General features: G+C 65.2%; 212 protein-coding genes, 2 tRNA genes and 2 pseudogenes. 108 read left to right on the forward strand and 108 right to left on the reverse strand.

Going from position 1 to position 219,334, the window contains the following annotated elements; translation table 11 throughout:
- From ACZLZQ_RS21325 to ACZLZQ_RS21350, 6 genes are all read left to right on the forward strand, one after another.
- A partial coding sequence (locus ACZLZQ_RS21325; protein ID WP_472951101.1) for an alpha/beta hydrolase family protein occupies nt 1-904 on the forward strand: 904 nt, incomplete at its 5' end.
- A gap of 171 nt (nt 905-1,075) precedes the next feature.
- A complete protein-coding gene (locus ACZLZQ_RS21330; RefSeq protein WP_472951102.1) occupies nt 1,076-1,324 on the forward strand; it encodes a hypothetical protein in 249 nt (82 codons plus the stop codon).
- 71 nt (nt 1,325-1,395) lie between these two features.
- The gene (locus ACZLZQ_RS21335; protein WP_472951103.1) at nt 1,396-2,070 is read left to right on the forward strand and encodes a hypothetical protein; all 675 of its coding nucleotides are present in this window, start codon (nt 1,396-1,398) and stop codon (nt 2,068-2,070) included.
- A gap of 450 nt (nt 2,071-2,520) precedes the next feature.
- Nucleotides 2,521-4,584: a primase-helicase family protein gene (locus ACZLZQ_RS21340; protein WP_472951323.1), complete on the forward strand. Its 2,064-nt coding sequence runs from the start codon at nt 2,521-2,523 to the stop codon at nt 4,582-4,584.
- A gap of 687 nt (nt 4,585-5,271) precedes the next feature.
- Complete coding sequence (locus ACZLZQ_RS21345) at nt 5,272-5,874, forward strand: hypothetical protein (protein WP_472951104.1); 603 nt, start codon at nt 5,272-5,274, stop codon at nt 5,872-5,874.
- A complete protein-coding gene (locus ACZLZQ_RS21350; protein ID WP_472951105.1) occupies nt 5,871-6,209 on the forward strand; it encodes a hypothetical protein in 339 nt (112 codons plus the stop codon). Before ACZLZQ_RS21345 ends, ACZLZQ_RS21350 begins: the two co-directional genes overlap by 4 nt.
- 9 nt (nt 6,210-6,218) lie before the next feature.
- Here the strand turns inward: ACZLZQ_RS21350 and ACZLZQ_RS21355 are convergent, their stop codons facing one another.
- Nucleotides 6,219-6,875: a recombinase family protein gene (locus tag ACZLZQ_RS21355; RefSeq protein WP_472951325.1), complete on the reverse strand. Its 657-nt coding sequence runs from the start codon at nt 6,873-6,875 to the stop codon at nt 6,219-6,221.
- Nucleotides 6,876-7,270: 395 nt separating this feature from the next.
- Between ACZLZQ_RS21355 and ACZLZQ_RS21360 the strand changes: the two genes are divergently transcribed.
- From ACZLZQ_RS21360 to ACZLZQ_RS21400, 9 genes and pseudogenes are all read left to right on the forward strand, one after another.
- Nucleotides 7,271-7,753: a hypothetical protein gene (locus tag ACZLZQ_RS21360; protein WP_472951106.1), complete on the forward strand. Its 483-nt coding sequence runs from the start codon at nt 7,271-7,273 to the stop codon at nt 7,751-7,753.
- On the forward strand, nt 7,750-8,322 hold the full coding sequence (locus ACZLZQ_RS21365; RefSeq protein WP_472951107.1) for a hypothetical protein: 573 nt from the start codon (nt 7,750-7,752) through the stop codon (nt 8,320-8,322). Before ACZLZQ_RS21360 ends, ACZLZQ_RS21365 begins: the two co-directional genes overlap by 4 nt.
- 50 nt (nt 8,323-8,372) lie before the next feature.
- A complete protein-coding gene (locus tag ACZLZQ_RS21370; protein WP_472951108.1) occupies nt 8,373-10,391 on the forward strand; it encodes a right-handed parallel beta-helix repeat-containing protein in 2,019 nt (672 codons plus the stop codon).
- A gap of 581 nt (nt 10,392-10,972) precedes the next feature.
- Complete coding sequence (locus tag ACZLZQ_RS21375) at nt 10,973-12,550, forward strand: hypothetical protein (protein ID WP_472951109.1); 1,578 nt, start codon at nt 10,973-10,975, stop codon at nt 12,548-12,550.
- A gap of 463 nt (nt 12,551-13,013) precedes the next feature.
- Nucleotides 13,014-13,514, forward strand: coding sequence for a Panacea domain-containing protein (locus tag ACZLZQ_RS21380; protein WP_472951110.1), 501 nt, complete (start codon nt 13,014-13,016; stop codon nt 13,512-13,514).
- Nucleotides 13,514-13,858 carry a hypothetical protein gene (locus ACZLZQ_RS21385; RefSeq protein WP_472951111.1) on the forward strand — a complete coding sequence of 115 codons (345 nt, stop codon included), beginning with the start codon at nt 13,514-13,516 and terminating at the stop codon, nt 13,856-13,858. Before ACZLZQ_RS21380 ends, ACZLZQ_RS21385 begins: the two co-directional genes overlap by 1 nt.
- A gap of 43 nt (nt 13,859-13,901) precedes the next feature.
- Nucleotides 13,902-14,258 (forward strand): hypothetical protein, encoded by a 357-nt coding sequence (locus ACZLZQ_RS21390; protein ID WP_472951112.1) that lies wholly within the window; start codon nt 13,902-13,904, stop codon nt 14,256-14,258.
- A 262-nt stretch (nt 14,259-14,520) separates the two neighbouring features.
- Nucleotides 14,521-16,017, forward strand: coding sequence for an ATP-binding protein (locus tag ACZLZQ_RS21395; protein WP_472951113.1), 1,497 nt, complete (start codon nt 14,521-14,523; stop codon nt 16,015-16,017).
- A 2-nt stretch (nt 16,018-16,019) separates the two neighbouring features.
- Nucleotides 16,020-16,753, forward strand: a pseudogene (locus ACZLZQ_RS21400) (SOS response-associated peptidase).
- Between the two features lie 393 nt (nt 16,754-17,146).
- Here ACZLZQ_RS21400 and ACZLZQ_RS21405 read toward each other — a convergent pair.
- From ACZLZQ_RS21405 to ACZLZQ_RS21425, 5 genes are all read right to left on the reverse strand, one after another.
- Nucleotides 17,147-17,680 carry a thermonuclease family protein gene (locus ACZLZQ_RS21405; protein ID WP_472951114.1) on the reverse strand — a complete coding sequence of 178 codons (534 nt, stop codon included), beginning with the start codon at nt 17,678-17,680 and terminating at the stop codon, nt 17,147-17,149.
- A complete protein-coding gene (locus tag ACZLZQ_RS21410; RefSeq protein ID WP_472951115.1) occupies nt 17,673-18,062 on the reverse strand; it encodes a hypothetical protein in 390 nt (129 codons plus the stop codon). Before ACZLZQ_RS21410 ends, ACZLZQ_RS21405 begins: the two co-directional genes overlap by 8 nt.
- A 543-nt stretch (nt 18,063-18,605) precedes the next feature.
- Nucleotides 18,606-18,776, reverse strand: a complete 171-nt coding sequence (locus ACZLZQ_RS21415; RefSeq protein ID WP_472951327.1) for a DUF3140 domain-containing protein — start codon at nt 18,774-18,776, stop codon at nt 18,606-18,608.
- Nucleotides 18,776-18,964 carry a DUF3140 domain-containing protein gene (locus tag ACZLZQ_RS21420; protein ID WP_472951116.1) on the reverse strand — a complete coding sequence of 63 codons (189 nt, stop codon included), beginning with the start codon at nt 18,962-18,964 and terminating at the stop codon, nt 18,776-18,778. The genes ACZLZQ_RS21415 and ACZLZQ_RS21420 overlap by 1 nt, the downstream gene beginning before the upstream one ends.
- Nucleotides 18,965-18,993: 29 nt before the next feature.
- Complete coding sequence (locus ACZLZQ_RS21425; protein WP_472951117.1) at nt 18,994-19,257, reverse strand: DUF2934 domain-containing protein; 264 nt, start codon at nt 19,255-19,257, stop codon at nt 18,994-18,996.
- A gap of 19 nt (nt 19,258-19,276) precedes the next feature.
- On the opposite strand from ACZLZQ_RS21425, the gene ACZLZQ_RS21430 reads away from it, so the two are divergent.
- On the forward strand, nt 19,277-19,468 hold the full coding sequence (locus ACZLZQ_RS21430) for a hypothetical protein (protein WP_472951118.1): 192 nt from the start codon (nt 19,277-19,279) through the stop codon (nt 19,466-19,468).
- Here the strand turns inward: ACZLZQ_RS21430 and ligD are convergent.
- The 3 genes and pseudogenes from ligD to ACZLZQ_RS21445 all read right to left on the reverse strand — a co-directional run.
- Nucleotides 19,465-20,514: a non-homologous end-joining DNA ligase gene (gene ligD / locus ACZLZQ_RS21435; protein ID WP_472951119.1), complete on the reverse strand. Its 1,050-nt coding sequence runs from the start codon at nt 20,512-20,514 to the stop codon at nt 19,465-19,467. The genes ACZLZQ_RS21430 and ligD overlap by 4 nt on opposite strands.
- A gap of 64 nt (nt 20,515-20,578) precedes the next feature.
- Entirely contained in the window at nt 20,579-20,803 is a 225-nt protein-coding gene (locus tag ACZLZQ_RS21440; RefSeq protein ID WP_472951120.1) for a helix-turn-helix domain-containing protein, read from the reverse strand.
- A 169-nt stretch (nt 20,804-20,972) separates the two neighbouring features.
- Nucleotides 20,973-21,110: pseudogene (locus tag ACZLZQ_RS21445) on the reverse strand (IS5/IS1182 family transposase); the annotation flags it as partial.
- A 180-nt stretch (nt 21,111-21,290) separates the two neighbouring features.
- On the opposite strand from ACZLZQ_RS21445, the gene ACZLZQ_RS21450 reads away from it, so the two are divergent.
- The 4 genes from ACZLZQ_RS21450 to ACZLZQ_RS21465 are packed head-to-tail and all read left to right on the forward strand — an operon-like array spanning nt 21,291 to nt 23,922.
- Nucleotides 21,291-22,367, forward strand: a complete 1,077-nt coding sequence (locus ACZLZQ_RS21450) for a glycosyltransferase family 2 protein (RefSeq protein WP_472951121.1) — start codon at nt 21,291-21,293, stop codon at nt 22,365-22,367.
- Nucleotides 22,357-22,629 carry a hypothetical protein gene (locus ACZLZQ_RS21455; protein ID WP_472951122.1) on the forward strand — a complete coding sequence of 91 codons (273 nt, stop codon included), beginning with the start codon at nt 22,357-22,359 and terminating at the stop codon, nt 22,627-22,629. The genes ACZLZQ_RS21450 and ACZLZQ_RS21455 overlap by 11 nt, the downstream gene beginning before the upstream one ends.
- Nucleotides 22,622-23,335, forward strand: a complete 714-nt coding sequence (locus ACZLZQ_RS21460; RefSeq protein WP_472951123.1) for a PIG-L deacetylase family protein — start codon at nt 22,622-22,624, stop codon at nt 23,333-23,335. The genes ACZLZQ_RS21455 and ACZLZQ_RS21460 overlap by 8 nt, the downstream gene beginning before the upstream one ends.
- Nucleotides 23,332-23,922 (forward strand): SAM-dependent methyltransferase, encoded by a 591-nt coding sequence (locus tag ACZLZQ_RS21465; protein ID WP_472951124.1) that lies wholly within the window; start codon nt 23,332-23,334, stop codon nt 23,920-23,922. Before ACZLZQ_RS21460 ends, ACZLZQ_RS21465 begins: the two co-directional genes overlap by 4 nt.
- Before the next feature lie 470 nt (nt 23,923-24,392).
- On the opposite strand, the gene ACZLZQ_RS21470 is transcribed toward ACZLZQ_RS21465, so the two are convergent.
- Both ACZLZQ_RS21470 and ACZLZQ_RS21475 read right to left on the reverse strand, forming a co-directional pair.
- Complete coding sequence (locus ACZLZQ_RS21470) at nt 24,393-24,644, reverse strand: hypothetical protein (protein WP_472951125.1); 252 nt, start codon at nt 24,642-24,644, stop codon at nt 24,393-24,395.
- Nucleotides 24,645-24,927: 283 nt separating this feature from the next.
- The gene (locus ACZLZQ_RS21475) at nt 24,928-25,266 is read right to left on the reverse strand and encodes a DUF3140 domain-containing protein (RefSeq protein ID WP_472951126.1); all 339 of its coding nucleotides are present in this window, start codon (nt 25,264-25,266) and stop codon (nt 24,928-24,930) included.
- 501 nt (nt 25,267-25,767) lie between these two features.
- On the opposite strand from ACZLZQ_RS21475, the gene ACZLZQ_RS21480 reads away from it, so the two are divergent.
- Nucleotides 25,768-25,920, forward strand: coding sequence for a hypothetical protein (locus ACZLZQ_RS21480; protein WP_472951127.1), 153 nt, complete (start codon nt 25,768-25,770; stop codon nt 25,918-25,920).
- A 155-nt stretch (nt 25,921-26,075) separates the two neighbouring features.
- Here the strand turns inward: ACZLZQ_RS21480 and ACZLZQ_RS21485 are convergent, their stop codons facing one another.
- Nucleotides 26,076-26,420: a hypothetical protein gene (locus ACZLZQ_RS21485; RefSeq protein ID WP_472951128.1), complete on the reverse strand. Its 345-nt coding sequence runs from the start codon at nt 26,418-26,420 to the stop codon at nt 26,076-26,078.
- 134 nt (nt 26,421-26,554) lie between these two features.
- Nucleotides 26,555-27,277 (reverse strand): DUF72 domain-containing protein, encoded by a 723-nt coding sequence (locus ACZLZQ_RS21490; RefSeq protein WP_472951129.1) that lies wholly within the window; start codon nt 27,275-27,277, stop codon nt 26,555-26,557.
- A 921-nt stretch (nt 27,278-28,198) separates the two neighbouring features.
- Between ACZLZQ_RS21490 and ACZLZQ_RS21495 the strand changes: the two genes are divergently transcribed.
- The 4 genes from ACZLZQ_RS21495 (at nt 28,199) to ACZLZQ_RS21510 (ending at nt 32,573) form a co-directional block, all read left to right on the forward strand.
- Nucleotides 28,199-28,627, forward strand: coding sequence for a hypothetical protein (locus ACZLZQ_RS21495; RefSeq protein WP_472951130.1), 429 nt, complete (start codon nt 28,199-28,201; stop codon nt 28,625-28,627).
- Between the two features lie 2 nt (nt 28,628-28,629).
- On the forward strand, nt 28,630-30,906 hold the full coding sequence (locus tag ACZLZQ_RS21500) for a beta strand repeat-containing protein (RefSeq protein ID WP_472951131.1): 2,277 nt from the start codon (nt 28,630-28,632) through the stop codon (nt 30,904-30,906).
- 858 nt (nt 30,907-31,764) lie between these two features.
- Nucleotides 31,765-31,905 carry a lasso RiPP family leader peptide-containing protein gene (locus ACZLZQ_RS21505; protein ID WP_472951132.1) on the forward strand — a complete coding sequence of 47 codons (141 nt, stop codon included), beginning with the start codon at nt 31,765-31,767 and terminating at the stop codon, nt 31,903-31,905.
- A 293-nt stretch (nt 31,906-32,198) separates the two neighbouring features.
- Nucleotides 32,199-32,573, forward strand: coding sequence for a MerR family transcriptional regulator (locus ACZLZQ_RS21510; RefSeq protein ID WP_472951133.1), 375 nt, complete (start codon nt 32,199-32,201; stop codon nt 32,571-32,573).
- 159 nt (nt 32,574-32,732) lie between these two features.
- Here the strand turns inward: ACZLZQ_RS21510 and ACZLZQ_RS21515 are convergent, their stop codons facing one another.
- Nucleotides 32,733-32,966 (reverse strand): hypothetical protein, encoded by a 234-nt coding sequence (locus ACZLZQ_RS21515; protein ID WP_472951134.1) that lies wholly within the window; start codon nt 32,964-32,966, stop codon nt 32,733-32,735.
- A 544-nt stretch (nt 32,967-33,510) separates the two neighbouring features.
- Here ACZLZQ_RS21515 and ACZLZQ_RS21520 point away from each other — a divergent pair.
- The gene (locus ACZLZQ_RS21520) at nt 33,511-33,651 is read left to right on the forward strand and encodes a lasso RiPP family leader peptide-containing protein (RefSeq protein WP_472951135.1); all 141 of its coding nucleotides are present in this window, start codon (nt 33,511-33,513) and stop codon (nt 33,649-33,651) included.
- Nucleotides 33,652-33,773: 122 nt separating this feature from the next.
- Here ACZLZQ_RS21520 and ACZLZQ_RS21525 read toward each other — a convergent pair whose 3' ends face one another.
- A complete protein-coding gene (locus ACZLZQ_RS21525; protein ID WP_472951136.1) occupies nt 33,774-34,178 on the reverse strand; it encodes a helix-turn-helix domain-containing protein in 405 nt (134 codons plus the stop codon).
- A gap of 99 nt (nt 34,179-34,277) precedes the next feature.
- Nucleotides 34,278-34,673 (reverse strand): helix-turn-helix domain-containing protein, encoded by a 396-nt coding sequence (locus ACZLZQ_RS21530; RefSeq protein ID WP_472951137.1) that lies wholly within the window; start codon nt 34,671-34,673, stop codon nt 34,278-34,280.
- Between the two features lie 751 nt (nt 34,674-35,424).
- Here ACZLZQ_RS21530 and ACZLZQ_RS21535 point away from each other — a divergent pair.
- The 7 genes from ACZLZQ_RS21535 to ACZLZQ_RS21565 all read left to right on the forward strand — a co-directional run bounded on the left by ACZLZQ_RS21535 (nt 35,425) and on the right by ACZLZQ_RS21565 (nt 39,252).
- Entirely contained in the window at nt 35,425-35,691 is a 267-nt protein-coding gene (locus tag ACZLZQ_RS21535; protein WP_472951138.1) for a hypothetical protein, read from the forward strand.
- A gap of 491 nt (nt 35,692-36,182) precedes the next feature.
- Nucleotides 36,183-36,632 carry a hypothetical protein gene (locus tag ACZLZQ_RS21540; protein WP_472951139.1) on the forward strand — a complete coding sequence of 150 codons (450 nt, stop codon included), beginning with the start codon at nt 36,183-36,185 and terminating at the stop codon, nt 36,630-36,632.
- Nucleotides 36,633-36,979: 347 nt separating this feature from the next.
- The gene (locus ACZLZQ_RS21545; RefSeq protein ID WP_472951140.1) at nt 36,980-37,132 is read left to right on the forward strand and encodes a DUF4113 domain-containing protein; all 153 of its coding nucleotides are present in this window, start codon (nt 36,980-36,982) and stop codon (nt 37,130-37,132) included.
- Nucleotides 37,133-37,263: 131 nt separating this feature from the next.
- Nucleotides 37,264-38,007 (forward strand): Crp/Fnr family transcriptional regulator, encoded by a 744-nt coding sequence (locus ACZLZQ_RS21550; protein ID WP_472951141.1) that lies wholly within the window; start codon nt 37,264-37,266, stop codon nt 38,005-38,007.
- A gap of 65 nt (nt 38,008-38,072) precedes the next feature.
- Nucleotides 38,073-38,324 (forward strand): DUF6894 family protein, encoded by a 252-nt coding sequence (locus ACZLZQ_RS21555; protein ID WP_472951142.1) that lies wholly within the window; start codon nt 38,073-38,075, stop codon nt 38,322-38,324.
- 175 nt (nt 38,325-38,499) lie between these two features.
- Nucleotides 38,500-38,850, forward strand: coding sequence for a BLUF domain-containing protein (locus ACZLZQ_RS21560; RefSeq protein WP_472951143.1), 351 nt, complete (start codon nt 38,500-38,502; stop codon nt 38,848-38,850).
- Between the two features lie 201 nt (nt 38,851-39,051).
- The gene (locus tag ACZLZQ_RS21565; RefSeq protein ID WP_472951144.1) at nt 39,052-39,252 is read left to right on the forward strand and encodes a hypothetical protein; all 201 of its coding nucleotides are present in this window, start codon (nt 39,052-39,054) and stop codon (nt 39,250-39,252) included.
- A 390-nt stretch (nt 39,253-39,642) separates the two neighbouring features.
- Here ACZLZQ_RS21565 and ACZLZQ_RS21570 read toward each other — a convergent pair whose 3' ends face one another.
- From ACZLZQ_RS21570 to ACZLZQ_RS21595, 6 genes are all read right to left on the reverse strand, one after another.
- Nucleotides 39,643-40,014, reverse strand: coding sequence for a hypothetical protein (locus tag ACZLZQ_RS21570; protein ID WP_472951145.1), 372 nt, complete (start codon nt 40,012-40,014; stop codon nt 39,643-39,645).
- A 38-nt stretch (nt 40,015-40,052) separates the two neighbouring features.
- On the reverse strand, nt 40,053-40,379 hold the full coding sequence (locus ACZLZQ_RS21575; RefSeq protein ID WP_472951146.1) for a hypothetical protein: 327 nt from the start codon (nt 40,377-40,379) through the stop codon (nt 40,053-40,055).
- Between the two features lie 101 nt (nt 40,380-40,480).
- The gene (locus ACZLZQ_RS21580) at nt 40,481-40,714 is read right to left on the reverse strand and encodes a hypothetical protein (protein ID WP_472951147.1); all 234 of its coding nucleotides are present in this window, start codon (nt 40,712-40,714) and stop codon (nt 40,481-40,483) included.
- A gap of 18 nt (nt 40,715-40,732) precedes the next feature.
- On the reverse strand, nt 40,733-41,197 hold the full coding sequence (locus tag ACZLZQ_RS21585) for a metallophosphoesterase family protein (protein WP_472951148.1): 465 nt from the start codon (nt 41,195-41,197) through the stop codon (nt 40,733-40,735).
- 1,124 nt (nt 41,198-42,321) lie between these two features.
- Nucleotides 42,322-42,495 (reverse strand): hypothetical protein, encoded by a 174-nt coding sequence (locus tag ACZLZQ_RS21590; protein WP_472951149.1) that lies wholly within the window; start codon nt 42,493-42,495, stop codon nt 42,322-42,324.
- 279 nt (nt 42,496-42,774) lie between these two features.
- Nucleotides 42,775-43,248, reverse strand: a complete 474-nt coding sequence (locus ACZLZQ_RS21595) for a Ros/MucR family transcriptional regulator (RefSeq protein WP_472951150.1) — start codon at nt 43,246-43,248, stop codon at nt 42,775-42,777.
- 120 nt (nt 43,249-43,368) lie between these two features.
- Between ACZLZQ_RS21595 and ACZLZQ_RS21600 the strand changes: the two genes are divergently transcribed.
- A complete protein-coding gene (locus tag ACZLZQ_RS21600) occupies nt 43,369-43,686 on the forward strand; it encodes a hypothetical protein (protein WP_472951151.1) in 318 nt (105 codons plus the stop codon).
- Nucleotides 43,687-43,697: 11 nt separating this feature from the next.
- On the opposite strand, the gene ACZLZQ_RS21605 is transcribed toward ACZLZQ_RS21600, so the two are convergent.
- The gene (locus tag ACZLZQ_RS21605; protein ID WP_472951152.1) at nt 43,698-43,907 is read right to left on the reverse strand and encodes a helix-turn-helix domain-containing protein; all 210 of its coding nucleotides are present in this window, start codon (nt 43,905-43,907) and stop codon (nt 43,698-43,700) included.
- Between the two features lie 86 nt (nt 43,908-43,993).
- On the opposite strand from ACZLZQ_RS21605, the gene ACZLZQ_RS21610 reads away from it, so the two are divergent.
- Nucleotides 43,994-44,527: a hypothetical protein gene (locus ACZLZQ_RS21610; protein ID WP_472951153.1), complete on the forward strand. Its 534-nt coding sequence runs from the start codon at nt 43,994-43,996 to the stop codon at nt 44,525-44,527.
- A gap of 189 nt (nt 44,528-44,716) precedes the next feature.
- Here the strand turns inward: ACZLZQ_RS21610 and ACZLZQ_RS21615 are convergent.
- Nucleotides 44,717-44,791, reverse strand: a tRNA-Thr gene (locus ACZLZQ_RS21615).
- 301 nt (nt 44,792-45,092) lie between these two features.
- On the opposite strand from ACZLZQ_RS21615, the gene ACZLZQ_RS21620 reads away from it, so the two are divergent.
- The 3 genes from ACZLZQ_RS21620 (at nt 45,093) to ACZLZQ_RS21630 (ending at nt 48,331) form a co-directional block, all read left to right on the forward strand.
- A tRNA-Phe gene (locus ACZLZQ_RS21620) sits at nt 45,093-45,168 on the forward strand.
- A 234-nt stretch (nt 45,169-45,402) separates the two neighbouring features.
- Nucleotides 45,403-45,726 carry a BLUF domain-containing protein gene (locus ACZLZQ_RS21625; protein ID WP_472935765.1) on the forward strand — a complete coding sequence of 108 codons (324 nt, stop codon included), beginning with the start codon at nt 45,403-45,405 and terminating at the stop codon, nt 45,724-45,726.
- A gap of 445 nt (nt 45,727-46,171) precedes the next feature.
- Nucleotides 46,172-48,331, forward strand: a complete 2,160-nt coding sequence (locus ACZLZQ_RS21630; protein WP_472951154.1) for a TonB-dependent siderophore receptor — start codon at nt 46,172-46,174, stop codon at nt 48,329-48,331.
- A 144-nt stretch (nt 48,332-48,475) separates the two neighbouring features.
- Here ACZLZQ_RS21630 and ACZLZQ_RS21635 read toward each other — a convergent pair whose 3' ends face one another.
- The 5 genes from ACZLZQ_RS21635 to ACZLZQ_RS21655 all read right to left on the reverse strand — a co-directional run bounded on the left by ACZLZQ_RS21635 (nt 48,476) and on the right by ACZLZQ_RS21655 (nt 53,558).
- Entirely contained in the window at nt 48,476-49,525 is a 1,050-nt protein-coding gene (locus tag ACZLZQ_RS21635; RefSeq protein WP_472951155.1) for a DUF2218 domain-containing protein, read from the reverse strand.
- A gap of 378 nt (nt 49,526-49,903) precedes the next feature.
- On the reverse strand, nt 49,904-50,251 hold the full coding sequence (locus ACZLZQ_RS21640; protein ID WP_472935762.1) for a hypothetical protein: 348 nt from the start codon (nt 50,249-50,251) through the stop codon (nt 49,904-49,906).
- A 258-nt stretch (nt 50,252-50,509) separates the two neighbouring features.
- A complete protein-coding gene (locus ACZLZQ_RS21645; RefSeq protein ID WP_472951156.1) occupies nt 50,510-51,424 on the reverse strand; it encodes a CHAD domain-containing protein in 915 nt (304 codons plus the stop codon).
- 82 nt (nt 51,425-51,506) lie between these two features.
- Nucleotides 51,507-51,986, reverse strand: a complete 480-nt coding sequence (locus ACZLZQ_RS21650) for a CYTH domain-containing protein (RefSeq protein WP_472951157.1) — start codon at nt 51,984-51,986, stop codon at nt 51,507-51,509.
- A gap of 93 nt (nt 51,987-52,079) precedes the next feature.
- Nucleotides 52,080-53,558, reverse strand: a complete 1,479-nt coding sequence (locus ACZLZQ_RS21655) for a protein adenylyltransferase SelO (protein ID WP_472951158.1) — start codon at nt 53,556-53,558, stop codon at nt 52,080-52,082.
- A gap of 291 nt (nt 53,559-53,849) precedes the next feature.
- Between ACZLZQ_RS21655 and msrA the strand changes: the two genes are divergently transcribed.
- Nucleotides 53,850-54,359, forward strand: a complete 510-nt coding sequence (msrA, locus tag ACZLZQ_RS21660) for a peptide-methionine (S)-S-oxide reductase MsrA (RefSeq protein ID WP_472951159.1) — start codon at nt 53,850-53,852, stop codon at nt 54,357-54,359.
- Between the two features lie 145 nt (nt 54,360-54,504).
- Here msrA and ACZLZQ_RS21665 read toward each other — a convergent pair whose 3' ends face one another.
- Complete coding sequence (locus ACZLZQ_RS21665) at nt 54,505-54,810, reverse strand: hypothetical protein (protein WP_472935757.1); 306 nt, start codon at nt 54,808-54,810, stop codon at nt 54,505-54,507.
- Between the two features lie 147 nt (nt 54,811-54,957).
- Nucleotides 54,958-55,950 carry a substrate-binding domain-containing protein gene (locus tag ACZLZQ_RS21670; protein WP_472951160.1) on the reverse strand — a complete coding sequence of 331 codons (993 nt, stop codon included), beginning with the start codon at nt 55,948-55,950 and terminating at the stop codon, nt 54,958-54,960.
- Nucleotides 55,951-56,064: 114 nt separating this feature from the next.
- Here ACZLZQ_RS21670 and ACZLZQ_RS21675 point away from each other — a divergent pair, with 114 nt between their 5' ends.
- The 9 genes from ACZLZQ_RS21675 (at nt 56,065) to ACZLZQ_RS21715 (ending at nt 66,012) form a co-directional block, all read left to right on the forward strand.
- A complete protein-coding gene (locus ACZLZQ_RS21675; RefSeq protein ID WP_472951161.1) occupies nt 56,065-56,190 on the forward strand; it encodes a hypothetical protein in 126 nt (41 codons plus the stop codon).
- A 220-nt stretch (nt 56,191-56,410) separates the two neighbouring features.
- Nucleotides 56,411-57,151, forward strand: coding sequence for an ATP-binding cassette domain-containing protein (locus ACZLZQ_RS21680; protein ID WP_472951162.1), 741 nt, complete (start codon nt 56,411-56,413; stop codon nt 57,149-57,151).
- A gap of 92 nt (nt 57,152-57,243) precedes the next feature.
- The gene (locus ACZLZQ_RS21685) at nt 57,244-58,242 is read left to right on the forward strand and encodes an ABC transporter permease (protein WP_472935754.1); all 999 of its coding nucleotides are present in this window, start codon (nt 57,244-57,246) and stop codon (nt 58,240-58,242) included.
- Between the two features lie 71 nt (nt 58,243-58,313).
- Nucleotides 58,314-59,210, forward strand: a complete 897-nt coding sequence (locus tag ACZLZQ_RS21690) for an NAD-dependent epimerase/dehydratase family protein (protein ID WP_472951163.1) — start codon at nt 58,314-58,316, stop codon at nt 59,208-59,210.
- 274 nt (nt 59,211-59,484) lie between these two features.
- Entirely contained in the window at nt 59,485-61,281 is a 1,797-nt protein-coding gene (locus ACZLZQ_RS21695) for a type I secretion system permease/ATPase (protein WP_472935752.1), read from the forward strand.
- A gap of 52 nt (nt 61,282-61,333) precedes the next feature.
- The gene (locus tag ACZLZQ_RS21700) at nt 61,334-62,725 is read left to right on the forward strand and encodes an HlyD family type I secretion periplasmic adaptor subunit (RefSeq protein WP_472951164.1); all 1,392 of its coding nucleotides are present in this window, start codon (nt 61,334-61,336) and stop codon (nt 62,723-62,725) included.
- A gap of 139 nt (nt 62,726-62,864) precedes the next feature.
- Nucleotides 62,865-64,079, forward strand: a complete 1,215-nt coding sequence (locus ACZLZQ_RS21705) for a glycosyltransferase family 4 protein (RefSeq protein WP_472951165.1) — start codon at nt 62,865-62,867, stop codon at nt 64,077-64,079.
- Between the two features lie 50 nt (nt 64,080-64,129).
- Nucleotides 64,130-65,032, forward strand: a complete 903-nt coding sequence (locus ACZLZQ_RS21710) for a glycosyltransferase family protein (protein ID WP_472951166.1) — start codon at nt 64,130-64,132, stop codon at nt 65,030-65,032.
- A 77-nt stretch (nt 65,033-65,109) separates the two neighbouring features.
- Nucleotides 65,110-66,012, forward strand: coding sequence for a rhamnan synthesis F family protein (locus tag ACZLZQ_RS21715; RefSeq protein WP_472951167.1), 903 nt, complete (start codon nt 65,110-65,112; stop codon nt 66,010-66,012).
- Between the two features lie 10 nt (nt 66,013-66,022).
- Here the strand turns inward: ACZLZQ_RS21715 and ACZLZQ_RS21720 are convergent, their stop codons facing one another.
- From ACZLZQ_RS21720 to ACZLZQ_RS21730, 3 genes are all read right to left on the reverse strand, one after another.
- Complete coding sequence (locus ACZLZQ_RS21720; protein ID WP_472951168.1) at nt 66,023-66,394, reverse strand: hypothetical protein; 372 nt, start codon at nt 66,392-66,394, stop codon at nt 66,023-66,025.
- Nucleotides 66,395-66,654: 260 nt separating this feature from the next.
- Nucleotides 66,655-66,957: a glutathione S-transferase C-terminal domain-containing protein gene (locus ACZLZQ_RS21725; protein ID WP_472951169.1), complete on the reverse strand. Its 303-nt coding sequence runs from the start codon at nt 66,955-66,957 to the stop codon at nt 66,655-66,657.
- Nucleotides 66,954-67,367, reverse strand: a complete 414-nt coding sequence (locus ACZLZQ_RS21730) for a glutathione S-transferase N-terminal domain-containing protein (protein WP_472951170.1) — start codon at nt 67,365-67,367, stop codon at nt 66,954-66,956. The genes ACZLZQ_RS21725 and ACZLZQ_RS21730 overlap by 4 nt, the downstream gene beginning before the upstream one ends.
- A 108-nt stretch (nt 67,368-67,475) precedes the next feature.
- On the opposite strand from ACZLZQ_RS21730, the gene ACZLZQ_RS21735 reads away from it, so the two are divergent.
- Complete coding sequence (locus ACZLZQ_RS21735; protein WP_472951171.1) at nt 67,476-68,039, forward strand: TetR/AcrR family transcriptional regulator; 564 nt, start codon at nt 67,476-67,478, stop codon at nt 68,037-68,039.
- 54 nt (nt 68,040-68,093) lie between these two features.
- On the opposite strand, the gene ACZLZQ_RS21740 is transcribed toward ACZLZQ_RS21735, so the two are convergent.
- From ACZLZQ_RS21740 to rfbC, 5 genes are all read right to left on the reverse strand, one after another.
- A complete protein-coding gene (locus ACZLZQ_RS21740; RefSeq protein ID WP_472951172.1) occupies nt 68,094-69,092 on the reverse strand; it encodes a M23 family metallopeptidase in 999 nt (332 codons plus the stop codon).
- An 81-nt stretch (nt 69,093-69,173) separates the two neighbouring features.
- Nucleotides 69,174-69,536: a hypothetical protein gene (locus ACZLZQ_RS21745; RefSeq protein ID WP_472951173.1), complete on the reverse strand. Its 363-nt coding sequence runs from the start codon at nt 69,534-69,536 to the stop codon at nt 69,174-69,176.
- Between the two features lie 229 nt (nt 69,537-69,765).
- On the reverse strand, nt 69,766-70,644 hold the full coding sequence (rfbD, locus tag ACZLZQ_RS21750; protein WP_472951174.1) for a dTDP-4-dehydrorhamnose reductase: 879 nt from the start codon (nt 70,642-70,644) through the stop codon (nt 69,766-69,768).
- Nucleotide 70,645: 1 nt separating this feature from the next.
- A complete protein-coding gene (rfbB, locus tag ACZLZQ_RS21755) occupies nt 70,646-71,716 on the reverse strand; it encodes a dTDP-glucose 4,6-dehydratase (RefSeq protein WP_472951175.1) in 1,071 nt (356 codons plus the stop codon).
- The gene (gene rfbC, locus ACZLZQ_RS21760) at nt 71,713-72,288 is read right to left on the reverse strand and encodes a dTDP-4-dehydrorhamnose 3,5-epimerase (protein WP_472935740.1); all 576 of its coding nucleotides are present in this window, start codon (nt 72,286-72,288) and stop codon (nt 71,713-71,715) included. The genes rfbB and rfbC overlap by 4 nt, the downstream gene beginning before the upstream one ends.
- A gap of 332 nt (nt 72,289-72,620) precedes the next feature.
- Between rfbC and lepA the strand changes: the two genes are divergently transcribed.
- Both lepA and ACZLZQ_RS21770 read left to right on the forward strand, forming a co-directional pair.
- On the forward strand, nt 72,621-74,441 hold the full coding sequence (lepA, locus tag ACZLZQ_RS21765) for a translation elongation factor 4 (protein ID WP_472935739.1): 1,821 nt from the start codon (nt 72,621-72,623) through the stop codon (nt 74,439-74,441).
- Between the two features lie 94 nt (nt 74,442-74,535).
- Entirely contained in the window at nt 74,536-74,757 is a 222-nt protein-coding gene (locus ACZLZQ_RS21770; RefSeq protein WP_472951176.1) for a DUF2283 domain-containing protein, read from the forward strand.
- Between the two features lie 98 nt (nt 74,758-74,855).
- On the opposite strand, the gene ACZLZQ_RS21775 is transcribed toward ACZLZQ_RS21770, so the two are convergent.
- The gene (locus ACZLZQ_RS21775; protein ID WP_472951177.1) at nt 74,856-76,847 is read right to left on the reverse strand and encodes a response regulator; all 1,992 of its coding nucleotides are present in this window, start codon (nt 76,845-76,847) and stop codon (nt 74,856-74,858) included.
- Nucleotides 76,848-77,177: 330 nt separating this feature from the next.
- Here ACZLZQ_RS21775 and ACZLZQ_RS21780 point away from each other — a divergent pair, with 330 nt between their 5' ends.
- Together ACZLZQ_RS21780 and ACZLZQ_RS21785 are read left to right on the forward strand one after the other, a co-directional pair.
- Nucleotides 77,178-77,387 (forward strand): type II toxin-antitoxin system CcdA family antitoxin, encoded by a 210-nt coding sequence (locus ACZLZQ_RS21780; RefSeq protein WP_472935736.1) that lies wholly within the window; start codon nt 77,178-77,180, stop codon nt 77,385-77,387.
- On the forward strand, nt 77,387-77,686 hold the full coding sequence (locus tag ACZLZQ_RS21785) for a CcdB family protein (RefSeq protein WP_472935735.1): 300 nt from the start codon (nt 77,387-77,389) through the stop codon (nt 77,684-77,686). Before ACZLZQ_RS21780 ends, ACZLZQ_RS21785 begins: the two co-directional genes overlap by 1 nt.
- Before the next feature lie 25 nt (nt 77,687-77,711).
- Here the strand turns inward: ACZLZQ_RS21785 and ACZLZQ_RS21790 are convergent, their stop codons facing one another.
- Complete coding sequence (locus tag ACZLZQ_RS21790) at nt 77,712-80,822, reverse strand: efflux RND transporter permease subunit (protein ID WP_472951178.1); 3,111 nt, start codon at nt 80,820-80,822, stop codon at nt 77,712-77,714.
- The gene (locus ACZLZQ_RS21795) at nt 80,819-82,153 is read right to left on the reverse strand and encodes an efflux RND transporter periplasmic adaptor subunit (protein ID WP_472951179.1); all 1,335 of its coding nucleotides are present in this window, start codon (nt 82,151-82,153) and stop codon (nt 80,819-80,821) included. Before ACZLZQ_RS21795 ends, ACZLZQ_RS21790 begins: the two co-directional genes overlap by 4 nt.
- A 213-nt stretch (nt 82,154-82,366) precedes the next feature.
- On the opposite strand from ACZLZQ_RS21795, the gene ACZLZQ_RS21800 reads away from it, so the two are divergent.
- Nucleotides 82,367-83,623, forward strand: coding sequence for an Hsp70 family protein (locus tag ACZLZQ_RS21800; RefSeq protein ID WP_472951180.1), 1,257 nt, complete (start codon nt 82,367-82,369; stop codon nt 83,621-83,623).
- 38 nt (nt 83,624-83,661) lie between these two features.
- Here the strand turns inward: ACZLZQ_RS21800 and ACZLZQ_RS21805 are convergent, their stop codons facing one another.
- Both ACZLZQ_RS21805 and ACZLZQ_RS21810 read right to left on the reverse strand, forming a co-directional pair.
- Nucleotides 83,662-84,189 carry a hypothetical protein gene (locus ACZLZQ_RS21805; RefSeq protein WP_472935731.1) on the reverse strand — a complete coding sequence of 176 codons (528 nt, stop codon included), beginning with the start codon at nt 84,187-84,189 and terminating at the stop codon, nt 83,662-83,664.
- A 254-nt stretch (nt 84,190-84,443) separates the two neighbouring features.
- Entirely contained in the window at nt 84,444-85,820 is a 1,377-nt protein-coding gene (locus tag ACZLZQ_RS21810; protein ID WP_472951181.1) for an esterase-like activity of phytase family protein, read from the reverse strand.
- 201 nt (nt 85,821-86,021) lie between these two features.
- Here ACZLZQ_RS21810 and ACZLZQ_RS21815 point away from each other — a divergent pair, with 201 nt between their 5' ends.
- A complete protein-coding gene (locus tag ACZLZQ_RS21815) occupies nt 86,022-86,726 on the forward strand; it encodes an SDR family oxidoreductase (RefSeq protein WP_472951182.1) in 705 nt (234 codons plus the stop codon).
- Nucleotides 86,727-86,752: 26 nt separating this feature from the next.
- Here the strand turns inward: ACZLZQ_RS21815 and ACZLZQ_RS21820 are convergent, their stop codons facing one another.
- Nucleotides 86,753-87,742: a ChaN family lipoprotein gene (locus tag ACZLZQ_RS21820; protein WP_472951183.1), complete on the reverse strand. Its 990-nt coding sequence runs from the start codon at nt 87,740-87,742 to the stop codon at nt 86,753-86,755.
- A gap of 284 nt (nt 87,743-88,026) precedes the next feature.
- Between ACZLZQ_RS21820 and ACZLZQ_RS21825 the strand changes: the two genes are divergently transcribed.
- The 3 genes from ACZLZQ_RS21825 to ACZLZQ_RS21835 all read left to right on the forward strand — a co-directional run bounded on the left by ACZLZQ_RS21825 (nt 88,027) and on the right by ACZLZQ_RS21835 (nt 90,754).
- The gene (locus ACZLZQ_RS21825; RefSeq protein ID WP_472935727.1) at nt 88,027-88,455 is read left to right on the forward strand and encodes a GlcG/HbpS family heme-binding protein; all 429 of its coding nucleotides are present in this window, start codon (nt 88,027-88,029) and stop codon (nt 88,453-88,455) included.
- A gap of 146 nt (nt 88,456-88,601) precedes the next feature.
- Nucleotides 88,602-90,116, forward strand: a complete 1,515-nt coding sequence (gene cysG, locus ACZLZQ_RS21830) for a siroheme synthase CysG (RefSeq protein WP_472951184.1) — start codon at nt 88,602-88,604, stop codon at nt 90,114-90,116.
- A complete protein-coding gene (locus ACZLZQ_RS21835; RefSeq protein WP_472951185.1) occupies nt 90,113-90,754 on the forward strand; it encodes a nucleoside triphosphate hydrolase in 642 nt (213 codons plus the stop codon). Before cysG ends, ACZLZQ_RS21835 begins: the two co-directional genes overlap by 4 nt.
- Before the next feature lie 171 nt (nt 90,755-90,925).
- Here the strand turns inward: ACZLZQ_RS21835 and ACZLZQ_RS21840 are convergent, their stop codons facing one another.
- Nucleotides 90,926-92,551, reverse strand: coding sequence for an ABC-F family ATP-binding cassette domain-containing protein (locus ACZLZQ_RS21840; protein ID WP_472951186.1), 1,626 nt, complete (start codon nt 92,549-92,551; stop codon nt 90,926-90,928).
- 351 nt (nt 92,552-92,902) lie between these two features.
- Between ACZLZQ_RS21840 and ACZLZQ_RS21845 the strand changes: the two genes are divergently transcribed.
- From ACZLZQ_RS21845 to ACZLZQ_RS21875, 7 genes are all read left to right on the forward strand, one after another.
- Nucleotides 92,903-93,703, forward strand: a complete 801-nt coding sequence (locus tag ACZLZQ_RS21845) for a GGDEF domain-containing protein (RefSeq protein WP_472951187.1) — start codon at nt 92,903-92,905, stop codon at nt 93,701-93,703.
- Between the two features lie 553 nt (nt 93,704-94,256).
- Nucleotides 94,257-95,306: a tonB-system energizer ExbB gene (exbB, locus tag ACZLZQ_RS21850; protein WP_472951188.1), complete on the forward strand. Its 1,050-nt coding sequence runs from the start codon at nt 94,257-94,259 to the stop codon at nt 95,304-95,306.
- 4 nt (nt 95,307-95,310) lie between these two features.
- A complete protein-coding gene (gene exbD / locus ACZLZQ_RS21855) occupies nt 95,311-95,826 on the forward strand; it encodes a TonB system transport protein ExbD (protein WP_472951189.1) in 516 nt (171 codons plus the stop codon).
- Nucleotides 95,823-96,806 (forward strand): energy transducer TonB family protein, encoded by a 984-nt coding sequence (locus ACZLZQ_RS21860; RefSeq protein ID WP_472951190.1) that lies wholly within the window; start codon nt 95,823-95,825, stop codon nt 96,804-96,806. Before exbD ends, ACZLZQ_RS21860 begins: the two co-directional genes overlap by 4 nt.
- Nucleotides 96,807-97,025: 219 nt before the next feature.
- Nucleotides 97,026-97,895 carry a fumarylacetoacetate hydrolase family protein gene (locus ACZLZQ_RS21865; protein WP_472951191.1) on the forward strand — a complete coding sequence of 290 codons (870 nt, stop codon included), beginning with the start codon at nt 97,026-97,028 and terminating at the stop codon, nt 97,893-97,895.
- A complete protein-coding gene (locus ACZLZQ_RS21870) occupies nt 97,892-98,629 on the forward strand; it encodes an SDR family NAD(P)-dependent oxidoreductase (RefSeq protein WP_472951192.1) in 738 nt (245 codons plus the stop codon). Before ACZLZQ_RS21865 ends, ACZLZQ_RS21870 begins: the two co-directional genes overlap by 4 nt.
- 365 nt (nt 98,630-98,994) lie before the next feature.
- Nucleotides 98,995-101,301, forward strand: coding sequence for a putative bifunctional diguanylate cyclase/phosphodiesterase (locus ACZLZQ_RS21875; RefSeq protein WP_472951193.1), 2,307 nt, complete (start codon nt 98,995-98,997; stop codon nt 101,299-101,301).
- Nucleotides 101,302-101,349: 48 nt separating this feature from the next.
- Here the strand turns inward: ACZLZQ_RS21875 and otnC are convergent, their stop codons facing one another.
- Together otnC and ACZLZQ_RS21885 are read right to left on the reverse strand one after the other, a co-directional pair.
- Nucleotides 101,350-101,988 (reverse strand): 3-oxo-tetronate 4-phosphate decarboxylase, encoded by a 639-nt coding sequence (gene otnC / locus ACZLZQ_RS21880; RefSeq protein ID WP_472951194.1) that lies wholly within the window; start codon nt 101,986-101,988, stop codon nt 101,350-101,352.
- A 10-nt stretch (nt 101,989-101,998) separates the two neighbouring features.
- Nucleotides 101,999-103,006, reverse strand: coding sequence for a LacI family DNA-binding transcriptional regulator (locus ACZLZQ_RS21885; protein ID WP_472935715.1), 1,008 nt, complete (start codon nt 103,004-103,006; stop codon nt 101,999-102,001).
- Nucleotides 103,007-103,251: 245 nt separating this feature from the next.
- Here ACZLZQ_RS21885 and ltnD point away from each other — a divergent pair, with 245 nt between their 5' ends.
- The 8 genes from ltnD (at nt 103,252) to ACZLZQ_RS21925 (ending at nt 111,834) form a co-directional block, all read left to right on the forward strand.
- Nucleotides 103,252-104,232, forward strand: a complete 981-nt coding sequence (gene ltnD, locus ACZLZQ_RS21890; protein ID WP_472951195.1) for an L-threonate dehydrogenase — start codon at nt 103,252-103,254, stop codon at nt 104,230-104,232.
- Nucleotides 104,232-105,023 (forward strand): 2-oxo-tetronate isomerase, encoded by a 792-nt coding sequence (gene otnI, locus ACZLZQ_RS21895; protein ID WP_472951196.1) that lies wholly within the window; start codon nt 104,232-104,234, stop codon nt 105,021-105,023. Before ltnD ends, otnI begins: the two co-directional genes overlap by 1 nt.
- Nucleotides 105,020-106,279 carry a 3-oxo-tetronate kinase gene (otnK, locus tag ACZLZQ_RS21900; protein ID WP_472951197.1) on the forward strand — a complete coding sequence of 420 codons (1,260 nt, stop codon included), beginning with the start codon at nt 105,020-105,022 and terminating at the stop codon, nt 106,277-106,279. The genes otnI and otnK overlap by 4 nt, the downstream gene beginning before the upstream one ends.
- On the forward strand, nt 106,276-107,058 hold the full coding sequence (locus ACZLZQ_RS21905; protein WP_472951198.1) for an SDR family oxidoreductase: 783 nt from the start codon (nt 106,276-106,278) through the stop codon (nt 107,056-107,058). Before otnK ends, ACZLZQ_RS21905 begins: the two co-directional genes overlap by 4 nt.
- Nucleotides 107,059-107,151: 93 nt before the next feature.
- Nucleotides 107,152-108,216: an ABC transporter ATP-binding protein gene (locus tag ACZLZQ_RS21910; protein ID WP_472951199.1), complete on the forward strand. Its 1,065-nt coding sequence runs from the start codon at nt 107,152-107,154 to the stop codon at nt 108,214-108,216.
- Between the two features lie 184 nt (nt 108,217-108,400).
- On the forward strand, nt 108,401-109,714 hold the full coding sequence (locus ACZLZQ_RS21915; RefSeq protein WP_472951200.1) for an ABC transporter substrate-binding protein: 1,314 nt from the start codon (nt 108,401-108,403) through the stop codon (nt 109,712-109,714).
- A gap of 223 nt (nt 109,715-109,937) precedes the next feature.
- Nucleotides 109,938-110,885: a carbohydrate ABC transporter permease gene (locus tag ACZLZQ_RS21920; protein ID WP_472935708.1), complete on the forward strand. Its 948-nt coding sequence runs from the start codon at nt 109,938-109,940 to the stop codon at nt 110,883-110,885.
- A gap of 49 nt (nt 110,886-110,934) precedes the next feature.
- Nucleotides 110,935-111,834 carry a carbohydrate ABC transporter permease gene (locus ACZLZQ_RS21925; RefSeq protein WP_472951201.1) on the forward strand — a complete coding sequence of 300 codons (900 nt, stop codon included), beginning with the start codon at nt 110,935-110,937 and terminating at the stop codon, nt 111,832-111,834.
- A gap of 232 nt (nt 111,835-112,066) precedes the next feature.
- Here the strand turns inward: ACZLZQ_RS21925 and ACZLZQ_RS21930 are convergent, their stop codons facing one another.
- The 3 genes from ACZLZQ_RS21930 to ACZLZQ_RS21940 all read right to left on the reverse strand — a co-directional run bounded on the left by ACZLZQ_RS21930 (nt 112,067) and on the right by ACZLZQ_RS21940 (nt 114,972).
- Nucleotides 112,067-112,951, reverse strand: a complete 885-nt coding sequence (locus ACZLZQ_RS21930) for a DMT family transporter (protein WP_472951202.1) — start codon at nt 112,949-112,951, stop codon at nt 112,067-112,069.
- A gap of 283 nt (nt 112,952-113,234) precedes the next feature.
- A complete protein-coding gene (locus ACZLZQ_RS21935; RefSeq protein ID WP_472951203.1) occupies nt 113,235-113,705 on the reverse strand; it encodes a nuclear transport factor 2 family protein in 471 nt (156 codons plus the stop codon).
- 88 nt (nt 113,706-113,793) lie between these two features.
- Nucleotides 113,794-114,972, reverse strand: coding sequence for an NAD-dependent epimerase/dehydratase family protein (locus ACZLZQ_RS21940; RefSeq protein ID WP_472951204.1), 1,179 nt, complete (start codon nt 114,970-114,972; stop codon nt 113,794-113,796).
- Between the two features lie 99 nt (nt 114,973-115,071).
- Between ACZLZQ_RS21940 and ACZLZQ_RS21945 the strand changes: the two genes are divergently transcribed.
- Complete coding sequence (locus tag ACZLZQ_RS21945) at nt 115,072-116,109, forward strand: glycosyltransferase family 4 protein (RefSeq protein ID WP_472951205.1); 1,038 nt, start codon at nt 115,072-115,074, stop codon at nt 116,107-116,109.
- A gap of 40 nt (nt 116,110-116,149) precedes the next feature.
- Here the strand turns inward: ACZLZQ_RS21945 and ACZLZQ_RS21950 are convergent, their stop codons facing one another.
- On the reverse strand, nt 116,150-117,970 hold the full coding sequence (locus ACZLZQ_RS21950) for a methyl-accepting chemotaxis protein (RefSeq protein WP_472951206.1): 1,821 nt from the start codon (nt 117,968-117,970) through the stop codon (nt 116,150-116,152).
- Between the two features lie 442 nt (nt 117,971-118,412).
- Between ACZLZQ_RS21950 and ACZLZQ_RS21955 the strand changes: the two genes are divergently transcribed.
- Nucleotides 118,413-119,567, forward strand: coding sequence for a YbfB/YjiJ family MFS transporter (locus ACZLZQ_RS21955; protein WP_472951207.1), 1,155 nt, complete (start codon nt 118,413-118,415; stop codon nt 119,565-119,567).
- Between the two features lie 28 nt (nt 119,568-119,595).
- On the opposite strand, the gene ACZLZQ_RS21960 is transcribed toward ACZLZQ_RS21955, so the two are convergent.
- The 7 genes from ACZLZQ_RS21960 to ACZLZQ_RS21990 are packed head-to-tail and all read right to left on the reverse strand — an operon-like array spanning nt 119,596 to nt 127,595.
- On the reverse strand, nt 119,596-121,422 hold the full coding sequence (locus ACZLZQ_RS21960; protein ID WP_472951208.1) for an ABC transporter ATP-binding protein: 1,827 nt from the start codon (nt 121,420-121,422) through the stop codon (nt 119,596-119,598).
- Nucleotides 121,419-122,363, reverse strand: coding sequence for an acetamidase/formamidase family protein (locus ACZLZQ_RS21965; protein WP_472951209.1), 945 nt, complete (start codon nt 122,361-122,363; stop codon nt 121,419-121,421). Before ACZLZQ_RS21965 ends, ACZLZQ_RS21960 begins: the two co-directional genes overlap by 4 nt.
- Entirely contained in the window at nt 122,353-123,981 is a 1,629-nt protein-coding gene (locus ACZLZQ_RS21970; protein WP_472935698.1) for an ABC transporter substrate-binding protein, read from the reverse strand. The genes ACZLZQ_RS21965 and ACZLZQ_RS21970 overlap by 11 nt, the downstream gene beginning before the upstream one ends.
- 59 nt (nt 123,982-124,040) lie before the next feature.
- Nucleotides 124,041-124,961, reverse strand: a complete 921-nt coding sequence (locus ACZLZQ_RS21975; RefSeq protein ID WP_472935697.1) for an ABC transporter permease — start codon at nt 124,959-124,961, stop codon at nt 124,041-124,043.
- A complete protein-coding gene (locus tag ACZLZQ_RS21980) occupies nt 124,961-125,869 on the reverse strand; it encodes an ABC transporter permease (RefSeq protein ID WP_472951210.1) in 909 nt (302 codons plus the stop codon). The genes ACZLZQ_RS21975 and ACZLZQ_RS21980 overlap by 1 nt, the downstream gene beginning before the upstream one ends.
- Nucleotides 125,866-126,483, reverse strand: coding sequence for an ANTAR domain-containing response regulator (locus ACZLZQ_RS21985; protein ID WP_472935695.1), 618 nt, complete (start codon nt 126,481-126,483; stop codon nt 125,866-125,868). Before ACZLZQ_RS21985 ends, ACZLZQ_RS21980 begins: the two co-directional genes overlap by 4 nt.
- Entirely contained in the window at nt 126,480-127,595 is a 1,116-nt protein-coding gene (locus ACZLZQ_RS21990; protein ID WP_472951211.1) for a transporter substrate-binding protein, read from the reverse strand. Before ACZLZQ_RS21990 ends, ACZLZQ_RS21985 begins: the two co-directional genes overlap by 4 nt.
- A 363-nt stretch (nt 127,596-127,958) precedes the next feature.
- Here ACZLZQ_RS21990 and ACZLZQ_RS21995 point away from each other — a divergent pair, with 363 nt between their 5' ends.
- Nucleotides 127,959-130,055 (forward strand): PAS domain-containing hybrid sensor histidine kinase/response regulator family protein, encoded by a 2,097-nt coding sequence (locus tag ACZLZQ_RS21995; RefSeq protein WP_472951212.1) that lies wholly within the window; start codon nt 127,959-127,961, stop codon nt 130,053-130,055.
- A 206-nt stretch (nt 130,056-130,261) separates the two neighbouring features.
- Here the strand turns inward: ACZLZQ_RS21995 and ACZLZQ_RS22000 are convergent, their stop codons facing one another.
- The 5 genes from ACZLZQ_RS22000 to ACZLZQ_RS22020 all read right to left on the reverse strand — a co-directional run bounded on the left by ACZLZQ_RS22000 (nt 130,262) and on the right by ACZLZQ_RS22020 (nt 135,461).
- Nucleotides 130,262-130,648, reverse strand: a complete 387-nt coding sequence (locus ACZLZQ_RS22000) for a response regulator (protein ID WP_472951213.1) — start codon at nt 130,646-130,648, stop codon at nt 130,262-130,264.
- A gap of 259 nt (nt 130,649-130,907) precedes the next feature.
- Nucleotides 130,908-132,482: an aldehyde dehydrogenase (NADP(+)) gene (locus tag ACZLZQ_RS22005; protein WP_472951214.1), complete on the reverse strand. Its 1,575-nt coding sequence runs from the start codon at nt 132,480-132,482 to the stop codon at nt 130,908-130,910.
- A 214-nt stretch (nt 132,483-132,696) separates the two neighbouring features.
- On the reverse strand, nt 132,697-133,614 hold the full coding sequence (locus tag ACZLZQ_RS22010; protein ID WP_472951215.1) for a dihydrodipicolinate synthase family protein: 918 nt from the start codon (nt 133,612-133,614) through the stop codon (nt 132,697-132,699).
- Nucleotides 133,615-133,799: 185 nt separating this feature from the next.
- Complete coding sequence (locus tag ACZLZQ_RS22015; RefSeq protein ID WP_472951216.1) at nt 133,800-134,765, reverse strand: phytanoyl-CoA dioxygenase family protein; 966 nt, start codon at nt 134,763-134,765, stop codon at nt 133,800-133,802.
- Nucleotides 134,766-134,999: 234 nt separating this feature from the next.
- Nucleotides 135,000-135,461 (reverse strand): YbaK/EbsC family protein, encoded by a 462-nt coding sequence (locus tag ACZLZQ_RS22020; RefSeq protein WP_472951217.1) that lies wholly within the window; start codon nt 135,459-135,461, stop codon nt 135,000-135,002.
- A 188-nt stretch (nt 135,462-135,649) separates the two neighbouring features.
- Here ACZLZQ_RS22020 and ACZLZQ_RS22025 point away from each other — a divergent pair, with 188 nt between their 5' ends.
- Complete coding sequence (locus ACZLZQ_RS22025) at nt 135,650-136,585, forward strand: glutaminase (RefSeq protein ID WP_472935687.1); 936 nt, start codon at nt 135,650-135,652, stop codon at nt 136,583-136,585.
- A gap of 113 nt (nt 136,586-136,698) precedes the next feature.
- Here the strand turns inward: ACZLZQ_RS22025 and ACZLZQ_RS22030 are convergent, their stop codons facing one another.
- Nucleotides 136,699-136,890 (reverse strand): DUF2735 domain-containing protein, encoded by a 192-nt coding sequence (locus tag ACZLZQ_RS22030; protein ID WP_472935686.1) that lies wholly within the window; start codon nt 136,888-136,890, stop codon nt 136,699-136,701.
- Nucleotides 136,891-137,193: 303 nt separating this feature from the next.
- Between ACZLZQ_RS22030 and ACZLZQ_RS22035 the strand changes: the two genes are divergently transcribed.
- Nucleotides 137,194-138,234, forward strand: a complete 1,041-nt coding sequence (locus ACZLZQ_RS22035) for a glutamine synthetase beta-grasp domain-containing protein (RefSeq protein ID WP_472951218.1) — start codon at nt 137,194-137,196, stop codon at nt 138,232-138,234.
- Nucleotides 138,235-138,843: 609 nt separating this feature from the next.
- Here ACZLZQ_RS22035 and ACZLZQ_RS22040 read toward each other — a convergent pair.
- The 5 genes from ACZLZQ_RS22040 to ACZLZQ_RS22060 all read right to left on the reverse strand — a co-directional run bounded on the left by ACZLZQ_RS22040 (nt 138,844) and on the right by ACZLZQ_RS22060 (nt 144,770).
- Nucleotides 138,844-139,857, reverse strand: a complete 1,014-nt coding sequence (locus ACZLZQ_RS22040; protein ID WP_472951219.1) for an aldo/keto reductase — start codon at nt 139,855-139,857, stop codon at nt 138,844-138,846.
- 272 nt (nt 139,858-140,129) lie between these two features.
- A complete protein-coding gene (locus tag ACZLZQ_RS22045) occupies nt 140,130-141,647 on the reverse strand; it encodes a sugar ABC transporter ATP-binding protein (protein ID WP_472951220.1) in 1,518 nt (505 codons plus the stop codon).
- 1 nt (nt 141,648) lies between these two features.
- Complete coding sequence (locus ACZLZQ_RS22050; protein WP_472951221.1) at nt 141,649-142,635, reverse strand: ABC transporter permease; 987 nt, start codon at nt 142,633-142,635, stop codon at nt 141,649-141,651.
- Entirely contained in the window at nt 142,632-143,672 is a 1,041-nt protein-coding gene (locus ACZLZQ_RS22055) for an ABC transporter permease (RefSeq protein ID WP_472951222.1), read from the reverse strand. The genes ACZLZQ_RS22050 and ACZLZQ_RS22055 overlap by 4 nt, the downstream gene beginning before the upstream one ends.
- A gap of 75 nt (nt 143,673-143,747) precedes the next feature.
- Nucleotides 143,748-144,770 carry a sugar ABC transporter substrate-binding protein gene (locus ACZLZQ_RS22060; protein ID WP_472951223.1) on the reverse strand — a complete coding sequence of 341 codons (1,023 nt, stop codon included), beginning with the start codon at nt 144,768-144,770 and terminating at the stop codon, nt 143,748-143,750.
- 151 nt (nt 144,771-144,921) lie between these two features.
- Here ACZLZQ_RS22060 and ACZLZQ_RS22065 point away from each other — a divergent pair, with 151 nt between their 5' ends.
- The 4 genes from ACZLZQ_RS22065 (at nt 144,922) to uxuA (ending at nt 149,211) form a co-directional block, all read left to right on the forward strand.
- Nucleotides 144,922-145,656 (forward strand): GntR family transcriptional regulator, encoded by a 735-nt coding sequence (locus tag ACZLZQ_RS22065; protein ID WP_472951224.1) that lies wholly within the window; start codon nt 144,922-144,924, stop codon nt 145,654-145,656.
- A 21-nt stretch (nt 145,657-145,677) separates the two neighbouring features.
- Nucleotides 145,678-146,421 carry an SDR family NAD(P)-dependent oxidoreductase gene (locus ACZLZQ_RS22070; RefSeq protein ID WP_472951225.1) on the forward strand — a complete coding sequence of 248 codons (744 nt, stop codon included), beginning with the start codon at nt 145,678-145,680 and terminating at the stop codon, nt 146,419-146,421.
- Nucleotides 146,422-146,463: 42 nt separating this feature from the next.
- Nucleotides 146,464-147,960 carry a mannitol dehydrogenase family protein gene (locus tag ACZLZQ_RS22075; RefSeq protein ID WP_472951226.1) on the forward strand — a complete coding sequence of 499 codons (1,497 nt, stop codon included), beginning with the start codon at nt 146,464-146,466 and terminating at the stop codon, nt 147,958-147,960.
- A gap of 66 nt (nt 147,961-148,026) precedes the next feature.
- Nucleotides 148,027-149,211: a mannonate dehydratase gene (gene uxuA, locus ACZLZQ_RS22080; RefSeq protein WP_472951227.1), complete on the forward strand. Its 1,185-nt coding sequence runs from the start codon at nt 148,027-148,029 to the stop codon at nt 149,209-149,211.
- Nucleotides 149,212-149,297: 86 nt separating this feature from the next.
- On the opposite strand, the gene ACZLZQ_RS22085 is transcribed toward uxuA, so the two are convergent.
- Together ACZLZQ_RS22085 and ACZLZQ_RS22090 are read right to left on the reverse strand one after the other, a co-directional pair.
- Complete coding sequence (locus ACZLZQ_RS22085) at nt 149,298-150,125, reverse strand: amidohydrolase family protein (RefSeq protein WP_472951228.1); 828 nt, start codon at nt 150,123-150,125, stop codon at nt 149,298-149,300.
- A 116-nt stretch (nt 150,126-150,241) separates the two neighbouring features.
- Nucleotides 150,242-150,982: a GntR family transcriptional regulator gene (locus ACZLZQ_RS22090; protein WP_472951229.1), complete on the reverse strand. Its 741-nt coding sequence runs from the start codon at nt 150,980-150,982 to the stop codon at nt 150,242-150,244.
- Between the two features lie 110 nt (nt 150,983-151,092).
- On the opposite strand from ACZLZQ_RS22090, the gene uxaC reads away from it, so the two are divergent.
- The 6 genes from uxaC to ACZLZQ_RS22120 all read left to right on the forward strand — a co-directional run bounded on the left by uxaC (nt 151,093) and on the right by ACZLZQ_RS22120 (nt 157,829).
- Entirely contained in the window at nt 151,093-152,493 is a 1,401-nt protein-coding gene (gene uxaC / locus ACZLZQ_RS22095; protein WP_472951230.1) for a glucuronate isomerase, read from the forward strand.
- Nucleotides 152,494-152,556: 63 nt separating this feature from the next.
- On the forward strand, nt 152,557-153,738 hold the full coding sequence (locus ACZLZQ_RS22100; protein WP_472951232.1) for an ABC transporter substrate-binding protein: 1,182 nt from the start codon (nt 152,557-152,559) through the stop codon (nt 153,736-153,738).
- A gap of 554 nt (nt 153,739-154,292) precedes the next feature.
- Nucleotides 154,293-155,444 carry an ABC transporter ATP-binding protein gene (locus tag ACZLZQ_RS22105; RefSeq protein WP_472951234.1) on the forward strand — a complete coding sequence of 384 codons (1,152 nt, stop codon included), beginning with the start codon at nt 154,293-154,295 and terminating at the stop codon, nt 155,442-155,444.
- Complete coding sequence (locus ACZLZQ_RS22110) at nt 155,441-156,358, forward strand: ABC transporter permease (protein WP_472951235.1); 918 nt, start codon at nt 155,441-155,443, stop codon at nt 156,356-156,358. The genes ACZLZQ_RS22105 and ACZLZQ_RS22110 overlap by 4 nt, the downstream gene beginning before the upstream one ends.
- Nucleotides 156,359-156,362: 4 nt before the next feature.
- Nucleotides 156,363-157,208 (forward strand): ABC transporter permease, encoded by an 846-nt coding sequence (locus tag ACZLZQ_RS22115; protein ID WP_472935669.1) that lies wholly within the window; start codon nt 156,363-156,365, stop codon nt 157,206-157,208.
- Nucleotides 157,209-157,376: 168 nt separating this feature from the next.
- Nucleotides 157,377-157,829, forward strand: coding sequence for a hypothetical protein (locus ACZLZQ_RS22120; RefSeq protein WP_472935668.1), 453 nt, complete (start codon nt 157,377-157,379; stop codon nt 157,827-157,829).
- Nucleotides 157,830-158,516: 687 nt separating this feature from the next.
- On the opposite strand, the gene ACZLZQ_RS22125 is transcribed toward ACZLZQ_RS22120, so the two are convergent.
- Complete coding sequence (locus ACZLZQ_RS22125) at nt 158,517-158,732, reverse strand: CsbD family protein (RefSeq protein WP_472951237.1); 216 nt, start codon at nt 158,730-158,732, stop codon at nt 158,517-158,519.
- Between the two features lie 317 nt (nt 158,733-159,049).
- Between ACZLZQ_RS22125 and ACZLZQ_RS22130 the strand changes: the two genes are divergently transcribed.
- A complete protein-coding gene (locus ACZLZQ_RS22130) occupies nt 159,050-162,319 on the forward strand; it encodes a response regulator (protein WP_472951239.1) in 3,270 nt (1,089 codons plus the stop codon).
- Complete coding sequence (locus tag ACZLZQ_RS22135) at nt 162,316-162,702, forward strand: response regulator (protein WP_472951240.1); 387 nt, start codon at nt 162,316-162,318, stop codon at nt 162,700-162,702. Before ACZLZQ_RS22130 ends, ACZLZQ_RS22135 begins: the two co-directional genes overlap by 4 nt.
- 52 nt (nt 162,703-162,754) lie before the next feature.
- On the opposite strand, the gene ACZLZQ_RS22140 is transcribed toward ACZLZQ_RS22135, so the two are convergent.
- From ACZLZQ_RS22140 to ACZLZQ_RS22150, 3 genes are all read right to left on the reverse strand, one after another.
- Nucleotides 162,755-164,695, reverse strand: a complete 1,941-nt coding sequence (locus ACZLZQ_RS22140) for an AI-2E family transporter (RefSeq protein ID WP_472951242.1) — start codon at nt 164,693-164,695, stop codon at nt 162,755-162,757.
- A gap of 99 nt (nt 164,696-164,794) precedes the next feature.
- A complete protein-coding gene (locus ACZLZQ_RS22145) occupies nt 164,795-166,363 on the reverse strand; it encodes an adenylate/guanylate cyclase domain-containing protein (protein WP_472951244.1) in 1,569 nt (522 codons plus the stop codon).
- Nucleotides 166,364-166,468: 105 nt separating this feature from the next.
- Nucleotides 166,469-167,980 carry a phospholipase D-like domain-containing protein gene (locus ACZLZQ_RS22150; protein ID WP_472935662.1) on the reverse strand — a complete coding sequence of 504 codons (1,512 nt, stop codon included), beginning with the start codon at nt 167,978-167,980 and terminating at the stop codon, nt 166,469-166,471.
- Nucleotides 167,981-168,208: 228 nt separating this feature from the next.
- Between ACZLZQ_RS22150 and ACZLZQ_RS22155 the strand changes: the two genes are divergently transcribed.
- From ACZLZQ_RS22155 to ACZLZQ_RS22170, 4 genes are all read left to right on the forward strand, one after another.
- A complete protein-coding gene (locus ACZLZQ_RS22155; RefSeq protein WP_472951246.1) occupies nt 168,209-168,649 on the forward strand; it encodes a pyridoxamine 5'-phosphate oxidase family protein in 441 nt (146 codons plus the stop codon).
- A 700-nt stretch (nt 168,650-169,349) separates the two neighbouring features.
- A complete protein-coding gene (locus ACZLZQ_RS22160) occupies nt 169,350-169,838 on the forward strand; it encodes a TadE/TadG family type IV pilus assembly protein (RefSeq protein WP_472951248.1) in 489 nt (162 codons plus the stop codon).
- Nucleotides 169,838-170,392, forward strand: a complete 555-nt coding sequence (locus ACZLZQ_RS22165) for a TadE/TadG family type IV pilus assembly protein (RefSeq protein WP_472935659.1) — start codon at nt 169,838-169,840, stop codon at nt 170,390-170,392. Before ACZLZQ_RS22160 ends, ACZLZQ_RS22165 begins: the two co-directional genes overlap by 1 nt.
- 42 nt (nt 170,393-170,434) lie before the next feature.
- Complete coding sequence (locus tag ACZLZQ_RS22170) at nt 170,435-171,919, forward strand: TadE/TadG family type IV pilus assembly protein (RefSeq protein WP_472951250.1); 1,485 nt, start codon at nt 170,435-170,437, stop codon at nt 171,917-171,919.
- A gap of 81 nt (nt 171,920-172,000) precedes the next feature.
- Here ACZLZQ_RS22170 and ACZLZQ_RS22175 read toward each other — a convergent pair whose 3' ends face one another.
- Nucleotides 172,001-172,138 (reverse strand): hypothetical protein, encoded by a 138-nt coding sequence (locus ACZLZQ_RS22175; protein WP_472951252.1) that lies wholly within the window; start codon nt 172,136-172,138, stop codon nt 172,001-172,003.
- On the reverse strand, nt 172,135-173,298 hold the full coding sequence (gene ssuD / locus ACZLZQ_RS22180; protein WP_472951254.1) for an FMNH2-dependent alkanesulfonate monooxygenase: 1,164 nt from the start codon (nt 173,296-173,298) through the stop codon (nt 172,135-172,137). Before ssuD ends, ACZLZQ_RS22175 begins: the two co-directional genes overlap by 4 nt.
- A gap of 343 nt (nt 173,299-173,641) precedes the next feature.
- Between ssuD and ACZLZQ_RS22185 the strand changes: the two genes are divergently transcribed.
- Nucleotides 173,642-174,430, forward strand: a complete 789-nt coding sequence (locus ACZLZQ_RS22185) for a pentapeptide repeat-containing protein (protein ID WP_472951256.1) — start codon at nt 173,642-173,644, stop codon at nt 174,428-174,430.
- Between the two features lie 125 nt (nt 174,431-174,555).
- On the opposite strand, the gene ACZLZQ_RS22190 is transcribed toward ACZLZQ_RS22185, so the two are convergent.
- Entirely contained in the window at nt 174,556-174,798 is a 243-nt protein-coding gene (locus tag ACZLZQ_RS22190; protein WP_472951258.1) for a hypothetical protein, read from the reverse strand.
- 188 nt (nt 174,799-174,986) lie between these two features.
- Between ACZLZQ_RS22190 and ACZLZQ_RS22195 the strand changes: the two genes are divergently transcribed.
- The gene (locus ACZLZQ_RS22195; protein ID WP_472951260.1) at nt 174,987-175,292 is read left to right on the forward strand and encodes a hypothetical protein; all 306 of its coding nucleotides are present in this window, start codon (nt 174,987-174,989) and stop codon (nt 175,290-175,292) included.
- Here ACZLZQ_RS22195 and ACZLZQ_RS22200 read toward each other — a convergent pair.
- The 8 genes from ACZLZQ_RS22200 to ACZLZQ_RS22235 all read right to left on the reverse strand — a co-directional run bounded on the left by ACZLZQ_RS22200 (nt 175,289) and on the right by ACZLZQ_RS22235 (nt 182,474).
- A complete protein-coding gene (locus tag ACZLZQ_RS22200) occupies nt 175,289-176,053 on the reverse strand; it encodes an EAL domain-containing protein (RefSeq protein ID WP_472935651.1) in 765 nt (254 codons plus the stop codon). The genes ACZLZQ_RS22195 and ACZLZQ_RS22200 overlap by 4 nt on opposite strands.
- Nucleotides 176,054-176,280: 227 nt before the next feature.
- On the reverse strand, nt 176,281-176,709 hold the full coding sequence (locus tag ACZLZQ_RS22205; RefSeq protein ID WP_472951261.1) for an Rrf2 family transcriptional regulator: 429 nt from the start codon (nt 176,707-176,709) through the stop codon (nt 176,281-176,283).
- A 144-nt stretch (nt 176,710-176,853) separates the two neighbouring features.
- Nucleotides 176,854-177,102: a hypothetical protein gene (locus tag ACZLZQ_RS22210; protein ID WP_472951263.1), complete on the reverse strand. Its 249-nt coding sequence runs from the start codon at nt 177,100-177,102 to the stop codon at nt 176,854-176,856.
- Between the two features lie 258 nt (nt 177,103-177,360).
- Complete coding sequence (locus tag ACZLZQ_RS22215) at nt 177,361-177,804, reverse strand: response regulator (protein WP_472935648.1); 444 nt, start codon at nt 177,802-177,804, stop codon at nt 177,361-177,363.
- Nucleotides 177,801-178,922, reverse strand: coding sequence for a PAS domain-containing protein (locus tag ACZLZQ_RS22220; protein WP_472951265.1), 1,122 nt, complete (start codon nt 178,920-178,922; stop codon nt 177,801-177,803). The genes ACZLZQ_RS22215 and ACZLZQ_RS22220 overlap by 4 nt, the downstream gene beginning before the upstream one ends.
- Nucleotides 178,923-179,155: 233 nt before the next feature.
- Entirely contained in the window at nt 179,156-179,401 is a 246-nt protein-coding gene (locus tag ACZLZQ_RS22225; protein ID WP_472935646.1) for a hypothetical protein, read from the reverse strand.
- Between the two features lie 158 nt (nt 179,402-179,559).
- On the reverse strand, nt 179,560-180,423 hold the full coding sequence (locus ACZLZQ_RS22230) for a glycosyltransferase family 2 protein (protein ID WP_472951266.1): 864 nt from the start codon (nt 180,421-180,423) through the stop codon (nt 179,560-179,562).
- On the reverse strand, nt 180,405-182,474 hold the full coding sequence (locus tag ACZLZQ_RS22235; protein ID WP_472951268.1) for an HAD-IIB family hydrolase: 2,070 nt from the start codon (nt 182,472-182,474) through the stop codon (nt 180,405-180,407). Before ACZLZQ_RS22235 ends, ACZLZQ_RS22230 begins: the two co-directional genes overlap by 19 nt.
- Nucleotides 182,475-182,539: 65 nt before the next feature.
- Between ACZLZQ_RS22235 and ACZLZQ_RS22240 the strand changes: the two genes are divergently transcribed.
- A complete protein-coding gene (locus tag ACZLZQ_RS22240) occupies nt 182,540-183,598 on the forward strand; it encodes a glycosyltransferase family 4 protein (RefSeq protein WP_472951270.1) in 1,059 nt (352 codons plus the stop codon).
- Complete coding sequence (locus ACZLZQ_RS22245) at nt 183,598-184,785, forward strand: glycosyltransferase family 4 protein (RefSeq protein WP_472951271.1); 1,188 nt, start codon at nt 183,598-183,600, stop codon at nt 184,783-184,785. The genes ACZLZQ_RS22240 and ACZLZQ_RS22245 overlap by 1 nt, the downstream gene beginning before the upstream one ends.
- On the opposite strand, the gene ACZLZQ_RS22250 is transcribed toward ACZLZQ_RS22245, so the two are convergent.
- Both ACZLZQ_RS22250 and ACZLZQ_RS22255 read right to left on the reverse strand, forming a co-directional pair.
- Nucleotides 184,773-185,756, reverse strand: a complete 984-nt coding sequence (locus tag ACZLZQ_RS22250; RefSeq protein ID WP_472951272.1) for a glycosyltransferase — start codon at nt 185,754-185,756, stop codon at nt 184,773-184,775. The two genes, ACZLZQ_RS22245 and ACZLZQ_RS22250, sit on opposite strands and share 13 nt — an antisense overlap.
- A complete protein-coding gene (locus ACZLZQ_RS22255) occupies nt 185,756-186,394 on the reverse strand; it encodes a glycosyltransferase family 29 protein (RefSeq protein WP_472951274.1) in 639 nt (212 codons plus the stop codon). The genes ACZLZQ_RS22250 and ACZLZQ_RS22255 overlap by 1 nt, the downstream gene beginning before the upstream one ends.
- A gap of 157 nt (nt 186,395-186,551) precedes the next feature.
- Between ACZLZQ_RS22255 and ACZLZQ_RS22260 the strand changes: the two genes are divergently transcribed.
- From ACZLZQ_RS22260 to ACZLZQ_RS22270, 3 genes are read left to right on the forward strand one after another with little or no spacing between them, the layout of a single operon-like run.
- Nucleotides 186,552-187,691, forward strand: a complete 1,140-nt coding sequence (locus ACZLZQ_RS22260; protein ID WP_472951275.1) for a glycosyltransferase — start codon at nt 186,552-186,554, stop codon at nt 187,689-187,691.
- On the forward strand, nt 187,688-188,380 hold the full coding sequence (locus ACZLZQ_RS22265) for a hypothetical protein (RefSeq protein ID WP_472951277.1): 693 nt from the start codon (nt 187,688-187,690) through the stop codon (nt 188,378-188,380). Before ACZLZQ_RS22260 ends, ACZLZQ_RS22265 begins: the two co-directional genes overlap by 4 nt.
- Nucleotides 188,373-189,557 carry a glycosyltransferase family 2 protein gene (locus tag ACZLZQ_RS22270; protein ID WP_472951279.1) on the forward strand — a complete coding sequence of 395 codons (1,185 nt, stop codon included), beginning with the start codon at nt 188,373-188,375 and terminating at the stop codon, nt 189,555-189,557. The genes ACZLZQ_RS22265 and ACZLZQ_RS22270 overlap by 8 nt, the downstream gene beginning before the upstream one ends.
- On the opposite strand, the gene ACZLZQ_RS22275 is transcribed toward ACZLZQ_RS22270, so the two are convergent.
- The 9 genes from ACZLZQ_RS22275 to ACZLZQ_RS22315 all read right to left on the reverse strand — a co-directional run bounded on the left by ACZLZQ_RS22275 (nt 189,472) and on the right by ACZLZQ_RS22315 (nt 201,005).
- Entirely contained in the window at nt 189,472-190,818 is a 1,347-nt protein-coding gene (locus ACZLZQ_RS22275; RefSeq protein ID WP_472951281.1) for a PIG-L family deacetylase, read from the reverse strand. The two genes, ACZLZQ_RS22270 and ACZLZQ_RS22275, sit on opposite strands and share 86 nt — an antisense overlap.
- Nucleotides 190,815-191,927, reverse strand: coding sequence for an acyl-CoA dehydrogenase family protein (locus tag ACZLZQ_RS22280; protein WP_472951282.1), 1,113 nt, complete (start codon nt 191,925-191,927; stop codon nt 190,815-190,817). The genes ACZLZQ_RS22275 and ACZLZQ_RS22280 overlap by 4 nt, the downstream gene beginning before the upstream one ends.
- Nucleotides 191,928-192,188: 261 nt before the next feature.
- On the reverse strand, nt 192,189-192,995 hold the full coding sequence (locus ACZLZQ_RS22285) for a Crp/Fnr family transcriptional regulator (protein WP_472951284.1): 807 nt from the start codon (nt 192,993-192,995) through the stop codon (nt 192,189-192,191).
- Nucleotides 192,996-193,177: 182 nt separating this feature from the next.
- Complete coding sequence (locus ACZLZQ_RS22290) at nt 193,178-194,731, reverse strand: cryptochrome/photolyase family protein (RefSeq protein ID WP_472951285.1); 1,554 nt, start codon at nt 194,729-194,731, stop codon at nt 193,178-193,180.
- A 133-nt stretch (nt 194,732-194,864) separates the two neighbouring features.
- Entirely contained in the window at nt 194,865-196,598 is a 1,734-nt protein-coding gene (locus ACZLZQ_RS22295; RefSeq protein ID WP_472951287.1) for an acetyl/propionyl/methylcrotonyl-CoA carboxylase subunit alpha, read from the reverse strand.
- A gap of 28 nt (nt 196,599-196,626) precedes the next feature.
- Nucleotides 196,627-198,237, reverse strand: coding sequence for a 5-oxoprolinase subunit B/C family protein (locus ACZLZQ_RS22300; protein WP_472951288.1), 1,611 nt, complete (start codon nt 198,235-198,237; stop codon nt 196,627-196,629).
- Nucleotides 198,238-198,245: 8 nt separating this feature from the next.
- Nucleotides 198,246-199,052 (reverse strand): putative hydro-lyase, encoded by an 807-nt coding sequence (locus tag ACZLZQ_RS22305; RefSeq protein ID WP_472951290.1) that lies wholly within the window; start codon nt 199,050-199,052, stop codon nt 198,246-198,248.
- Nucleotides 199,049-199,828, reverse strand: coding sequence for a LamB/YcsF family protein (locus ACZLZQ_RS22310; protein ID WP_472951292.1), 780 nt, complete (start codon nt 199,826-199,828; stop codon nt 199,049-199,051). Before ACZLZQ_RS22310 ends, ACZLZQ_RS22305 begins: the two co-directional genes overlap by 4 nt.
- A 13-nt stretch (nt 199,829-199,841) precedes the next feature.
- Nucleotides 199,842-201,005, reverse strand: a complete 1,164-nt coding sequence (locus ACZLZQ_RS22315) for an NRAMP family divalent metal transporter (protein ID WP_472951329.1) — start codon at nt 201,003-201,005, stop codon at nt 199,842-199,844.
- 477 nt (nt 201,006-201,482) lie between these two features.
- On the opposite strand from ACZLZQ_RS22315, the gene ACZLZQ_RS22320 reads away from it, so the two are divergent.
- Complete coding sequence (locus ACZLZQ_RS22320) at nt 201,483-202,151, forward strand: GntR family transcriptional regulator (protein WP_472951294.1); 669 nt, start codon at nt 201,483-201,485, stop codon at nt 202,149-202,151.
- A 73-nt stretch (nt 202,152-202,224) separates the two neighbouring features.
- On the opposite strand, the gene ACZLZQ_RS22325 is transcribed toward ACZLZQ_RS22320, so the two are convergent.
- A complete protein-coding gene (locus tag ACZLZQ_RS22325) occupies nt 202,225-202,569 on the reverse strand; it encodes a hypothetical protein (protein ID WP_472951296.1) in 345 nt (114 codons plus the stop codon).
- Between the two features lie 100 nt (nt 202,570-202,669).
- Here ACZLZQ_RS22325 and ACZLZQ_RS22330 point away from each other — a divergent pair, with 100 nt between their 5' ends.
- Nucleotides 202,670-203,602 (forward strand): LysR family transcriptional regulator, encoded by a 933-nt coding sequence (locus ACZLZQ_RS22330; RefSeq protein WP_472951298.1) that lies wholly within the window; start codon nt 202,670-202,672, stop codon nt 203,600-203,602.
- 132 nt (nt 203,603-203,734) lie between these two features.
- Here ACZLZQ_RS22330 and ACZLZQ_RS22335 read toward each other — a convergent pair whose 3' ends face one another.
- The gene (locus ACZLZQ_RS22335; RefSeq protein WP_472951300.1) at nt 203,735-204,640 is read right to left on the reverse strand and encodes an EthD domain-containing protein; all 906 of its coding nucleotides are present in this window, start codon (nt 204,638-204,640) and stop codon (nt 203,735-203,737) included.
- 175 nt (nt 204,641-204,815) lie between these two features.
- The gene (locus ACZLZQ_RS22340) at nt 204,816-206,039 is read right to left on the reverse strand and encodes an MFS transporter (RefSeq protein ID WP_472951302.1); all 1,224 of its coding nucleotides are present in this window, start codon (nt 206,037-206,039) and stop codon (nt 204,816-204,818) included.
- A gap of 108 nt (nt 206,040-206,147) precedes the next feature.
- On the opposite strand from ACZLZQ_RS22340, the gene ACZLZQ_RS22345 reads away from it, so the two are divergent.
- Nucleotides 206,148-207,056 carry a LysR family transcriptional regulator gene (locus tag ACZLZQ_RS22345; protein ID WP_472951304.1) on the forward strand — a complete coding sequence of 303 codons (909 nt, stop codon included), beginning with the start codon at nt 206,148-206,150 and terminating at the stop codon, nt 207,054-207,056.
- A gap of 84 nt (nt 207,057-207,140) precedes the next feature.
- Here ACZLZQ_RS22345 and rbsK read toward each other — a convergent pair whose 3' ends face one another.
- The 7 genes from rbsK to deoC form a co-directional block, all read right to left on the reverse strand.
- Nucleotides 207,141-208,064, reverse strand: coding sequence for a ribokinase (gene rbsK / locus ACZLZQ_RS22350; protein WP_472951306.1), 924 nt, complete (start codon nt 208,062-208,064; stop codon nt 207,141-207,143).
- A gap of 10 nt (nt 208,065-208,074) precedes the next feature.
- Nucleotides 208,075-209,142: a DUF4432 family protein gene (locus ACZLZQ_RS22355; protein WP_472951308.1), complete on the reverse strand. Its 1,068-nt coding sequence runs from the start codon at nt 209,140-209,142 to the stop codon at nt 208,075-208,077.
- The gene (locus ACZLZQ_RS22360; protein ID WP_472951310.1) at nt 209,139-210,128 is read right to left on the reverse strand and encodes an ABC transporter permease; all 990 of its coding nucleotides are present in this window, start codon (nt 210,126-210,128) and stop codon (nt 209,139-209,141) included. The genes ACZLZQ_RS22355 and ACZLZQ_RS22360 overlap by 4 nt, the downstream gene beginning before the upstream one ends.
- A gap of 10 nt (nt 210,129-210,138) precedes the next feature.
- Complete coding sequence (locus ACZLZQ_RS22365) at nt 210,139-211,104, reverse strand: ABC transporter permease (RefSeq protein ID WP_472951311.1); 966 nt, start codon at nt 211,102-211,104, stop codon at nt 210,139-210,141.
- Nucleotides 211,104-212,597, reverse strand: a complete 1,494-nt coding sequence (locus ACZLZQ_RS22370) for a sugar ABC transporter ATP-binding protein (protein WP_472951313.1) — start codon at nt 212,595-212,597, stop codon at nt 211,104-211,106. The genes ACZLZQ_RS22365 and ACZLZQ_RS22370 overlap by 1 nt, the downstream gene beginning before the upstream one ends.
- A 135-nt stretch (nt 212,598-212,732) precedes the next feature.
- Entirely contained in the window at nt 212,733-213,779 is a 1,047-nt protein-coding gene (locus tag ACZLZQ_RS22375; RefSeq protein ID WP_472935617.1) for an autoinducer 2 ABC transporter substrate-binding protein, read from the reverse strand.
- Between the two features lie 132 nt (nt 213,780-213,911).
- Nucleotides 213,912-214,604, reverse strand: coding sequence for a deoxyribose-phosphate aldolase (deoC, locus tag ACZLZQ_RS22380; protein WP_472951315.1), 693 nt, complete (start codon nt 214,602-214,604; stop codon nt 213,912-213,914).
- Nucleotides 214,605-214,741: 137 nt separating this feature from the next.
- On the opposite strand from deoC, the gene ACZLZQ_RS22385 reads away from it, so the two are divergent.
- From ACZLZQ_RS22385 to ACZLZQ_RS22400, 4 genes are all read left to right on the forward strand, one after another.
- On the forward strand, nt 214,742-215,467 hold the full coding sequence (locus tag ACZLZQ_RS22385; protein WP_472935615.1) for a DeoR family transcriptional regulator: 726 nt from the start codon (nt 214,742-214,744) through the stop codon (nt 215,465-215,467).
- A gap of 676 nt (nt 215,468-216,143) precedes the next feature.
- Entirely contained in the window at nt 216,144-216,980 is an 837-nt protein-coding gene (locus tag ACZLZQ_RS22390; protein WP_472951317.1) for a hypothetical protein, read from the forward strand.
- A gap of 60 nt (nt 216,981-217,040) precedes the next feature.
- Nucleotides 217,041-217,766 (forward strand): DUF1217 domain-containing protein, encoded by a 726-nt coding sequence (locus tag ACZLZQ_RS22395; RefSeq protein ID WP_472951319.1) that lies wholly within the window; start codon nt 217,041-217,043, stop codon nt 217,764-217,766.
- Nucleotides 217,767-218,211: 445 nt separating this feature from the next.
- A complete protein-coding gene (locus tag ACZLZQ_RS22400; protein ID WP_472951321.1) occupies nt 218,212-219,207 on the forward strand; it encodes a diguanylate cyclase domain-containing protein in 996 nt (331 codons plus the stop codon).
- Nucleotides 219,208-219,334 lie beyond the last annotated feature (127 nt).

Below are 219,334 nucleotides of genomic sequence, written 5' to 3' on the forward strand. Positions count from 1 at the left end.
TCTCCACCGTCGCGCCGCCATCGCAGCGCTCGCGTTTGCGCCGTTCGCCGCCCGTCATGCCTTGGCTCGGACGCCGCCCCCTGCGGCCTTGCCCGAACCGCCGCTGTTGGGCGGGGACTATCGCGCCGCTCGAGCGACGTTTCGAACGAAGCTTCTGCGGCACGAATTTGCGCCGGACAAAGGCGACACGCTGGATCCACCGGAAAGAGCGGAAGCGCTGCGCTACCACTCGGCTGGGCGCGATCTCGTGGCCTGGGCGAGCACTGCGGGCGATACGGCGTCGCGCAGGCCCGCCGTGCTCGTCCTCCACGGTGGCAACGCGATCTGGCACGGCCACTGGCAGGATCTGGCCTTGCCTTTCGTCGCGGAGGGCTTCCACGTGCTCATGCCGGTGCTGCGTGGCGAGAACGGGCAGCCCGGCGACTTCTCCGCCTTCTACGACGAGACCGACGACGTGCTCGCCGCGGCCGAGGCCCTGCGCGCGCGGCCGGGGGTCGACCCGGACCGCGTCTTCGTCTGCGGCCACAGTGTCGGGGGTACGTTGACGCTCTTGGCTGCGCTGAGCGGTGAGTTTCGGGGCGCGGCCGCGCTATCGCCCGCGCCCGACACGCGCGTTTTCTTCCAGCGCTTCGCCGACGAGGCGCCGTTCGATCTGTCCGATCCGCGCGAGATCGAGATGCGCTCGGCGGTGTGCTTCGCGTCCGGCTTCCGCTGCCCGGTTCTCATGTCGCATGGCGATCGGGAAACGCGATCGAGCGCATCGATCGATCTGACCGTCGCCCGCGCCCGCGCCGCGGGACGGCGCGCCGAGCACCGCGTGGTGGCGGGTGACCACATAGGCTCGATCGCTGCCGGCATTCGCGAAGCGCTGGGCTTCTTCGCATCGCTGTCCGGCGTGCGGTAGGCGACCCGCTTTCAAATGCGAGATGTGAGCGGTTTCGACCTTAATAAATAGCCATTAATCCGAAACCCAAACCAGAACAGTGATTTACGTCGGTAGGTTTTGTCGGTTGAAACTGACAGACAAAACCGACCGTGTGTATACTTTGAGAGTCCTCTTAACCTCGAGGACCCCATGCATAACCTTATCGAAAAAGTATTATCTCGCCCCGCCGTTCCAGATATCGCTCTCCTCCCCGACGACGCGCTGCTCACACGTAGGCAGCTTAGCGAGCTGACCGGTTTCACCGACCAAAGCTTCAAAAAGTGGGCACGCGAGGGCCGCGGCCCGACCATCACCTATGTCGAGGGCCGGCCGCGGACGAAGGTCCGGCACTTCCGGGAATGGATCGACGGCGTTTCCAGCACACCGGCCGCTCGATGAGCGCCCCGGGCCGTCGCGGCCGTAGCGATCGTGGTCCTAGCATTATGCGGACAGCCCCCGAGGGCTCGCGGATGGCGATGTACGTCGACGTCCTTGAAAAGAGCGAAGCCGAGGGCGGCCCGGCCTGGGAAAGCGAAAATGAGGCCATTCGTGTGGTGGCCGGAGTGCGGCTCCTGGAACAGCTTCCCCTGCATGAGGCCCCCTTTTCCGTCGTCCAAGAACTGGTCGTTATCCCGCACTTTACCGATGCTGGCATGCCGGTCGGTCCTAGGGCCGCATGGTTGGACGAGATGCTCGGATACGCGACCTCCCATTTCCAGGCCGCTTCTCAAAACGAATCAAAGTCAAAAAGACATTTGCCCAGCAAACGAAAAGGTGGGCATCCGGCGCCGAAGCCGTTCAACTTTGGCGTAGTCACCGCAGCCTACCTTGCTGCGATGAACGATCTACCAGGCGCCAGTGACAACCAGATTTTTGAACGTGTCGTCGGTCGGCTCGGCCCAGGTGTTGGGCGTAATAGTGTGCGTCGCGAGGTTCTGAAATTCAGGCAACGGCTCGGGGCCACGATCGGCGGCGTAACCCCCGACCTGCTGCTCAAAGTCGTCCTGTCGTTCGTGGATCTGATGGCTGCCATCGATCAGGCTAACCCGCCTCCACGGGGTGATGTCTCAAAACAAACGCCAAGCCTGCGCTATTTAAGAACAAGACCTGAAGGCAATTTTAGCGCTCCGCGATCGGAGAGCTAAATGACCGCCACGCCGAAACCTAGCCCGACCTGGCGCGACAGCGCATTCCTCACGCTGAGCGAAGCTGCAGAAATCGCTGGCCGTTCCTATTCCTGGGCGCGTGACAGGATGATTGAAGGGCGGCTCGAGCGCCGTCACGTTGCGGGTCCGGGCCGCATCTACGTCACAGCCAGTAGCTTGGCGCGGCTTCTCGATGGCGATCGGTATCCAATGCTCCGCGCTCACGCGGAGCGAAGATCGCCACCGCATCTCCGAGTGGCCTGGACCAACCCCAATCGCTGAAATGAAAACGGCGCCGTCGGCTCGAACCCGACAGCGCCGCAGAAAGGTATTCTCTACGTGGACAATATAGCATCTGATGTTCCAAACCGGCAACTGCTGGGTGACCTCCTGAGCCAGCCGGCGGTCATTGAGGCGGCAACGCCCGCGTCTAGCAGGCCGCCATTGAAGATGAGCGCCGGCAATGTTGCGGTCGAGTTCCTGAAGCTGCTCGACCCGGCCGGCCGCCATAACATCGTCCTCCTTGACCCGGCCGAACAATGGGCTCCCACGGGGCAGACATTCGAACCACTGGAATGGCAGGCCATCGGAGCTTTTGTCGATAAGCATGACGGCAAGGCGAACCTGTACTATTCAGTCAATGAGCCGGCTGAGGGAGCGCCACACAAGAAGCTCGACGACAACGATATCCGTGCTGTCCGGGCCGTAGTTGCCGACGTTGATTTGCCCGGCCGAAACGGTGATGCGGAGATCGAAGCGCTTCAACTTCGCATTCAAGCAGATCTTGCACAGGTGAAAGCACCCAGCCCCACGCATCTCATCGATAGCGGCGGCGGAATGCAAGCGGTCTGGGTCTTCCCAGAAAAGTTGAAGCTCGCTGAAGCCGAGGCGGTGAGATGCGCCGGCCGTGGTGTCCGGAACTTCCTCGGCGGTGATGCGGTGTTCGACACCTCTCGGATCATGAGGCTTCCTGGCCCTGTCAATGTGCCCACGGCAAAGAAGCGCGCAAAGGGGCGTGTAGAGCGTCGGACAGGCATAGTGGCGCGAGGCGGCCGTAGCACGCTGGCGAGCCTGGTTTCAGCAATTCCGCCCATCTCCGCCGAGAATTCGGACCGGATCGATGCGGATGCCCAAATCGCGGCGCTGCAGGTGGAGTTCCGAAGCTCGGGGGCGCTCGACGCGTACTCAGTCGGTGATCTGCCTCAGGATCTCATTATCAAGTTCGACGCGGCCATGTCCGCGGACCAGGGGCTTGCGATGCTTTGGCTTGGGGCCCCGCCCGCGAGAGATCATAGTGGTTCCGGCTTCCGGGCCGCGCTTGCAGGCCGTCTCGCACGACTTGGTTTTACCGCTACCGAGTACGCTTTCCTGGCTCGGACCTGGGACTATGCTGTTCAGGCCGGTGACGACCTGGATAAAAAACTGAGCGCCCGCAATCTGGCTCGCGACTGGGTGAACGTTGGCCTGCCGGTCCACCCCAACACAATTGCCGCCACTTATTACGAGGAGCTGGATCCTGCCGACTTGGCCCGGGCTAGCCAAGTCTCGCAAGGACCTATCGAGGCAGCTGTCCAACGGCTGAACGCCACCGAGGCTGTCGTCACGATCGGTGGAAGAGCGCTTATCCTTACAGAGGAGGCAGGCGGGCATGGCTCGGTCGTCTTCTCACGCGTGCAGGACAGACGGACCTGGTACGCTAACCAGAAAATCCCTTTCGAGAAGAAGTCACTGCCGGTCTTCGACGTGTGGCTCGAGCACACCGCTCGGCGGCAATATTCCAAAGTCGTCTTCGAGCCGGGCAGAACGCCGGTCGGCAGCTTTAACCTGTGGCGCGGCTTCGCTGTTCAACCGGATGCAAGTGCGAGTTGCCGGTTGTTCCTCGATCACTTGCGAGGGAACGTTTGTCGCGGCGATGCAGAGAACTTTAAGTGGCTGATCGGGTGGCTAGCGCACATGGTGCAGCGGCCGGCCGAGAAGCCCGGTGTCGCGATCGTCCTGCGCGGCGGCCGCGGCGTCGGCAAGACGCTTGTCGGTAACTACGTAGGCGCGCTCTTTCCAGCCCACCATGTGACAGTCGCTCAGCCTTCTCAGTTGACCGGAAACTTCAATGCTCACCTTCAGAACGCGCTGCTGATCCAAGTTGAGGAAGGATTCTGGGCCGGCGACAAGTCAGCTGAGGGTGCCCTGAAGAACCTTGTGACCAGCGAGACGCGGATGGTGGAGCCGAAGGGCGTTGATCCATTCCCAGTTCGAGATTGCGCGCGGATCCTGATGACGTCCAATGAGGGCTGGGTCGTCCCGGCCGGCAATGACGAGCGTCGTTGGGCCGTCTTCGACGTGGGCGATGCCAAGAAGCAGGAAGGAGCGTACTTCGCGCCGATAATGGCCGAGCTCCAAACAGGCGGGGCCGGCGCGCTACTTCACCACCTTCAGGCGATCAACCTTTCGGGTATCGACGTCCGCACGGCACCCAGCACATCTGGCCTGCTCGACCAGAAGTTGGCGTCACTTTAGTCTCAACCTCGCTGGCTGTTCGAGTGCCTACGGGAGGGCTCGATTGATGCATCGGGTGTGTGGCCGCTCCAGGTCAGCACGAAAGGGCTCTACAGCTCCTACCAAAATGCGATCGCAAAGGACCGTTTCGCTCGGCAAGTTGTGCAGGAACAGTTCGGTCGGACGCTTAATGAGATCCTTTCCCCCGGTAAGGGACTGCAGAAAACTCGACCTCGAGCTGCAGATGGGCCTCGCCCGTGGGTCTACCTCTTGCCCGATCTGGAAACGTGTCGGGCCTCGTTTGAAAAATGGATCGGACAAGATGTCCATTGGGATGCCTGAGGTGGCTTTCACTAGGACCACCAGAACCGGAAGTGACCGTCGAAACCCTTATCCCACAGGGCTGGTCCTAGTGGTCCTAGTGGTCCTAGTAGAAAAAGAGATACAGGAAAACAGTATGCCTATCTGCAGACAGACATACGTTTACGTCGCGCATGTCGTACGTGTAGTGAATTCGATGAAAATGCTAGGACCACTAGGACCGGGCATTTTTACTTATGAAAAACAGACACTTACTCGTGACCGCCCGCTAGGACCGGAAGTGACCACTAGGACCGGGCCAAAAACAGCACTTTGGCAGCGGCTAGGCCGGCATCTGGTTGGATCACGGGCAATACCTCACGTCCACCGAGCCCAAATGGTGGTGCGGTGAACTCCGGCGGGCGGAAGCAGCCGGGCGTCGCCGGCCGCCGCGAGCGACCCTCCGCAGCGAAGCGGCATCAGGCGATCGTCACCATCCAAGCCTACAACGCCATCCGGGACCAGCGACCAGCCTGCGGCGCCAAGTCGAGGACCACGGGCGAGCAGTGCCGGCAACGGGCGATGAAGAACGGTAAATGCGCCTGGCACGGTGGCAAAACACCTAGCGGTGCCAGCTGGCATAAGCTGGTCATCCCCAACGGCGACCGTCCAGACGCCATTCAGAAGCTGGACGCCAAGCTCCGTGATTACCGGAAGGCTGAGCGCAAACGGGCAACACGCGTCGCGACCATGACACCTGAAGAGCTCGCCGCTTACCGGGCGTGGAAAGCCAGCCACAAGCCCGGCACGTCGGCAAGCCGAGCACGCACCCGGCAGGAGCGCGACCAGGCCACCGCGGCCCGCGAACTGATAGCACGGCCACCTCGACCACCCAGCTCCGAGCTTCTCGAGCTTGAAGCCAAGATCGACGAGCAACGCGCAATCGTCGCGCGGCTGAACGAAAAACTCGCCGATGATGGCGATCGACCGATGCAGGGGGCATTTTCATGACCGACCAGAAATCTGCCGCCGAGGTGCGCCTCGAGCTCGAAGACTACATTGCCGTCGTCGGGCTACGCGTCGCGGTCGATACGGCAATCGCCATCTGCAAAGATCCGAAAGCGACTGCCGCCGCCCGCGCCGCGGCGACAAATAGTCTGCTGCGGGCGGGCGCGCTTGGCGGCTTTGCTCGCAACTTCGATCCTGCCGCCGGCGAGAAGGAGCCGCATGAAATGACTATGGCTGAGCTGGACCAGAGCAGGCGCAAGCTGCAGCTGATGCGCGAGGCCCGCGAAGCGATCGAAAGGCAGCAGGGTGAGCCTCGACCGAGCACTGCCTTCGACTAGCCGCCGACTTCACGGCCGCATTGCCCAGGCTGCCAGCGACGCGCCGGCTTTCGCTGGATCATCCTTCATCCGGTAGATCGTCTGCCGCGAGAGGCCGGTGGCCCTCGCCACCTCCGACACTCCTGCTCCCTTTCCGAGCAGATCCTGCACCTCAGCAAATTGCGCGGCATTGAAGCTCGGCTTGCGGCCAAGGTAGGCGTCGGCGCCCTCAGCTGCCTTCTGCTTCGCGTGGGCGATGCCGGCCTTCTGGGCATCTTTCATCGCTTCGGCTTGGGATTGTGCCATCGCGGCCATAAAACCAATGAGCGCGTCGCGCACAGCCGCTGACATCGGATCCTTTGCCTGCCCGTCGAACGTCATGGCGTTTATGATCGTCTTGACGGTGACGCCACGTCGCATGAATTCGCGGATGGTGTCCGTGACGTCCTGGTAGTTCCGGCCGAGCCGATCGACCCAGCGGACGACCAGCGTGTCACCAGCGCGCAGCTTGTCGAACAGACGGCGTCCGCCTGGTCGGTCACGCATCGCGACATTCACGCCCGAGACGCCGTGATCTTCGATAACGTAGTCCTTCTCGAACTCGAAGCCCGCGGCCCTCGCCTGTGACACCTGATGCGCCAAGGTTTGATCGGCTGTCGACACGCGTGCATAGAAGAAGATTGCCATCAGCATGACCTGTTCGTTGAGGTTCTGTCCGAATAGATAGCTGTCCGAATGAGACGGGTCAACCCATACGGACAGGATACGGATGGCTTACGCGTTGTACGTATGGGTATGCCCTAACGGTCATTGGGCAATGGACGCTAGCAAAGTTTACGACTTGGTCCGTTCGCCTGCTGGGTAAGTTAAGCCCCTGCCCCGCCCTGCCCCCCGGATGCCGACCACCCTCCCGGCATGGTTCGAACGCCTTAGCGGCGGCAGCGGCATGGTCCTCAAAAAATTTGCGCCGCGCCCGAACTTTCGGCTCGTCGATCTGCTCTAAAATCCTCTGCGTTTCACTAGTTTTTACGAACAATATGTTGCGGCAGTGTCGGGTAACGTCATCGACCGAGGCCCCGAACATGCGCACCGCGCACATCCAAAAACGTAGTCCGGCGAACGAGAATGTCGATTTCGCAGCCGATGAGCATCGAGCGCACGTCGCTTGGATTGTCTCGAACCTCCTTGTCGTCGCCGAGGGCGAAGGCGAGGTCGAATACGGGCTCACGAACGCGATCGACGCGATCCTCCGGCACGCCTCCTCGAAGACGACCGAGATCACACAACCGCAGCTTGAGGACCTTCTCAACGCGCTTAGGGCAGCACGCCGCGCAACCATCGCGCACATGGAGATCGACCCGCTGACGATCTGGAGCGGACTGAACGCCGCCGAAGTCTGGCTCCGCCGTTGGGCCGAGCCTGCCACGACCCGGGAGTCCGCCGTCAGCAAAGGCAAAGACTTCTACGACTGGCTGAAGATCCTTCGTAACGTCAGCCATACGAGCGCGCTTCTGCGGGATATCGCGGCTCGACAGCCTGCCGACATGACGGGGCGGTTTCTTTGACCCTCGCCGCCGCAGATAACCTCAGCTGCCATGATCAATCCGCGGAACAGGGCCGGCTCAACCGAGAAGCCTTCGACCTTCTGGTCCGAGGCGTTATCCGCGACTTCGGACATGTCGCCGCCGGTGACGATGTTGCCCTCTTCGCCAGCCGAGGTTTGCAGAAGCTGCTGGACACCCGGCTTTCCGCCTTTCAGCTCAGCGTCGGCGACCACTTCGTCCTCTCGGAATACGTCGATCTCGCGTGGCGGGCGGCCGACGATCGGATGCCGGCGCACTTCTCGCGATGCCGCCTAGCCGACGGGATGGCGGCGGCGGCGGCGATCGTCGACCGCTGGCGCCGCCCGTCCCGTGAACGAGATCGCCGCCGCCACGCTGATGCTGATGACCTCTTCGCCCGTGTTGAGATCCTCGCCAACGAATTTGCGAACATCACCCTCGAAGACAGCATCGCCCGCCGAGCCGTGGAGCGTGAAGCCTCCCGCCGCAAGTGGCGCGAGGACACGATTGCCGCCCTTGCCGTGCTTGAGGCCGAGCACCCCGCCGCGAGCTGCAAAAGGCGGGCGGCATGACCATGCCGTCCCGCCGCCAATTCCATTTAGTTCGAACGTAGGAGGTCGCCTTGGCCGATCCGAACAAGTACGCCCCCGATTACAGCTACACCGGCTGGCAGATCGCTCATCCAACGCTTGCTATCCCTGCAACCCAGCTCGACAACGAGTTCGCGAACATCCAGCAGGCATCAGCAGAGGCCGTTGACGCCATCAAGGACATCCGCAGATCCGACGGCGCGCTCCGTAACCAGATCGTGACGCTCGATAGCCTGCACCCGAGCGTGATGCTGGGAATTGGGGGCGGCGGCGGTTCAGGGGGTTACGACGACCTACTGGCGCAGATCGCATCAAAGGCGGACGCTGCGGCCACGACAACCGCGCTAACGGACAAGCTCGGGACTACTCTTGCGGCCCAACAGTTCGCGCTGAAGGCTGACGCCGCGAGCGTCTACACCCGGGCCGACACGAACATCCTCTTCGCCACCAGGGACACGCGTCTCGACCGGATCGAGGGCGTCCTTGTCTCCGTCAAGCAGTACGGCGCGAAGGGCGACGGCGTCACCGACGACACCGCGGCCTTCGAGGCTGCTTTCGCAGCGCTAGGCGGGGCCGGGGCGATCTACGTGCCCCCCGGTCGCTACATTCTGAAGCGTCAGCTCTCGCGCGTCGGCAATCTCACCCTTCACGGTGATGGCGAAGCCCTGTCGCGGCTGATTTGGACGGGCTCGACCGGCAGGGGCGTGAAGGTTGACCTCGCCACGACTGCCGATCAGTTGGCCGCCTGCCAAATCAGAGGCGTATCCCTCATCGCCCGGGAGTACGTCGCCGGCAGTAAGGCGATCGCCATCCGCCGCTACGCCGACCCGAGCCCCGGCAGCGCCTTCTTCAACTCGGTTACCATCCAGGATGTCTACGCCGGCTGTGAGACCAACGCTTTCCAGCAGGGCTGGGGCCAGGGCATCGATTGCGATGGGGCCTCCAATGTCTACATCCGGCGCTTCACCTTCGCCGGCAAGGTCACGGGCGGACCGGGCGGCGGCGAACCGCAATACGACAGCGCCCACGGCATTCGGGTCCACAATGACAGCCTCACGGCCCCACACCCCACCGTGGTCAACATCGGCGATTGCGGCATCGTTCATTCCCAGAACGGCGTCTACGTCAAGGATTACGAAGGGGCCATAGTCACCGGTAACCAGATCTTCGGATGCAATTACTGCATAGTCGTCGAGGGTCTTGCGAGTTACGGCGACCCGCACGTCTACATCGCGGGGAACCACGCGGCGGCCAGCGTCCGGGCCGTCTACGTCCGCAAGATGTCCCAGGTCTCCATCATCGGCAACTGCCTCTACAACCAGCTCCACACCAGCATTAACGCGGCCATCGTGGAGATTTCGGGCGCCGGCGGCAACTTCAAGGTGGCCCTCAACGACTTCGAGAACATTTCGAGCCTCTACGCCAACGCCAGCGTCATCATCGACGGGGTGAGCTTTGGGGTCATCGACGGCAACAACTTCCGGCGCACCCAGCGCATCGGCGGCCCGGCCGGCGGTACGGGCATTTACCTCACCGCCACGGCCACTGACATCAAGATCGGCGACGGCAACACCTTCTCCCCGGAAGTGGAGACTCATATCTCGGACCTCGGGCAACGGAACAGCCAAGCAGGGCTGGGAGGGCGGTTCAGCAAGTCCGCCAGTCAGGCCATCTCGCCTACCTCAACCAACGTGGTAGTGACGTTCCCTACGGCCCTATCCGCTCTGGGCAACGCCGGGATGGACCTTTCAGCCGGCGCCTTTACGGTCCCGGTCAGCGGCATGTGGACCATCTCCACGGGGGTCCAGGTCTCGGCCATCGCCATTGACGACAGCGTCATCTTGGGGATGCAGAAGAACGGGACGGCCGGCAACCCCCTCATCAGCACGGCGCCTTTCTTCAAGAGCGGAGCGGCCACGGTTATTAGCCTGTCATGGACGGGCGTCCTTGTTGCCGGGGACGTTATCCGGATCGTCGTCAACACCATCCAGCCGGCGCGTGAAGTGCTGGCCAACGTCAACTCCTTCTTCGAGGCTCGCCGGGTTTCGTAGGCTCAGCCATCCATGAGCGCACAGTTCGACGAGTCGTCCACGCTGGGCCGGCTGGTCGACTATCACTGGAGATCAGCATGCCGAGCAATCCGACCGTGGCACCCCCGACCGCTCCAGGTCCTTGGGACAAATTTCGGACACCGGCTGCGCCGCAGGCAGCCGCTCCAACTCCCGCGGTGGCCGACGAGTGGGCACCGTTCCGCATACCGCCGGCAGCCAACCCCGCAGCTGAGCCAGCGGGCGCCCTGATCGAAGCCGAGCTCGACGACGGTCGGATCCTAGAGTTCCCGGCCGGGACACCCCCTGAAGTGATCCAGCGCGTCGTGAAGCAGCAGACCGCCGGCGCTCGCTCTGCTGGATCCGGACCATGGGACAAGTATGCTCCCCCGTCCGCTTCGGCAGCTCCCGCGGCGGCGGGTCCTTGGACGCGCTACGCGCCAGGCGGTGCTGCCGCTGCTCCGTCACCTGCCGGTGACGAGTGGGCAGCTTTCCGCACGGCTCCGGCGACTTCCGAGCCCGAGCCGCCGGCTCCAGCCGAACCGACTGAGGTCTACCGCGGTACAATCCTTCCTTGGAAGAAAATGTCGGACGGCAGCACACCATTCGCCGTCCCGAGCATCATTTCCGGCGTCGTTGATAGCCTGCGCCTGCCCGAGAAGGTCGCGTCCGGCGAGATCGACCCGATGTCAGACGAAGCGTTTGAACAGCAGCTGGGCCTTGCCGGCCTTGTTGTAGGCGGTGGCATGCCGAAGGTCGGTGGCGCCTTGATGAACGGCGCCGGCAAGTTCGTGCCCGACGCTGTGTCGACCGCTCTTCGCGCCGACGGCGTTCCGCTTGCCGAGGCGGCCGCCAGGGTGCGCGAGCTCGGCCCGGCCGGTGTCCTGGCCGATCTGGGCCCGAACGCTCGCTACAAGGCCGCCGCGCTGGCAACACGGCCAGGGCCGGCACAGACGACTGTCGTCGACGCCATGCGCGCCAGGCAGCGCGCGGCGCCGGCGCGTTTGAACGGTGCGCTCGACGAGACGCTGGGCGCTGCACCGGTGCCTTCCTACGTCGACCGAGAGATCGGCGACAACATGCGTGCCCTCGGCCCTGACTACGATCGGGCGCTGGCGACCGCAGCGCCGGTCGACACCTCGGCACTGGCCGGTCAGCTCGACGGCAACATCGAGAACCTCCGCGGCGCCGCGCAGACGAAGACGCGTGAAGTCCGCGGCATGCTGAACGACGTCGCCGATCCCGAGCTGCTCAACACCAGTCCGGCCGTGCTGCACCAGACACGGCAGGCGATCGACGGCATGCTGGACGGCGAGCAGGACGGCAACGTACGCCGCGTGCTCGGTACAGCTCGAGCTCAGCTGGATCAGATCCTCGGCGATGCCGTGCCCGGCCTGAAGGCGATCGACAGCCGTTACGCCGAACTGGGCGGCCAGCGTCGCGCGGTAGACCGTGGCCAGACCGTGCTCGACAACGGCCGTACCGCGCCACGCCCGGCCGAGCTCGCAGATGAGGTTTCCGCGGGTGCCGTCGCTGGCGGCGAGGTCGTAGGTCCTTCCGGCGTCGCCTTCCGCCTCAGCCAGGGCGCGCGGGCGGAGATCGATCGCCTCGTCGGGACGAAGCTGAATGACCGGGCGGCTCTGAACAGCGTCCTGAAGGGAGAAAGCGACTGGAATTATGACCGCCTCTCTACGCTCTTCGGGCGCGAGAAGGTCGATCAGCTCTATAAAGTTCTCGATAACGAGCGGCCGATGGCCGAGACCGAAAACATGGCGCTCGCCAACTCGAAGACGGCTGGCGTCCAGGCCGCTCAGAAGGAGATCGATGGCCCACAGACTGGCCAAAAAGGCCCAATCCGCTCTGCCTTCAATTTCAACTTCGGCGACGCGGCCGCGGGAGCCGCGAACAAACTGACCGGCGGATATTCGACCTACCGGCGCGATACGATCAACCAGGACATCGCCGACGCGCTGATGGGTACCGGAGATCTGTCTGTGACGTCGCGGACCGGCGCATCGAAGTCCGGGCTAACGACTGGCGCGCTGCTCGACGCGATCTTCTCGTCTGGTGCGCCGGCGGCACCCGCCGCGGCTTCGGCAAAGCGTCCGCCGGTCTCTGAAGAGGAGTACCGTCAGGCGGTGATGCAGGGGTTGGGTGCTTAATAGGGTCACAAGAGCCAGACCAGCGTGGAGAGATAACGTAGGAGAATTCGTCAGCTGGTCTCATCTTCGCGTTGAGAGTGGCAGGGGCGGAGAATAAGTCTGCGGAAACGCCAACGCTGAAAAAGCATGAGGCCGAGACAGAGATCCGGCATGCAGCTCACCGATGGCGCATAGAGTCGGCCCTCGCCGCGGACGCGATGCCGAGCTTCTCCGACTTTGAGGTTGGCTGTCTGTGAACGGGTATGGAAGCTACCTCTATTTTAGATCGGTGATGAGCCCAGCTAGCAAGGTGGAGCGCTGGCTCGACGACAAGCTCGGCTAAAACTGGCGGAATGGAGTTGCCGCTGCTAGGCTCCGACGAAGTTCGCGGATGCGGGCGCCTGAGCTGAGATGCGTTTGGACATATGCCGAATTGGCATTATGTACCGATCGACGCTGATCAAACGGAACGGGAGGTTTCGACATGACGAACAACCCGCCGACGATTATCTATAAGCCATCGTGGGTGGCCAACACGTTCATCGCACGTGGTCGACTGGAAAGCGTAAGCGATCTCGACCCGCTAAAAGTCCAGAAGTTGGTTTACTGCATGCACGGCTGGCATCTTGCAGTGACCGGACATCCAGCCGTCGGCGAGCGCTTTGAAGCGTGGCCTCATGGCCCGGTCCTGTCTTCACTCTACCATCTTTTTAAAAAGCATCGGTGGCACCGGATCACCGAATATGCGCACGACATCGATCCCGTCACCGGGCAGGAAAGCGCTTTCGTAGTTACTCAGGCTGATGGCCGATTTTACGACGTTTTCGACAGGGTATGGAACCGATACAAGGGATTCAGCGGAACTGAGCTCTCGGATATGACCCACCAACCAAGCACGCCTTGGAGCTACGCCCGCCAGAACGGCATGCAGTATATCTCCGACACCATGATCAAAGAACATTTTATTGGGCTTAGCCGAGCGTAATGGGCGACGGGTTGGTTGGTGCCGATCGCATAGATAATGCGCCCCTCGAACGGGGTGCTCCCGGCACAACGGCCTCTGCCCCGGATTCGCTTTGCCGTGATCCTATCATCGATCAAAAGATGGGCTGGCTGGGAAAGGCGTTCGGATATGGAGATGAGAAGAAGGGCAATTTGGCATTTCTGGCATTGCTGATTTCTTCTGTCCTGCTGTGCATATGCCTAGCGGTTTCGATGATTTCCGGAAGTGCGGAATCGATCAAGACTGCTAACAATATGATCACCCCGCTGTTTGGAGTGATTACTGGATCTATCGGCTACATCTCCGGACAGAAGAGCGACAGCTAGCTCAGTCATCGGCGCGGCCCGTCGCGAGGCTGCGACGCTCGGCATGTTCGCCGCCGACTGGAACCTCGAGAAGCTCGGCCTTTGGCTCGGCGACGATGCCCTCGCTACTCATTCCCTTGATACGCTTGACAACGATACGGCCTTCGCGAACCGATCGAACAACTTCACCGGCAACAGCGCCACTTCGAGGCGCCTCGAGCGCGGCGGCGAGTACAACGGCGCGCCTTGGGCCGCCCGCACCAACCTTGACCCGACCAACGGCGCTTGGGGCGACGCGAAACGCATGGTCGCCGCGGTGTCGATGCGGTCCTGGACGGCCGCAACGCCCGCTCGGCGGAAGAGAGGCGGACGGAGCTTGGAGAAGCCGTCTCGCGCCAGGGCACGCAGCGCGACGAACTGATCAACGCCATCATGGGTTACGGCCAACGTAAGACCGCGTCGGCTGATCGGGCAGTCCCGTAGGAAGAGTTGATGCGCGCAATCCTCTACGGTGGTGGGTTGAAGCTTACCCACTCCACATTATGGGTTTGAGGCATAGTTTAAACATGGGATCCAACGGAATTGGCCAGAACCCCGTCCGCGCTGGCGCCGTCGCTTCCTGTGGCAAAAACTCGATCGAAGAGCTATAGCATAATTATTATGATGCTATTTGGGGATCAATGATGGCTCAGTGGACCTTTTACGGACGACGGGCTGAACTTGCGCAGGTTCGCAAGCTGCTTGCCAGAAACGAATTTTTTTTCTGTGCGATTTCGGGCCGTCGACGGATTGGCAAGACAAGCCTTATTCAAGAAGCACTGGCTCAAAGAAAGCAATCCGCAATCTATGTGCAGATACCTGACAGTGATGAACGTGGCATTATACAATCATTCGAAGATGCGGTTGAAGATGAATTAAAAGATAAAGATTTCGCGAGGCGCACATGCAGCAGCTTTACCGATATTAGTACGTTGCTTCAAGCAATGTGGAACAGTAATTTTATTACTGCTGTTGATGAATTTCAGTATTTTCATCGGGACGCGTTGTACCCCTTCCTTTCAGACTTGCAGAGAGTTGTAGACCAAACTCGTCGAAACCCAAAGAGCAAGGGTGGATTATTTGCTCTTGGGTCAATCCACACTGAAATGACTGCTGTACTTGAAGACAAGTCATCGCCTTTGTTCAATAGAGTGACAGATCGGATACATATTGACCACTGGGATTTTGAAACACTATTTGAGATGTTTGAAAGTCATGAAGTCACAGATCCTAATCAGATACTCTTTTTATGGTCTCTTTTCGAGGGAATTCCTAAATTTTATAGGGACTGCTTCGATCACGACGTCTTGACGGACCATCCTAATTATCGTGAGGTTACTCTACGCCGTATGTTTTTCGAAGGCTCCAGCCCGCTACGAGATGAGGCGGAAAATTGGTTTCTTCGTGAGCTTAGAGGTCGGTATGATAGCGTTTTGAAACTGATTGCCAGGATTGGACCATGCTCATACGGGCAGCTCCGAGCCGAATATGAGAGAACCGGACCAGGAGAGAGCAAGCAACTTACTCAGTATCTCAGCGTTCTTCGATCAAAATACCAGATGATCGATAACCTGTCTCCAATATTTTCTACTGCTACTGAGAGGAAAACTCGCTATCAAATCGCCGATAACTTCTTGAATGCTTGGCTATCTTCCATTGATAGGAATATGAATTTTGCTCGGATACGTCCTGCAGACCAAGCAATCGAGCGTGCGCTTGTCTCTCTGGCAGGGCATGAGGGTATGATGTTTGAAAAGATGATCAAAAAGCTGATAAGTGAGTGCTCGCGAAAAGGAGTTGGTGATTTTGCTCTAACGCAGATGGTTGAGGGTTACTGGAACAAAACGCAGGACTCGGACATCGAGATTGACGTCATTTCTATCGATGATGAGCAGAGAATTATTCGATTTGGAAGTTGCAAACGATCTGCCTCAAAACACGACGGTGCTGGGCGGAGATCATTTGAAGATCATGTATTTAGATTTCTAACGACAAAAATTGGTAAAAGATTTAGCGGCTGGACAGTTGAGAAGGCATTATACAGTCCGATATTTTCCGAAGCCGAGGCCTACCGACTTCAAGAACGTGGATTTCTAACTTATGATATTCCGTGGTTTCGAACTCAGCTGTATCCTGGGTAGCCATGTGCAATCTCTACAGCGTCACCAAGGGCCAAGCCGCTATCCTTGAGTTCACCCGAGCGATGCGCGACACGACTGGCAACCTTCCGCCCCTGCCCGGCATCTTCCCCGACTATCCAGCGCCGATCGTCCGCACGGTCGACGGTGAGCGTCAGCTGGACATGGTCCGGTGGGGCATACCGAACTCATCGCAGATCCTGTTCGAGAAAGCCAAGAAGAAGGCGCAGAAGCTCGAGGCCAAGGGCAAGCCCGTCGATTTCCCGGCCCTGCTGAAGGCCGAGCCAGACGACGGCACCACGAACATCAGGAAGACCGCCTCCAAGTACTGGAACGCTGGCTCGGCCCCGCTAACCGCTGCTTGGTACCGTTCCCCTCATTCAGCGAGTGGGACAGCCCGGCCAACGAGCCCGTATGGTTTGCCGCCGGCGTCGAACGGCCGCTGATGGCCTTCGACGGCATCTGGACGACCTGAACGTCTGTCAGGAAAGCACGCGAGGGCGAAGTCACAGTCGACTGCTTCGGCTTCCTCACGACCGAGCCAAACCCGACAGTGGGCGCGATCCACCCGAAAGCGATGCCGGTGATCCTGACGACTGTCGAGGAGCTCGACGTGTGGATGCGAGCCGACTGGTCCGAGGCTAAGGCGCTGCAGCGGCCATTGCGGGAAGGCGTGCTGGAGATTGTTGCCCGGGGGCAAAAGAGCGACGGCCTTAATGAAGAGCTAAAGGCGGAGTGATCGCTGTAGCCAGAGCGAAAGCCGAAGGTACTCCTTAACCATTTCCGTAGCCAGAACCACAACAGGGCGTATCTATCGTTCAACACAGCCGTGAATTGTGGTTGATGGAAATTGCGGCAACCGCCGCGTCTGGGAATGTGGATCGGAGCCAACATGAAATTCTTGACTGCTGCTGCGCTGGTAACTGCCTTTGCGCTCTCGCCATTCGCTGCCGTCCAGCCGGCGAATGCCTGCACTAACTCATCCGATACCGCTTCTGACGGAAGCCGCTGCGGTGGTCGCGCATCCGGCTGTAAGCCAGGCGGCCGCGGCGGCATCTGCTTCCAAGAAACAGCGACCTTTCACTAATCTAAAGTTGAGCAGCGGCGGGAGGCTTTCTTCTCGCCGCGGCGCTCACTGGCACCATACGTTGCCGCGGTTCGGCCAGGGCTGAGCCAACCGCTCTCGCAACAGCACCTCGCCCACATCACGCCCGTCGACGAGCTTAAGCGCCACCAGCTGCCGGCCGTAGCGGTCGTCCTTACCCCGCTTCACCGCGAAGCCATCCGATAGCAGATCGACCATCCGCTTCTTCGCCTGCTCGCCGGTCTGGCGCTCCGCGGCGCACTCGGGCTTGCCGATCTCGGGTGCGTCGATGCCCTCGAGACGCCACTGCCGGCCGTTGAGCCAGCCGCTGTCGCCGTCGATGACGCAGGACCCGCTTGGCGGTGCCCGCCGGCCACTGGTGCAGGGCGGCATTGCCACCATCACCATGCCAGTGGTCTGTGGCGAACTGCGGGGCGCCGATCCGCGCCCGGATTGTCTCGTCGCGGACTGTTGTGCCGCCTCCTGGCCGAACAAGTCGTTCAGGTCGACGTTCTTCAGCACAGCGGGTCCGCCAATCACAACGGCAACCAGCAGGCAGATCCATTTCAGCAGATTACGCATACTTCTCGCGGGCATCTGCCTCGGCTTCCAGGAACTCTGTCATCACCAGCAGGCTCCGGATCGCCAGCCTTGGATTACCGCCACATAACGCGATCACCTCGTCAATGTCAGCCTCGGCTTCATCCTTGGCCCCGACCCAAGGCTGCGGGGCGCCGAACGGCGTGGACGCGGCCATTCGAGCGAAGTCGGTTTCGCCGCCGCTGATGCGCCGCGCGAACTCGCACAGCGCCTCCACCAAAGCGAGGGCAGTGCCGTAATCCTCCGATCGAGGGTCGATGGCGAACATCGCTGCGCAGACCTGCTCGCGGAGACGATAGGCCCGCCGAAGGAGGTCATCGCGATTGGCCGGGTAGATCGCCTTCGCGCGCTTGTGCCGTGCCATCAGCCGGGCAGCCGGCGGACGTAGCCGGCCGACGTGCTAGCTTGCCCATGGGCGTAGCTCGCGCTGTCCCAGAATAAGTCCCTTAATAGCTTGGCGCATACCGCCGGCCATAGCGATGGCCTCGTCCACCTCGAGATCCAGCGGATCGATTTCGGCTGTGTACAGGGCTGGTCGGGCCATGAAACATCTCCTGATTCTGCGATCCATAATCGCACCATGACAGCTGGACGTGAAGACGAAGTTCCTATTTTGTTCTTCTGGCGTGCGAGAGCAGTTGGATGGTTCAAGGGATCAAAAGTTTTGCGGAAGGCTTGCGGAAGGGCCTCGGCATTGTCGTAAAGTGCAGGCCTTGCGGCAAGTCGATCACCTACCAAGCGTTGGACTTCCAAGGCGTGCTTAAGCCGGGCGACGACATCGAGGATCGTGTTTGGCGCTGTCGACACTGCGGCAGGCGCAGCGACTGGATCCACTACGTGCCGCTCGAAGGCCGAGAGCGCGAGAGCCTAGCGCAATGGAAACCCCTGCGCGGCGGATGGTGACCGATCATTTCGTCGGATCATGCCCCCAGTTCTTCAACGAATATGTCCAGTTGGTCTTGCTAACATCGCCATCCGGGCGCTGCTTGAGATGCCGCTTGATGTAGCCGACGACTTTGGCCATGTGAGCCCAGTCATCGTCAGTCAGGTCATCCTTGGTCGAGTTCTTAATGTCGATTACCCGGCGCCCGGTTTGTGCCCCGTCGACTCTCCGCCGCCCGTCTTGCCGCTCGACGCGGCCCCTGACTTGGTGTCGCCGACTGACTTAGACTCCTTCGTCTCCAGCCATTTCTCGAGCGCTGCCGGCGTCGTGGTGACGAGCTCGCGCGAGCTCTTTCCAGGTAACTGCGTGGTCTGCCATATCATCCATCCCTGTTGGATGATTGAATTGGTGATCACTTGTCGGATGACAAGTCGCCCTCCCGCCGTCCACTCTTTGCGCCCGAGGACGTCCGATGGCGGCGGTCCTGATCGCCTTCAATCTCCTGCGAGGCCTGTGCCCAGAACTTATGTTCGCGACCGTCCGGGCGGCCTGCTAGCTCCCAAAGTTCGTATGCTCTGTCGCGAACTGACGGAGTGTTATCGAACGTCATTTGAGGCTCCCTAAGATAATTGCGAAGATCGGTAGCTTTGGGAAAGCTCCGGATGCGAGGTTGCATAGGGCACGAAGGATTAACAATGTCGACAGTCGCTTGGAAAGACGTGGGCTTCGCGGAGACCGCAGGTCGCTTGAACTACCGCGAACATTCCCTGGACTTGGAGGTGGATCATATCGCTCGCTGGAAGGACGATCCGGACGGTCGCTTTAGCCTGAAGGCACACGACGATGGCGGCCCGATCCAGCTAGATCGCTTCTTCCCGAGCCTCTAGCGCTCTAGCTCGTGGACGGTGTCGATGTCGGTCGCTTCGCGGATGCCTTTGAAGGATGCATGCCGCAGCTTCCCTTCTGCAGTCCAAGCGCGGAACTCGATCTCAGCGACGAGCTCGGGTCGGGTGAACACCAGCTTCTTGCCCGCTACGGGTGCCGCTGGCATCGTCATCCTTAGACTGTCGAGCTGCACCTTCAGCTCGCGCGCTTCTTGGTCCTTGAAGCCAGTCCCGACTTGGCCGACGAACACTAGCTCGCCGCCTCGCCTGGCCGCCAGCAGCAGGCTTGCGATCGCACCGCGCATCGCAGTAGACGGCTCGTAGCCGATGATGACGAAGTTCTCGCTTTGGATGCACTTTATCTTCAGCCAATCGCCGAGGCGTCCGGGTCGGTAGGGCCGGTCGCGGTGCTTGGCGATGATGCCCTCGAGCCCGTGCTGACAGGCGGTCTTTAAAAGAGCCGTGCCGTCCGCATCGATCTCCTCCGACAGGCGAACTGCGCCGGACTGGCCGGCCAACAGATCCTCGAGGAGATGCCGGCGTTCGGCCTGCGCCATGCGGGTAATGTTCATGCCGTCGATGTAGAGGAGATCGAAGGCGTAGAGGATCGCGTCGCCGGACGTCTTCTTTTCGCCGCGGCCGCCCAACGACTGCTGAAGGGCGCCGAAGTCCGATCGGCCCTGCTCGTCGAGAACAACCGCCTCGCCGTCCAGGATCAGCGTGGAAACGTCCAGAGCCTTCGCTGCCGCGGCAATGCCGGGAAAACGGTGCGTCCAGTCGTGGCCGCCACGGGTCAGGATTCGGACGCCTCCCGGCTCGATGTGAACCGCCAGACGGTAGCCGTCCCATTTTACTTCAAAGGACCAATCCGAGCCGGTTGGCGGCCTTGATGCAAGAAGGGAAAGGCAGGGCTCTATGCGGGCCGGCATGGGATCGAACGGGAGTTGCGGCTGCCGCGCATCGCGCACTGGAGGCGCGGGGCCGCGGATCGGTGCCTCGACTTTGGTGCGGAGCTGCTGAGGGCGAGGCTTGCGAGGTAACTTGACCATCCCGGCATTGAGCCGGAAGAATGATTAAATCGCGGTGTGCTCCCTAGCCAAGCTAGATCGCCGGCTAGCGGAGCCGGACGCCCGTTCCGCCGCCGATCTCCGTGATGAACTGAACGCCGGCGGTTTCGAAGGCTCTTCGAAGAGCCTCCACGTTCGCCTCATTGGGTGCGAACTTGCCGTCCTCGTAGTTCCTGATTGCCAAAACGTCGGCACCCGATGCGTCCGCGAGCGTCAGCTGCGACCATTGAAGGAGTGAACGGGCGGCCAAGCATTCGGCTGGTGTCATCATGTCGGGAGGCTAGCCCGCCAGTTTGAGAGCCGCAACGGGGTCGCGGGCCAAGGCAGACGTTGCAGCCGTCGCGCGAGATCCCCGAAGGCAAGGTCATAACTCCGGAAGCGGACCCATTTCGCGTTAATCCAGATAAGGATGGCTGCAGGCTTGATAGCGGATGAGAGATATCGGCGCGTCGATCGTAACGCGTTGCGAATCCTAGAAACTGCTTCACGCGATTGAGAGAGCGCTCGATCAGGTTCCGTTGCCGGCAGACCCAGCGAGAAAAGTGAAAGGTGGCTTTGCATGACGAGCACGGCGGAATCTTGGGCTATGCGCCTCGGTGGGTAAGAAAAGCGCCGGCCTGCCGGCCATCGTCGCTTTGCCGATTCGTCCGCTATCGCACACGTCGCGGCTCGGCGGCTGCGCAGTGTTAACCATATCGCCATAGGGAAGTTTCTAACTCATCTTCGACGTGAGGTATTCTCGTAATGCGATTAACCCCATGAACAATTTACCCTTTCCCGTCGTCGCCGTTCCTGCCCGGAATGAAGAGAAGCGCCTGCCACGCCTACTCGCTGCGCTGGCGGAGCAGGGCTGGACGCGGCAGAACGGATTGGCGGTCGTGATCGTCCTCAACAATTGCACCGATGGTTCAGCAGACGCCATAACTGCCGCGGCTACAGGTCATCCTCGACTGTCGATCAACGTTCTCAACGTCAGCTTTCCGCCGCCCGAGGCGCATGTCGGATCGGCGCGCCGCCTAGCTCTGGATACGGCCTTTTCGCTGTGTCCCCATCCAGAGCACGGCGTCTTGCTGACCACCGAAGCCGATGCCGTGCCTGATCCCGATTGGGTCGAGAACAACCTACGCCACATCGGCGATGGCATCGATCTGGTCGGTGGGCTGATCGTCGGCGATCCCTTGGAGGAAGCGCAGCTTGGACCCGGCTTCCGCCGCCGGGCTCAGGCGCATGCTACCTTTTCACGTTTCGCCGACCAGTTGGCGAGTCTGCTCGACCCAGTGCCACATGACCCGTGGCCACGGCATCACGATCATACGGGGGCAAGCCTCGCCTTGCGTGCCGATGTTTATGCTGCCGTTGGGGGTCTCCCTATTCTTCCGCGTCGCGAGGATATCGCAATGGTCGCGAAAGTGCGCGCCGCCGGCTATCGACTGCGTCACCCGCTCGACGTGAAGGTCAGCGTCTCGGCCCGGCTGGTAGGCCGCGCCGCTGGCGGCATGGCCGACTGCCTAAAGGAGTGGATGCGCGAAGAGGCGGCCGGCAATCCAGTGCTTGTTGAAGACCCAACGCGGATTGCCGAGCGCCTGATGCAGCGGCGAATACTGCGGAAACTCGATGCCGCCTCCCTATCTGATTGGGACGCGACGGCTAGTGCTCTCGGGCTGTCGCTCCAGACCCTACGCGAGCCGGGCGGAACGTACTTTTCCGCCGCGCGTCTCATCGAGGGGTTGGCGGCCGACGATCTCGATCCGCCGGCGACCGTGCCGGTGGATGCGGCGATCGCTATGATCGAGGCGATGATCGAACAGGCGAAAGGGGACGTGCGTGCGGCATGAGCGTATCGAGCACGAAAGGCTGAAGCTGTCGCAGGCGCTCGCTGAATGCGCCGCCGAGCAAGATCGAACGGGTGCCTCTTCCGCCTTGGCCTTCGACGTGCTGCAGGGCTTGGGCCATATCGGCGCGCCGCCGATTGAAGATGACCGGACCGGCGATCTGCTGCGGCTGATTGCACGTCAGCCGAATCCCGATGGGGCGATGGGTCGGCTTGGCAGCGCCATCGCTAAGGGCCAGTGGATAACGGGGCAGGAGCATGGGTGATAAGGCTCTCGATCCCGTGACGCTTACCGCTCAGCGTATCCTGGTCATCACCCCGCATCCCGACGATGAGGCGCTTGGCTGCGGTGGGCTGATCAGCCTCCTGGCCCGGCTCGGACGACACTTCCATTTCATATTCGTCACCGATGGCGGTGCCTCGCACCCGAATTCGGTGATGTGGCCCCGGCACCGCCTCGTGGCGCAGCGGGAGGCGGAAGCAGAAGAGGCCTTGCGCTTGCTTGGCGTCGGGGAACAGCCGCGAACCTTCCTTCGTCTGCCAGACGCGAACATGCCGATGCCTGGCGAGGACCAGCACGATGTCGCCCTCTCGCGACTGGTGAACGTTGTGAAAGGCTTCCAGCCCGATCTTGTCCTGCTCCCTTGGCGCCGCGATCCGCACTGCGACCACCGCGAATCCTGGTCACTAACGCACCGAGCGCTGGCAGCCGCCGATCAGCGTCCAACGACGCTGGAATACGCCATCTGGCTCGATGAGCTCGGCGCGCCGGGCGATCATCCAACGCCAATCGAGGCCGAACGCGTGAGCTTTTCGATCGACGGTGCCGTTGAAGCAAAGCGCGCCGCGACTCTTGCCCACCGCTCGCAGGCGACCGACATGATCGACGACGACCCCACCGCCTTCCGCCTGACGCTGCACACCATACACCGGCTCACCGGTCCCCATGAAACTTATTGGCGACCGCTGTGAAGGCGATCGACCCCGACGGTTTCGAGGCGATGTTCCGCGTTGACGTCGATCCATGGAACTACGCCGCATCTTCCTTCGAGGCCTACAAGCGCAGTGTTCTGCTGCGTGCTTGCGGCGAGCGCTTCTATGCGCGCGGCCTCGAACTGGCCTGCGCCAATGGCGAGACGACGAAGGCGCTGGCGCCGCGTTGCCGCCGGTTGCTCGCCATCGACGCAGCGCCGACGGCGGTTGCCGAAGCGAGTCGCCGTACGTGCCACCTTCCCGGGGTCACGCTCCGACAGATGGTCCTGCCGCAGCAGACACCGCGCGGCCCGTTCGATCTGATCGTCGTTTCGGAAATTCTCTACTACCTCCCAACGAATAATCTCCACCGCATCATGCGCCAGTTGGCGGAGGCTACGGCACCCGGCGGCCGGATCGTACTGCTGCACCATCTGCGCAATTTTGACGACGCAGCCGTGAAGCCCGCGCTCGCACAGGCGAGGACGGCGGCGTTCTTCGCGCGTTCGATGCGACCGGTGTTCGCCGAGCATCACGGTCGTTTCCAAGCCCTCGCCTTCCAGCGTCCACGCTCTGTAATTTGGTAAAAAGCTAACGGATGAAATGGCTCTGAACCGATGCCAGCGCGCTTGGCCGAAAGTTGGGCTGTTCGATACCCGCATCCAAACTGCGATCTGGCATTGCATCGCGGAAGAGATTGAGCGGCTGGCGCTCGACGCCCTGGCGATCGATGCTGATGAGGACCGGAGCTCGGTTGGGTAGGGTCTGGCCCGGCTAGCAACCATGCGACCGATGATCGGGAAGACGATGTCGGTGACGGCGCGTAGATAAGTGGCGGTCGAGATCCGGCGCTTGATTGGACAGAGGCTCAACGGCAGACCGTAGGCGAGCACTTCGGGTGATCCGAAAGTATGGGGCGAGGACTTGCAGTGATCCCGCCGTTCCCGCTTCCTTGGCATCATGTGTTAGTCGGACGGCCTTGCAAAGACGGTGAGGCACTGAAATGAAAAAGGGGGTAGGTACAGCTTACCTACCCCTTTTTTCTCTTAACGGCCTTCTAGCTGGGCATACCCTGCGTCGAGTCCGCGTCGTCGTCTGGATCTTCGCCCTCTTCAACGGGAATTACATCATCCCCGCTGTTCAGGTCGTCATCCTCGATCACGCCTACGCCATCCTCTTCGTCGGGAAGGATGACCGGCTCGCCGTTGCCGGGGTTCTGAGACGACTGGTCTACCGGCTGACGCGAGATGTCGCCAATTCCACCACCGTGGCTCGCGTCGTTGAGATTGCTGCTGTCGATCTGAGACATGACGTCCTCCAGTTGGTCGATGGTGGAAGGTCGGCGACGCCTAGTCGTTCCAAACTGAAAGCATCTCGCCGTTGAAAGCGGCCCATGAGTGAATTTGTCGATGATACAACGATCTTTAGACCATACTTCTAAGGCATGTGAGACGTGGATGCGGTTTGGGAAGGGGGTAATCCGAGTGATGGCGGCGATGCTGATCAATTTGGCTACGGCTATGGGGCAGCAGCGAAGTCGGGGTTCCTTTAGCTTCGCCCCGCCCTCGCTCGAACGTTAATCCTTGGACGGATCATGCCCCCAGTTTTTCAACGAGTAGGTCCAGTTGGTCACTGACATTACCATCCGGGCGCTGCTTGATATGTCGTTTGATGTATCCAACGACCTTGGCCATGTGCGCCCAGTCGTCATCACTGAGTTCATCCTTGGTCGAGTTCTTGACTTCGATGATCCTACGTCCGGACTTATGCCCGGTCGACTCTCCATCACCTGTTTTGCCGCTCGAAGCCGCGCCTGACTTAGTGTCGCCGACCGACTTCGAGTCCTTCGCCTCAAACCATTTTTCGAGCGCTGCCGGCGTCATGTTCACCAGCTCACGCCATTCTTTCCATGTGTTTGCGTGATCTGCCATGTCATCTGTCCCTGTTGGATGAGGAAAACTGGTGGCCGATTTTTGGATGGCAAGTCGGCTAAGCGCTGTGCATTCGTCGAGCCTCGTCCGGACGCTAGGTTTCCGGTACGCAAGCAGCTTAGCATTCGAGAAGGGGCTGGGTCCGATGCCGGAAATCCTTGGTCAGTAGCGACGAGTCAGTTCCATGTAGCGTCGTAGTCCCACTGGATGCATTAGCAAAGGCGACCGCCGACCCCTCGAGGATGTAGGCGATCCATCACCAGCAAAAGCATGTCGCCCAGCTGGGCAACCCAAAGCCCCGAAGAGGCGGAACATGCTGATCGACGAGCATAATTGGCCGAACGAACTCGCAAGGTGCTCGTCGATGCGGTCAGATAGATCCGGTACGACGCAAATATCGTGATCCGGCTTCGCGATGCCGAGCATCGAGTAGCGAACCGGAACTCCGACTTCCCCGCCTCGTTTCCAGTAAACTCTCGGGTAAAGGGAAAAGGAAGCGGAATGGCAGACAAAAAGACTGAAACCATCGGTGGCTTCGACGCAAAAAACAACTCGAAGACTGGCCTGAAGGATTCTGCAGGCAAGGCGGTCGGGTACGAAGACAACGAGACGCGCAAGCGTGAAAATCAACCCCTTACTAATTCGGAAGAGTAGGCGACCCACGCATATTTTCTTCAGAAGAACATCGAGAAGATGCCCGGAAGAGTAACCCTCCCGAACATCTATCAAGTATCGCAGGGTAGAAAGTGCCGCTTGGTTTTTCTGCTAAGTCTTCTTTACGTTTACGGCAGCCGTCATTACCGACTTTCTTATTGCGGACAGGCGGCGCTCTGAGGGTCAGTGGTGCTTGGCTTACCTGCGTCCGTGGTGCTTGCCTTGGTTCCAGCCGCGGCAATCTCGGTCTCGGCTTCCGCGATGTTCGTAGTGGTGCCGCCCTCTGACTTGGTAACTCCTGGCGCGTTCGGGTCGGTCTCCATCGGAACATGCTGCCCGTCCTCCGCAATGCCTTTAGCTTCGGCGGCTTTTGGATCGCTGGCAGCGTCTTTAGGCGCTTTGCTCGTGACGGCGTCCGGTGATGAAGGCGCGCACGCAGCCGAAGCAGGGCCGGACGAAGCGAAAGCAGCCACCAATGCTATTGCAATAAGCTTTTTCATTACTCTCTCCCGGGTACAGGTGCCCAAAGAGAAAGTATGGAGCTGTCATGACGTTCCGGTCCGAAAGCGATCTAATTTCATCGCATCATTTGTTTAACTGGGGCACGTGCCTACCGTGTCGATTGGGTCCCGTCCTACGTGCTGAGATGCTGAAGTTGCAGGGCATTCTGGGCTGCGGCTCCATGCATCGTGTTGTCGTAGATTGTCCAAGCCTCCGTACCGTCCGCCGCTAGCAAAGCAATAACCGATGCATGCGCCTCGATTGCTCTTTGATCGTACGAAGAAGCGTAAATTTGCGGAGACCCATGCAGACGAAAATAGGCAAGCTTCGTCCAGCCCCCGGGATGTTCGCCTGAGACATGCCGCGTGGGATCGGCGGCTACCCTAGCAATGTGCTGGCGAACCAACATTCCGTCGACGTCGGTCGAGAACCAACTGGCGTGCCGCGGCTCTATGACCACCCTGACACCCGTCGCAGTTTTTAAATCTTCAAGGAAACGTTCGGCTGTTTCACCGGGATAGGCCAAGCTTGGTGGAAGTTGCACCAGCACAATTCCCAGTTTCTCTGCTAGTCCGCTACTCTCGTCAGCGAAACGTGCAACTAAGTCCGAGCAATTCGAGAGCCGGCATTCGTGCGTGATGGCCTTCGGGAGCTTAACACTAAAGCGAAATTTCGGTGGTACGGAAGCACTCCACCTTTCATATGTTGTTCGGCGATGGGGGCGGTAAAAACTGGTGTTGATCTCGACTACTGAAAAAGTCTGAGCGTAGCGCGCGAGGTGAGTACCAAACGATGGAAACCGATCCTTTATCGCAGTGGGGATCGACCAGCCGGCAGTGCCAACGTGTATCGCCAAGTTAGGAACTCCATGCTTCGCGCGTCGGCCGTGCGTCATCCCAGACTCGGTGGTAAACGAAAGGTCTGTCAGTTCGATACAGACAGCTTTGATTATCCATCTGGGAGGAACAGACAGTTTTAAAACACGCTGATGCCATCCGATGTGTCGCCACCGGTTCTTCTACCCGATCGACTGTGTTCAGCTCTCAAACATGATCCGCATTCGGCGCGTTAAGGGCCGCTTTGAATCCTGCGGTCGTCCTCATGGGGAAACTGTCTCGCACCTCGGCGACGGCCGCTGGTGGGGACTCTTAGGCAGGCCTGTGGCGATCTGGAAAGGGCCGGGTAGTGCGCAACCTCCCTCCCCTCATTCCAGGCACCATGGTGAGGCAGACGAAGGTGGTGCTGGCCTGTGCCTATCTCGACCATAATCCTGGCAACAACGAAATGTCGAACTTCAAGGCACTTTGCCAGCGCTGCAACATCCTCCACGATAAGCAGGAGCACCTTCGGCAGAGGCGGATTACCAATAGCAAGCGCAGAGCACTAGGTGACTTGTTCCTGGGACGGTACGAATAAGAACCATTGAGACTGCGTCAGGAACTACGCCGCGAATGGATAGCTTAAATGATGCACCCTTGGTTTGGAATGCTGGGGGCACGCTCCGAGACTGTTCTGCTAACGCGTTCGGATTCGGAAGGCACCCTGGTTGCGGTTACCACCGAGCCTGGGTGCCACCGGCCCCACCTGCGAACTCCGGTCACACCTCCCTGCTCATCGAGCTCATAGATTCAGCCAACGCCTCTGGCGTGAGCATCCAGAGCGCAATACGAATTGCGAGAGGATACTTGCGGGGGATGGCCAGCATAGCATGGCCGGCATGGGGTTGATGGCATGGCAGGCGGTAACGGTGGTTATAGCATTCCCGGAGTAGCTGGGAGTGGCGCTGAAGACAGCACAGGTGGCATCGGAAACGATGGCGCAATTGGCAAGCCCTTCGGCGTCGGTGGTACCAGCGGCGGCGGCGGAGGCGGCGGCGGCGCAGCGATTAATCAGGGTGGCGCGGGCGGACTTGGAGGGAGCAACCAAAGCGGTGCCGGCAGAGGAGCTGGCGGCACCGCGGGAACTCGCTTCAACGCGGCTGGCGATGGTGGGGCTGGAACTACTGTCAACCAAGGCGCTGGCGGCGGCGGAGGCGGTGGAGGCGCCGCTGCAGAGGATGGCTCCGGCAGAGTTCAGATCACGGCATCGCTTAGCGCACTGTCTGGCGGAGCCGGCGGCACTGGTTACGGTTTCGCGGGAGGCGGCGGAGGTGGCGCCGGAGGATATGGCTTCGTTGGAACGGCTTCAGGAACAGATCTCACCCTAGCTGTGAATGTTGCCATCCAAGCCGGCAACGGCGGTGCCGGCGGAAATAGTGCTCAATCAAGTGGAGGAGCTGGCGGAACTGGAGGAACGGGCGTCTTTAATTCCAGTGTCACCCTCTTGGATAATAGTAAGATCACGGGCGGAAACGGTGGGAATGGAGCTATTGGTGGGGCTGGCGGCGCTGGCGGTAGCGGAATTGAGGCAAATTCCTCATCGATCACAGTTGGACCGGCGGCAAGTGGCTCTGTCACCTCGATTATAGGAGGGAATGGCGGGAGCGGTGGCGGAACTGGCGGCGTCGGGGTTAGCGGACAGGACCTTACTATCGTCAATAGCGGTTTGATTTCTGGCGGCTTCGGCGATGGTGGTACTGGAACACGAGCGGCTGCTCTCAACTTCACCGGCGGCCTAAACACGCTGGTACTTGGCAATGGGATCTCTCAGGGCACGATTAGCGGCTCGATCAGCGTCGGAAATTTTCTTGCTATCGACACTGGTGCAGCTACAAATGTCACCCAGACGCTCGATAGCGTTATTCAAGACTACAACTCTGGGCCAACACCTACAGGCACCGTGCTTGTTAATGGCGGCTCGCTGACGCTTACAGGTGCTAACACCTATACAGGGTCTACAACTGTCGGCAACAACAGTGCACTGTTTATCGATGGCTTAACGTCTGCAGGTTCTGCATTCACGGTCGCAGGTGGCGGCCGTCTTGGCGGCAGTGGGACGATCGGTGGTAGTATAGTAGTGCAGGTCCAAGGTGTGCTGGGAGCAAGTGCTGCGGGCGCAGGCACAAGCGCATCAGCGGGTTTGCTTTCGACTGGGAGTCTATCTCTCAGCCTTAGCTCAATTTTCCAAGTCGATATTTTCGGTAGTGCCGGCACAGCCTACGACCAGATTAAAGTGACTGGTGCAGTTAGTCTGGGCAATGCAACTCTGGCAGCGAACGCCTTCGCTGGCTTCATCCCATCGGCAGGGCAAAGCTTTACGATCATCGATAACGATGGGACCTCGGATGCCGTCGTCGATACATTCCGAAACTTGGCGGAAGGCGCGACTGTCAACATTGGCGGTGTAGCTACGCAAATCAGCTATCGGGGTGGTGACGGCAACGACGTGACGCTAACCGTACCTGTTCCTCCGGCACCACCTTCTGTGTCGACAACGCCAACCCCTGGACCCGACCTACTCACGGGTAGTGCTGGATCGGACAGCATTTTTGCTCTTGCTGGCAATGACACGATCAACGGCGGCTCCGGCAACGACACGCTTATCGGCGGTGCCGAAATGGACCGGATCACAGCCACACCAGGCTTCGGCGAGACAGCGCTGATCTATGGCGGCACGATGGTGACCGATCCCAGCGATGGTGCAGATAGCATAGCCGTATCGGGAGCTGGCTCTGCGCTGATCTATGGCAACGGCGGCGATGACGTAATCACCTCCATCACCAGCGGTGCGAACCAGATCTATGGCGGCCTGGGGGCGGACTCTATTTCCGCTACCAGTGGAGCGGCGAACTACGTCTCAGGCGGCACCGGAGCTGGAGACGACATCACCATCAATAGCGACGGGGCCAACACCGTCCTTGGCGGGTCGCTGCTGACCGACACGCTCGATGGGGCTGATCGCATTGCCATAACCGGCAACGGCTCGAACCTAATCTACGCAAACGGGGGCGATGATACCGTGGTCGTGAACGGATCAGGCGCCAACACGGTGTTCGGTGGATTAGGCGTTGACCGCATATCGGTCTCCGGCGATGGCGCCAACAGCATCCTTGGCGGAACCGGCGACGGGGACGTCATCGAGTTGCGCGGCAATGGCGATAACACGATCTACGGCGGCTCCCAGATCAACGACCCGACAGACGGCGGCGACCGCATCCTAGTGTTCGGGAATGGTGCTAACGTCGTCTACGGTAATGGCGGGGATGATCGCGTCGAGATTTCCGGCACAGGGCCGAACACTGTCTATGGCGGGATCGGGAGCGACACCCTCATCGGCGGATCAGGTGCCAATCGGCTGATTGGTGGCGACGGCAACAACCTCTACACCGGCGGCCGAGGAGCGGACCGCTTCGTCTATTCGACAGCCAGCCGGGACGTGATCACCGACTTCATCTTCAACGAAGGCGACCGCATCGAACTTGGCGGCCGAGGCTACACCCTGGGGACTGCAGCAGATGGCTTTGCCTCCATCCTCGTTGCAGACAGTGGCTCCATTGTCCTCCAAGGCGTGGTTCAAAGTAGCGTCACGGCCGACTATTTCGCTTAGGACAATCGCAAACATGAAGGCGGCGCCTCCCGGTCTCGGGTAGCGCCGCCTGGAAGGACACCAGCTTCAGCATGATTGGCCATGCTGGTGAGGAGCTATCGCCCGCCGAGCCGTATCGGAACTTGCTTCGATACAATGTTAACGTTGACCCCACCCAGGCGACGCCATTCCGATGCCTCTTCGGCGAGAGCTACGTAATGCTCCAGAGCACGCTGCCGATCGACTTTAGGCGGGCTGTCATGGCGCCAGTCCGGATTACGGTTGTCGTTCATAAATGATCCTTTCGGATGATCGGGCACCCCGACCGCTCCAGAACCTCTATCCACAGAATGCGTCCTGACCGTGTGCCCTCCACGAAGGAATTAGCTCCGAAAAGCGGCCTTAGCGAAGCCAAAGCGCCATATCCAAATGACGACATTTCGTCATTCTCGCCTATTTTCCTGCCGGTGCTTCCCACCAGAGGTACACACCTGCTCGACGAAGCACTGCGCAAAAACGTCAAGGGACAGGAACGACTGATCCGGGGAAACACCCCTTAGAACGGCCTAAGGGCGGCGCTGGCTGAGCCAGACAGCGCCGCCTAAAGGGCACCTGCTACAGCGAGACGACGGAACAGACCAGGGATGCATCAAGCTGGTAATCGACTATCGCCGATCAAGCATGACTGTAGCTTGCCTGTTGCCATGAAAGTCTGACTCCCCGCTGCCCAGCAAGCGTTATCCAGCACATCATTCAGTAGCTCAAAGTGGCGACTGAGTTGCTAAGTGCTCGACGAAGCCTAGAACCTAAAATGCATGGATAACTCTATGCAAAACATACAAACCCATAGTCGCCCGAGAGGTGACGGAAGGATCTAAAATGACCAAGAAATTCTACGAAGCCCCAGCCCTTCGCGCTCATGGCTCGATCGAGAAGCTTACCCAGGGCGGCTCGACTGGTAACAACCTCGACGCGGCGTTCCCGACCGGCACGCCCTTCAGCCAGATCACCTTCTCTTAAAAACTTCACGGGCGGCGCCTTAGGTTGCCGCCCGTACTCTAATATTTTATGCGGCCGCCATACAGTGCTGATACCTCCAGAACTAGACGCGTGCCTTGAGCCGGCCAAATGGTAGCTCATGTGCAACCTCTACAGCGTCACCAAGGGCCAAGCGGCCATCCTCGAATTTACGCGGGCGATGCACTAGCGGACCGGCAGCCTGCCGGTCTTCGTTATCCAAAAACCTTCCACGGAAGGACACCGCAATCCAGAACCAGTCTGCAGGCGCTTAGGCCGCACATCAGGAGCGCCAGTTGGCTACGATTAAAGATACCCATCCGCACACCATTAGCGCGGTCGCTGCGATGCTCGGCGTCACGCTACGGACGATACGCTTTTATGAGGAGCTCCGCCTCATTCCGCCTAAGCGCATCTCGAACGGGCGCCGCATATACAGCGATGCTGACGTGGCCCACCTGAAGAAGATCACGGACCTTGCCCATCTCGGCTTCTCGCTCGTCGAAGTGAAGCAGTTGCTTGGAGCAAAGTCGGAGCATCAGTTAATCGAGGCGCTACACCGGCGGCAAGGCGAGGTCTCCGCGGAAATCGAGCATCTTCAGAAAGTCCTGTGCGACGTTTCGAACGCGATCGCTGCTGCTCATCGGACGTCCGAGGATAAAGCCGCTTGAACAGGCCTCGTGGGCCAGCCACTAGGGTCAGGCAAGGTCGAGCGCTGTAGGATCAGTTACCAGCGCCTAAGCCAATCCAGTGCAGCGCTGAAGCAGGTGCACGGAGCCGGCGACATTTTGCACGAGGTGTCGCCGGTTCGTGCCTGCGCACGTCGAAACTTACGAATGTAGCTTTCGTCCAGCTTCCAGATAAGCTTGCCTGATGATTAGCCGGGCGCGGATTTCCACGAGCTCGTCAAGCAGTGTTTGGATCGGGATGCGCCTTCTGACGGATCCAACCGTTCCAACGGCTTGAGGTCGGATAAGAAACGCGAAATCTGCAACCGCGATTAGGGCCTCGTCTGCCTCATCGATCAGCTTGTTGTTTTCGTCTAACACGTCCTCGATATCCACGACGGCTCCCTATTCCCGTGGCCTGCACAAACGGGGGCCGCGGCTACCCACAGAACGCAAACGTCCGCTGTCACCCTCGGAAAGGCGAAAGCGGCTTATCTCAAAATAGGTACGGACTGGACTTTGCGGCTGCCTCATAGGCGGTAGCCAGAACTGCTAGAACGGCAAGCACGACTCTGACCGAACGCTTCTGCAGATACATAGGTGATCCCTCCCAGGTCCCACCAATGGTAAACAGCTCATTAAGCTTCCGGAAAGTGATCCTTTCGGGGCCCTAGTGTCGACCGATCGATCTGGTTTTGCGCCGGTCAGACCTAGATGTCGTGGCGCTCCACGACGCCACGACCGCCAAGCAGGTTCGGTGCGCGCCCCCTTCCATACAGGCTCGCACAAGCTCCCAAATGCGTCATCAATAGTGCCTAGCGATATTCGAACTGAGTGCTTAAAGCCTACGGCCTAGGCTTACCGACATCTCGCCTTTGGCACCCAACGCGACGTAACCTCCCAAGATACGTCGACTATTTGTGACGGCGGAAAGAGACCAATGACTAAGAAGACTTACGAAGCTCCAACCCTTCGTGCTCACGGCTCGATCGAGAAGTTGACCCAGGGCGGCTCCACCGGCAATTCGCTCGACGCGACTTTCCCAGCAAACACTCCCTTCAACAACCTGACTTTTTCCTGAACTAAATTACGGGCGACATCGGATCAGGTCGCCCGTAATTCTTCGGAATGTAAGTCTTCTATGCCCATTGGCAACCATTAACCCCGAAAGCGCACTGGTAGCGTTAAAGCGGTCCCAACATCTTAGTCGGTACGCTCACTAACAGCTAACACTAGAAAAACCAATCGCCGCTTGATACGTCCATCTTTTACCTTGGCGAAAGCTTGATTTAAATGCAGGCCTTCAGACGTCGTAAGAAATTCCTGGAGTGGCGCTAGAGAAAATCGCTCTGGCTGTGAACTCAGTAGTTCACCAGGCACCGACGCCTCAAAAATTTCATCGACAGTAAGCCTCAAGCTTTCTGCAATCGAATGTAAACGGCCTGCACTGATACGACTAATCCCTTTTTCGTATTTTCGCAGTTGCAGGACTGTGACCCCTATTGCCGCAGCTAGCGTTGGCTGGCTCATTCCCATCAAAATCCGGCGCGTCTTAATCTTGGCACCGATTGTAGCATCGATAGCTTCAACTGATTTGGCCTTGAGCATGCCTGTCAGATCCCCTGGAAGGAAAGCCGTCTACCGACTTAGGACAGCACGACACACTCGTAAACTGCGACTGGATGTGACCGCCAGAATAACGCGTCTCTATTGAGCCAGGGTTTGAACGAGCTCGACCAATTTCCGCCTAATCAGCCCGTCGGATATGCCCGCAAACGCCTTATTGAGCTGCCGCCCCTCGGTTGTCCCAATGAACATCACTACATCATCCGCTGGACCGAGACGACCGTGCTTTGACGTGTCTGTTTCCACCGGTTTGAAAAGTTCGATTAGCTCAACGTCTAGCACTTCAGCTATCTGGTGTAGCTTGCTCGCACTCACGCGATTCATTCCGTTTTCATACCGCTGAACCTGCTGAAACGTCACGCCAATCTGCTTGGCAAGCGTCGACTGGCTCATATGAATAGCTCGGCGATACAACTTTATCTGCGCTCCAACGGCGGCGTCGACTAGGGCCTCGTCCCCACTGCTGATCTCGATCATCCCGTAAAAAATCCTTGCAATCTAGGAGTGCAGTAACGCACCAACGCGATTGCGACAAGCCCGGCTACCTATGTCCCGGCTTCCCCTCTTACTCGATCATCTCGATGTGTCGGCACATGCTTAGGGCCAATTGCTCGGCTAGGATCTTCGATGCCTCCTCATGTGCCGGCGAATTGCGCTTGCGTGGGGTTTCGGCGATCATCGTACCACGATGAGGACGCGTGAACCCGCCTCGCCACGTATCGAGCTTCAAGCGCAACGTCGTGATGATCTTGGCAATGCCAATACGGGTCTTCGTCGTGTTGGAATGGCCATAGGCCGAACATGACAAAGCCCCGCCGCTGGCGAGGGCGACGGGGCTCGTTTCTGATTAGGTCCAGCCGTTGGGAGCAACTGGACGCTAAACATGCGGGTCCTTAGCGGATGCCGCATCGTAAAGTTGTCACGCGTTTCCATATGTGTCTAGTGAGCGAAAACTTTGAGCGAATTGCACGTTCGGCGAGCAGTATGCTGTAGGGTAGCCCGGTCGGAGCATGAGAGGGATTGGCCAGGCATGCTTCCGCACCCGGCGGCAGTAAGGGACGAGTTCTCAGAGGTGCTCCGCGCACGAAAAGGCCCGCCTGCTAAGGGCGAGCCTTTTTTAAAACATTACCGATCCGTATAGGTGCCGCCAAGTTTCAGAATACTGGGAGCTAGTTGAACTTTACGGGTCGATACCCTGTTGATGGGCGGGCGCGAATTGGATGACAGCTTGAAGAAGATCGACCTTCCGAATGACGGCGACTGGCAGCCAATCAGTTGGCTGCGCTACTTCATCGAAATGCAGACCCATCCCTCTTCTCGAAAACACAATTTTTTTCGGAGGAGGTGTGACGGCGGCTGGGTTTATTGCGAGACGAAGAGACCGTTCCCGCCGCCAGTGCCAAATACGGATCGCAGAGTCGCCGTCGAAGACTATGCAGGCACCGAACGCCGGGAGGATGGTCCGAAGCCGTCAGCCAAACACTACGATCGCTAGCCCAGCCCAGAACGCCGCACAGATTACGAAACCGATAACAATGCCTCGTGCGGGCCCAAACTGCGTACGTGGCGAAGCCACCTTGCTGCTCAGCTTTGTTGCGTGATCGAACGTCCTGATCATGACATTTTCTCCCGCGGGATTTCCTCCCGTCTCTCGTATGTAATCACTAAACAGATCGCAAGCCAACTAGCGGTCATAAAACTGTCAAGTTTTGCACCAGATCGCCTAGAATCATCGCATTTCGAAGGGAGATCTTGGTTGAGCTGGATGCCTCTGGGCCTACGGTAGCGCCCGAATGATCCCCGCCGACATCACGGGTGACAGGGCGAGGCAGAGGAGGATGGAGGCGGTTCGTTACGTGGGCGGAAATACCTGGCGCAGCGATGAACCTTTCGAAGGCAGATCGCTTAGAAGCCTAGTCGCTCGCTGAGCTGGTCTTCTCCGCTAACGTCACACCGTGGGCTGCGTTTGAGTAAGGGTGAACTGGGATGGAAACCGACAAGCGGTTCGAGACACGCGCCGACCTCGGCTTCGATATCCCGAGCACACTGGATCTCGAACTGGAGGGGGCATTTTTAACTACGGAGCAATCGCAGCGGACACTTCCCAGTCGTGATGCTACCGCAATTCAAGACTGGTCCACTGCCCTAGAGCTGGTCCAAAGCGCAGCGGCAGCACTCTCCGAAAGTGAAGCTCAAGTCAAGCAAATGGCTTCGAAGGCTGCTCTGCAGGCCGATATTTCGAGGGACGAGCTGCGGTCTCTGCAAGCACAGTTATCATTGGCTCAGAGCGAAATTAGCCGTGCATACGAAGATGCCGCCAGAGCGAACAAGAGGGCTACCGATGCCGAAGCGTGGCTGTCGAAGTTGGTGTCGGCGACCCATGGCGGCTTCGGTCATCTCGCCGCCGATACCCGCCTCAGCAAAATTCTAAGGTAGGTAGCGCTTGTCGCGGTTCTTGAGGTTGACGACAAATGCCGCCTACTCCAGATTCGTTTGCAAGCTTTGCATTTCTGCGGGGTGAGCAGGAGAGGCGCCCATTTCGCCGTTGGCGCCTCTCCATTTTCATGAGCTTATGCTACCGAAACGCTGTTGCGAACAGCGCTAAGAAAACCGCCCCAAATAGTCCGCCTGCAACTTAGACTTTGGAAAGGCCTAGCGGGGCGATTGGCCGCGTTGGCTTCCTGTACGCGTAGGCGGGAATCATCATCGACGACTTGATCCGTGCCGTCACCGCATCCCGGCCACTTTTCGATCGACGGGACCGGGAGCAGTCCGAGAGGCTGATGGGCGTCATCGATGCCGTGAATGGAAGGTTAGGCTGCGGGACCATTGCTCCTGCAGCTGCCGGCATCCGTCAGCAATGGGCGACGAAGTTCGACATGCGGTCGCTCCGCTACACGACACGGATAGGGGAACTGCCGAAGGTGACTGCATAGTAAGGTAGACTACGTCAGGAACGGATGCGACCCGGTGTGCTAGACCTTTTTCTAGCGTACTCCGAAAGACACGCTACGACTCCGGAACAAGCGGCAATAGTGCGCGCTGCCGGCGAGTTCCGGACCGACCGATGACGAGAATCCTATCGCAAGCAGTTTTCCGTAACCGATTGCTAAAGGCCCTGTCTCTTCCGGACTTCGAGCTGATCGCTGCAAATCTACAACCGATCAATCTACCATTTGGCGCCATCATTGAGCTTCCTGGTGAGCCGATCGATTTCGTCGTCTTTCCAGAGGCGGGTATCGCTTCACGTCTGATCGTAGGCCGGAACGACGAAGTGACAGAGAGCGGCCACGTCGGCAACGAAGGCATGACAGGGAAGCCGGTCGTGCTCGGTGGCGCGAAGGCGACGAACAGGATCGTCATGCAGGTGGCCGGAAACGGTCATTCGTTGCGAACCGAGCGCCTGGTAGACGTCATGGACGAAAGTCGCGATTTCCGGCTTCTGCTGACACGATATGTGATGACCTGCGAGCTGCAGTCTGAATACACCCTGCTGGCCGCTACCAATTACACAATCAACCAGCGCTTGGCGCGGTGGCTTCTGATGTACCACGACCGCATTGACGGCGATGAGTTCCGGATCACCCACGAACTTCTCGCGATGATGTTGAACGTTCGACGAGCAGGCGTCACCGCAGCGATACATAAATTGGAAGGGGAACGTGCGATCCGGTCAACTCGAGGAGTGATCCAAATCACCAACCGGGAGATACTGGAGGAGCAAGCTGCCGGCAGTTATGGAATTCCTGAGGCCTTTTACGAAGACGTTATACCGCCAGCTTCGGCGAACGCAGTCGTAGAGAGCGCCTGACTGTACGGTCGAGGTCCGCAACGTTTCGCAGTCGTTGTGCATTTGCTCCAGAACAGGAGCGTCATATGCCAAAATTCTTCTTGCATATCCATGACGACGAAAAATTCATCGAAGATCTGGAGGAAAAGACCCATCCTGACGTCGATGCAGCCCGAGTCGAGGCCGAGGAAGCAGCTCGGGAGATGCTGGCTGAAAAAGTTCGCCTGGGTGTCGAGATCGACGGACAAAAGATTGAGATATTCGACGAGGATGGGCGCTCGGTTGCGATGGTGAAGTTCCGGGATCAGCTCAAGCTGCGGAAAGATGCAGACGACTAGGTCCGGCACCACGGTACACGACGCGGATAGGAGAACTACCGAGGTTTACGGCCTAGCCTTTCGGAAGTGAGAACGTTAGTCGCCGTTTGGGGGGCTATGTAGCTCGTTCGGTTTGCTCCTTGCTATCTAAGGAAGCCAAGCGCTCTGTACCTTCTTGACATAGCGGAAAGCGCCCATGCCGATCCGCATCGTTTATGCGTCTCAAGTTTGCCCTGGTATCGGCCAGCTCGAGATCAACGCACTTGTAAAGTGGTCGGACCATTACAACCGCGAGCATTATGTCACCGGCGTTCTGGCATTCGACGGTTTTCAGGTAATCCAAATCCTTGAAGGCAAAGCTCTAGTTGTCGAGCAGCTGTTCGATCGCATCCGATTGGACAGGCGGCACGAGGGCGTCGTCCTTCTTTGCCATGATGAGATCAATCGCATCCACTTTCCGGCGTGGCAGATGGTGCGCCGGCCCATGATTGACGTGTTGATGCTCGTCGAAAGCGTCAGACACCCAGCCGCCATCACCGTATTTTAGAGTCTGGCGAAGAGCGTGAGGTCACTGAGCAATCTGCAGTCAAGCTGGGGCTCGGCATTCACCGTCCGTTTCCCCGCTATCCTCACTACCATCTCCAGCTGTACGGCCAAATAGCTACCTAAACGATTTAGTTTCAAGCGTTTAGGTAGCCTCAATCTGCTCAGTGCATCTGTTTCAAGGTAACCGCTCGCAGGAGAGACTATGGTGGCATTCCTTGCGAAAATCGGCGTAGCGATACGGGTGATACCCACCCTGTCGGAAACCGATCAGGGCATCATTGAGGCGATGATCGAGATCGGCGCAGGGGTAACCGAAATTGCGGAAACGTTCGGATACCCGCTCAATCTCATCGAACAGGTAAAGGCTACTCAGCCGATGTCGCCTTTCCGAGTGCACCTATAAATCTTCAGTTGGTTTGACGACCGCGGCGGGCATCTGAAGTAAGAGGACCTTCGCCAAGCCCTCTGATCAATCTGAGCAATGACAATGCATTGTCCGCTTCAGAAAGAGACATTCCTTCTAAAACCTTCTGGCGCACCCGTATGGGCAATTTCGTGCTCAAGTCGATCACACTCCACTGCCCGCTACCAGTCTCGATAAGGACCGGCTCCATTCTCGTCGTATCTAGAGCCATTTCCACCGCCCTAATGATTAGTTAGCCATTGAAGTGTCCGGCTAATTAATCAATCGACCTGTCGAAGGTTCCTTTTTTTGCATACGCTATCGAGAGACGGCCGCTGAAGCAGATGAAACAGATACGATATTTGGCGAAAGCAATGGTATGGGCTGGGACTAGGTTTTGCGGGATGCGGCAGCGTCCATAGCCGCTCGAACTGCTTGCTTCTCAGGGCCTCCTGCATTCCGTTGCAAGAACCGATCCACTGGAGTGGTTGTTTCCATCCTACCTGAAGCAGCGTTCGCACGATGGATAACCGAGAATCCACCAGCGCCATCCGTCGCCAAAGACCAGGTGTCGCCGTTCGAGCTACGGTAGACCAAGCCTTCTGAAATGGCCCCAACCGGCACAGGGGGAAGGTAGCCGAGTTGCATCAGCATATCCGTCACCAGCACGCGGATTGCCTTTCCCTTGGACAGCTTCTGATCTGCAGTAAAGGCGGCTAGTGCCTCCAGCAGCTGGGCCGGGTTGATATCGTCGCCGTACATCCCGGCTATGCCTTTCGGGTCAGGTGCGCCCTCGCGAATTATGCCGAAATTCTGTCATCGCTCACCTGGGCCTCGTCATCGCCGGTCAGTGGTTGAAGAATTTCGCCGGGGGCCGGCACGGCATCAGATGCTGCGCTATCTGCTCTCCCAAGGATTTCCACTTTGATCCGATCGTGCGCTTTGGCAACCGTATCGGTTTCGGACTGGATTAGAACTCGCCACAGCGTCAGGGCTGCCGGCGTCACAAGAGATCCGCGGAACTCCTCCATTGCCACCGACCAGTCGGCGCACTCGGCCAACATCCGCAGCAGATCGACATCGCGAACGTCTTGCAGAGAATCTTGGCGCCGGTATTCGGTCGCCAATGGGAGATGTGGATGAGAGACGATAGGAGGATGCCCTTCAAGATATGCCGGAAGCTTAACCTGCAATCCCTAAAAAGTCATTCACTTTCAATGAGTTCCATTTACATCACCGAACGTGCCGCAGCTTCGATGTCCATGTCGGTGTCGGCATCCGCTAGCAAGCCTGCAATGTGGTTCCGCGCCAGCTCCAGCATCGCCTCGGCAACCTCGGCCTCACTCCAGCCGGCGATCATGGCACCGGCTATGGCTTCCTGAAAGGTCGGCTCCATCGCGAACTCGCAGTCGATGCCGCGGTCGGGGTGCTCAGGCGGGTTCTTCGGTGCGGTGATATCCATGGCGACGACTTAGGGCAATCAGACTTCAACGACCAGCGGTTCCCTCGTCGTAGTGCCAGCATGAACCCATCGCGTCACCTTGCCGGTCCTGGTAACGGCCTCAATGTCGTCCCGCGGCTCGTCATAGGTGACGATGACAGTCGGCCCATCGTGCGGTTCATTCAGTGCGTCCAGAATGAGCCCGACATCGGGCTTGTGCATGCCGATAAAGCGCACCCCCTCGATCGTAGTCACATCACGCTCGAGGAACCGTAGGCGGAGATATTTCTTTGATTGCCGGCGTCCCTCAGCCAGCAGCCGGGACCTGTTCGTCCCTTCCAACTCCATCAGCCCAGCGATCAGTACGACCGGCTTCTGGAATGACATACTCGCCTTGTGGAGGGCTTTGACCGGGGTGCCGGCATAATCCCCTGCGATGACAATGATGTCGGCTGTCATGCCCGCTGCCCCGGTCTGCGGCGAGATGATCAGCAGTTTCGTCATGCAGTCCTCAAACGAAGATCATTGCTCCTACCATCAACACGGCAGCAGCGGTCGCGCAGGCCTGCCACACGGGCGCAGAAGTGGCGAGTGGCGCAGAGCGACGGGAGGTCGAAATAATCATAGACAGGCCTCAAAAGCTGTTTCAACCAAGCAAGCCTTAATGGCCGTTAACGTCTGTGGTTGCAGTAGCTTACGGAACGAACGCTTCCGCACCTTCTTGCCCCATTAACCAGGAGGGACTGCACCGTGTCGAAGCCAGATCCAGTTGGAACGAGCCCGAACAACCAGATGCCCGTGGGCGGAGCCTCCTAAAAAATGAGCGGCTGGGTTTTGTTAATCTTTCTGATCATGAGCATCGCGATCCCAACATTCGCTCTTGGCGTCCTGGCGGGCCGATATCTATGAGGCAATGTACGGCGACGATGGCCAAATGCTTGGATGATGTCCGTCCCAGTGTGGATCCGGTCTCTTTGGAATCCGTCATGGCGGTCGTGCTGCACCGTAGCGCTTTGGCATATCGACGAGTTCCCGCCATTGCGATTTGGCTTCCGACAAGGACGGTTTTCGGAATCAATCGCCGGCGATATTGTCTGCATGCCCTGCACCATATGCAGGTTCCAGTTTAGAGGCATGTCATGATCGGTCGATGGTTCAACGAAGGCGTCGAAGCACACGGCAAAGGGGTTCTCGCTAACGATTGCCCGTATCCTATGGGTTCGGAACAGCAGGGCCAATGGCTGGCCGGAGGGACCCAGGCGCATGGTCGCGCAACGACAAGCCAACCAAGTGCTATTGCTGAGCCGCATGAAGATGATGAATAGCTTCAAAGCCGCATCAATCTTGCCGAATTACAGCCTTTTCCCGTGCGGCTCGAAGTTCGGCAGACTTACGCCTGCGTGCATCCATTTCCTCTAAGGCGAGCTCGAGACCCGTTCCTTTTTCGTGGCGCTCTTCAAGCCCCCGAAAATAGGGATGCCCGACCATATGGCTGACGTCTCTCGGCTTGTGCATGTCTTCTCCCTCGTGAGGAGGACAGCTTTAGGCGCGAGCAGACGGGCAAACATTCTCAGGTGTTAATTTTTCATTGACCGTGCGGTATCGATCAATTTTCCGGTAGAGAGCTTCTACCGGGTAGCGACAAGCTGCGGCTCGGCATCGAAGGTCACCAGCAGCTTTCCACTCTGGGAAATTGTCCAGTCCACCGTCGCCGATTGTTCAAAAACATCTTCGGTCACAGCCTTACAGGCGCCGTAAATTTTGTCTGCCGACGAGCCACTGAGCCGCATTTGTAAGGACATGTCGGCTTCGCAATCAGCGACATCTTCGTACGCGACCAAAGAGCCGGCAGTTCGGTACAAGTTGATGCGTTGGTGTTGCAGCCAACTAGCAGCATCAGTGCAGCGACTTGTTCCATCCAAGCTCTCCCTCGATCAAGAAAAGCCGGGAACTGGCTAATGGTTCCTGTGGTCTGCCCGTCCGATGGGAAGAGCCCCCTCACCGGCAACAAGGAATTTCGGGGAGATACAATTCTGGCAGCGAGGATCGTCGCGACCCTCGGCTGCCTGGTTCTATGACGGTTAAGACGCGTCAGCGTTTTTGCGGGTAGCCTTGCGAGCCGGCTTCTCAGAAACTGGCTCGCCTGACCTCTTGCGTCCAAGGCCAAAGCTCATTGCTAGCGCGGAACGTCTTGTGGCGTAATCCGCAGCTACCATAGGGTAGTCAGACGGCAGACCCCATTTGCGACGGTAGTCATCCGGCGTCATGCCGAACTTAGTCATCAGGTGGCGCTTCATCGACTTGAAGTGTTTTCCGTCCTCCAGGCAGATGATGTAATCAGGTGTCACCGACTTCTTGATCGGAACCGCCGGCACCAGGTTCACGGGTTCAGGGGTAGCGATCTTCTCAGTGCCAAGCTCGTTGAGCGAGCTGTGAATGCTGGCGATCAAAGCAGCAATCTCGGTCGGCGCCACGCGGTTGTTGGCAACGTATGAGGCGGCAACGGAGGCCGTCAGTATTATGAGATCGCTATTCGGCGCTTCGTCGTTTTGCATATTATTCCATGTAAAAGAGAATTTCGGTTGGCTTAGCAGGTATGCATTACAATATGCAACATTCGCAAATAAACGATGTACCGGGGTTGATCAAGACGGTGTAACGTCTTTAGATTGCGCATGGGCTTTCTCATCGTCGCAGGCATCGCACTTTGGTTCTTTCTAGGCCACCCAGCCAAGAACGTTGCGAACATGTTCTGGCCGGCGGCTGCTGCGCCCTGGGAAAAGGTCGACGCCTTTTACTACCCCGATCGAAGCGACCTGACACAGCACCGCGAAGTCTTGGGCTTGGCGGACGTTTCGGAATGCCGCGTGGCGGTCAGCAAAATGGCCGGGGACCTTAACGACGTCACGCTGTCTCGAGGCGACTACGAGTGCGGAGTGGGCCAATTGTCGTCCGAATACGGTATGAGGATCTACCGGATAACGGCGAAGTAAGCCCGCTTAAGCTAGGGACGCTTACGAAGCCGCACACCTGCGCCGCCCCCGTTCTCTGGTATGAACTCAACGCCAGCGGCCTCGAGGGCTGTACGCATTGCCAGAACAGCTTCCGGGCTGCCCGCGAAGTGTTCGTTTTCAAAATTTGTAATTGTGTTCCGGTGCACTTTTGCCGCTTTAGCTAGATCCTGCAGGGACCACCGCAACGCCGCTCGCGCCATTCTTACTTGTGCAGGCTTCACAACCCATTAACCTTGTGCTATCTGAACAAGTGTAAATAGCACAACGCATCTTTTGGAGCAATGGAATGAGAAACGACCTCACCCAGTCGACCGGCGAAGCTGTGTCCAGCGACATCTTCACTACCGAGGCCTATGCACGTTGGGCAGCACGCCTTCAGATCGCACTGAAGCTCGACCAGGCGCCGGAGATCGCCCAGAGCGTCCAGGAACTCAGAATGCTGCGTCGGGATCTTGAGCCTGCAACCCTGGAGGCCTGCGATACGCTGCTGAGCTCCAATCCGGTAGTGTGGGCCCTGCGCCGGGCCGCTATGGACCGCGAGCACTGTCCAATGTGGAACGCGCTGACGGAGTTCGAAGCCGCTGAAGCACGCTTCGAGGCGCTACCGGACCTTCCGATCGACGAAGAGCTGCTCGTCCGCGATGCCATGGTCGGACCACTCTACGACTGCCTGAAGTTCGACACGCCGATCTGCACCTCGAGCGCCGGCGCAGCTCTCGCTATGAAGTTGGCCGCGGACAACCTCAGCCACAGCATCGGTGGCTACGGCCTATCGCTCTTAAAGGAGGCCACACGCTACTACGAACGTGCCGAGCTCTAGCAGCATGCTGAAGGACGTGGGCGGCACCACTTTGTCGCCCACGGCAAGGCGCGCAATTGGGCGATTCGACTGCAACCGACAAACCTTATCGACGCCGGGCGCGCGTGCTGCCCACGTGCTGCCCAGCCGACCACTCGTACGCACAGTGATCGGGATGGCTAGCTATCTTATTAATTTCGCTCAGGAAAATGGTGCTGCGAGGGAGGATTGAACTCCCGACCTCTCCATTACCAATGGAGTGCTCTACCACTGAGCTACCGCAGCGCTTTTGCTGAAAGCGAGGGCCTTCTGACATAGCCGCGGGCGAAGCGCAAGCGGTCCGGGCGCAAACAATCGATATCCCTGTGAATGACAAAAGCCTCGCGCAAGGCCATCGGCCGGGGGGAAGCGGAGCGTGGCGGCGGCGCAGCGCGCCAAGGCGACCGCGCAGCGTACCAAGCCAGAACCGGTTGCCGGCCAGCACCGTCCCTTGCCTGAAGAAAGTGGCTGGACAGCGCCGGATGATCTTCATATAAGGCCACCACCCGCGAGGGACGCGGCCTGCCGCATCCCTCCGCAGCAAGGCGCCCAGGTAGCTCAGTTGGTAGAGCATGCGACTGAAAATCGCAGTGTCGGCGGTTCGACTCCGTCCCTGGGCACCACGCCTTCCCCTGACCCCATTGTCCGGCTGCAACGGCTCGACCTGATGGCGAGTTGATCGGCGATAGACGGATCGGCGCGGCTGAGCCGGATGGGAATAGGCATGTGAGCGCATAGGCCACCGTGACCGTTCCATTCGCTTGGCTGTCGCCCTTGAGGGTTGCAACATTCCGGCCGGTGGGCTCCGATGGAGCCGCTGTAAGACCACCTCAGCAGTCTACAATACGGTTCGGTTCATGCTCATCCGCCTCCGCTACGCCAGCACCCTCTCCGAAGCGACCACGCAGGACGATCTCGTCGCGATCGTCGCATGGTCGGCGGAATGGAACCGTGCCCATGCGATCACCGGGATTCTGGCGGTCGACGGCCGGAAGGTCATGCAGGTGCTGGAAGGCTCCGTCGAGGCCGTCGAGGCCCTGTTCGTCCAGATCTCGCGGGACCCGCGGCACCACGGGGTGGTCGTCCTCGACCGCTTCGAGATCCCGGCGGTGAGTTTTGACGACTGGGGAATGGTGCGGAGGTCCATGGTCGCGATGCTCTTGACCGTCGACAGCTGGTAGCGCAGTCCGCCGGCTACTCTGTCCAGCGAGGCGTTTCGCGTCGGCGAGCTGTCAGAGGCCGCAGGACCGGGGCCAGGAGCGATGATCCATCGTGGCATCGGCGCCGATTTCACACAGGGCAACGCAAACGTCGTGGGCGGAACGGCGCGAATCTTGTGGGCGTAGCAGGGCAGATGTCCTGCACGGCGTTGATCCGAAGCGGATGGTGCTCCGGCGGCAGGTCAGTCGCAAGGGGCGCCGCGGAACCGTATCATCGTCCCTCCTTCGAAATTCCAAGATGAGGTTGAGGCCAAGCCTCCTGCGGTGTTTCGGCAACAATTCCGGCTAATGCCCCCTGTCCCGCCCTGATCGGCGGTTTTGGGACGGCTGAATGTTGACTGTATTTGTCAACTTTACGTACTGACGGCCAAGCGGCCGCCGGCCGCCGTCATCAGGGAAACTTGCCATGGTCCGCCCCCGTCGCCTCGTCCTGTCCGGGCTCCTCGGCTGCTCCTGCCTTGCCCTGTCCGCCAGCCTTGCCGCCGCCGAAGACACGATCGTGCTGGAGGCGGTGACGCTCGAAGGCGGGACGGTCGGCGATGCGGGCGTTGGAACCGGCGGTGGCCTTGCGACCGAGGGCTATGTGGCCAAGGCCGCGCGGGTCGGCACCAAGACCGATACCGACCTCAAGAAAGTGCCGCAGTCGATCGCCGTCGTCTCCCGCAAGGAGCTCGAAGCCCGTCAGGTTCAGTCGCTGGTCGAGGCCGTCGCCTACACCTCGGGCGTGCGCGTCGGCACCTACGGCTTCGACCCGCGCTATGACACCGTCTTCATCCGCGGCTTTAACGTCAGCAATAACGGCTTCTACCGCGATGGCCTGCGCAGCCTCGGCGGCACTTACTCGGTGCTGCGGCTCGAGCCCTATGGCCTTGACGGCATCTCGGTCCTCAAGGGGCCGAGCTCGGTGCTCTACGGCGCCGGCCCGCCCGGCGGCATCGTCAACGTTATCTCCAAGCGCCCGACCGAGGCGCCGTTCCGCGAGGTCGAGGCGCAGACCGGCTCGAACAAGCGCTATCAAGGCAATTTCGACGCCTCCGGCCCGCTCGGCGGCAATGACAACGTGCTCTACCGCCTGACCGGCATCGCCCGCAGCGCCGACACCGAGCTGATCGCCGCCCGTGACGACCGCCGCTACATCGCGCCGGCCCTGACGCTGCGCTCCACCGACCGCAACACCCATCTCACCATCCTTGGCGAATACACCGAACTGACGTCCGGCGGCGCTGCGGGCTACGTCACCTTCAACAACCAGATCACCAATCTGGAGGAAGGCGATCCTCGCTTCCGCGACCTCGACAGCCGGCAGGCGCGGATCGGCTACGAGTTCGAGCACCGCTTCGACGACACCGTGACCGTGCGCCAGAACCTGCGCTACCAGTCGGTCGACACCAACATGCGCTTCGTTTCCTTCGGTAAGATCGCCGATGACGGGCTCACCGCCAGCCGCACCGCCGGGCAGATCTTCGACGACGCCGATTCGATCGCCGTCGACAACCAGGTCCAGGTCAACATCGACACCGGGCCGGTAGCCCATACGCTGCTTGGTGGCCTCGACTACAGCTATAGCGATACCAGCTATCGCTACGGCGCCAATGCCGACGTGCCGCCGTTCGACCTCGTCAATCCCAACTACGGGGAACAGCCGATCGAAGGACCATCCGGGGATGATTTCAGCCTGGCCAATTTCGGCGCCCGCACCAACACGAAGCAGAGCCTGCTGGGGCTCTACCTGCAGGACCAAGCCGAATACGATCGCATCGTGCTGACCCTCGGCGGGCGCTATGACTGGCTCGACACAAAGAACCGAAACGACCTGACATTCGTGAACACCGAGCAGAACGACGAACAGTTCTCGGGCCGGGCCGGGCTCTCCTATCTCTTCGACAACGGCATCTCGCCCTATGTCAGCTATTCCACCTCCTTCGCGCCGACCATCGGCACCAATGCCGCGGGGCTCGCCTTCGACCCGACAAAGGGCGACCAGGTCGAGCTCGGCGTCAAATACGCACCGGACGACGTGAACCTCTCGGTCAACGCCGCGCTGTTCGAGATCAACCAGACCAATGTCCTGTCGCAGGACCCCGACAACCGCTTCTTCCAGATCCAGCTCGGCGAGGTGCAGTCCCGCGGCTTCGAGGTCTCGGCGACGACGAGCCTTGCCGAGGGCATCGACCTCACCGCCGCCTACACCTATGTCGATCTCGAGATCACCGGCGGCGACAATGTCGGCAAGGTGCCGGTCGGCATTCCGGCGCATCAGTTCTCGGTCTGGGGCGGCTATCAGCTGCCGGCAAACCTTGCCGAGGGCCTCGGCCTCGGTCTCGGGCTGCGCTTCCAGGGCGAGAGCTTCGCCGACGCAGAAAACACTCGCCGCAACGACGACCGCGTCTTCATCGATGCCGCGCTGTCCTATGATTTCGGCAAGGCAAACCCCAAGCTCGACGGCATCTCGGCGCAGATCAACGCCAAGAACCTCTTCGACAAGCGGGACGTGACCTGCGCCGACGCCTATTGCTACCGCGAGCAAGGCCGCGACATCATCGGGTCGATCAAGTACCGCTTCTGAGCCGCGCGGCTCAGCGCCGGACAACCCGGCGACGGCGAAACCAGGCGACGAACCACTGGGCGAGCGCCGTGCAGCCCTTGAAGGGGCCGCGGCGATCATCGAGCCGCTTGGCCGGGGACTTGCGCCCCGGCGGAACGACGGGGATCAGCCGTCGAGGTCGCCCGCATGCCCGCGTCGCCAATAGGCGACGACGAGGTGCCGGTGCTTGGCGAAGCCGAGGACCGTGCGACAATGGCGGCGGATCGCCTTGAAGTCAGCGAACTCACAGCCCGCCCAGACGAAGCCATCCTCGCCGAGATCGTCGGGGGTAAGCAGCGCGGCGGCCTCGCTGAGGCTCCGCTCGCCGCGCTGCAGCCAGTCGATGTGGATATTGGCGCCGGTCGGCAGAGGCTGGCGCTCCTGCGGCCCGGCGATCTCGATGACGGCGCGGGCGGTGCCCGTCGGTGGAAGCGCGTCGAGAATGCGGGCGATCGCCGGGATTGCCGTCTCGTCGCCGAAGAGGAAGAGCTTGCCGGCCTCCGGCAGCGCGTCTCCTGCGGGTCCGACGGCGCCGACGATGTCGCCCGGCTGCGCGGTCATGGCGAATACCGAGCCCGGCGTCGCATCGCCGTCGTGGCGGAGGATGTCGACCGTCATCTCGCCGGCCGCGACATCAAGGCGGCGCACGGTGTAGACGCGGGCGACCAGCGCGTCGTCGCCGGTCGGCCATTGCGGACAGCCATCCTCCCCCGTCACCGGCCAGACCGGTGGACGGCCTTTCGGCGGAAACAGCAGGCGCACATGGATGCCGTCGCGGGCGAAACGCTCGACATTGTCCGTCCGCAGCACCAGCCGGCGCATCGATGGCGTCACGTCCTCGGCCGAGACGACCATCATCTCGCGGAGATAGGGCGGCGTCACCCCCACCGTGTGATGTCCTTCCCAGCGCACCAGCGGCGGCCTGTCCGGCGAGAACTCGTTGAGATGGAAAGCGATGCCGTAGGTCATGTAGGCGAGGCTGGTCTCGTCCCCCGCCTCAATGGAGATGCGGATCGTCCTCGCGCCGGCGACGAGATTCGCCGTGCCGAAAGGCGTGACGATCAAGCCGGTCCCCTCGCCCAGCGTCACGGTGCCGTGCTCCTCGTAATGTTCGAGAAGTTCGCGCAAGGTCTCCTGCGGATCCTCGAGCTTTACCTTGCAGTGCGCGGTCAACATGCCCAGCGGTTCCCCCATGCGGGGCGCGCGCCCCGGTGGCCCTGTCCTACAGGACCGGCCGGAAAACCGGAATGTTTAAGGGCGTGCCACGCGCCGCCTCAAAGGAAGCATCTGCGCGTGAATGACCACCCGGCCGCCCAGTCGGTTGCGCCCGCCGGCCCCGAAAGCCTACGCCGGCGTCGCCGCGGCCAGCACGAGAGCGGTACCGTCAGGACGGTTCCTGGGCGGGAAGGACCGGCTGAGGGTGAGAGAGCCGCGGGATTCCCTCGTCTAGCGATCCCGCGGATAATGATGGTGAGGGAATGCTCGCGGAAATGCCGTCGATGGCATGGCGATACGAACGGCACCAACGCCCGCCGTTCTCTCAAGCCTCGATTCTCAGGCGCACGCCGCCAGGAAGAGCTCGAGCGGCTGCTCCTCGTCTTCTTCGTCGTCGAGATCGTACCATTCGTCGAACGAGGTCACGGGCACGACGACCACGCCAAGCGAGGCCATCACCTCGTTCAGCGGAAACGAAATCCGCAGTAGTGTCTGGGTATGAACCATGACGCAGTCGATCCGCTGGCGACGGGCAAAGGCCACGGCCCCCATGCCCGAACTCACACAACCCGCCAACTGTCCACCGGCCGCTTTCACCGCGGCCATCATCTCGCCTGCACAGACTTCGTCCCGTTCGATCAGAAGTATGGTGCGGCTTTTGAGGTTCTGCGATGCAAGTCTCAGCATTACAACCTCCCCTTAACAGCCCTTCTCTAGAGGGCCTGACGTGCGCCAGCTGCCGCCGTGTGCTTCATAGCAGCCTCACGAATCAGAGCATGCACGAAGGATTCAGCCGGTTCCACCGGAATTTTAATGGCGGCGCAAAAGCTTGGCATGCAATGCGAATCGTCTGTCGAAGTGCTGCAGAACCACAACACTTGCGAGCCGCGGGGAAGGCCTCGGCGTTGGCCCATTTGAGGCCTCGCCATCGCAACCCAGCGTCGTTCACATCTGTGTGACAGAACCCTTCCGAGCGTCCCGGTAGAGGCGGGCAATGCGCGTTTCGACGGCCGCCGGCTTCTCCGCCAGGAGACGCCGGGCCAGAACGAGGCCCTTGCCCTGAAGCTCGGCCTGCCGCCTGTCCATCAAGGCGAGCACCAGCGGATGCTGCCCTGCCTCGATCTCGTCGCGCAGCACGGCGAAGTCGTGGTCACGGCCGAGATCGTCGGCAATGTCGCCCGCGGCTTGGCGCAAGGGGGCGAAGGCTTCGGGCCAGAGCGGCGCGAGGAGCGCCAGATGGAAGCCGAGATATTTGACGTGCTTGCGCAGGAGATGGAGGTCCTCGGCCTCGCTGGTCTTCTCGGCGACCTTCAAGGCCGATCGCGCCGCCGCGTGCGTAGCGGCAAAGCCCGAACTGGCGACGGCGCGCGATTTTGAGCGGGGGAAGCGGAGACCGTCGAGCGCCGTCCGGCAGGCCTGCAAGGTGTCGATCGTGCCCGCGATAAGGGCATCGGTGCCGCCCTCGCCATCTTCGGCATCGCGGCGCCGGGCGAGCAGTTCCAACCGGAGCGGTGCAAAAGCTGCGTCGACCGCTTCGGTGGAAAGGCTCGCTGGCACGTCCTGCCCCAGCGAATCCAGCGCCTCGATCAGCGCGGTGCGGTCGCGCGCGGACGACAGGAGGCGCGCGCCGTCGCGCAGGCGGGCGTTCTCTTGTTTGTAGAAAGCCGAGTCGCCGTTCCGAACCAGGCGGAACAATGCGCGCAGCTTCTTCATGCGCTTTCGCACGTCGTGGATGGCCGTATCGCGGTCTCCGCCGGACGACGTCGCGCCGAGCTGGGCGATGGCCTTGTCGATCTGCTCTCCGGCAATGCGCCGGACGTCAGCGTCGAGCGGGGCGGCGGGGTCGATCCGAAAACTCATGTCAAATCCGTGCGGGCAAACATCATGCGGGTGAAATGAACGGGTGGGGCAAGCCGAGCATCGCGCTGCGGCACGCTCGACGCTAGAGGGTCGTGGCGGCGTCCGGGATGCCGGCCGTCGCCAGGCGGACATTGGAGAAGGCGGGATCGCCGGTCACCTCGCGGCCGAGAAATGCCGGGAGCACGACGATATCGGTTTCCGTCTCGAGCTCGATCTCGGCCACGATCAGCGGCGCAAGCTCTCCTCCGAAAACGTCGATCTCGATGAGATGATCGCCGTGCGGCAGCCGGTACCGGCGCTTGGCGATGGTGATGCCGACGCGCGCGGGCTCGAGGTCGAGCGCGTCGGCCAAGGGGATGGGATACTCGAACTCGCCGCGCGTAAAACCGCTGCCGGTCTTGATGGTGAGAAAGGCGTCGCGTTCGTCGACGATGCGGACGCGGACGGAGAAGGCGTCGCGGCGGGCGAGATAGAACTGCCGGATCGAAACGCTGTCGCTGCCGGAAACGGTCTTCCAGCTGTCGTCGCGGACGAGAAACTTACGCTCAATTTCAATTCCCATGCCCGAAGCATGGGGCAGCCGGCTGTCATGATCCAGTGTCTAGCGGGAGAAAGCCGCACGGATTGCTCCCGCGCGATCAATCGGCGCGAGAGCTCAGGTCCCGCAGAAGGTCTGGTACGGGCGCTCGGCCGTCGCCGGGACACTTGCATACTCCGCGTATTCCGGCCGATCGGCGTAGGGTTCAGCCAGTGCCGCGACGAGGCGCTCGAACGGCGCGAAATCCCCGGCGCCGACGGCGGCCGCGATCATCTTCTCGACCTCGGCATTGCGCGGAATGATCGCCGGGCTGACCGCGCGCATCGCGGTCCGGCGTCCTTGCGGATCGCCGGCTTCTTCGGCCAGCCGTGCGCGCCAGCGGACCGCCCATTCGTCGAAGGCTTCGGGCGCATCGAACAGCGCGCGAACGACCCCGTCGGCCGCGGGATCGGCAGCCGCATCGGCGAGACGCCGGAAGGTCAAGGTGTGATCCGCCTTGCCCGTCGCCATCCGGCCGAGCAGATCCTGCGCCAGCGCGTCGTCCCCTTCCCGCGCCGTCGTCAGCCCGAGCTTCTGGCGGAGGCCGCCGAGATAGGCGCTGTGGAAGAGGTCGGCGAAGCCAGCCAGCGACTCCTGCGCGATCTCGATCGCCGCCGCCTCGTCCTCGGCCAGCAGCGGCAGCAGGCATTCGGCGAGCCGCGTCAAATTCCACTGGGCGATGCCGGGCTGGTTGGAGAAGGCGTAGCGCCCATAATGGTCGATCGAGGAGAAGACGGCCGCCGGATCATAGGCGTCCATGAAGGCGCAAGGGCCGTAATCGATGGTCTCGCCGGAGATCGACATGTTGTCGGTGTTCATCACCCCGTGGATGAAGCCGACCAGCATCCAGCGCGCCACCAGATCCGCCTGGCGCCCGATCACGCCCTCGAGGAGCGCCCGATAGGGCGACGCGGCCAGCGCCGCATCGGGATAGTGCCGGGCGATGGCGTGGTCGGCGAGGTGCTTCAGCGCCGCCCCGTCGCCTTGCGCGGCGAAGAACTGGAAGGTGCCGATGCGGATGTGACTCGCCGCCACCCGCGCCAGCACGGCGCCTGGAAGATCGGTCTCGCGGACGACACTGTCGCCGGTCGTCGTCACCGCCAGCGCGCGCGTCGTCGCGATACCGAGCGCCGCCATGGCCTCGCTGACGGCATATTCGCGCAGCACCGGCCCGAGCGCCGCCCGCCCGTCGCCGCGGCGGGAGAAGGGCGTCGGACCGGACCCCTTCAGCTGGATGTCGCGGCGACCACCATCGCGGTCTACGACCTCGCCGAGAAGGATCGCCCGCCCATCGCCGAGCTGCGGCGTGAAACTGCCGAACTGGTGGCCGGCATAGGCGAGCGCGATCGGCTCGGCACCGAGCGGAACCCGCTTCCCCGCCAGAATCTCGGCACCCTCCGCCGTTTCAAGCGCATCCGGGTCGAGGCCGAGCTGGACGGCGAGGTCCCGGTTCAGCTTGATCAGCCGCGGCGTTGTCGGCGGCGTCGGCAGCACCCGGGCATAGAAATTCTCGGGCAGACGGGCATAGCTGTTGTCGAACGGTATCAGGGCCGTCATTCAGCCTCTCCCACAAATTGGATCGTCGCTCTCATGCTGCGGATATAGGTGGCGCCGGCGCAATGATCAGCGGGGGGCGTCGCTGCTCGGCCCAATTTCGCTGGGTGCCGCTGGCGAAACCGGAACTGCATGGGGACTACGGCAGCACCGTCTGGCCCGCGGACGTATCGCGGCACGGCTCTCATCTTCGCCACGCGTTGGAGGCAGAGGACGGCCGGCGAAGCGGCTGGAAACGAAGCGGAAACTTCCTATCTCAAGGGTCCAGCGAACTAATCCGATAGGAGACATCCGATGACCACCGAACGCGCCGTTCTGGCAGGGGGCTGCTTCTGGGGAATGCAGGATCTGATCCGCAAGATGCCGGGCGTCGTCTCGACCCGCGTCGGCTATTCCGGCGGCGACGTGAAGAACGCCACCTACCGCAACCACGGCACCCATGCCGAGGCGATCGAGATCAATTTCGAGCCGGAAGTGATGAGCTATCGCCAGTTGCTGGAATTCTTCTTCCAGATCCACGACCCCTCGACGCCGAACCGCCAGGGCAACGACCGCGGTCCCGGCTACCGCTCGGCGATCTTCTATGCGAGCCCCGAGCAGAAGGCGGTGGCCGAGGATACGATCGCCGATGTCAACGCGTCCGGCCTGTGGCCCGGCAAGGTCGTGACCGAGCTTTCGCCGGTGGGTGATTTCTGGCTCGCCGAGCCGGAGCACCAGGATTACCTCGAGCGAACCCCGAACGGCTACACCTGCCACTTCATCCGGCCGAACTGGCGTCTGCCGCGACGGGCCGACGCGGCCTGACGATCGCCGCAAGGCGACCGACCTCACCAAAACGGACGGCACCGCTGCAAGTGGCGCCGTTTTTCGTTGTGACGTGAAAGACTGAGAGCTCAGGAGGCCGAAAGCGGCGCCGCGACAAGATGCCCGCGATGCCGTCGCGACCTGCTCAGGCGGCGATCGCCATGCGGTCGATGACGCTTAGCCGCTCCAGCGGCAGATGCCGGTGCTCAACTGCCAGGCCGAGGGTTTCGGCCTTCTCGATGATCGCGCGCATCGTCGCGGTCAGCGGCAGGTCGTCATAGACGGCGATCGCCTCGACCCGGCCCAGCCATCCCATCGACGATGCGAGATAGGCCTCGTCTGTGGCGCCGCGCGCCGCGGTCGGCATGTCGCCGCGCGCCTTGGCGTCGAGGATCGCCGAATCGGTGTAGCCGCGGCGATGCCGGGGGGCGAGGAGAAGGACGTGACGCATGGTATCGAGTTCCGTGACAGTGCCGGCCTTGTGCCTTCCGAAAGCGACGGGAGAATGACATCGGGCCGGCCTGTCGAAACAGGCCGGCCCGATTGCACGAGACGCGCGACAACGGGGAGGAAGCGGAATGGCTCCCCGTCGCCGATCTTATTTCTGGATGCAGGTGTCGACGGTGTCCTTGGTGCATTCGTCGAGGCCGGTGAAGACCGGGTCTGCGACGGCCTTGCCCTCAATCAAGTCGATCATGACGCCGGGCGCCTTGTAGCCCATCTCGAACGGCCGCTGGCCGACGAGCGCGGTGACAAGGCCCTCCTTGGCGATTGCCACCTCATCGCCGATCGTGTCGGCGGCGGCGATCACGAAGTCGCCGCTGGCGATCCGCTCGGCCAAAGGCTTGACGAGATCGCGGTAGGGCTGCGGCGCCCCGAACAGCGGCCAGCCACCCTCGATGGCGAAGGCGTCGAGGTCCGGATTGGCGGCGAGGATGTCGGTCATCGCCTGGACGCCGCGGGCGCCGTCGTCATTGGTGAAGACGGGGCAACCGGAGACTTCGGTCCAGCCGCCCTCGCCGGCGAGCGCGGCGATGCCCTTCTGCCCGGTCAGCGCGTCGCGCGTGCCTTGCGCCCGGCGCAGGATGTTATCGGCGCCGGGATTGCCCTGGATCGAGCAGATCTTGCCGCCGTTCGGCTTTGCCTTCTTAATGTATTCGCCGAGCTTGAAGCCGAGGAGGTAGTTGTCGGTGCCGAGATAGGTCTTGCGCAATGCGGCATCGTCGGCGGAGAGGTCGGCGTCGAGCGTCATGATCGGGATCGTCGGCGCGGCGGTCTTCAGCGTCTGGGCGATCAGCTTGGCATTGGACGGCGAGATCGCCATGGCCACGGTGTCGGCCTTGCCCAGCATGTCCTGGATGATCTGCGCCTCGCCGACCTCATCCGAGGTCGAGGCCGGGCCGGTGTAGAAGCATTCATATTCGGAACTGGCGTTCTCGCTGTTCCACTTCTGGCAGCCCTGGTTGATCGCCTCGAAGAAGGGGTTGTCGAGGCCCTTCACGACGATCACCAGCTGCTTCTTGGCCAAAGCCGGCCCGGCGCCCGCCAGCGCCATGGTGGCCGCGGCCAGCAGCAGAGTGAGTTTGCGCATGGTGTTTCCTCCCGAGATGCCCCGCCGGCCCTTCTGGACCTGGCTGTGCGATAGTGGCCGCCGCCCTTGTGCCGGGCGATCCGCCATGAAACCGGCTTTCCCGAAGGACCCGGCATGAGCGCAGGCACGGCGACGCGGCGGCCGAACATCGACTGCACCCATCACTGGCCCGAACGTTATCAATGGAATACGCAATCACTATTGCTGCAACTGCTCAAAGCCAGCGCAGTGCAACAATAGAGCCGCCCCATCCCTTGACGATCATGTAATCGAGAGCGTGAAGCAGCGTCAATCTGCACCGCGAAAACTTGGTTTTATTTGCTTGGCTGAAGGTTGACGGCCGGACGCAGACTGTGCGGTATGGCATCCGCACGATGCCCCCGCCTGCGGGGATGCGGCCAGAGCCTTCGGCGGAGATCGAAGCCGGCGCCGCGCATCCTGCACGGGAGGAAAGCGGCACGTGTCGGTACTACAGCTCATCAACGTGTCGAAGCATTTCGGCGCCATCCATGCGGTGAACGACGTATCGTTCACGCTGCAGCCCGGCGAGGTGGTCGGCCTGATGGGCGACAATGGCGCCGGCAAGTCGACGCTGGTCAAGATGATCGCCGGCAACTTCCGGCCGACGCATGGCAGCCTGAAGATGAACGATACCGAGCTCGTGATGAACAAGCCGGTCGAGGCGCGCCAGCACGGCATCGAGATCGTCCACCAGGACCTCGCGCTCTGCAACAATTTGACGGCGGCCGCGAACGTCTTCCTCGGCCGCGAGCTGAAGCGCGGCATCGGCCCGTTCAAGGTCCTCGATTATGCCGCAATGTACAAGCGCTCGGCGCAGATCTTCGCCGAGCTGAAATCCGAGACCCGGCCTCGCGACTTGGTGCGCAAAATGTCCGGCGGCCAGCGCCAGGCGGTCGCGATCGGCCGCACGCGGCTGTCGGATGCCAAGATCGTTCTGATGGACGAGCCGACCGCGGCGATTTCCGTCCGCCAGATCGCCGAGGTGCTGAACCTCATCCGCCGCCTGCGCGACCAGGGCATCACCGTCGTCCTCATCAGCCACCGCATGCCCGACGTCTTCGATGTCGCCGACCGCGTCATCGTCATGCGCCGCGGCCGCAAGGTCGCCGACAAGACGATCGCCGCCAGCTCGCCCGAGGAGGTCACCGGCCTCATCACCGGCGCGATCGAGACGGCCTGACCCATGGCGCCAATACGCTTCCCGCCCCCGCGATCTTTCCGTCCCGCGGCGTTCTGCGGGCCCCTTTCTTGCGGCAATACGACAGGTCGACCATGGCATTGACGCTGGACCAACCCCTCGAGCAGAAGCCGAAAAGCTGGCTCTCCCGGCAGTTCGCGAGCCAGACCTTCTGGGTCTTCGTCGCGGTGATTCTGGCGTGCCTCTTCCTGTCGGTCGCGACCGATTCATTCGCGACGTCGAAGAACCTCTACAACATCACCCGCAACGTCACCTTCGTCGCGATCATCGCCCTCGGCATGACGCTGGTGATCATCTCCGGCGGCATCGACCTGTCGGTCGGCTCGGTGCTCTGCCTCACCAGCATGGTGCTCGCGGTCACCATGCATGCCGGCTACTCCATCGAGGTCGGCATCGCCGCGGCCATCGGCACGGCGCTGGTGGTCGGCGCCTTCAACGGCATCCTCATCGCCTATCTCGACTATCCGCCTTTCGTGGTGACGCTCGGCATGCTGTCGATCGCGCGGAGCCTGGCCATGGTCGCGTCGAACAACACCGTGGTCTTTGAGTTCGGTCCGGACCACCAGCAGCTGCTGGCGCTTGGCGGCGGCGCCTGGCTGTTCGGCATCGCCAACCCCGTCGTCTACATGGTGGTGCTCGGCCTGATCATGGGCTTCGTCCTGCGGTGGACGAGCTTTGGCCGGCATGTCTTCGCGATCGGCGGCAACGAGCATGCGGCCACCCTCACCGGCATTCCGGTGAAGCCGATCAAGGTCGCGGTCTACATGATCTCGGCCGTCATGGCGGGGATCGCCGGCATCATCCAGACCGGCTGGCTCGGCGCGGTGACGACGAACATCGGCTCGGGCATGGAGCTGCAGGTGATCGCCGCCGCGGTCATCGGCGGGGCGAACCTTGCCGGCGGCATCGGCACGGCGCTCGGCGCCATCATCGGCGCGGCGCTGATCGAGGTGATCCGCAACAGCCTCGGCCTCCTCGGCATCAACGCCTTCTGGCAAGGCGTCTTCATCGGCGGCGCGATCCTCCTCGCGGTGCTGTTCGACCGCATCCGCAATTTCCGCCAGAGCCAGTAGCACCCGGCCGGCACCCCCTTATATGCGGACGCCTCGCGGGGGCGTCCGCCTTCGCATTTCTGGAGATCATCATGAGCAAGCGCATCGTCTTCACCGGCGGCACCGGCAAGGCCGGGCGCCATGTCGTGCCCTACCTCACGCAACGCGGTCACACCGTTCTCAACGTCGACCTCCTGCCCCTGGCACATCCCGGCGTGAACACGCTGATCGCCGACATTTCCGACAGCGGGCAGATGTTCAACGCCCTTTCCAGCCATTTCGACCTCGGCGACTACGAGACCGGCAAGGGCCCGGCTGAGATCGACGCCGTCGTGCATTTCGCCGCCGTCCCACGCGTCCAGATCCGGCCGGACAACGAGACCTTCGCGATCAACACGATCGGCACCTACAACGTCATCGAAGCCGCGGTGAAGCTCGGCATCAAGAAGATCATCATTGCCTCCAGCGAGACCACCTACGGCGTCTGCTTCGCCGACGGTGACAAGGATTTCCACTCGCTGCCACTGGATGAAGACTACGACAGCGACCCGATGGACAGCTATGGCCTGTCCAAGGTGCTGAACGAGAAGACGGCGCGCGCCTTCGCCATGCGCTCTGGCGCCGACATCTATGCGCTGCGCATCGGCAACGTCATCGAGCCGCACGAATACGGCATGTTTCCAAAGTTCCTCGCCGACCCGATGTCGCGCAAGCGCAATGCCTGGAGCTATATCGACGCGCGCGACCTCGGCCAGATCGTCGATCTCTGCATCAAGAAGGACGGGCTCGGCTTCCAGGTGTTCAACGCCGTCAACGACACCATCACCGCCCGCGAGCCGACCGCCGACTTCCTTGCCAAGCACGTGCCGAACATCAAGCTGAGCCGTCCGCTCGACGGCTTCGAGGCACCGCTCTCCAACCGGAAAATCCGCGAGGTCCTCGGTTTCCGCGAGGAGCACGACTGGCGGAAATACGTCGACGCCAGCTGAGATAGCGGCAGTCCGGCCTTCGTCGCCTTGACTGGCACAGCCTTGCGGCGGGGGATGCCGGGGCTGGCCGGCGCCGGTTGACGCAATTCATCCGCGCGCTCGCCGCCGGCTGCCGCCCTGTGTGGCCCAGATACCTTCCTCTACGGAAAATGCGCGCTCAGCGGCCCATTCGGGAAATGAAGAGGCTCGACAAACTCCTTTACCGCCGTGTAAATCGCCGTAGAGTTGCGGCTTGCGATCGGCCGCGCGTCGGGCGGACAGTATAAGGCAGGCTATGAGCTCACATGCACCGCAGTCGGCCAAACCCCCGCTCGCACCGGAACTGAAGTCTGCCCTCAAGGCATCGGCCCGACCGCTGACCTTTGCCGCCATCTTCTCCTTCGGCTCGAACATTCTGTTCTTGGCAATGCCGCTTTACATGATGCAGGTTTATTCCCGCGTCGTGGTCTCCGGCTCGGTGCCGACCCTCCTCTACCTGACCATCGCCGCGACGGGCGCCTTCATCGTGATGAGCGCGCTCGAAGAGCTGCGGGGCCGCATCCTGATCAAGATCGGCACGATGATCGATCGCCGGCTGGCGCCGCGGCTGCTCGATGCCGTGGTTGCCGCGGGCCTGCGCGCTGGCCGCCCGGTGCGCAGCCACGTGCTGCGCGATCTCGACACCTTCCGCCAGGGCCTTGCAGGCAGCGTCACCAACGCCGTGCTCGATGCGCCCTGGGCGCCGATCTTCCTCGCCGTCATCTGGATCGTCGACTGGCGCCTCGGCCTGCTCTCGACCGTCGGCGCCTTGCTGCTGCTCGGCCTTGCCGCGCTCAACGAATACGTCACCCGCCCGGCCATGCGCGAGGCCAACGTCGCCGGCCAGCGCTCCTACAGCGCGACCGACTCCGGCCTGCGCAACGCCGAAGTCATCCACGCCATGGGCATGCTGCCGGGCCTTGCCAAGCGCTGGAACGGCGATCGGCTGGCGATGCTGCAGGCGCAGGAAACCGCGTCCGAGCGCGGCGGCACCGTCTCGGCCGCAATCCGCTTCCTCCGGATGTTCCTGCAGATCGCCATCCTCGGCGGCGGCGCGCTGCTGGTGATCGACGGCCTCACCGGTCCGGGCGTGATGTTCGGCTCGATGATGCTGATGGGCAAGGCGCTGGCGCCGGTCGAGCGCGCCGTCGGCTCCTGGCAGGCGATCATCCAGACCCGCCAGGCCTTCAGCCGCCTCAACGGCCTGCTGAACGAGTTCCCGGCTCGCGAGACCGGCATGGAACTGCCGCGCCCGGTCGGCCGGCTCTCGGTCGAGCAGGTTGTCTACGCCTTCCCAGGCACGCAGAAAGCTTTGCTAAAGAGCCTCAACTTCGCCCTCGAGCCGGGCGACTGCCTCGGCCTGATCGGGCCGTCCGGCGCCGGCAAGTCGTCGCTCGCCCGTCTCCTCATCGGCGTCTCCCAGCCGACCGCCGGCGCGGTGCGCCTTGACGGCGCCGAGATGCACTCCTGGGGCCGCAACCATATCGGCCGCCATGTCGGCTATCTCCCGCAGGACGTCGAGCTGTTCTCGGGCACGGTGCGCGACAACATCAGCCGCTTCGTCGCCAACCCGGACGACGGCAAGGTGCTGGAAGCCGCCGGCATGGCCGGCATCCACGACATGATCCTGCGCCTGCCCGACGGCTACGACACCGAGCTCGGCGACGGCGGCGCGATGCTCTCGGTCGGCCAGCGCCAGCGCGTCGCGCTGGCCCGCGCGCTCTACGACAAGCCCTCCTTCGTGGTGCTGGACGAGCCGAACGCCAGCCTCGATTCCGATGGCGAGAACGCCCTCCTCGCGGCCATTCTCGAGCTGCGCAAGATGGGCTCGACGGTCGTGGTAATTTCGCACCGGATGTCGGCGCTGAAGTTTGCGAACAAGATCCTGCTGCTGCGCGACGGCGTGATCGAGAATTTCGGTCCGCGCGACGCGGTCCTTGCCAAGCTGATGCCGACGCCGGTCCCGCAGGCCGCGCCGGTGGCCGGCGAGGCAGCCGCGCCGCGCGTCACCGATGCCACCACCCCGATCGGGGCCGGGGCGTCATCATCCTGAAGGCCGACCCGACGAGGGTTTTTCGTCGCCATCCGAGTTGAAAGAAGCGTCGATGTCAGTTGTAGCTTTCAGAAAGCCCTCCGAAGAGCCGGAAGCTTCCACCGCGCTCGCAACTTCCAGGCCTCTGGCATTGGCCGTCAACGAGCCGCCGGAGGATTTCGATACCGGCATGCGCCGGCCGATCATCATCGGCTCGGTCATCGTCGCGGTCTTCGTCGTTGGCCTCGGCATCTGGGCGACTTTCGCCCCGCTCGGCGCCGCGATCATGGCGGCCGGCGTCGTCAAGGTCGAGGACAACCGCAAGGTCATCAAGCAGCGCGACGGCGGCATCATCTCGCAAGTTCTCGTCCGCAACGGCCAGACGGTGGCGAAGGGCGACGTGCTCGTGAAGATGGACGACGTGCAGGCGCGCTCGGCCTTCGAGGTCTACGACAACCAGTACATGAACCTCCTGGCCCGGCGCTCGCGCTTCATGGCGGAAGGCGCCGGCGTCGAGGAGGTCTCCTTCCCGCCAGCCCTGACCCAGCGCCAGAGCGAAACGGCGATCGCCGGCCTGATCAGCGACCAGACCAGCCTTTTCGAAAAGCGCCGCCAGGCGATCCGCAACCAGGCGAGCATCCTGGAGCAGCGGCTGGCCCAGCTGAACACCCGCATTTCCGGCTACCAGGCGCAGATCGACGCGATTTCCAGCCAGAGCTCGCTCATCGCGCAGGAGCTCGTCGGCACCAAGTCGCTGGCCGAGCGCGGCTTCGGCACCAAGACCAAGGTCCTGGAGCTGCAGCGCGTCGCCGCTGGTCTCGACGGCCAGATCGGCAGCCTGAAGGCACAGATCGCCGAGGCCGAGCAGGCCAAGGGCGAGACGCAGATGCAGATCAACCGTCTGTTCGAGGATCACCTGACCGAAGGCAGCCAGGGCCTCAGCGACATCCAGGGCGACCTCGCCAATATCCTGCCGCGGCTGCAGTCGGCCAAGGCGACCCTCGATCTCGTCGAAGTCAAGGCGCCCGCAGCCGGCACCGTGTTCGGCCTCACACAGTTTACCAATGGCGGCATCGTCTCGCCCGGCGAACGGCTGATGGAGATCGTGCCGAGCAACAGCCCGATGATCATCGAGGCGAACCTGCCGACCACCGACATCGCCCAGGTGAAGGCGGGAATGCGGGCGGAGATCAAGTTGACCGCCTACAACCAGAGCATCACCCCGTCCGCCTGGGGCGAGGTGACCAAGGTTTCGGCCGACCGCGTGACCCTCGAAAATGGCACGTCCTTCTACACCGCAGAGGTGCGCGTCGACCCCGAGTCTCTGTCGCATGCCGCGCAGGACCTGCAGCTCTACCCGGGCATGCCGGCCGAGGTCATCATTCCGACCACGGCGCGTACCGCCCTGCAATATCTGATCGAACCGGTCACCCATTCGATGAGCCAGGCTTTCCGCGAGCGCTAGGCCACCTCACCCCAGCTGCCAGGGCATCCTCTGCGCGGGTACGGGTCAATCCCGCCCGGCAGAGGATGCAGGACGCCGGTCCGTGCGCGACGCCGTGCCCGGCGTGACAGGAAGGGGACGTCCGCGCCCCACAGGATCCATGATCAAGAACAAGCGACTGATCTTCATTCACCAGAACTTTCCCGGGCAGTTCCTGCACCTTTGCCGGGAGCTGGCGCCGCACAACAAGATCACCTTCATCACCAAGAACACGCCGAACCGGCTGCCGAACATCGAGCTGATCGCCTACCAGCCGCACCGGGCGACGACGCCGAACATCCACCCCTATCTCACGACGATCGAGGACGGCATCCTGCACGGCCAGGCGGTGGCGCGGATCCTGCTGCAGCTGAAGAACAACGGGGTCAAGCCGGACCTCATCATCGGCCATTGCGGCTGGGGCGAGACGCAGTTCGTCAAGGACATCTTCCCCGACGTGCCGCTGCTCAGCTATTTCGAGTTCTTCTACAGCGCCACCGGCGCCGATGTCGGCTTCGACAAGGAATTCCCCTCGAGCGACGAGCTGAAATTCCACCTGCGCAGCCGCAACCAGCTGCTGCTCAGCTGTCTCGAGGCGACCGACCGCGGCATCTCGCCCACCTGGTGGCAGCAGAGCCGGTTTCCCGAGGCCTATTCCGCCAAGGTCTCGGTCATCCACGACGGGGTCGACACCGCAGCGCTCAAAGCCGCCGAGAAGCCCTCGGTCACCCTCAACGGCATCACCTTCGACGGCACGGTGCCGCTCGTCACCTTCGTTGCGCGCAATCTCGAGCCCTATCGCGGCTTCCATGTCTTCATGCGGGCCGCCGAGCGGATCCTGAAGAAGCACCCGACGGCGCAGATCGTCATCGTCGGCGGCGACGGGGTAAGCTATGGCGCGAAACTCCCGGCCGGCGAGAGCTACAAGGCGCGGGCGCTGAAGGAGGTGACGATCGACGAGAAGCGGGTGCACTTCGTCGGCCGAATCGACTACGAGGTGTTCAAGCAGATGCTGCAGGTCTCGGACGCGCACGTCTACCTGACCTATCCCTTCGTCCTGTCCTGGTCGATGCTGGAGGCGATGGCGACGGAGTGTCTGGTGATCGGTTCGCAGACGCAGCCGGTCGAGGAAGTCATCCGGCACGGGCAGAACGGACTGCTCGTCGACTTCTTCGATCCGGAGGGCATTGCCGATACCGTGGTGGACGCGATCTCGAAGCCCGAGAACTACCGCGCGATGCGCAAGGCCGGTCGGCAGACGGTGATCGACCGCTACGACCTGCACGGCGTCTGCTTGCCCCGTCAGAAAGCCTTGATCGAGGGCATGATGGGGTAAGACGGGGAAGCAAGGCGACGCTTCGCGTCGCCGTTGAACGGATATACGGGATGCCGCTTCGCGACCAAGACATCGCCATCGCCATCACGGTCTACCGCCCCGACAAAACTCTGCTGCAGGCCCTCATCGCGGTGGCCACCGGTTTCGGCGGGCCCGTCCTCGTCCATGTCGATGGGCCGACCGGCGAGGCCATCGAGCCGTCCCTCCTCGATGCATTGCGGGCCGACAGCCGCCTCTCCTTGCTGCAGACGGAGGCGAATGCCGGCATCGGCGCCGGGCTCAACCGTCTGGTGGAAGCGGCAGAGCAGCGAGGCTGCCAGGCGATCCTCTTCTTCGACCAGGACAGCACGCCGACGCCCGACATGGCCCGCCGTCTGTGCGAGGCCTTCGACGATCTCGACGCCCGGGGATACCGCCCGGCGGCGGTCGGGCCGGCGCTCGCCGCCGATCCAGAGGCGCCGACCAAGGTGCCGCACTACCGCGACCGCACCGTTCCCGGTGCCCCCGCCGCCTATCGCGCAACCGATTTCCTCATCACCTCCGGCAGCCTGATAACGCTCGCAGCGCTACGCGCCATCGGCGGTTTCGAGGCCCGCTACCGGATGGACGCGATCGACGTCGAATGGTGCTTCCGCGCCTGGTCGAAGGGCTTTTCGGTCTGGTGCGTGCCAGGCGTCACCCTGCGGCACCGGGTCGGCGAGGGCATCGTCGAGGTCGGCGGCCTGCGGTTTCCCCGCCAGTCCGCCGCGCGCATGCAGAGCTATGCGCGCAACCAGTTTCACTTGCTGCGCCTTGCCCATATCCCCACCCGTTGGAAGCTGCGTACCCTTGTCTACGTGCCGCTGCAGCTGGCCGCCTTCGTCGCACGGACGCCGCACGGGAAGGCCCCGCTCGCCGGACGGCTGCTGCGCGCGCTGGCGGATGGGCTCACGGCCCGCTTCGATCGGACATGAGCATGCCAGAGCACCCGAATTTGCCAGCGGCGCCCGCGTCCTCCGGCTTATTCCCCGGCAAGGGGGAGACAGGTCCCGTGGTGCCAATCGCCGTCTTCGTCCACGTCCATTTCGCCGACGTCTGGGACTGGATGGCGCCGTGGATCGCCCGCAACCTGCAGCGGCCCTTCCACCTCGTGCTGACGACGTCCGGCGATGCCGCAAGCTTCATCCTTCCAGAGACGCCCTTCCTCCTGTCGCACCGGGTCCTGCGCACCGAGAACCGGGGCCGCGACGTCCGCCCGTTCCTCGAGGCGCTTTGCGCCGACCTCGACTATGCCATCGGCCTGAAACTGCACACGAAGCGGTCCACCCACCGGCTCGACGGTGCCGACTGGGGGAGGATGCTGGTCGAGGGGCTGCTGCCGGATCCTGCGGCGGTCGATCGGCTGCTGCGGGCGATGGAAGCCGATCCGCGGCTTGCGCTTGTCGGGCCAGACGGAATGCTGGTCTCGATGGCGCCTTGGATGCAGAAGAATGCCAAGCCGATGCGGCGGATCTCGCAGCGGCTGGGGCTTGCCTATGGCGAGGCGCTCCGGCGCACGCCGGTCTTTGCCGCGGGATCGATGTTCTGGTTCCGCAAAAGCGCCTTCGCGGCCTTGCCGGGCGCTGCCCTCGACAATCTGTTCGAACCGGAGCGGGGCCAAGTCGACGGCACCGCGGCGCACGCGCTGGAGCGGCTGTTCTCGCTACTGGCCGAGGCGGATGGCGGGGTGGTCACCACGGTAGAAGGCGTTGCGCTCTCGGCGCCCGCCATGGAGCTCGTGGAACTGCGGAAAATCTCACGCCGGCTGGCGGACCAGCCGAACGACTTTCTGGTGCCGCTCGGCCGCAAAATCCGCTTCCTCTTGAGGGTGCCGGGCCTGCGCGCCGCCTACCAGGCCATGCCGACCTGGCTGCGGCGCGGCGCGCGCACGCTCCGGCGCTTCGACAAGCCCTGACGGCGCGCGGTCAGTCGACCGTCACGCTGTAGGCGCGGGCGGTGCCGTCGGCCGTCGTCAGCGTGAAGGCATCGGTGCCCTTGAAGCTTGGCGAGGACGTGTAGAACACGACGATCGCCGGCACAGTGATGCCGGGGCAAGCCGGAAAACTGTTGGTCTTGACGTCCGCCTGCTGCAGCTTGATCTGACCGTGCGCCGCAAGCTTTAAAGGGGTCAGCGTCGGCGCGGGGTTCGGCTTGCAGTCGGCCCCGACCGACCCGACCCAGCCCGCGCGCACCTCCTGCCCGGCCTTCGCCGCAACGCTCACCGGCGCCGCCGTCTGCGCCGCGGCGGGAACCGCGAGCAAGCCGAGGAGAATAGCGGAAAGAGCGGATGACTTCATCTTGGGAAACCTTGCTTGCTGCGGGGAGAAGCGGCGCCTGCCTCGGGCGAACCCGGCCTTGCCGGCACCGATGACCGTCTCGCCGCCCATCAGGGAACGTGCCGCATCCTGACGCTAGGGAAGTTCGATGGCAAGCCTTGGTATTTGGAGGGGATGCGCGCCGCCCAGCATCCACACGCCTTTCGCCAGCAGGATCGGCCACAGGTCCCGCTGCGGCCGATCCGTGTTTTCCCGGTCGCCGCAGCGCGGCGGCGAGGCAGTCAGTCCCGGTTGTCGAGCTCCGGCACGCCGCTGTTGCGGTCGGCGTAGGCGGCAAGGAAGGTCGGGCGGCGCATCCAGCGCTGCCAGAACGCGTCGATGTGCTCGAAGCGCTCGTCGAGCGGCATGGCGTTGACCGGGTATTTTGAGAAGGCGATCGCGGTCGCCAAGGTGAAGTCGGAGAAGGTCGGCTCGCTTCCGCCGAGCAGCCATTCGCGTCCGTCGGAGAGATGCTGGTTGACGAGCCCGGTGTGCGCCAGTGCCTCCTTGCGGCAATGCTCGCCCCAGGCAGGATTGCTGGTCAACTCGAGCTTGGGCCCGAGCCCTGGTGCAGCACGTGGAAGGCCGTGGTGATGCGGTAGAGGATGTGGACCCAGATGCGGTTGTCCCACATGCTGTCGAGACCCTTCTCCTCCGCCGTCTCGCCCATCACCCGGCGGCCCGGAAACGCCTCGTCGAGATAGCGAACGACCGCCGCGGTCTCGGAGATGAAGCTCCCGTCCGCCAGCTCCAGCGTCGGCGTCTCGCCCCACGGGTTCCTCTTCAGGTGGCGCCACTGCCGCTGCTCGCCGGCGGGCGCCATGTCGTAGACATGCTCCTGGAAATGATCGGCGATGCCCTTCTCGTGCAGGAAGATGCGCAGGCGCTGGGGATTGGGGAAAGCCGACGGCGAAGTGAAGAGGCGAAGGGGGGATTTCGGGGTCGCAAGGGTCATAGTCGATCCATCTACCAATTGGTTGGTAGGCAGAAATAGAGGCTTTGCTTTCACCCTGTCAATCTCTATCTACCAATTGGTAGGTCGAGTGCATGAAGAGGAAAATCCGTGAGCATGACTTCCCGGGAGGCGGTGCTATCGGCTGCAAGGCGGGCCGCAATGGCGCGGGGCTATAACGGCTTGAACTACCGGGATATCGCGGCCGAAGTCGGCATCAAGGCGCCCAGCATCTACCACCACTTCGCCACCAAGGCCGATCTCGGTGCGGCGGTGGCGCGGCGGTACTGGGAGGATACCGCAGCGGACCTCGATGCGATCTCCACGCGGTTTCCCGACCCGCTGGAGGCCTTGCACCACTACCCCGACATCTTCCGCGCCTCGCTGTCGAACGACAACCGCATGTGCCTATCGAGCTTCATGGCGGCCGAATACGACGACCTTCCCGACGCGGTGAAGACGGAAGTGCAGGCCTTTGCGGACGTCAACGTCGCCTGGCTTGGCAAGCTGCTGACAGCGGCTTCGATCGTCCGTGTGGAGGAGAGCGGCGCCCGGGCCCGCGCCATCTACGCCGCCGTGGCGGGCGCCCAGCTCTTCGCCCGCGGCCGGTCGGATATCGCGCTGTTCGACGAGATGATCGCGCATTACCGGACGGCGGGTCCCTTGCCCGCCTAAGACCGTGGTCCGCGACAGCACGGCCAAGATTCACGGTGCCAGCGCGCCGGAGCGCTACGGCGCGACGTCGACATCCGCCGTTCGCGCCTCGACTACGGCGTCGCCCCGCAGCACTTGCGTCTCGATCCGGTAGCGGCCCGGCAAGGGGCTGCGCTTGCGGCCGGCGAACTGCGAATAGCTCGCCTTGTTGCCGCCGAGCGGCTCGCCCACGGCATCCGTGAAGACGGCGCCCGACGGGTCGGTGATCAGCAGCCGGATCCGGTCGCCGCCCTTCAGATTGGCGAACCAGCCCCAGCCGACCGTCGCGGCTGATGCCGGTGTCGGGGCAGGCGGCGGGCCGTCGGTGACCAGGCTGTCATGGGCGAAGAGGCTGCCGGCGATGCCGACACCAAGGATGTGGTGGGTGGCGGTGCTAAGCCACGCCGCTGCCGCCGGGCTCCAGAGCGGATGACGGTCCGCCAGGGCTGCCGTACAGCCGGCCCCGACCTCACGGCCGGTCGAGGGGTCCACCTTGACGCCGGCGTGCCGGACCGTGACGTGGACGTGTGGGAACTGCGCCCAGCCGGACGCGCCGACGAAGCCGAGCGTCTCGCCCGCGGCCACCGGACCGGCGGTCTTGGCGAGCGAGCCTTGCTTCATGTGGCAGTACTGCGTCTCCCAGCCGTTGCCGTGGTCGATCACCAGCCCGTTGCCGCATTCCTTGCCGCCGAAAGTGCCGGCCGCCTCGGCCCCGCCCGACAGCCTGTCGGGCTCGCCGTCGCGGCCGCGCAAGATCCTGCCCGCGGCCATGGCGACAACGGGCACGTCGCGGGCGATGTCCTTCAGCGAGGCGATGCGGATGTCGGTCCCGTCATGGCCGTCATAGGTCGCCCCGCCGCAGAACGGATCGCTCGCCCCGGCGCCCGCCTGCATGTCGGGAAACTGCTGGACCAGGCACTCCGCCTGCGGATCGCAGGCGACCGGGACGCCGAAGCGAGGCGCCGCCTCCTCGGCCGAGGCGATCGGCAGCAGAAGCATCGAGGCAAGGGCGGAGAGGCCGAGAGACAGGCGCATACGGGGGACGGCTTTCCGGATCGAGGGGCGTCACTGGCATCGGGGCGCATGGGGCGTCGGCCGCAGGCCTCGCCGGCCCGGTTACTCCAGCCGGTTGGCGCGCATGCTGTCGTCAAAATCGAGCGGCATGCAGGCCTCCTCGGTCTCGAGGTCGCGCATGTGGCTGGTGACGGCGCCGTCGCGGCGGATCACCCAGACCGGCGACACCTCCTCGCACTCGCGGCAGCGGAAATGCAGGCTGGAGACGATCGGTGGCTTGGCGTCCACCGGCGGAAGCACGCTGAACATCTCGTGGGGACCGGCATGGCTGCGCTCGTCGTGGCCGCAATGCGGGCAGAGGAGATAGCTCGGCCCGGTGACCACCGGCGGCGCGTCGGGAAAGGCGTGACGCGAGACGTCGATGATCGGCGCGTTCTCGTCGAAGATCAGAAAGCGCGATCGCATCCCTGTCGGTCTTCCCCTGTCGGCGCCCGCCCAGCGGCGCAGCCCGTCGCCGATCGCAAAGAGCAGCGGCGACGTTCCCTAGGGTCAATCTTACAGCATTGGCAGGCAATCCTATAGCCCGCCGGGACTACCTGGCTCTTTTCGCCGCGGGCGGCTGGAGAGAGGCGGGGACCAGCTGCGCCCCCGCCCTTTCCGCTCGCTCATCGCGCCGCGAATTGCTGTCGGCTGATCAGGCCTCGAGCGCTGCCAGGCACCGGCCGACGCCGTCCTGCCAGGCCGGCAGGCGGTGGCCGAACACGCCGTTGAAACGGGCGGTGTCGAGCCGGGAATTGGCCGGGCGGTAGGCCGGCGTCGGATAATCGGCCGTGCCGATCGGCTCGACGCTGGCCGAAGGTCCGCCACGGGCCGCCGACTGGCTAAAAATCTCGGCGGCGAAATCCGCCCAGTTCGTCGTCCCCGTCGCGACGAGGTGGAAGACGCCGCGCCAATCCGTCGCCGTCGGTTCCGCCAGCATGCGGCGGGCCACGACGACGATCGCCTCGGCAATGTCCGGCGCATAGGTCGGCGTGCCTTGCTGGTCGCCAACGACGCGCAGCGCGTCGCGCGTCGCGGCAAGCTTCAGCATGGTCTTCAGGAAGTTGTTGCCATAGGGGCTGTAGACCCAGGCGGTGCGCAGGATCGCCGCACGCGGATTGGCCGCCAGCACCGCCGCCTCGCCTTCCAGCTTGGAGCGGCCGTAGACGCTGACCGGGCCGGTCGCGTCGCTCTCGACATAGGGCTCGGCCTTGTCGCCGGGAAAGACGTAGTCGGTCGAGATGTGGATGATCGGCAGACCCGCCGCGGCCGCGGCCGCCGCGGCATGGCCCGCGCCGTCGCGGTTGGCGGCGAAGGCGGCGTCCACCTCGGTCTCGGCGCGGTCGACGGCGGTATAGGCGCCGGCCGAGACGACTACGTCCGGCCAATGCGCGGAGATCGCGCGGTCGAGGCTCGCCCGGTCGGTGATGTCGAGCTCGGGCCGGCCGAGCGCGATGATCTCGAGATCAGGCGCGGCCAGCGCCAGCAGCGAGGTCGCGACCTGCCCGCTGCGCCCGGTGACGAGAAGCTTCATTTCAGGCCTTCCCGCCGACTGCCCCGAGGCGCTCGCCGGCATACTTGCCCGCGCGGATCGGTCCCCACCAGCTTTCGTTGGCGAGATACCAGGCGATGGTCTTCTCCAGCCCGGTCTCGAAAGTCTCCTGCGCCTTCCAGCCGAGCTCGCCCTCGATGCGGGTGGCGTCGATGGCATAGCGCAGGTCGTGGCCAGGACGGTCGCTGACGAAATCGATCAGGCTGCGGCGGCTCTCGCCGCTGGCCAGCGGCGGCGCCAGGCGGTCGAGCGTGTCGCAGATGGCGTGGACGACATCGAGGTTGGAGCGCTCGTTGCGCCCGCCGATATTGTAGGAGCGACCGGCGACGCCGGTTGTCGCGACCATCGCCAGCGCGCGGGCGTGGTCATCGACGAACAGCCAGTCGCGGACGTTCTCGCCCTTGCCGTAGACCGGCAGGCGCTTGCCCTCGAGACCGTTGAGGATCATCAGCGGGATCAGCTTCTCCGGGAAGTGGTAGGGGCCGTAATTGTTCGAGCAGTTCGAGAGCACCACCGGCAGGTGATAGGTGTGGTGCCAGGCCATGGCGAGGTGATCGGACGCGGCCTTGGAGGCCGAATAGGGCGAGGACGGCGCGTAAGGCGTCTCCTCGGTGAACAGGCCATCGTCGAGCGGCAGGTCGCCGAACACCTCGTCGGTCGAGATGTGGTGGAAGCGGAAGCCCGCCTTCTTCTCGCCCTCGAGGCCCGACCAGTAGGCCCGCACGGCTTCCAGGAGCTCGTAGGTGCCGATGATGTTGGTGTTGATGAAGTCGCCGGGACCGTCGATCGAGCGGTCGACATGGCTTTCTGCGGCCAGATGCATCACCGCATCCGGCTTTTCCCGCTGCAGGAGCGCGGTGACGAAAGCGCGGTCGAGGATATCGCCCTTGGCGAAGACGTAGCGCGGGTCGTTCTCGATCGAGGCCAGCGAGGCAAGGCTCGCGGCATAGGTCAGCTTGTCGAGATTGACCACCGAATGCGGGGTCTCGTTGATGAGGTGGCGGCAGACCGCCGAACCGATAAAGCCGGCGCCGCCGGTGACGATGATCTTCACTTGCGGCTTTCCTCATAGATGAAGGGGGCGTTGGCCTCGGCCAGCGTCGGCGCGGCCTCGTCCTTGGCGGAGAGAACCGGCGTCTTGCCGCCGAGCGGCCAATCGATGGCGAGCGCCGGGTCGTCGTAGCGGATCGACCGATCATGGCTACCGGAATAGGGCGCGGACACCTTGTAGAAGACCTCGGTGTCAGGCTCGAGCGTCAGGAAGCCGTGCGCGAAGCCGACCGGAACCAGGAGCTGGTTGAACGCCTCGGCCGACAGCTCCACCGCGACCCACTTGCCGTAGGAGGGCGAGCCGCGCCGGATGTCGACGGCGACGTCGAGGATGCGTCCGCGCAGCACGCGCACCAGCTTGTCCTGGGCGAAGGGCGGCTCCTGGTAGTGCAGGCCGCGCAAGGTGAAGACGTCCTTGGAGTAGGACTGGTTGTCCTGCATCCAGTCGATCTCGATTCCGGCGCCCGAAAGACGCTGACGGTTGAACGTCTCGGCGAAGAAGCCGCGATCGTCGCCGAAACGCCGCGGCGTCAGTTCCACGACATCCGCGATCTCGAGCTTTCGTACGTCCAGCATGCAGCAGTCCTATTCAAGGGTCAGAGGCTGCTTTTTGCGCGATCGAATTGAGGCGGGCAATAGACAAGTGCAATTTAGCCGCCCGCATTCTCCGCCCCCTTGGCCCCGCCGTCGGTGCGACGCCAGCCTGCCCCGCCGCCATCTCGCCAGGCAAAGGCTTCCAGCGGATCGGCTGCCACCGTCCGGCCGCGCCCCACCGGAAGCTTCGCAGACCCGGGAGGCGGCTCGCAGGCTCTTTCCGGATGGCGCCGGAGGAGCGCCCCGTCGAGTGTCAACCACGCGCATCGCGCCGCGGTGAAAAACCGGTATCCGATATCGCTCAAATTGCTTATATGCGGGCCATGAGCACCCCTACGCCCCTCGACCACATCCGCAATTTCTCCATCGTGGCGCATATCGACCACGGCAAATCGACGCTGGCCGACCGTCTGATCCAGACGACCGGCGGGCTGGAGGCGCGCGAGATGACCGAGCAGGTGCTCGACTCGATGGACATCGAGCGCGAGCGCGGCATCACCATCAAGGCGCAGACGGTGCGGCTGCACTACGTCGCCAAGAATGGCGAGACCTACATCCTCAACCTCATCGACACGCCCGGCCATGTCGACTTCGCCTACGAGGTGTCGCGCTCGCTCGCCGCCTGCGAAGGCTCGCTCCTCGTCGTCGACGCGGCGCAGGGCGTCGAGGCGCAGACCCTCGCCAACGTCTATCTCGCGCTCGACAACGGCCACGAGATCGTGCCGGTGCTGAACAAGATCGATCTCCCCGCCGCCGAGCCGGACCGGGTGAAGGAGCAAATCGAGGAGGTGATCGGCCTCGACGCCTCGGACGCCGTGATGATCTCGGCGAAATCCGGCATCGGCATCGGCGATGTCCTCGAAGCCATCGTCCACCGCCTGCCGCCGCCGAAACACGGCGACCGTTCGGCGCCGCTGAAGGCGATGCTGGTCGACAGCTGGTACGACGCCTATCTCGGCGTCGTCGTCCTCGTGCGGATCATCGACGGCGAGCTGAAGAAGGGCCAGATCATCCGCATGATGGGAACGGACGCGAAATACCCGGTCGACCGGGTCGGCGTCTTCACCCCGAAGATGGTCAATCTCGACGTGCTCGGCCCCGGCGAGCTCGGCTTCATCACCGCCTCGATCAAGGAGGTCGCCGATACCCGCGTCGGCGACACCATCACCGAGGACAAGCGCCCGACGACGACCATGCTGCCGGGCTTCAAGCCGGCGCAGCCGGTGGTGTTCTGCGGCCTGTTCCCGGTCGATGCCGCGCAGTTCGACGATCTCAGAGCCGCCATGGGCAAGCTGCGCCTCAACGATGCGAGCTTCTCCTTTGAGATGGAATCCTCGGCTGCGCTCGGTTTCGGCTTCCGCTGCGGCTTCCTCGGCCTCCTTCACCTCGAGATCGTGCAGGAGCGGCTCTCCCGCGAGTTCGACCTCGACCTGATCGCCACCGCCCCTTCCGTCGTCTACGACATCAAGCTGACCGACGGCTCGACCATACAGCTGCACAATCCCGCCGATATGCCGGACGTGATGAAGATCGTCGAGATCCAAGAGCCCTGGATCAAGGCGACGATCCTCACCCCCGACGACTATCTCGGCAATATCCTGACGCTCTGCCAGGAGCGGCGCGGCGTTCAGACCGACCTCTCCTATGTCGGCAAGCGCGCAATGGTGACCTACGAGCTGCCGCTGAACGAGGTGGTGTTCGACTTCTACGACCGGCTGAAATCGATCTCCAAGGGCTATGCCTCCTTCGACTACTCGCTGATCGAGTACCGCGAGGGCGACCTCGTGAAACTCTCGGTGCTGGTCAATGCCGAGCCGGTCGACGCCCTCTCAATGCTGGTCCACCGCGCCCAGGCCGAGCGCCGCGGCCGGGCCATGTGCGAGAAGCTGAAGGACCTGATCCCCAACCACCTCTTCAAGATCCCGATCCAGGCGGCGATCGGCGGCAAGGTGATCGCCCGCGAGACCATCTCGGCCCTGCGCAAGGACGTGACCGCGAAATGCTACGGCGGCGACGCCACGCGCAAGCGCAAGCTCCTCGACAAGCAGAAAGAGGGCAAGAAGCGCATGCGCCAGTTCGGCAAGGTGGACATTCCGCAGGAAGCGTTCATCGCCGCGCTGAAGATGGACAGCTGACGGGACAGAGTTCGAGGAGCGGCGTTACTGGATGACAGTTAGCGACGATAATGCGCATTATCACCGCGACATTCGACCGGGGAGCAAAGCGCCCATGATCGACGTGACCTACGATCCTGAAGCCGACGCCGTCTATTTCCGCATCGGCAGCGGCACGATTGTCGAGTCGGCCGAGGCAGGTCCTTTCATCTATGACGTCGACGAAAAGGGCCGCGTTATCGGCATCGAAGTCCTGTCCGCCAGCACCGCGCTTGCCCCGGGAGACTGGCAGAAGGCACGCCTTCCAGCGCCGGGAAACGCCGACGCTGCCGAGTAGACGACACAGCCCGATTGAGACCCGAATTGAGGCTCAGAGTGTAGGCTGACGGCCTATCGCCACTAACCAGCGGCCGCACCTGCCGGAGGTCGCCAGCGTCACTCCGCCAGCGCCCTGACGTTCGCCGCGACCTCCTTCAGACTCGCCGCACCCTTGGACATGACCCTGGCCGCCGATTCCAGCCTTGATCGCTCGTCGGCCGTGAGATCGCGTGCGGACAGGATGATGACGGGGATGTCCTTGCCGCCGGCGCTCTTGCGCAGCGCGTGGAGGAAGGCGAAGCCGTCCATGACGGGCATGGTGAGGTCGAGGAGGATCACCCTCGGCGGCGCCACCTGCACGGCTTCGAGCGCCTCCTGGCCATTGCCGGCTTCGGCGACGCTCCAGCCGTCGCGCTCGAGGGCGCTGCGCACCCGCGACCGGGCGTCGGGGTCGTCGTCGACGACGAGGACATCGCCCACCTCGCCACGGAAACGGTCCATCACCGCGCGAAAATTGTCCCAGTTCACAGGCTTGGCGACGTAATCGGCAGCCCCGAGCGAGGAGGCGAGCCCACGCTCGCTGACGAAGGTGACCATGACGACCGGGATCGACGAGAGGTCGGGATCGGCCTTCAGGCGGCTCAGAACCGTCCAGCCGTCCATGCCCGGCATCATCACGTCGAGGAGGATCGCCCGCGGGCGCATTTCCTTCGCGAGCGACAGGCCGGTCGGACCGTCGGCGGCGGTAAGGGTCGCGAATCCTTCGCGGGCGAGGAAGCGGGTCATCAGCTCGCGCTGCGCGGTGTCGTCGTCGATCACCAGGACGACCTCCGCCTCGCCCTTGTCGCTGGCGACCGGCAGCTGGGCCTGGAGCGCCGCGAGATCCGTCTCGACCTCGGCCGGATCGCTCGCCACCTCCGGCAAGGTCAAGGTGAAGGCACTGCCGGCGTTGAGCGCGCTCTCGACGGTCACGTCGCCACCGAGCATCGCGCTGAACGCCTTCGTCAACGACAGGCCGAGGCCGGTGCCGCCGAACTTGCGCGTGGTGGAGGCATCCGCTTGCTGGAACCGCTGGAATAGCCGCTCCAGCTGCTCGGGCGTCATGCCGATGCCGGTATCGCTGACCCGGAAATGCACCTGACCTTCGGAACGCCAGACGGCGATGGTGACGACGCCCTCCTGGGTGAACTTGGCGGCGTTGCCGAGGAGGTTCAGGAGGATCTGACGGAGCTTGGTGACGTCCGATCGCATGGTGCCGATGTCGGCCGCCATCTCGATCTCCAGCCGGTTGTGCTTCTTGTCGATCAGTCCCTTGGCCGTGGAGACGACGTCGCCGACGATATCGGCGATGTCGAACTCCTCGACGAAGAGATCCATCTTGCCGCTTTCGACCTTGGAGAGGTCGAGCACGTCGTTGATGAGGCCGAGGAGATGCCGGGCATTGCTCTCGATCTTGCGGATGTCGCGCGCGAGCTCGCCGGGCTCGGTCCCGTCCTCGGCCTCCTCGATCAGCATCTCGGCATAGCCGATGATCGCCGACAGCGGCGTGCGCAGCTCATGGCTCATATTGGCGAGAAACTGGCTCTTGGCGATGTTCGCCTCTTCGGCCGCCTGCCGGGATTCCTCGGCTGCCCGCTCGGCCAGCACCTGGCCGGTCGTCTCGTTGCAGGGACAGAACAGGCCGACGACCGATCCGGCCTCGTCGAAGACCGGCGTGTAGGAGAAGGCGAAATGCGCCTCCTCGCTCGCGCCGTTGCGCTCGATGAAGAGCGTGATGTCGTCCATGTGGACGGGCTCACCGGAGTAGACCTGGCTGAACAGCGGCTCCAGATCGCTCCAGATGTCGCGCCAGACTATGGCGAACCGCTGGCCGAGCGCCGCCGGATGCTTGTCCTGGAGAAGGTCCACATAGGCGTCGTTGTAGAGAAGGGTCCGCTCGCGTCCCCAGGCCAGGAACATCGGCTGGCGCGAGGAGAGCATGAGGTCGACGAGCGTGCGCAGCGCATGCGGCCAGCCGTCGGGAATGCCAAGCGGGGTGGACGCCCAGTCGAAGGCGCGCAGCCGCGTCGCCATTTCGCCACTTCCACCGAGAAACCGCGGGTTCGTCATGGGTGCTCCTCGCCGGGACCAGCCTCTGCCGGCATGATCCAGCATTCAATGCCGAAAGCCGACGGAAGTTCGGCCGCCGCTACGGGATCGTGCAGAAAGGCGGAGAAAGGGCCGGAACGGCTTCGTAAATGCGGAGAGGAGGGCGCCACAACGCCTTCTAATACGCCGAAACGGATGGTCGCGTGGGCTTCTCTCACACCGCAAGCAATCCACGGGTACCGTTTGTGCCCGCGCAGATGAGCTGATAGCTCGGCAAAACGTGCAGCTGTTGTGGCAATCCTGGGATGCCCCTATCTTCGCCGGGCGCCACTCCTACCTGACGGACTTTGCATGAACGATATCACCATCGATCCGTCCCTCCTCGAAGAAGCGAAGTTGCTCAACGTCGATATTGCCCGGGCAGCAGCGCAGGGAATCGCCGACGCCGTCAAGAACGCCCGTGCTATCGGCTGGCGCGACGAGAACGCGGCAGCCTTGCGCTCCTCCAATCTCTACGTCGAGACAAACGGTCTGCCGCTCGGTTCCGAACGCCTGTTCTGATGGCGCGGTATGACGTGTTCGCGCGTCGCGAGGGCGATGGCTATCTTCTCGACGTTCAGGCCGACCTTTTGGAAAGTCTCACGACGCGGATCGTCGTTCCTCTTCTGCCCATCCTCAGTGCGCCGCGTCCAGCCGCTCGGCTCAACCCGGTGTTCAGCTTTTCCGGCAGTGAAATGGTCATGGTCACCCAGTTCATCTCAGCCGTGCCCATCGCGATCTTCGGCGCAAGGATCGGCAATCTGGCAGCCGAACACGATGCCATCATCGCGGCGCTCGACATGGCCCTCCAAGGCTTCTGAACGGCTCGAAACAGCACAACGCGCGCTATTCTGCCGGCACTGCCCGCATTTCGCCCGTCGGCCTCCCCCGCCCCGCGAACCGGTCGCTCAGCCTCTGTATGCCGACGAAGATCACCGGGGTGATGAACAGCGTCAGCAGCTGCGAGACCAGCAGCCCGCCGACGACGGCGACGCCGAGCGGCTGGCGCAGCTCCGAGCTCGCGCCGTGGCCGAGGGCGATCGGCACCGTGCCGAGAAGGGCGCAGAAGGTGGTCATCATGATCGGGCGGAAGCGGCGAACGCAGGCTTCGCGGATGGCGGGAACGGCTGGCATCCCCTCCTCGCGCATCAGCTGCAGCGCCACGTCGATCATCATGATGGCGTTCTTCTTGACGATGCCGATCAGCATCAGGATGCCGATGAGGGCGATGATCGACAGCTCCATTCCGGCAAAGTGCAGCGCCAGAAGCGCGCCGAGCGCCGCCGCCGGCAGGCCCGACAGGATGGTCAGTGGGTGGAGGAAGCTCTCGTAGAGCACGCCGAGGACGACGTAGATCGTCAGCACGGCGGCCAGGATCAGCCAGGGCGTGTTGGCGGTCGACTGGGCGAAGACCTGGGCGGTGCCCGCATAGCTGGTGAACACCGAGGCGGGCACGCCGAGCTGGGCCTTGATCGCGGCGATCTCCGCCGTCGCCTGGCCGAGCGCCACCCCCGGCGGCAGGTCGAAGGAGAGCGTGATCGAGGTCAGCTGTCCGGTCTGGTTGATCGTCACCGGCCCGGTCTGCCGCACGATCGCGGCGAAGGACGAGATCGGCACCAGCCGGCCATTGCTGGCGAGGACGTGGATGTTGGACAGGAGCGTGTCGTTCCAGGCGAGGTCCGGGTCGTATTCGAGGATCACCTCATAGCTGTCGCCGGTCGCCTGGATGGTCGCGGCCGACTGGGTGCCGAAACCGGCGCCGAGCACCGTGCGCAGCGTCTCGGCGGAGATGCCGAGCTGCTCGGCACGGTCGCGGTCGACCTTCACCTCGGCCTGGAGGGCATTGTCCTGCACGTCGGTGGCGACGCCGACGAAGGTCGAGCGGTCCGCCGCCATCGCCGCCTGGATTTTACCCGCCCAGTCCGCCAGGCCCGCCGTGTCCAGCGACTGCACCACCAGCTGGTACTGGCTCTGCGACGAGCGCCCGCCAAGCCGCAGGCTCTGCGAGGCCGTGACGAAGCTCTGCAGGCCGACCACTGTGCCGAGCTCTTTGCGGATGTCGGCGATCGTGCCGTCGATCTTGCCGCGCGCCTCCCTCGGTTTCAGCTGGACGAACATGGTGCCGGCATTGGTCGCCGCGCTCGATCCGCCGCCGATGGTGGCGGTGACGTGGTCAACGTCCGGCTCGGCTTTGACGAGATCGGCTGCCCGCTTGACCAGCACCGCCATGGCGTCGAACGAGATGTCCTGGCGCCCCTGCAAGGAGACCTGCAGCTGGCCGGTGTCCTCGCGCGGCAGAAAGCCGGAGGGAAGCACGGTGACCAGCCAGACCGACCCGGCGACGCTGGCGAGGAAGACCAGAAACACCGCAAAGCCATGCGCCAGGCACCAGTCGACGCCGCGGCCATAGCCCCGCGTCACCGCGGAAAAGCCGCGCTCGAACACGCCGGCCGGGCTCCAGCGGGCCGGCGGCTGGCGGGCGCTTTCCGGCAGGCGGGCGGCGAGCATCGGCGTGACGGTCAAGGAGACCAGCGCCGAGGCCATGATCGCCAGCGAGACGACCATGCCGAACTCGGTGAACAGCCGGCCGACGACCCCACCCATCATCAGGATCGGCAGGAACACCGCGATCAGCGAGAGCGACATCGAGACGATGGTCGCCGTCACCTCGCGGCTGCCGACGAGCGCTGCCTCGAAGGGCGCCATGCCCTTTTCCATGTGGTGAATAATGTTCTCCAGCATGACGATCGCATCGTCGACGACGAGGCCGACCGACAGCGTCAAGGCGAGCAGCGACATGTTGTCGATGGAATAGCCGAGCGGATACATGATGCCGAAGGTCGCCAGAATCGACAGCGGTACGGCGATGGCGGGGATCAGCGTCGAGACCAGCTTGCCGAGGAAGAGGTAGATCACCAGCACCACCAGCGCGATGGTGAGAAGCAGCGTGAACTCGACATCGTCGACGGCCGCCCGGATCTGCAGCGAATTGTCGTTCATCAGATCGACCGAGACCGAGGCCGGCAGCTGCGCGGTGATGCCCGGCAGCGCCGCCTTGATGGCGTCGACCACCTGCACCGTATTGGCGCCGGGCTGGCGCTGGACCGCCAGCGTGATCGCCCGCTCGCCGTCGTGCCAGCTGGCGAGGTTGTCGTTCTCGACGCTGTCGATCACCCGCGCCACCGTGCCGAGCCGCACCGGATTGCCGTTCGGGGTGGCGATGATCAGCGAGGTGAATTCTTTGGCATTCGAGAGCTGCGTCGGCACGTCGAGCGTGACGGCCTGGGCAGCGTTTTCGAAGGTACCAACCGGCGACTGGTCGTTGGCCTGCGCGAGCGCCGTCTCGATCTGGTTGATGCCGAGGCCGCGCGCGGCGAGCCGGTCGGGATCGACCTGCACCCGGACGGCATATTTCTGCTCGCCGTAGATCTGCGCCTGGGCGACACCGGCGATCGTCGAGATCGCTGGCGAGAGAATGTTCTCGGCGAGCGAATCCAGCTGCGTCAGCGGCATGGTCTTCGAGCGCAGCGAGAGGAGCATGATCGGTGCGTCCGCCGGGTTCGCCTTCCGGTAGCTCGGATCGTTCGTCATGTTGTCCGGCAGCCGCCGGCGGGCGCTGTCGATCGCCGCCTGGACGTCAGCGGCAGCGCTGTCGATGTCGCGCGACAGCGAGAACTGGATGGTGATCGAGGTGGAGCCGAGCGTCGAGCGGGCCGAGATGTTGTCGATGCCGGCAATGGTCTGGAACTGCTTGATCAGCGGCGTCGCGACAGCGGTCGCCATGGTCTCGGGCGAGGCGCCGGAGAGCTGGGCCGAGACGTTGACGGTCGGAAAATCGACTGTCGGCAAGGCGGCGACCGGCAGCTGGAAATAGGCCCCGAGCCCGGCGCCGGACAGGCCGATGGCCAAGAGCAGCGTCGCCACCGGCCGGCGGATGAAGATCTCCGAGAAGCTCATCGTACCGCTGCCACGGTCGACGCCTTGCCCGGCGTCCCGGCGGAAGCGGCCGGCACCGCATCGCTGCCCGGGGGCGGCGCGGCGGGTGGGGCGACCTCGGTCACCGCCATGCCGTCGGTGAGGTTCATCTGGCCCTCGGTGACCACCTTCTCGCCGTCCGCAAGGCCAGCAGCGATGCCGGTGACGTCGCCATCGACGAGGCCGATGGTGACCGGCCGCACCGCGATCTTCCCGTCAGCCACGACATAGACGATGCTTCCCTCCTGGGCCGGCTGCACGGCGAGCGAGGGCATTGCGACGAGCCGCCGCTCGGCCAGCACCACATCGACCGAGACCGACTGCCCCGGCCACAGCGCGCGGTCTTCGTTGGCCAGCACCGCCTTGGCGGCGAAGGTGCCCGAGAGCGTATCGATGCGGCTGTCGATGAAGCTCAGCGCCCCCGTTCGCGTCGGGACGCTGCCGGGATCGGCGCCGTCGCTGACCGACGTCGTGGTCGTCGGCGTGACGCTGATGCCGACGTCGCCGCGGGCGTGTGCGTCGCGCAAGCCCGCGATGTCGCTCTCCGCCATGCTGAAGCCGACGTCGACTGGCGCCATCTGGGTCAGCTGCACCACGGCGTCGCCCGGCTGGATGACATTGCCGACCGCGACGAGATAGGCGCCGAGCCGGCCGCTGATCGGGGCGCGGATCGTCATGTAGTCGAGTGCCACGCGGTCGGCGGCGAGCGTCGCCTGGTCGAGCGCGATGGTGGCCGTGGCGGTCGCCACCGCCGTCTCGGCATCCTGCAGCGCCTGGCCGGTGGCGACGTTGGACGTCGCGAGCTTCTGCTGCCGGGCGAGGTCGTTCTCGGCGCCCTTCAGCGTCGCGCCGTCGCGCGCAATCGTCGCCGTGTCGCGGGCGACGGCAGCCGCAGCCGCGCGGTCGTCCAGCCGGGCGATGATGTCGCCGGCGTGGATGTCGCTGCCCTCGCGCGCCACCCGCTCGACCAGCATGCCCTGGGCATAGCTGGTGACCGAGAGCGCGGACTGCGGCATCACCGAACCAATGGTCCGGCGCCGCACGGCGATCTCCTGCAGGCTCGCGGCGACGGTGGTCACAGGCCGGGGGCCGCTGTCCCTGCCGGGGCGACCTCCGCCATGCCCGCCGCCATGCCCGCCGGCGGCTGGGGCAGCATCTGCGGTGGCGGCGCCGTCGCTGCCGTTACTACCGGAGAGGCCGAAAAGCGGCCCGGCGGTCGACAGCACCCGGTGCTGTACCCAGCCGCCCGACAGTTGGTCGCCGACGGCCAGCGCGGCGAGGAGGCCCAGGAAGACGAGACCCGACTTTTTCACGCGCAAACCTTTCGGCTGACCATCGCCTGGATCATAAGCCAGCCGAACGTCACGCGATGCAGCAAACCGCGAGGTTGCCAAAATTTTAGGTCCGGCGAAACGGCCGCACTGACGGGAGACGCCGAGCAAGGCGGTTGCCAAGCCCGGCCGCCCCCGCTATTGCCCGCCCTCGCCTTTTCCGCCCGTGCCGGGCCCGTGACAAAAGCCAATCCCATGACCAGACTTGCCTGCGGCCTCGATTTCGGCACGACGAACTCGACTCTTGGCCTCATCGCCGCCGGCGCCCCGCAGCTGGTTGCGCTGGAAGACGGCCAGGCCACCATTCCGAGCGCGATGTTCTTCAGCCTCGAGGACCACAGCACCTATTTCGGTCGCAAGGCGGTGTTCGAATATGTCGACGGCGCGGAAGGCCGCTTCATGCGCGCACTGAAGAGCGTGCTCGGCACGTCGCTGATGGAGGAGACGACGCGGGTCGGCCGCCAGCGCCTCGGCTTCGGCGAGATCATCGGCCTCTTCCTCGCCTCGCTGAAGAAGAAGGCGGAGACGGATGCCGGCGCGCCGATCGAGCGCGTGGTGCTCGGTCGCCCCATCCATTTCGTCGATGGCGACGAGGTCGCGGACCGCACGGCGCAGGACCAGCTGGAGACGGCCGCCCGGGCGCAGGGCTTTTCGGAAATCGCCTTCCAGTTCGAGCCGGTGGCCGCAGCGCTGAACTACGAGCGCGAGGTGAATGCCGAGCAGCTGGCGCTGGTGGTCGACATCGGCGGCGGCACCTCGGATTTCTCGGTCATCCGCCTGTCGCCCGAGGGCGCGCGCCGCACCGACCGCAAGGATGACATCCTCGCCAATTCCGGCGTCCACATCGGCGGCACCGACGTCGACAAGGTGCTGAGCCTGGCCACCATCATGCCGGCGCTGGGGCTGGGCACCTCGACCGCCGACGGCAAGCGCCGCCTGCCGGTCTGGTACTGGAACGACCTCGCCACCTGGCACCGGATCAACCAGCTCTACACCCCGAAGATCACCCGCGACCTCTTCGAGTTGAAGCGCGAGGCCGCGCATCCGGAACGGCTCGAGGCCTTCATGACGCTCCTGGAATACCGCTCCGGCCACCGCCTCGCCGGCAGGGTCGAGGCGGCGAAGATCGATCTCACCGATGCAGAGAACGCCGTCATCGCTTTGTCCGAGCCCGGCCTGAAGCTCGAGCACGCCGTCAGCCGCGCGGAGTTCGACGCGGCAGTCGAGGGCCTCGTTGCCGGGATCGCCGGCAGCGTCGCCGAGTGCCTTACCCAGGCCGGCGTCACAGCAGACCAGATCGAGACCGTGCTCCTCACCGGCGGCTCGACGCAGATCCCGGTCGTCCGCCGCGCCGTCACCGGCCTGTTCGCAGGCGCCCGCATCGTCGAGAGCGACGCCTTCGGCAGCGTGGGTCTCGGGCTGGCGGTGGATGCCGGGCGCAAGTTCGGCTGACGAAAAAGCCGTGCAAGCGAAGGCATGCACAGCGGTCCTTACTGCGGTTCGACCTTTGTGTTTCCTCCGTCGCTGACGTCAGGAACAACCAGAGGCTTCGTGGACGCGGCATTGTCGACCACAGCCTTCACGATGTTGGCGCTCCGGCTGTCGAGGGCGAACCCGGCGATGGACGGGGTGAGCTGGACCGGCGTGAACTTCTGCTCCCGCAGGTAATCACTGGCTGCCTGTGTCTGCGGGAAGAGGACGAACTGTTCGCCCACCCAAACAATCTTGACGTTCCTGTCGATGGGAAAGCCTGCATCGGCCAGCAGTGTCACGACATCTGTTTGGGCGACGCGCAACTGAGTCTCGATCGTTGCTGCCTTTTCGCGGAGGCCAACGACGCTGCGCTTGATGTCCTGAACCTCGTCGAGCAGCGTCCCGATCGCCGCGGTATGTTGGCCCAGAACCTGCGCCGTCGACCATTGATTGGTCATCACGGTATAGGCCATTGCCGCGACCACGCCGGTCACTGCGATATTCAGGCCTGCTGCGGTCAAGACGGTTGAGGTGCTGGCGGCCATCGATACCCTCCTCCGTTCTTTTGCCGAGTTTCCTCTTACGGGGATACGAGACAAGCATCCGGCTTGATTACGGGGATACGAGACAAGCATCCGGCTTGATTTGGCAAGACGCGTAAACGTAGCCGGCCGCAGTCCAAGACGACTCGGACCGAAATACGCCATCGTCAAGCGGCAGCGCCTGGAATGACGTTGGGCTCGCCACAAATGGCGAGCCCAACTGACACATTCTCGGTACAGCGCGATCGGTACGCCCGTTATTCAGCTTTCAGAAAATCGCCGACGTCGAGCAGCACGAACTCGTTGTCGTCGACCTTGTTGAGGTTGCGGCCGGCCGAGAACGGGAAGTTGTTGTCGTTGCCGACGATGATGTGGGTGTCGTCCACCCGGTCGACATTCTCGATGGTGACGAACGGCATGTCGTAGACGCCGTCCTTGCCGCCTTGCTTGGCGAGACCGTTCGGATCCTTGATCGCGAGGAGGTCGATATAGCCGATCTTGCGCGCCGCCTTGCCGGCATTCGCGTCGGTCAGCTCGATCTTGGTGATCCGCTTCAGCTTGGCGGGCGTCGCGAAGCAGTCGGCCGCCGGCTCGCCCTTGCAGGCGTCAGCCGGACGGCCGGCGCCGTTGTCGCGCTCGATGACGAGGCCCTCGGTCGCGCTGATCATGTTGAAGTCGCCGATCGCCTCGCCGCCGGCGGCGAGCGGATAGAGCCAGGACCGGCCGGTCCAGTCGCCCTTGGCGACGTCGAACTCGATGATCTCGAGCCCGGTGCGGCCGTCCCCGGTGGTGGCCGTCTTGCCCTCAGTGTAGAGCGGCCCCTCGAGCAGGCCGTAGAGACGCGTGCCGTCCGGCGACAGTGCCAGTCCCTCGAACCCGCCCGAGCGCTTGACGTTGATCGCCGGCATCGGCTTGGTCGGATTGTCCGGCAGCTTCACCAGCGCATTGTCGGGCGACATCACCTTGGTCTCGCCGACCTTCGTCGCGTGCACCGACTGCAGCCGGCCCGCGGTGTCGAACTTCAGGAGATAGGGGCCGAACTCCTCGCCGACCCAGAATCCGTCCGCCACCGGCTGGATGGATTCGACGTCGAAGTCGGCGCCGGTGAGATAGCGCGTGTCGGTGCCTTCCAGCGTGATCGGGAACGGCGCCTTCATCTCGGGATCGCTGAGGAAGATCGTCTCCTTGCGCTCGACGGTTCCGGCCTTCCAGTCGATGGCGAGGTGGTGCAGCATCAGCATGGCGTCGCTCGACGTCGCCTTCGAGCCGAAGCCGTTGTCGGACAGGCTCCAGAACGTACCGTCCGCCATCTTGCGGATGCCCGAGAAACCCTGGACCGACTGGCCGTCGACGGGCAGGCCGGTATTGGTCGGACGCTTGCCGTCCATGCCTGGCACCGTGCCGAGCGCGGTGGTGCGCTGGCGGTCGGGCGTCGTGAACTTGCCGGCCTGCTTCAGGAAGGTCGGGGCGTCGGCAGGGGCTGCAACCGTCGTCGCCGCCGGCAGCACGGCCTGGCCGGCGAGCACGGCGTCGAAGGCCTTGCCCTCGAGAGCGTTGCCGTCAGAGGACTGCGCGGAAGCGGCGCAGGCGCTGAGAAGCAGCAGCGCGATGCTGCGGGCGAGAATCGATGTCATCGGGGTGTCTCCGGCCGAATGCGATGGGCCGTAGACATAGGTTTTGCGTGACAGCCGGTTGACGGGTGGGTGAATGCCTCGTGACAGAAAGAGTGCTGCTACGTCGCCCTCAGCCACCGTCCGGCCGATCCGATGCGATGGGAAGGGAGCGCCGCGCTACACTCTCTCGTCGAATCAGCGGTCAGAGTGAGAAGGAAGATCATGCCAAGCCAGAAGATTGCCATCATCACCGCCGGCGGCAGCGGCATGGGCGCGGAGGCGGCGCGGCGGTTGGCGGCCGATGGCTTCGGCGTCGCAATCCTCTCCTCCTCCGGCAAGGGCGAGGCGCTGGCGGCCGAGCTCGGTGGCATCGGCGTGACCGGGTCGAACCGCTCGAACGAGGACCTGCAGCTTCTGGTCGACGCCACCCTCGCCCGCTGGGGACGGATCGACGTGCTCGTCAACAGCGCCGGCCATGGGCCAAGGGCGCCGATCCTCGACCTTACCGACGAGGACTGGCACACCGGGCTCGACGTCTACCTGATGAACGTCATCCGCCCGACGCGGCTGGTCACCCCGCATCTGCAGGCGGGCGGCGGCGGCGCCATCATCAACATCTCGACCTTTGCGGCCTTCGAGCCCGATCCGCTGTTTCCGACCTCCGGCGTCTTCCGGGCCGGCCTTGCCGCCTTCACCAAGCTCTTTTCCGACAAATATGCAGCCGAGAACATCCGGATGAACAACGTCCTGCCCGGCTTCATCGACAGCCTGCCGGAGACCGAGGAGCGGCGGCAGCGCATTCCGATGCAACGCTATGGCCACAGCGCAAAGGTCGCCGCCACCATCGCCTTCCTCGCCTCCGAGGGCGCCGGCTACATCACCGGCCAGAACATCCGCGTCGACGGCGGCATCACCCGTTCGGTCTGAGCCGGCCGGCCTCGCCGCCTTGCCGGTCACTCGGCGCCGGCAGCCGGCGCTTTCGGCATCGCCTTCAGCTGCTCCGCGAGGCCCTCGCAGGGATCGGCGATGTCGGCTTTCGGGGTAAAAAGGACGAAATCGTAGGGTGCCGGCGTCTCCGGCGAAATGCCGAGGGTCGCAAGGTCGGCCGTGGCACTGGTCACCTCGACGAGCCCGATCACGACCACGGCAGCGCCTGGTTCGCGGGCGCGGATCGCGGCCGGCACGCCCCGGTCGGCCCGCGCATGCCCCGAGCCGGCGACCAGCACGGCCGCCCCCGTCGGCGCGGACGCCGCGATCATCGCGTCGGCGAGCGCCGCATCGCGCGCCCGCTGGACGTTCAGCATGCCGGGCAGCGCCGCGTCGGGCAGCATGCCGCAATGCGAGTCCCTGAGCTCGGTAGTCAGCGCTGCCGCGGCATCCTCGGGCATCGTCCGGTCCAGCCCGAGACGTGCCGCCTCCCCGGGCCCGAGCGCTGCAAAGCCTTGTCGCCCTATCGCGCGCGCGGTCTCCCGGCCGAGGTCGCCGGGCCGGATCGCCAGACCCGCGCCGAGCGCTGCTTCGGCGATCGGCTGGTACATCGCATAGTCCGGCCAGCCCCGCTCGTTCCACCGCACGGCCGGGCCTAGCCCTGCGGCGGTCCGCTGGGGATCGCCGAGGAAGGCGACGAGCGCCGGGGCCTCGTCGGCGGTGATCATCTCGAACACCAGAGCGGGCTTTCGGGACGCGAGATCAGCGACGATGGCGGCCTGGATCAGGTGGTGGTCGGGGTTGTCGTGCGTCTCGCCGACCAGCACGTAGCGGGCCGCCGCGATCGCCTGTTCGAGCGCTGCCACCGCCACCGGCCGGCCATCGGGGCCGGCGAAAGTCCCGACCAGCGGATTGCCGGCGAAATGCTGCGACTGCCAGGTCCGCGGCAGCTCGAGCGCCCCGGCAGGGCTTGTCGCCAGCGCCAGCACCGCTGCCCATCCGATCCATCTCAGCATCCGCAGCCTCCGCTCTTTTCCGCGCCGCGCGGAACCTTCCCGGCGGCGACCTTGCCCGCCGCAATTCGATCGCGCAAACGGCGTCTTGCCGCTCCCCCGCGGACAGGCGGGTTCAGGCACACCCGGTGGCGGGCGCTTGCGGCCAAGCGAACGGCACCTTCGGGCCTTGCCGACAACAGCGCTTGCGGTGTGGCCGGCAAACCCTCTATCGCGAAGAGGACGCCCGGCGGGATCGGGCCTTCTCCTGCCGCGGGCTAGTCCCCCGGCGCAGCCAAGGATCCACGATGACCCTCACCCTCGACCATGCCCGCACCATGATCCAGACCGCCTTTGCCAAGGGCGCCGAGCTGAACCTCAAGCCGCTGACCGTCGCCGTGCTCGATGCCGGCGGCGCGCTGGTGGCGCTGGAGCGGATGACGGGCGCCAGCCCGATGCGGCCGGAGATCGCCATCGGCAAGGCGAACGGCGCGGTGCAGATGGGCATCGGCTCGCGCGCGCTGCAGACCCGCGCCGAGAGCCAGCCCTTCTTCATCCAGGCGATGAACGCGCTCGCCAAGGGTTCGCTGGTGCCGGTGCCGGGCGGCGTCCTGGTGCGCGACGAGGAGGGCCGGGTGATCGGCGCCGTCGGCATTACCGGCGACACCTCGGACAATGACGAGATCTGCGCCGTCGCCGGCATCAAGGCTTGCGGCTTCACCGCCGACCACGGCTGAGCCGCGCAAGCCGGGCGGTTGGCGCGGAAGCGCTTGGCGCAGAAGGAAGAATCTGCACCGAGCGGCGCAATGGTAAAAGCAGACCTCGACATCGCGCCGGCGACGAACGACATTGCCGCTCGCCTGATCTGCCCGGAAAGACCGTGATGTCCGAGATGATTCCCGCCCGGCTCGCCGCCGTCGCCCGCGACGAGGAAAGCGCCCGCACCCGCAGCCAGCGGATCGAGCCGCTGGCGGTGCTGCCGGTGTTCTACGATCTCACGGGCAAGCGCGTCGCCATGGCCGGCGGCGGCGCCGGGGCGGCGTGGAAGGCCGAGCTGCTGGCGGCCGCTGGGGCCAACGTTGTGCTTTATGCCCCGAAAGCCGAGATCGGCGAGGAGATGGCGGTTCTGCTCGCCGGCGGCCCTGCGGCGGGCTCGATTACCCATCTCGACCGGCCCTGGGCGCTCGACAGTTTTGCGCTCGCCGCGCTCGCGGTCGGCGACTGCGAGACCGAGGCCGAGGCGCAGGCCTTCGCCTGCGCCGCGCGCGCCGCCGGCGTGCCCTGCAACGTCGTCGACAAGCCGGACTTCTGCAGCTTCCGCTTCGGCACCATCGTCAACCGTTCGCCCGCCGTCATCGGCATCTCGACCGATGGCGCGGCGCCCATCCTCGGCCAGGCGATCCGCCGCCGCATCGAGACGCTGCTGCCACGCGCGCTCGCCGGCTGGGCCGGCCTTGCCGCCGCCGTGCGGTCGGAGGTGATGGCGCGGCTCGAGCCCGGCCCGCTCCGCCGGGCCTTCTGGGAGCGCTTTGCGGTGAAGGCCTTCACCCGCGAGGCGCCGGATGCGACGGACGCGGCCGACATCCGCCGCCTCGTCGCCGAGATCGCCGCGGCGCCCGAGGTCGGCGGCCGCGTGACGCTGGTCGGCGCCGGCCCCGGCGAGGCCGAGCTCCTCACGCTGAAGGCGGTGCGCGCGCTGCAGGCGGCCGATGTGATCCTCTTCGACGACCTCGTTTCCGACGAGATTCTGGAGCTCGCCCGCCGCGAGGCCAAGCGCATGCTGGTCGGCAAGCGGGCGTCGCGCGAGAGCTGCCGGCAGGAGGACATCAACGCGCTGATGATCCAGTTCGCAAAGGCGGGCAAGCACGTGGTGCGGCTGAAGTCGGGCGACGTCTCGGTGTTCGGCCGGGCCGGTGAGGAAATCGCGGCGCTGAAGGCGGAAGGGATTCCGGTGAGGATCGTACCGGGCATCACCGCGGCCTCGGCGCTGGCCGCCGGCTTCGGCGTGTCGCTGACCCACCGCGACCGGGCGGGCCAGGTGCGCTTCGTCACCGGCCATTCCCAGAAGGGCGACCTGCCGGACAGCCTCGACTGGCGGGCGCTTGCCGACGACCACGCCACCACGATCTTCTACATGGGTGGGCGGATGGCGCCCCGCATCGCCGCCGAGCTGATCGCGCACGGCCTTGCCGCCGAAACCCCCGTCGCCGTCGCCGCCAACATCTCACGACACGACGAGACGCGCGGCACCGGCACGCTCGCCGAACTCGCCGCCATCGTCGCCCGCATCGGTGTCGACCGGCCGATCCTCATCGGCGTCGGACGGGTGTTTGCGGACTGCGAGGCGATGGAAGAAAGCGTCGGCGCCGGGAATTATCTCGCGAGTGGCCGCGCATGAGCCGGCCCCTGACGATCGAGGCGCTCGTGGCGCTGCTCCTGGCGACCGACCGGACGAAGCGCCTGCTCGTGGCGGTCGCCGGGCCGCCGGGCGTTGGCAAGAGCACGACCTGCGAGCACCTGGTCGATCACCTCAACGGCGAGACGCCGGGCCTTGCCGGCCTGCTGCCGATGGACGGCTATCACTTCGACGACGCCGTGCTGATCGCCCGTGGCGACCGGCCGCGCAAAGGCGCGCCGCACACCTTCGATCTCGGCGGACTGGCGGCGATGATCCGACGGCTGAAGGCCGACGACGGCAGCGACATCGCGGTGCCGGTGTTCGACCGTTCGATCGAGATCGCTCGCGCCGGCGGGCGCATCATCGCCGGCAGCACGCGCATCATCGTCGTCGAGGGCAACTACCTGCTCCTCGACGCGCCGGGTTGGCGGGACCTCAAAGACCTCTTCGACGTCACCGTGTCGCTCGCGGCCGACCCGGCCGTGCTGGAGGCGCGGTTGACGGAGCGCTGGCAAGGCTTTGGGCTTGAGGGCGCCGTGATGATCGCCAAGATGGAGGGCAACGACCTCCCCAACATGCGCCTCGTTCTCCGCGAAAGTCTGCCCGCCGACTACGTCCTGCGCACCGACGCGGCGTAGGGCTTGCGGTTGGTGGAGGAGGCGCGGCGCCGACGCTGCCTTCTTCGGCGCATCGGGAAGAAGGGACCGGCAGGCCGATGAGGGGGCTGCCGCAGGCGGCGACCCTCGATAGGCTGCGCCACCCCTCATCCCGCTGCCGCGACCTTCTTCCCGGAGGGGAGAAGGTCTGCCTTACCCCCGCGCGCGCTTCTGCTTCTTGCCCTCGCGCACCTGGCTCGGGGCGCGCTGGCCCTTGTTGGTGCGGTCGAGGACGAATTTCGCGTAGTCGTCCATGTCGCCGTCGAACGGCTTCACGTGGCCGTCGGCGGCAAGCCACAGCCGGTCGGCGACGAGTTCCATCAGCGAGCGATCGTGCGTGACGAGGATCACGGCGCCTTCGTATTCGTTCAGCGCGTCGAGCAGCGCCCGGCGCGAGTCGATGTCGAGATGGTTGGTCGGCTCGTCGAGGATGAGGAGATGCGGCGCCGACATCGCCACCTGGTTCAGGAGCAGGCGCGCGCGCTCGCCGCCCGAGAGCGAGTCGACGATCGTCTCCTGCTTGTCGAAGTGAAAGCCGAACTGCGCGAGCTTCGAGCGGCGCTGCGCCTCGGAGGCGTCCGGCAGCGAGCGGCGGATGATGTCCATCGGCGTGTCGTTCGGGTCCAGCGCCTCGATCTGGTGCTGGTGGAACCAGCCGACCTCGACGCGCCGGTCGCGCTGCATGCGCCCCGCCATCGGCGCCAGCGCCCCGGCGGCAAGCTTGGCGAACGTCGACTTGCCCGCGCCGTTGACGCCGAGAAGGCCGATGCGGTCGTTGATGTCGAGCCGGAGGTTAAGGTCGCGCAGCACGGGCACGCCGGCATAGCCGACATCAACGGCGTCGAGCTGCATCAGCGGCGGCGCTAGTGGGCGCTTCGGCGAGGGCAGCGTGAAGGGCGCCACTTGCGCCTCGATGGTGAGGCCGACCGGCTGCATCTTGGCGAGGCGCTTGACGCGCGACTGCGCCTGCGTCGCCTTGGAGGCCGTCGCCTTGAAGCGGTCGACGAAGCTTTGCAGATGCGCACGCTCGGCGTCCTGCTTGGCCTTGGCGGAGCTTGCCAGCCGCTGGTTCTCCGCCCGGCGCTTCTCGAAGTCGTCGTAGCCGCCGGTATAGAGGTCGAGCTTCTTTTCCGAGAGATGCAGGATGTGGTCGACCGAGTTGTTCAGGAGCTCGCGGTCATGGCTGATGATGAGCGCGGTGTTCGGATATTTCTTCAGCCGCGCCTCCAGCCAGAGCGCGCCCTCGAGATCGAGATAGTTGGTGGGCTCGTCGAGGAGCAGCATGTCGGGTGCCGAGAACAGCGCCGAAGCGAGCGCCACGCGCATGCGCCAGCCGCCGGAAAATTCCGCCATCGGCCGGTCGAGATCGGCGGTGGAAAAGCCAAGGCCGCCGAGGATTTCCGCTGCGCGCGCGGGCGCGCCATCGGCGTCGATGTCGATCAAGCGCATGTAGATGTCGCCGATCTCCTCCGGCTCGGCGGTTTCCAGCGCCGCGGTGAGGCTGGCGCGTTCGAGATCGGCTTCGAGGATGGTCTCGATCAAGGTGATCGGCGTCGCCGGATGCTCCTGGTCGACCGAGCCAATGCGGGCGGCCTTCGGCAGCGCGATTTCACCGCCATCGGGCGACAGCGAGCCGAGGATCAGCTTGAACAGCGTCGACTTGCCGACCCCGTTGCGGCCGACCAGCCCGACCTTTGCGCCGGTCGGCAGGAGCACGTTCGCATCGTCGAAGAATTTTCGGCCCCAGCCGTTGAAGACGAGATTGTTGATCTGCAGCATGATTGGGCCCGGACGTCGGAAAAGCGGAGCGCGACGGCAGGCGGGCGGAAGCCGTGATGCTGCAGTGCAATGCGAACTCGGGCTTTAGCACAGGGCGGGGGTGGTGGCGAGGGTGGTCCGCAGCCGGGTGCAGCCCTGTGCATCGCGCCCTCCCCAGCTCGAACCGATCCCGCGGGCTTCGGCAGGCCGGCCGACATAAACAGTGCATGAACCTTTGGCTGGCTAAATGGTTAAACCGCACCTGCGCTGTTTCTTGCGGCGGATCGCACGAAATCCTAGGCCCTTCATGTCGTCGCTTACCTTTTGCCCCCGTTTTCAAATACCCGGATCCGGGTACTCGGACTGCGTGGCGTGAAGCGCGGAACGCCCGAGCGGCGGGCTTTCTGGTCGGCCACGGGTTGGGCGCGGGTCATCGCGGCGACGACGCTGGGGACACTCTTCTGTGTGCTCGCTGCTGTGGCCGTCGATTCAGTCAATTTCGACGGGATGACGCGCGAAGAAATGCGGTGGTCCGTGTTCATCGATGTGGCGCTGCCGACGGCGCTTGCCGGGCCGCTGCTGTTTTTCCTGACCTACAAGATGCGGCAACTGGCGATCGCCTATGCCGAACTCCTTGTCGTCGCCAGCACCGACAGTCTGACGCGTCTGCTGAACCGGCATGCCTTCACCGTGCTCGCCGAGACCTTTCTCGCACGCACCGACCGGGCGAACGCGACCGCGGCGCTGCTGATCATCGACGCTGACAATTTCAAGCAGATCAACGACGAGTTCGGCCACGAGCGCGGCGACGTGGCGCTGCAGATCATCGCCCGGGCGATCCGCGCCACACTGCGCGAAGCCGACCTCGTCGGCCGGATCGGCGGCGAGGAGTTCGCGGTGCTGCTGCAAGGCACCGACGCGCGACAGGCCGAGGCCGCGGCCGAGCGGATCCGCCTGGCGATCCGCAGCGAAACCTTCCAGCCTGATGGTGTCGCGCGCGCGCTGACGGTCAGCGTCGGCGGCGTGACGTTTCTTGGTCCGGCGAGCTATGACCGCCTGTTCGTCGCCGCCGACCATCACCTCTACGCCGCCAAGGCGGGCGGCCGAGACCAAGTGCGCATGGGCCCCTTCCCCTCCGCCGCGCCGCGCGATGTGGCGGTCGGCGCGGCCTGAGGCCGAGGCCGACGGCGGCTTTCCCTTCGCAGAGAAGCGTCCGGCACCGTCGGGACCGCAAGCGGACGGACAGTCTTGGGCGACGGCGGCGGTATCACGGCTGGCCGACCGGTCGCGGCATGGCGGCCCGGGACCGATGCGACGACAGTGTTGGTAAAGCATCACGCAGATTAGAATCCCTCCAGACAAGCTATCCTCGTCCTCCATGGCGTGAACTGGAATAATTCCAAGGAAGAATTGAGGTTTGGATTCTTCTGTAATTGTGCGTATGGAAACTTGAGTGATCGGGTCAGGAATCGATGCTCTGATCCCCGGCGTCCTCCGCTTCTCCCGAAAGACGGCAGGCCCGGCCCCATTGACCACGAGGTGGGCAGACGGTGCAGCACGCAATCTCCCGAGAGGTCCGGGCCCTGTGGCACCCCGCACCGGCTGGCTTCGCCGATGCGGCCGCGGGGGTCGCGGCGCCGCCTTGCGCCGTCCCGTCGGTCAACACCCCGCCAGCCCGTTCAGCCCTGTCGAGAAAGCCCATTCGGCGTTGCCGAGAAAGATTGAGATGAACGCTCTTCCCCCGCTGTTCACGCGAACCGGGCTCCTGGCCCTTGCTCTGCTGCTGGCGCCCGTCGCCGCAGCCCAAGAACCGTCGGCCCAGCCACCGACGACCCCGCAGGCGGAGGCTCCGACCGCAGCACCGACGCCGCCGGCAACGCCAGCGACGCCTGCCGCCGAAGCCCCGGCAGCTCCCGTGGCGCCGACCGCACCAACTGGCACGGCCGGCGGCAGCGCGGCCGATGACGGCGCACCGACTGGTGGCGCTACCCCGGTGGCTTCCGAGCTCTTGGCCGCCCCAGCGGCAGCGGCGCGGCCGGCGGCGGCGTTGCCGCACGACCTGACGCCCTACGGCATGTTCATGGCCGCCGACTACGTCGTGAAGGCGGTGATGATCGGCCTCGCCTTCGCCTCGCTGGTCACCTGGACGATCTGGCTGGCCAAAAGCATCGAACTCGCCAGCGCCCGCACCCGGGCGCAGCGCGCGGTCCGCCGGCTCGAGCAGGCCGAAAGCCTTGGCGAGGTCGTCGCCGGCGAGCGCGGCGGCAAAGGCGGCAAATGGCCGAAACGCGGCCCGGTCGCCGCGCTCGTCGACGCCGCATTGCGCGAGGAGGAGCGCTCGCCCGACCTCTCGGCCGACGGCATCAAGGAGCGGACGCAGATCGCCCTCCACCGGATCGAGGCCCGCGCCGGCCGCGCCATGCAGCGCGGCACCGGCCTTCTCGCCACCATCGGCTCGACGGCGCCCTTCGTCGGCCTGTTCGGCACGGTCTGGGGCATCATGAACGCCTTCATCGGCATCTCGAAGGCCAACACCACCAACCTCGCCGTCGTGGCGCCGGGCATTGCCGAGGCGCTGCTCGCCACCGCGATCGGCCTCGTCGCGGCGATCCCGGCGGTCATCATCTACAACGTCTTCGCCCGCGCCATCGCCGGCTACCGGGCCGTCCTCGCCGATGCCTCGGCGGAGGTGTTGCGCCATCTCAGCCGCGACCTCGACCGGCGCGCGCACAGCCACGTCAAGGCCGGCGCCGGCCGCCTGCACGCGGCGGAGTAGCGCCATGGGGATCAGCCTCAAGGACAGCGGCGACGACGACATCGGCGAAGTCTCCGACATCAACGTCACCCCCTTCATCGACGTCGTGCTGGTGCTCCTGATCATCTTCATGGTCGCCGCGCCGCTTTCGACCGTCGACATTCCCGTTGACCTGCCGGTCTCCAACGCCGCGCCGCAGCCCCGGCCGGAGGAGCCGCTGTTCCTGACGGTGAAGGACGACCTGTCGCTGTCGGTCGGCAACGACACGGTGCCGCGCGAAGCGCTGCAGGCGACGCTCGATGCGCGCACCGAGGGCGACCGCGAGCAGCGCATCTACCTCAGGGCCGACGGCAAGGTCGCCTATGCCGACCTGATGGAGGTGATGAACGGACTTCGCGGCGCCGGCTACCTGAAGATCGGCCTCGTCGGTCTCGAGGACACCGGCCAGGCCGCCGCCGGCACGCCGAGTGCGCCAAGCGCGCCGCTGCAGAGCGCTCCGGCCGTGCCCGCGGACGCCGCCAGCGGTCCAACGGCACCATGAACCGAGGCAAAGACCCGCGCGCCATCGAGGCGTCCGGCAACGGCTTCTGGCGCTGGGGTCTTGCCGCCACTGTCGTCGCCGGCGCCTATGCCGGCGCCGTCTGGCTGGCGCTCGCCATGCCGCAGCCGGAGGGCGTAGAGGGCGCGGTCAACGAGGCCGTGATGATCGAGCTCGAGCCCTTGGTCGCCGAGGTCGAGGCGCCGCCGCCGGCGCCCGAGCCGAAGCCGGAAGCCGAGATCGCCGAGGCCCCGCCCGAGCCCGTCGCGCCGCCCCCCGTCGTCGAACCGCCGCCGCCGGAGCCGAAGGTGGCTCCGCCGCCGCCCGAACCCGCCCCGCCGGAACCAGAGCCCCCAGTGGTGAAGCCGCCTCCGCCGGTCGAGCCGCCGATCGCTGAGCCCCCGCCGGAACCGCCTGTCGTCGAGCCGCCACCCGAGCCAGCGCCGCCGCCCGTACCGGAACCGGTCGAGGAAGAAGTCGTGCCGGAGTTGCCGGCAGCGGAGACGACGGCGGACGCGGTCCTCAACGCCCCCATCCCGATGGCGCGCCCGACGCCGCCGCGGCCGCGACCGGTGGTGGCGGAGAAGGCACCGGAAAAGCCAAGGCCGCGCAAGGCCGCCGCGCCGCCGCCAAAGCGCGCCGTGCCGCGGGCGGCCGCTGCTGCACCGGCCTCGCGGGCCCCCGCGGCCAGCAACAGCGCTGCGGCGCCGCGCGTGTCCCCGGCGTCCTGGCAGCGCCAGGCGGTCAGCCATTTCCGCAAATTCCGGCGCCAGGTGTCGGTGCGCACCCGCGGCGTTGCGCGGGTCGCTGTCACCATCGACCGCGGCGGAAGGGTGCTGTCGGCAAGGCTCGCCTCGTCCTCCGGCAATGCCGAGTTCGATGACGAAGCGGTCGCTCTGGTGCGACGCGCGAGCCCGATCCCCGCGCCGCCCGACGGCGTCGGCGGCAAGACGTTGTCGCTGACCGTCCCGGTCAACATGTAGGGCTCCCGTATCAGCCCGATGAGGGCGCGGCCCATGGGCCGTGCGCCCCCTGTTGGACCCGCGTCTCCAAAGCCGCCAGCGCTTTCTCGAAAAAACTGGGCTACTAGTCCAGAAGTTGACCGCCGACGCATTGACCGTGCCGGCGAATTCGATCACTCAAAACGCTAGGGTCCGGGGAGAGTGCGCCCAAAGGGCCCTTGGGGGTTTGGGAGATACTGCATGAAACTGCTGCGCCACGGGCCTTTCGGCTCTGAACGTCCGGGCCTACTCGCTGCCGACGGGACCCTCCGGGATCTGTCGGGGGTGATCGCCGATATCGACGATGCCGCGCTGTCGCCCGAGGGCCTGGCCCGGCTGACGGCGATCGACCCCGCGACCTTGCCCGAGGTCGCCGCAGGCACGCGTCTCGGCTGCCCGGTCGCGCGGGTGCGCAAGTTCATCGCCATCGGCCTCAACTTCTCCGACCATGCCGCCGAATCCGGGCTGCCGGTACCAAGCGAGCCGGTGGTGTTCACCAAGGCGACAAGCTGCATCGTCGGTCCGAACGACGACGTCATGCTGCCGCAAGGCTCGGTGAAGACCGACTGGGAGGTCGAGCTCGGCGTCGTCATCGGCACCACCGCCCGCTACGTCGCAGAGGCCGACGCGCTGAAGCACGTCGCCGGCTATGCCCTGATCCACGACGTCTCCGAGCGGGAGTTCCAAATCGAGCGCGGCGGCACCTGGGACAAGGGCAAGGGCTGCGACACGTTCGGCCCGATCGGGCCCTGGCTGGTGACCTCCGACGAGGTCGGCGATCCGCAGTCGCTGTCGATGTGGCTCGACGTCAACGGCGTGCGCCAGCAGACCGGCACCACCGCCACGATGATCTTCACCGTCGCCCACATCGTCGCCTATGTCAGTCGCTTCCTGACGCTCGAGCCCGGCGACGTCATCACCACCGGCACGCCGCCCGGCGTCGGCATGGGCCAGAAGCCGCCGCGCTACCTTAAGGCCGGTGACGTCGTGACGCTCGGCATCGACAGGCTCGGCGAGCAGCGCCAGGACGTCGTCTCGTTCGAAAGCGTCTACGCCCCGGCCGCGGAATGAGCGCCCGCTTCGAGGGCCGCCGGGCGGTCGTCACCGGCGGGGCCTCCGGCATCGGCGAGACGGTCGCCCGGCGTCTGGCCGCCGAGGGCGCGCGCGTTGCCATCTGGGACCGCGACGCGGCGCGGGCCGAGGCCGTCGCGGCCGAGATCGACGGCATCCCCATCGGCCTTGACATTGCCGACTGGCCGGCCGTCGAGCACGCTGCGGCTGAGACTGCGGACAAGCTCGGGGGCATCGACATCCTCGTCGCCTCGGCCGGCATCACCGGGCCGAACGCCACGCTCATCGACTATCCCGTCGACGCGTGGCGCCAGGTGTTCGACGTCAACGTCCACGGCCTCTTCCACTGCAATAAGGCGGTGGCGGCGGTGATGAAGGCCGCGGGCTACGGGCGGATCGTCAACATCGCCTCGGTCGCCGGCAAGGAGGGCAATCCCAACGCCTCGGCTTATTCCGCCTCGAAGGCGGCGGTGATCGGCCTCACCAAGTCGCTCGGCAAGGAGCTCGCCGCATCCGGTGTCACCGTCAACGCCGTCACGCCGGCGGCGGTGAAGACCGCGATCTTCGACCAGATGAGCGAGGCACACATCGCCTTCATGCTGTCGAAGATCCCGATCGGGCGTTTCGGCACGGTCGACGAGGTCACGAGCCTCGTCTGCTGGCTTGCGAGCGAAGAGTGCTCCTTCACCACCGGCGCTGTCTTCGACATTTCCGGCGGACGGGCGACCTACTAGATGGTTTTAATAGCCCGCGCCCGCCTGATGGACGCTCGTGCTTTGCAAGTTGCCGCGGAGTCTTGTCTGGAAGCCATTTTGGTTGCCCAGCAGCGTCTCTAGACCACGTGCGGAAAACCTTGTGCGTCTCGATGGGCGCACAAGGTCACCCTGACTTATAGTTTAGAGCTTTTATCGACCGTCGTCAGTTGGGACGCTCGCCGAAGGCTCCAGACAAGTAGGACCTCGCCAAAGCCCACCTTCCCTTGCGGCGGGTTTGGGTCGAGACATTTCAAGCTGAGGATGCAACTCCCCCACATTTCACATTTCCTTATTCGGTAGCCAGCTATATTATGGGCGGATCTCCGATCGGCGAGGCAACGTCCGTGTCATCCCAATTCCAAGACGATATGGACCCGCTGGCCGAGGCGCAGGGAGCCACCGGTCCTTCAAAGGCGCCGACACGGGCACTTCAGGCCTTTGTCGATACGACGCGCCTCCGTTTCGGCGTGGCCATCTGCGGGGTGACGCTGGTCGAAAAGCACGAGGTTCGCTTCGCCGCCGTCAGTGGCATCTCCGCCGGAAGCTTCCCGCTGGGCCAGGCTTTCTGCACCGAAGCGATCCGGCAGGACGGGGTGATGCTGGTCGAGGATGCGCAAAACGATCCTCGCTTCGACCGGTCGAGCCTCGTCGCCGGCGCGCTTGGCATCCGCTTCTATGCCGGCGTGCCGCTGACCTCCGGAGCCGGCCTTGCGCTGGGCACGCTCTGCCTGCTCGACCCCGAACCGCGGCAGCTGTCGCCCGAAGACGTCGACATGCTGCGCGAACTGGCGGTCGTGGCGCTGGCTTTGATCGAGGACGACCGGGCTGCCCACGAAATCCTGCGAGGCTCCTCCGACGCCGAGAGCCAGCGCCGCTTCTCCGAAGCCGAGCGCCTAAAACTTCTGGCGAGCAGCCGCCAGTTCGAACGCAGCGAGGAACTTGCCCATGTCGGCGGATGGGCCTTCGACCTCGCCTCCGAAGCTGTGACCTGGTCGGATGAACTCTACCGGATCTGCGAAATCCCGGTCGGCACGCCGATGACGCGGGCCCGGGCACTGTCGATCTTTCCTGAAACGAGCCGGGCCTTGTTCAGCGCGCTGGTCGAACGGGCGATCCGGCAAGGCGGCAGCTTCAACCAGGAGATCGAGATCGCCACCGCGGCAGGGGCGCATAAATGGGTGCGGATTGCCGGCGACGTCGATGGCGTCGACGGCGTGCCCGTCCACCTGTTCGGCATTCTCCAGGATATTTCACAACAGCACGCCTCCGAACAGGCGCTCTGGCACACCGCGCACCATGATGCCCTGACCGGCCTTGCCAACCGTGCCTATGCCGCGCTCAACCTGACCCGGATCTTCAGCCGGCGCGATGCGGTATCGGCCGCCGCGATCGAAAGCGGCGAGGCGATCGGCATGCTGATGATCGATGTCGACCGGTTGAAGGAGGTCAACGACACGCTGGGCCATGATGCCGGCGACGTGCTGTTGCGGACCGTGGCGACCCGGATCACCGGCGCGGTCGACGAGGACTGCCTAGTGGCACGGATCGGCGGCGACGAGTTCAAGGTTATGTTCGAACGACCGGTATCACCGCGCCGGCTGGAGGCCACCAGCCAGGCGATCCACGCCGCGATGCAGGAGAAGCTGAGGTTCGAGGACCAGATGATCACGCCTCAGGTGTCGATCGGCGGCGCCAGCGCCAGCGTCAGCGACACGCCGGAAACGCTGCGTCAGAAGGCGGACCTTGCGCTCTACGAGAGTAAGCGGCGGGGCCGCGGCGGCTATGCCGAGTTCCGCGACGACATGCGGGCGGCGATCGTTCGCCGCACCGCCACCATGCGGAAGGTGGACGAGGCGCTGGCCGAGGGGCGGATCGTGCCGTTCTACCAGCCGATCGTGCGGCTCGACACCTGCCGGCTCACCGGGGTCGAGGCCCTCGCAAGGATGATCGGGCGGGATGGCACGGTGGTATCGGCCGTCGACTTCCATGAAGCGCTGGCCGACCCGCGCATCGGCCACGACCTCACCAGCGCCATGCTGCCGCAGGTGGCGGCCGACATCCGGCGCTGGTTCGATGCCGGGCTGACCATCGACCATGTCGGCATCAACATCGCCGCCACCGATTTTCAGGTCGGTGACCTGCGGAACCGGCTGATGGACGCCTTCGGCCAGCACGACGTGCCGCTGGGCAAGGTGCTGCTGGAGGTGACCGAGACGATCTTCCTCGACGACAAGCACGCCGCCGTGGTGCAGACCGTCGACGATCTCCGCCGCGACGGCCTGCGCGTCGCGCTCGACGATTTCGGCACCGGCTACGCCTCGCTGACGCATCTGCGCAGCCTGCCGGTCGACGTCATCAAGATCGACAAGTCCTTCGTCCACGGCATGCTGACGGACCAGGCAAGCGGACCGATCGTCGAGGCGCTGATCGACCTCGCCCGCAAGCTGCGGCTCGACGTCATCGCGGAGGGCATCGAGGGTCTGGCCGAGGCCGAGCATCTGCGCGGGCTCGGCTGCCCGCTCGGCCAGGGCTATTTCTTCGCCCGCCCCGCCAACGCGACCTTCACCGCCGTCATGCTCGACGGTTTCGGCGTCAAGGGCGGCGAAAGCGCCGGGCAAGCGCCGGAGCGCGCCTGCGGCACACGCGGCTGACGGACAGCTGTTCCGGCGCCACCCCCGCGGCCCGTCGGCGGCCGCTGTCTAGCTCGGGAAGGCCCTTGCCAGGTCCTCGACGGCCTCGCAGGTCAGCGGCGAAGTCTTGCGGTCGCCGAGGAGGAAGAAGATCTTCGCTGTCTCCTCCAGTTCCTCCATGATCAGCACCGCGTCTTCCAGCGATTTTCCCGCGACGATCGGGCCGTGATTGGCCAGCAGCATCGCGTGGTGGTCGCGGGCGGCGGTCTCGACCGCTGACGCCAGCGCCCGGTCGCCCGGCCGGAAATACGGTACCAGCGGCAGCTTGCCGACCTTCATCACGTGATAGGCGGTGAGCGGCGGCAGGACGTTCGAGGGATCGGCGTGGCAGAGGCAGGAGACGGCGACCGAAGCGGTGGAGTGGAGATGCACGATCGCCTGCGCCGTCGGCCGTACGGCGTAGACCGCAAGGTGGAAGAAGGCCTCCTTCGACGGCGGGTCGCCGGCCAACAGCGTGCCGTCCGGCGAGACCTTCGAGATGCGGCTCGCGTCGAGCCGGCCGAGCGAGGAGTTGGTGGGGGTGACGAGGATCGATCCGTCCGCCAGCCGCACCGAGAGATTGCCGGCGCTGCCATGCGCCAGCCGGCGTTCGTAGAGCAGCGCCCCGGTGCGCACGATCTCGTCCCGCAGCTGCGCTTCGTCGGTCATCTCATCCCTTTCATACGGTGGCGCCCTCGATCAGTTCGAAGCCGAGATCGACCGTCTCGGCCGGTCCGCCGGCAAACAGCAGCTCGGCCGCGACCTCGCCGACGCGGGTGCGCGGCGTCAGGATCGTCGTCAGCGGCTGTGGTGCGAGGCGGGTGATGTCCAGTCCGTTGTAGCCCATGACGGCAAGGTCGCCCGGAATGGCGATGCCGTGCGACAGGCAGTGGAACAGCCCGCCCAGCGCCATGTCGTCGTTGGAGAAATAGACCGCGTCGAGATCCGGGGTCTGGCCAAGCAGCAGCGCGAGGCCATCGCGGCCGGATTCGATCGAGGAGGGCGTGCGCATGATCGTCTCCGCGACCAGCGGGACGCCCTCCCTCGCCAACGTGGCCAGGAAACTGTCTCGGCGCTTCTCCGCGCGGTGGTCGTGCGACAGGTCGTGGCCGACATAGCCGATGCGGCGGTGGCCGCGGCGCAGCAGCAGCGCCGCGCTCGCCTCGCCGGCGGCCCGGTTGGAATAGCCGACCACGATGTCGATGCCCTCGCCGTCGACGTCCAGCACCTCGGCAATCCGGACGCCCGCGCCGCGCAGCATGGCGGATGTTCGCGGCGTGTGGTCGAGGCCGGTGACGACAAGCGCGGCCGGCCGCCAGGCGAGCATGGCGGCGACAAGCTTTTCCTCACGGTCGATGTCGTAGTCGGTGACGCCGATCACCGGCTGGTAGCCGGCGGTGTCGAGCACCCGGCTGATGCCGCGCAGGAGATCGGGGAACACCACATTGCCGAGCGAGGCGATGACGACGCCGACGAGCGTCGAGCCGGCCGAGGCGAGCGTGCCGGCCAGCCGGTTCGGGACGTAGCCGAGCGTCTCCACCGCCTCGCGCACCCGCGCCCGCACCTTTTGCGAGGAGGCGCCTTGCTCGCGCAGCACCCGCGACACCGTGCTCTCGCTGACGCCGGCGAGCCGCGCTACCTCGCTGATGGTCACCGACGCCCCGCCGCGTGCCTTGCGATTCCGCATCTCTTCTGACTGCACGGTGCTGCCTGTTCAGGTTTGCCGGCAGGTTCGCCTGCCGGGCGAGCATGCCCGGCCCGATCTTGCACAGTTTCGATGCGGCGTCTCGGATTTTTGGCAGCGCTGCCAGTTTTGGGTTGGCAGCGCTGCCAAGGTCAGCTAGCGTCAGGCAAGCTTGCAAAAGGCAGAACCCGCAAGAGCCATCACGGCCATCGGGAGCGGGAGGATTTTTCCCCCCGCGGGGAGGAAACATGGCGACGGACCCTTCCGTTCACAGCAGACGCTTTGCCGTCATCGGGCTGGGCTCGATGGGCATTGGCATGGCCAGCTCGCTGCTGCGCGCCGGCCACCAGGTCGCCGGCTTCGACGTCACCCCTGCCGCCCTTGACGCCTTCGCCGCTGCCGGCGGGACCGCCGCCGCCAGCGCCATGGCAGCCGTGCGCGGGGCGGATGTCGTGTTCAGCGTCGTCGTCAACGCCGCCCAGACCGAGACGCTGCTGTTCGGCGAAAGCGGGATCGCCGACGCGATGGATGCGGGCGCGGTCTTCGTCTCCTCCGCCACCATGGATCCCGACATCGCCCGCCGTCTTGCCGCGAAGCTCGAGGCGACCGGCCGGCTCTACCTCGATGCCCCGATGTCGGGTGGGCCGGTGCGCGCGGCCAAGGGCGAGCTGACGATGATGGCCTCGGGCTCCACTGCCGCCTTCGACAAGGCCCGGCCCGGCCTCGATGCCGTAGCTGCCAAGGTCTACGAGCTCGGTGATGCCGCGGGCGCCGGGGCCGCGTTCAAGATGATCAACCAGCTGCTCGCCGGCGTGCACATCGCCGCCGCCTGCGAGGCGATCGCTTTCGCCGCCAAGCAAGGCCTCGATCTCGGCAAGGTCTACGAGGTCATCACCGCCTCGGCCGGCAATTCCTGGATGTTCGCCGACCGCATCCCGCACGTCCTCGACGGCGACTACCGGCCGAAGAGCGCGGTCGACATCTTCGTCAAGGATCTCGGCATCGTCCAGGACATGGCGCGGACCGCACGCTTCCCCGTGCCGCTCTCGGCCGCCGCGCTTCAGATGTTCCTTGCCGCTTCCGGCTCCGGCATGGGACGCGAGGACGATGCGTCGGTCGCGCGTGTCTATGCGGCGCTTGCCGGCGTCGATCTGCCCGGCGCTTCAGAGGGGAACGGTATTTCGCAGGGGTGGTCTTCCGCCGCCGCTGAACCCGGAAAGCCCGCCTGATGCCGCGCTTTGCCGCCAATCTCACCATGATGTTCAACGAGGTGCCGTTCCTCGACCGTTTCGCGGCGGCGGCGGATGCGGGCTTCGACGCCGTCGAGTTCCTGTTTCCCTACGACCACCCGGCCGAGGAGATCGGGCGCCAGCTCGCCGACAACGGCCTGACGCAGGCGCTGTTCAACCTGCCGCCGGGCCATTGGGCTTCTGGCGAACGCGGGATCGCCTGCCTGCCGGAGCGCGCCGGCGAGCTGCGCGAGGGCGTCGAGGCGGCGCTCGCCTATGCCGAGGCGACCGGGGTGAAGCGCCTGCACCTGATGGCCGGCCTCGGCGATCCCCGGGATTCCGAGGCCGCCGAAGCGTATCGCGATGCCGTGGCCTGGACCGCCGGGCGGCTCGGCGAGGCGGGGCTGGACCTCGTGCTCGAGCCGATCAACGGCCGCGACATGCCGGGCTATTTCCTCAACGATTTCGGTGCTGCCGCGGCACTGATCCGCGGGCTCGGGCTGCCGAACCTGAAGCTGCAGTTCGACATCTACCACTGCCAGATTCTGCACGGCGACATCACCGTGGCCTTGCGGGACCTGATGCCGATCATCGGCCATGTGCAGGTCGCGAGCGTTCCGGCGCGGCACGAGCCGATGACCGGCGAACTGAACGATCTCGCTGTCTTCGCCGAGCTCGACCGGCTCGGCTATACCGGCTTCGTCGGCTGCGAATACCGCCCCGCGGGTGCGACGCTCGACGGCCTCGGCTGGCTGGACATCGCCCGGCAAGCCAGCGGGGCGACGGCATGACGCTCCGCCTCGGCGCCATCGCCGACGACTATACCGGCGCCTCCGACCTTGCCAATACGCTGGCGAAGAACGGGCTGCGCACGGTGCAGACAATCGGCGTGCCGGCAACCGGCCCCGTGCTGCCGGACGTCGACGCCGTGGTGGTGTCGCTGAAAAGCCGGTCGATCCCCGCCGCCGAGGCGGTCGCGCTGTCGCTGGCGGCGCAGGACTGGATCGCGGCGCAAGGCGCAGAGCATGTGCTCTTCAAAGTTTGCTCGACCTTCGATTCCACCGATGCCGGCAATATCGGCCAGGTGATGGACGCGCTGCGCGCGCGGACGGGAGACGCGGCGGTGCTGGTCACCCCCGCTTTTCCGGAGACCGGCCGCACGGTCTATGCCGGCAACCTCTTCGTGCTGGGTATCCCGCTGGCCGAAAGCCCGATGAAGGACCATCCGCTGAACCCGATGCGCGACAGCGACCTGCGTCGGGTATTGGCGCGCCAATCCACCGCCGCGGTCGGCCTCGTCGGCCTCGCAACCGTGACCGAGGGTCCCGATGCGGTGACGGCAGCGCTGGCGGCTGCATCGGCGCGCGGCGAGGGTGCGGCGATCGTTGATGCCGTGTTCGAGGCGGATCTCGAGACCATCGGCCGGGCAGCGCTCGGCCAGAAGCTTTCGGTCGGCGCCTCCGGCCTCGGCCTCGGCCTTGCCCGGGCGCTGGCGCCCGAAGGCGAGCGGGCCGGCGCAAAACCCTTCGCGGCGCTCGGCGGCTTCTCCGCCTGCCTTTCCGGCAGCTGCTCGGCCCAGACGCTGCGCCAGGTGGCGGCGGCGGACGCGATCATGCCGGTGCTGCGGCTCGACACCGAGGCGGTGCTGGCCGGCCCCGAAGCGGTGGCCGAGGCGCTCGCCTGGGCCGAGGCGAGGCTTTCCGACGGCCCGGTGCTGATCGCCTCAACGGCGGCGCCCGAGGCCGTCACCTCGCTGCAGAAGAGCCATGGCGGCATGGCAGTCGGGCGGGCGATCGAAGAGGCCTTCGCCGAAATCGCCGCCGGCCTCGTCGCCGCCGGCGTGCACCGGCTCGTCGTCGCGGGGGGCGAGACCTCGGGCGCGGTGGTCGACCGGCTCGGCCTCACCGCCTTCGAGCTCGGCCCCGAGATCGCGCCGGGCGTTCCGGTGCTGAAGAGCATTGCCGGCCCCGACATGCGGCTGGCCCTGAAATCCGGCAATTTCGGCGGCGTGGACTTCTTCCGCGACGCCCTCGAGCTGATGCCATGAGCGAGACCCGCATTAGCCAAGCCCCCTCCTCATCCCGAATTGGCCTCGTCACCGGCGGTGGCACCGGCGTCGGCAAGGCGATGACCAAGGCGCTGATGGAAGCCGGCTGGACGTTGGTGATCACCGGCCGCCGACGCGACGTGCTGGATGCTGCCGTTACCGAGCTCTCCGGCGATGACGGCCGGATTGTCGCGGTGGCGGCCGATATCGGCGATCCCGCCTCCGTCACCGGCCTGTTCGCCGAGATCAAGAGCCGCTTCGGCCGGCTCGACCTTCTCGTCAACAATGCCGGCACGAACGTGCCGCCGATCGCACTGGAAGACGTCTCGTTCGAGCAGTGGAACGCGATCGTCGCGGCCAACCTCACCGGCGCGTTCCTGTGCACGCAGGAGGCCTTCAGGCTGTTCAAGGCGCAGAGCCCGCGCGGCGGGCGGATCATCAACAACGGCTCGATCTCGGCAACGACGCCGCGGCCGAACTCGGCGCCCTACACCGCGACCAAGCACGCGATCTCCGGCCTGACCAAGGCGACGGCGCTCGACGGGCGGCCCTTCGACATCGCCTGCGGCCAGATCGACATCGGCAATGCCGCAAGCGCGATGACGACGACGATCCAGTCCGGTGCGCTGCAGGCGAACGGCACCACCGCCGCCGAGGCGACGATGGACCCGCGGCATGTTGCCGACGCGGTGGTCCAGATGGCCGGGCTGCCGCTCGACGTCAACGTTCTCACCATGACGATCATGGCGACCAAGATGCCCTATGTCGGCCGCGGCTGACCTAGTTAGAATATTCTAGGCCGGCTCCGCCGGACGTACCGGCGACAAGAGGCTGAAAGCCCGCGCCATCTGAGATTTGGGAGGAAAATGCGCATGGCTTCGGTCGATATCGTCGACGTCAAGAAATCCTTCGGGGCACACCCCGTCATCCGCGGCGTCAACGTGCGCATCGAGGACGGCGAGTTCGTGATCCTCGTCGGCCCGTCCGGCTGCGGGAAGTCGACGCTCTTGCGCATGCTGGCGGGCCTCGAGCACGTCTCAGCCGGCGAGATCTTCATCGGCGACCGCGTGGTCAACGATCTCCCGCCGAAGGACCGGGACATCGCCATGGTGTTCCAGAACTACGCGCTCTACCCGCACATGACCGTCGCCGAGAACATGGCCTTCTCGCTGACCCTGAAGAACGCGCCGAAGTCGGAGATCGAGACGCGGGTGAAGCCGGCGGCCGAGATCCTCGGCCTCTCCGCCTATCTCGACCGCTATCCGCGCCAGCTCTCCGGCGGCCAGCGCCAGCGCGTGGCGATGGGCCGGGCGATCGTGCGCGACCCGCAGGTCTTCCTGTTCGACGAGCCGCTGTCGAACCTCGACGCGAAGCTCCGCGTCTCCATGCGCACCGAGATCAAGAACCTCCACCAGCGCCTGACCACCACCACCGTCTACGTCACGCACGACCAGATCGAGGCGATGACCATGGCCGACAAGATCGTCGTCATGCAGGACGGCCGCGTCGAGCAGATCGGCGCGCCGCTGGAACTCTACGACAGGCCAAACAACCTCTTCGTCGCCGGCTTCATCGGCTCGCCCGCGATGAACATGCTAAACGGCCGGCTCGACGTGAACGACCCGACGAAGTTCGTCACCGAGGACGGCACCGTGCTGCCGGTCTCCGGCTCCCGGCCGGAGGCGCTCGGTCGCGCGCTGGTCTATGGAGCACGGCCAGAGGCGATCACGCTCGGCGGCGACATCAAGCTGCAGGTGGTGGTCATCGAGCCGACCGGCTCGGAAAGCCAGGTGCTCGGCAAGATCGGCCATACCGACGTCACCTGCGTCTTCCGCGACCGCGTGACGGTGCGGCCGGGCGAGTTCATCCCGGTCTCGATCGACCCGAAGGCGGTGCATCTCTTCGACGCCGCGACCGGCCAGCGCCTGTCGGTCTGACGGTACGACGACGCGCATCGGCCGAAAGTCGCGATCGATTTTCGGCGCGGCCGGTGCGCAGGATCAAAGCTTCGAAGCGCTCCTCCCCTAAAGGAAGAAACGCTTCGGCCCAGCATAAGCGCGGCGGCATCCCGGGAGGGCCGACCGCGCATCCACCAAACTCCCGACCCGTGGAGGAAACAGCATGATCGACCGCAGAAAACTTCTCGTCGCCTCGGCCGGCCTCGTCGCCGGCACGGCGCTCGGCGGACGCTTCGGCGTCGGCCGGGCCTTCGCGCAAGGCGCGATGCCGGCCTACAAGCCCGAGGAAGGCGCCTCGCTGCGCCTCCTGCGCTGGGCACCCTTCGTGCCGGCGGAAGAAGCCGCCTGGATCGAGAACACCAAGAAGTTCACCGAGAAGACCGGCGTCGAGGTCCGCATCGACAAGGAGAGCTGGGAGGACGTGCGTCCGAAGGCTGCTGTCGCCGCCAATGTCGGCTCCGGCCCGGACATGGTGATGAGCTGGTTCGACGACCCGCAGCAGTACCCGGACAAGCTGCTCGATGTCACCGAGCTCGGCGAGGCCGTGGGCGCGGCCAATGGCGGCTGGTATTCGGGCATCGAATCCTACGCCAAGCGCGACGGCAAGTTCATCGCCATGCCGCTCTGCGCCATCGGCAATGCCGTGGTGTACCGCGACAGCCACATGAAGGCCGCTGGCTTCTCGGAGTTCCCTAAGGACACCGCCGGCTTCCTCGAGCTCTGCAAGGCGCTGCAGGCGAAGGGCACGCCCGCCGGCTTCCCGCACGGCAAGGCGGTCGGCGACGGCAACAACTACGCCCATTGGCTGCTCTGGAGCCATGGCGGCAAGATGGTCGACGAGGCCGGTAAGGTCACGATCAACAGCCCGGAGACGCTCGCCGCGGTGAAGTACGCGATGGAGCTCTACAAGACCTTCATTCCGGGCACCGAGAGCTGGCAGGACGTCAACAACAACCGCGCCTTCCTCGCCGGCCAGGTCTCGCTGACCGCCAACGGCGTCTCGGTCTACTACGCCGCCAAGAAGGACCCGGCGATGAAGGAGATCATGGACGACATGCGCTCCACCAACCTGCCGATCGGTCCGGTCGGCGAGAGCGTCGAGCTGCACCAGACCTCGACGCTGTCGATCTTCGCGCACACGAAGTACCCCGAGGCGGCTAAGGCCTATCTCGCCCACATGTACGACACCGCCAACCTCAACGCCTGGATCACCGGCGCCAGCGCCTATTGCTGCCAGCCGCTGAAGGGCCTCGAGAACAATCCGGTCTGGACCTCGAACCCGATCCACGCGGCCTATGCCCGGGCCTCCTCGACGCTCCGGCCGAACGGCTATGCCGGTCCGCTCGGCGCTGCCTCGGCTGGTACCATGGCCGACTACGTGCTGGTCGACATGTTCGCGGAAGCCGTCACCGGCCAGTCCTCGCCGGAGGATGCGATCGCCAACGCCGAGAATCGGGCGAGCCGCTACTACCGCTAAGGCTTGAGGGGCTCACCCCCCTCTGCCCTGCCGGGCATCTCCCCCTCAAGGGGGGAGATCAGCGAGTGCGGCGTCGGCGACTATCGATCTCCCCACCTGAGGGGGAGATGGGCGGCAGCCCAGAGGGGGGCGAACTGCCGCCAGCGCACCAAAAGGCCACCTCTCCCCCGAACATCGGCGTCCGCACACGGCGGGCGTCCCCTCCCCCTTTCGAGGAACACCGATGTCGACTACCACCACCAGACCGCACGCCGCGCCGTCGCGAAAATCCGCCTTCGAGCGGCTGTCGCAGAGCCGCAACGGGCTCGGCTTCCTGTTCATGCTGCCGGCGGCGCTGTTCCTCATCGCCTTCCTCACCTATCCGCTCGGCCTCGGCGTCTGGCTCGGCTTCACCGACGCGAAGATCGGCCGGCCCGGCATCTTCATCGGGCTCGAGAACTACGAATTCCTGATGCGCGACCGGGTGTTCTGGATCTCGGTGTTCAACACCGTCACCTACACCGCCGTCGCCTCGGTGCTGAAGTTCGCGCTCGGCCTCTGGCTGGCGCTGCTGCTCAACGAGAACCTGCCGCTGAAATCCTTCTTCCGCGCCATCATTCTCCTGCCCTGGGTGGTGCCGACGGTGCTCTCGGCACTGGCCTTCTGGTGGATCTTCGACGCGCAGTTCTCGATCATCTCCTACGTCCTGATGAAGTGGGGGATAATCTCCTCGCCGATCAACTTCCTCGGTGACCCGACCAATGCGCGCATCTCCGTCATGGCCGCGAATGTCTGGCGCGGCATTCCCTTCGTCGCGATCTCGCTGCTGGCGGGCCTGCAGACCATTCCGGTCTCGCTGCACGAGGCGGCAGCGCTTGACGGCGCGACCTCCTGGCAGCGCTTCCGCCGCATCACGCTGCCGCTGCTGACGCCGATCATCGCGGTGGTGATGACGTTCTCCGTGCTGTTCACCTTCACCGACTTCCAGCTGATCTACGTCCTCACCAAGGGCGGCCCGGTGAACGCCACGCACTTGATGGCGACGCTGTCCTTCCAGCGCGGCATTTCCGGCGGGCAGCTCGGCGAGGGCGCGGCGATCGCGGTGTCGATGGTGCCGTTCCTGCTCGCCGCCATCCTGTTCAGCTTCTTCGGCCTGCAGCGGCGCAAATGGCAGCAAGGGGGCGGCGACTGATGCGCCCCGCTCCCGCCGCCCGCGCCACGCCATCTTCGAGGACAAAGCCATGAGCAAGACCCATCCCGAGCCGACCGGCACCCTCACCGACGACGTCGTCGGCATGTCCCAGTTCAACTCGCTGCCGCGCAAACTGGTGACGGTCTACCTGCCGCTGCTGGTGTTCTGCTTCGTGCTGCTGTTCCCGTTCTACTGGATGGCGATCACCGCGGTGAAGCCGAACGACCAGCTGACCAACTACTCCGTCTACAGCCCGTTCTGGGTGGTCGGGCCGACGCTCGAGCACATTAAGTACCTGCTGTTCGAGACCTCCTATCCCGGCTGGCTGTGGAACACGACGCTGGTCGCCATCTGCTCGACCATTATCTCGCTCGCCGCCTCGGTCTTCGCCGCATATGCGATCGAGCGGGTGCGCTTCACCGGCGCGCGGGTCAGCGGCCTGCTGATCTTCCTCGCCTACCTCATCCCGCCCTCGATCCTCTTCATTCCGCTCGCCTTCATCGTCTTCCAGGTCGGCATCTTCGACTCGAAGTTGGCGCTGATCCTGACCTACCCGACCTTCCTCATCCCGTTCTGCACCTGGCTCTTGATGGGCTATTTCCGCTCGATCCCCTTCGAGCTCGAGGAAAGCGCCCTCGTCGACGGCGCCACCCGCTGGCAGATCCTCACCCGCGTCGTGCTCCCCTTGGCGGTGCCCGGCCTCATCTCCGCCGGCATCTTCGCCTTCACGCTGGCCTGGAACGAGTTCATCTACGCGCTGACCTTCATCCAGTCCTCTGAGAACAAGACGCTGCCGGTCGGCGTGCTGACGGAACTCGTCCGCGGCGACGTCTACGAATGGGGCTCGCTGATGGCCGGCGCGCTGCTCGGCTCGCTGCCGGTGGTGATCCTGTACTCGTTCTTCGTGGACTATTACGTGTCGTCGATGACGGGCGCGGTGAAGGAGTAGGCGGCGCTGCTTGAGACCTAGCGCCACGTCCAAAACTTCGTCATCCCGGACTTGATCTCTGCGAAACCAACGGTTCGCTGGGATCCATTCCAAACCGCATAAACGAGTGCGGTCAGGGTGGACATTCCCGTTCTGACGCGGACTGCGCCGGACGCGGAGAGGAATGGATCCCGGATCAAGTCCGGGATGACGAAGCTGAGAGGCCGTGCCCAGAGAAAGCACAACTACCGCCCTACCCCCTTACCCCCCTCAACGCCCGCGCGTTCCGGTTCTCCCGCCACCAGATATACAGCCCGCTCCCCACCAGCACGGCCATGCCGAGAAGCGTCGTCTCGTGCAGGCCGTCGCCAAACCAGAACAGGCTGATGGCGGTGGCGAAGAGCATCTGGCTGTAGAGGAAGGGCGAGAGCAGCGAGGCCGGAGCGTGGCGGAAGGCGTTGATGAGGAGGGTGTGGCCGACGGCGCCAATCGTGCCGATCAGGAGCATCAGGCCTGCCACTGGTAAGGACGGCGTCTGCCAGAACGGGATCACGAGGACGGAGAGGATTACCGCGCCGGTGGCGGTGGTGTGGAAGGCGGTCGCTGCCGCATCCTCGCTGCCGGCGAGCTGGCGCGTCAGCATGAGATAGGCGGCGTTGAGCACCGAGGAGCAGAGCGGCAGGAGGAGGTAGGGATCGAAGCCTGCCGAGCCCGGCCGGACGATCAGGATCACCCCGACGAAGCCGGCAAGGACCGCGCCGATCCGGTGCAGGCCGATCGTCTCCTTCAGGAAGATCACCGAGAAGACGGTGACGAGGATCGGCGAGAAGAACATCACCGCCGTCGCGTCCGCCAGCGGCACTTTCGCCAGCGCGAAATACATCAGGAGAGTCGCGCCGAGCAGCGTCGCCCCGCGCACGCATTGCAGCACCGGACGCCGCGCGTGGAGGAAACGGGTGCCGGAGGTGCTGGCGAGGTAGGAGGAGACCAGTACGGTCTGCACGGCATAGCGACCCCAGACCACCTGGAGAACTGGGAGCAGCCCCGTCAGCGTCTTGCCGGTGGCGTCCATGAGCGAGAAGACCATGCCGGCGATGACGGTCAGGACGATGCCGGCGAGAAGGGAATTGCTGTTCACGGCGCGCCTGCTGTTCGCTGCGCTGTCGCCCGCGACACCGCGGGCGGACGAAAGCACAGCCGGAGGGATCGGGATAGCCTAGTATCCCACTTTCGGCGGCCTGACTGACGTTTTGGCGGAGGGACCAAGCCACCATCAGATGCGGATCTACCGCCGAATTGTCCGCGGGTCCTTCGACGCCGGACTCCGAAGCGCTTGCAATGGCCTTCCCACGGCCCGCAAGCGCGATCACACGGGGCGATGGTCGGCCGGTGCGGAGTGCCGTCTGCCTGACGCCGCGGCGCTAGAGGCCGAGCTCGGCGAGCCCCGGAAAGTCAGCGGGTCGCGGACCCTTCTCCCACGTGAAGCGGCGGTCGGTCTCCGCGATCGCCTGGTCGTTGATCGAGGCCTCGCGGCGCTGCATCAGGCCGTTGGCATCGAACTCCCAGTTCTCGTTGCCGTAGGCGCGGAACCAGTCGCCCTCGGCCGTGCGGTACTCGTAGGCGAAGCGCACGGCGATGCGGTTGTCGTGGAAGGCCCAGAGCTGCTTGATCAGCCGATAGTCCAGCTCGCGCTGCCATTTGCGGGTGAGGAAGGCGACGATCGCCGGCCGGCCGGTGAAGAACTCCGACCGGTTGCGCCAGCGGCTGTTCTCGGTATAGGCGAGCGAGACGGCGAGCGGATCCTGCCGATTCCAGGCATCCTCGGCCTTGCGGGCCTTCTCGGTCGCGGTCTCGGCGGTGAAGGGCGGAAACGGCGGGCGGCTCTCGGACATCGTCTTCTCCTCGGGTCTCACGGGCGGCCGCATCGGCACGGCCCCCAACGGCACTGGCTGCAGCAATGGCAGCGGCCCTGCCGCCTACCTACTCCGCCGCTTCCGGCCGCACCCAGCGGCTGGTCGAGACGATCTTCGAGCGGTCGCAGCGGTCGGCATAGCGGCGGGCGACGTCGACCACCTCGGCAAGCAACCCGTCCGACAGTTTGGTCGGCGTGACGCCGAGGCCTATCAGCGTGTCGTTCGCCACCACGAGCTCGTTCTCGGCCGCTTCCTTGCGGGGGTTGTCGAGATGCTCGACCGGAACGCCCGTCATGGCCGAGACCATCGCGGCGAGATCGCGGATGCGGTGGGTCTCGGTCATCTGGTTGAGGATCCGCACCCGCGCCCCGCGCTCGGGCGGCGTCTCGGCGGCCAACAGGATGCAGCGCACGGTGTCGCGGATGTGGATGAAGGCGCGCGTCTGGCCGCCCGAGCCGTGCACGGTGAGCGGATGGCCGATGGCGGCCTGGCAGAGGAAGCGGTTCAGCACCGTGCCGTAGTCGCCGTCATAGTCGAAGCGGTTGACGAGGCGCGGGTCGAGCAAAGTCTCCTCGGTCGCGGTGCCCCAGACGATGCCCTGGTGCAGGTCGGTGATCCTGAGCCCGTCGTTCTTGGCGTAATAGAGGAAGAGCAGCTGATCCAGCGTCTTGGTCATGTGGTAGATCGAGCCGGGATCGACGGGGTAGAGGATCTCGACGTCGGCCGAGGTGCCGCCCGAGCGCAGCGTGGCGTCGATGTAGCCCTCGGGGATCGTCATGCCCTGCGCCTTGCCGTAGCCGTAAACGCCCATGGTGCCGAGGTGGACGAGATGCGCGTCCGGACAGGCCTCGACCATGGCGCAGAGCACGGCATGGGTGGCGTTGACGTTGTTGTCGACGGTGTAGCGCTTGTGGCGCGGCGACTTCATCGAATAGGGCGCGGCGCGCTGCTCGGCAAAATGCACGATGGCGTCCGGCCTCGTCTCGGCGAAGAGCGCCTCCAGTGCGTCGTAGTCGTGGGCGACGTCGAGGTGGACGAAATCGATCGGGGTGTTGCGGGTCTCCCGCCAAGCGGCGAGCCGCTCGTCGATCCCGGCGATCGGCGTCAGGCTGGACGCGCCGAGCTCGAGGTCGGTCGCGCGGCGGACGAGATTGTCGACGATGACGACGCTGTGGCCTTGCGCGGCGAGATGAAGGCTCGTCGGCCATCCGCAGAAGCCGTCTCCGCCCAGAACGATGATCTTCATGACCGGCCGGTACTCCTTGCGATGGCGACCTTGGCATTTCCTTCCCAGCAGCCATATCCGCAACCGGGGGGCAAAGACAAATCCCCCGACGGAGCCTGCATGCGCATCCTGATTGCCTCCGACGCCTGGGCCCCGCAGGTCAACGGCGTCGTCCGCGTGCTCGAGACCACCGCGCATCATCTTCGGCAGATGGGCCATGCCGTAGAGGTGATCGGGCCGGACCGCTTTCCGTTGACCGTCCCGGCACCGGGCTATCCCGAAGTAAGGCTGGCGATGACGCTCGGAAGCCGCCTGCCGGAGATGATCGACGCCTTTTGGCCGGACGCCATCCATATTCCCGTGGAGGGGCCGATCGGACTGGCGGCACGGCACTATTGTCGCAAGCGCGGCCTGCCCTTCACGACCTCCTTCCACACCCGTTTCGGCGATTATTTCGAGGCGAGGCTCGGCGTCAGCCCGCGGCCGGCGACGGCGGTGCAGCGCTGGTTCCACAATGCCGGGGCGGGCTTCATGGTGCAGACGCCGACGCTGGAGCGGGGGCTGGCCGCTAAAGGCTTCGCCAACATCCGCCGCTGGGGCCGCGCTGTCGATACCGCCCTCTTCCATCCCTGCCGCGAGGACCCCGTCTTCGACGCCGGGTTTCTCGGCCTGCCCCGTCCGATCTTCCTCTATCTCGGCCGGGTCTCGCCGGAGAAGAACCTGCCGGCCTTCCTCGGCCTCGACCTGCCGGGCTCGAAGGTGGTCGTCGGCGACGGCCCGGCGATGGCCCGGCTGAAGGCGGAATTTCCGGCCGTGCATTTCCTCGGCTACCGCCATGGCGACGACATCGCCCGGCATCTTTCCGCCGCCGACGTCTTCGTCTTCCCCTCGCGCTTCGAGACATTCGGCCTCGTCGTCCTGGAAGCGCTCGCCTGCGGCACCCCGGTCGCGGCCTTCGACGTGCCCGGCCCCGCGGACATTCTCGGCGATGCGCCGCATGCCGTGCTGTCCGACGACCTGCGCGCCGGCGCGCTGGCGGCGCTGTCGATCGACCGGCGCGGCTGCCGGGCGTTTGCGGAGAGCTTCTCCTGGCGGGAATGCACACGGCAGTTCGCCGACAATCTCGTGCCGATCCGACGGGACGCCGCTCCGTTCTGACGTAGAAACCGTCCCGGCACGCGGCGCCCGCCGGCGGTCGTCAGGCGGCGCGTGCCTGTCGCGCTGCGCTGCGCGGAGCGCTGCCGACCTTGAAGCGCGAGACGGAGGCGAGAAGATTTCCTGCCTCGCCGGCCAGCGCCTGCGTGGCCGCCGTCGACTGCTCGACCATGGCGGCGTTTTGCTGGGTCATCAGGTCCATTTGCTTGACGGCGTTGTTCACGTCGCCGAGCCCCGCGGACTGCTCCCGGGCCGATGCCGAGATCTCGTCGATCAGCTGGTTCAGCTCGACGACCTGATGGGCGATCCTGTCGAGCGCCAGACCGGTCTCGCCGACGAGTTCCACGCCTTCGCCCACCTGCGCGCTGGAGGTCGAGATCAGGCTCTTGATTTCCTTGGCCGCTTCCGCCGAGCGCTGGGCGAGGCCCCGGACCTCCTGGGCGACGACGGCAAAGCCGCGTCCCGCCTCGCCCGCCCGCGCGGCCTCGACGCCGGCGTTGAGCGCCAGAAGGTTGGTCTGGAAGGCGATCTCGTCGATGACGCCGATGATGCGCCCGACCTTGTCGGAGGATTCCGAGATCTGGCCCATGGCGGCGACCGCCTTGCGCACGATCTCGCCGGAGCGTTCGGCATCCTGCTTGGAGTTCGCGACGACCGTCTGCGCCTGCCCGGCCCGCTGGGCCGTGCGCTTGACCGCCGAGGTGATCTGGTCGACGGCGGCCGCGGTCTCCTCGAGGCTTGCGGCCTGCTGTTCGGTACGGGTCGCGAGGTCATGCGCGGCGATACCGATCTCGTTGGCGCCGTCGCCAAAGGTCTGGGCCGAGCTGAGGATCGCCCGGAGGGCCGTCTCGACGGTGGCCATGGCGTCGTTAAAATCACAGCGCAGCGTCTCGTATTCTTCGGCAAAGGGCGTGAGGAGGCGAAAGGCGAGATCGCCGCCGGCGAGCTTGCCGAGACCGCCGGCGAGGCTGTCGACGACCATGCCTTGCGCCTTGGCGCGCGCCGCCCGCTCGGCTTGCTCCCGTTCCCCGGCCGACATCTCCGCGAGGCGATGGCGCTCGGCCTCCGCTGCGTCGGCCGCGGCCTTGGCGACGATCAAGGCCTGGAAATCGCGCACGGCGCGGCCGATCTCCCCCACCTCGTCGGAACGCTCGGCGCCGGCGAGCGTCAGGTCGGTGCGTCCGCCGACGAGTTCGCGCATGTCCTTGGCGAGCTGGTCGATCGGCTTCGAGATCGACCGGCGTGTGAAGACGAGGAGGAGAAGCGCGAAGGCGCCGCCGATCGCCAGCGCGACGATCATCATCGAGCGCCCCAGCGTGGACACGTCGAGGGCCGCGACAGCGTCCGCGCTCGCCGTCGCCTCGATGGTGTCGCCGGCGTTCCCCATCTCGCCTTCCAGGGCAGTGAACTGGGTGTTGAAGTCCGCCAGTTGGCGCAACGCGCCAGGCGCATCCTTCGTGGCGAGGTCAACGATCTTACCGGCGGCATCGATGTAGGCAGCCAAAGGCGCCTCCACCTTTGCCAAGGCCTCGCGCATCGCCGGTTCGACGGCCAGCGCTTTGTTGGCGTCGATCGACGCGCGGAATTCCGCGACATGCTCGCCGAGATCGGTCCGGACACCGTCAATGGCAATGCCCGCCGCTGGCGTGCCCGAGAGGATCGCGGCGTAGACATCCGAGCGCAGCGCGTCGTGCATCATGTCCGCCTGCATGTGGTTGCGCAGGATCGAGGACGATCGCACCGAATCCGCCAGTCCCTCGCCCAGCGACCCGGCAACCCAGAGGCCCGCCCCCGAACTGCCGAGGGCGAGAGCGAAGACAGCAAGGCTGACGGCGATCATCTTCTGGCGAATGGTGCGCAGCATGGGAACACTCCGGGAGAACGGACTGCAGCATGCCATTACCCGCCTAACAATCGATTGATCCAATGGAGCGTTCAGCTAATTATTTACGGATAACAACTCACCTCAAAGCCATATTGTATTCGTGACTTAGTATTTACGAGGATCTAGCCGGCAGCAGAGGATGTGGATTGAATAATTCTACTTCGCTTTGAGGGCGAAGAGCCCGGAGAGCGCCTGGAGAGTCGGGACATAGATTTCGATGGGTAAGCCCAAAGCCTCATTCAGAAATTTTATGACTTGCCTGTCCAGCGGATGTGTCGGTCCGCTTCGGGTGACCCGCGCTCTGACGATGTCATGAATTCGGAGGAAGGACCGGCGACGCGGTTCAACACCGACAGCATATCCTTTAGGGGTTCGCGGCGGGACCGACGGTGGGACCCGTCGCCTGAAGGAGCCTGTTCCCGTGTCACCGTTGTTTCGCCTGCTCCTGTCAGGCTTCCTGACGCTTGCCGTCGTCATGGGGGTTGGGCGCTTCTACTACACGCCGCTGCTGCCGATCATGCGCGACGAGCACGGCTTCGGCGTCGATACCGCCGGCCTCATCGCCGGCTTCAATTTCGCCGGCTACCTCCTCGGCTCGCTCTTGGTATCGCTGGTGTCCGGCCGCGCCATGCGTCTCGCCGCTTTCCGGACCGGCGTCATCCTCAGCGTCGCCACCACGCTCGGCATGGGTCTCAGCGACAATCTCTCCGTCTGGTACGCGCTGCGCACGGTTTCCGGCATCGCCAGCGCGCTGGCGATGATCTCGGCCGCCGGCATTATCGCCGAGGCGCTGGCAGGTATCGACCAAGAGGCGCGGATCGGCTGGGTGTTCGGCGGCGTCGGCACCGGCATCGCCGGCTCCGGCCTCCTCGTCCACCTCGCCCACCCGCCGCTCAGTGGCAACGGGCTGTGGATCGCCGCCGGCCTCGCCTGTGCGGCGCTGTTGCCGGTCCTGCTGCTGGGCGTCGGCGACCGGCAGCTCGTCGGTACCCCGCAGACCCGCAAGCACCTGCGCCGGGTGCCCCGCCCGCTGCCGTTCTGGCCGCTGTTTGCGAGCTATACGGCGGAAGGGCTCGGCTACTCCGTCTTCGCCACCTTCATCGTCGCCATCGTCAAGTCACGCCCGGGCCTCGAAGAGATCGGCAACTGGGTGTGGATCATCGTCGGCCTCGCCGGCCTGCCGAGCTGCCTGTTCTGGAGCGGAATTGCCGAGCGCTTCGGCTTCTCGCGGGCGCTGACGCTCGCCTTCATCACCCAGATCGTCGGCGTGCTGCTGCCGGTGCTGAGCGATGCCGGCCCCGCCGCACTCGCCGCCGCCGTGCTGTTCGGCGGCACCTTCATCCCGATCACGCTGCTGACCATGCCGCTCGGGCGAAAGGGCCTCGGCGGCCGCGGCTTCGCCGTCCTCACCGCCGGCTTCGGCCTCGGGCAGATGTTGGGGCCGGTGGCGACCGGCTGGCTGGTGGCGGGCCCCGCGGATTACGACCGCGCGCTGCTCGCTTCGGCCGCGGTGCTGGTGGTCGGCGTCGCCTGTCTCGGCGTCGCCATCGCCACCCGCCGCGACCAGCCGGCCTGAGCCGGCGGCTGCGGGAAAGCCGCGGGCCTTAAGCCGCCACGAGGTGCCCGCCGCCGACATCCACCAGCGTGACGCGCGCGGGCGGATCGCCGACAAGGCGCACCGGGCTCGGGATCTCGCCCTCCATCCGCGCAAAGCCTGCCCGGCGGCGCGTCGGATCGGGCTGCGGCACCGCCTCGATCAGCCGGCGGGTATAGGCATGGCGCGGGTCGCCGAACACCTGGTCGCGTGTGCCGGTCTCGACGATCTGGCCGAGATACATCACCGCCACCCGGGTCGAGATGTTCTCGACCACCGCCATGTCGTGCGAGATGAAGAGGTAGGAGATACCGAACTCGTCCTGCAGCGCGCGCAGGAGTTCCAGCACACGCGCCTGAACGGAGACGTCGAGCGCCGAGACGCTCTCGTCGGCGACGATGAGCTTGGGCCTCAGCGTCAGCGCGCGGGCGATGCAGATGCGCTGGCGCTGGCCGCCGGAGAACTCGTGCGGATAGCGGTCCATCTGGTCCGCCGACAGGCCGACGCGGGAAAACAGCGCGGCGACTTGCTCGCGCCGCTCGGCCTTCGTGCCAAGCTTGTGGATCACCAGCGGCTCGGCGACGAGGTCGCCGACGGTCATGCGCGGATCGAGCGAGGCATAGGGATCCTGGAAGATCATCTGCACGTCGCGGCGCATCGCCTTGCGGCCGGCGGCGTCGAGCCCGCCCATGTTGCGCCCGCCGACGACGATGTCGCCCTGGTACGGCAGCAGCCCGGACAAAGCCTTCGCCGTCGTCGACTTGCCGCAGCCGGATTCGCCGACCAGCGAGAAGGTTTCGTTCGGCTGGATGGCGAAGGAGACGCCGGCGACGGCGTGCACCTGCCGCTCGACCCGGCCGAAAAGGCCGCCGGCGAGGTCGAAGCGGACGACGAGATCGCTGATCTCCGCCACCGGCCGCGGCGGCGTGACGGAGAGCGACGCCGCCCCTGGCTCGGCGGTGATGTCGGTGGCCGGCGAGGTTACCCGCCCGGCGCCGCTGCCAAGGCGCGGCACGGCAGCGAGCAGCGCCTTGGTATAATCATGCTGCGGGGCGGCGAAGATCTGCTCGACCGGCCCCTCTTCGACCATCCGCCCCTCGCGCATCACGACGACCCGCGTCGCCATCTCGGCGACGACGCCCATATCGTGGGTGATGAGGATGAGCGCGGTGCCGTACTGGCGCTGCAGGTCCTTCAGGAGACCCAGCACCTGCGCCTGCACGGTGACGTCGAGCGCCGTCGTCGGCTCGTCGGCGATGAGGACGTCGGGCTCCAGCGCCAGCGCCATGGCAATCATCACGCGCTGGCGCATGCCGCCGGAAAGTTCGTGCGGATGCTGCGCGAGCCGCCCGGCGGCATCGGGAATGCGCACGGCTTCGAGCGCTGCGATCGCCTTGCGCCGGGCTTCAGCGGCGGAAACGGGCCGGTGCGCGCGGATCGCCTCGGTCAGCTGCCGGCCGATGGTCAGCACCGGGTTCAGCGAGGTCATCGGCTCCTGGAAGATCATCGCCACCCGGTCGCCGCGGACCCGGCGCAACTGACGCTCGTCCATCCCGGCAAGGTCCAGCGCGCCGAGCCGGATGGCGCCGGCGCCGATGCTGACCGCCGGTTTCGGCAGGAGGCCCATGATCGCCAGCGCCGTCATCGACTTGCCCGAGCCGGACTCGCCGGCGATGCACAGCGTCTCGCCGCGGGACAGCGTGAAGCTGAGATCCTCGACGAGGGGCTTGATGCCCGCCTCGGTGCGCACGACGACGCTGAGACCCTCGACCTTCAAGACCGGATCGGCGGAGGCGGGCACTGAGGCGCCGACCTCCTTGCGCGCGGCGAGGATCATTCGAACACGCAGCGCGGGAAGTAGAAGGACACCACCCAGTTCGGCATGTCGACGATCTCGGAGATGCGCAGATCGCCGCAGACCGAGGTCAGCATATAGGCGTCGAGCGGATCGAGCCCGTAGCGTGCCGACAGGAGGTCGACCATCTGGGCGACGGCCTCCTTGGCCCCCTGCATCAGGTCGCTGCCAATGCCGGTGGTCACCTCGTAGCCCTTGGCGTCGAGATGGCGCGTCACCGGCCCGGCGGTGGTGAAGCGCGGCATCTTGAGGTTCGCCCCCTTCACGAGATCGAGCGTCAGCACCGTGTTCATCGGGCTTTCGATCGCCGTGCCGCAGACCTCGCCATCGCCTTGCGCGGCGTGTGTGTCGCCGACCGAGAACAGCGCGCCCGCCACTTCCACCGGCAAATACAGCACCGTGCCGGCGGAAAGGTCTCGGATGTCGAGATTGCCGCCGACCCGCCGCGGCGGGACGACGGAGTGCAGGCCCTGTTCGGCCGGCGCATTGCCGATCGTCCCGGCGAAGGGTTTCAGCGGCACGCGCCCGTGCTGTCCGAACAGCGCCGGCTCCATCGTCGAGGAGTCATAGTGCCAGAGGGTCAGCCCCGGCTCCTTGAACTGGTCGGCGAGCAGACCGAAGCCCGGAATGTTCGCCGTCCAGCCAAAGCCCGACGGCTTGAACGCCTCAATCGTCACTTTCAGCGCATCCCCCGGCTCAGCCCCATCGACGTAGATCGGGCCGGACACGGGGTTGATGCGCGAGAAGTCGAGCGACGAGACGTCCGCCACCGTCGAGGCGGCCGTCAGCTGGCCGTCGGAAGCGTCCCGGCACTCGAACTCGATGGTCGAGCCGGGGGCGACAGTGGCCGCCGGCGCGATTGCATTGTCCCAGCCGAAATGGTGCTGGTGGCCGTGGATCGTATAGCCGCAGTTACTGCACATCCTGCACCGTCACGTAGCGATAGTTCATCGGGGTGTTCACGGGATCGACGTACAGCGCGTCGTCGCCGCCCATGCGGGGGCTCTTCAGCGTGTAGCGCTTCTCGTTGAAGACGGGGACCCAAGGCGCGTCGGCCATGATGGCGGTGTAGATCTCGCCCCACTTCTTCGCGCGCTCCTCGGCTTTCGCCGGGTCGACCATGGCGTCCGCCTCGGCGGCCTTCGCGTCGAGATCCTTGTTGCAGTACCAGGACCAGTTCCAGCCGCCCTCGACCGCGCCAGCACAGCCGAGGATCGGGCCATAGAAGTTGGACGGATCCGGGAAGTCGGCGATCCAGCCCATGCCGCCCGACCAGACCATCGGCGCGCCTTCCTTGGAACCGCCGGCGGCGATGACGTTGGCCTGGGCGAGCGACTGGATTGAGGCCTTCACGCCGATGGCGGCCAGATCCTGCTGGATCGCCTGGGCAATGCGCGGCTGCGGATCGGTGTTGGAGGCGAACAGCTCGGTCTCGAAGCCGTCGGCAAAGCCGGCTTCCGCCAGCAGCGCCTTGGCGGCCGCCGGGTCGTAGGCATAGCCCTTATAGCTCTTGTCGTAGCCCGGCATGGTCGGCGGCAGCGGCTGGTTGGCGGGCGTTGCGCGGCCGTTGATGATCTGGACGATGCGGTCCTTGTTCACCGCCATGTTGATGGCCTGGCGCACCTTGACGTTGTCGAAGGGGGCCATGGTCGTGTTCATGGTGATGTAGCCGGTCTGCAGCTGCACGCCCTCGACGACCTGTTTCTTGGTCTCGGGATTGTCCATCACCTCGCGGAACTTCGCGGGCGGGATGCCGTCGCCCGGCAGGTCGACCTCGCCGTTCTGCACGCGCAGGAGGGAGACCACCGGCTCCTGGCCGATCTCGAAGCTGATCTTGTCGAGCTTCGGGGCGCCCTCGCGCCAGTAGTCGGCGTTCTTCTCGAAGACGAGGCGCTGACCGAGCGTCCATTCCGCGAGCTTGAAGGCACCGGTGCCGACGGGATGGCGACCGAAATCGGCGCCGAACTCCTCGACCGCCTCCTTCGCCACCACGAAGGAGAAGTTCAGCGCCATCACCTGCAGGAAGGTCGCGTCCGGCCGCGACAGGGTGATCTCGACGGTCTTGGGATCGACGACCTTGACGCCCGACAGCTCGGTGGCCTCGCCCGACAGCATCTTGTCATAGCCGGCGATCGAGCCGAGGAAGCCGGCGCCCGGGCTCTGGGTCTTCGGGTTGGTGACGCGGTCGAGCGAGTACTTCACGTCGTCGGCGGTCATCACCCGGCCATTGTGGAACTTGACGCCATCGCGCAGCGTGAAGGTGAACACCTTGCCGTCCGGCGAGATCTCGTACTTCTCCGCGAGGCCCGGCCGCAGCGTCGCGGTGCCGGGCTCGTAGTCCATCAGCCCGTCGAACAGGCTCTTGATCATCGAGAAGTTCTGCCAGTCGTAGCCGATCGCCGGGTCGAGCGTGGCGACGTCGTCCTTATAGGTGACGACGATCTCGCCGCCGGCCTTGGCATCCTGTGCTGCGGCCGAGAGGGGAGCGAAGGCGATCATCAGGGCCGAGGCGGCGACGCCGAGCTTCAGGAGGGTCTTCATGACGCGGGTTCCTTAGGTTGAGCTGGGGGCGGTTGAACGGACGGGACGGGGCAGATGGGTCACCGCAGCTTGATGCGCGGGTCGACGAAGGGGCTGACGATGTCGGCGATGAGGTTGCCGAGCACGATGGCGACGGCGGAGACGAGCGTGACGCCCATGATGATCGGCAGGTCGACGCGCTGGATCGCCTGCCAGGCGAGCTGGCCGATGCCCGGCCAGCCGAACACGCCTTCGACGACGACGATGCCGGACATGAACAGGCCGATGTCGATGCCGATCATCGCGATCACCGGCAGCACGGCGTTGGGCAGCGCGTGCCGCATCAGGACGGTCATGCCGCCGAGCCCCTTCGCGCGGGCGGTGCGGATATAGTCCTGGCGCAGGACGTCGATCATCGACGAGCGCATCATCCGCGAGTACCAGCCGGCGCCGAGGATGCCGAGCGTCAGCGCCGGCAGCACCAGATGGCGCCAGGTGCCGTAGCCGCCGATCGGGAACCAGCCGAGCTGGTAGGCGAAGACGTAGAGAAGCAGCAAGCCGACGACGAACTGCGGCGCCGAGACGCCGACGAAGGAGGCGACCATCAGCGCCTGGTCGGTGGCGCTGCCCCGCCGCACCGCGGCGACGAGGCCCATGGTGAGGCCGAGCACCAGCTCGGCGCCGATCGCCGCCGCCATCAGGAGGAGGCTTGCCGGCAGCCGCGCGCCGATGAGATCGGCGACCTCGGAGCGCTGGAGATAGGATCGGCCGAGATCGCCTTGCAGCAGCGACCAGAGGTAGCGCGCATATTGCACGGGAAACGGCTGGTCGAGCCCGAGCTGCGCGCGGATGTTAGCGACCGTCGCCGCCGAGGCGGTGCGCCCGGCGATCTGCCGCACCGGGTCGGCCGGCAGGAGATAGAGCAGCGCGAATGTGATCAGCGAGACGCCGACGAGGATGGCGACGGCCTGCACGAGGCGGCGGACGAGATAGACCAGCATCAGTCGCGGCCCCGCTGGGTCGGGTCGAGCACGTCGCGCAGCGCGTCGCCGACAAGGTTGAAGGCGAGCGCGACGAGAAGGATGATCGCCCCGGGGAAGAACACCAGCCAAGGCGCCGCCTGGAAATAGGTCTGGTTCTCGAAGATGATGTTGCCCCAGGAGGCATCCGGCGGCTGCACGCCGACACCGAGATAGGAGAGCGTCGCCTCCAAGAGCACGGTCGTCGAAATGCCGAGCGTGCCGTAGACGATGATCGTCGACCAGAGGTGCGGCAGGATGTGGCGGAAGAGGATGCGCCCGTCCCCTGCGCCGATGCTGCGCTCGGCCGCGATGTACTCGCGCTCGGCCAGCGCCCGCGTCTCGGTGTAGACGACGCGGGCGATCTGCACCCAGTTCACCAGCGCGATGACGAGGGCGACGATCCAGAGGCTCGGCCTGAGCACGGCCGCAAGGCAGATGGCGAGCAGCAGCGCCGGAAAAGCCATCATCAGGTCGGTGAAGCGCATCAGAAGGCCGCCGACGGCGCCTTGCACGTAACCGGCGGTGATGCCGACCAGTGTGCCGATGACCAGCGCGGCGCCATTGGCGACGACGCCGATGATCAGGGAATTCCGCGCGCCGTAGAGGATGCGGGTAAAAAGGTCGCGGCCGAGGAGATCGGTGCCGAGCCAGTAGGTGGCGGACGGGCCGAGCGGCGCGCCCTCGATCGTCAGGCCGTCGAAGAACTGCTCGTTCGGATCGAACGGCGCGATGAGGGGCGCAAGGACAGCGGCGAGCACGACGACGGCGATCACCGCCATGCCGAGCACGGCGAGCTTGCGCTGGCGCAGCCGCTGCCAGACGCCGCGGCGCGAGATCGGGGCGGCCGGCGTCGGGAGGACAAGCTCGGTCGCGACGGGAACGCTCATGCAGCGCCTCCTCGTTCGTGCACAGGTGCGTTGGCGGCACCGCCGTTCTGGAGTGCGTTGATCCGCCGCGCGGCCTCTTCGACGCTGACCTGCCAGCCCATGGCGAGCTGGCGCAGCTGCGCGAAGGCCTGGTCCTCCCCTATGCCGCTCGCGGCAAGTGCGATCACCGCCCGCACGACGCTTTGCCGCTCGGCGACGCGTTCGCGAAGGGACGCGACTTCCGCGGCCAGCGTCTGGCGTTGGTCAAAACCCTGGCGGGCGATCAGCAGCGCGCTGTAGACGCCGGCATTGCCGACCGGCTTCAGAAGCTGTGCGTCGGCGCGGTGCGAGAGCGCCCATTCGATCCGGCCAGGCGCCTCCGAGCCGATCAGCGCCACCAGTGGCATCGGCGCCTCGCCGGGCGCCCAGGGGAACTGCGCGTCGAAGCCGAGGTCGGCGTCGAAGAACAGGAAGTCGGCACCCAGCACCGAGGCGTTGAGGTCCGGCCAGCACTCTTCGGTCTCGAGCCCGATCGCCGCCAGCTGGCGGGTTAGCGCGGCAACCGTCTGGTGCGCCCGGTGCAGGACGACCGCCCGGCTGCCGCCGAGATTGGGAATGCGCATCCGACGCTTCATCGCACCACCCTCAGCGAGGCCCGTGGAAACGCCGCGGCGGGATCGTAGCGCGACAGGTAGGGATCCGGCGCGACCAGCGAGGGGCTCGATTCCAGAATGTCGAAGCCGCCATCGCGGATGCGGCCGAGCTTCACCGGCAGGCTGGCGTGCTGGGTCTGGGGATCGATGACGATGTCGCCGAGCGCGGTTCGAAAGCGTGCCGCAGCGAAGGTGCCGACGGTGGCCGCGGGATCGTCGCTGCCGGTACCGGCGATCGTCGCCGCCAGCGTCATCACCGCCGCATGGCTGGCGGCCATGAACGCCGAGGTCGGCCCTGCCGCGCCGCCGATGGCGTTGCGATCGTGGAAGAACGGGCCGATCGAGAGATGGCCGTCGCCGGCGTCTCCGATCGAGGCAAGCTCGGGCTCCGTCAGGTTGCAGCTGACGACCGGCCGCCGGTCGGGCCGGAACCGTTCGTCATCAGCCCCGAGAGCCGCATAGGCGCGCAGGAAGGCATAGGAGGACGGGCCGATGAGGTTGTTGAGGACAAAGTTCGGCACCGTCGCGCGGATTTCCTCGATCAGCCGGGAAACGTCGGTATCACCCATCGGCAGGTAGCGCTCGCCACGCACCTCGCCGCCGGCATCGGCCACGAGGTCGCGCGCCACCCGGTTGGTCTCCCAGCCCCAGATGTAGTTCGAACCGACGAGGAAGGCGTCCGGTCCGAAGCGCGGCACGACATGGGCGAAGAGCGGCACGAGGTGCTGGTTGGGGCATGCATTGAGATAGACGACGTGCTCGTTCGCCTCGAAACCCTCGTAAGGCGCGCCGTACCAGAGCATCCCGCCGCAGCGCTCGAGCACCGGGATCACTTCCTTTCGGCTCCAGGAGGTGATGCAGCCGACGACGTGGCGAGCACCGGAAGTCTTCAGGATTTCCTCGCAGAGCGGTGCATAGGCGTCGATCCGCCCTTCGGGATCGCGCTCGACCGGCACGAAGGTGATGCCGGACGCAGGGTCCGCATTCACCGCCTCGATCGCCATCATCGCGCCCGCACGGCACGTCTCGCCCAGCACCGCGTAGTGGCCGGAGCGGGAGAAGAGGATGCCGATATCGATGCGACGCTTGAGCAAAAGGGTTCACCAACGAAAAAGCCCCGCCGCCCTGCGCAATGGGAAGCGCGCGGGACGTACGAGGCTCGGATGCCGTCCGGCAGACGAGGCCGGTATGTGGGGAAGAGCCTATTGAACTTGACGGCGATGTCAAGCAGGCTGCCTGCGAACAGCACATGCCCGCAGATGAGGCAGAAATGGCTAAAGCCGCACAGTAATTGCGCATTCCGAGGCTGCCTTGGCCTGTTGGATCGCTGTCCCGGCCGCAATCACCCTCGTCGTGCTTTCAACTGAATGACTTCTCAGCTAACGAAATAGCCGGCCCAAACGGGCGAGCGCGTTGTATTTCGAGCTTCGGCCATCCGTCATTTCGAGAGAGTTTCCATGGCAGCTCCCTTCGATTTTCTTTCCGCCGACGGCGCAATGAATACGCTGGTGCGCGGGCATGACTGGTCGGCGACGCCGCTCGGCACCGCCGAGCACTGGCCGACCGCGCTGAAGACGCTGCTCGGCGTGATGATCGGCTCGCCGCAGCCGATGCTGCTGGTCTGGGGTGCGGCCCAGACGACGCTCTACAATGAGGGCTATGCCGCAATGCTGGGCGGCCGCCATCCCGGCGCGCTCGGCCGGGCCTTCGGCGATGTCTGGTTCGACATCTGGGACCAGGTCGAGCCGATCCTGTCGCGCGCCTATGCGGGCGAGCCGACCTATATGAGCGACATCGAGTTCCTGATGCGCCGCAACGGCTACCTCGAGGAGACGCATTTCGACTTCTCCTACACGCCGGTGCGCGACGAGGCCGGCGCCGTCATCGGCATGTTCTGCGTCTGCACCGAGACCACCGAGCGCGTCGCAGTGGAAAAGGCGCTGCGCGAGAGCGAGGCAGCGACACGCGGGCGCGAGGCGCAGTTCCGCCGGCTCGCGCAATCTGTGCCGAACCAGGTCTGGACCGCCACCGCCGACGGCACGATCGACTGGGTCAACGATCGCGTCATGGCTTATTGCAACGCGACCGCCGAGCAGCTGGCGACGAACTGGGAGATGTTCGTCCATCCCGAGGATGCCGAGCGCGCCGGCAAGGCGTGGGCCGACGCGGTCGCCGGCAGCGATCGCTACGAGTCGGAGTTTCGCGTCCGCCGATACGACGGCCTCTACCGCTGGACGGTATCGCGGGCCGAATCCGTCACCGACGACAATGGCGTCGTCCGCTGGATCGGCACCAATGCCGACATTCAGGACCAGAAGGAGAAGCTGAGCGAGCTCACCGCGATCAATCTCGCGCTGGAGGCCGCGGTCGAGGCGCGCACGCGCGAGCGCGACGGCATCTGGACGCTGATCCCCGATCTTCTCATGACCGGCACGCTCGACGGGCAGCTGCTGTCGGTCAACCCGGCCTGGACGCGTCTGCTCGGCCACGACGAAGCGACACTGCTGGCAACGCCGTTCTGGGAACTCGTCCACCCCGAGGATCTCCCGATCAGCGCCGACGCGGTGGCCAGGATGCGGCGCGGCGAAAGTGCGCGCCACGAGAACCGGGTGCGCGCCGCCGACGGCAGCTATTGCTGGTTCGACTGGGTGAGCACGCCCAAGGGCAACAATTTCCATGCCGTGGCCCGTGACATCACCGCGCTCCGCCTGAGGCAGGCCGAACTTGAGCAAGCGCAGGAACAGCTGCGCCAGGCGCAGAAGATGGAGGCCGTCGGCCAGCTCACCGGCGGCATCGCGCACGACTTTAACAACATGCTGGCCGTCATCATTGGCTCGCTCGATCTGCTCAGCCGGCGGATTGACAGCGAGGACGAGCGGGCGCAGCGCTATGTCGACAATGCCATGGAAGGCGGCCGCCGCGCGGCGGCGCTGACGCAGCGCCTGCTGGCCTTCTCACGCCAGCAACCGCTGAGCCCCGAAGCCATCGACGTCAACCGCCTGGTCTCCGGCATGTCTGATCTCCTGCGCCATACACTGAGCGGACTGGTGCATTTGGAAACGGCCCTCGGCGAAGGCCTCTGGCGCTGCCACGTCGACCCCAACCAGCTCGAGAACGCGATCCTCAACCTTGCGGTAAATGCAAGGGACGCCATGGCGCCACAAGGCGGGCGACTGACCATCGAGACCCGGAATGCGCATCTCGATGCCGCCTACGCCGCGGGCCATCCAGACATCGCGCCTGGCGAGTATGTGCTGATCGCGGTCAGCGATACCGGCACGGGCATGCCTACCGCGGTGATCGAGAAGGCATTCAATCCCTTCTTCACCACCAAGGAAATCGGCAAGGGCACGGGTCTCGGCCTGTCGATGGTCTACGGCTTTGCCAGACAATCCGGCGGCCATGTCAAGATTTACTCGGAACAGGGCCAGGGAACGACGATCAAGATTTTCCTGCCGCGACACAGCGCCGACAGCGAGAAGGAAACGTCGGTGGACAGAGCCTCTTTGCAGGACGTCGGCGACCGGGAACGGTCCAGAACGCTAGTGCAGTGAGTGGCTAGAGCGCGAGAAGACGCTGTTAAAACAATGGCATGCGGCGGAAGTGCGAATTCAAAAGCACAAGGAAAAACCTGCCACGGACGACTTCACAGTCGGTCGGGACAGCAAGAGAATTTACCCAACGTAAGGGGAAATGTCTGCGTCGCTTGACGGATTACAGTTTCGTTAGGCAGCAAGAATTGGCAGCGGCCGGATCGACATCAAGCGCTACCAGCTTCCGCGACGACCTTGTGCAGCGAACGGGCATCGTAGGGCTTCGGCAGAAGTGGCCAGCTCACCGGCTTGATGTTGACGTAGCCGGATACCAGCACGATGCGCAGGTCAGGCCAACGAACGGCTGCCACCTCTGCAAGCTCCGGTCCAGTCATTCCGGGCATGCGGCAGTCGCTGAAAAGCAGAGACACGTCCGCCCGTCCTTCGAGAATCTTCAACGCTGCAAGGCCGTCACTGGCTTCGAGAACTTCAAAGCCCATGTCCTCGAACATATCGACGGCATTCATTCTCACCAGCGGCTCATCGTCGACGACGAGAACGACCTTGCGAACACCTTGCGTCTGAAGACCTGCAGTCACGATGGTTCCCGTCACTCTACATGCTTGTTACGGTGGTAACCGCCGAAGGAAACCCGAGGCTTACCGATGCGACCTCACTACCCTCCTGCAGGCGGCTTGATACGCACTGCTCTACAATGGTCGATCGTCAAATTCGTTGCACGCTCTGGCGAAGTCGCATGCTCCGCTCCCGCTAGGGCCGATCGGATGCGTCATTCCCGCCACAGGACCGCGGTTCCGCGCAACAAAACGCCCGCCAACTCTCGTCGGCGGGCGTCGTTCAGGAGCGCGGTGATCAGGCGGTGATCTTGCCGTCGACGCGGCGCACGAGGCCGAGCGGGTTCTCGTCCTTCAGCGCGTCCGGCAACAGCGCTGCCGGCAGATCCTGGTAGGAGACCGGCCGCAGGAAGCGGTGGATGGCAAGGCTGCCGACCGAGGTGGACCGGCCATCGGCGGTCGCCGGGAACGGTCCGCCGTGCACCATGGCATGCGCCACCTCGACGCCGGTGCCGAAGCCATTGACGAGAATGCGCCCGGCCTTGCGCTCGAGCAGCGGAAGCAAGGCCTTTGCCGCGGCGTGGTCGGCCTCCTCGATGTGGATGGCGGCCGTCAGCTGGCCTTCCAGCGCCTCGACGACGCTGCGCATCGCCGCCGCATCCGCACAGCGGATCAGCAGCGAGGACGATCCGAAGACCTCCTCGTGCAGTTCCGGGTTGGCCAGGAAGTCGGCGGCCTTGACGCTGAACAAAGCGGCGCGGCCCTTCAGGCCCTCGCCGGCGAGGCCCTCGGCAAGCTTCGTCACGGCCGCGTGGCCGGCAAGCTTGTCGACGCCTTCGCAGTAGGCCTTCTGAATGCCGGGCGTCAGCATGACGGCGGCGGGCGCCGAGGCCATCGCCTCGCTGGCGCCGGCGACGAAGGCGTCGAGGCCCTCGCTCTCGACCGCGATGAGGAGGCCAGGATTGGTGCAGAACTGACCGGCGCCGAGGGTCAGCGAGCCGACGAAGGCCTTGCCAATGGCCGCACCGCGGGCCGCGAGGGCGGCGGGGAAGAGGAGGACCGGGTTGATCGAGCTCATCTCGGCATAGACCGGGATCGGCTCCTTGCGCTCGGAAGCGATCTTGACCAGCGCCATGCCGCCGCCGCGCGAGCCGGTGAAGCCGACCGCCTTGATGCGGTGATCGGCGACCAGCGCCTGGCCGGCCTTGCGGCCGCTGTCGAAGATCAGCGAGAAGACGCCCTCCGGCAAGCCGCAATCTTTGACCGCCTTCTGGACGGCGCGGCCGACCAACTCGGAGGTGCCGGGATGGGCCGAATGCGCCTTCACCACCACCGGGCAGCCGGCGGCAAGCGCCGAGGCGGTGTCACCACCGGCAACCGAGAAGGCGAGCGGGAAGTTGGAGGCGCCGAACACGGCGACCGGGCCGAGCGGGACGTTGCGCAGGCGCAGGTCCGGACGCGGCAGCGGCTGGCGCTCGGGCTGGGCCGGATCGATCCGGGCCTCAAGATAGCCGCCATCGCGCAGCACGCCGGCAAACAGCTTGAGCTGGCCCATGGTGCGGCCGCGCTCGCCCTCGATCCGGCCACGCGGCAGGCCGCTTTCAGCCATGCAGCGCTCGACGAGCTCGTCGCCGATAGCGAGGATGTTGTCGGCAATGGTCTCCAAGAACTTGGCGCGGTCCTCGAGGCTGGTCTCGCGGTAGGTGTCGAAGGCAGCTTCCGCCAGTGCGCAAGCGGCGTCTGCATCTTCCAGCGTCGCGCCGCCGAAGCCCGGCTGCAGCTGCTCGCCGGTGGCAGCCTCGATGCCAAAGAGCTCGCCATTGCTGCCCTTGACGGTGCGCTGGCCGATGAACTGTTCGCCGAGAATGGTCATGTGGATGTCTCCTGGGACGGCGGCGCCATGGCCGGCACGAAGGCCGGGGTGCGCTGCAAGATGGGAGGCGCCGGGCGCCGATCGGATCAGGCGGCCGTGGCGGCGCCCGAAGGCGGATCACTCCGCCTATCTAGGACATCCCGCCGCCGATCCCAAGACCGGCGGACGGGCTTTCATCGTATGTTCACGAGGCAAAACCTGCCGGCGCGGGGTGCTACTTGCCCCAGCGCAGGACCAGCGGGTCGACGGTCCGGGCGATCTCCAGGAGCCCTTCCCGCGTATCGGGATGGATCTGGTCGAGCGGGTGGCGCACCACGTCGCTCTTGATCACGCCGCCGGCCATCATCGCCGTCTTCGCCGCCCGCAGGCCGCACTGGCGGTTCTCGTAGTTCACCAGCGGCAGGATGCGGGCATAGGCCTCGGCGGCGCCGACGCGATCGCCCGCGCGGTGCAGGTCGAAGACCGGGCGCAGCAGGTCCGGCAGCAGCGCGCTCGACATGGTGCCGGTGGCGCCAGCGTCGAGATCGGCCATCATGGTGATCGCCTCCTCGCCGTCGAACGGACCCTCGACGAGGTCGCCGCCGGCAGCGATCAGCGTGCGGAGCTTTGCCGCCGTCTGCGGCGTCTCGATCTTGAAGTAGCGCAAGAGCGGAACCGCCTTGGCCATCTTCAGCAAGGTCCCGACCGACAACGTGACGCCCGAGAGCGGCGCATCCTGCAGCATGATCGGGATGCCGGCGGCCTCGCCAACACGCTGGAAATGCTCGATCATCGAGGTCTCGTCAATGCGCAGGCCGGTGCCGTGATAGGGCGGCATCAGCATCAGCATGGCCGCGCCCCGCTCGGCCGCGTGCTTGCCGCGCTCGGCGGCGACGCGGGTCGAGAAATGGCTGGTGGTGACCATCACCGGAACCCGGCCCGCGACGTGCTCGAGGCTGAGCTCGGTCAGCGTCTGGCGCTCGCCGTCCGAGAGCAGGAACTGCTCGGAATAGTTGGCGAGGATGCAGATGCCGTCGACGCCCTGGTCGATCATGCAGTCGAGCACCCGGCGCATGCCCTCGAGGTCGAGGTCGCCGTTCTCGTGGAAGGGGGTGGGCGCTACGGGCCAGAGGCCGGTGAAGGGTCGTGTCATGTCGGTTCCGATGCTGCGGGCCGCGGGAAGAGCGACAGCCGGAAGCACCGGCTGCCACGATCTGCAGCGGGAATACCAGCGCAAGGGACGCCCGACAATCCGCCGGCTGCGCTAATCATCGTACGATACGATTGAATCCTGTTGGCGCGGCCTCGCCATACATAAAGGGGAGCGCGTCCGCCTGCTCAGCGCACCACCGGCTCGCCATGAAAACGGCGGCGGGACGGCTTCGAGACGCCGAACCCGACCTCCATCATCAGCCGGGGCGCTGATTTCGCGACCGTTCCCATGTGAAAGCCGAAAGGATCCTCGGCAAAGCCGAAGCCCGCCTTGCCGGTCAGCGTCATCGCGTTCTCGGCGCCGTAGAAGCCCAGCACCTCGTCGGCGGGATGGCCGACCAGCAGCGTCAGCTGGTGCTTCACCCGTCGCTTGGCATGGCTGCCCTTGACGAAGACATGCGGACCGTTCTCCAGGTCGACGTCGACGAGATAGAAGAAGAACTTCAGCATCCGCCAGTCGTCGAGGTCGAAATGATACTTGTCGAGCGAGGCGAGGTGCCGGTCGGCTTCGGAGGCTGCCGGCGCCGGGAAGCTCCACCAGACCCGCGTGGTGATCATCCGTGCCTCGCCGCCGAGATAGAGCCGGGCGATGTCGGCGAGCAGCGGGTCCTCCTGCACGGCCAGCACGGCCGGACAGTTCAGCGCCCGCTCGAAGTGATGGCCGCTCAGCAGCGGCTTGCCGAAACGCGCTTCGGCCGCCGCATGATCGCCGGCGCGAAATTCGAGCTTGCGGTCGAAATTGCCGAAACAGGCGGTCTCCCGGGCAAACGCGGCAATCTCGCCATGGACGGCCTCCGGCAGCACGAGGCCCGGAAAGATCCCGTCCGCCCGCAGGCTGGCCGCAGCCGCATCGCGGTCGACGCCCTGGAACATCGAGGGCCGGGCCGGCCGGGCCACCACCTTGGCGGCGGTACGCCAGTGCGCCCGGCGCGCCGGCATGGTGCGGGCGAGAAGGAACATCGGCAGCCAGGACGGATTCTCCTTCACGTCGGCCAGATAGGTCGGCACGCGCGCCGCCATGCGGCGCAACGGGCTACCGCGGCGCGCGATGGTTTCGAGATCTTCAGGCGCTTTGGAAAAAGGGCGTGTCATCGGCATTCCTCAAGGGAGCATTGTCGCCGGGCAGTGGCGCCCTGCCCTCCCTGTCGGAACGGCACCGTCTCTGCCTAACCCCCTTGAACAGTTTTTGCTGCATCGCAGCATAATGTTTCTCGGTAATATTCCTATATTCTATACAATTTCTTGAGAGGCTTCACCAATTTGCATCTAGTAACCCTCACGGATTATGCTTATAACCGCATCTTAGTCCAGGAACTCACTCGCTATTTACTTCCGGCAGACATCGACCCATTCGCCATTGGTCAAACCGGCCAGACGTTGCGGTGAAAGGCGAAGGGCGGAGTTGGGCGAGCCGGCCGCGGGAATGACGACATCAAAAGGCTCGAGGCTGACGTCGCAGTGAACCGGCAGCGGTGTGGCCAGCCCGAAAGGGCAGACGCCGCCGATCGGATGGCCGGTCAGCGCCGCCACCTCCTCCGGCGTCATCATCCGCACCTTGCCGCCGAAAGCCGCCCGCGCCTTGGCGTTGTCGAGCCTTGCATCACCGGCCGCACACAGGAGAAGGCCGCGCTCGCCGACCATCAGCGCCAGCGTCTTGGCGATCTGGCCAGATGCGACACCGTGCGCGGCGGCGGCCATCGCGACCGTCGCGGTGCTGTCGGAGAGTTCGATGATGGCGATGTCGGGAGCGTTTTCCGCCAGGAAGGCGCGGACGGTTTCAAGACTCATGGGGTATCCTCGCAAGGCCTCGCCGCAGCGAGGCGACCAGTCTGTAAAGCGGTGCAGCCACGCCGCACCGCTTTACAGACTGTACTGGCGGCCGGCACAGTGCCAGAAAAACCCGCCATGCTGCCCTGCGCGCCCGTCCCGCCGCCTCGGGCCGACCTTCCTGCCATGCCAGCTACCGAGCCGCCCCCATGAACCAGCCCGACCTCGACACCGTCGTCCGCGAGATCGCCGACGAGATGCGCCAGCGGCCGGATCGCGGCGAGGTGGCCAGCTATATCCCCGAGCTCGCCCGCGTCGATCCGGCGGCCTTCGGCATGGCGGTGATCGATGCGGAAGGCAATGTCGCCCTCGGGGGCGACGCCGAGACCCCCTTCTCCATCCAGAGCGTCTCGAAGGTCTTCACCTTGACGCTGGCGCTCGGCCAGATCGGCGACCGGCTCTGGCAGCGGGTCGGGCGCGAGCCATCGGGCACCGCGTTCAACTCGATCGTCCAGCTGGAGCGGGAATCGGGCATTCCGCGCAATCCCTTCATCAATGCCGGTGCCATCGCCGTCACCGACGTCATCCTCTCCGGCCATAAGCCGCGCGAGGCGCTGGGCGAGATCCTGCGCTTCATGCGCTTCCTCTCCGACGATCCCTCGATCACCATCGACGAGGCGGTGGCCGCCTCCGAGCAGCGCACCGGCTTTCGCAACGCGGCGCTCGCCAACTACATGAAATCCTTCGGCGTTCTCGATAATCCCGTCGACTACACGCTCGGCGTCTACTTCCACCATTGCGCGATCGCCATGTCCTGCCGGCAGCTGGCGATGGCCGGGCGTTTTCTCGCCGCCCGCGGCCGCAATCCCGCGACCGGCTTCACCGTGGTGACGCCGGAGCGCGCCCGCCGCATCAACGCGGTGATGCTGACCTGCGGCCATTACGACGGGTCTGGTGAATTCGCCTACCGCGTCGGCTTGCCCGGCAAGAGCGGCGTCGGCGGCGGCATTCTGGCGATTGCGCCCGGCAAGGCGTCGATCGCGGTCTGGTCGCCGGGCCTTGATGCCTCCGGCAACTCCCACCTCGGCCGCATCGCGCTGGAGCAGCTGACGCGGCGGATGGGCTGGTCGATTTTTGGGGCTTAAACGCATCGGACACGTCGAGCGCTTGTGCACGGCGCCAGCTGGCGGCGCACGACCGCAGGGCGAAGCCATCAACGCGTCGGCTGAAGCATCAGACTCAGGACACGCGGTCCTTGTTAGGGCTTGCGAGCCTCTTCGGCAGCCTCGCGGACCGCTGCCTCATGATACCAGCTGCTGAAATCGGCAAAGGCCGGCACGGCCGCGGCGTTCGCTGTCTGGCGGTCGGCAAGATGGCCAGCAAAGCCCAGCCGTCCACGCTTTGGAAACTGGATGATCTTGGCGGTTGAACGAAATGCGGGTGTCATCATCAGATAATCCTCCCTGGCGGCGCGGGCTGCACACCCCGACCACCGAAGCCTGCACTATTTTTGCGCTGTTTGCCCTAAATATAATCAGCGCGAGGCGGATTCCAAGGCATCGGGGTTCGATGCCCGCTGTCTAAAGCATTGCGGGGGCCGTGCAGTTCCGGCGCGGCAAGGCGCTTGGTAGCCAGCATCGCAGTTTGGCATGTAAAATGCTTTAAGGTGTGCGGCTGCCCGCGCGGGCCCGTTGAGCGCGCGACGTGGGTCGAGAGTTTCCGGTTCGTATCACCACCTTACGAGAGTTTTGCGATGACCAAATTTAAGCTCGAGTACATCTGGCTCGACGGCTACACGCCGGTTCCGAACCTGCGCGGTAAGACGCAAATCAAGGAATTCGAAGAGTTTCCGACGCTCGAGCAGCTGCCGCTCTGGGGCTTTGACGGCTCTTCCACGATGCAGGCCGAGGGCAGCAATTCCGATTGCGTGCTGAAGCCGGTCCGCGTCTTCCCGGATGCCGCCCGCACCAACGGCGTGCTGGTGATGTGCGAGGTCATGATGCCGGACGGCAAGACCCCGCATCCCTCGAACACCCGCGCGCAGATCCTCGACGACGAGGGCGCCTGGTTCGGCTTCGAGCAGGAGTACTTCTTCTACCAGGACGGCCGCCCACTCGGCTTCCCCGAGTCCGGCTACCCGGCCCCGCAGGGCACCTATTACACCGGCGTCGGCTATTCCAATGTCGGCTCGGTCGCGCGCGAGATCGTCGAAGAGCACCTCGACCTCTGCCTCGCCGCCGGCATCAACCACGAAGGCATCAATGCCGAGGTGGCCAAGGGCCAGTGGGAATTCCAGATCTTCGGCAAGGGCTCCAAGAAGGCCGCCGACGAGATGTGGATGGCCCGCTACCTGCTGCAGCGCCTGACCGAGCAGTACGGCATCGACATCGAGTACCACTGCAAGCCACTCGGCGACACCGACTGGAACGGCTCGGGCATGCACGCCAACTTCTCGACCACCCACATGCGCGAAGTCGGCGGAAAGGCCTATTTCGAGGCGCTGATGGCGCAGTTCGACAAGAACCTGATGGACCACATCAACGTCTACGGCCCGGACAACGACAAGCGCCTCACCGGCAAGCACGAGACTGCCCCGTGGAACAAGTTCAGCTACGGCGTCGCCGACCGCGGCGCCTCGATCCGCGTGCCGCACTCCTTCGTCAACAATGACTGGAAGGGCTATCTCGAGGACCGCCGCCCGAACTCCCAGGGCGACCCCTACGCCATCGCCTCGCAGATCCTGAAGACCATCTCGGAAGTCCCGACCGAGGCCAGCGTTTCGGCTGCCGCGTAAGGGTTACGGTTTAAGGTGAGAGAGGGCGCGCACCGCAGGGTGGGCGCCCTTTTTATGGTTGGGGAGAGGAGTTGGCTCCCCGAGTAGGACTCGAACCTTTGAGACGTCGAATGAATGATGTCGGCTCCCTTCACAGAACTAGCGCCAACCCCTCCGCTTCGTCATCCCGGACTTGATCCGGGATCCATTCCAAACCGGCGAACCTCTTCGAGAACGGTGGACCTTCCGGTCGCGCGAAGAGGCGAAGCGTGGGGCCTGATCTGGAGCGGCAAGGTCCACCGCCGTGTTCGCGTTGGGCGATTTGGAATGGATCCCGGGTCAAGCCCGGGATGACGACCTCTGGAGAACGCCGTACCAAGCGGCTGGGTGCGATGGCTCGGTCCGGGGCGGTTGCTTTTTCCGTCGCTATCGCCTGCTCATCGTCAGCAGCGCGCCACCGACGGCCGTCGTGCACCCGGCGGCGGCCTGCCGTTGCGCGCAGCGTGCCTTCACCCACGTCGGTCCGCCGTCGCCCACGGCCCGCCGTCGCCGGTTCTGCGTTGGTTGCGCCCTTCGGCGCCCCCCTTCTGCCTGCCGGCATCTCCCGCTCAAGGGGGAGATCGATGGTCCTCAGCCCGGCACCGGCGCATCCGACCGCAGCAGTCCTTCGGCCTTGAGGTCGGTCCAGAGCCCCACCGGCACCTTGGTCTCGATCAGCGCCGAGTTGCGCTCGATGTGCGAGAGCGCGGCGACGCCGGGGATGACGGAGGCGACGGCCGGGTGGGTCAGCGGGAACTGCAAGGCGGCGGCGGCCATCGGCGTGTTGTGGGCCCGGCAGACCGCCTCGATGGCGTCGACCTTGGCGCGGATTTCCGCGGGCGCCGGCGCATAATTGTAGGTCGCGCCGTCGACCGCGCCGGTGGCGAGGATGCCGGAGTTGAAGGCGCCGCCGATGACGATCGAGACGTTTTCGGAGACGCAGCGCGGCAGGAAGGAGTTCAGCGATTCCTGCTCCAGCAGCGTGTAGCGCCCGGCGAGCAGGAAGACGTCCCAGCGGCCGCGGTCCATCGCCTTCTCGCAGGCCTGCCACTCGTTGACGCCGAGGCCGATCGCCTTCACCGCGCCGGAGGAACGGAGCTGGTCGAGCGCCTTGTAGCCGCCCTCCATCGCCGTCTCGAACGGCGCGAGGTTCCCCTCCCCTTGCGTCTCCTCGCCGACATCGTGGACGAAGAGGATTTCGACATGGTCGGTGCCGAGCCGCTGCAGGCTGTCCTCGAAGGAGCGCATCACGCCGTCATAGGAATAGTCGAAGACCGGGCGAAACGGCGCGGCGTCGAAGAAGGCGTTCTTTGTTGCGTCGTGCTTGGCATCCGGCACCAGCAGCCGGCCGACCTTGGTAGAGATCACCGCCTGCGACCGGTCGAGCCGCCGCAGCGCCTCGCCGACGCGCCGCTCGCTGAGGCCGGAGCCGTAGAAAGGCGCGGTGTCGATGAAAGTGTGCCCGGCCTCGAAAGCCGCGATCACCAGTTCCGGCGCGTCCTTGTCGGCGATCGGATGGAACAGGTTGCCGAGCGGCGCGGTGCCGAAGCCGTAAATCGGCAGCGTCAGATCCGTATCGCCGACTGCGCGTCGTTCGAATGCCATGCTCTTCCTCCCTTGGCCGTTCCGGCCGATTGTGCTCGGGCGGGTGCCGCCCATACTGTCTGGTATCTTGCTTCACAGCGGCGCGCCCGATCGGCAACGGATCCCGCCGCTGCCACCAGCCCCTGACGCTGCGAGCCTATGGGACTCATTCAGCGTTCAGGACGCTGTTTGCACCGAGGGCGCCGTAGCGCCAAGGACACTGAGATAACGGGACGGCGCGGGAGCGTCGAGCGCCGTTCGCGCAGCGCCGTGCCATCCCGCCTTGCAAACGGCTAGGCCGCCTGCTCCTCGCGGTGGATGAGTCCCATGATCCCCTGGCTCATGCCGTCATAGACCCCGTCATTGGCGAGCTCGCCGCATACCTTGTAGTCGTTCATCACCACGATCCGGTCGGCAAGGCCGATCATCTCCGGCATGTCGCTGGTGATGACGAGGATCGCGGTGCCGGCATCGGCCAGTTCGCGCAGGAGGTCGTGGAGATAGGCTTTCGTCTTGATGTCGATGCCGACCGAGGGCTCGTCGACGATCAGGATCTTCACCCCCGCCGCCAGCCATTTCGCCACGCTGATCTTCTGCTGGTTGCCGCCGGACAGATTGCCGACGGTCTGGAAGAGGCTCGGCGTCTTCACCTCGAGTTTCGCGATGAAAGGCGAGACGGCCTGGCGGATCCGGCCGTCGGTGAGGAGGCCGAAAGCCCCGGACAGCTGACGCCAGACGGCAATGCCCGCATTGTCGAGCACCGAGTGCATCAGCACCAGGCCCTCCTGCTTACGGTCCTCGCTGACATAGCCGATGCCGTGCTCGTGCACCGCCTCGGCGACCGAGCGGATCGCCACCGGCTTGCCGGAGACCTCGACGGTGCCTTGCGTCACCGGCGACTGGCCCATGATGCATTTGGCAAGCTCGGTCCGGCCCGCCCCGACGAGACCGTAGAGCCCGACGATCTCGCCCCGGCGCAAAGTGAGGTCGACACCGACGTGGCCGAGCGCGGTCGACACGCCCTTCAGCTGCAGCGCCACCGGCGCGCTCGAGGGAACCCGCTGCTTCCAGCCGCTCGCCTGCTCGCCGCGGCCGATCATCATGGTGACGAGGTCGTGCCGGGTCAGCCCCTCCATCGAGCGGCTGGGCGAGGCGTTGCTGCCGTCGCGCAGGACGGTGACGCGGTCGCAGATCTCCAGCACCTCCTCCAGCTTGTGGGACACGAAGAGGATGCTCGCGCCGTTGTCGCGCAGCTTCTTCAGGAAGCCGAAGAGGACGTCGGTCTCGCTGGAGGTGAGCGAGGCCGTCGGCTCGTCGAGCAGGAGGACGCGCGAGCGCAGCGACAGGGCCTTGGCGATCTCGACCAGCTGCATCTGCGCGACCGAGAGTTTAGACACCGGGGTGCGCGGGTCGATGTCGAGGTCGAGCGCCTCCAGCCAGCGCGCCGCCTGCCGGTTCAGCTCGGCATAGTCGACCGGCTTCAGGAAGCGCCCGCCGAGCTGCTCGAGATGGATGTTCTCGGCCACCGAGAAGCGCGGGATGAGATTGCGCTCCTGGTGGACGACGCCGATGCGGTGGGCGATGGCATCGCGAGGGCTGGTGAAGGCGACCGCCTCGCCACCGAGCGTCAGCGTGCCGGCGTCCGGCCGGTGGACGCCGGTGATCACCTTGATCAGCGTCGACTTGCCGGCGCCGTTCTCGCCGAGCAAAGCGTGGATCGAATGCGGCGCCAGCGTGAGGGACACGCCGCGCAGCGCCTTGACGCCCGGAAAGCTCTTCTCGATGCCGCGGGCTTCGAAGACCGTCTCCATCTCAGAACCCCTTCCGCGAGCCGGCGAGGCGAACCTCGCGCAGCCGGTTGACGCCGACAGCGGCCAGGATCATCGCGCCGAGCACGACCTGCACCAGGAACGGGTCGATGTTGAACAGCACCAAAGCCTGCGTGATGATCGCGACGATGACGACGCCGAACAGCGTCGCGGCGACGCTGACATGGCCGCCGGCCAGCACCGCGCCGCCGATCACCGGGGCGGCGAAGGAGATGATCAGCCAGTCGTCGCCGATCGTCGGCTGGCCGATCTGCAAGCGGGCGACGAGGAGGATGCCCGCGAGCGCGGCAAGGAAGCCCGACAGCGCATGGGCGAAGATGACGGTGCCGCCGACCGAGATGCCCGACAGCTCGGCGGCATGGCTGTTGCCGCCGACCGCGAGGATGAAGCGGCCGATGGGCAAGCGGCTGAGGAGATACCAGAGGCCCACGGCGACGAGGACCGTCGGCAGCGCCAGCCAGGGGAAGGGCCCTGCGAGCGTGGCCTGGCCGAAGGCCTTGACGCTGTCGGCGACGCCGTAGAACGGCTCGGCGCGGGTGATGCCGAGGTTGATGCCCTTGTAGATCGAGAGGCTCGCTAGGGTGATGACGAAGGCGGAAATGCCGGTCCAGACGATGAAGAGGCCGTTCAAAAGGCCGCAGGCGATGCCGAGCATCAGCGCCAGCACGGCGGCGACCGGTGCCGGAAGACCCCAGACTTCCATCATCCCGGCAAACGAGATCGCCGCGAGCCCGCCGATGGCCCCGACCGAGAGGTTCATCTGCCCGATGGCGATGATGATCATCTGCGAGAAGGCGATCAGCGCGTTGACGGCGATCGCCAAGAGCAGGATCTGGATGTTGAACGGCGACAGGAAGGACGGGCTGAAGCTGCCGACGATGGCGATCGCCACGAGGGTGACGACGAAGGGGCCGAACCAGTCGGCCCGCAGCGTCCGGGAGAGCGGGGTGCTCTGTGTCGTCGCGCTCATGCGATGTTCCTCCGCGCGAGATAGGAGCGCCGCGCCTTGTCCATCAGCACGGCGAGCAGCAGCAGCAAGCCGAGGAAGGACTGGATCCAGAACTCGCCAAGCTGCAGTAACAGAAGCCCGCTGGTCAGCATGGTGACGAGGAAGGCGCCGAGGCACGTGCCGATCACCGAGACCTTGCCGCCGGTGAGGAGCGTTCCGCCGAGCACGGGGCCGAGAAACGCCGGCAGCAGCCAGTCCTGGCCGAGCTGCCCGGCCATCGACGGGATCGCCGCCCCGTTGCGCGCGACCAGCATCAAGGCGGCGACCGCGGCGATGACGCCGGACAGCATGTGGCAGAGGATGAAGATCCGCCCGACCGGAATGCCCGACATCTCAGCCACTTCGGGCTTGGCGCCGGCGGCGAGCATTTCGCGCCCGAGCGCCGTAAAGCGGTAGAGGAAGACGAGCCCGAGCGCGACGGCGAGCGTCACCAGGAGCAGCGGAGAGACATAGCCCGCGAGCTTCATCTTGCCGAAGGCGGTGAAGGCCGGCGGCAGACCGCGGAAGGATTCCGCCCGCGTCAGGAAGATCATGACGCCGAAGAAGATGCTCATGGTCGCGAGCGTGATGATAAAAGAGTGAAGGCCCGTGCGCACGACCGTCCAGCCGTTGACGAAGCCGAGCGCCGCGCCGAGCGCCAGCGCGCCGAGGATCGCCAGCGGCCAGGGCAGACCGACGCTCTCGATGAGATAGCCGACGGTCATCGCAGCGGAGACACCGATCGCCCCGACCGCGAGATTGAGCCCGCCGGTGACGATGACGACCATCATCGAGAGGCCGATCATCATGTTGATCGCGGAGGTGCGGCCGAGGGTGAAGAGGTTGAACGGAGAGAGGAAACCGCTCGCCAGCGTGCTGAAGAGAACGAGGAAGACGACGATCAGCGCCGCCAGGCCGAACTCGTTTGTCAGATAGAATTTGGTCGCGGCGTCCGCCTTGGCGACCGGGGCTGACGCCTCGCCGGCCGGGCGCGTGCGCGGGGTTGTCTCAAGGATCATGCGGTACTCTCTTCCGTCAGCATCGAACGGCATGGGTCCGCCGGCGCCCTCGCGGCTCCGGCGGACCCGGCGCGGTCAGGGGCAGTCGAGATAGGTCTTCTCGAAGCCGTCGAAGAGCGTCTTGGTGATCGCCTGCATCGACTCGACGTAGGTGTCGACCGCATCGGCGGCGACGTAGACGGTGCCGCTGTCGATGAACTTTGCCGTCAGCGCGTTCGATTTGAACGGCGCGTCGGCCTTCACGGTGCAGCCGGAGCGGAGCTTGTCGAGCGCGAAGCTGCCGATATAGCCCTGGCCATAGGGGTTCTGCAGCATGGTGCCGGAGACGAAGCCGTCCTTGATCGCCTTCAGAACGACCTCGTCATGGTCGATGCCGACCATCTTGATGCGCTTGTCGCCGATCTTGCGCAGCGCGTTGGCGGCAACGACCGCCGGCACCCAGGCGGTGGTGACGATGCCGTCGATCTCGCCGGCATGGGCGGCAAGATAGGCGTTGATCTTCTCTTCCGCCGGCTCGGGCGCGTCGATGTCGGCGATCACCTGGACGACGGTCGCGCCGCCTTCCTTGGCAGCCTTCTCGACGGCGTCGATGCGCAGCTGGGTGTTGGGGTCGACGAGGAAGCCGGTGAAATGGGCGATGCGCTTCTTCTCACCGAGCGTCTTCAACAGCTCCTTCGTGCCGAGATAGGCCGAGTTGCCGGTGTCGGTGCCGAGGCAGAAGGCGGCCTCGGACGGATCCTTCAGGCAGCCGGCGCCGGCGATCACCGGGGCCTGGTTGCCAACGAGCTCGGACACCGTGCTGACCGATCCGACGGAATCGCCGGGGAAGACGAGGAAGCCGTTATAGCCTTGCGAGAGCATGCTCTCGAGCAGCTGGTTCTGCTGGCTGAGCTCCCATTTCTGCGGGACCTTGTAGTCGGCGCCGGCGAGCTTGAAATCCCGCGCCGCATCCTTGCCGGCCTGCTCCCAGGCGGTGAAGTAGGGGTGCGGGCCGCCCGGCACGAGGCCGATCTTGGTATCGTCCGCCGCCTGGGCCACCCCGAGGCCGGCCGCCATCGACAGCCCGGCCACCATCAGTCGCATCATCCGTTTCGACATGAAATTTCCTCCCGTTCCAAGCCGCTTTTCCGTCTTTCTGCTGCCTCCTCCCGAGGAAGCGACGCAGGCGGCTTGCGCTGACCGTCCCGACACTAGTATTCTTGTATCCAAGCCGCAAACGGATTCTCGCGGCAAGGATATCGGAACCGGCATGAGCGAGGCGACGCGGACGACAGAGGTGCCGGGGATCGGGGGCGAAGGCCTTGCCGACCTCACCCTGCAGCTCGACCGACGCGTCTCGGTCGCCGACCAGGTGCACCGCGTGCTGCGCGAGGCGATCGTCCGGGTGCGGCTGATGCCGGGCACGCCGATCTCGGAAAACTCGATATGCCGCCAGTTCGCGGTGTCGCGTACCCCGGTGCGGGCGGCGATCCAGCGCCTGTCGGAAGAGGGCCTCGTCGACGTCTATCCGCAGCAGGGGAGCTTCGTTGCAAAGATCCGGGTCGGCGGCATCCACGACAACCATTTCGTCCGCCGCTCGCTCGAGGTGGCACTCCTGCGCGAAGTGGCGCCGCGCTGGACGGGGGCGATGAGCGGCACGCTGCGCGAGGCCGTCGACGCCCAGCGCGCGGCGGTCGAGGCCGGCGACGCCGACGCCTTCCACGCCAGCGACGAGCGCTTCCACCAGCTCTTCGCGGTCCATGCCGGCCGCGACGGCGTCTGGTCGGCGATCTTCGCGGCGAAGTCGCAGCTGACCCGCTTTATCCGCTTCTCCGGCCACGCCCAGCGGCTGCCGGTGGTGATCGAGGAGCATCTCGCCATCCTCGATGCGCTCGACGCGGGCAATGCCGCCGCCGCCGAGGCGGCTTTGGTCACCCATCTCGACCAGGTCTTCATTCTCTTCGACCAGCTCCCCGAGGCGGAGCGCCGGCATTTCGTGCCGTAGGCCCTTCAGAAAGGATCCGACATGCTGGAACTCAGCGGCAGGACCGCCCTCGTCACCGGTGCCGCCGGCGGCATCGGCCGGGCGATCGCCGTCCGCCTCGCCGCCGCCGGCGCCCGCATCGCGCTCGTCGACCGCGACGCGGCGGCCCTTGCGCGCGTTGCGGCGGATCTTGGCGACAGCGCCACGCCGTTCGTCGTCGACCTCTCCGATCCCGGCTCGATCGCGTCCGGCATCGCCGCGGTCCTCGCGCAGTTCGAGCGCGTCGACATCCTCGTCAACAATGCCGGCATCCTGTCGCCGAACAAGCTCGCCGGCACGACGCTCGCCGAATGGCAGGCGCTGATGGCGGTCAACCTCGACGCCGCCTTCCTCCTGACCCAGGCCGTGGTGCCCGGGATGAGGGCGAACGGCTGGGGAAGACTGATCAACATGTCCTCCTATGCCTGGAAGTCGGGGGGCCTGACAGCCGGCACCGCCTATTCCGTCTCGAAGGCGGCGATGGTCGGGCTGACCTTCTCCTCGGCGCGCGAGCTGACCGGCACCGGCATCACCGCCAATGCCGTGGCCCCCGCCTATGTGGTCTCGCCGATGATCATGGAGCAGCTGACCGAGGCGCAGCGCGCCGCGCAGCTCGCGGCGATCCCGGTCGGCCGGTTCTGCGAGCCGGAGGAAGTAGCGCACACCGTCGCGTTTCTCGCCTCGCCGCTCGCCGGCTTCATCACCGGCGGCATCATCGACATGAACGGCGGCCTGCAGTTCGGCTGATGCGTCCGGCCTCTCCGCCCCTCCCCTGACTGGCAGTCCCAGATGCAGAGACTTTCCAACGCCACCCTCGCTTCGGCTCTGCCGGGCGTCGACCGCCCCGGCTACGACCGCAGCGCGGTCACCGCCGGCATCGTCCACCTCGGCCTCGGCGCCTTCCACCGGGCGCACCAGGCGGTGTTCGCCGACGACGCCCTCAACCGCGGCGAGACCGGCTGGGGCATCATTGCCGCGTCGCTGCGCAGCGCCGAGACGCGCGATGCGCTGGCGCCGCAGGACGGGCTCTACACCTTTGCGATCCGCGACGGCGAGACGACGCGGCTGCGGGTGATCGGCTCGGTGATCCGCATGATCGTCGCGCCGGAGGACCCGGAGGCGCTGGTCGCCGCCCTCGCCGACCCCGCCATCCGGCTGGTGACGCTGACCATCACCGAGAAAGGCTATGCGGTCGACCGCGGCCGGCTCGACCGGGACGATCCGGCGGTGCGCCGCGACCTTGATGGTGACGGCCCGCCGACCTCGGCGCTCGGCTTCCTCGCCGCCGGCCTCGCACGGCGTCGGCGGACGGGTGCGCCGGCGATCACGATCGTCTCTTGCGACAACCTGCCGAAGAACGGTGAGACGCTGAAGACGGTGCTGCTGGAATTCGCCGAGCTGAAACAGGATGGCCTCGCCCGCTGGATCGATGCGAACGTTGCCTTCGCCTCCTCGATGGTCGACCGCATCGTGCCGGCGACGACGCCGGCCGATCGCGCTGAGGTAGACGCCGGCCTCGGCCTTGCCGACGCCTGGCCGGTAATGGCCGAGCCCGCTTTCGACTGGGTGATCGAGGATCGCTTTCCCGGCGGACGGCCGCCCTTCGAGGCCAGCGGCGTGCGCTTCGTCGGAGATGTCGAGCCCTATGAGGAGATGAAGCTCCGCCTCCTCAACGGCGCCCATACGGCGATCGCAGCGATCGGCCGCCTCGCCGGGCTGCAGACCGTGCCGGAAACAGTCAGCGACAAGCGGGTCCAGCGGTTCCTCGCGGCCTACTGGGCCGAGGCGGCGCCGACGCTGTCGATCGACGCCGAGACGGCTGCCGCCTATGGCGCGGCCCTCCTACCGCGCTTCGGCAACCCCGCACTGCCGCACCGGACCGCGCAGATCGCCACCGACGCCTCGCTGAAGGTGCCGCAGAGGCTGCTGGCGCCATTGCGGATCCGCCGCGCGCGCGGCGAGAACGCGCCTGCGATCCTCTTTGCCATCGCGGCCTATATCCGGTCCTGCCGCGGCATCGACGATGCTGGGCAACCGTTCGAGGTCAGCGATCCCATGCTGGGACGCTGGGGAGGTATGCCGGCGAAGGAAACATCACCCGAGGCGAGGATCGACGCCTTCCTCGGCTTCGAAAGCGTGTTCGGCACCGACCTCCAACGGGATGACGCCGTCGTGGCGGAACTGAAGGATTTCGCGCGCGCGATTGCGGAAAACGGTGTCCTTGGCGCGATCGAAGCTCGCTTCGGCGGCCTGACGGATGATAACGGGCGCCTAGAGCAACGATAGGCTCTCGATCGCTTGCCCCGGACAGAACGGGCGGGGATCGGGGCAGAGGGATTAGGGAGAGACAAGATGGAACAGACATGGCGGTGGTTCGGGGACAATGATCCCGTCAGCCTCGATAACGTCCGGCAGGCCGGCGCGACGGGCATCGTCTCGGCGCTGCACCAGATCGCGCCCGGCATCGCGTGGACGGCTGAGCAGATCGCCGAGCGCAAGGCTGTGATCGAGGCCGGCGGTCTCGTCTGGAGCGTCTGCGAGAGCATCATGATGCCGAACGCGATCAAGCTCGGCAACGCCGACGCCCCGCGCGCGATCGGCGCCTGGAAGGACACGCTTGCCAACCTCGGCCGCGCCGGGATCAAGACCGTCTGCTACAACTTCATGCCGGTGGTCGACTGGACGCGCACCGACCTGCACTACCGCATGCCGACCTCCGGCCTGGCGCTGCGTTTCGACATGGTGAGCTTCGTCGGGTACGACGTTTTCGTGCTCAGGCGGCCGAACGCCGAGGCAAGCTATTCCGCCGATCTCGTCGAGAAGGCCCGCCAGCGGATCGAGGGCATGGACGCCGAGGCCGTCGACCGGCTCGAGGCCAACATCATCCGCGGCCTTCCCGGCGGCGAGGCGAGCTACGACCGCGCCTCGATCGGCCGGCTGATCGCCGACTATGACGGCCTTTCCGACGATGCGATGCGCGAGAACCTCAAAACCTTCCTGCGCGAGGTGGTGCCCGTGGCCGAAGAGGTCGGCGTCCAGCTCGCCATCCACCCCGACGACCCGCCGTTCTCGCTGTTCGGCCTGCCGCGCGTCGTCTCGACGCCTTCGGACGTCCGGGCGATCCTCTCGGCCGTCGACCGCCCGGCCAACGGCATCACGCTCTGCACCGGCTCCTACGGCTCGCGGGCCGACAACGACGTCACCGCCATGGTGCGCGAGTTCGCCGAGCGCATCCACTTCGTCCACCTCAGAAACGTCACCGTCGAGCCGGACGGCTCCTTCGTCGAAGACGAGCATCTCGAGGGCGGGACCGACATGGTGGCGGTGATCGACCTCCTCCTGCGCGAGGAAGGCCGGCGCCGGGCGGCAGGCGACAACAAGCCGATCCCGTTCCGGCCCGACCACGGCCACCTCCTCGGCGACGACATCACCAAGAAGACCAATCCCGGCTACTCCCTGGTCGGCCGGCTGAAGGGCCTGGCGGAACTGCGCGGCATCATCCGCACGCTGGAGCACCCAACGCTCGGCCGGGGGTGAGGCGAGGCGCCCGCGGCTGAGGCCGAAGCGCAAACATTGAAACCGTCATCCGGGAAGCCGGGATGACCAAGCTGAAATTCCGCCGCTCACCCCAGCCGGTAGATCCGCTCGGCATTGCGGTGGAATAGGCGGGCCTGTTCGTCATCGCTGCAGCCGGCGACGATCGTCCGGGCCGCCTCGACCCAGGTCGTCAGACCGCCGCCGAGGGTCGCGACCGGATGGTCGCTGCCCCAGACGAGGCGGCCCCAGCCGAAGCAGGCGACCATGTGCTCGACCACGGGGCGGAGATCTTCCGGCGTCCAGCCGGCGGCGGCGTGGTTGACGATGCCGGAGATCTTACCGGCGACGTTCGGCAAGGCAGCGATGGCGGCGATGTCGGCCCGCCAGGTATCGAGGTCGCCGGTGGCGATCGGCGGGTTGCCGCAATGGTCGAGGACGAAGGAGACGTCCGGGCAGCGCTCGGCCAGCGCCCGCCCGACCGGCAGCTGCCGCGCCAGCACGCAGAGATCGAAGCTGAGGCCGGTCGGTCCGATGCGGCGGATGTTGTCGGTGAAGCGGGCGGACGCCGAGAGATCGTCCGGCGATTCATGCAGGATGCGGCGCAAGCCCCGGACGCCGGGAGTGGCCTGCAGCCGCTCCAGCGCGGCTGGGAAATCGGCATGCTCCGGCCGGCAGGCGGCCACGGCGCCGATCACCCGCGGTTCGAGCCCCAGCACCAGCGCCGTTTCCGCCGCCTGGTCGGCTTCCGCGACGTCCACTTCCATGTGCAGCGCCGAGGCGATTCCGAGCGGTTCGGCCTCGGCGAAATAGGCCTCGACCGACCAGGGCCGGTTCAGCGCCGGCGCGCCCGCCAGCCAGGGATAGGCGAGGCGGTCGGGGTAGACGAGGTGGAGATGGGTATCGAGGATGCGCATGGGATCTCCCTCTGTCGGCATCGAACGGGGCGCCCGCGCCGTCCCCTCGCCGTGGCGGCGCGCCGGCCGCAGGACCCGAGGTGCGAGCGGAGTGACAAGAATAGAGGGCGCGTGGCTCAGGCGAAATAGGCGGGATGGCGGAGGCGCAGTTCGGCGACGTCGGGAATGACCGCGTTGAGGTGGCCTTCCATCGCCGTCGCCGCCGCTGCGACGTCGCCGCCGACGATGGCGTCGCGGATGACGACGTGCTCGGCGATCACCTGGCCCATCCGGTCGAGGGCCGGCAAGGTGAGGCGCCGCGCCCGGTCGATCTGAACCTTTACCTGGGCCAAGAGCTTCCAGATGCCGGGATGGCCGCCGATCGCGGCGATCTCGGCATGGAACGCCTCATCGGCCTCGTGAAAACCGCCGAGGTCGCCGATCTCGTCCATCAGCCGCTGCCGCGCGATGATCGCGTCGAGCCGCCGGCCCCGGTCGGCCGCCGTCGAGCGGGCCGCGGCGGAAACGGTGATGCCCTCGAGCGCCTGGCGCACCAGCACGGCCTCGGGAATGGCATTGACCGGCACCCGCGAGACGAAGGTGCCGGATTGCGGGAAGATGTCGACGAGCCCCATTTCAGCCAGCCGCAGAACGGCCTCGCGCACCGGCGTCCGGCTGACCCCGAAGCGCTCGACCAGCATCTTTTCCTGCAGGGGCGTGCCGGGGGCGAGTTCCAGCGCGACGATCTCGGAGAGCAGCGTCGCGTAGATCAGGCCGGCCGAGGTGATCCGCTGCGGCCGCCCCGCCGCCGTCTGGCCGCTGCCCGCGCCATGCCCTCCGGGAGCGACATATCCATCCGGCACTGACGTCTCCCTCATCTCTTGGTTGACATTCTAATATATCAGCGCAATGGTCCTGCCAAGAGCGACCGCCAAGGCGCCCAGCAGGAATAAGCCGCCCGGCGCGGCGGATGTGGGAGGAGACGGGGATGGCGCTGCACCCGGATCGGCTGTTTCCGATCGAGGCGGACGCGCGGGCGATCGCCCGGCGCCTCTACGGCGAGGTCGCGGCCCTGCCGATCCTGTCGCCGCACGGCCATACCGAGCCGTCCTGGTACGCAGACAACACGCCGTTCAGCGATCCCGCCCAGCTCTTCGTTGTGCCCGACCACTACATCTTCCGCATGCTCTATTCGCAGGGCGTGCCGCTGGAAAAGCTCGGCATTCCGCGCAGCGACGGCGGGCCGACCGAGACCGACGGGCGGGCGATCTGGCGGATTTTCGCCGAGCACTACCGGCTGTTCCGCGGGACGCCCTCGCGGCTCTGGTTCGAGCACGCGCTGGAGAGCGTGTTCGGCATCGAGGAGCGGCTGACGGCGGAGAATGCCGACACGCTCTACGACCGCATCGCCGAGGCCTTGCCGACCGACGCCCTCAGGCCGCGCGCCCTGTTCGACCGGTTCGGCATCGAGGCGATCTCGACCACGGATCCGGCGACCGACGACCTGTCGCTGCACCGCCGGATCAAGGCGTCCGGCTGGGCCGGACGGGTGTTGCCGACCTACCGGCCGGACGCCGTGGTCGATCCCGAGCGGCCGGGCTTTGCCGACGCACTGCAGCGGTTCCTGGCGATGGAAGGCCAGCCGACGACCTATGCCGGCTATCTCGAGGCGCACCGGCGCCGGCGGGCCTTCTTCATTGCCAACGGCGCCACCGCGACCGATCACGGCCATCCCACCGCCCGCACCGCCGATCTCGCGCCCGCCGACGCCGCCGCGCTATTCGACGCGATCGTGGCGGGGGCGGCAACGCCTGACCAGGCCGAGACCTTCCGCGCGCAGATGCTGACGGAGATGGCGCGGATGAGCGTTGCCGACGGGCTGGTGATGCAGATCCATCCGGGATCGGTGCGCAACCACAATGCCGGCGTCTTCGCCCGCTTCGGCTTCGACAAGGGCGCCGACATCCCCGGCCCCACCGGCTACGTCCATGCGCTGAAGCCGCTGCTCGACGCCGTCGGCAACGAGCAGGGCCTCACCATCATCCTCTTCACCCTCGACGAAACAGCCTATTCGCGCGAGCTCGCGCCGCTCGCCGGCCACTATCCAGCGCTGCGGTTGGGGCCGCCCTGGTGGTTCTTCGACAGCCCCGAGGGCATGCGCCGCTTCCGCGAGACGGCGACCGAGACCGCCGGCTTCTACAACACCGTCGGGTTCAACGATGACACCCGCGCCTTTCTTTCGATCCCCGCCCGCCACGACATGGCGCGGAGGGTCGACTGCGCCTGCCTCGCCCGCCTCGTCGCCGACCACCGGCTGGACGAGGACGAGGCGAAGGAAGTCGCCCACGATCTCGCCTACCGCTTGGCGAAGGACGCCTACCGCCTGTGACGACAACCTGACAACGGACCGGCGGCCGGGAGGCCGATCGGTGTTTCTGGGAGGAAACACACCATGCGCATCAACCGCAGACATCTCATCGGGGGCTCCGCCGCGCTGGCCGGAGCTTCGCTACTGCCGTTCGGCGGCAAGGCCTTCGCCGCGCTGAAGGCGCCGTCAAGCCCGGTGACGATCACCGTCGTCGACGTCGCCGGCAACCTCGCGCTGACGCAGGCCGCGATGCAGCGCTACACCGAGGCCAAGCCCGAATGGGCGAGCCGCATCGCCTTCACCAAGGCGCCGGCGCCCGAACTGCCCTCCAAGCTGAAGGCTCAGCAGGCCGCCGGCCGGCTCGACATCGACCTCGTGCTGACCGGTACCGACGCGCTCTCGGCCGGCCTCGACCAGGACATCTGGACCGACCTCTCGCCCTACAAGGCGGACCTGCCGAACCTTGAATCCATCCTGATCCCGCAGGCGTTCAAGATGCAGGCGATGGCCAAGGACCGCGGCGTCGTCGTCTCGTACTACCCCTCGGGCCCGCTGATCGAGTACATGCCGGATCGGGTGGCGACGCCGCCGACCAGCGCCGACGAGCTCCTCGCCTACACCAAGGCCAACAAGAACAAGTTCATCTACGCCCGCCCCGCCAATTCCGGTCCCGGCCGCACCTTCCTGATGGGCTTGCCCTACATCCTCGGCGACAGCGACCCGCGCGATCCCGAAAAGGGCTGGGAAAAGACCTGGGCCTATCTCGAGGCGCTCGGCGAGAACATCGAGTACTACGCCACCGGCACCACGCAGACGATGCGCGAGTTCGGCGAGGGCACGCGTGACATCGTCGTGTCGACCACCGGCTGGGACATCAACCCGCGCGTCCTCGGCATCGTGCCGGCGGAGGCCAAGGTCGGCACGCTCGCCGGCTTCCACTGGGTGACCGACGCCCACTACATGGTCGTGCCGAAGGGCGTCTCGGAAGAGAAGCTCGCCGTCCTCCTCGACCTCATGAACTTCATGATGACGCCGGAGAGCCAGGCCTATGCCTACGACCAGGGCTATTTCTATCCCGGCCCCGCGGTGAAGGACGTGCCGCTGTCGATGGCGCCGCAGGAGAGCCAGGACGCGATCAAGGAGTTCGGCCGGCCGGAATACGACCAGTGGATCGCCGAGACGCCGCTGGAAACGCCGCTCGATCCCGACAAGATCGTCGCCGCCTTCCGCATCTGGGACGAGCGCATCGGCGCCAAGAAGAGCTGAGCCGGTCTTGGAACGGCACAAAACCCAACGGACGGGATACTCGCGAGCAGCGCGGGGATTTTCGCGCCTAGCGTGGGGTTCACCGCGCACAGCTCGGAGCCCCCTGCCGTGGCGGTTCTGCGGCGGTTCGGTTCCGGCAGGTTGCGTGACCGCGGCGGAGCCCGTGCTCGAACGGCGCCGATCCCAACGATCGTCATCCTCGCGCGCAGCGCCGGGACCCATGCCGCGGCGGTTGCGTGTCGGTTCGGGTCGGGAGGGGGGCACAACCGCGGCGGAGCCCGTGTTCGAACGGCTCCCACCCCAACGATCGTCATCCTCGCGCGCAGCGCGGGGACCCATGCCTCGGCGGTTCCGTGTCGGTTCGGGTCCGGAGCGGCGCGTGACCGCCGAGGCATGGGTCCACGGGGCTGAAGCCCGGAGGATAACGAACTTTCTTGCGCCGCGAGGTTCCCGGCACAGTCTCCCTCGGCAGATCTCAAGCCGCAGATTTCCTTTCGGCGCCGATGCCCTGCCCACGCCGATGCCCCGCCGCTTTGCCTGATCCAAGGACTGATATGAACGCCACCTCCTCCCCCCGCGCGGGCGCAGCGCTCGCCGTCGCCGACAGCGGCCGGCTCGAGCTTATCGGCCTGCGCCGCAGCTTCGGCGCCTATACCGCACTCGACGGCATCGACCTGACGGTCGAGAAGGGCGAGTTCATCGCGCTGCTCGGGCCATCGGGCTGCGGCAAGTCGACGGCGCTGAACTGCATTGCCGGCTTGCTGCCGCTGACCTCCGGCGAGATCCGGCTCGACGGGCGGCGGATCGACGAGCTGCAGCCGGAGCAGCGCGGCTTCGGCATGGTGTTCCAGAGCTACGCGCTCTTCCCACACATGACGATCCGCAAGAATGTCGGCTTTGGCCTCGCCATGCAGGGCGTCGCGAAGGCTGAGGCCGAGGGCCGGATCGACCAGGCGCTGGATCTGGTGCGCCTGCGCGAGCAAGGCGACAAGCTGCCGGGCCAGCTCTCCGGCGGGCAGCAGCAGCGCGTCGCCATCGCCCGCGCCATCGTCATCCGCCCGGCTTTGGTGCTGATGGACGAGCCGCTGTCGAACCTTGACGCCAAGCTGCGACTGGAGATGCGGGCGGAGATCCGCGCCATCCACGACGCCATCGGCTCGACCACCATCTACGTCACGCACGACCAGGACGAGGCGCTGTCGCTCGCCGACCGGATCGTGGTGATGAGCCAGGGCGTGATCCGCCAGACCGGCACGCCGGAAGATCTCTACGAGCGGCCGAACCATATCGAGGTCGCCGACTTCATGGGCTTTCGCACCCGCATCGCCGGCAGCGTCCAGACCACCGCGGCGGGTCGCACGACGATCGCCGCGGGCGGCGGGCTGATCGAGGCCGACCATCCCGGCGAACTCAGCCCTGGCGAGGCCGTCACGGTGTCGATCCGGCCGGAGGATCTGGTCGCGTCCGCCGGCGGCCCCGGCCTGACCGCGACGGTGCGCTCGATCGAGTACCGCGGAAGAGCCTTCTTCGGCCTTGCCAACCTTGCGGACGGCGCCCCGGTCTATTTCCGCAGCGATGCCGCCGTGAAGATCGGCGACACGGTCCTTCTGCGCGCCGACCCGCAGCGGACGCTGGTTTTCCCGGCGGACCGGCCGGCGCCGGTCGGCGAAAGGGGACGGTTCGCTGCCGCCGGTGACAAGCGATGAGCGAAGCCGTAGGGGCGCGTCCGGTCGCCCGAACGATCGCCCGGACATCGCTGCGCACGAAGCTGGCGGCCCGCGGCTTCGACGGCACGACGCTGCTCGTGCTGCCGGGCCTCGTCGCGATCGTCGCGCTCTTCATCTACCCCTTCCTCTACGGGCTCGTGGATTCGCTGACTCCTGAGACCGGGGGCATGTTCGAGAACTACCGCCGCTTCTTCTCCGACCCGTTCCTCTACAACACCATCGGAGCGACGCTGAAGCTGGCGCTGCCGGTGACAATTCTGAACCTTGCGCTGGCCGTGCCGATCGCCTTCCGGGTCCGGCAGATGCGGCGCCAGAAGCTCCTGACCATCCTTCTCGTCCTGCCGATCACGCTCGGCACAGTGCTGGTGGCGGAAGGCCTCCTCAACTATCTCGGGCCGCAGGGCTGGTTCAACCGGACGCTGATCCTCGTCGGCATCCTCGACACGCCGATCCGGCTGACCAACAACTACTGGGGCGTCTTCGCCTCGCTGTTCATTACCGGCTTCCCCTTCGCCTTCCTCCTCACCCTCTCCTACGTCACCGGCATCGACCCGGCGATCGAGCAGGCGGCGGCGACGCTCGGCGCCAATGCCTGGGCGCGCTTCCGCAAGGTGCTGCTGCCGCTGCTGGTGCCGGGACTGGCGGTGACCTTCTGCCTCGCCTTCGTTCAGGCTTTCGCGGTGTTCCCCTCGGCCGTGCTGCTGGGCGCCCCGGCGGGGCCGACCCGCGTCATCTCGATCGCCGCCTATTCCGCGGCCTTCGAGGAATACAACCACTCCCTCGGTTCGGCGATCGCCATCATCATGGGCGTGATCCAGCTCGCGATCGTGCTGGCGGTGCTGGCGCTCCGGCGGCTGTTCTACCGCGGCCCGACCGGCGGCACGAAAGGCTGATGCGATGATCCGCGACAAGGGCCTCGGCTCGAAGCTCTGGCGCACCGCCATCTGGGCGGTGACGATCCTCTTCGTCCTCAACCTCCTCGGCGTCATCGCCACGGTGATCACCAATTCGCTGGCGACCCGCTGGCTCGGCACTTGGCTGCCGACGGGGTGGACGACGCGCTGGTATTTCGCCGCCTGGAGCGAGTTCCAGCTGACCGAGGTCATGCTGGTGACCTTTCAGATCGTCTTCCTCGTCACGTTTCTGTCGGGCCTCATCGGCATCACCACGGCCTATGCGCTGGCCCGGCGGGAGTTTCCGGGCAAGCGCTTCGTCATCCTGGTCTTCCTGCTGCCGCTCCTGGTGCCGCCGCTGACCTACGGCATTCCGCTGGCGACGCTCCTCTACCAGGCCGGGCTCGGCGGCGGCTTCTGGGGCGTGGTGCTGATCAACCTCGTGCCGTCGGTGCCCTTCGTGGTGCTGGTAATGATTCCCTTCATCGAGCAGATCGACCCGCGCATCGAGGCGGCGGCGCGCGTCTTCGGCGCGGGAACGGGGAGCCTTTTCCTGCGCATCCTCCTGCCGCTGCTCCTGCCGGGCATGCTGGCCGCGCTGCTGCTCGTGCTGGTGCGCACCATCGCGATGTTCGAGCTGACTTTCCTCGTCGCCGGCCCGACCAGCCAGACGCTGGTGGTCTCGCTCTACTACGCCGTCTTCGCCTCCGGGGTTCGCGCTTCGCAGTCGATCGACGCGATGGCGGTGGTCTACATGGTGACGACGCTGTTCTGGCTGGTCCTTGCGCTGCGCTTCGTCAACCCGACGCAGATCGTGGCGCGCGCCAAGCAGCCGTCGAACGCCCACTGAAACGGAAAACTTGGTGGGAATACTGCGGCCGACGGTTTACGCCGGCCGAAAAGCAATGATTTTAGTCAATTCAGCTTGAATACGGCAAGAAAAACGCCACCGTTTTTGTTTCCAGGAAGTTTACAAGCGCCAGCTACAGTTCCGGCTAATCAATGCCGGAAAAGAATAATGCCCTACATCGCGCCGCTCCTGCTGGTCTTTCCCACGCTGCTGACCGCGACCCTCTGCGTGGTGGCGCGCCGGGTCAATATGGGCAATGCCGGCGCACAGGCCTTCGAGCATCTGCATGCGAAGGCGGTGGCGCACTGGCAGTTCCTGCTTGATCTCGTAATGCTCGCGCTTGTCGCAAGCTTCATTCTCGCCATCGACGAGAACGATACGCACAGCGCCCGAATGTTTCTGACGGTCCTGTATTACCTCAGCTTTGTCTCGGTCGTCTTCGCCGGCTCCGGCTATCTCTTCAGCCGGGCTTGGACCTCCGTTGTGCTGCGCAAGATCGCGTTCCGGGCGATCATGTGCCTTGCTTTGTTCATCATGCTCCTCGGCATGAAAGCGGCCGGCATCGGCCACAGCGAGCGTCCAAACGAACTGGCTCGCCTGGCGGACATGCAGCGGCTTTAGGTCGGACCAGCAGGGAATGCCTTCGGCCTACCACCGCCAGAACACTCCATGATCAGGCACGTCGTAGATAATTGCGAGAAACGGCTAGTAGCTGCGAATGAAAGTGCGGCCTCCCCCTTTTGGCGTCCGGTCTTTCGTTGCAAGACTTGCCCCATGCGACGACCGTTGACTGCCTCCATCCTTGTCCTTGCCGTCCTCAGCGGCTGCAGCCCCGCATCATCTCCGCGCCTCGTGCCGGAACTCGGCAGTGTGGGTTCCTCCGAGAACTCGACCGAGTATATCTGCCTGGCTTGGCGGAAGGCCCTCGACGGCTATGACGCGGCTGGGGAGCGTCGGCGACTGGCGGACAGCTTGCGGGCGCGCGGGGAAGACCCGCGCTATTGCGAGCAGCGTGACGGCGTGTCGGCTGCCGCTCCACTGTCGCCCAGCATGGCTCAGCCGGCCCAGACGACAGCGGTACGGCGGCAGCGACCATCGGCAACCCGGACGTCGCCGAGCCCCAATCGCCGGGCCCTGAAGACCAGTCTGGACTGTACGAGCGAGTTGGTGAAGGGTCCGCCGGACCGCTACAAAACGATTTGCCGCTGACGGCTGGCGACATCGCCGGCGCCAGCAGCCTCGGCGCCGAAACGGCACAAAAAAGCCGGGACCCTTGCGGGTCCCGGCTTCGCATCTAGCAACGAATGATCAGAGCTTGCGGTGTGCCGCGTCCGAGACCTCGTCCGCGCCCTTCTTGACGGCGGCCTTGGTGTCACCCACGGCCTGCTGCGCTTCGCCCTTGAGCTCCTGCGCCTTGCCGTCGGCCTGAAGACGGTCGTTGCCGGTTACCTTGCCAGCTGCCTGCTTCACGTTGCCGGCGGCTTCGTTGGCGAGGCCCGAAATCTTGTCGGAAGTGCTACCCATGGTCATTCTCCATCAGCTGCGGACATGATGTCCTCGGGTATTAGAATGCGTTACGGGCCGGTTGGTTCACGGTGTGCGCTGCGGAAACGTTTCGCTCGACGAACGAAATGGCAGGAAACGCGTCTTGGCAAATCCGTGCGGAGCAGTGTGGCGGCCCACAGGGGCTGATCTCGCTGCGAAAGCCTTTCCATTGTCCGCTATTGGTCTAGCTGGTGATTATGCCCGCGTGGCAGTCATTTTCCCGAGGGCATCGCGTGAACGCATCAATTCCCAAAGCCGCCCGCTTCCGCGGTCTTCCCATCGGACCCGGTTGGAGGATGGCGGGTGCGGCAGCACTCCTCATCATCGCCGTCGCCGCTTTCGGCTGGACGGTCATCGATATGCGCAGGGCGACGGCCTCCAGCACGCGGCACACCGAGATCATTGCCGCGGTCCAGCGGGTCGTCAGCAACGTCACCAGCGTCCAGAGCAGCGAGCGCGGCTTTGTCCTCACGGGGTCGGACGCTTTTCTTGAGCCATACGACCGGGCGCTGAAGAGCTTTGATAAGGCGCTGGCTTCGCTTACCTCGACCTATTCCGGGAGCGGAATGAAGACGGCCGACCTCACCGAATTCACCGCGCTCGTCACCGCCGAGATCAATTACGCCAAAAAGGTCATCGAGACGCGCCGGGCCGCAGGCTTCGAGGCCGCTGCCGCTCTCGTTGGCGAAGGCGAGGGTAAGCGGCTGATGGACCAGGTCGACGCCAAAGCCGGCGTCATCGACGGCGAGGCGCACAGCGTCATCTCGGAAAACCTCAAGCGGAGCCGCTTCGCCAGCACCCTCCAGATGGTTGGCTTCGCTGCTGCCGTCGCCGCAGCGCTGCTTCTCGCATACCTCGCCTACCGACGGCGCCGCGAAAGCCGCGCCCAATCCGAGGTCATGGGCAGCTTGCTCGAGAATGCATCGGTCGGCATCGGCTTCCTCGACAGCAGCTTCGAAGTCGTCCGACGCAACCGTCCTTTCGCCGAGCTGCTGATCCACGACGGCCGTCTGTCGCTGCTCTCGAAGACGAAGGACAGCGGAACGGTCGAAGCCATCCTGGAGGCTGCAAAGGCCGGTTCCTCGACATCGAACGTCGCGACCGAGGTAGAGGTCGGTGGCAAGACACACTACCTCCTGCTGAATGCCTTTCCGATCTCGGGGACAGGGCATGCCGGCGCACCGGTACTGGGCCTGGTGGTCATCGACACCACCAAGAGCAAGCAGGCCGAACGCCGGTTCGAACAAAGCGAGGGACGCTTCCGCTCGCTGATTGACGCCGCCGCCTCAATTGTCTGGACGGCACCAGCTTCCGGCCGCTTCGAGCAGCCGCAGGCGAGCTGGATGCGCTTTACCGGCCAGTCCGAAGGCGAGCACCTCGGCAATGGCTGGCTGGAATCCGTCCATCCCGACGACCGCAGCTCGACGTTCAAAATCTGGACGGCCGCCCGCGCCGAAAAGACTGTCTTCAAGACCGAGCATCGCCTGAGGCGCGCCGATGGCAGCTGGCGCCAGATGGCCGTGCAGGCCGCGCCGACACTTGATGCCAAGGGCGAAGTGGCGGAATGGGTTGGCACGCACACCGATATCACCGAACTCCGGCAGGCCGAGAAGAAACTTGGCGAGGCCGGTGCGCAGTTCGAAGCCCTGGCCGACAACATCCCGCAGCTGGCCTGGATGGCGGAACCGTCGGGGGAAATCTTCTGGTACAACAAGCGCTGGTTCGACTACACCGGCACGACCCTGGAGGACATGCAGGGCTGGGGTTGGCACAAAGTGCACCATCCCGAGCACGAGGCGCGGGTGATCGAACAGTTCAAGCGCCAGTTCGCCGAAGGCACGATGTGGGAGGACACCTTCCCGCTGCGCGGCGTCGACGGCTCATACCGTTGGTTCCTGTCGCAGGCGACGCCGATCCGCGACGGCAGCGGCAAGGTGCTGCGCTGGTTCGGCACCAACACGGACGTCACCACCCAGTTGGCCGTCGAGCACGAGCTGGAAGCGGCCAAGGACGCGGCGGAGACGGCGAACAAGGCGAAGAGCCAGTTCATCGCCAATATGAGCCATGAACTGCGCACCCCGCTCAGCGCCGTCATCGGCTACGCCGAAATGCTGGAGGAAGAAGTCGAGGATCTCGGCGAGGACGGCCTCCTGAAAGACATTCGCAAGATCAAGGGCAATGCCCGCCATTTGCTCAGCCTAATCAATGACGTCCTAGACCTCTCGAAGATCGAGGCGGACCGGATGGACATCTATGCCGAGACCTTCGACATCGAGACGGTTGTCGACGAGGTGACGTCGACTGTTGGCTCGCTGATTTCCAAGAAGGACAACCGCCTGGTCATCGAGAAGATCGGCGACCTCGGCGCGGCCCACACCGACCAGGTGAAGCTGCGGCAGTGCCTGATCAACCTTCTCAGCAATGCCTCGAAGTTCACCGAGAATGGCGAGATCCGGTTGCGGGTCGAGCGCTCGTCTGACGGGCAGCGGGACTGGCTCAACTTCGAGGTCTCCGATACCGGCATTGGCATGACGCCGCAGCAGCTGGAGAACCTGTTCGAGCGCTTCACCCAGGCCGACGCCTCGACCACGAGGAAGTTCGGTGGCACCGGTCTCGGCCTCGCCATCACCAAGGCTTTCTGTCGCTTGCTTGGCGGCGATATCGGTGCGCGCAGCGAGGAGGGTGAGGGTTCGGCCTTCACCATCCGCATCCCCGCTGACGCCGTGGAGAAGGTCGACGAGACCGAGATCCTGCACATGCCCGATCCCGGCGCGGCTCAGAATGCCGGCCTTGTTCTCGCGATCGACGACGACCCGAATGCCCGTGAACTTTTGACGCGCTTCCTCAGCCGTGAGGGCTTTGCCGTGCGTACCGCCTCCGACGGCCTTTCGGGCCTCGAAATGGCCCGGGCGATCAACCCGACGGTGATCATCCTCGACGTCACCATGCCGAAGATGGATGGCTGGGCCGTCCTCACCGAGTTGCGGGCCGATCCGGTGCTCGCCAACGTGCCGGTGGTGATGGTTACAATCATCGACGAGCACAATCTCGGCTATTCCCTCGGCGCGTCCGACTATCTTCTGAAGCCGGTGGAGTGGAACAGGCTGCGCGACGTGATGGCGCGCTACCGGCTGGACAATGAGGGGCTGATCCTCGCCATCGACGACGATGCCGACACGCTGGAGCGCTTCACCTCGCTGATGGCCAAGGAGAACATTCCCGTCGTCACCGCCTCCAACGGAGAGCTTGGTCTCGAGCGCGTCGCCGAGCGGATACCGACGCTGATCCTGCTCGACCTCGTCATGCCGGTGATGAATGGTTTCGAGTTTCTCGAGAAGCTGCGGGCCAACCCCGACTGGAAGTCGATCCCGGTCGTGGTGCTGAGCTCCAAAGACCTGACCGCCAAGGAATGGCAGCGGCTTCAGAGCGATGCCGACCAGGTGCTGTCGAAGAGCAATGTGGCCCTGCGGGAGCTAGTTGCCGAGATCCACGTTATCATGCAACGCGGCAGCGTTGGCGATCCGCCACTGAACCTTGCCAAAGCCGAACTGGAGCCACGCATATGACACGCATTCTTCTCGTGGAAGATCACGAGGAAATATGGGACTTTCTGTCCCGTCGGCTGAAGCGGCGTGGCTATGACGTCATTCTCGCGCATGATGGACAGGACGGCGTGGAAAAGGCGCGCGCCTCCAACCCGGACATCATCCTTCTCGATATGAACCTGCCTGTGATGGACGGCTGGACGGCGGCCCGCACGATCCGTGCCGACTCTTCCCTTCCGCGCATGCCGATCATCGCACTGACGGCACATGCGATGTCGGGAGACCGCGAGAAGACCATCGCCGCCGGTTGCGATGACTACCATGCCAAGCCCGTCGACTTCGCCAAGCTCGTCGGACAGATCGAAGCGCTGGTGCCGTCCGAAGCAGCGTCTGCTACCCTCTAAAAAAAAGCCACTCTTCGGATGCCGGAGAGTGGCTTTTTTTCTGATGTAATGGTCAGGCCGCTTGCGTGACAGCCTGGCGATCGAGCCCCTTGCCTTCGAGCTGCAGCGGCTGATCTGCCGACAGCTCCAGAACTGCCGCAAGGGTGCGGTTGAAGGTGGTGGTCACAGCGTCGGCATGCGTCCGACGCTTCAACTCCTTCAGCATTGCGGGATCCCGTTCGCGCCAGATTCCGATGACGATCTTGGCGGCAGGTGCCACCCGGTGGACCTGGCGAACCGCCTGCCGCAGGTGCACGAGGCTGAGCGGCTCCACGAACGACAGCACGACCAGCGCGACGCCCTCGGCCTCCGCTGAGGTCGGCATGCGCTGGGCCAGTGATTTCCAGGTCGTCGTCTTCGTGCCGAGGCCATGCTTGCGGATCGTCTGCGCCAGCATTTCCGTCAACGGCTCGTCGAGCGCGCTGACGCCGGAGACACAGACGACCGGGGTTTCGCTCCGGAAGGCCGGCGCCAGTTCGTCGCGACGGCGCACGATGTGTGCGACCTCAAGATCCGGACCTGCCGCCGCAACGGCTGCGGCCGCTTCAGCGTTCAGCGATCCACCGGAAGGCACCGGGCTGCGAATCCGCTCGAGCCGACCGACGAGGTCCAGGGCGGAGTGCCTGAGGACTTCGAGACGGTCCCCGGTGACGGCAAAGCGCGCGACGTCCTCGTGGGCAAGGCGCATGCCTTCCACGGCGATCTCGTCGTAATAGGTCGCCAGCGCTCGCTCGCGCAGGAAGGCACGCGCCTGGTCTCCTGCTTCCCGGGTCGAGCCGGTCAGCATGCGCTGGTAGAAGATCTGCGGGGGTGACAGTGCCGGCCGGTCGCCGAAGATCACGTCGATCGTCGAGAGACGCGGAATGTGGCGCCCCATTACCACGAGGCAGATCGTCAGCGGGGTGGCGAGGACGAGACCCACCGGACCCCAGAGCAAGGCCCACAACGCAGCGGCCAGGATCACCGCAATCGGCGACAGGCCGCTGGTGTGGCCGTAGAGCAATGGCTCAATGACATGGCCAAGGATTGGCTCGACCGCGAGGAACAGCACGATCACCCAGATCGTCATGCTCCAGCCTGGGTCGACAGCAAAGGCCAGCGCAAGTGGCAACGCGGCGCCGATGAACGCGCCGATATACGGCACGAAGCGCATGATGCCGGCGAGGATGCCCCAGAGGAACGGGCTGGGCACGCCGATGAAGTAGAGGCCTGTCCCGATGACGATGCCGAAGGTCACGTTGACGATCAGCTGGGTCAGCAGCAGCCGGCTGAGGCGGCGAGCGGCGTCGTCGATCGCCCCCGTGGTTTGCTGAAGGTCGTCGGTGCCGGCAAGGCGGATGAAACGGTTTCTCAGATCCTCACGCTGGGCGAGAATGAAGCAGGCGAAGACGAGGACGATACCGATCATCGCCAGCGGATGCAGCAGCGGCGATACGATGGTCGAGATTGTCGACAGGCTGTTGCCGCCGGTGTCGAGCTGCACCATCATCGGCTTGGTCTGCGCGGCGGCATCCTTCACCGTATCGTTCGACCCGAGGGTCTCGAAGTCCGCCATCAGCTCCTGGATGGTACGAAAGCCTCGCGCCATGGGGCCGGTGCCCTCGGTCGAGCTCGCGAGACCCTGGATCTTCTCCTGCATGGTCTTCTGGTAGGTCGGAAGTTCGGCCGCCAGTGCCGCCAGCTGGTTGGCGATCACCACCCCGGCGGCGATGATCCCGACGAGGGCGACGATCACCGCGCCGATGATCGCCAGTCCCTGAGGCAGCCGCATCCGCTGCAGTCCGTTGACGATCGGCGCGAGCGCGAAGCTGAGGAGGATGGCCAGCGCAAAGGGCACGAAGATCTCGCGGCCGAGATAGAGGATGGCCGAGACCACGAGGATCAGCACACCGACGGCGAAGGTGGTGAACAGCGGCAGTGCCCGCTTCAGCATTTGCGATGTGACGATGTCCACGACGTTCTCCGGAAGGCGATTGCTGCAGCAGTTAGGCGCTGGCGGGGGAAAGGGAATTGGCGATCCGCGCGATGACGGGTGAAACGACAGTGCGAATGGTCAGCTGAGATAGTAGGTGTCGATCGCCCCGATGCCGCGGACCTCGACCGGGTCGTTCGGCTCGAAGTCGACCCGCCCTTCGAGCGCCGAGCGAACTGCGGCCGAGACGAGAATCCGGCCGGGGGTACAAAGGCCTTCGAGGCGGCTCGCAAGGTTCACCGTATGGCCCCAGACGTCGTAGAAGAGTTTGCGGCTGCCGACGACGCCGGCCGCCGCCGGGCCCTTGCTGATGCCGATGCGCAAGCGCAGCGATGCGGCATGGTCGATGGTCTGCAGCACACTTTCCATCTCCCGCGCCATGGTCACGACCCGGAAGGCCGGGTCCGACACCGGGTCCGGAATGCCAGCGACGAGCAGATAGGCATCGCCGACGGTCTTGATCTTCTCCACCCCGTTTCGCTCGGCCAGCGCGTCGAAGCCAGAGAAGATGCGGTTCAACATCTGCAGCGTCTCGATCGGCGACAAGGTCGAGGCGAGCTGCGTGAAGCCGACGAGATCGCAGAACAGCACGGCGACGTCGGTAAAATGGTCGGCGATGATGCCCTCCCCCTCCCCGAGCCGCTTCACGACGCTCGCCGGGAAGATGTTGTGCAACAGCATGTCGGCGCGCAGCTGCTCTTCCTTCAGACGGGCGAGCGTTGCCTGCTCGCGGTCGCGCAGGAACTTGCGCTCCAGCAGCGTATCGATCCTGGCGGTCAGCAGCGTCGCGTTGAGCGGCTTCGACAGATAGTCGTCGGCGCCCGCCTCGATGCAGCGCACAGCGGCATCGACCTCGTCCAGCGCCGACATGACGATCACAGGAAGGGCCGCCGCCCGGGGTTGCCGCTTCAGGCGGTTGAGCACTTCGACGCCGCTGAGCCCGGGCATCATCAGGTCGAGCATGACAAGATCGAAGTTCTCGGCCTCCGTTAGCGCGAGGGCTGCCTCTCCACTGTCGCAGGCGGTCACGGTATGGCCAAGCTTTCGCAGGCGCCGGGACACAAGATCGCGGATCGAGGCATTGTCGTCGACCACCAGCACATGGCCCGTCACGCCCGTGGCTGGTTTCCCCTCCCCCTCGAAATCCACAGGCACCGCGGGGGCTTCATCGGGCAGCGGCTCGCTCTGCGGCATCGATGCCCGGTCGGAGGCTTCGTCGAGGACGGCCAGAAGATTGCCAATTTCCTTGAGGACGGTGTTCGCCTCGCCGATCAGCCGGCCCATGGGCTCAACGAAACGGTGATCGTCCTCCTCGGCCATTTCCTCGAGCAGCAACTCGGCATAGCCGAGAGCGCCCGACATCGGCGTGCGCAGATCGTGCCGGACCGTCGCCGCCCCGAAGTCCTCGCCTGCCGCGGGGGACTGGATTAGCCCATCGATCCAGCGCGCCTTCTCGCTCATCCGGGCAACCGAGCCGCCGAGCTTCTCCAAATCGCCGGCGTAGAGATCGCCGCCGGCCGCCGCGACGGCAGCCATCACGTCCTCGAAGCTTTCCTCGAGACGCCGCACCGCCGGCAGGAAGATATCGGCGAGCACGTCCAGAAGCTTGGCGTGCGAAGCCTCATTCCTCTGCGGATTGCGTTCGAGCAAGCGACGACCCTCTGGCGCAGGCGGACGACATCGCTCCGCGGGCGCTTGGCATCCAACTCGCCGGGATGCCAATCGTTGCAGAGGCTTATGCCGAAGGGCCGGGTTCTATCGAAGCCGCTGGCTCTCCTTGCTGCGGCGGCGCAGCCGCGGCAGGTGCAACCGGCCCCGCAATCGCCGCAGGAGACCCCGCTTGCTCAGCGATTCAAACATCTGCTCGGGCCCCTCGGGATCGAGGATCTGGTTGTCGGCGAGCCAGGTTTCCACGTCGCTGAGATCGGGCGCCGTGTAGGGGCGCAGCGTCCGGCCTTCGCCACGCAAAGCCTCGATCGTTTGAATCAGCGAGCCGGTAGCCTCGATCGAAGCCGCGACAGTGGCGGGATCGACGCCGAGCTGTTCGGCCAGAAGATCGTGGCGGATAGCGGTGATCGTGGCATGGAGACCGTCATTGCCGGGGAGGCTGGTGTCGATGGTGACGTCGCACTCGGTGTCCAGCCGCAGCGACCGGTTGTTCATGTTGGACGAGCCGATGCGCAGCACCTCGTCGTCGATGATCAGGATCTTGGCGTGGACATAGATGGCCTCGCCGCCATCGGTATAGGGATGGTAGACGCGGAACCGCCCGTGCGGATCGCGGCGCCGCAACGCTTCGTGCAAGCGTGCCCGCGCGGTGTCCATAGCCAGCGGCTCCAGCCACCCTTGTGCGGTGACGGGATTGATCACGACGATCTCCGGCCCGTCCGCCTCGCTGAGCCGCCGGGCGATCGCTTCGGCGATGCGGCGGGAGGCGAAATACTGGCTCTCGGCGTAGATATGGCGTTTCGCCCGGGCGATCTGGTCGAGGTAGAGGCGCTCGACCTCCAGGATGGCGGCTTGGCCGTCCATCGTCGGCACGGAACGCGACACCGCCATCTCGACATCCTCGAAATGCGCGGTGAGCCCGTCCGGCCAGCAGGAGGCCATTCCCTCAACAGCCTCCATCGGCTTGCCACCCGCGTGATGCCAGCGGTCGCGCGCAATCTTGCCGAGCACCTCGGCCATCGGGCCCTCGATCGCCGTCGTCGCGTCGTGCCACGGTTTGTAGCGGGTGCCGTTCGGCCGCCGGCGCCGGTCGTCCTCGTGCCGGTGCTCGCGCGTATCCCAGCGGTCCTCGGTCATATCGATGCCGCCGCAAAAGGCAAAACTGTCGTCGATGACCACGATCTTCTGGTGGTGGGAGCCACCGACGGGATGCGCCCCGTCGAGCTTGGTGTGGATGCGGGGATGCGCCATCCATTTGAGGATCGTGAAGATGGTCGAGCCGCGGAACAGTGTCTTGATCGCGCCGAGGTCCCATCGCAGCAGATAGACTTCGAGGTCCGGGCGGTGGCGCACCAGCCAGTAGATGAACTCGCCGACCCTTTCAGGCGCAACATCATCCTTGCCGCCCCGGCCAAGAATGATGCGTCCGTCGAAATCCCAGCCGACGAGCACGATGCGCTTCTTCGCCTTCAGCATCGCCGCGCGCGCATAGCGGAAATAATCGTCGGCATCGACGACTACGGCCGCCCGCGAGGCGCGGGCGAGCCGGTAGCAGTTATCGCGCGGGCGCAGCGGGCTCGGCGGTGTCAGCTCATTCATTTCTTGCACCATTCGAAAGATTGAACCGGCGTGGCCGACGCAGATATGGTCGATGGCTCGCTTCGTCGACGGGAAGCTCTCCACTTTCTCGTCAGCGAAGTACACCCTTGCCTCCCGCCCCCGATCGGCAACGGCGGCAAGGCGGAACGTCGTTCCTAAAATCCTGCGCCAAGGGAGCAAAGCCCGGTCGGCGGCATTCATCCCAGTATTGTTAATGGGAGCCTGCTCATGACCGACCTTACCCTCGATGATCTTTCGGACAAGATGGCCGATATCGACTTTGCCATGCTGTTCACCAAGACGACAGGCGGCGAGATCGGCGGCCGCCCGATGAGCAACAACGGCGACGTCGAATACAACGGCGACTCCTTCTTCTTTTGCTACGAGGAAGCCCGCTCGATCGCCGACATCGAAGCCGACCCAAAGGTTGCGCTGTCCTTCCAAGGCAATAAGGGGCTGCTCGGCAAGCCGCCGATCTTCATCTCCGTCGAAGGCCATGCTGAACTGATCCGCGAGAAATCGGAGTTCGAGGTTCACTGGACCTCCAGCCTCGATCGCTGGTTCAAGGACGGCATCGACACGCCGAACATCGTGCTGATCAAGGTCCGGGCCCAGCGGATTCACTACTGGCTCGGCGAGGACGAGGGCGAGATATCGATGAGGGCCTGACCAACGACCGGCAGCGGGTATGCCTGGCGAGGTCTGGCGGCGGACAAGGTGGGGCTGACCCATTGAGCTTGCCCCTCCACGGCGACATAGCAGCCATGCGTCCAGCGGGATTTCTTCAGTCCGCGCAATATGGTTTTGTAAGCTTGCATTCGTTTCCTCCCAGATCCCAATGCACAAGCTAGCCCGCCCGGTTTTCCGCGGCGGGCTTTTTTTGGCTATACTGAAATGTACTTGGCCGAATAACACTGCAGTTACAACGCTCTAGGGAATCTCTAACCCTTACCACCGTGCCAAATCTTTTTTGTAACTGATAACGGCATAATTTTACTTATCAGGCTGGTATTAGCCGACCAGCTTGGTTTCTACATCGATCTTTGCAAAATTAAATTAGAATTGAAAACAGGCGGAAAGAATAATAGTTGAATAACTAAACTTCGATTGTGTAAGTTATATGTCAGAAACAACTGTTTTCAGAAATAATTTTGCGCAGAAGTGGCAATTTATATTAGGGACAACCGCGAGTTTAGCGATACATGCTCGCCTAATTAAGTAATGCTCAAGCTTTCAACTCTACGGGTCTAGTGAGATGTCGCCGACGATTGGTCGGTGCCGCAACGGTAGATAGACCCTCATGTTCGGGCTGAATAAAAAGGTTCCTGTCGCAGGATGGGGACGCCGCTCCGCCTTACCGCGGCTCTTTGTGCGTGCGCGGGAAGGCACAGCCGCCGTCGAGTTTGCCTTGCTGGCCTTGCCGTTCTTCCTGATCGTGTTTGCAATCCTGGAGACCGCCTTCATCTTCATCGGCAATGTCACGCTCGAGCAAGCCGTGACCAAAGCCAGCCGCATCGTCCGAACCGGAAATGTCGCGCGGGAGAATGTCAGCGAGGCCGACTTCCGAAAGATGCTCTGCGGTGAAATCACCGTCCTCATGTCGTGCGACAACATCAAGCTGGACCTTCGATCGTACTCCGATTTCGCTTCCATCCCAACCAGCGCGCCGATCGTCGCCGGCGCGCTTTCGGAAGGTGACTTCCGGTTCGAGCGTGGCAATGCTGGGCAAATCATGGCGCTGCGAGCCTTCTACGAATGGCCGCTCTTCACCAATTTCATGGAGAGCTACCTGTCCGACCTCAGCGGCCGCAAGCACCTCCTGATGTCGGTCTCCGTCTTCCAGACCGAGCCCTTCTAATGCGGCAACGCCTTCCCCCGCGTCTGAAACGCTTCGTTCGGGATCGCGCCGGCGCCGGCGCCATCGAGTTTGCCTTGATCGCGCCGGTTCTTCTCACCCTCTACCTTGGCGGCGTCGAGGTGACCCGCGCCATCACCTTCAGCCATAAGATGCAAAGGGCGACCACCGCCGTCAACGATCTCGTCACCCAGTCGACCGACCTCAGCAAGGCCAGCGTGCTGGAAACGTTCGACGCGGCGGACGCGATGCTCGCGCCCTTTCACCTCGACCCGATACCGATCCGGACGACCGCGATCAACGTCGATGCCGCCGGCAATGCCAAGGTTGTCTGGTCTGTCGCCCGCGGGATGGACAAGGCTTCGGCAGGGAAGGCCTACGTCCTTCCCGAACTGCTGAAGGGCCTTCGAAACTACACCCTCGTCGTCACGAACGCGTCCTACGCCTTCTCCCCGATTTCCAGTTACGTGCTGATGGCGCGCATCCCGATGAGCGCCGAAGCACGGGGCCGGTTCCGCGGTCAGAAGCCTCCGACCTGCAGCGATTGCACCAAGTAGCCCTTGCCGAGCGATCTCCGTCTCAAAATCAGAGTACCCCCCGTGTTCAGGAAATTTCTCTCCGACCGCCGTGGCAACTTCGCGTTGATCACCGCGATTGCCATGCTGCCGATGATCCTGGCGATCGGTTTTGCGATCGATGGTGCGCGCTATTACAAGGCGCGCTCCCATCTGCAGGACGCGGTGGATACGGCCTCGCTCGCCGTCGCCGCGTCCGAGGAACAGGATACAAAGGTGCTGCGCGCGCTGGCGGAAGAGTTCATCCGGTCCAATCTCGACGAGCGCACGATCGACAACGTCAACTTCGACTGGTTCACGTCAAGCCCCGAGGAAATCGATGCCGGCGTGCATGGCTCGATCACCACGACCTTCATGCAGCTTGCCAATGTGAAGACGATGTCGGTTTCGGTCGCAACAATCGCCAAACGCGCGCCCAAGCAGATCGTCGAGGTCGCACTGGTGCTCGACAACACCGACTCGATGAGCGCGCCCGATGCGAAAACCGGCGAAACGCGCATCGAAACATTGCGCAAAGCCTCCAAGAGCCTGGTCGAGACGCTGTTGCCCACAGACGAGCCCGGTCCCCTCTCCATCGCCCTCGTGCCCTATGCCGACCATGTCAATGTCGGCATCGAGAACAAAAACCAAAACTGGCTGGCCCTGGATGGCGTCGAGCGAACGGAGACGGGCGGTGGCGACCGGGTGTGCGAACCGAAGGTCGAGGATGGCACCGAAACCTACTGCAAAACCTACTCTAAGAAGACTTGCACCAAAATTGTGGACGGCATCACCAAAACCGAGACCTGCAACGACCAGTGCATCGAACAAGCCACGCGCACAAAGTATAAAGATCAGAAATGCACCGGCAAGGACCCTTACACTAACATCTACAAGTTTCAGGGCTGCGTCGGAACCCGCATTTCCGGATCGCTGCGGCTCAGCGATACCAGCCCGACCTCGAAATATCCCGCTTACGTCGAAACGTCGCAAAAATGCGCCCGGCCGATCATTCCGCTTATGCAGGACCGGAAGGCGTTGCTGGCCGGCGTAGCGGCAATGACGCATAAGCCATCGAACTACGTCGCCAACACGCATATCCCCTCTGGGATGGTCTGGGGTCTCAACGTTCTCTCGCCGATGGCACCTTTCAGCGAGGCTGCGGATTACGACCCGGATAACAAGTCGCCGCGCAAAATCCTCATTCTGATGACCGACGGTGATAATACACTGAAACCGGACACAAGCCGGGGAAAGCATATCGTGTTTGACGAGAAGAGCGCCGAAAAGGCCGCTGCGGACTTCATCAACGTCAATAAGGATACGCTGGCCATCTGCACGAATGCGAAGGCGAAAGGGATCGAGATCTACACCGTTGCCTTTGCCGTGACGAAAGTGGAGGCCAAGACCTTGCTCCGCCAATGCGCGACGAGCGATGCCTACTATTACGATGCGACCGATGCCGCAAAGCTCGCCTCGGCCTTTTCCGGCATCGCCCGGGCGATCAGTCAGGTGAGGCTCTCTCAGTAAGGCGCGGTCGGACCGGACGCCGACGCTTTCTGTCGGCGCTACCGGTCAGGTCAAGCCAAGCAGGAAACGGCCCGGCCCGCTTCAGCCCGGCCAGCCGCCGCCCGCGAACGGTCCGATGCCGAGGACGGTCGCCAGCACCGTCAGGAAGGCCGCGGCCGTCATCAGCACCTCGAGGGCCGCGGGCAAGCGGACGGCGGCGAACCGGCGGACGGGCGTCACGACGCGCTCGCCGGGCGCGCTTCGGGCGAGCGCGAATTGGCGATGGCCTCGCCGACGATACGGGGGCCGGCAGGCACGGCCAGCCGCGGATCGTCGTGTTCCAGCGGCAGGCGTGGCAGGACCCGCTCGCCGAAGGAGTAGGCTTCTTCGAGATGCGGGTAGCCGGAGAAGATGAAGGTGTCGATCCCGACGCGGCGGTACTCGTCGATCCGCTCGGCCACCGTCTCGGCATCGCCGACGAGCGCCGTGCCCGCGCCGCCGCGGATCAGGCCGACGCCCGCCCAGAGGTTGGGGCTGATCTCGAGCTTCGTCCGGTCGCCGCCGTGCAGCGCCCGCATCCGGATCTGCCCGACCGAATCCTGCCGCGCCAGCGCCTTCTGCGCCTTGGCGATGGTCTCGTCGTCCAGCTTGGAGATGAGGCTTTCGGCGGCCGCCCAGGCCTCCTCATTGGTGTCGCGAACGATGACGTGCAGGCGGATGCCGAAGGTCACCGTTCGCCCCGCCGCCTCGGCACGCGCGCGCACCTTGGCAACCTTCTCGGCAACCGCGAGCGGCGGCTCGCCCCAGGTCAGGTACTTGTCGATGGTATGGGCGGCCACCTCGATGCCGGCATCCGACGAACCGCCGAAATAGAGCGGCAGACGCGGCTGGTGCGGGGGGAAATAGAGCTGCCCCTCCTTCACCGTCAAATGCTGGCCCTCGTAATTCACCACCTCGCCGGCAAGCTCGGCCTTGTAGATGTCGAGAAACTCCTTGGTCACGGCGTAGCGCTCGTCATGGTCGAGGAAGATGCCGTCACCGGCATTCTCGACGGGGTCACCGCCGGTGACGACGTTGATGAGCAGCCGCCCGCCGGAAATACGGTCGAGCGTTGCCGTCATCCGCGCCGCCAGCGTCGGCGAGAGCAGCCCCGGGCGGACGGCGACGAGGAAGCGCAGCTTCTGCGTCGTGCGCGCCAGCGCCGAGGCGACCACCCAGGAATCTTCGCAGGACCGGCCGGTCGGCAGCAGCACGCCGTAATAGCCGAGCTGATCGGCCGCCCGTGCCACCTGCTCGAGATAGTCGATGTCGACGGCGCGGGCGCCTTCCACCGAACCGAGATGACGACCGTCTCCATGCGTCGGCAGAAACCACAGAACCTTGATCTTGTCGGGGGTCATTCATCACCTCGCAATGTCATTGAGGTGAGACTAACCAGCGCAAGACCTGCGCCACAGGAATGAAATATCTATTATGCCGGTAGATTGAGTAGATCCTTCTTCATGGCTGGTGGATCAAGGTGACGCGCTTTGGCTGGTCGCGGGCCCGCCGAGATAGCCACCCCACGGAAGCAACCAAGCCAGCCAAGATCGGCTTTAACCAGCAAGCCGATGCAGGCGACGACGCGCTGGCGCTGTGCGATACCGCGCGTGTGCCGGGCAGACGCCCTCGTAGGGTCACATCGGCTGACGACAGAGCGCTCGATGGGAAGCGCAAGGCGGCCGAATAAGGGAGGACACCATGATGCTGGAACATCGCAGGAATTGTCGGCAGTCTCGGCGGGATGCAGCGCAGGCACGGACAGGGCAGCCGAGCCGGCCTGCCCAGCAACAGGGACGGCTTGCAGCGCCGGGGCGGACCACCGGCTTTGCGGCGGTCGTTCTGCTCGCCTCGACACTGGCGTCAGCCGCTGCCGACTGCCAAAGCGTTGCAGAGGCCGGGATCGACTGGAGTGGGTGCAACCGGCGCAATCTCTCGATCGCTGGTGCCAATCTCGAGGGCGCCAATGCCGCAGGCACCGATCTCAGCGCCACGGATCTGCGGGATGCGACGCTGACCTCCGCCAATCTCGAAAAGGCGAAAATGGTGCGCGCTTCGCTGGCGAACGCCAAAGCGGACAAGGCTAACTTCAGCCGCGTCGAAGGCTATCGGACGGACCTCAAAGGGCTGTCGGCCGAAGGGGCGGTTTTCCAGGGTGCCGAACTGCAGCGCGCCGACTTTACCGACGCCGTGCTGTCCGGCGCGAATTTTGAGAAGGCCGAACTAGGCCGGGCCCGTTTCAAGGGGGCGACGCTTTCCGACAACCGCTTCGCCTTCGCGAACCTTGCCCGCGCGAACCTTTCGGGCATCAAGGTCGGAGGACCGATGGACTTCAGCGGCGCCTACACGTTCCTGACGCGGATCGAGGGCGTCGATCTCTCCGCGGCGACCGGGCTCGTGCAGGCGCAGATCGATCTCAGCTGCGGCGACGGCCAGACCAAGCTGCCGGCGGGATTGACGGTACCGGCCAACTGGCCCTGCGGCGCGGACTGAGCCTAGCCCACCCAAACATCATCCCGGCAACCGGCGGTGGCACGACGTCGGAGGGCAGCAAACTTCTGCCCTCCGACCGGTCATCTTGAGATGCGGGACCAATGCCGCAACGATCGCGCGGTGAATTAAGCCTCGCTGGCCCAGAAGGCTTCATCCATCGGCAGGCGGATGATCTCAGCCTTATCGGGATCGAGAAGCCGGACATGCGTGTCGCCGGTCTCGGCATAACCGAGCTGGGTCAGTGACGCACGGACACTGCCCTTGGCCGTCGCCGCGTCGGCGGCATTGAAGGCTTCGTGAAAACCGCCGGGCTGCCAGGCACCACCCGTGTCGGTTCCGGTCTCGATGACATATCGGGTTCGGGGCATCTCGATATCCTCCCTGAGCATCGGCTCGTCGAAGCGGCCGAATGGAGGAGGAGTAGAACCCCAGTTGGTTTTCCGTTCAAGCCATTCGAGGCGTGAAGGTCGGGTTGCGCCGCTCATCCGGCTGTGAACCGGGCTGAACCATTACCGGCCGCGCCCGTTGCCGCTGGAGACGATCACGGGAGAACATCATGCCGACTACCCTCACCGCAAACTTCGACACCCGCCGCGAAGCCGAGATGACCGTCGAGCGGCTCGTCCAGGAATATGGCATCGATCGCCAGAACATTGCCATCGCCGCAGCCGGCCCGCGCAACAGCGCAGGCGTCGAGGAAGCCGGTGCGGACGTCGGGGCCGGCGAGCCGTCGGCGGACGAACGCAGCGATGCCCCGCTGAATGGGGCGATCACCGTCTCGGTGGAAGTCGATAGCGATATGGAAGCAACGGTCCGCTCGGCCTTCGCCGAATTCGACGCGAGCGAGGTCAACGCAGATTAGGCGCTGACCCGCGCGTCCACCTGCTGGAAGTCGACCGCCGGCAGCGCCTCGAAGGCTGGCTTGGCGAACCAGTAGCCTTGAAAAAGGTTTACGCCGGCGGCTTTCAACACAAGGAATTCGGCTTCCGTCTCGATGCCTTCCGCCAAGAGGGTGATGTTCATCGCGCGGGCGATGCCGATAATACCGGCCACGATGATCTGTCGGGATCGACTGCTATCGATGCCGCGCAGGATCCGCATGTCGATCTTGATAAGATCAGGCTGGAAATCCACCAGCAGGCCAAGCCCTGCATGCCCCGCGCCGAAATCGTCGATGGCGGTTGTGAAACCGTGCTTGCGGTACTCGGTGATGATGTTCAGGAGGTGGGCTGTGTCCGACACCTCTTCGTCCTCGGTGAACTCGAACATGATCGAGGACAGCGGAAAGGCAAAGCGGTTTGCGGCCAGCAACGTCGCGCGGAGGCATGCCGCCGGCTCGTAGACGGCGTTGGGCATGAAGTTGATCGACAGCTTGAGATCTTCGCCGGCGGGAAACAGCCGGGCGGCAAGTTCAATTGCCTTCACACGGCAGGCCTGATCGAAGCGATACTTCTGCTCGGCGGAAACCTTCGAAAGGATCGAATAGGCGCCCTCTCCCCCCAGGCCCCGCACCAGTGCCTCATACCCCCAGACGCGGCTTGCGGCGACATCGTAGATCGGCTGAAAGGCCATGGTGAAATCGAAGTCGAGCTTTGCGGAAGTGGTGCAGCCGGCGCAGTTCATCGCATGTCCTGTCTCATTACCCCTGATAGACTAGCGTGCTCCGGTTGCAATTCGCTTAATTTGTAAGTCAAGACCCTGAATTAGCGTTGTTCTGCCAGTTGATCCCGCGACACAGCGGGTTCTGGAGGCAACCCCCGATGGCAAACGTAAGGCGGTAAATCCGCAGCACTGCTGCCGCTAGGACGCGACCGGTCTCAAGCCATGGTGCGACGGCATATGGAGCGCCGTTACGCGACCTTCAGGAGCTGCCGGATATTTGGCATCCCTTCCACCAAATCGGCGATGGTATGGCGCCGGAGCGAAACGAGGAACTCCTTAAAGGCGAGTTGCAGGGCTTTCTCCATTTCCACCTCCTCCGCGCTCTCGGGACTCCGATCACATCGGGCCAGCGCGTCACCGATGTCCGTTTCCACCGCCTGGATCACGTCCGCCAAGGTGATCTCGCCAGCGGGACGGCCGAGGCTGACCCCGCCATTTCGTCCTCGCACCGTCCTTAGCAGACCGGCTGCAACGAGCGGCTTGGATATCTGTGCGAGATGCATGGCAGAAACGGAATAGGCGGCAGCGATCTCGCCAACCTGGCTGAGGCGAACACTGTTGGCGGCGCAGTACATCAGCATACGAATGGCAAGGTTCGTCTGGCGGGTTAGGCGCATGGGATTGCATCCTCACTAGAACGATTCCAACAAGACGGAAGTGGAATCGTTCCAGAAAGAGCGCAGCCAGAACCTTGGTCGCTGCCGAGATCGAGCGTGCGAACCGATATGGCGATGGGAGGGAAGAAATTACGCCGCGAGGATTTACGTCAGAAGGCTGGGCACATGCCATGCCGCAGCTGCCGAGGTCGGATTTGGCTTTCCGGTCAGAACGTTGGAGGCGCGCGCACTGGCGATTTCGCCGGCGCTATAGCCGAAGATGTAATGGATCGTCCGGTCGCTCATCCCGGTCTCGATCATCGCCAGAATACCCCGGCGATCGAAATCGGAAAAGTCTCTCGGTTCTCCAACAAGCCCCAAGTGTCGCAGTAATTTGAAGGCACGGCTCTGCACGTCTCATTCGCTCCCCTTAGCGGACATTAAGCGAGGGCGGCATCGTAAGGTTCACTGACAACTTTGTGAGGAGGCGGCGTTGCTGATAAGCGGGTGTAGCACGTGTTAGCAGGCGCGAAGTGCGCACAATGCTTGTCCAGCTATCCCTGCAGCAGGGCCGCAGTTCCCATATGTCGCGTGGGGATACTCAGTTTCGGGAACCGGTAATGCTTGCCGGCCCTTCAACAACGTTGTCAAAGGCGCTTTAAACAGCAGAGCTCAGGCCCAGGCTTCCGTATAGACAGGCCCCAGACGAAAACCGCCGGGCTTTGGCAGTGTCGGCGGCGGATCGATCAGACCTTGCTGCAGATAGGCAAGGACCGCCACGAGCTTGGAGCTGGAAAACGGCTTCTCGAGAACGCCGATGCTGCCCTGCATGTCCTCGTCGACGAGACGACCGTTCGCGGTCATGAAGACATACTTCGCGCCCGTCTTGTTCTGCAGACCGCGGGCGACATCAAGTCCTGACGTGCCATGCATCAACTGGATATCGAGGAAAACGATGTCGGGCTGCGAGGCATCATATAATGCCAGTGCCTCATCGGCGGACGTCGCCCAGCCTGCCACGATATGACCTTCGTCCTCGACCGTCCCCTCGATGTCCATGGCCAGCAGGCCTTCGTCTTCGACGATCAGGACGCGCAGAGGCTGAAGAGTATTCACTGGCTTGCAACTCCGGTCGGGTTCACGAAGGCAACGCTGGCGCGGGTGCCGGGTTGCGCGTTGGTGACCTCGATCGTGCCGCGAATCTGCCTGACCAAAGATTCAATGAGACGGTGACCAAATGTTCTGGTCGATTTTGGCTGCGAGCCCGCGATGCCGATCCCATTGTCCTCCACAACGAGATGCGCCGTCTCTCCAACCTGTGAGGTCGCAACGCGAATTCTGCCGGCCTGCCCCTCAATCGGAAAAGCATGCTTCAGCGCGTTCGTTACGAGTTCGTTGAGCAGCAGCGAGAGCGAAGAGGCCGTCGATGCCGGCACCGTCAGTGGCTGGAGATCCAGATCCACGTCGATTTCCGGTCGGCCGATGGCGTCGACGATGTCGCTGCACAACTCGGCGGCGAACCCGGAAACGTCGAAGACCTGCACGTCCTGCGACTGGTACAGCTTCTGGTGCACCGATCCGAGCGTTTCCACCCGTGTCATCGTCGTCCTCAGCGCAGCCTTCACCTCCGGCACATCGGAATAGCGCGCCTGGCTCCGGATCATCGCGGCGACCATTTGAAGATTGTTCTTCACGCGGTGGTCGACCTCATGCAGCAGAAGTTTCTGCTGCTCGAGCGCTGCCTCCAGCGCAACGGTCCGCTCCTTGACGGCATTCTCGAAGAACTCGCTGGACTCCAACGCCTCGAGCTCGCGAGTCTTCCTTTCCGTCACGTCGAGCTGCGACGCGAAAAAGAACTGCAACTCGCCGCTGTGGCCGAAGACGGGGCTGAGATACAGTGCGTTCCAAAAGGTCGAGCCGTCCTTGCGGTAGTTCAGGAGCTCGACGTTGACGTCGGTGCGTCTATCAACGGCGTCACGGAGAACTGCAATGTCAGCCTGTGCCGTCCCCGGACCCTGTAGAAACCTGCAATTTCGCCCCATCACTTCTTCGCGGGTGTAGCCGGTCAGCTTGAGGAAGGCGTCATTGGTAAAGACGATCGGATTGTCGTCCTGGCGCGGATCGCTGATGATCATCGGCATGCGGGTAGCCCGGACAGCCGCCGCGAACGGGTCTCCCTTTCCCTGCTCCGCGTGCAGGCGGTCGGTGAGGAGGACTGCTTCCTGGGATTCCAACGTCTACTCCGGCCTTTAGATGACAGATCGTCTCGCGACGGGGATGAGTTACTTCGACCAGATTTTATGGAAGAAGCCCGGCACACCAGGTTTGGTCCCGGAGGATGGCGCCGACCATCGCACCCTTGTCGCGGTCGCAAGGGTTTCGCCCATCAATGGCGCTGGGAGCGTTTGGTTTCGTCCTAGCGCCGCGCTTGATCGAGGGTAGCGCCCGAGCATTGGCGCAAGGCTGATTATTTCCGCTTGGGCTTCGGCTTGGATTTTGGTGCTGCCAGCCGAGCCGCCTCCGCGTCGATCTTGGCTTGAAGCGCCTGCTGTTCTTCGCGTGCGGCCTTCAAGCGGAGCGTCTTCGAAATGGTTGCTTCGCGTTCGGCGGCAATCACCGTCATGCCGGAGCCCTTTTCGTGACGCTCGCCCGGCGTCTGGAAATAGGTGGCTGCATCGATGGGGGTGTCGGAATTGCTCGTTTCGGATGTCATGGATCGTTCCCCCGCCGACAGGGCGCCGGACCGGAAACCTAGAACCTTTCCCCCTACAGCGGCTTAGCCTGGGTTAAGTTTCCGTCTGGTCGAGGGATTTTTTCAGGCCGGACAATTATGTCCCAAGCGTATCCCGGCTATCTGCAGGGCGGCATTTCTCAGCTGAAGATGCGCTGGGTGTCCGCCGCGGCGGCGGTGATTTCCGCTTGCGTCGGCCGCCGGACGACAGTGATACCCGCGGCGTCGCTCGACCAGGCGATCAGGCCTGCTGCCGCAAACTGCCCGAGCCAGTAGTCCATGCACCAGCGCCCGTGCCTTCTGTGGAACAGCGTAGCATTGCGCAGGATCGCATCGAAATGCTGCAGCGGCGGTACCGAGACCGGGTGATGCTGGTGATAGCTGCGGGCGCCTGCTGTCCAGAAGAACGGCAGCCCAGCCTTGCCAAGACGGGTGGCGAAGTCTGTCTCCTCGCCGCCATAGCCCTCGAAATCCTCGCTCATGCCATTCACCGACGCGTAATCCTGTCGGCGGAGCGCGAAGGAGAGGCCCCAGAGCTGGCCCACATCCGGCTCCGCACGCACCCCGGTGGGCGGCACCGCCGGCTTTGACGGGTGGGTCACCCCCACCCGGTCGAGTTCGGCAAAGTCCAGTGGCTGCCGCGACGCACCGGCGGGCAGGTATAAGACCTCGCCGAGAAATAGCCCGTTCCGGGAAGCGGCCGCCGTCTTATAGGCCGAGACCAATCCCGGCGACGGGATGCAGTCGACGTCGAGGAAAATTAGAAGCTCTCCCTCTGCCGCCTCGGCCGCACGGTTGCGGGCTTTTGCAAGAGGGAGCGCGTCACCGGCGACCATGACGTGCCGGACCGGACAGCCGGGATCCGGCAGAACCTCCAGCGGCTCAGGCTGCATCCAAGCGATAACCAACTCCGACGGCTTCGATTCCTGCCGCGATAGCCCGTTCATCAACTGAGTCAGATGATCGCGCCGCCCGCGGACGAGCGTCAGGACGCTGGTTTGCATGCTTCGCTGCCATGCGCGAGGAAATGACTCATGCCTTCGATGATCCCGTGCGCGTGGGATTTCGTCGCGACGAAGGAGTGGGCGAGTTGTGGCAGACTGGCGAGCCCGTCCGAGAAGTTCGCGACGATGATCGCCTGTGCGACGGTCTGCAGCATCTCGATGTCGTTGCCTGAATCGCCGGCGACGAAAACATTGCCGACCGGCAGGTTGTCCCGGCGCCGGACATATTCGACCGCTGTCCCCTTCGAGGCGCCCATCGGCAGAACGTCGAGGTAGCGGCCGTGGCTATGGATGATCGAACAGGAGAGCCCCGCCTTCGCCAGCCGCGCGCGGATGCGGTTGACGGTATCGGGATGGCCATCGCTGAAATAGCTGAGCTTGTGCGAGCGCTGCTCGAGCGGGGCTTGCTGCACCACCCCCGGCATTCCCGACATCACCGTCTGCACACGGTCGCGGTCCCAGTTCTTCGAGATCCGCGTGCGCCATTCTCGGTCCTGCGTATAGGTGAGGCCGTTCGGATCGAGGTGGTAGATTTCTGAGCCGACAGAGGTGATCATCACCTGCGGACGGGGCGCTTCCTGCTGCTCGAGGATCGACATCGCGCTGTGGAAGGAGCGCCCTGTCGCGACCCCGAAGGCGAGCCCATGCTGCTGCGTCCGCCACTGCCGGAACAGCCGCACGCCCTCGGCACAGCCGACCAGCGTGTTGTCGATGTCGGAGATGAGAATCCTGTCGTGCGGCAAGAGCTTGCCCGCCGTCCGGCAGATCCCCTTCAGGAGAGCGTGGTAGCTCACCACATGTCCCGCCCAATCATAGGTCTGCGCCACCAGTCCGCCCGCCGCGGAATAGGTGTCCCAGAGCGCTGCATCGTCCAGAATCCGCAAAGCAGCGGTCGCGATCGCCTGGGGCGACCGCGGATCGACGAGGATGCCGTTTCCGGCCATCTCGATGATATCGTTCGGCCCGCCCGAGTCGGTTGCCACCAGCGGCAGGCCGACGGCCGAGGCTTCCAGGAGGGTCAGCCCGAAAGGCTCGTTCAGAGCCGGGTTGACGAAGATGCCGCGACGGTCCCGCGCATAGGCATAGATCGCCGGCACATCCTCGGCCCGGTGGGTCTTCGGGTAGGCTATCTTGCCGTAGAGATCATAGCGGTCGATGAGATCCAAAAGCTCGCCGACCGTCTCGGCCATGTTGCCGTCGAGATCCTGGTAGTTGTCGCGGGTACCGGCGAAGACGACGAGGTTTGCCTTCTGCTGCAGGTCCGGGTTCTCGCCATAGGCGGTGACGAGGGCGGCGAGGTTCTTCTTGTAGACCGGACGCGCCAGCGCCAGGAGAACGGGTTTTTCCGGCTCGCGCAGGAATCTGTCGATTGACGCGTCGACCCCATCGCAGCGGTCCGCCTGGTCGAAGCGCGACAGGTCGATCCCTGGCGGCAGGATACGAATCCGGCCCGCCTCATACGATCGGTAGGATGCCCATTGCAGCTCGGCCTCGTCACGCGAGGACGCTATGACGACCGCAGCTTTGGCCATGGCAGTCTCCTCGCCCGCAATGCGCTCGGCAATATAAGGAATCTCGCTGGTGCCCCACAGCGCCCGCTGCTTCACCCGCCCGAGCGAATGGGCAGTGAACACGAAGGGAATACCAAGACGTTCCTCGACGATGGCGGCGACGCTTGCAGCATCGGCGTAATGCGCATGGATGACGTCCGGCTGGCGTTCCTGGGTCTCGATAAAGCCGATCAGCGCTTCGGCAAAGCTCTTGACTTCACGGTGCATCGCCTCTTTTTCGACGTAGCCCGGCGTCTCGCTGCGAAGCCGGACGATCTCGAGCCTGTCGCCACCGAATTCATGCGGCGTCGCATAGTCGGATCCGAGCGGGCTTTCGAAAAGTCGCGTGGCGATGACGATGCGCTCGATGGCGGAATCCTCCGCCGATGCCGCCACCAGATCGAGCAGGTAACGAATATGCCCACCTGTATCGGCTGTCAGGCCATATTCAACGTTTTCGGAGCGGAGACATCCCTGAAGCGCTACATGCAGAATAAACAACAGGATCTCCTACTCGTGCAAAATCGAACCAACAATTTCTGCCCGCGAAATCAGTTGAGATATCAATGACCACGCTTCGCAGTATTCTCCGCATAGCGCAAATTGCGCCCACGATATTTCCAGTCCCTCCCCAAGATCACGGCGGCACCGAGCGAATTATCAACGATCTGTGCCTTGCGCTGAAACGCGCGGGCGTGGAGGTGACGCTGTTCGCACCATCCGATAGCCTCGTTGACGTCAGCCGTGTCGGAGTGTTTCCGAGTCTTCAAAGCTTGGAACAAGCCTACGGTTCCGTTCCCCCCTCGATCCCGGCAGTCCTCGAGGCCGCGCGCATGGAAGACCTGCGCCAGCGACTGGACGACTTCGACGTGGTCCACTGCCATGGCGAGTTCTTCCATGCCGCGCTTCTCGGGGAGAAGCGGCGCTACAGCCTGACGACCATCCACTGGCGGGTCGACGAGCTCGACAGGGCGCTGTTCTTCGAGGCGTTTCCCGACCTTCCGGTCGCCGCGATCTCGGGCGCGCAACAAGCCGCCTTGCCCGCTTCGAACCGGGCCGGCGTCGTGCATCACGGGATCGAGCGGGACCGCTATGCCCTGTCGCTGGCGCCTGGCTCGCACCTTGCCTTCGTCGGCCGAATGACGGACCAGAAACGACCGGACGTCGCGATCCGGGTGGCGAATGCGGCGGGCCGCGAGATCCAGTTGGCGGGCACGGTCGATGTCGGCAACCCGCTCTACTTCGACCGGGAGGTGCGCCCCCTCCTTTCCGATCGCGCCCGCTATCTCGGCCCCTTGCGCGACCGGGAGAAGGCCGGACTTCTCGGCGGTGCGGCCGCCCTCCTCTTTCCGATCGACTGGCCGGAGCCTTTCGGCCTGGTGATGATCGAGGCCATGGCGTGCGGAACGCCGGTGATCGCCTGGGACAGAGGAAGCGTTTCGGAAATCGTCGAGGACGGCGTCACCGGCTTCATCGTGCGCAACGAGGAAGAGGCGGTCGCCGCCATCGGCCGGATCGGCGCCATCGACCGCGCCGGCGTCCGGCGCCGTTTCGAGGAGCGGTTCACCTCCGACCGCATGGCCGCCGACTACATCGACCTCTACCGAAAGCTCTTGATGCGATGATGCGCACCGCCCTCATCACCTGGAACTATCCGCCCTGGCCGAGCGGCCTTGCGACGGCCGCCGGCGAAATCGCGGAGGCGCTGGTGCTGGCCGGCGCCGACGTGACCGTGTTCGACCTCGGACGAAGCGGGCGCGAGACGGTCGGCGGCGTCACCGTCATCGGCTGCGCCATCTCCGACGGCAGCGGGCTGGCGCGTCTCCGGCTCTGGGGCGGCGCCGGACATTTGGCAGCGCCGCTGGCGTTTCGCGGGGCGGTGCTGTCGGAACACCGGCGCCAGCCGTTCGACGTCGTCGAGGCGACAAACTGGTATGCGCCGGCCGTGCTGCTGGCCCGGCGGCCGGCGATGGCCATCGTCACCCGCAACTCGACGCCGGCCGCCTTCTCGCGCGACGCGCCCGCCAACCTCCGCGACCGCATCGACGCATCGCTCGCCGACCGTCTCGAGCGGGCGCAGGCGCGGCGCAGCCACGGCCTGATCTCAAACACCGCCGACCATGCCGGGCGGATCTCCGCCGAATATGGCCTGCCCGAGAACGGCCGGCCGCATGGCGTGGTCGCTCTCAGCCTGCCCCCGGACCTCATCGCGCGGGGCAAGGCAGCTGCCTATCCGGCGGCGGACGGGCCGCTTCGGCTGCTGTTCGTCGGCCGGGCAGAGCACCGCAAGGGTTTTGACGCGTTGATCGACGCCATCGAATTGCTGGCGCCGGAGGCCGAACGCGGACAGATCCCCGACTTCGAGCTGCGGCTGGCGGGCATAGAGGCGGCGTCGCTGCCGGCCGGCTTGTCGCCCGCCGCCCGGCGCCGCATCACCCCGCTGGGTTCGCTGACACCGGACGCCCTGTCGGCGGAGTATGCCGGGGCCCATGCCGTCACCGCGCCCTCGCGCTATGAGAGCTTCGGGCTGGTCTACCAGGAAGGCATCGCTTTCGGCCGGCCGATGATCGCCTCCAACGAGGATGCCAGCGCGCGGGCCTTTGTCGGTGCCGTCGGCGCTGGCTCGATGGCCGCGGAGACCACGGGTCCGGCCCTCGCTGCGGCGCTGCGGCCCGTCCTTTGCGATCCCGCTTACCGCTCTTTGCTGCGGGAGCAGGCGTTGCTGGCGGCCGGACGGTTCAGCCGCGAGACGCTCGGCCAGGAAACGCTGGCGCTCTATCGTGCGGCGATCACGCGTTTTCAGGCGGTGTAGGCGGTGAGCAGGCGGTCCTGTTCCTGCAGCCGTCCGTGGCCGGGGCTCAGCCCTTCGTAGCGGGCCGAGCGCGTCATGACATGCTCATGCGCAAGATGATGGACGATCGTCCCGTGCAGGGCGATCGTGGTCTGGCGCCAGTCGGTGGCCGGCCGCTCATGAACGACGCCGGCATAGACGACGCCGGCGCGGTTCAGCCGGTACTGGGTGTCGGGAAAAAGGTCTGACAGGACGCCGTCGACCAGGTTTCGCCGGCGAAGACCGATGGACGTGACGCCGTTCGCCTCAGCATCGGCGGCGAGTGCCCCAAGCAGCGGGCCGGTCGACGGCTCGAGTGTCTCGTCTGCATCCAGCTGCAGCATCCAGTCGGTTTCCGCCAGCGCCGACAGCGCGTTCCGCTGGGCGGCGAAATCTCCGCGAAGCGGGCGGGCGGCGACCCGGACTCGGTCTCTTGCAAACCCCTCGACGTCGACGGGCGCTGCTTTGCGCGCGGCATCGTCGACGAGGACGACCACATCTTTCGTCCAGGCGGCATGCGGGCCTAGGCCGGTAAAGACAGCCGGCAGTTCGTCGGCCCGGCAGCAGACGCCGAGGCTGATCGGCACCGCAGGCGCCGCGGCCAGTGCGAAGAGCTCGGCCTCGGCCGCCAGGCGTGCGTGTGGCTGCCGCAAAGCCTCCTGCTGCGCTGCCCCGAGCGGCCGAACGCCAAGCCCCCGCGCACTTGCCGCGATCCGCAGCGTGAAGACGTCGAGGCCATAGCTGGCAAGGTCGCTGCCGGCAAAACGTCCCGTCGCCAGTCGGCGGTCGAGGCTGTCGCGGCAGGTGGCAGCACTGGCGGGGTCGCGGACCAGTGCCCCGCAGGAGCCGCAGGCATAGCCGAAGCGGTGTTCGCGGCCCACGGCATCGACGATCGTCCGCTCGGTCGGCTGGTAGGCGCGCGCGTCGCAGATGAAACAGCGGGCGGCGATCATCACCGAGCCGGCGCGTCGATCGGATGTAGGCGCAGCCGGCCCCTTCCCGCCTGACCCTCGAACCAGGCGCGCTCCCGCTCCCACTTATGCCCCGGCCACCCGGAGAAACCGAAGCCGTGGATGTCGATGGTCGCGGTGGTCGGCAGCGTCTCCAGCAGATGCAGGGCGACGAGGAAGCCGGTGCTCGGCGCACCTTCCCCTGCCTCGATGCCGAGAAGCCTGTCCGCCTCCTGTCGGACGGGTTCCGGAACGACGGCGACCGGGCGGCCGAGCGGCGCCAGCCTGGCGAGGGCTTCCGCCGTCCAATCGCGGCCATCCCCGTCGACGTTCGCTTCGTCCTGCGGCTTCGAGCCGAACGGAAACAGGAAGGAGCCAGCTTGACGAACCACCGGGCGCGCGGTGAAGCCGGGATCACCCAGCCACTCCGCCATCTGGCCGCCGTGGTTCACCAGCGCCAGATGCGTCACGCGGCGCCCGGCAACACCCCCGAAGCCGACCGCGTTGTTGAAACGGACCACCCAGTCGGCCGCATCGATGGCGACGCCTTGGTCGGAGAGATCCGGCGCATTGCCGACGACGGCGACCGTGCGCGGCCTCTCGACCGGCCCGGCGCCGTTTCTATCCCTCGACTCGACCATCGCTCTTGTTCGTCCTGCATGTTCCGGCAAAAACCTGTAACCCATCGGCGTCTTGATCGTTGCGGCAATATCGGTCCGGGCGTCATGACGTCCCGCGTCCTTATACTCTCTCCAGCGTCCTCGGACGTTGGCCTGCCCTACACCGGAGAACTGCCCTTTGCTGAAGCCGATTTCCTTCTTCGTCCATCACCAGGGCCGGGGACACGCCAACCGGACGATGGCGCTGATTTCCGAGTTCTCCCGGGAGCGCCCGGTCTCCGTCATGACGGCGGGCCCGCATCTCTTCGACGGTTTCAGCCGCGACATCGAGATCATCACGCTGCCCGACATGATCGGCGCGGCGGTGCCGACGCCCCGGCTCTTTGCCGAACCGACGCCGCAGGTGATGCACTGCGTGCCGCTCGGCCTGTCGGCCATGCGCAAGACGATGCGCGGCATCATCGACCATCTCGACGACCGCGAGGTCGGCCTCTTCGTCGTCGACGTGTCCTCGGAAATCGCCATGCTGGCGCGCATCGCCAGCTGCCCGGCGGTCCAGATCCGCATGCACGGCGACCGGCTGGACATCGGCCATATCGGCTCCTACGAATCCTCGGTCGGCATGCTGGCGCCGTTCGACGAGCGGCTGGAGCAGGACGACTATCCCGCCCATTTGCGCGCCAAAACCGTCTACACCGGCGGACTGTGCACGACGGTCGGAAAGATACCCTCCAAGGCCGAGGCTCGGCAAAAGCTGGGTCTCGACCCCGAAAGGGAAGTTATCGTCGTCGTCACCGGCGGGGGTGGCAGCGGCACGCCGCTCGCGCCGCTGACGGTGGCGGCCAGAGCTGCCCCGAACGCGCTCTGGCTGACCGTCGGCCCGACCCATCGCGAGGGCCACGAGACCGACTTCTCGAACCTTCGCGAACTCGGCTGGGTGCCGGATGTCACCGACTATCTCGTCGCCGCCGACATCGTGATCGCCTCGGTCGGCGACAACACCATCCACGAGATCGCGCGCGTCGAGCAGAAGCTGATCGTGTTCCCCGAATGGCGCTATTTCGGCGAGCAGGTCCGCAAGGCGGAAGAGCTCGTGAAGCTCGGCACCGCCGTCAGCGCCCCGGCCTGGCCTGGCGATCTCACTGGCTGGCAGGAGCTTCTGGCGCGGGCGCGCCAGCTCGACGGCAAGCGGCTGGGCACGCTCTACGACCCCAATGCCGCACGGCGGGGCGCGGCTTGGCTGGAGTCCCTCACCGACGAGCTTTGGGCGGGGGCGCCTGCGAGCGGACCTCACACAGCTGGAGAGAGCGCCGCATGAACACCGGCGGCGACGGCCTTTCGACCGCCGGATCGACCCTCGTCACCGTGCTGCGCAGCGGCGGGCGCTATGACAGGACATGGGTGGAACGGCTGGCGCTCGGCGCACGCCGCTTTGCCGGCGTCGAGCGGATCGTCTGCCTGACGGACGTGGCCTTCCAGGCCGATGGCATCGAGGTCGTCCCCCTCCGCCACGACTGGCCGGGCTGGTGGTCGAAGATGGAGTCCTTCCGGCCGGGGATCGCGGATGGCGTCACGCTGCTCTGCGACCTCGACACCGTGTTTGCCGGCGATGCGTCCGTTCTGTCCGAGCCCGGCCTTGCCGCCATGGCCGACCATTTCCACCGCGATCGTCTCTCCAGCGCGCTGATGCGCTGGGAAGGCGACGAACTTGCCTTCCTCTACGAGGCTTTTGCCGCCGATCCGGAGCGGTGGATGACGCCAGGATCCTGCGGCACCGTTCCGAATGCCGTCCATGGCGATCAGGTAGTGGTTGACCATCTCCTGCGCGGGAAAGGACTGACACTCCGTTCTCTCCAGTCGCTCTACCCCGATCTCCTCGACTTCTACGGTGCGGAGAAAACGCGTTTCGGTCCGGTCGTCGTGTTCATCGGGGACGCCAAGCCCGACGTCGGCAATGACGCGATCCAGTCCCTGTGGCGTGGCGAGAGCGTTTTGGCCGATGCGTGACGCCTCGGATTTTCTGACACTCAAGCCGGCCGACGACGGGCTGCTCGCCCTCGTCGCGGCGGATTTGCCGGTGGAGCGGCTGCGGCTTGCTGGCGACCCTTCCGCTCTGGCGGGGTCCGCCTTCGTCGCCTGCGTTCCCGCCTGCAACGAGGAGGACTGGATCGAAAGGTGCCTCGCGGCGCTCGACGCCGATCTGGCCGATGGCGACGCCATCCTCCTTCTCGCGAACGGCTGCACGGACGCCACCATTGCCAAGGCGGCCGCGGTCATGGCGCAGCTCCGCCGTCCGTCGCTCCTCGTCGAATGCCGCTGGCAGGCGGGCCAAGGCAGCGCACCACGCGCCCGCCGCCTGGCGCTGGACCTCGCGACCAACCTCGCCCCGCAGGCATTTCTCCTGTCCATCGACGGCGATACCATCGTGCTGCCGGGCCTTCGCGCTGCCTATGAGAGCGAGTTCGGGCACGGCTATGATCTCGTCTGCGGCCGCATCGGCTTCATTCCCGAGGAAGCGGCGCGGCTTCCCCCGGCCGATCCCGAGAGCGAGGCAATCATCCGGGAATACCGCGAGGCCTCGCGTGAGATCGCCGCGCTGATCCAGCCCGACGCCGACAATCCCTGGCCGCACCACGGCAATATCGGCGGCGCCAACTTCGCCATGACGGGCGCTGCCTACCGCCGTGTAGGCGGCTTGCCAATGCCGCCCTCCGGTGAAGACCGGGCCTTACGGCGCCGCTTCGAGGCTTACGGCTTGCGCATCCGCTACGCCAACGGACCTAGGGTCGAGACATCGTGCCGCCTCATCGGGCGCGCCATCGGCGGACTGTCCGACGAGCTCAACCGCAACCGCACCGAGCCGAACCCGATCGTCGACGAGTTGCTGGAGCCGCCGGAAACTCTTCTGGAGCGCCTGCGCAGCCGGGCCGCGTTCCACAACGCGTCAGACCCGGCCGGGCGGGAAGCGGCCCTCGCTGGTCTGGACTTGCCAGCCCCACGCATCCGGGACCTTGCCCTGTCCGGCGGCGAGACGGCCTGGCAGGCGGCCGAGGACGAGAGCCCTGCCCTCGCGCGACGCCGCATGCGCTTGTCAGACCTCAGGGACCATATGCCGGCACTGCGCCAGGCGCTCCTCGCGACTCGAAATGCTCGATGCGGTAGTCCGGCGTCTCCAGCAGGTTGAGGAACACCGCAGCCTCTCCGAGGCAAGCCGCGAAGACATCGGTGGCGGCGCGCCCGCCAAGCGGCGTGTCGGTCGGTCCGAGATAGGAGACGACGAGGATGCCGGCCCCGGATTCGAGCCGGTGCGACAAGGCATCGACGAGCGCGGCAAGGTCCCTCTCGTCGAGAAAGTAGAGAACTTCCGACAGCACCACGAGATCGAACGGCCCCGGCGGCAGATCGCCGGGCATCCGGCCGGTCACGAAGGATGCCCCCGGAACGGCGGCTGCCGTCGCCCGCGCCACGATCGCCGGCTCACCGTCGACGCCGACCACCGTCTCGGCAGCGCCCGCTTCCAGCAGAAGCCTTGTCAGAAGCCCCTCGCCGCAGCCGATGTCGAGGGCGCGGCGGTAGCGCCGTCCTGCGAGAGCGCTGACGCTCGCCTGGCGCTTCTCCGCCTCGTAGGGTGAAGTCTTCGCGTGCCAGGGGTCGCCGCCCCCGGCATAGAGCCGGTCGAAATGCGCCGCGCCCGGCACTTCGCCCGGCATCGCCAGCCAGGCATAGCGCTCGCGCTCGTCGTTCTGGGCGTCGAGAAACCAGGGCGGCATGGCGAACCCGCCGGGATCGTCGGTGACGACGCGGCCGAGCTGGCTGGCATGGCAGTCGATTGCCCGACGCTTCAGCTCGACGTCGGTGCGCACCCGGAACGGCGTCAGCCCGGCGCCGCTGAACGTCGCCTCCGGCGGCAGGCGCCGCGACCAGACCTCGTAGAAGAGGATGCGCAGGTCCGGCAAAAGCGCACGCACCGCCAGGGCAAGGGCCGCCGACGCATGGTGGTCGGGGTGCGGATCGTCGGGATGCGGTGCCGCAAGCGCCGTCGCGCCCAGCCGTCGGCAGAGCGCGGCGATCGTCTCGGCAGCGGCTGAAAAGCGCGGATCGCGGCCCGAGCCACCGTCGGGCAGGCCGAGGCGCAGCGTCTCGGTCGGCGGGCATCCGAGGACATTCATTGCCGCCGCCTGCTCGCGGGATCGCAGTTCCGCCATGCGCGCCGGCGGGAAGAGCCGGGAAGACGGATGCGACGCATCGCCATCCGTCACGTCGACGAGCCCGACCGCGCGCCCCAGGCGCCCGGCGGCGATCAGCAAGGCCGAGGCGCCGAGCGTCTCGTCGTCCGGATGCGGCGAAAGGACGACGAGCCCGCCGGGTCCGATCAGCCGCTCGGCGTCGGCTATCGGCGAGGCCTCGACAGCGGCGTTCCAGTCTCCGACCGTCGCGATGCTCACGACGTCAGTCCGGCGGCGAGCACGCGCCCGTGCTGCAGGAGGACGGCATCGGGATTGGCCTGACGGATGTAGACGGCGAGATCGCGCATTAGCGCCTCCGCGGGATGGCCGATCGCGAAGGCGGAGAGCCCGAGGGCGCGCTCGGCAAGTGCGATGACCTCCATGGCGACCTCCTCGGTGAGCAGACGGCCATAGGCGGACAGCGCGACGACTTCCGCAAGTCCGGTCCCGTCCCCGTCGATGGGACGATAGGTTTCCACCCTTTCGGCGGCATCCTCGACCCAGAGGCGCACGGTCCGCGCCTTCAGGATCGCGCTGCCGATCCGCGCCATCTGGAGGGGATGGCCATCCCGGCCGCTTTCCTTCAGCGAAACCGCCATAATCTTGACCAGAGCCTCGATGGCACCGAGCTGAGCCGCCGCACAGCGCCAGATCCCGCCGACGAAATAGGGCTCGCGCCGGTAGTCGTCGGTCCCGCCAAGCAGCGCGTCCTCTCCGATCTCCATGCCGGCGAAGTCATGCGTGCCCGAGGCCGATCCGCGCATGCCCCGCATGTTCCAGGAGGATCCGTCGCTCCGAGCGGCATCGTCGACATCGAGCAGCAGAAGCTGCATCGTGTTGTCCGGCTGGTTTACCAGGACGATCGCCTTCGCGACCAGTCCGGTCCCGGAGGCGTAGCGCTTGGCGCCGGACAGTTGCCAGGTTGCGGCGGATTCTGCCGGTTGCAACGCGAGAGGCGGCGTCGCATCCGCGCCCCAGACGCCGAGGAGGCCGCCCTTCGACACGAGCTCGGCTGTCAGATCCTGCTGTGCCGCCGTGCCGTAGAGACATACCAGCTGGACGGCATTGAGATGCCCCTCGAACAGCCGCGCCGCGTTCAAATCAATCCCGCCGACCGTTGTCAGCCATGCCAAGACGTCCTGCCAGCACGGCGCGTAGATCTGGCCGCCGCCAGGCTTCGGCCGCAGAAGACGTTCGGCCCCGACATGGGCCAGCAGCATGCCCAGCAGCGGACGGACATCGGAAGGTTCTCTCTCGGCAGCACAGGCCGCCAAAATGTCCTTGAGACCCTCGACGTCATCGAGGCCTGAAAGGGATTGTTTGAACACTGAAATTGGATGGTCTCCCGCACAATCTGGGTTGCGCGGGATGACCGCCCGCGCGGTTCTTCTCTTGAGATCTTCCGGCCTGCAGGCAGCACTGGCGAAGTCCGGCTTTTTGACAAACCGGAAACGTCGGCATTCGATCCCGCCCGCTTGATTGGCCGATCATCGTCACGCGCTGGCCCGGCGCTCCGTCGCGCAGAACGGCGCAGCCGCAAGTCAGGTCGCAGCCTCAGCATCGCCCCTGTCCCGGGCGACAGGCATGGCTCAGGCTGAATCGCCCTCGGCGAGAAGCGGCGCGTGCTGGCGGTCAGCGCCCAGGCCGTCCGGCACCGAATAGGCATGGGCTCGATCCTGAAAGCTGTTCGGAATCAACCGCTCATACACCGCCTCGGGAATGCCGTAGCTGCGGCCGGCAATTTCTTCGAGGGCTTGTCGGTCGGTGATCTTGATGCTGCCGCGGGTGGCGCGGATCGCGTGCAGGCCCTCGAGCACGTGCGTTGCGCTGGTGATGCCGGCCCGGCGCACGTGCAGCATGCTGGCCAGGAGATCGTGCGTGATCTGCAGCTCGTCCCCCTCAGCGCGGTCATGATACATCAGGAGCCAGCGCGCTAGGCGCTCGTTGATCATCTGCGTCGTGGCGGCCAGAAGCGAGTGTTCGACCTGGACCTCGCAGGCCAGCACATATTTGCGCATGAGAACGGCAAGGTCGTCGTTCCGCGACATCGCCTCGATGAAGGGGGCGCGGGCGATCCGCAGGCCTTTTCCGCCGAACTGCATCTGGATCTTGTTGGTGGCGAAAGTCCCGCCCTGGACGATCGGCTTGCCGGTCATGCCCTCGGAGCCGATATGGCCGCTCTCCGCCATATCGCCGTCCCGGCCGACGATCATTCGCGCCGCGATCCCGTTCTCGAGGTAGATGATGTGCTCGATCGGGGCGTCCGGCAACTCGAGGACCATTCCGATCGGCAGTTCCACCGGCTCGAGATCCGGCGCCAGCAGCGAGAAGGCCTGTTCCGGTAGATTGCGGAGGAGGCGGTTCCGAACGGCGCTCTGTAGGATGTCTCGGCTCATGGATTCCCCATTCTGCAGAAGGTCTCTGGTTTCGGCCTGGCCTGCGATATTCTCGTCCATGCCGACGGGCCAACCCCGGCAAGCGGCATTTTTGGTCTGATGTCCGATCAGCCGCAGCCGCAATTCTTGCGCGGCGAGCGCTGCGCCCGAACCGAGCTATATGGGGCAGTGCGGGCGCAGGATCAGTCCCTGGCCCAGCCAGGGGCCGCCGGCGTCAATCCGTCGAGGAAGGTTTTGGCGCTTTTGCGGTATTCCGCTTGCCGTGCATCATCGAAGCGGTTCCAGGTCGCGTACATGTTTCGCATGCGTTGATTGCCGGAGAACCGCTCCTCGTGCCGGGCGAGAAAGTCCCAGTAGAGCGCGTTGAACGGACAGGCGTCGGGCCCGGTCTTCGCCTTCACGTCGTAGCGGCACCGGCCGCAATAGTCGGACATGCGGTCGATATAAGCGCCCGAAGAGGCATAGGGCTTGGAAGCGATCGCGCCGCCGTCGGCATACTGGCTCATGCCGATGACGTTCGGCAGCTCCACCCATTCATAGGCATCGAAGTAGACCACCAAGAACCAGTCGGAGATCGCCTTGGGATCGATGCCGGCGAGGAGCGCGAAGTTGCCGAGCACCATCAGCCGCTGGATGTGGTGGGCGTAGGCCTCGCGCCGGGTCTGCCCGACGCTCTCCTTGAGGCACCGCATGTCGGTCTCGCCGGTCCAGTAGAATTCCGGCAGCGGCCGCGTCGCCCTCAGAGCGTTGCGGTCCGCGAAGGCCGGCATGTCGCGCCAGTACATGCCGCGCATGTATTCGCGCCAGCCGATGATCTGGCGCACAAAGCCCTCGACCGAATTGATCTCGGCATCGCCCCGCTTGTAGGCGGCAACCGCCGCCTCGCAAACCTCGAGCGGGCCGAGCAGGCCAAGGTTCAGGCAGAGCGACAGGCTGCTGTGGTAGAGATAGTCCTGCCCCGCGATCATCGCATCCTGGTAGCGGCCGAAGTCCGGCAGCGCGGTGTCGATGAACTTTTCCAGCGCCGTCAGCGCCTGGGCGCGGGTCACCGGCAGGCCGAAAGGCTCAAGATCGCCGAAATGGTCCCCGAACCTCTTTGTCACCAGCGCCAGAACCTCGCGCGTGATCTCGTCGGGCTCGAAGCGTTCGGGCGCGGGGTAGTTGAGGCCACGCGGCGGCGTCTTTCGATTTTCGTGGTCGAAATTCCACTGGCCACCCTCCGGCTTGCCGCCGGAGGTCATCAGGAGGCCCGTCTGCCGGCGCATGTCGCGGTAGAAGAACTCCATGCGCAGTTCCGCACGGTCCTTGGCCCAGAGTTGGAACGCCGGCAGCGAACAGATGAAGCGGTCGTCCTCGAGGATTTCGACCGGGAGGCCGGCGCGCCCGGCCCAACCGTCCTGTGCCTCGCGGACGCGGTACTCCGCCCCTTCGACGACGCGGATGGCCGAGGCGTGATGGCGCTTCGCCGCGCGCTCGACCTCGCCGGTAAAACTCTGGGTATTCCCGCGGGCGTCGAGCTTGATGTAGTCGACCGTCCAGCCTTCGGCCCGAAGCGCCTCTGCAAAATGGCGCATGGCCGAGAAGATCAGCGCGATCTTCTTCTTGTGGTGGCGCACATAGGTCGCCTCGTCCCACACCTCCATCATCAGGACGACAGCGTCCGCGCGGTCGACACCGCGCAAGCTGGCGAGCGACATCGACAGCTGGTCGCCGAGAACGGGGATGAGAAGCGTCACGCCGGCATCACCCGGCGGGATCGCAGAAATCTAAACGCTGGCACCAGTTCCACCCCGCATCACGCCCGGGGGTCGCATCCCCCCGGTCTCCACTTGCCCAGCGCAGATAGGGCGAGCTAGGAGGGCGCAAAGCTCAGTCGGCGATGCGGGCGATAACGGTACCGGCATCCTGGTAGGCGCCTTCCGCGGCCCCGCGGCGCATCTGCCCGCTGCGGTGGGCCAGCACCTGTGTCTCCATCTTCATCGCCTCCATGATGGCGACGACGTCGCCTTCCGCCACCGCGGCGCCCTCCTCCACCTTCCAGGCCTGCAGCGTGCCGGAGACCGGGGCGGCCAAAGCCTCGGCGTCCGCAGCCGCCGGAGCCGCGCCCGGGGCGGCCGGCGCCGACGCGCCAGAGAAGCCGAGACCGGCAATCAGGCTCTGCGGGATGACGATTCGCGACCGCCGGCCGTCGATCTCGACAAAGCCCTCGACGATGCCGACCTCGGCGGGCCTTTCCGGCCGCATCGCCGCTTCCGGCATTTCGGCGAAATCGGTTTCGATCCAGCGGGTGTGCACCTTGAAGCCGTCCGCCCCAACGAAGTCCGCGCTCTCGATGGCGGCGCGGTGGAAGGGCAAGACGGTGGCAACGCCCTCGATGCGGAACTCGGCGAGCGCCCGCCGCGCGCGCGCCAGCGCTTCGCCCCGCGTGCGCCCGGTGACGATGAGCTTGGCCATCATCGAATCGAAGGTGCCGGGAATGGTCGAGCCGGTGACGACGCCGGTGTCGAGCCGGATGCCGGGGCCGGATGGGGGATCGAAGCGGGTGATGGTGCCGGGCGTCGGCAGGAAGCCGCGGCCGGGATCCTCGGCATTGATCCGGAACTCGATGGAATGGCCGCGCGGCACCGGCGTCTCGGTGGTGGTGAGCGCGAGGCCCTCGGCGATGCGGAACTGCTCGATCACGAGGTCGAGCCCGGTGGTCTCCTCCGTCACCGGGTGCTCGACCTGCAGGCGGGTGTTGACCTCGAGGAACGAGATCGACCCGTCCACGCCCAGCAGGAACTCGACCGTTCCGGCGCCGGTGTAGCCGGCTGCCGCGCAGATCGCGCGCGCGGCTTCGTGGATGCGGGCACGCTGCTCGTCGGTGAGGAACGGCGCCGGGGCCTCCTCGACGAGCTTCTGGTTGCGCCGCTGCAGCGAGCAGTCGCGGGTGCCGACGACGAGAACATGGCCGTGCCGGTCGGCCAGCACCTGCGCCTCGATATGCCGGGGACGGTCGAGAAAACGCTCGACGAAGCATTCGCCCCGGCCGAAGGCGACCACCGCCTCGCGCACCGCAGAGGCGAAGAGCTCGGGGATCTCCTCCATCGTGCGCGCCACCTTGAGGCCGCGGCCACCGCCGCCGAAGGCCGCCTTGATCGCCACCGGCAGGCCGTGATCGCGGGCGAAGGCGGTGACCGCTTCGGCATCGGCCACAGGGCCGTCGCTGCCCGGCACCAGCGGCGCGCCGACGCGCTCGGCGATGCGCCGGGCCTCGACCTTGTCGCCGAGCGCCTCGATGACGGCCGGGTCCGGGCCGATCCAGGTCAGCCCGGCCTCGATCACCGCCCGCGCAAATCCGGCATTCTCGGACAGGAAGCCGTAGCCGGGATGCACGGCGTCGGCGCCGGCTCTTCGGGCGACGGCGATCAGCTTGGCGATGTCGAGATAGGTCTCGGCCGGGCTCTGGCCGCCGAGCCCATAGGCCTCGTCGGCCATGCCGACGAACAGCGCGTCGGCATCGGCATCGGCGTAGACAGCGACAGAGGCAAGGCCATAGTCGCGGCAGGCGCGCACGATGCGGACGGCGATCTCACCCCGGTTGGCGATCAGGACTTTTTGCATGGAACGGGCCTTGATGGAGGGGACGGGGTCAGGCGGACCCGAGCGGCGCAATCTCGGCGAACGCCGTGATCGGGCGGAAACGGATGCGGGCGCCGACCGGGATCTGGGCGGCGAGGTCGAGATGGTATTCGGCGACGGTGGCGATGACGGGATAGCCGCCGGTCAAAGGGTGGTCGGCGAGGAACAGCACCGGCTGGCCGCTGTGCGGCACCTGGATCGCGCCGGTCGCGGTGCCCTCGCTCGGCAGCTCCGCCGCGTCGATGCGCTCTAGGCCGACCTCACCCGCAAGGCGGATGCCGACGCGGTTGGACTGCGGCGTCACGTCCCAGAGCTGGGCCGTCAGGGTCTTGATGCCGGCGGCGGTGAACCAGTCGGTACGGGGGCCCATGACGACGTCGAGCGTTACCGTGTCGCCCGCGATGGGCAGCGTGCCGGGCGCCGCTTCCTCCAGCGAGACGCTCGCCCAGCCGGTGGCCGCGACCGGCAGGACGCCGAGGACGGCGCCGGCTGCGACCGGTTCGGGCCCGACCTTGGCCAGCGTGTCGGTGGACGCGCTCGCCAGAACCGGCGCGACGTCGAAGCCGCCGCGGACCGCGAGATAGGAGCGCACCCCGCCGGCGGGCCGGCCGACCTCGGCGACATCGCCCGGCTCCAGCGCGATTGCCTGATAGGGCTCGGCCTCGAAGCGTCGTCCTGCGGCATCGGTGACGGCAAGGCGGACGTCGGCGCCGGCGAGCGCCACGGTCAGGCGGCCGATCGCCTCGAAGCGGAAGCCGCCGAGGGTGATCTCGAGGCATGGCGTTCCCGACGGATTTCCGACAGCGCGGTTCGCCGCCGTCAGCGCACCGCGATCGAGCGCGCCGGATGCCGAGACGCCCTGCCCGGTCTGTCCAGGCCGGCCGAGATCCTGGAACAGCGCCGGCATCGGCGCCGCCAGGACGCGGATGCCAAGATCGGGCGCGGGACGTTCCGGCTCCGGGCGGGCATCCGCCGGCGGGGCCGCCTCGGGAGCGGGCGCGGCGCCTTGCGCCGCCATATCGACGAAGCGCACGCGCGTCCCGGGCTCGAACAGCGCCGGCGGGTCGCGCGAAAGATCCCACATCGCCAGCGGCGTTACGCCGATGATCTGCCAGCCGCCGGGGCTCGCCTGCGGATAGACGCCGCTGAACTGTCCCGCGAGCGCCACCGCGCCAGCCGGAATGCGCGTGCGCGGGCTGCGGCGGCGCGGCACGTGGAGGGCGGGATCGCCGCCGACGAGGTAGCCGAAGCCCGGTGCAAAGCCGGTGAAGGCCACGGTGAACTCGCTCGCCGTATGGCGCCGGACGACCTCCTCGCGGGTGAGGCCGGTGAGCGCTGCGACCTCGTCCAGGTCCTCCCCGTCATAGCGGACGGGCACCTCGACCAGGCGATCGGACGGCGCCGGGCGGCCGCCGAGTTGCCGCGCCCGCAGGTCGGCCGCCAGGGCCTCGGCGCTGAGGTCGCCCGGGCGATAGCGGATCATCAGCGTGCGGGTGGCCGGCACCACCTCGTCGATGCCGGCGAGCGGGCTGGCCTCGAGCGCGGCGAACAGCGCCAGCGTCTCGTCGAGATCGGCGAGTTCCACGTGGAGGGTCGTCAGGCTGACGGGCAGAAAGCGCATGCGGCTCCTCAGGCGTGGTAGGCGGTGTCGGGAATGTCGGTGATGAACATGTGGCCGGGCGCGTGGGTGATCGCGAAGGGCACGCGCGAGGCCATCACCGCGGCCTGTGGCGTCACCCCGCAGGCCCAGAACACCGGGATTTCGCCGGGCTCGATGCGGACGGGATCGCCGAAGTCGGGACGGCCGAGATCGGCGATGCCGAGCCGGCTGGGCTCGCCGACATGCACGGGCGCCCCGTGGACGGCAGGAAAGCGCCCGGAGATCGTCGCGGCGTCGGCGATGCGGTCGGCCGCGATCGGCCGCATCGAGACCACGAGATTGCCGTGCAGGCGGCCCGCCGGACGGCACGGCCGGTCGGTCAGGTACATCGGGACGTTGGTGCCATCGGCGATGTGGCGCATCTCGATGCCGGCTTCGACGAGCGGCGTCTCGAAGGTGAAGGAGCAGCCGATCAGGAAGGAGACGAGATCGGGATGCTCGGTCCAGGCGGCGCTGGCGTCGGCGGTCTCCTCGGCGAGCTCGCCGTCGCGCCAGATGCGGTAGAGCGGCAGGTCGCGGCGAAGGTCCGCGCCTTCGGCCAGCACCGTCGCATGCGCGCCGGGATCGCCGACGTCGAGCACCGGGCAGGCTTTCGGGTTGCGCTGGGCATAGAGCAGGAAATCGAAGGCCCAGTCGCGCGGCAGGACGATTATGTTGGCTTGCGTCAGGCCGGGCGCGATCCCGGCCGTCGGCGCGACCAGGCCGTCGCGGTACCGCCGGCGGGCGGCGCGTGACGCCTCGATCACCGGGACGCCGGCCGCTGCCGCGCCCCTCATGCCGCGCCTCCTTCGGCGTGGACGAAGGATTGCAGCGTGACGCCCTCGGCCTCGAAGGTCCGGCGCAGCTGGCGGGCGATCTCGACGGCGCCGGGGCTGTCGCCATGCACGCAGATCGACTGCGCCTCGACGCGGACCACCGAGCCGTCGATCGCCTCGAGGACGCCCTCGCGCGCGAGCCGCAGCATGCGCTGCGCAATGAGCGCGGGATCGTGCAGCACGGCACCGGCCTCGCGGCGCGAGACCAGAGCGCCTTCCGGCGTGTAGGCGCGGTCGGCGAAGGCCTCGGTGACGACGGCGAGCCCCGCTTCACGGGCGCGCTCGACCAGCGGCGAGCCCGCCAGCGCCATCAGCACCAGCGCCGGGTCGGCGGCCTTGATGCCGGCGATGACGTCGGCGCCCTGGCGCGGATCGGCGGCGATGCGGTTGTAGAGCGCGCCGTGTGGCTTGACGTAGGTGACGCGGGTGCCGGCGGCGCGGGCGAGCGCCTGCAGCGCGCCGATCTGGTAGATGACGTCGGCGACGAGTTCGGCGCTGGCGACGTCCATGTCGCGCCGGCCGAAGCCGACGCGGTCGGGATAGGAGACGTGGGCGCCGACGGCGACGCCGCGCCCGGCCGCCGCCGTCAGGGTGCGCAGGATGCCGGCGGGATCGCCCGCGTGAAAGCCGCAGGCGACGTTGGCGGAGGTGACGACCGACAGCATCGCGTCGTCGTCGCCCATGGCCCAGGCGCCGTAGCCCTCGCCGAGATCACTGTTGAGATCGATGACAGCCATCGGAACTCTCTCCTTACATGCTCAGGAAGGCGAAGATCGGGCCGATCGACTTGTAGCCCATGTACCAGGTGAGCGCGGCGGTGATCACCCCGAGGATCAGCAGCCAGCGGGGATAACGGTAGCCGTCCATCAGGTCTTCGCGCTTCCAGGCGGCATACATGAAGATGCTGAGGCCGATCGGAAGAATGAGACCGTTGAAGCCGCCGACGAACACCAGCAGCGCGGCCGGCGCCGTGCCGATGGCAAGATAGAGCGCCAGCGAGACCGCAATGAAGGCCACGGTGGAGAGATTGCGGCCGCGCTCGCCGATGGACGGCATGAAGGTCGAGAAGAAGGAGACAGAGGTATAGGCGGCCCCGATGACGCTCGTGATGGCGGCGGCCCAGAGAATGGCTCCAAAGATCCGCAGGCCGAACTCGCCGGCAGCCGCCTGGAAGGCCTGGGCGGCAGGATTGGCCGCCTTGCCGGAAATGTCGATGGTGACGCCGCTGGCCACCACGCCGAGCACCGCAAGGAAGAGGACGTAGCGCATCACCCCGGTGACCGCGATGCCGGTGAGCGCCGCGCGCGTGACTGCGCCGAGATTCTCGCGGCCAACGGTGCCCTTGTCGAGCAGACGGTGGGCGCCGGCATAGGTGATGTAGCCGCCCACGGTGCCGCCGACGATGGTGGTGATCGTCGCGAAATTGATGGTGTCGGGCCAGACGGTCTGCCGGAGCGCCTCGCCGAGCGGCGGCGCGGAGACGATGGCGACGAAGAGGGTCAGCGCGATCATCATGATGCCGAAGAAGACGATGATGCGGTCTACCGCAACGCCGGCGCGCTTTGACAGAAAGATGGCGATGGCGACCAGGGCGCTGATGGCTCCGCCGATCTTCGGATCAAGTCCGGCCAGCGCGTTGAGCCCGAGGCCGGAGCCGGCGATGTTGCCGATATTGAAGATGAGGCCGCCGAAGATGACGAGGATCGCCAGGAGATAGCCGGAGCCGGGAATGGCGGCATTGGCGACGTCGGAGGCGCGCATGCGCGTCAGGGTGACGATGCGCCAGACGTTCAGCTGGACGACGAAGTCGACGAGGATGGAAGCAAGGATGCCGAAAGCGAAGGCCGCGCCCATGCTCGCGGTGAAGGTCGCGGTCTGGGTGATGAAGCCTGGGCCAATCGCCGAGGTCGCCATAAGGAAGATGGCCGCGATCAGCGACCCCCGACGTTCCGACGCCGATTGGACGAGCGCCGGGACCACCTTGGCCGGGGCCGATCCCCGCTCCAGAGGTCGCAAAACCGGCGAAGGGCTAGCAGGCTTTTCCATCGTTCACGCTCCGGCTGCAGACCGCCAAACCGGCCCTACCGAAACCTCGCTTGGTTCCCCTTCTCGGTCAATATTGTTCAACAAAACAAATCAGATTTTTGAAGAATATGCCGGTACATGTCGCAGAGTGGTTCTGATCGCAGCACGATCTGCTCAAGAAATGCCCCATCGCCCGAGCACTGCCGCCGCCAGGCCTTGTCCCGATCAGCCCTTTCGGCAACGGTAAAACCTCCACGGCGGGCGCCTGCCGCATCGATTCGCTTCGCTGTAAGAGGGTTGCAGGCGACGCGAAACCGGCCGTCATCGCCCCGCCGAACCGGCGCGAACTACTCCCGAAGGGGCCTGATGACCACGCGCGAAACACCGCTGACCCTCGCCCAGCGCCTGGCCGAGGCGCTGCGCAACAGACTGACGACGGGGGAGTTGAAACCGGGCGAGCGCCTTTCGGAAGCCGCGCTCAGCGCCAGCTTCGCGGTGTCGCGCAACACGCTGCGTGAGGTTTTCCGCCTGCTGACGATGGAGGGTCTTCTTCGCCACGAGCCGAATCGCGGAGTCTTCGTCGCGACGCCCAGCATGGGATCGATCCTCGACATCTACCGCGTGCGCCGGATGATCGAGGGGCAGGCGCTGGCCAAGGCCTATCCCAAACACCCGGCCGTCGCCCGCATGCGCCAGGCGGTGGAGACCGCCTTGATGTGCCGCGAGAAAGCCGACTGGGCCGGCGTTGGCAGCGCCAACATGCTGTTCCATGCGGGGATCGTCGAGCTCGCCGACAGTCCGCGGCTCAGCGTCTTCTACGCCCAAGTGGCCGCCGAACTGCGGCTGTGCTTCGGCCTGCTCGACGATCCGGAGTTCCTGCACGCTCCTTACATCGGCATGAACGCGGCGATCCTCGAGCGGCTGGACGCCGGACAGCCCGGCGAGGCCGCAGCCTTGCTCGACACCTATCTCGTCCAGTCCGAGCGCACGATTTTGGCCGCCTTCTCCCGCCTCGGGAAGAAGCCGGCGGCGTAGCGGCCGTACCAAAAGGTTCGGGCTCGGCCACCGAAACCGGTCGCCGGGCCCGAAATGCCGTCGCGGAGCGCGATCAGTAGGCGAGCGCCGCCTTGCGAACGAGCAAGACGTCGGCCTCGCGGGCGATCTCGACCTCGACGGGCTCGAGGCCGGCCTCGCCGGCGGCCGAGAGCAAGAGGCTCTGGCCGGAAGCGAGAACCGCCACCATCCGGATCGGTGTCGCGGCCTCGCCTTGGGAGAGCGTGGTCACGACACGGAATCCGTCGCGCTCGACGGTGTAGTAGGCATTACCCGCAACGCCCCCGAGGTCGATGTTCACCGCCTGCACCGGCTTAATGCCGTCGGCATGTGCGACGCCGGCAAGGGGGAGGCCGGAGAAGGTGAGGCTTGCGACGAGGAGAAGGCTGCGGATCGACATGGGAGACATCCTTTGGTCTGGAACAACGGGGCGATGCCGTCGCCCCGTGACCAGGACTATGCTAGATCCCAGACTATCGATCAAACTGATTGGATTCATGATGGCCACCGACGGCATCAATTTATCCCGCTTGGATCTTAATCTTCTCGTGCACCTCGAGGCGCTGCTGACCGAGCGGAGCGTTACCCGTGCGGCGGCGCGTGTCGGGCTCGGCCAGTCGGCGATGAGCCACAACCTCGCCCGGCTGCGCGATCTCTTCCGCGACGAGCTGCTGACCCGCGGCCCGGACGGCATGCAGCCCACGCCGCGCGGCCAGGCGCTGCTGGAGCCGGTGCGCGATGCCCTCGCGCAGGTTCAGGCGCTGATGGCGCGCGGCCGGGACTTCGATCCCGGTACCGCGCGGCGGACCTTCCGGGTGGGCCTCCCCGACAGCCTGGAGATCCTGATCATCCCGGCGCTCCTCGCCCGCCTCCGGCGGGTCGCGCCGCGGGTGCACCTCAGGCTGCACAGCATCGACACGTCGCGCCTGCTGCAGGATCTCGATACCGACCGGATGGACCTCGCCATCGGCTATGGCGATTTCTCCGAAGGACAGACCCACCACAAAAGGCGCCGGCTCTTCTCGGAATCCTACCAGTGCATGTTCAATGCAGAGCTCACCGGCATTTCCGGCCAGATCTCGCTCGAGGACTATGTGCGGCTGCCGCACATCCTGACCAGCCTACGACACGGGCTCGGCGGACGCGGCGTGGTCGACGACGCCCTGGACAGCCTCGGCCTCAAGCGGACCGTCGTCCTGATCTCGCCGCGCTTCCTCGCCGTCCCCTACATGGTCGCGCGGTCGGCCGTGGTGGTGACCATGCACACCCGCATCGCCCAGATCTTCTCGGCCGAGCTTGGCCTCAGCCTCAGCCCGCCGCCAATCGCGCTGTCGGACATCGAGGTTTCCGCGCTCTGGCACGCCTCCTATGACCGGGATGCCGGCCATGCCTGGCTCCGGCAGATGGTGTCCGAGGTGGTCGCCGAGCTCTGAGCCGGCGCGGGCCCATCGGCATGCCCGCCGGAGCGTCTCCGGCCCCCCGTCTCAGGCTCCCCGTCTGCGGCTCCGGCCCGCCGGAGGACGGCCGCGGGGGTCCGCGCGGGATCCCTGCGGCTGAAGATCGCGTCAGAGATGCCCGTCGAGCAGCAGCCGGCGGACATCGTCCTCCACCTGGTTGGTCGCGCCCAGCCGTTCGATCAGCTGGGCCGGACGGCTTCCCCGGAGGCCGGCGACCGTCAGCGTCTTGTCGCGGACATAGGTGTAGACGCCGCTGACGGCGAAGGCGGACGCCCGGGCGATCTCGGCCTTCTGGCCCTCGATCGTCCGCTTGAACGCTTCGGACGCGTAGAACTGGCGACGCGTCAGCGGCGTCTCGAAGGCGAGCTCCAGGATGGCGACGAGGGCACGCTCCGGCGGCACGAGATGGTCGACATTGGGCGCCGGGGGTGCGGGTTCGGCATTGTCGTAGCGCTCCGGCAGATGCAACCGGACCTTCAGCACCGACGCGTCCGAGGCCAGGGTTTCGGCGAGCCGCGCCATGTAGGCACCGAAGGCCTTAACGTCGTCGCTCCTGGCGCCGAAATGCACATGCAGGCGGTCGAGGCCGTCATCGGCATTCGGTATCGGGTCGGCAACGCGGTCGAGCAGCGTCTGCGAGCCCTTCGGCAAGGCATAGGCAACGGTCGCGGCAAACATGTTCTGCTCGTCGGCGAAAAGGATCGGACAGGCCTTGTTGAACTCTGCCTGGTCCTCGGCCGAGGCGAAGCCGATCTCGACGCCGCCGTCGAGGACATAGTCGTCGAACGGCTTGATCCCCTCGATCTCCGGCCAGAGATGGGCGTCCTGCTCGCGGTCGAAGTGGTTTTGCACGTACCAGCCGAGCCCCGGAATTCGGGAGCACAGCGGCCCGTGCACGTCCCGCCAGTAGGTCGCGAAGATCTCGTGCGGCACGCTCGGCCGACGCAGGACGGTCGTGTAGCTGTTGATCGCAATCGCCGTATCGCGGTCGGCGTAGTTGGTGGGGGTGGACATGTCGGGTTTCCTGGTCTCGGCTGACGGCGGGAGGGCGCTTCTGCGCCGCGGTATCCCTCCGCCAACGGTTGAAGGGCTGTAAGGTCGCAACACCGCCGGCATGGACGCCGCGGGGCTTCGTTCTCTGCGGGACCCGCCGCCGGGCAGCGGCGGGCCGATCATCTGCTGCGCGAGTTTAGCGAGCGGCTTCCACGGGCCCGGCCGGACGGGAAATCCGGCCGACGACGGGCACCAGCAGCAAGGCGAGCAGCGCAATGGCCGCGGCGGCATAGCCGACGAACTGGAGGCCGGCATGCTCGATGACGAGGCCGCCGAAGATCGCACCGAGGCCGATGCCGGCATTGGCCATCGAGACGTTGAGCGTTCCCGCCAGGGCCTGGGCGTGGCTTGCCGACTGCATGACGCGCACCTGGCTGATCGGATAGAGCGCGGTATTGGCGATGCCCCAGGCAACCAGCGCCAAGCACAGCCATGGCAACTGGCCCGCCAGCGGCACGGTCAGCGCCATTCCCGCCGCCAGCACCAGCACGGCCAGGAACGTCACCCGCAACGGCCCTTGAAGGACGTAGCGACCGCCGAGCCAGTTGCCGAAGAGACCGACAAGGCCGAAGCCCATCAGCCACCAGCCGACCTGACCGGACGGGATCCCGGCGATCTGCTCCAGCGTGTCGGCGAGATAGGTGTAGCCGGTGAACATGGCGGTGAAGACCACGACCGAGAGCAGCGCATTGGCAAGGAAAGCCGGATCCTTCAGGATCTGAGCCTGCTCGGCAAGGCGCATGCGGGCGGGACGGGCAAGGCTCGGCATCACCCACATCAGCGCCAGCGCCATCACGAGCGAAAGCCCGGCAAGGCCCCAGAAAGTACCGCGCCAGCCCAGCACGTCGGAGGCAAGCGTTCCCAGCGGAATGCCGAGCACCATCGCGCCGGAAATGCCGAGATAGACGTTTGCGACCGCTTTGCCGGCCTTGTCCGGCCCGGCAAGGTCGCCGGCCGTCTCGCTCGCGGTTCCCCAGAACACCGGCAGCGCCAGCGCCGGCAGGAAGCGGCCGAAGCCCAGCACCCAGACGTCGGGCGCGGCGGCAGCGAGCGCATTGGACACGGCGAACAGCAGCAGGATCGCGACGAACAGCCGCTTGCGCTCGATATGTGCCAGCAGCGCCGTGAGGATCGGGCCGCACAGCATCACGGTGAAGGCGAACAGCGTCACCAGAAGCCCGGCGACCGAGATCGACAGGCCGAGATCCCGCGCCAAAGCCGGCAGCAGCCCGATGATGATGAATTCGGTGGTGACGATCACGAAGGCGGAGATCGCCAGCAAGGTGACGGCGAGGCCATGCCCCGTCTCTTTCGTCCCGGCCGGCGACGCCGCCGGCAATTCCTGCGTCAACGCTGACATAACAGCACTCCTTTTGATAGAGCACAGGGTGTAGGCGCGACAGGAATTCGCGTCGAGCGGCATTAATTCCGGTTTGTGCGGACAGAAATTCTCTAATAAGACGGCAGCATGATTCCATCCGAGCGACTGAAGGGCATCGAGGCCTTCGTGGTGACGGCCGACTGCGGGAGTTTCACCGCCGCCGCCGCGCGCCTCCATCTGACCAATTCCGCCATCAGCAAGAGCGTCGCCCGGCTCGAGGCGCGGCTCGGCAGCCGCCTGTTCGAACGCACGACGCGCCGCCTGAAGCTCACCGACGCCGGCGCGGCCTTCTACTCCACCTGCGTCAGGGTCCTGACTGAACTCGAAGATGCCGAGGCCGTGCTGGCGGCGCAGCGCATGGAGGCGGTCGGACGCGTCAAGATCAACGTGCCCGCCGCTTTCGGCCGCATGCGGGTGATGCCCGTGCTGCTGGCCTTTGCCGAGCTAAACCCCGGGCTGCGGCCCGAGGTGAACTTCACCGACCGCTTCGTCGATCTCGTCGAAGAGGGCGTCGACATCGCCATCCGGATCACCGCCTCGGACCATTGGACGAGCGGCCTCGGACGCCGCCTCCTCGGCACGGAGAAGCTGATCTTCTGCGCAGCACCCGCCTATCTCGAACGGCACGGCACTCCCGCCACGGCCGACGCGCTCGCGGCGGCCGACTGCATCGTCTACGGCAAAGGCAATGGCAGCACGATGAGCTGGCGCTTCGGGTTTGGCCCCGACACCATCGAGGAGCGCAGCATGGAGGCGCGCATGGTGCTTGGCAGCGCCGAGACGCAGGTGGAGGCGGTCAAGGCGGGCCTTGGCGTCGCGCAGCTCGCGACCTGGCTGATCGAGCGGGAGCTGGAGCGCGGCGCGCTCGTCGAACTCCTACCCGAGCACGCAACGGCCGGCCTGCCGCTCTACCTCGTCTGGCCGCAAAGCCGGCAGCTCAGCCCCAAGGTCGCCGCGCTGATCACGGCGCTGGCGGACGGGCTGCGCATCGACTGACGGCCGCGGGTGTTGAGGGTCCTGGCCGGCCGTCAGCGTGGATCGCCTGTTGCGGATCTACCGACGGCCTGGACCCGGCAAGCGCTAGCGCTGTGCGCGCCAGGCCTCGAACTCGGCGGCGGTGGCGTAGGATTTCTGCGTGCCGCGGCGGGTGATGGAGTGGGCGGCATACTGCGCGGCAAGCCCGAGCGCCTCGAAGACCGGCTCGCCGCCGGCATGGAAATGCGCGAAGGAACCGATAAAGGCGTCGCCGGCGCCCGTCGTGTCGACCGGGGTGACGCTGACCGGGGCGATTCGCCGTGTGCCGCCGGCCTCGACCAGCAGCGCGCCGCGGCCGCCCATGGTGACGATCACCGTGCCGATGCCCTTGGCGATCAGGCTGCGCGCGGCGGTTTCCGCCTCGTCTTCCGAGGTCACCGGCAGGCCGGAGAGGATGGCAAGCTCGGTCTCGTTCGGCACGAGGAAGCTGACGTCGGCGATCCCCGCAATGTCGAGATCGGCGGCGGCCGGCGCGGGGTTCAGGACCGTGCGGATGCCGTTCGCCTTGGCCCAGGCGATGGTGTGGTAGACGGTGGCGACCGGCACCTCCATCTGCATCAGGATCAAATCGCAGCCGCCCAGAACCCCGGCGGCGGCATCGACGTCGGCCGGCAGCAGCCGGTCGTTGGCGCCCTTGACGATGAGGATCGAGTTCTCGCCGCTGGCGTCGACGCAGATCGGCGCGACGCCCGACGAGACGCCTTCGGCGCGGGTGACGTGGGTGGCGTCGACACCGTTGGCGGCGAAGTTGCGCAGTGTCGCCTCGGCGAAATCGTCGTTGCCGACCTTCGAGACCATCGCGACCGACGAGCCGAGCCGTGCCACGGCAATCGCCTGGTTGGCCCCCTTGCCGCCATGGCCCATCTCGAAGCTCGGCGCCTCCAGCGTCTCGCCCGGCAGCGGCATGCGCGTCACATAGGTGACGAGGTCCATCATGTTGGAGCCGACGACGGCGATCTTCGAGGACATGGTCGTTCCTTCAAGAGATTAGAGAGAGCGGATCTCGGCATCGGTTTCGGCGGGATCGAGATGGCCCATGCGGACGCTGAACGCCGCCGTCGCCGCCCGGCAGCTGCCGGACATTGCCCTTGGCCCTCTCCGCCGTATAGCCCTCGGGCTCGCAGGTCGAGGGCAGCGCTAAGGCGCAGACCGACTGGTCGGGGCCGGCGAGAATCCAGCGCACCGTTTTGCCGAACTCCGCCGGGCGGTGGCGGAGCCAGAAGCTGTCACCCTCGGGCCGCCGCAGCATCGCGCGGGTAAACCCTTCGGCGTCGGTGGCGAGGCCTTCGAGATAGAAGACCTGTTCGGGGAAATATCGCTCGGTCTGGTTCATCACCCGGCTTGCCGCGGGATCGGCCGCCAGCGCGTCGATGAAGGCGAGATAGGCGGGATCCGGCGTCACATGCCGCGGGACGGCCGTTCGCACGCGGGTGTGCGCGGGGGTGAACGGCGCCTGCTGCAGGATCTCGGCGCCCTCGCTATAGGCGAAGTTCACGTGCGCCATGTACATAAGATCCATCGGCGCGGCCGAGAGGTTCTCCACCGTCATCGCCATGTCAAAGGTCCCGCCGGACCGCAGCGTTACCGAGGGCCGCGCCGCGTAGTGCGCGCCAAACCCCATCGCGTATTCATATTCCCCGAAGAGGCGCAGGAACGGCCCCTCGGCGTCCTCGCCCGCCTCGATGCCGGCAGAATCCATCGCCGCGCAGGGCATCTCGCCATGCGCGGGATGGCTGTCGTCTAGGCCCGGCACGCCGTTGCGCAGGAGGCCGGAATGGAAGGCAAAGCAGCCATAGGTCTCGGCGATCGTCGCCACGCGGCGGGGTGCCTTGAAGATGCTCTTCATCGTCAGGTCGACGCCGTCGAACACGGCCTGCCAGATCATCTGCCCGAGAAAAGGCAGCACCACGAGATGGCCGCGGCCGTTCGACAGCCGGACCGCCTCGACGCCGGTCGGGTAGCGGAAGAGGCTGGCCGACAGGCCGGCATGCTCGACGGCGGGGCGTTCGACCTCGTCGAAGGCCGCGGGGCGCAGATGCACCCTCATCGGCTGTGGTTCCGGAAGGCGTTGATCGCGATGACGAGGAGCAGGAAGCCGCCCCAGATGAAGTCGATCAGGTGGTTGGAGAAGCGCATCATCTGGAAGCCGGAGGCGAGCAGCATCAGCGCGACGACGGCGATCGAGACGCCAGCGACGGTGCCGCGCCCACCGGCGGGATTGGTGCCGCCGAGGACGGCGATCAGCACCGCTTGAAGGAGGTAGGAGGTGCCGTAGTCGGACTTTGCCGCATTGGTCCGGCCGGACAGCATGATGCCGGCGATCGACGCCAGCGCCCCGGTGGTCATGTAGGAATAGAGGATCATCCGATCCTTCTTCAGCCCGGCGAACACCGCAGCGCGCGCGTTCGTGCCGATCAGCATCAGGTTGAGGCCGAAAGGCGTGCGGGTGAGGACGACCGTGATGACGACGGCGACCAGGAGGAACAGCACCAGAGGCGCGGCGAGCCCGAGGATCTTGCCGTTGCCGATCGCGCCCCAATAGGCGGGGAAGCCGGTGATGGCTGGGCCGCCGGTGAGGACGACGCAGAAGCCGGTGAAGATCTGCCCGGTGCCGAGCGTCGCGAGGATCGGCGTGATCTTTGCCTTGGCGATGAGAAGGCCGTTGAGGAGGCCGGCGAGAACGCCGACCGACAAAGCCAGGAGAACGCCGAGCCCGACCCGCAGCAGCTCAGGCATGCCGGTGGCATCAGCCGTGAAGCGGGCGAAGAACACGCCGGCGAGGATGCCGGAAAGATTGGCGATGCCGATCACCGACAGGTCGATGCCGCCGGTGAGCATGGCCAGCATCATGGCGATGGCGAGGATCCCCAGCTCGGGAAAAACGAAACTGATGGACTCGAAATTGTAGTAGCGCAGGAACTTCGTCGGCTCGAGAAACGACATCACGGCGAAGATCACCGCGGTGATGATCAGAAGCTGCAGGATGTTGTTGTCGCGGTTGGCGAAGCGGCGGAAGTCGAAACTCTGTTTCATCACCGTCTCCTCACGCCAGCTTCTTGCGGTCGCGCCAAGCCGTCAGCGCGGTCGCGAACACGATCACGCCGCCGACGACGACGCCTTGCCAGGTATTGTCGACGCGCATGATGATCAGGCTGTTCTTGATCAGCACCAGCATGAAGACGCCAAGCAGCGTGCCGAGCACCGAGCCGCGGCCGCCGAAGATCGAGGCGCCGCCGAGCACCACGGCGGCGATGACGTCGAGCTCGAAGCCGACGAAGTCGCGCGGGTTGGCAAGCCAGATCATCGAGGCGTGCAGCAGGCCGGCAAAGCCCGCCAGCGCCCCGGCGAGGCCGTAGACGAGATAGACGATGCGCCTTGTGTTGAAGCCGACACGCTTGGCGGACTCGGGGTCGCCGCCATAGGCGTAGATGCCGCGCCCCGCCATGGTGCGTGTCAGGAACAGCCAGACCGCGACGGCGATGCCGAGATAGACGAAGACCATGGCTGTCAGCGCGCTGCCGCCGACCTCGACCGTGGTGCGGCCGAAGGCGATCAGCGATTTCGGCATGCGGTCGATGTTGATGATGCTGGTGCCGACCAGCCCCAGGAGGAGACCGCGCACCACCGAGGCGGTGCCGAGCGTGACGATCAGCGGGATCATCCTGAAAGTGTGGATGAAGAAGGCGTTCAAGAGGCCGCAGACGAGGCCGATCACCGTCGCGCCGACCAGCGGCAGGACGACGCCCTGGTAGCCGAAATGGTTCATCGCAATGACCGTGAGGTACATCGCGGCGGCGGCGAAGGCCGGAAACGACACGTCGATGCCGCCCGAGATCATCACCATCAGGACGCTCAGCGCCATGATGCCGATGATGACGTTGGCGCGCACCAGGCTGAACAGGTTGTCGAGCGACCAGAAAGCCGGGTTGATCAGGCCGATGACGATCATTCCCGCGACGAGGATCAGCGCGATGACGGTTTCGGAACGGCGGAACAGGGGGGCGAGCATCAGCGCAGGCTCTTCAGCTTGCCGTGAACGTCGGCTTCGACGACTTCGGCGGGATCGATCTCCTCGACCATGCGGCCGCGGTGCATGACGAGGATGCGGTTGCAGTTCTGCAGGAGTTCCGGAACGTCGTCCGAGATCATCAGAACGGCGAGGCCATTGGCGACGGCGAGCTCGCGGATGCGGCGGTGGATCTCCGCCTTGGAGCCGACGTCGACGCCGACCGTCGGGCCGTTGAGGATCAGCACCTTCGGCCCGGTCAGCAGCCAGCGGCCGATGACGACGCGCTGCTGGTTGCCGCCCGACAGCTGGCCGACATGCTTCTCGACGTCGGGCGTGGCGATGCGCATGGCCGCAACCGTATCGGTCGCCATGCCGGCCACGCGCTCGCGGTCGACGAAGGCGCCGCGGGTGGTGCCGTCGATGACGCTGGCGACGATGTTGCGGGCGATCGACTGGCTCATGAACAGGCCCTCGGACAGCCGGTCTTCGGGCACGTAGGCGATGCCGGCGGCGACCGCGTCCTGGACGCTGCCGAGCGTCAGCGGCGTTCCGTCGATGCGGATGGTGCCGCGATGATCCGGCCGCATGCCGAACAGCGCCAGCGCGAGCTCCGTCCGGCCGGAGCCGAGCAAGCCGCAAAGCCCGACGATCTCGCCGGCGCCAAGCGACAGATCGACGTCCTCGACCAGACCATCGACGCCGAGACCCTTGACGTCGAGGCGCGGCGCCTTGCCGGCATCGGTCCAGACGTAGCGCTCCTGGCCGATGTCCTGGCCGGTCATCGCGCGGGTGATCTTGGCCTCGTCGAACTCGGACGTCGGCCCCTCTGCCACCTTGGCGCCGTTGCGGAAGACGACGATGCGCTCGGAAATCTCCAGCATCTCCGTCATCTTGTGGCTGACGAAGAGGATGGCGATGCCCTTGGCCTGAATCTCGCGGACGATGGCGAACAGCCGGTCGACTTCGCGGCCGGTGAGCGCAGTCGTCGGCTCGTCCATGATGAGGAGACGCACGTCCGACATCAGCGCCCGGGCGATGGCGACGATCTGCCGGTCGGCGGTCGACAGGCTGCCGACCTCGGCTTCGAGGTCGATGTCGACGCCGAGCCGGTCGAGCGCTTGGCGCCCGAGCCTGCGCATCTCGCCGCGGTTGGCGAGCTTGCGGTCGTCGCTGAGGAGCTTGTTCAGCGACAGGTTCTCGGCGACCGTGAGGTTCGGGAACAGCGAGAAATCCTGGTAGATCACCTGGACGCCGTGGGCGATGGCATCGCGCGGCGTCAGCGCCAGCATGGCGGCGCCGTCGATCCGGATCTCGCCCTCGTCCGGCTGGTAGATGCCGGAGATGATCTTGATGAGGGTCGACTTGCCCGAGCCGTTCTCGCCGGCAAGGCAGCAGATTTCCGCCGGCGCGATCGCGAAGTCGATCGCATCGAGCGCCTTCATGCCGGGAAACCGCTTGGTGACGGAGCTGAGTTCGATCAGGGGATCGGCCATGAATTGCCGTTCGGAACCGGGCGGGCGAAAACCGCGCCCAAGGAAAGGAAATGCGCCGATGGCGGGGAGCCTCGGCGATCGCTGGGGAATGGAAACGGACGGCAGGGGTGCTGCCGTCCGTCCCGTTCGATCCGACTAGAAGTCGTAATCGCCCATGTTGGCGCTGGTGACGCCGACCCAGCCCTGGCCGTAGAGGAGGTTCGCCGCGCCGCCTTCCGGTGTGATCAGCTTGTCGTAGCCGGTGAGGCCAAGGTTCAGGCCGGCCTTGATCTCGTCCTTCTTGCCGGTGAGGGCCATGACCGCCAGCGTGTTCATGGCGTAGCCGGCGACCGCCGGGTCCCAGAACTGGATGTACTGGATGTCGCCTTCCTGCAGGTACTGGCCGGCGACGGACGGCAGGCCGGTTCCGGCGAAGAACACCTTGTCCTTCAGCCCCTTTTCGGCGATCAGGCGACCGGCGCCCGCCGAGGTCGGCATCGGTCCGCCGAGGATGCCCTTGATCTCGGGATAGGTGGTCAGCGCTTCCGACAGGCGGGTGTAGTCGGTGTTGGCGTCGTCATAGGTCTCGAGGCGCTTGGTCGCCTCGGCCATCTTCGGGAAGTGCTCCTTCTGATAGGCGACGGCGCCGTCGATCCACTCGTTCTGCGACTGCGAGGTGAGGCTGCCGACAGTGGTGACGTACTGGCCCTCGCCGCCCATGCTCTTGCCGAGCACTTCCATCAGCTTGGCGCCATAAGCCTTGTTATCGAAGGCCTCGAGCACGTAGTCGGCGTTCTTGATGTTCGACGCCTCGTGCGCGATCACCACGATGCCGCGCTCGCGGGCCTTGGCGAGCACCGGCTCGACGGCTTCGACCGAGAACGGAACGATGCAGATGGCATCGACGCCCTGGGCGATGAGGTTCTCGACGATCTGCACCTGGGCCGCGGCATCCGCCTGGCTCGGGCCGACCTGGAAGGAGTCCTGGCCGGTGTCGGAGGCGAACTGCTCGACGCCGGCGCGCATGCGGTCGAACCAGGCGATGCCGTCGACCTTGACGACGGTGGCGATGGTGAACTTCTTGCCGGCGGCATCCGTCGTGATGTCGGTGCGGACCTTGCTGGTGTCGACCACCCCGGCGGCGGCCGCGGGCAGCGCCAGCAGCGACAGGCCGATGGCCATGGTTGCGAACAGCTTCTTCATCTTCTCTCCTCCCGAGAACGGCCTGATGCCGTCAGTTGAACCTTCGCCGCCCCGCCTGACGCGGGCAGCCAGGACGCCCCTCCCGGAGACGCCCTGCAGTCTCGTCCGGATGCCGCCACCCGGGTTTAGCCGTTAGTAGCCGGACGCCGTCCCCGGCGTGCCGCCGACGATCGCGACGCTCGCACTCGCGCCGATCCGCGTGGCCCCGGCCTCCACCATGGCGCGCGCGATCTCCGCGGTGCGGATACCGCCGGACGCCTTGACGCCCATGTCCGGGCCGACGACCCGGCGCATCAACGCGATGTCGGCGACGGTGGCGCCGCCGGTCGAGAAGCCGGTCGAGGTCTTGACGAAATCGGCGCCCGCCTCCTTCGACAGGCGGCAGCCGAGCTCCTTCTGCGCATCGTCGAGGAGGCAGGTCTCGAGGATGACCTTCAGCACCTTCCCCTGGCAGGCGGCGCGGACGGCGGCGATGTCGGCAGCGACGCGCTCGGCATCGCCTTCGCGCAAGGCGCCGATGTCGACGACCATGTCGATCTCGTCCGCGCCCGCGGCGATTACGATCGCGGTCTCGGCGGCCTTCGCCTCGCCCGAGCCCGCCCCCAGCGGGAAGCCGACGACGACGCAGGTCTTGACGCTGCTGCCGGCGAGGAGCTCGGCGACAAAGCCGGCGTGAACGCCGTTGACGCAGACTGAGGCGAAGCCGTGGGCCAGTGCTTCCTCGCAATGGCGCCGAACCTCCGTGCGGCTGGCATCGGCCTTCAGGATGGTGTGGTCGATCAGGCTGGCAAGCTCTATCGACGAACGCGGGCTGGCGATGGCCATATCCTCCCAATGCAACTGGCGGTCAGGAACCGCAACTTGTGAGATTTCTCACATTTGTTGGGAGGAATGTTTCACAGGGGGCTTGACGGGTCAAGGGGATGCCGCGAGCGTCCCCCGACGTTATCCCAAGGGACGCCATGAAGAAGCCCCATCGCATTGCCGCCCTCGAAGGCGGCCTCAAGACATCGGGCGTGCTGCATCTGAAAGAGGCTGCAAGCCTCCTGGGGGTATCGGAGATGACCGTCCGGCGCGACCTCGCGACGTCTCCCGAGACTTTCACCTATCTCGGTGGCTACATCCTGCCGGCAGGCGCCGAGCGCAATCCGAGTTACCGGCTGGACGCGGAGAGCGACGCTCATGCCGAAGCAAAGGCGGCCGCCGGGCAGCGCGCGGCGTCGCTGGTCGAGCCGGACGAAACGATCTTCATCGACTGCGGTACGACAACCCCGCACATCGTGCCGCATCTGCCGCGGCAAGGAACGCTGACGGTGATCTGCTATGCGATGAACGTCGCCAACCTTCTGGCTGCCCGCACGAACGTCCGGCTGATCCTTTTAGGCGGGCTCTTCCACCCCTCATCCGGCACCTTTTCCAGCGAGGAAGCGCTGCGCTCGCTCGACCGCCTCGGCATCAACCACGCGTTCATCTCCGCTGGCGGCATTCATGCCGACCACGGGCTCAGCTGCTCGAATTTCCACGAGGTGCCGATCAAGCAGGCCGTCATGCGCCGCGCGGTGCGCCGGACGCTCGTCGTCGACGGCAGCAAGCTCGGCAAGGTCAAGCCGGCCTTCTTCGGCACCCTCGACCAGTTCGACAGCATCGCCACCGAAACCGGTATCTCCCCAGCTGCGGCGATTTTTTGATCGAATTCGGCAGGAGTGGGTCGAAGCGTTGCTGATTGAGGATCTGCGCCAAGATGGCTTGGGGTTTCAGCAGTCGGGCGCGCTGGTCTTATAGCGGCAGCCCGACTGACTGGAGCGGCCATTTGTTGCGACGGGCTGGCGAAAGAACTCTGCTATCGACTCTCTGCGGGTGCGCTCGCGCCATTGGATACGGCAAAGTCGAACCCTCGAACCTGATCCGGGTCATGCTGGATACCGCGCATAGCTAGGTTCTCGCGACACCACTCGGCAACCCAGATCGTTTGGGGTGTTATGAACGTTTTCTCCTGGAGGTAGCTTTGGCAACAGGCGATCTGTCTGACGGAAAATGGCCGATCATCGGCATGCTTCTGCTGAGAAGGGGGAAGCCTTAAGGCGCGCCGTTCGCAATATAGGCGCCGTTTTATGATGGCGTGCCGTTCGACCTGCGTGCCTGTTGATAACGACGCGGCTTGGCGAAGCCGCACGAGACGATCAAGCGAAATGGACCGCCCGGTATTGTCTAAAATTATTGAAACGCAATTCTTAATATTCGGAAGATTGACAGATAAACTAACGTTCAAAAGGATACATGAGGAGATACGTCTATTTATCACTTATAGTGGCATATGCATTCAAGTCGGAGTTGTTCCGGCCTCTTTCATTTTAGGAGATGCACATGTCACTGATTGGTTCTGTCCTTGGGCTGCTGTTTGGTACCAAAACACGGTCCACCACATCGACCTCGTCAACCACCGGCACGACGACGTCTACAACGTCTACAACGTCCCCTACCACCTCTCTGACCACTCAGACAACCACCACAACATCGCCGTCGACCTCGATGGCCACCACGACTTTGACGCCCATCAATACCACCCTCACAACCCAGACAAATCTTGGCGACTCTCTGATCGCCATCAGCAGTTCGCCGCCGCCGACGACGACGACTATTCCAGCGGCTGAAGCGAGCACGACGATCGTCTCCGATGCGCCGGCGGACATCGCGCCCGCAACGACCGTATCTACCCAGCTGTCCGACGGCGTAGCGCCTACGAGTACACCTGCGGCAAGCACGGCTGCTGCTGTGCCGCAGGCGGCCTCGTCGACATCCGCAGCACTGAACGCGTTCAGTCAGTTGGCGAAGCTGTCGGCGCAGCGTCCTTCCGCCAAGGCTGCGTCACCGATTCGGGCGCCGCTGGACCTTGATCGGCGCATGGAAATGGCCAAGGCGGTTCAGAAGGTCATGCAGTCTGAAGATCTGGCGGAGCGTGTAGGCGACGCGATGAAGGCCTCACAGGCGCCGATAGAGAGAACGGGCGACACGCATCTGAAGATGGCCGCTCCTGGAACGTCGTCCCTCCGTCAGCTTCCGCCCGGCGGGATGCCAGCCGTCCTCGCCGCCTATGCCACCAGCCGAACGGATGCGGCGCAGGCCATCACATCGCCGTCCGGTGCCCCAGCCGCCTTCTCGGTCACCACCCCGGCAGGGGGGATTTTTCCATCTACCCTCTGACGTCCTCGACAAACGCGCTTTCGGGCGGGCGATTTTACCCTTTTGTGGAATAATAACACGATGACGAGCGCCATCACCGCCTATGCTCGCATTTCCCGGAACATGCCCGCAGAGCTGGCTAAAGTTGCAGGCCAGGCGAAGGTCGCGGATGCCACCAGGACTTTCGGCAACGCCGTCGCCCAAACCGCGACCCTCGACGAGTTCATGCAGAACTCGGCACTCTACGCCTATGCTACGAAGGCCTTTGGTCTAGAAGGCGCCGCAAGCTCAAAGGGACTGATCCGTCGCGTCCTCGCCGGGGGAACCGACGCACCGACCGATCTGGCCTTTCGGATGACGGACAGCCGCTACCTGAGCCTTGCAACCGCCTTTGCCATCGACGAGTCGGGAGCCTTGAGCCATGAGGCCTCGGCCACCGTCGCCGAGGTCGCTGCCGGCTATTATCGCGAGGTTCTGGAGGATCAGGTGGGAAAGGTCAGCGACGCCGCGCGGATGGCTCTATATTTCGAGCGGCATGCCGAACAGATCGACGGGCCGTGGTCCATTCTGGCAGACCAGACCTTACTCGAAGTGGTTCGAACGGCCCTTGGTGGCGCGACGGCGCAGTCATCCGCCAGCTTGCAAAGCCAAGCAGCCTGGATCGAACGCAAGATGAATGTCGCGGAGCTGAAAAGCAAAGCTTTCCGTGAACAATTTCTGAAGCGTTTTATAGCCAGGTACGAATTGGATCAGGCCGGCCCTATCCGTGATCCCAAGATGACGATCCTGTCCAATATGAGAGCCTGACCGTTCTCATCCAGGTCGAGATGCCGTCTCGTTGTTCCTGTGGGCATGCTTGTGAGCGTGGGTGCTGTTCCTGTCGTCCAGTTAAGCCGTCCGCATGATGATGACGGTTTTTGATCCTGTTGCCACGGGGATGGCGCACAGCGCGGGGTTGCTACCGGGGTGGGTGCGTCAGACAGCATGACTACGGCACCATGCCCTCGGAGCCGCCGTCCGCTGCGCTAGTGCATTCTTGGCAGCGTGGAGAAAGTCTCTGATTTACGCCGGATTGAGGTCACGAAGAAAGTCTTCACGTCACCCTGCCGAACACGTGCTGCCGTGGGGCTTCGGCCGGAAATAAAACGCGGCACGGCCCCACCGTGCTTTCCCACTGTTGGCCAGCGTGACATGTTCAACACTCTCGCTGGAGTTGAAGGCGGCAGGTCGGCGGATGACGAAATTGGCAAACATGCTTTCGCTTATCCCCCTGCAGCCTCTCGTTCGGCCAGGCGCCCAGGCCGAATTCGCGCTGGATGTCTCGGGACAATGGATTTGGGAGCTGGACTTCACCACCGACAGGGTGTGGCGGTCGCGTCACTGGAAGACGGTGCTTGGCTACTACGATCATGAGATCGTCGACAACATTGTGCCGTGGGACATCGTCGATCCGCACGACAGGTTGGTCGTCGCCGATGCGCTCCGAGCGGTGGAAGCAGAAGAGTCCGAATTCTTCGAGGCCGTCTACCGGGTAACGGCGAAAGACGGCATGCCGCGGTGGATCTTCAGCCGGGGAAAGATTGTCGACCGGGCGATGGATGGCCGGCCTCTGCGTCTCCTCGCCGTCAGCATGGACATTACCAGGCAGAAGCGCACTGAGGAGGAACTGCATCGGGCCCTTAGCGAAAGCGAACGTCTTCGCATCCAACTCGTCGAGGCCAATCTGAGATTGGAGGCCTTGTCCGGTCTGGATGCTTTGACCGGACTGCCGAACCGACGCAGTTTCGACCAAGCGCTGTCGGAGGCCATTGCCCGGCAGCAGGCAGCCTGCGGGCTTGTCTCTATCTTGATGATCGATGTCGATCGCTTCAAGAGCTACAATGACAGCCTGGGACACCAGGCCGGCGACGAAGCCTTGCGCGTTGTAGCAGTCGCCCTCAGCGAAGCTGCGGACGCTGGCGGCCACGTATCGCGTTATGGAGGTGAGGAATTTGCGCTCATCCTCGAGGGTAGTGGTCAAGAGGACGCAACGGCGACGGCTCGGCGATGCCTGGCGATTGTTCGGCAGAAAGCCATCCCCCACCCCAAGGGCATCGACGGCCGCGTCACCGTCAGCATCGGGGTGGCCGAGGCCAGCTTCAAGGCGGGATGCAGCGCCTCATCTGGCAGTGCCCTCGTCAACGCAGCTGACGTCGCTCTCTATGGCGCCAAAAGGGCGGGACGTAACCAGCTTCGGGCCGCAGGCTGACATCACCAGGAGGCTCGAACAGCGAGCGGTGCTGTAGAGTCCTTAAACTCCTACCTTCCGCGTCCCCATTCGGAGAAGGACGGTCAAATGAAGCCAGAGATTGACGGTGGGATCGCGTCTTTAGTTC

It is taken from the genome of Mesocryomonas lacus (assembly GCF_055730105.2).

What these genes read in the sequence shown, in the direction of transcription:
- ACZLZQ_RS21330 (WP_472951102.1), top strand. Translation starts at nt 1,076, where the DNA reads ATGCATAACCTTATCGAAAAAGTATTATCTCGCCCCGCCGTTCCAGAT.
- ACZLZQ_RS21335 (WP_472951103.1), top strand. Translation starts at nt 1,396, where the DNA reads ATGGCGATGTACGTCGACGTCCTTGAAAAGAGCGAAGCCGAGGGCGGC.
- ACZLZQ_RS21340 (WP_472951323.1), top strand. Translation starts at nt 2,521, where the DNA reads ATGAGCGCCGGCAATGTTGCGGTCGAGTTCCTGAAGCTGCTCGACCCG.
- ACZLZQ_RS21350 (WP_472951105.1), top strand. Translation starts at nt 5,871, where the DNA reads ATGACCGACCAGAAATCTGCCGCCGAGGTGCGCCTCGAGCTCGAAGAC.
- ACZLZQ_RS21355 (WP_472951325.1), bottom strand. Translation starts at nt 6,875, where the DNA reads ATGGCAATCTTCTTCTATGCACGCGTGTCGACAGCCGATCAAACCTTG.
- ACZLZQ_RS21360 (WP_472951106.1), top strand. Translation starts at nt 7,271, where the DNA reads ATGCGCACCGCGCACATCCAAAAACGTAGTCCGGCGAACGAGAATGTC.
- ACZLZQ_RS21375 (WP_472951109.1), top strand. Translation starts at nt 10,973, where the DNA reads ATGTCGGACGGCAGCACACCATTCGCCGTCCCGAGCATCATTTCCGGC.
- ACZLZQ_RS21380 (WP_472951110.1), top strand. Translation starts at nt 13,014, where the DNA reads ATGACGAACAACCCGCCGACGATTATCTATAAGCCATCGTGGGTGGCC.
- ACZLZQ_RS21385 (WP_472951111.1), top strand. Translation starts at nt 13,514, where the DNA reads ATGGGCGACGGGTTGGTTGGTGCCGATCGCATAGATAATGCGCCCCTC.
- ACZLZQ_RS21390 (WP_472951112.1), top strand. Translation starts at nt 13,902, where the DNA reads ATGTTCGCCGCCGACTGGAACCTCGAGAAGCTCGGCCTTTGGCTCGGC.
- ACZLZQ_RS21395 (WP_472951113.1), top strand. Translation starts at nt 14,521, where the DNA reads ATGGCTCAGTGGACCTTTTACGGACGACGGGCTGAACTTGCGCAGGTT.
- ACZLZQ_RS21405 (WP_472951114.1), bottom strand. Translation starts at nt 17,680, where the DNA reads ATGCGTAATCTGCTGAAATGGATCTGCCTGCTGGTTGCCGTTGTGATT.
- ACZLZQ_RS21410 (WP_472951115.1), bottom strand. Translation starts at nt 18,062, where the DNA reads ATGGCACGGCACAAGCGCGCGAAGGCGATCTACCCGGCCAATCGCGAT.
- ACZLZQ_RS21420 (WP_472951116.1), bottom strand. Translation starts at nt 18,964, where the DNA reads ATGATATGGCAGACCACGCAGTTACCTGGAAAGAGCTCGCGCGAGCTC.
- ACZLZQ_RS21425 (WP_472951117.1), bottom strand. Translation starts at nt 19,257, where the DNA reads ATGCAACCTCGCATCCGGAGCTTTCCCAAAGCTACCGATCTTCGCAAT.
- ACZLZQ_RS21430 (WP_472951118.1), top strand. Translation starts at nt 19,277, where the DNA reads ATGTCGACAGTCGCTTGGAAAGACGTGGGCTTCGCGGAGACCGCAGGT.
- ligD (WP_472951119.1), bottom strand. Translation starts at nt 20,514, where the DNA reads ATGGTCAAGTTACCTCGCAAGCCTCGCCCTCAGCAGCTCCGCACCAAA.
- ACZLZQ_RS21440 (WP_472951120.1), bottom strand. Translation starts at nt 20,803, where the DNA reads ATGATGACACCAGCCGAATGCTTGGCCGCCCGTTCACTCCTTCAATGG.
- ACZLZQ_RS21450 (WP_472951121.1), top strand. Translation starts at nt 21,291, where the DNA reads ATGAACAATTTACCCTTTCCCGTCGTCGCCGTTCCTGCCCGGAATGAA.
- ACZLZQ_RS21460 (WP_472951123.1), top strand. Translation starts at nt 22,622, where the DNA reads ATGGGTGATAAGGCTCTCGATCCCGTGACGCTTACCGCTCAGCGTATC.
- ACZLZQ_RS21470 (WP_472951125.1), bottom strand. Translation starts at nt 24,644, where the DNA reads ATGTCTCAGATCGACAGCAGCAATCTCAACGACGCGAGCCACGGTGGT.
- ACZLZQ_RS21475 (WP_472951126.1), bottom strand. Translation starts at nt 25,266, where the DNA reads ATGGCAGATCACGCAAACACATGGAAAGAATGGCGTGAGCTGGTGAAC.
- ACZLZQ_RS21480 (WP_472951127.1), top strand. Translation starts at nt 25,768, where the DNA reads ATGGCAGACAAAAAGACTGAAACCATCGGTGGCTTCGACGCAAAAAAC.
- ACZLZQ_RS21485 (WP_472951128.1), bottom strand. Translation starts at nt 26,420, where the DNA reads ATGAAAAAGCTTATTGCAATAGCATTGGTGGCTGCTTTCGCTTCGTCC.
- ACZLZQ_RS21505 (WP_472951132.1), top strand. Translation starts at nt 31,765, where the DNA reads ATGACCAAGAAATTCTACGAAGCCCCAGCCCTTCGCGCTCATGGCTCG.
- ACZLZQ_RS21520 (WP_472951135.1), top strand. Translation starts at nt 33,511, where the DNA reads ATGACTAAGAAGACTTACGAAGCTCCAACCCTTCGTGCTCACGGCTCG.
- ACZLZQ_RS21525 (WP_472951136.1), bottom strand. Translation starts at nt 34,178, where the DNA reads ATGCTCAAGGCCAAATCAGTTGAAGCTATCGATGCTACAATCGGTGCC.
- ACZLZQ_RS21530 (WP_472951137.1), bottom strand. Translation starts at nt 34,673, where the DNA reads ATGATCGAGATCAGCAGTGGGGACGAGGCCCTAGTCGACGCCGCCGTT.
- ACZLZQ_RS21540 (WP_472951139.1), top strand. Translation starts at nt 36,183, where the DNA reads ATGGAAACCGACAAGCGGTTCGAGACACGCGCCGACCTCGGCTTCGAT.
- ACZLZQ_RS21545 (WP_472951140.1), top strand. Translation starts at nt 36,980, where the DNA reads ATGGGCGTCATCGATGCCGTGAATGGAAGGTTAGGCTGCGGGACCATT.
- ACZLZQ_RS21550 (WP_472951141.1), top strand. Translation starts at nt 37,264, where the DNA reads ATGACGAGAATCCTATCGCAAGCAGTTTTCCGTAACCGATTGCTAAAG.
- ACZLZQ_RS21555 (WP_472951142.1), top strand. Translation starts at nt 38,073, where the DNA reads ATGCCAAAATTCTTCTTGCATATCCATGACGACGAAAAATTCATCGAA.
- ACZLZQ_RS21560 (WP_472951143.1), top strand. Translation starts at nt 38,500, where the DNA reads ATGCCGATCCGCATCGTTTATGCGTCTCAAGTTTGCCCTGGTATCGGC.
- ACZLZQ_RS21565 (WP_472951144.1), top strand. Translation starts at nt 39,052, where the DNA reads ATGGTGGCATTCCTTGCGAAAATCGGCGTAGCGATACGGGTGATACCC.
- ACZLZQ_RS21570 (WP_472951145.1), bottom strand. Translation starts at nt 40,014, where the DNA reads ATGTACGGCGACGATATCAACCCGGCCCAGCTGCTGGAGGCACTAGCC.
- ACZLZQ_RS21580 (WP_472951147.1), bottom strand. Translation starts at nt 40,714, where the DNA reads ATGGATATCACCGCACCGAAGAACCCGCCTGAGCACCCCGACCGCGGC.
- ACZLZQ_RS21585 (WP_472951148.1), bottom strand. Translation starts at nt 41,197, where the DNA reads ATGACGAAACTGCTGATCATCTCGCCGCAGACCGGGGCAGCGGGCATG.
- ACZLZQ_RS21590 (WP_472951149.1), bottom strand. Translation starts at nt 42,495, where the DNA reads ATGTCCTTACAAATGCGGCTCAGTGGCTCGTCGGCAGACAAAATTTAC.
- ACZLZQ_RS21595 (WP_472951150.1), bottom strand. Translation starts at nt 43,248, where the DNA reads ATGCAAAACGACGAAGCGCCGAATAGCGATCTCATAATACTGACGGCC.
- ACZLZQ_RS21600 (WP_472951151.1), top strand. Translation starts at nt 43,369, where the DNA reads ATGGGCTTTCTCATCGTCGCAGGCATCGCACTTTGGTTCTTTCTAGGC.
- ACZLZQ_RS21605 (WP_472951152.1), bottom strand. Translation starts at nt 43,907, where the DNA reads ATGGCGCGAGCGGCGTTGCGGTGGTCCCTGCAGGATCTAGCTAAAGCG.
- ACZLZQ_RS21610 (WP_472951153.1), top strand. Translation starts at nt 43,994, where the DNA reads ATGAGAAACGACCTCACCCAGTCGACCGGCGAAGCTGTGTCCAGCGAC.
- ACZLZQ_RS21625 (WP_472935765.1), top strand. Translation starts at nt 45,403, where the DNA reads ATGCTCATCCGCCTCCGCTACGCCAGCACCCTCTCCGAAGCGACCACG.
- ACZLZQ_RS21630 (WP_472951154.1), top strand. Translation starts at nt 46,172, where the DNA reads ATGGTCCGCCCCCGTCGCCTCGTCCTGTCCGGGCTCCTCGGCTGCTCC.
- ACZLZQ_RS21635 (WP_472951155.1), bottom strand. Translation starts at nt 49,525, where the DNA reads ATGTTGACCGCGCACTGCAAGGTAAAGCTCGAGGATCCGCAGGAGACC.
- ACZLZQ_RS21640 (WP_472935762.1), bottom strand. Translation starts at nt 50,251, where the DNA reads ATGCTGAGACTTGCATCGCAGAACCTCAAAAGCCGCACCATACTTCTG.
- ACZLZQ_RS21645 (WP_472951156.1), bottom strand. Translation starts at nt 51,424, where the DNA reads ATGAGTTTTCGGATCGACCCCGCCGCCCCGCTCGACGCTGACGTCCGG.
- ACZLZQ_RS21650 (WP_472951157.1), bottom strand. Translation starts at nt 51,986, where the DNA reads ATGGGAATTGAAATTGAGCGTAAGTTTCTCGTCCGCGACGACAGCTGG.
- ACZLZQ_RS21655 (WP_472951158.1), bottom strand. Translation starts at nt 53,558, where the DNA reads ATGACGGCCCTGATACCGTTCGACAACAGCTATGCCCGTCTGCCCGAG.
- msrA (WP_472951159.1), top strand. Translation starts at nt 53,850, where the DNA reads ATGACCACCGAACGCGCCGTTCTGGCAGGGGGCTGCTTCTGGGGAATG.
- ACZLZQ_RS21665 (WP_472935757.1), bottom strand. Translation starts at nt 54,810, where the DNA reads ATGCGTCACGTCCTTCTCCTCGCCCCCCGGCATCGCCGCGGCTACACC.
- ACZLZQ_RS21670 (WP_472951160.1), bottom strand. Translation starts at nt 55,950, where the DNA reads ATGCGCAAACTCACTCTGCTGCTGGCCGCGGCCACCATGGCGCTGGCG.
- ACZLZQ_RS21675 (WP_472951161.1), top strand. Translation starts at nt 56,065, where the DNA reads ATGAGCGCAGGCACGGCGACGCGGCGGCCGAACATCGACTGCACCCAT.
- ACZLZQ_RS21685 (WP_472935754.1), top strand. Translation starts at nt 57,244, where the DNA reads ATGGCATTGACGCTGGACCAACCCCTCGAGCAGAAGCCGAAAAGCTGG.
- ACZLZQ_RS21690 (WP_472951163.1), top strand. Translation starts at nt 58,314, where the DNA reads ATGAGCAAGCGCATCGTCTTCACCGGCGGCACCGGCAAGGCCGGGCGC.
- ACZLZQ_RS21695 (WP_472935752.1), top strand. Translation starts at nt 59,485, where the DNA reads ATGAGCTCACATGCACCGCAGTCGGCCAAACCCCCGCTCGCACCGGAA.
- ACZLZQ_RS21700 (WP_472951164.1), top strand. Translation starts at nt 61,334, where the DNA reads ATGTCAGTTGTAGCTTTCAGAAAGCCCTCCGAAGAGCCGGAAGCTTCC.
- ACZLZQ_RS21705 (WP_472951165.1), top strand. Translation starts at nt 62,865, where the DNA reads ATGATCAAGAACAAGCGACTGATCTTCATTCACCAGAACTTTCCCGGG.
- ACZLZQ_RS21710 (WP_472951166.1), top strand. Translation starts at nt 64,130, where the DNA reads ATGCCGCTTCGCGACCAAGACATCGCCATCGCCATCACGGTCTACCGC.
- ACZLZQ_RS21720 (WP_472951168.1), bottom strand. Translation starts at nt 66,394, where the DNA reads ATGAAGTCATCCGCTCTTTCCGCTATTCTCCTCGGCTTGCTCGCGGTT.
- ACZLZQ_RS21730 (WP_472951170.1), bottom strand. Translation starts at nt 67,367, where the DNA reads ATGACCCTTGCGACCCCGAAATCCCCCCTTCGCCTCTTCACTTCGCCG.
- ACZLZQ_RS21740 (WP_472951172.1), bottom strand. Translation starts at nt 69,092, where the DNA reads ATGCGCCTGTCTCTCGGCCTCTCCGCCCTTGCCTCGATGCTTCTGCTG.
- ACZLZQ_RS21745 (WP_472951173.1), bottom strand. Translation starts at nt 69,536, where the DNA reads ATGCGATCGCGCTTTCTGATCTTCGACGAGAACGCGCCGATCATCGAC.
- rfbD (WP_472951174.1), bottom strand. Translation starts at nt 70,644, where the DNA reads ATGAAGCTTCTCGTCACCGGGCGCAGCGGGCAGGTCGCGACCTCGCTG.
- rfbC (WP_472935740.1), bottom strand. Translation starts at nt 72,288, where the DNA reads ATGCTGGACGTACGAAAGCTCGAGATCGCGGATGTCGTGGAACTGACG.
- lepA (WP_472935739.1), top strand. Translation starts at nt 72,621, where the DNA reads ATGCGGGCCATGAGCACCCCTACGCCCCTCGACCACATCCGCAATTTC.
- ACZLZQ_RS21770 (WP_472951176.1), top strand. Translation starts at nt 74,536, where the DNA reads ATGATCGACGTGACCTACGATCCTGAAGCCGACGCCGTCTATTTCCGC.
- ACZLZQ_RS21775 (WP_472951177.1), bottom strand. Translation starts at nt 76,847, where the DNA reads ATGACGAACCCGCGGTTTCTCGGTGGAAGTGGCGAAATGGCGACGCGG.
- ACZLZQ_RS21780 (WP_472935736.1), top strand. Translation starts at nt 77,178, where the DNA reads ATGAACGATATCACCATCGATCCGTCCCTCCTCGAAGAAGCGAAGTTG.
- ACZLZQ_RS21785 (WP_472935735.1), top strand. Translation starts at nt 77,387, where the DNA reads ATGGCGCGGTATGACGTGTTCGCGCGTCGCGAGGGCGATGGCTATCTT.
- ACZLZQ_RS21790 (WP_472951178.1), bottom strand. Translation starts at nt 80,822, where the DNA reads ATGAGCTTCTCGGAGATCTTCATCCGCCGGCCGGTGGCGACGCTGCTC.
- ACZLZQ_RS21800 (WP_472951180.1), top strand. Translation starts at nt 82,367, where the DNA reads ATGACCAGACTTGCCTGCGGCCTCGATTTCGGCACGACGAACTCGACT.
- ACZLZQ_RS21805 (WP_472935731.1), bottom strand. Translation starts at nt 84,189, where the DNA reads ATGGCCGCCAGCACCTCAACCGTCTTGACCGCAGCAGGCCTGAATATC.
- ACZLZQ_RS21810 (WP_472951181.1), bottom strand. Translation starts at nt 85,820, where the DNA reads ATGACATCGATTCTCGCCCGCAGCATCGCGCTGCTGCTTCTCAGCGCC.
- ACZLZQ_RS21815 (WP_472951182.1), top strand. Translation starts at nt 86,022, where the DNA reads ATGCCAAGCCAGAAGATTGCCATCATCACCGCCGGCGGCAGCGGCATG.
- ACZLZQ_RS21820 (WP_472951183.1), bottom strand. Translation starts at nt 87,742, where the DNA reads ATGCTGAGATGGATCGGATGGGCAGCGGTGCTGGCGCTGGCGACAAGC.
- ACZLZQ_RS21825 (WP_472935727.1), top strand. Translation starts at nt 88,027, where the DNA reads ATGACCCTCACCCTCGACCATGCCCGCACCATGATCCAGACCGCCTTT.
- cysG (WP_472951184.1), top strand. Translation starts at nt 88,602, where the DNA reads ATGTCCGAGATGATTCCCGCCCGGCTCGCCGCCGTCGCCCGCGACGAG.
- ACZLZQ_RS21835 (WP_472951185.1), top strand. Translation starts at nt 90,113, where the DNA reads ATGAGCCGGCCCCTGACGATCGAGGCGCTCGTGGCGCTGCTCCTGGCG.
- ACZLZQ_RS21840 (WP_472951186.1), bottom strand. Translation starts at nt 92,551, where the DNA reads ATGCTGCAGATCAACAATCTCGTCTTCAACGGCTGGGGCCGAAAATTC.
- exbB (WP_472951188.1), top strand. Translation starts at nt 94,257, where the DNA reads ATGAACGCTCTTCCCCCGCTGTTCACGCGAACCGGGCTCCTGGCCCTT.
- exbD (WP_472951189.1), top strand. Translation starts at nt 95,311, where the DNA reads ATGGGGATCAGCCTCAAGGACAGCGGCGACGACGACATCGGCGAAGTC.
- ACZLZQ_RS21860 (WP_472951190.1), top strand. Translation starts at nt 95,823, where the DNA reads ATGAACCGAGGCAAAGACCCGCGCGCCATCGAGGCGTCCGGCAACGGC.
- ACZLZQ_RS21865 (WP_472951191.1), top strand. Translation starts at nt 97,026, where the DNA reads ATGAAACTGCTGCGCCACGGGCCTTTCGGCTCTGAACGTCCGGGCCTA.
- ACZLZQ_RS21870 (WP_472951192.1), top strand. Translation starts at nt 97,892, where the DNA reads ATGAGCGCCCGCTTCGAGGGCCGCCGGGCGGTCGTCACCGGCGGGGCC.
- otnC (WP_472951194.1), bottom strand. Translation starts at nt 101,988, where the DNA reads ATGACCGACGAAGCGCAGCTGCGGGACGAGATCGTGCGCACCGGGGCG.
- ACZLZQ_RS21885 (WP_472935715.1), bottom strand. Translation starts at nt 103,006, where the DNA reads ATGCGGAATCGCAAGGCACGCGGCGGGGCGTCGGTGACCATCAGCGAG.
- ltnD (WP_472951195.1), top strand. Translation starts at nt 103,252, where the DNA reads ATGGCGACGGACCCTTCCGTTCACAGCAGACGCTTTGCCGTCATCGGG.
- otnI (WP_472951196.1), top strand. Translation starts at nt 104,232, where the DNA reads ATGCCGCGCTTTGCCGCCAATCTCACCATGATGTTCAACGAGGTGCCG.
- otnK (WP_472951197.1), top strand. Translation starts at nt 105,020, where the DNA reads ATGACGCTCCGCCTCGGCGCCATCGCCGACGACTATACCGGCGCCTCC.
- ACZLZQ_RS21905 (WP_472951198.1), top strand. Translation starts at nt 106,276, where the DNA reads ATGAGCGAGACCCGCATTAGCCAAGCCCCCTCCTCATCCCGAATTGGC.
- ACZLZQ_RS21910 (WP_472951199.1), top strand. Translation starts at nt 107,152, where the DNA reads ATGGCTTCGGTCGATATCGTCGACGTCAAGAAATCCTTCGGGGCACAC.
- ACZLZQ_RS21915 (WP_472951200.1), top strand. Translation starts at nt 108,401, where the DNA reads ATGATCGACCGCAGAAAACTTCTCGTCGCCTCGGCCGGCCTCGTCGCC.
- ACZLZQ_RS21920 (WP_472935708.1), top strand. Translation starts at nt 109,938, where the DNA reads ATGTCGACTACCACCACCAGACCGCACGCCGCGCCGTCGCGAAAATCC.
- ACZLZQ_RS21925 (WP_472951201.1), top strand. Translation starts at nt 110,935, where the DNA reads ATGAGCAAGACCCATCCCGAGCCGACCGGCACCCTCACCGACGACGTC.
- ACZLZQ_RS21935 (WP_472951203.1), bottom strand. Translation starts at nt 113,705, where the DNA reads ATGTCCGAGAGCCGCCCGCCGTTTCCGCCCTTCACCGCCGAGACCGCG.
- ACZLZQ_RS21940 (WP_472951204.1), bottom strand. Translation starts at nt 114,972, where the DNA reads ATGAAGATCATCGTTCTGGGCGGAGACGGCTTCTGCGGATGGCCGACG.
- ACZLZQ_RS21945 (WP_472951205.1), top strand. Translation starts at nt 115,072, where the DNA reads ATGCGCATCCTGATTGCCTCCGACGCCTGGGCCCCGCAGGTCAACGGC.
- ACZLZQ_RS21950 (WP_472951206.1), bottom strand. Translation starts at nt 117,970, where the DNA reads ATGCTGCGCACCATTCGCCAGAAGATGATCGCCGTCAGCCTTGCTGTC.
- ACZLZQ_RS21960 (WP_472951208.1), bottom strand. Translation starts at nt 121,422, where the DNA reads ATGATCCTCGCCGCGCGCAAGGAGGTCGGCGCCTCAGTGCCCGCCTCC.
- ACZLZQ_RS21965 (WP_472951209.1), bottom strand. Translation starts at nt 122,363, where the DNA reads ATGTGCAGTAACTGCGGCTATACGATCCACGGCCACCAGCACCATTTC.
- ACZLZQ_RS21970 (WP_472935698.1), bottom strand. Translation starts at nt 123,981, where the DNA reads ATGAAGACCCTCCTGAAGCTCGGCGTCGCCGCCTCGGCCCTGATGATC.
- ACZLZQ_RS21975 (WP_472935697.1), bottom strand. Translation starts at nt 124,961, where the DNA reads ATGCTGGTCTATCTCGTCCGCCGCCTCGTGCAGGCCGTCGCCATCCTC.
- ACZLZQ_RS21980 (WP_472951210.1), bottom strand. Translation starts at nt 125,869, where the DNA reads ATGAGCGTTCCCGTCGCGACCGAGCTTGTCCTCCCGACGCCGGCCGCC.
- ACZLZQ_RS21985 (WP_472935695.1), bottom strand. Translation starts at nt 126,483, where the DNA reads ATGAAGCGTCGGATGCGCATTCCCAATCTCGGCGGCAGCCGGGCGGTC.
- ACZLZQ_RS21995 (WP_472951212.1), top strand. Translation starts at nt 127,959, where the DNA reads ATGGCAGCTCCCTTCGATTTTCTTTCCGCCGACGGCGCAATGAATACG.
- ACZLZQ_RS22005 (WP_472951214.1), bottom strand. Translation starts at nt 132,482, where the DNA reads ATGACCATTCTCGGCGAACAGTTCATCGGCCAGCGCACCGTCAAGGGC.
- ACZLZQ_RS22010 (WP_472951215.1), bottom strand. Translation starts at nt 133,614, where the DNA reads ATGACACGACCCTTCACCGGCCTCTGGCCCGTAGCGCCCACCCCCTTC.
- ACZLZQ_RS22015 (WP_472951216.1), bottom strand. Translation starts at nt 134,765, where the DNA reads ATGACACGCCCTTTTTCCAAAGCGCCTGAAGATCTCGAAACCATCGCG.
- ACZLZQ_RS22020 (WP_472951217.1), bottom strand. Translation starts at nt 135,461, where the DNA reads ATGAGTCTTGAAACCGTCCGCGCCTTCCTGGCGGAAAACGCTCCCGAC.
- ACZLZQ_RS22025 (WP_472935687.1), top strand. Translation starts at nt 135,650, where the DNA reads ATGAACCAGCCCGACCTCGACACCGTCGTCCGCGAGATCGCCGACGAG.
- ACZLZQ_RS22030 (WP_472935686.1), bottom strand. Translation starts at nt 136,890, where the DNA reads ATGATGACACCCGCATTTCGTTCAACCGCCAAGATCATCCAGTTTCCA.
- ACZLZQ_RS22035 (WP_472951218.1), top strand. Translation starts at nt 137,194, where the DNA reads ATGACCAAATTTAAGCTCGAGTACATCTGGCTCGACGGCTACACGCCG.
- ACZLZQ_RS22040 (WP_472951219.1), bottom strand. Translation starts at nt 139,857, where the DNA reads ATGGCATTCGAACGACGCGCAGTCGGCGATACGGATCTGACGCTGCCG.
- ACZLZQ_RS22045 (WP_472951220.1), bottom strand. Translation starts at nt 141,647, where the DNA reads ATGGAGACGGTCTTCGAAGCCCGCGGCATCGAGAAGAGCTTTCCGGGC.
- ACZLZQ_RS22050 (WP_472951221.1), bottom strand. Translation starts at nt 142,635, where the DNA reads ATGAGCGCGACGACACAGAGCACCCCGCTCTCCCGGACGCTGCGGGCC.
- ACZLZQ_RS22055 (WP_472951222.1), bottom strand. Translation starts at nt 143,672, where the DNA reads ATGATCCTTGAGACAACCCCGCGCACGCGCCCGGCCGGCGAGGCGTCA.
- ACZLZQ_RS22060 (WP_472951223.1), bottom strand. Translation starts at nt 144,770, where the DNA reads ATGTCGAAACGGATGATGCGACTGATGGTGGCCGGGCTGTCGATGGCG.
- ACZLZQ_RS22065 (WP_472951224.1), top strand. Translation starts at nt 144,922, where the DNA reads ATGAGCGAGGCGACGCGGACGACAGAGGTGCCGGGGATCGGGGGCGAA.
- ACZLZQ_RS22070 (WP_472951225.1), top strand. Translation starts at nt 145,678, where the DNA reads ATGCTGGAACTCAGCGGCAGGACCGCCCTCGTCACCGGTGCCGCCGGC.
- ACZLZQ_RS22075 (WP_472951226.1), top strand. Translation starts at nt 146,464, where the DNA reads ATGCAGAGACTTTCCAACGCCACCCTCGCTTCGGCTCTGCCGGGCGTC.
- uxuA (WP_472951227.1), top strand. Translation starts at nt 148,027, where the DNA reads ATGGAACAGACATGGCGGTGGTTCGGGGACAATGATCCCGTCAGCCTC.
- ACZLZQ_RS22085 (WP_472951228.1), bottom strand. Translation starts at nt 150,125, where the DNA reads ATGCGCATCCTCGATACCCATCTCCACCTCGTCTACCCCGACCGCCTC.
- ACZLZQ_RS22090 (WP_472951229.1), bottom strand. Translation starts at nt 150,982, where the DNA reads ATGAGGGAGACGTCAGTGCCGGATGGATATGTCGCTCCCGGAGGGCAT.
- uxaC (WP_472951230.1), top strand. Translation starts at nt 151,093, where the DNA reads ATGGCGCTGCACCCGGATCGGCTGTTTCCGATCGAGGCGGACGCGCGG.
- ACZLZQ_RS22100 (WP_472951232.1), top strand. Translation starts at nt 152,557, where the DNA reads ATGCGCATCAACCGCAGACATCTCATCGGGGGCTCCGCCGCGCTGGCC.
- ACZLZQ_RS22105 (WP_472951234.1), top strand. Translation starts at nt 154,293, where the DNA reads ATGAACGCCACCTCCTCCCCCCGCGCGGGCGCAGCGCTCGCCGTCGCC.
- ACZLZQ_RS22110 (WP_472951235.1), top strand. Translation starts at nt 155,441, where the DNA reads ATGAGCGAAGCCGTAGGGGCGCGTCCGGTCGCCCGAACGATCGCCCGG.
- ACZLZQ_RS22115 (WP_472935669.1), top strand. Translation starts at nt 156,363, where the DNA reads ATGATCCGCGACAAGGGCCTCGGCTCGAAGCTCTGGCGCACCGCCATC.
- ACZLZQ_RS22120 (WP_472935668.1), top strand. Translation starts at nt 157,377, where the DNA reads ATGCCCTACATCGCGCCGCTCCTGCTGGTCTTTCCCACGCTGCTGACC.
- ACZLZQ_RS22125 (WP_472951237.1), bottom strand. Translation starts at nt 158,732, where the DNA reads ATGGGTAGCACTTCCGACAAGATTTCGGGCCTCGCCAACGAAGCCGCC.
- ACZLZQ_RS22130 (WP_472951239.1), top strand. Translation starts at nt 159,050, where the DNA reads ATGGCGGGTGCGGCAGCACTCCTCATCATCGCCGTCGCCGCTTTCGGC.
- ACZLZQ_RS22135 (WP_472951240.1), top strand. Translation starts at nt 162,316, where the DNA reads ATGACACGCATTCTTCTCGTGGAAGATCACGAGGAAATATGGGACTTT.
- ACZLZQ_RS22150 (WP_472935662.1), bottom strand. Translation starts at nt 167,980, where the DNA reads ATGAATGAGCTGACACCGCCGAGCCCGCTGCGCCCGCGCGATAACTGC.
- ACZLZQ_RS22155 (WP_472951246.1), top strand. Translation starts at nt 168,209, where the DNA reads ATGACCGACCTTACCCTCGATGATCTTTCGGACAAGATGGCCGATATC.
- ACZLZQ_RS22165 (WP_472935659.1), top strand. Translation starts at nt 169,838, where the DNA reads ATGCGGCAACGCCTTCCCCCGCGTCTGAAACGCTTCGTTCGGGATCGC.
- ssuD (WP_472951254.1), bottom strand. Translation starts at nt 173,298, where the DNA reads ATGACCCCCGACAAGATCAAGGTTCTGTGGTTTCTGCCGACGCATGGA.
- ACZLZQ_RS22185 (WP_472951256.1), top strand. Translation starts at nt 173,642, where the DNA reads ATGCTGGAACATCGCAGGAATTGTCGGCAGTCTCGGCGGGATGCAGCG.
- ACZLZQ_RS22190 (WP_472951258.1), bottom strand. Translation starts at nt 174,798, where the DNA reads ATGCCCCGAACCCGATATGTCATCGAGACCGGAACCGACACGGGTGGT.
- ACZLZQ_RS22195 (WP_472951260.1), top strand. Translation starts at nt 174,987, where the DNA reads ATGCCGACTACCCTCACCGCAAACTTCGACACCCGCCGCGAAGCCGAG.
- ACZLZQ_RS22200 (WP_472935651.1), bottom strand. Translation starts at nt 176,053, where the DNA reads ATGAACTGCGCCGGCTGCACCACTTCCGCAAAGCTCGACTTCGATTTC.
- ACZLZQ_RS22205 (WP_472951261.1), bottom strand. Translation starts at nt 176,709, where the DNA reads ATGCGCCTAACCCGCCAGACGAACCTTGCCATTCGTATGCTGATGTAC.
- ACZLZQ_RS22225 (WP_472935646.1), bottom strand. Translation starts at nt 179,401, where the DNA reads ATGACATCCGAAACGAGCAATTCCGACACCCCCATCGATGCAGCCACC.
- ACZLZQ_RS22230 (WP_472951266.1), bottom strand. Translation starts at nt 180,423, where the DNA reads ATGCAAACCAGCGTCCTGACGCTCGTCCGCGGGCGGCGCGATCATCTG.
- ACZLZQ_RS22240 (WP_472951270.1), top strand. Translation starts at nt 182,540, where the DNA reads ATGACCACGCTTCGCAGTATTCTCCGCATAGCGCAAATTGCGCCCACG.
- ACZLZQ_RS22245 (WP_472951271.1), top strand. Translation starts at nt 183,598, where the DNA reads ATGCGCACCGCCCTCATCACCTGGAACTATCCGCCCTGGCCGAGCGGC.
- ACZLZQ_RS22250 (WP_472951272.1), bottom strand. Translation starts at nt 185,756, where the DNA reads ATGATCGCCGCCCGCTGTTTCATCTGCGACGCGCGCGCCTACCAGCCG.
- ACZLZQ_RS22255 (WP_472951274.1), bottom strand. Translation starts at nt 186,394, where the DNA reads ATGGTCGAGTCGAGGGATAGAAACGGCGCCGGGCCGGTCGAGAGGCCG.
- ACZLZQ_RS22265 (WP_472951277.1), top strand. Translation starts at nt 187,688, where the DNA reads ATGAACACCGGCGGCGACGGCCTTTCGACCGCCGGATCGACCCTCGTC.
- ACZLZQ_RS22270 (WP_472951279.1), top strand. Translation starts at nt 188,373, where the DNA reads ATGCGTGACGCCTCGGATTTTCTGACACTCAAGCCGGCCGACGACGGG.
- ACZLZQ_RS22285 (WP_472951284.1), bottom strand. Translation starts at nt 192,995, where the DNA reads ATGAGCCGAGACATCCTACAGAGCGCCGTTCGGAACCGCCTCCTCCGC.
- ACZLZQ_RS22295 (WP_472951287.1), bottom strand. Translation starts at nt 196,598, where the DNA reads ATGCAAAAAGTCCTGATCGCCAACCGGGGTGAGATCGCCGTCCGCATC.
- ACZLZQ_RS22300 (WP_472951288.1), bottom strand. Translation starts at nt 198,237, where the DNA reads ATGCGCTTTCTGCCCGTCAGCCTGACGACCCTCCACGTGGAACTCGCC.
- ACZLZQ_RS22305 (WP_472951290.1), bottom strand. Translation starts at nt 199,052, where the DNA reads ATGAGGGGCGCGGCAGCGGCCGGCGTCCCGGTGATCGAGGCGTCACGC.
- ACZLZQ_RS22310 (WP_472951292.1), bottom strand. Translation starts at nt 199,828, where the DNA reads ATGGCTGTCATCGATCTCAACAGTGATCTCGGCGAGGGCTACGGCGCC.
- ACZLZQ_RS22315 (WP_472951329.1), bottom strand. Translation starts at nt 201,005, where the DNA reads ATGGCGACCTCGGCGATTGGCCCAGGCTTCATCACCCAGACCGCGACC.
- ACZLZQ_RS22320 (WP_472951294.1), top strand. Translation starts at nt 201,483, where the DNA reads ATGACCACGCGCGAAACACCGCTGACCCTCGCCCAGCGCCTGGCCGAG.
- ACZLZQ_RS22325 (WP_472951296.1), bottom strand. Translation starts at nt 202,569, where the DNA reads ATGTCGATCCGCAGCCTTCTCCTCGTCGCAAGCCTCACCTTCTCCGGC.
- ACZLZQ_RS22330 (WP_472951298.1), top strand. Translation starts at nt 202,670, where the DNA reads ATGGCCACCGACGGCATCAATTTATCCCGCTTGGATCTTAATCTTCTC.
- ACZLZQ_RS22335 (WP_472951300.1), bottom strand. Translation starts at nt 204,640, where the DNA reads ATGTCCACCCCCACCAACTACGCCGACCGCGATACGGCGATTGCGATC.
- ACZLZQ_RS22340 (WP_472951302.1), bottom strand. Translation starts at nt 206,039, where the DNA reads ATGTCAGCGTTGACGCAGGAATTGCCGGCGGCGTCGCCGGCCGGGACG.
- ACZLZQ_RS22345 (WP_472951304.1), top strand. Translation starts at nt 206,148, where the DNA reads ATGATTCCATCCGAGCGACTGAAGGGCATCGAGGCCTTCGTGGTGACG.
- rbsK (WP_472951306.1), bottom strand. Translation starts at nt 208,064, where the DNA reads ATGTCCTCGAAGATCGCCGTCGTCGGCTCCAACATGATGGACCTCGTC.
- ACZLZQ_RS22355 (WP_472951308.1), bottom strand. Translation starts at nt 209,142, where the DNA reads ATGAGGGTGCATCTGCGCCCCGCGGCCTTCGACGAGGTCGAACGCCCC.
- ACZLZQ_RS22360 (WP_472951310.1), bottom strand. Translation starts at nt 210,128, where the DNA reads ATGAAACAGAGTTTCGACTTCCGCCGCTTCGCCAACCGCGACAACAAC.
- ACZLZQ_RS22365 (WP_472951311.1), bottom strand. Translation starts at nt 211,104, where the DNA reads ATGCTCGCCCCCCTGTTCCGCCGTTCCGAAACCGTCATCGCGCTGATC.
- ACZLZQ_RS22370 (WP_472951313.1), bottom strand. Translation starts at nt 212,597, where the DNA reads ATGGCCGATCCCCTGATCGAACTCAGCTCCGTCACCAAGCGGTTTCCC.
- ACZLZQ_RS22375 (WP_472935617.1), bottom strand. Translation starts at nt 213,779, where the DNA reads ATGAAGAAGCTGTTCGCAACCATGGCCATCGGCCTGTCGCTGCTGGCG.
- deoC (WP_472951315.1), bottom strand. Translation starts at nt 214,604, where the DNA reads ATGGCCATCGCCAGCCCGCGTTCGTCGATAGAGCTTGCCAGCCTGATC.
- ACZLZQ_RS22385 (WP_472935615.1), top strand. Translation starts at nt 214,742, where the DNA reads ATGAAGAAGCCCCATCGCATTGCCGCCCTCGAAGGCGGCCTCAAGACA.
- ACZLZQ_RS22390 (WP_472951317.1), top strand. Translation starts at nt 216,144, where the DNA reads ATGTCACTGATTGGTTCTGTCCTTGGGCTGCTGTTTGGTACCAAAACA.
- ACZLZQ_RS22395 (WP_472951319.1), top strand. Translation starts at nt 217,041, where the DNA reads ATGACGAGCGCCATCACCGCCTATGCTCGCATTTCCCGGAACATGCCC.
- ACZLZQ_RS22400 (WP_472951321.1), top strand. Translation starts at nt 218,212, where the DNA reads ATGCTTTCGCTTATCCCCCTGCAGCCTCTCGTTCGGCCAGGCGCCCAG.